Origin of the sequence: Streptomyces sp. NPDC008092 (genome assembly GCF_042957285.1) — a bacterium.
Taxonomy (GTDB): Bacteria; Actinomycetota; Actinomycetes; order Streptomycetales; family Streptomycetaceae; genus Streptomyces.
Genome location: NZ_JBIBHY010000012.1, coordinates 1 through 224,544, shown reverse-complemented (window position 1 = coordinate 224,544; position 224,544 = coordinate 1). Strand labels below are relative to the sequence as shown.

199 protein-coding genes (1 of these 199 only partly in view) are annotated in these 224,544 nt (G+C 72.6%); 95 read left to right on the top strand and 104 right to left on the bottom strand.

The annotated features are described in order from the left end of the window. The 3 genes from ACFZB3_RS34750 to ACFZB3_RS34740 form a co-directional block, all read right to left on the bottom strand. Nucleotides 1–80: the beginning of an MFS transporter gene (locus tag ACFZB3_RS34750; protein WP_391382593.1), read on the bottom strand. 1,156 nt of this gene lie to the left of the window's left edge; 80 of the gene's 1,236 nt are visible here — the first part of the coding sequence; its start codon is at nt 78–80; the stop codon falls past the left edge of the window. Nucleotides 81–291: 211 nt separating this feature from the next. Continuing rightward, nucleotides 292–729, bottom strand: a complete 438-nt coding sequence (locus ACFZB3_RS34745) for a transcriptional repressor (protein WP_391382904.1) — start codon at nt 727–729, stop codon at nt 292–294. Between the two features lie 79 nt (nt 730–808). Continuing rightward, the gene (locus ACFZB3_RS34740) at nt 809–1,015 is read right to left on the bottom strand and encodes a DUF2180 family protein (protein WP_391382591.1); all 207 of its coding nucleotides are present in this window, start codon (nt 1,013–1,015) and stop codon (nt 809–811) included. A gap of 180 nt (nt 1,016–1,195) precedes the next feature. On the opposite strand from ACFZB3_RS34740, the gene ACFZB3_RS34735 reads away from it, so the two are divergent. The 7 genes from ACFZB3_RS34735 to ACFZB3_RS34705 all read left to right on the top strand — a co-directional run bounded on the left by ACFZB3_RS34735 (nt 1,196) and on the right by ACFZB3_RS34705 (nt 8,090). Continuing rightward, nucleotides 1,196–1,915: a GntR family transcriptional regulator gene (locus ACFZB3_RS34735; RefSeq protein WP_391382589.1), complete on the top strand. Its 720-nt coding sequence runs from the start codon at nt 1,196–1,198 to the stop codon at nt 1,913–1,915. 62 nt (nt 1,916–1,977) lie between these two features. Next, complete coding sequence (locus ACFZB3_RS34730; RefSeq protein ID WP_391382902.1) at nt 1,978–2,904, top strand: ADP-ribosylglycohydrolase family protein; 927 nt, start codon at nt 1,978–1,980, stop codon at nt 2,902–2,904. 105 nt (nt 2,905–3,009) lie between these two features. Continuing rightward, on the top strand, nt 3,010–4,488 hold the full coding sequence (locus ACFZB3_RS34725; RefSeq protein ID WP_391382587.1) for a cytosine permease: 1,479 nt from the start codon (nt 3,010–3,012) through the stop codon (nt 4,486–4,488). Then, nucleotides 4,485–5,438 carry a PfkB family carbohydrate kinase gene (locus tag ACFZB3_RS34720; protein WP_391382585.1) on the top strand — a complete coding sequence of 318 codons (954 nt, stop codon included), beginning with the start codon at nt 4,485–4,487 and terminating at the stop codon, nt 5,436–5,438. Before ACFZB3_RS34725 ends, ACFZB3_RS34720 begins: the two co-directional genes overlap by 4 nt. A gap of 149 nt (nt 5,439–5,587) precedes the next feature. After that, nucleotides 5,588–6,508 (top strand): zinc-binding dehydrogenase, encoded by a 921-nt coding sequence (locus ACFZB3_RS34715; protein ID WP_391382582.1) that lies wholly within the window; start codon nt 5,588–5,590, stop codon nt 6,506–6,508. 70 nt (nt 6,509–6,578) lie between these two features. Then, a complete protein-coding gene (locus ACFZB3_RS34710) occupies nt 6,579–7,433 on the top strand; it encodes a DMT family transporter (RefSeq protein ID WP_391382580.1) in 855 nt (284 codons plus the stop codon). Between the two features lie 219 nt (nt 7,434–7,652). After that, nucleotides 7,653–8,090, top strand: coding sequence for a universal stress protein (locus ACFZB3_RS34705; protein WP_391382578.1), 438 nt, complete (start codon nt 7,653–7,655; stop codon nt 8,088–8,090). A 104-nt stretch (nt 8,091–8,194) separates the two neighbouring features. Here the strand turns inward: ACFZB3_RS34705 and ACFZB3_RS34700 are convergent, their stop codons facing one another. After that, a complete protein-coding gene (locus ACFZB3_RS34700; RefSeq protein ID WP_351961087.1) occupies nt 8,195–8,701 on the bottom strand; it encodes a MarR family winged helix-turn-helix transcriptional regulator in 507 nt (168 codons plus the stop codon). Nucleotides 8,702–8,798: 97 nt separating this feature from the next. After that, nucleotides 8,799–11,183, bottom strand: coding sequence for an ATP-binding cassette domain-containing protein (locus tag ACFZB3_RS34695; RefSeq protein WP_391382575.1), 2,385 nt, complete (start codon nt 11,181–11,183; stop codon nt 8,799–8,801). Between the two features lie 347 nt (nt 11,184–11,530). On the opposite strand from ACFZB3_RS34695, the gene ACFZB3_RS34690 reads away from it, so the two are divergent. From ACFZB3_RS34690 to ACFZB3_RS34680, 3 genes are all read left to right on the top strand, one after another. Beyond that, nucleotides 11,531–12,523 (top strand): phospholipase D-like domain-containing protein, encoded by a 993-nt coding sequence (locus tag ACFZB3_RS34690; protein ID WP_391382573.1) that lies wholly within the window; start codon nt 11,531–11,533, stop codon nt 12,521–12,523. A gap of 143 nt (nt 12,524–12,666) precedes the next feature. After that, a complete protein-coding gene (locus ACFZB3_RS34685; RefSeq protein ID WP_391382571.1) occupies nt 12,667–13,503 on the top strand; it encodes a PaaX family transcriptional regulator C-terminal domain-containing protein in 837 nt (278 codons plus the stop codon). 185 nt (nt 13,504–13,688) lie between these two features. Further along, on the top strand, nt 13,689–15,719 hold the full coding sequence (locus ACFZB3_RS34680) for an NAD(+) synthase (RefSeq protein WP_391382899.1): 2,031 nt from the start codon (nt 13,689–13,691) through the stop codon (nt 15,717–15,719). A 75-nt stretch (nt 15,720–15,794) separates the two neighbouring features. On the opposite strand, the gene ACFZB3_RS34675 is transcribed toward ACFZB3_RS34680, so the two are convergent. Together ACFZB3_RS34675 and ACFZB3_RS34670 are read right to left on the bottom strand one after the other, a co-directional pair. Then, nucleotides 15,795–16,259: a hotdog fold thioesterase gene (locus ACFZB3_RS34675; RefSeq protein WP_391382569.1), complete on the bottom strand. Its 465-nt coding sequence runs from the start codon at nt 16,257–16,259 to the stop codon at nt 15,795–15,797. A gap of 170 nt (nt 16,260–16,429) precedes the next feature. Beyond that, the gene (locus ACFZB3_RS34670; RefSeq protein ID WP_391382567.1) at nt 16,430–17,059 is read right to left on the bottom strand and encodes a TetR family transcriptional regulator C-terminal domain-containing protein; all 630 of its coding nucleotides are present in this window, start codon (nt 17,057–17,059) and stop codon (nt 16,430–16,432) included. Nucleotides 17,060–17,567: 508 nt separating this feature from the next. Between ACFZB3_RS34670 and ACFZB3_RS34665 the strand changes: the two genes are divergently transcribed. Continuing rightward, nucleotides 17,568–18,188, top strand: coding sequence for a hypothetical protein (locus ACFZB3_RS34665; RefSeq protein ID WP_391382565.1), 621 nt, complete (start codon nt 17,568–17,570; stop codon nt 18,186–18,188). 90 nt (nt 18,189–18,278) lie between these two features. On the opposite strand, the gene ACFZB3_RS34660 is transcribed toward ACFZB3_RS34665, so the two are convergent. Further along, nucleotides 18,279–18,968 (bottom strand): DUF6215 domain-containing protein, encoded by a 690-nt coding sequence (locus ACFZB3_RS34660; protein WP_391382563.1) that lies wholly within the window; start codon nt 18,966–18,968, stop codon nt 18,279–18,281. Nucleotides 18,969–19,126: 158 nt separating this feature from the next. Here ACFZB3_RS34660 and ACFZB3_RS34655 point away from each other — a divergent pair, with 158 nt between their 5' ends. After that, nucleotides 19,127–19,831 carry an alpha/beta fold hydrolase gene (locus ACFZB3_RS34655; protein ID WP_391382560.1) on the top strand — a complete coding sequence of 235 codons (705 nt, stop codon included), beginning with the start codon at nt 19,127–19,129 and terminating at the stop codon, nt 19,829–19,831. Nucleotides 19,832–19,904: 73 nt separating this feature from the next. Then, nucleotides 19,905–21,827 (top strand): cellulase family glycosylhydrolase, encoded by a 1,923-nt coding sequence (locus ACFZB3_RS34650; RefSeq protein ID WP_391382558.1) that lies wholly within the window; start codon nt 19,905–19,907, stop codon nt 21,825–21,827. Nucleotides 21,828–21,840: 13 nt separating this feature from the next. Here ACFZB3_RS34650 and ACFZB3_RS34645 read toward each other — a convergent pair whose 3' ends face one another. From ACFZB3_RS34645 to ACFZB3_RS34620, 6 genes are all read right to left on the bottom strand, one after another. Continuing rightward, entirely contained in the window at nt 21,841–22,359 is a 519-nt protein-coding gene (locus tag ACFZB3_RS34645) for a hypothetical protein (protein WP_391382556.1), read from the bottom strand. Then, complete coding sequence (locus ACFZB3_RS34640; protein ID WP_391382554.1) at nt 22,341–23,408, bottom strand: hypothetical protein; 1,068 nt, start codon at nt 23,406–23,408, stop codon at nt 22,341–22,343. Before ACFZB3_RS34640 ends, ACFZB3_RS34645 begins: the two co-directional genes overlap by 19 nt. 10 nt (nt 23,409–23,418) lie before the next feature. Further along, nucleotides 23,419–24,486 carry a hypothetical protein gene (locus tag ACFZB3_RS34635; protein WP_391382552.1) on the bottom strand — a complete coding sequence of 356 codons (1,068 nt, stop codon included), beginning with the start codon at nt 24,484–24,486 and terminating at the stop codon, nt 23,419–23,421. Nucleotides 24,487–24,509: 23 nt separating this feature from the next. Next, the gene (locus tag ACFZB3_RS34630) at nt 24,510–34,076 is read right to left on the bottom strand and encodes a LamG-like jellyroll fold domain-containing protein (RefSeq protein WP_391382550.1); all 9,567 of its coding nucleotides are present in this window, start codon (nt 34,074–34,076) and stop codon (nt 24,510–24,512) included. A gap of 233 nt (nt 34,077–34,309) precedes the next feature. After that, nucleotides 34,310–35,173: a BTAD domain-containing putative transcriptional regulator gene (locus ACFZB3_RS34625; RefSeq protein ID WP_391382548.1), complete on the bottom strand. Its 864-nt coding sequence runs from the start codon at nt 35,171–35,173 to the stop codon at nt 34,310–34,312. Between the two features lie 293 nt (nt 35,174–35,466). Then, the gene (locus ACFZB3_RS34620; RefSeq protein WP_391382546.1) at nt 35,467–36,438 is read right to left on the bottom strand and encodes an EamA family transporter; all 972 of its coding nucleotides are present in this window, start codon (nt 36,436–36,438) and stop codon (nt 35,467–35,469) included. Nucleotides 36,439–36,980: 542 nt separating this feature from the next. Between ACFZB3_RS34620 and ACFZB3_RS34615 the strand changes: the two genes are divergently transcribed. Beyond that, nucleotides 36,981–38,252, top strand: a complete 1,272-nt coding sequence (locus ACFZB3_RS34615) for an FAD-dependent oxidoreductase (protein WP_391382543.1) — start codon at nt 36,981–36,983, stop codon at nt 38,250–38,252. 213 nt (nt 38,253–38,465) lie between these two features. Here the strand turns inward: ACFZB3_RS34615 and ACFZB3_RS34610 are convergent, their stop codons facing one another. The 4 genes from ACFZB3_RS34610 to ACFZB3_RS34595 form a co-directional block, all read right to left on the bottom strand. Beyond that, a complete protein-coding gene (locus ACFZB3_RS34610) occupies nt 38,466–39,146 on the bottom strand; it encodes a ScbR family autoregulator-binding transcription factor (protein ID WP_391382541.1) in 681 nt (226 codons plus the stop codon). Nucleotides 39,147–39,363: 217 nt separating this feature from the next. After that, entirely contained in the window at nt 39,364–40,029 is a 666-nt protein-coding gene (locus ACFZB3_RS34605) for a ScbR family autoregulator-binding transcription factor (protein WP_391382539.1), read from the bottom strand. Nucleotides 40,030–40,203: 174 nt separating this feature from the next. Continuing rightward, entirely contained in the window at nt 40,204–40,977 is a 774-nt protein-coding gene (locus ACFZB3_RS34600) for a glucose 1-dehydrogenase (protein ID WP_391382536.1), read from the bottom strand. Continuing rightward, a complete protein-coding gene (locus ACFZB3_RS34595; RefSeq protein WP_391382534.1) occupies nt 40,974–41,705 on the bottom strand; it encodes an HAD family phosphatase in 732 nt (243 codons plus the stop codon). Before ACFZB3_RS34595 ends, ACFZB3_RS34600 begins: the two co-directional genes overlap by 4 nt. Nucleotides 41,706–42,099: 394 nt before the next feature. Here ACFZB3_RS34595 and ACFZB3_RS34590 point away from each other — a divergent pair, with 394 nt between their 5' ends. After that, the gene (locus ACFZB3_RS34590) at nt 42,100–43,056 is read left to right on the top strand and encodes a ScbA/BarX family gamma-butyrolactone biosynthesis protein (protein WP_391382532.1); all 957 of its coding nucleotides are present in this window, start codon (nt 42,100–42,102) and stop codon (nt 43,054–43,056) included. Between the two features lie 76 nt (nt 43,057–43,132). Here ACFZB3_RS34590 and ACFZB3_RS34585 read toward each other — a convergent pair whose 3' ends face one another. Next, nucleotides 43,133–43,780: a lamin tail domain-containing protein gene (locus ACFZB3_RS34585; RefSeq protein ID WP_391382530.1), complete on the bottom strand. Its 648-nt coding sequence runs from the start codon at nt 43,778–43,780 to the stop codon at nt 43,133–43,135. A 496-nt stretch (nt 43,781–44,276) separates the two neighbouring features. Here ACFZB3_RS34585 and ACFZB3_RS34580 point away from each other — a divergent pair, with 496 nt between their 5' ends. Continuing rightward, a complete protein-coding gene (locus tag ACFZB3_RS34580; protein ID WP_391382528.1) occupies nt 44,277–45,614 on the top strand; it encodes a jacalin-like lectin in 1,338 nt (445 codons plus the stop codon). 215 nt (nt 45,615–45,829) lie between these two features. Continuing rightward, nucleotides 45,830–46,219 (top strand): DUF5990 family protein, encoded by a 390-nt coding sequence (locus ACFZB3_RS34575; protein WP_391382526.1) that lies wholly within the window; start codon nt 45,830–45,832, stop codon nt 46,217–46,219. Here the strand turns inward: ACFZB3_RS34575 and ACFZB3_RS34570 are convergent. From ACFZB3_RS34570 to ACFZB3_RS34550, 5 genes are all read right to left on the bottom strand, one after another. Then, nucleotides 46,198–47,856: an FAD-dependent monooxygenase gene (locus ACFZB3_RS34570; protein WP_391382523.1), complete on the bottom strand. Its 1,659-nt coding sequence runs from the start codon at nt 47,854–47,856 to the stop codon at nt 46,198–46,200. The genes ACFZB3_RS34575 and ACFZB3_RS34570 overlap by 22 nt on opposite strands. Before the next feature lie 148 nt (nt 47,857–48,004). Then, complete coding sequence (locus ACFZB3_RS34565; RefSeq protein WP_391382521.1) at nt 48,005–48,439, bottom strand: tautomerase family protein; 435 nt, start codon at nt 48,437–48,439, stop codon at nt 48,005–48,007. 46 nt (nt 48,440–48,485) lie between these two features. Beyond that, nucleotides 48,486–49,334: an alpha/beta fold hydrolase gene (locus tag ACFZB3_RS34560; protein ID WP_391382519.1), complete on the bottom strand. Its 849-nt coding sequence runs from the start codon at nt 49,332–49,334 to the stop codon at nt 48,486–48,488. 128 nt (nt 49,335–49,462) lie between these two features. Further along, the gene (locus ACFZB3_RS34555; protein WP_391382517.1) at nt 49,463–50,818 is read right to left on the bottom strand and encodes an ATP-binding protein; all 1,356 of its coding nucleotides are present in this window, start codon (nt 50,816–50,818) and stop codon (nt 49,463–49,465) included. Between the two features lie 40 nt (nt 50,819–50,858). Continuing rightward, nucleotides 50,859–51,536: a response regulator gene (locus ACFZB3_RS34550; protein ID WP_391382515.1), complete on the bottom strand. Its 678-nt coding sequence runs from the start codon at nt 51,534–51,536 to the stop codon at nt 50,859–50,861. A gap of 169 nt (nt 51,537–51,705) precedes the next feature. Here ACFZB3_RS34550 and ACFZB3_RS34545 point away from each other — a divergent pair, with 169 nt between their 5' ends. The 3 genes from ACFZB3_RS34545 to ACFZB3_RS34535 all read left to right on the top strand — a co-directional run bounded on the left by ACFZB3_RS34545 (nt 51,706) and on the right by ACFZB3_RS34535 (nt 55,328). Next, entirely contained in the window at nt 51,706–52,029 is a 324-nt protein-coding gene (locus ACFZB3_RS34545) for a hypothetical protein (protein ID WP_391382513.1), read from the top strand. Nucleotides 52,030–52,181: 152 nt separating this feature from the next. After that, nucleotides 52,182–52,586 carry a nuclear transport factor 2 family protein gene (locus ACFZB3_RS34540; protein WP_391382511.1) on the top strand — a complete coding sequence of 135 codons (405 nt, stop codon included), beginning with the start codon at nt 52,182–52,184 and terminating at the stop codon, nt 52,584–52,586. 381 nt (nt 52,587–52,967) lie between these two features. Next, complete coding sequence (locus ACFZB3_RS34535) at nt 52,968–55,328, top strand: nitrate- and nitrite sensing domain-containing protein (RefSeq protein WP_391382509.1); 2,361 nt, start codon at nt 52,968–52,970, stop codon at nt 55,326–55,328. A gap of 15 nt (nt 55,329–55,343) precedes the next feature. Here ACFZB3_RS34535 and ACFZB3_RS34530 read toward each other — a convergent pair whose 3' ends face one another. Together ACFZB3_RS34530 and ACFZB3_RS34525 are read right to left on the bottom strand one after the other, a co-directional pair. Further along, the gene (locus ACFZB3_RS34530; RefSeq protein ID WP_391382507.1) at nt 55,344–56,546 is read right to left on the bottom strand and encodes an AI-2E family transporter; all 1,203 of its coding nucleotides are present in this window, start codon (nt 56,544–56,546) and stop codon (nt 55,344–55,346) included. Nucleotides 56,547–56,608: 62 nt separating this feature from the next. Next, complete coding sequence (locus ACFZB3_RS34525) at nt 56,609–57,412, bottom strand: serine hydrolase (RefSeq protein ID WP_391382505.1); 804 nt, start codon at nt 57,410–57,412, stop codon at nt 56,609–56,611. Nucleotides 57,413–57,673: 261 nt separating this feature from the next. Here ACFZB3_RS34525 and ACFZB3_RS34520 point away from each other — a divergent pair, with 261 nt between their 5' ends. Next, nucleotides 57,674–59,125, top strand: a complete 1,452-nt coding sequence (locus tag ACFZB3_RS34520; RefSeq protein WP_391382503.1) for a cytosine permease — start codon at nt 57,674–57,676, stop codon at nt 59,123–59,125. 34 nt (nt 59,126–59,159) lie between these two features. Here ACFZB3_RS34520 and ACFZB3_RS34515 read toward each other — a convergent pair whose 3' ends face one another. Beyond that, complete coding sequence (locus tag ACFZB3_RS34515) at nt 59,160–59,681, bottom strand: transglycosylase SLT domain-containing protein (protein WP_391382501.1); 522 nt, start codon at nt 59,679–59,681, stop codon at nt 59,160–59,162. Between the two features lie 394 nt (nt 59,682–60,075). Between ACFZB3_RS34515 and ACFZB3_RS34510 the strand changes: the two genes are divergently transcribed. Together ACFZB3_RS34510 and ACFZB3_RS34505 are read left to right on the top strand one after the other, a co-directional pair. After that, nucleotides 60,076–60,807, top strand: a complete 732-nt coding sequence (locus tag ACFZB3_RS34510) for a winged helix-turn-helix domain-containing protein (protein ID WP_391382498.1) — start codon at nt 60,076–60,078, stop codon at nt 60,805–60,807. Continuing rightward, nucleotides 60,804–62,291 carry an ATP-binding protein gene (locus ACFZB3_RS34505; RefSeq protein WP_391382496.1) on the top strand — a complete coding sequence of 496 codons (1,488 nt, stop codon included), beginning with the start codon at nt 60,804–60,806 and terminating at the stop codon, nt 62,289–62,291. The genes ACFZB3_RS34510 and ACFZB3_RS34505 overlap by 4 nt, the downstream gene beginning before the upstream one ends. Before the next feature lie 2 nt (nt 62,292–62,293). On the opposite strand, the gene ACFZB3_RS34500 is transcribed toward ACFZB3_RS34505, so the two are convergent. The 4 genes from ACFZB3_RS34500 to ACFZB3_RS34485 are packed head-to-tail and all read right to left on the bottom strand — an operon-like array spanning nt 62,294 to nt 67,815. Further along, complete coding sequence (locus ACFZB3_RS34500) at nt 62,294–64,678, bottom strand: bifunctional salicylyl-CoA 5-hydroxylase/oxidoreductase (protein WP_391382494.1); 2,385 nt, start codon at nt 64,676–64,678, stop codon at nt 62,294–62,296. Next, nucleotides 64,675–66,354 carry an AMP-binding protein gene (locus ACFZB3_RS34495; protein WP_391382492.1) on the bottom strand — a complete coding sequence of 560 codons (1,680 nt, stop codon included), beginning with the start codon at nt 66,352–66,354 and terminating at the stop codon, nt 64,675–64,677. The genes ACFZB3_RS34500 and ACFZB3_RS34495 overlap by 4 nt, the downstream gene beginning before the upstream one ends. Nucleotides 66,355–66,400: 46 nt before the next feature. Next, nucleotides 66,401–67,336, bottom strand: coding sequence for an acyl-CoA thioesterase domain-containing protein (locus ACFZB3_RS34490; RefSeq protein ID WP_391382490.1), 936 nt, complete (start codon nt 67,334–67,336; stop codon nt 66,401–66,403). Beyond that, entirely contained in the window at nt 67,333–67,815 is a 483-nt protein-coding gene (locus ACFZB3_RS34485) for a cupin domain-containing protein (RefSeq protein WP_391382487.1), read from the bottom strand. The genes ACFZB3_RS34490 and ACFZB3_RS34485 overlap by 4 nt, the downstream gene beginning before the upstream one ends. Before the next feature lie 140 nt (nt 67,816–67,955). Between ACFZB3_RS34485 and ACFZB3_RS34480 the strand changes: the two genes are divergently transcribed. Continuing rightward, nucleotides 67,956–68,369, top strand: a complete 414-nt coding sequence (locus ACFZB3_RS34480) for a Rid family hydrolase (protein WP_391382485.1) — start codon at nt 67,956–67,958, stop codon at nt 68,367–68,369. A gap of 31 nt (nt 68,370–68,400) precedes the next feature. Here ACFZB3_RS34480 and ACFZB3_RS34475 read toward each other — a convergent pair whose 3' ends face one another. Beyond that, the gene (locus tag ACFZB3_RS34475) at nt 68,401–69,255 is read right to left on the bottom strand and encodes a PaaX family transcriptional regulator C-terminal domain-containing protein (RefSeq protein ID WP_391382483.1); all 855 of its coding nucleotides are present in this window, start codon (nt 69,253–69,255) and stop codon (nt 68,401–68,403) included. A gap of 288 nt (nt 69,256–69,543) precedes the next feature. On the opposite strand from ACFZB3_RS34475, the gene ACFZB3_RS34470 reads away from it, so the two are divergent. After that, nucleotides 69,544–70,149, top strand: a complete 606-nt coding sequence (locus tag ACFZB3_RS34470) for a GPP34 family phosphoprotein (RefSeq protein WP_391382481.1) — start codon at nt 69,544–69,546, stop codon at nt 70,147–70,149. An 89-nt stretch (nt 70,150–70,238) separates the two neighbouring features. Here the strand turns inward: ACFZB3_RS34470 and ACFZB3_RS34465 are convergent, their stop codons facing one another. Further along, nucleotides 70,239–70,928, bottom strand: coding sequence for a hypothetical protein (locus ACFZB3_RS34465; protein WP_391382479.1), 690 nt, complete (start codon nt 70,926–70,928; stop codon nt 70,239–70,241). A 167-nt stretch (nt 70,929–71,095) separates the two neighbouring features. Here ACFZB3_RS34465 and ACFZB3_RS34460 point away from each other — a divergent pair, with 167 nt between their 5' ends. Beyond that, complete coding sequence (locus ACFZB3_RS34460) at nt 71,096–71,389, top strand: hypothetical protein (protein ID WP_361300917.1); 294 nt, start codon at nt 71,096–71,098, stop codon at nt 71,387–71,389. A gap of 59 nt (nt 71,390–71,448) precedes the next feature. Further along, nucleotides 71,449–72,096: a hypothetical protein gene (locus ACFZB3_RS34455; RefSeq protein WP_391382477.1), complete on the top strand. Its 648-nt coding sequence runs from the start codon at nt 71,449–71,451 to the stop codon at nt 72,094–72,096. A gap of 150 nt (nt 72,097–72,246) precedes the next feature. On the opposite strand, the gene ACFZB3_RS34450 is transcribed toward ACFZB3_RS34455, so the two are convergent. The 3 genes from ACFZB3_RS34450 to ACFZB3_RS34440 form a co-directional block, all read right to left on the bottom strand. Then, nucleotides 72,247–76,641, bottom strand: coding sequence for an FtsK/SpoIIIE domain-containing protein (locus ACFZB3_RS34450; RefSeq protein WP_391382895.1), 4,395 nt, complete (start codon nt 76,639–76,641; stop codon nt 72,247–72,249). Nucleotides 76,642–76,728: 87 nt separating this feature from the next. Continuing rightward, nucleotides 76,729–77,022, bottom strand: coding sequence for a WXG100 family type VII secretion target (locus ACFZB3_RS34445; protein ID WP_361298318.1), 294 nt, complete (start codon nt 77,020–77,022; stop codon nt 76,729–76,731). 100 nt (nt 77,023–77,122) lie between these two features. Then, nucleotides 77,123–79,054, bottom strand: coding sequence for a putative T7SS-secreted protein (locus tag ACFZB3_RS34440; protein ID WP_391382475.1), 1,932 nt, complete (start codon nt 79,052–79,054; stop codon nt 77,123–77,125). 237 nt (nt 79,055–79,291) lie between these two features. Between ACFZB3_RS34440 and ACFZB3_RS34435 the strand changes: the two genes are divergently transcribed. Beyond that, entirely contained in the window at nt 79,292–80,734 is a 1,443-nt protein-coding gene (locus ACFZB3_RS34435) for a hypothetical protein (protein ID WP_391382473.1), read from the top strand. Here ACFZB3_RS34435 and ACFZB3_RS34430 read toward each other — a convergent pair. The 9 genes from ACFZB3_RS34430 to ACFZB3_RS34390 all read right to left on the bottom strand — a co-directional run bounded on the left by ACFZB3_RS34430 (nt 80,718) and on the right by ACFZB3_RS34390 (nt 94,297). Next, nucleotides 80,718–81,257: a sigma-70 family RNA polymerase sigma factor gene (locus ACFZB3_RS34430; protein WP_391382471.1), complete on the bottom strand. Its 540-nt coding sequence runs from the start codon at nt 81,255–81,257 to the stop codon at nt 80,718–80,720. The two genes, ACFZB3_RS34435 and ACFZB3_RS34430, sit on opposite strands and share 17 nt — an antisense overlap. Nucleotides 81,258–81,364: 107 nt before the next feature. Next, nucleotides 81,365–84,241, bottom strand: a complete 2,877-nt coding sequence (locus tag ACFZB3_RS34425) for a BTAD domain-containing putative transcriptional regulator (RefSeq protein WP_391382469.1) — start codon at nt 84,239–84,241, stop codon at nt 81,365–81,367. 202 nt (nt 84,242–84,443) lie between these two features. Beyond that, nucleotides 84,444–85,652 carry an ISAs1 family transposase gene (locus ACFZB3_RS34420; RefSeq protein WP_391382467.1) on the bottom strand — a complete coding sequence of 403 codons (1,209 nt, stop codon included), beginning with the start codon at nt 85,650–85,652 and terminating at the stop codon, nt 84,444–84,446. 226 nt (nt 85,653–85,878) lie between these two features. Beyond that, a complete protein-coding gene (locus ACFZB3_RS34415; RefSeq protein WP_391382465.1) occupies nt 85,879–87,279 on the bottom strand; it encodes a M1 family aminopeptidase in 1,401 nt (466 codons plus the stop codon). Nucleotides 87,280–88,914: 1,635 nt separating this feature from the next. Further along, entirely contained in the window at nt 88,915–89,784 is an 870-nt protein-coding gene (locus tag ACFZB3_RS34410) for an ABC transporter permease subunit (RefSeq protein ID WP_391382462.1), read from the bottom strand. Beyond that, nucleotides 89,781–90,743, bottom strand: coding sequence for an ABC transporter permease subunit (locus ACFZB3_RS34405; RefSeq protein ID WP_391382460.1), 963 nt, complete (start codon nt 90,741–90,743; stop codon nt 89,781–89,783). The genes ACFZB3_RS34410 and ACFZB3_RS34405 overlap by 4 nt, the downstream gene beginning before the upstream one ends. After that, complete coding sequence (locus ACFZB3_RS34400) at nt 90,737–92,038, bottom strand: extracellular solute-binding protein (RefSeq protein WP_391382457.1); 1,302 nt, start codon at nt 92,036–92,038, stop codon at nt 90,737–90,739. The genes ACFZB3_RS34405 and ACFZB3_RS34400 overlap by 7 nt, the downstream gene beginning before the upstream one ends. Next, complete coding sequence (locus ACFZB3_RS34395) at nt 92,035–93,024, bottom strand: GNAT family N-acetyltransferase (RefSeq protein WP_391382455.1); 990 nt, start codon at nt 93,022–93,024, stop codon at nt 92,035–92,037. The genes ACFZB3_RS34400 and ACFZB3_RS34395 overlap by 4 nt, the downstream gene beginning before the upstream one ends. A gap of 76 nt (nt 93,025–93,100) precedes the next feature. Next, complete coding sequence (locus tag ACFZB3_RS34390; protein WP_391382452.1) at nt 93,101–94,297, bottom strand: exo-beta-N-acetylmuramidase NamZ domain-containing protein; 1,197 nt, start codon at nt 94,295–94,297, stop codon at nt 93,101–93,103. A gap of 163 nt (nt 94,298–94,460) precedes the next feature. Between ACFZB3_RS34390 and ACFZB3_RS34385 the strand changes: the two genes are divergently transcribed. After that, complete coding sequence (locus ACFZB3_RS34385; protein ID WP_391382450.1) at nt 94,461–94,646, top strand: hypothetical protein; 186 nt, start codon at nt 94,461–94,463, stop codon at nt 94,644–94,646. Nucleotides 94,647–94,821: 175 nt separating this feature from the next. Then, nucleotides 94,822–95,136: a hypothetical protein gene (locus tag ACFZB3_RS34380; RefSeq protein WP_391382448.1), complete on the top strand. Its 315-nt coding sequence runs from the start codon at nt 94,822–94,824 to the stop codon at nt 95,134–95,136. A 98-nt stretch (nt 95,137–95,234) separates the two neighbouring features. On the opposite strand, the gene ACFZB3_RS34375 is transcribed toward ACFZB3_RS34380, so the two are convergent. Beyond that, nucleotides 95,235–95,864, bottom strand: a complete 630-nt coding sequence (locus ACFZB3_RS34375) for a LysE family transporter (RefSeq protein ID WP_391382446.1) — start codon at nt 95,862–95,864, stop codon at nt 95,235–95,237. Nucleotides 95,865–95,979: 115 nt separating this feature from the next. On the opposite strand from ACFZB3_RS34375, the gene ACFZB3_RS34370 reads away from it, so the two are divergent. Next, a complete protein-coding gene (locus ACFZB3_RS34370; protein ID WP_391382892.1) occupies nt 95,980–96,915 on the top strand; it encodes a LysR substrate-binding domain-containing protein in 936 nt (311 codons plus the stop codon). On the opposite strand, the gene ACFZB3_RS34365 is transcribed toward ACFZB3_RS34370, so the two are convergent. Next, complete coding sequence (locus ACFZB3_RS34365) at nt 96,904–98,097, bottom strand: hypothetical protein (protein ID WP_391382444.1); 1,194 nt, start codon at nt 98,095–98,097, stop codon at nt 96,904–96,906. The genes ACFZB3_RS34370 and ACFZB3_RS34365 overlap by 12 nt on opposite strands. A gap of 176 nt (nt 98,098–98,273) precedes the next feature. Here ACFZB3_RS34365 and ACFZB3_RS34360 point away from each other — a divergent pair, with 176 nt between their 5' ends. The 4 genes from ACFZB3_RS34360 (at nt 98,274) to ACFZB3_RS34345 (ending at nt 103,737) form a co-directional block, all read left to right on the top strand. Beyond that, nucleotides 98,274–99,719, top strand: coding sequence for a glyceraldehyde-3-phosphate dehydrogenase (locus tag ACFZB3_RS34360; protein ID WP_391382442.1), 1,446 nt, complete (start codon nt 98,274–98,276; stop codon nt 99,717–99,719). A gap of 165 nt (nt 99,720–99,884) precedes the next feature. After that, on the top strand, nt 99,885–101,408 hold the full coding sequence (locus tag ACFZB3_RS34355; RefSeq protein ID WP_391382440.1) for an alpha-L-arabinofuranosidase C-terminal domain-containing protein: 1,524 nt from the start codon (nt 99,885–99,887) through the stop codon (nt 101,406–101,408). Between the two features lie 17 nt (nt 101,409–101,425). Next, a complete protein-coding gene (locus ACFZB3_RS34350; RefSeq protein WP_391382438.1) occupies nt 101,426–102,727 on the top strand; it encodes a glycoside hydrolase family 27 protein in 1,302 nt (433 codons plus the stop codon). Between the two features lie 2 nt (nt 102,728–102,729). After that, nucleotides 102,730–103,737: a substrate-binding domain-containing protein gene (locus ACFZB3_RS34345; RefSeq protein ID WP_391382437.1), complete on the top strand. Its 1,008-nt coding sequence runs from the start codon at nt 102,730–102,732 to the stop codon at nt 103,735–103,737. 18 nt (nt 103,738–103,755) lie between these two features. Here ACFZB3_RS34345 and ACFZB3_RS34340 read toward each other — a convergent pair whose 3' ends face one another. The 4 genes from ACFZB3_RS34340 to ACFZB3_RS34325 form a co-directional block, all read right to left on the bottom strand. Further along, the gene (locus tag ACFZB3_RS34340) at nt 103,756–104,451 is read right to left on the bottom strand and encodes a class F sortase (protein WP_391382435.1); all 696 of its coding nucleotides are present in this window, start codon (nt 104,449–104,451) and stop codon (nt 103,756–103,758) included. A 109-nt stretch (nt 104,452–104,560) separates the two neighbouring features. Then, nucleotides 104,561–104,989 carry a hypothetical protein gene (locus ACFZB3_RS34335; protein WP_391382433.1) on the bottom strand — a complete coding sequence of 143 codons (429 nt, stop codon included), beginning with the start codon at nt 104,987–104,989 and terminating at the stop codon, nt 104,561–104,563. A 235-nt stretch (nt 104,990–105,224) separates the two neighbouring features. Next, complete coding sequence (locus tag ACFZB3_RS34330; protein ID WP_391382431.1) at nt 105,225–106,613, bottom strand: AbfB domain-containing protein; 1,389 nt, start codon at nt 106,611–106,613, stop codon at nt 105,225–105,227. Between the two features lie 108 nt (nt 106,614–106,721). Beyond that, entirely contained in the window at nt 106,722–107,438 is a 717-nt protein-coding gene (locus ACFZB3_RS34325; protein ID WP_391382429.1) for a tRNA-dependent cyclodipeptide synthase, read from the bottom strand. 484 nt (nt 107,439–107,922) lie between these two features. Between ACFZB3_RS34325 and ACFZB3_RS34320 the strand changes: the two genes are divergently transcribed. The 4 genes from ACFZB3_RS34320 to ACFZB3_RS34305 all read left to right on the top strand — a co-directional run bounded on the left by ACFZB3_RS34320 (nt 107,923) and on the right by ACFZB3_RS34305 (nt 111,080). Continuing rightward, nucleotides 107,923–108,789, top strand: a complete 867-nt coding sequence (locus ACFZB3_RS34320) for a fructosamine kinase family protein (protein WP_391382427.1) — start codon at nt 107,923–107,925, stop codon at nt 108,787–108,789. A 165-nt stretch (nt 108,790–108,954) separates the two neighbouring features. Then, nucleotides 108,955–109,146 carry a putative ATP-grasp-modified RiPP gene (tgmA, locus tag ACFZB3_RS34315; RefSeq protein WP_089102565.1) on the top strand — a complete coding sequence of 64 codons (192 nt, stop codon included), beginning with the start codon at nt 108,955–108,957 and terminating at the stop codon, nt 109,144–109,146. A 15-nt stretch (nt 109,147–109,161) separates the two neighbouring features. Further along, nucleotides 109,162–110,145 carry an ATP-grasp ribosomal peptide maturase gene (gene tgmB / locus ACFZB3_RS34310; protein WP_391382424.1) on the top strand — a complete coding sequence of 328 codons (984 nt, stop codon included), beginning with the start codon at nt 109,162–109,164 and terminating at the stop codon, nt 110,143–110,145. A gap of 47 nt (nt 110,146–110,192) precedes the next feature. After that, entirely contained in the window at nt 110,193–111,080 is an 888-nt protein-coding gene (locus tag ACFZB3_RS34305; RefSeq protein WP_391382422.1) for a Gfo/Idh/MocA family oxidoreductase, read from the top strand. Between the two features lie 94 nt (nt 111,081–111,174). Here ACFZB3_RS34305 and ACFZB3_RS34300 read toward each other — a convergent pair whose 3' ends face one another. Further along, entirely contained in the window at nt 111,175–111,495 is a 321-nt protein-coding gene (locus ACFZB3_RS34300; protein WP_391382420.1) for a hypothetical protein, read from the bottom strand. Between the two features lie 44 nt (nt 111,496–111,539). Beyond that, the gene (locus tag ACFZB3_RS34295) at nt 111,540–112,448 is read right to left on the bottom strand and encodes a GNAT family N-acetyltransferase (protein ID WP_391382418.1); all 909 of its coding nucleotides are present in this window, start codon (nt 112,446–112,448) and stop codon (nt 111,540–111,542) included. Nucleotides 112,449–112,717: 269 nt separating this feature from the next. Here ACFZB3_RS34295 and ACFZB3_RS34290 point away from each other — a divergent pair, with 269 nt between their 5' ends. Further along, nucleotides 112,718–113,815, top strand: a complete 1,098-nt coding sequence (locus tag ACFZB3_RS34290) for a SpoIIE family protein phosphatase (protein WP_391382417.1) — start codon at nt 112,718–112,720, stop codon at nt 113,813–113,815. A gap of 25 nt (nt 113,816–113,840) precedes the next feature. Here ACFZB3_RS34290 and ACFZB3_RS34285 read toward each other — a convergent pair whose 3' ends face one another. Both ACFZB3_RS34285 and ACFZB3_RS34280 read right to left on the bottom strand, forming a co-directional pair. Further along, nucleotides 113,841–114,281: an AsnC family transcriptional regulator gene (locus ACFZB3_RS34285; protein WP_391382890.1), complete on the bottom strand. Its 441-nt coding sequence runs from the start codon at nt 114,279–114,281 to the stop codon at nt 113,841–113,843. Between the two features lie 34 nt (nt 114,282–114,315). Further along, nucleotides 114,316–115,665 carry a transaminase gene (locus ACFZB3_RS34280; RefSeq protein WP_391382415.1) on the bottom strand — a complete coding sequence of 450 codons (1,350 nt, stop codon included), beginning with the start codon at nt 115,663–115,665 and terminating at the stop codon, nt 114,316–114,318. 333 nt (nt 115,666–115,998) lie between these two features. Between ACFZB3_RS34280 and ACFZB3_RS34275 the strand changes: the two genes are divergently transcribed. After that, nucleotides 115,999–116,469, top strand: a complete 471-nt coding sequence (locus ACFZB3_RS34275; protein WP_391382413.1) for a hypothetical protein — start codon at nt 115,999–116,001, stop codon at nt 116,467–116,469. A 2-nt stretch (nt 116,470–116,471) separates the two neighbouring features. Here ACFZB3_RS34275 and ACFZB3_RS34270 read toward each other — a convergent pair whose 3' ends face one another. After that, nucleotides 116,472–116,645 (bottom strand): hypothetical protein, encoded by a 174-nt coding sequence (locus ACFZB3_RS34270; protein ID WP_391382411.1) that lies wholly within the window; start codon nt 116,643–116,645, stop codon nt 116,472–116,474. A 221-nt stretch (nt 116,646–116,866) separates the two neighbouring features. Here ACFZB3_RS34270 and ACFZB3_RS34265 point away from each other — a divergent pair, with 221 nt between their 5' ends. The 7 genes from ACFZB3_RS34265 to ACFZB3_RS34235 all read left to right on the top strand — a co-directional run bounded on the left by ACFZB3_RS34265 (nt 116,867) and on the right by ACFZB3_RS34235 (nt 123,638). After that, entirely contained in the window at nt 116,867–118,114 is a 1,248-nt protein-coding gene (locus tag ACFZB3_RS34265; RefSeq protein ID WP_391382409.1) for a serine hydrolase, read from the top strand. A gap of 229 nt (nt 118,115–118,343) precedes the next feature. Continuing rightward, nucleotides 118,344–119,813 (top strand): ATP-binding protein, encoded by a 1,470-nt coding sequence (locus ACFZB3_RS34260; RefSeq protein ID WP_391382407.1) that lies wholly within the window; start codon nt 118,344–118,346, stop codon nt 119,811–119,813. Further along, nucleotides 119,810–120,232 carry a roadblock/LC7 domain-containing protein gene (locus ACFZB3_RS34255; protein WP_391382405.1) on the top strand — a complete coding sequence of 141 codons (423 nt, stop codon included), beginning with the start codon at nt 119,810–119,812 and terminating at the stop codon, nt 120,230–120,232. The genes ACFZB3_RS34260 and ACFZB3_RS34255 overlap by 4 nt, the downstream gene beginning before the upstream one ends. Continuing rightward, a complete protein-coding gene (locus ACFZB3_RS34250) occupies nt 120,229–120,591 on the top strand; it encodes a DUF742 domain-containing protein (RefSeq protein WP_391382403.1) in 363 nt (120 codons plus the stop codon). Before ACFZB3_RS34255 ends, ACFZB3_RS34250 begins: the two co-directional genes overlap by 4 nt. Beyond that, nucleotides 120,563–121,186: an ATP/GTP-binding protein gene (locus tag ACFZB3_RS34245; protein WP_391382401.1), complete on the top strand. Its 624-nt coding sequence runs from the start codon at nt 120,563–120,565 to the stop codon at nt 121,184–121,186. The genes ACFZB3_RS34250 and ACFZB3_RS34245 overlap by 29 nt, the downstream gene beginning before the upstream one ends. Beyond that, nucleotides 121,183–122,409: a cytochrome P450 gene (locus tag ACFZB3_RS34240; RefSeq protein WP_391382399.1), complete on the top strand. Its 1,227-nt coding sequence runs from the start codon at nt 121,183–121,185 to the stop codon at nt 122,407–122,409. Before ACFZB3_RS34245 ends, ACFZB3_RS34240 begins: the two co-directional genes overlap by 4 nt. After that, nucleotides 122,406–123,638 (top strand): cytochrome P450, encoded by a 1,233-nt coding sequence (locus tag ACFZB3_RS34235; RefSeq protein WP_391382397.1) that lies wholly within the window; start codon nt 122,406–122,408, stop codon nt 123,636–123,638. The genes ACFZB3_RS34240 and ACFZB3_RS34235 overlap by 4 nt, the downstream gene beginning before the upstream one ends. A gap of 122 nt (nt 123,639–123,760) precedes the next feature. On the opposite strand, the gene ACFZB3_RS34230 is transcribed toward ACFZB3_RS34235, so the two are convergent. Then, complete coding sequence (locus ACFZB3_RS34230; protein ID WP_391382887.1) at nt 123,761–125,290, bottom strand: helix-turn-helix domain-containing protein; 1,530 nt, start codon at nt 125,288–125,290, stop codon at nt 123,761–123,763. A gap of 527 nt (nt 125,291–125,817) precedes the next feature. Here ACFZB3_RS34230 and ACFZB3_RS34225 point away from each other — a divergent pair. From ACFZB3_RS34225 to ACFZB3_RS34215, 3 genes are all read left to right on the top strand, one after another. After that, nucleotides 125,818–126,438 carry an L-threonylcarbamoyladenylate synthase gene (locus ACFZB3_RS34225; RefSeq protein WP_391382395.1) on the top strand — a complete coding sequence of 207 codons (621 nt, stop codon included), beginning with the start codon at nt 125,818–125,820 and terminating at the stop codon, nt 126,436–126,438. Nucleotides 126,439–126,553: 115 nt separating this feature from the next. Then, nucleotides 126,554–127,309: a dienelactone hydrolase family protein gene (locus tag ACFZB3_RS34220; protein WP_391382393.1), complete on the top strand. Its 756-nt coding sequence runs from the start codon at nt 126,554–126,556 to the stop codon at nt 127,307–127,309. A 159-nt stretch (nt 127,310–127,468) separates the two neighbouring features. Further along, complete coding sequence (locus tag ACFZB3_RS34215) at nt 127,469–128,668, top strand: beta-1,3-glucanase family protein (RefSeq protein WP_391382391.1); 1,200 nt, start codon at nt 127,469–127,471, stop codon at nt 128,666–128,668. A gap of 57 nt (nt 128,669–128,725) precedes the next feature. Here the strand turns inward: ACFZB3_RS34215 and ACFZB3_RS34210 are convergent, their stop codons facing one another. Both ACFZB3_RS34210 and ACFZB3_RS34205 read right to left on the bottom strand, forming a co-directional pair. Continuing rightward, nucleotides 128,726–131,128, bottom strand: coding sequence for a M4 family metallopeptidase (locus tag ACFZB3_RS34210; protein ID WP_391382389.1), 2,403 nt, complete (start codon nt 131,126–131,128; stop codon nt 128,726–128,728). A gap of 258 nt (nt 131,129–131,386) precedes the next feature. Further along, on the bottom strand, nt 131,387–131,830 hold the full coding sequence (locus ACFZB3_RS34205; RefSeq protein ID WP_391382387.1) for a GNAT family N-acetyltransferase: 444 nt from the start codon (nt 131,828–131,830) through the stop codon (nt 131,387–131,389). Between the two features lie 212 nt (nt 131,831–132,042). Here ACFZB3_RS34205 and ACFZB3_RS34200 point away from each other — a divergent pair, with 212 nt between their 5' ends. The 13 genes from ACFZB3_RS34200 to solA all read left to right on the top strand — a co-directional run bounded on the left by ACFZB3_RS34200 (nt 132,043) and on the right by solA (nt 146,960). Continuing rightward, nucleotides 132,043–132,693: an NAD(P)-binding domain-containing protein gene (locus ACFZB3_RS34200; RefSeq protein ID WP_391382385.1), complete on the top strand. Its 651-nt coding sequence runs from the start codon at nt 132,043–132,045 to the stop codon at nt 132,691–132,693. A 215-nt stretch (nt 132,694–132,908) separates the two neighbouring features. Next, nucleotides 132,909–133,958, top strand: coding sequence for an MHYT domain-containing protein (locus tag ACFZB3_RS34195; RefSeq protein WP_391382383.1), 1,050 nt, complete (start codon nt 132,909–132,911; stop codon nt 133,956–133,958). A gap of 378 nt (nt 133,959–134,336) precedes the next feature. Next, nucleotides 134,337–136,019: an ABC transporter substrate-binding protein gene (locus ACFZB3_RS34190; protein ID WP_391382381.1), complete on the top strand. Its 1,683-nt coding sequence runs from the start codon at nt 134,337–134,339 to the stop codon at nt 136,017–136,019. Then, a complete protein-coding gene (locus tag ACFZB3_RS34185; protein ID WP_391382379.1) occupies nt 136,012–136,944 on the top strand; it encodes an ABC transporter permease subunit in 933 nt (310 codons plus the stop codon). Before ACFZB3_RS34190 ends, ACFZB3_RS34185 begins: the two co-directional genes overlap by 8 nt. Then, entirely contained in the window at nt 136,941–138,017 is a 1,077-nt protein-coding gene (locus tag ACFZB3_RS34180) for an ABC transporter permease subunit (RefSeq protein WP_391382378.1), read from the top strand. The genes ACFZB3_RS34185 and ACFZB3_RS34180 overlap by 4 nt, the downstream gene beginning before the upstream one ends. 5 nt (nt 138,018–138,022) lie before the next feature. Next, nucleotides 138,023–138,712: an alpha/beta fold hydrolase gene (locus ACFZB3_RS34175; RefSeq protein ID WP_391382376.1), complete on the top strand. Its 690-nt coding sequence runs from the start codon at nt 138,023–138,025 to the stop codon at nt 138,710–138,712. Nucleotides 138,713–138,789: 77 nt separating this feature from the next. Then, nucleotides 138,790–139,869, top strand: coding sequence for an oligopeptide/dipeptide ABC transporter ATP-binding protein (locus tag ACFZB3_RS34170; RefSeq protein WP_391382883.1), 1,080 nt, complete (start codon nt 138,790–138,792; stop codon nt 139,867–139,869). Beyond that, complete coding sequence (locus ACFZB3_RS34165) at nt 139,866–140,870, top strand: oligopeptide/dipeptide ABC transporter ATP-binding protein (protein ID WP_391382374.1); 1,005 nt, start codon at nt 139,866–139,868, stop codon at nt 140,868–140,870. Before ACFZB3_RS34170 ends, ACFZB3_RS34165 begins: the two co-directional genes overlap by 4 nt. Continuing rightward, complete coding sequence (locus ACFZB3_RS34160) at nt 140,867–141,631, top strand: amidohydrolase family protein (RefSeq protein WP_391382372.1); 765 nt, start codon at nt 140,867–140,869, stop codon at nt 141,629–141,631. Before ACFZB3_RS34165 ends, ACFZB3_RS34160 begins: the two co-directional genes overlap by 4 nt. Further along, nucleotides 141,628–142,077 carry a cytidine deaminase gene (locus tag ACFZB3_RS34155; protein WP_391382370.1) on the top strand — a complete coding sequence of 150 codons (450 nt, stop codon included), beginning with the start codon at nt 141,628–141,630 and terminating at the stop codon, nt 142,075–142,077. Before ACFZB3_RS34160 ends, ACFZB3_RS34155 begins: the two co-directional genes overlap by 4 nt. A gap of 41 nt (nt 142,078–142,118) precedes the next feature. Then, complete coding sequence (locus tag ACFZB3_RS34150; protein WP_391382368.1) at nt 142,119–142,967, top strand: creatininase family protein; 849 nt, start codon at nt 142,119–142,121, stop codon at nt 142,965–142,967. Nucleotides 142,968–143,058: 91 nt separating this feature from the next. After that, a complete protein-coding gene (locus ACFZB3_RS34145; RefSeq protein ID WP_391382366.1) occupies nt 143,059–144,516 on the top strand; it encodes an aldehyde dehydrogenase family protein in 1,458 nt (485 codons plus the stop codon). Further along, a complete protein-coding gene (gene solA, locus ACFZB3_RS34140) occupies nt 144,513–146,960 on the top strand; it encodes an N-methyl-L-tryptophan oxidase (protein ID WP_391382364.1) in 2,448 nt (815 codons plus the stop codon). The genes ACFZB3_RS34145 and solA overlap by 4 nt, the downstream gene beginning before the upstream one ends. 83 nt (nt 146,961–147,043) lie before the next feature. Here the strand turns inward: solA and ACFZB3_RS34135 are convergent, their stop codons facing one another. After that, nucleotides 147,044–147,739, bottom strand: a complete 696-nt coding sequence (locus ACFZB3_RS34135; RefSeq protein ID WP_391382362.1) for an FCD domain-containing protein — start codon at nt 147,737–147,739, stop codon at nt 147,044–147,046. Nucleotides 147,740–147,873: 134 nt separating this feature from the next. Between ACFZB3_RS34135 and ACFZB3_RS34130 the strand changes: the two genes are divergently transcribed. The 10 genes from ACFZB3_RS34130 (at nt 147,874) to ACFZB3_RS34085 (ending at nt 160,390) form a co-directional block, all read left to right on the top strand. Continuing rightward, entirely contained in the window at nt 147,874–148,527 is a 654-nt protein-coding gene (locus ACFZB3_RS34130) for a cyclase family protein (RefSeq protein ID WP_391382360.1), read from the top strand. Then, nucleotides 148,524–150,206, top strand: a complete 1,683-nt coding sequence (locus tag ACFZB3_RS34125; protein ID WP_391382359.1) for a gamma-glutamyltransferase — start codon at nt 148,524–148,526, stop codon at nt 150,204–150,206. Before ACFZB3_RS34130 ends, ACFZB3_RS34125 begins: the two co-directional genes overlap by 4 nt. Further along, a complete protein-coding gene (locus ACFZB3_RS34120; protein ID WP_391382358.1) occupies nt 150,203–152,161 on the top strand; it encodes a primary-amine oxidase in 1,959 nt (652 codons plus the stop codon). The genes ACFZB3_RS34125 and ACFZB3_RS34120 overlap by 4 nt, the downstream gene beginning before the upstream one ends. Next, entirely contained in the window at nt 152,158–153,108 is a 951-nt protein-coding gene (locus tag ACFZB3_RS34115; protein WP_391382357.1) for a hypothetical protein, read from the top strand. Before ACFZB3_RS34120 ends, ACFZB3_RS34115 begins: the two co-directional genes overlap by 4 nt. Next, nucleotides 153,101–154,453 (top strand): Rieske 2Fe-2S domain-containing protein, encoded by a 1,353-nt coding sequence (locus tag ACFZB3_RS34110; RefSeq protein ID WP_391382356.1) that lies wholly within the window; start codon nt 153,101–153,103, stop codon nt 154,451–154,453. The genes ACFZB3_RS34115 and ACFZB3_RS34110 overlap by 8 nt, the downstream gene beginning before the upstream one ends. Before the next feature lie 5 nt (nt 154,454–154,458). After that, on the top strand, nt 154,459–155,901 hold the full coding sequence (locus tag ACFZB3_RS34105; protein ID WP_391382355.1) for a glutamine synthetase family protein: 1,443 nt from the start codon (nt 154,459–154,461) through the stop codon (nt 155,899–155,901). Next, complete coding sequence (locus ACFZB3_RS34100) at nt 155,891–156,862, top strand: 2Fe-2S iron-sulfur cluster-binding protein (RefSeq protein WP_391382354.1); 972 nt, start codon at nt 155,891–155,893, stop codon at nt 156,860–156,862. Before ACFZB3_RS34105 ends, ACFZB3_RS34100 begins: the two co-directional genes overlap by 11 nt. Nucleotides 156,863–156,910: 48 nt before the next feature. Then, entirely contained in the window at nt 156,911–157,714 is an 804-nt protein-coding gene (locus ACFZB3_RS34095) for an MBL fold metallo-hydrolase (protein WP_391382352.1), read from the top strand. 64 nt (nt 157,715–157,778) lie between these two features. Further along, a complete protein-coding gene (locus ACFZB3_RS34090) occupies nt 157,779–159,281 on the top strand; it encodes a metallophosphoesterase (protein ID WP_391382350.1) in 1,503 nt (500 codons plus the stop codon). 77 nt (nt 159,282–159,358) lie between these two features. After that, nucleotides 159,359–160,390, top strand: coding sequence for an LLM class flavin-dependent oxidoreductase (locus tag ACFZB3_RS34085; protein WP_391382348.1), 1,032 nt, complete (start codon nt 159,359–159,361; stop codon nt 160,388–160,390). A 1-nt stretch (nt 160,391) separates the two neighbouring features. On the opposite strand, the gene ACFZB3_RS34080 is transcribed toward ACFZB3_RS34085, so the two are convergent. Continuing rightward, nucleotides 160,392–161,366, bottom strand: coding sequence for a TauD/TfdA family dioxygenase (locus ACFZB3_RS34080; RefSeq protein WP_391382346.1), 975 nt, complete (start codon nt 161,364–161,366; stop codon nt 160,392–160,394). A gap of 148 nt (nt 161,367–161,514) precedes the next feature. On the opposite strand from ACFZB3_RS34080, the gene ACFZB3_RS34075 reads away from it, so the two are divergent. Beyond that, complete coding sequence (locus ACFZB3_RS34075; RefSeq protein ID WP_391382344.1) at nt 161,515–162,345, top strand: aldo/keto reductase; 831 nt, start codon at nt 161,515–161,517, stop codon at nt 162,343–162,345. A 154-nt stretch (nt 162,346–162,499) separates the two neighbouring features. Then, on the top strand, nt 162,500–162,934 hold the full coding sequence (locus ACFZB3_RS34070; protein WP_391382342.1) for a cupin domain-containing protein: 435 nt from the start codon (nt 162,500–162,502) through the stop codon (nt 162,932–162,934). 15 nt (nt 162,935–162,949) lie between these two features. Here the strand turns inward: ACFZB3_RS34070 and ACFZB3_RS34065 are convergent, their stop codons facing one another. From ACFZB3_RS34065 to ACFZB3_RS34040, 6 genes are all read right to left on the bottom strand, one after another. Continuing rightward, nucleotides 162,950–165,307: a SpoIIE family protein phosphatase gene (locus tag ACFZB3_RS34065; RefSeq protein ID WP_391382340.1), complete on the bottom strand. Its 2,358-nt coding sequence runs from the start codon at nt 165,305–165,307 to the stop codon at nt 162,950–162,952. A 57-nt stretch (nt 165,308–165,364) separates the two neighbouring features. Then, nucleotides 165,365–165,832 carry a redoxin domain-containing protein gene (locus ACFZB3_RS34060; protein WP_391382338.1) on the bottom strand — a complete coding sequence of 156 codons (468 nt, stop codon included), beginning with the start codon at nt 165,830–165,832 and terminating at the stop codon, nt 165,365–165,367. Continuing rightward, nucleotides 165,833–166,210 (bottom strand): DoxX family protein, encoded by a 378-nt coding sequence (locus ACFZB3_RS34055; RefSeq protein ID WP_362658653.1) that lies wholly within the window; start codon nt 166,208–166,210, stop codon nt 165,833–165,835. It lies immediately after the preceding gene. 95 nt (nt 166,211–166,305) lie between these two features. Beyond that, nucleotides 166,306–166,842, bottom strand: a complete 537-nt coding sequence (locus ACFZB3_RS34050) for a MarR family transcriptional regulator (RefSeq protein ID WP_391382335.1) — start codon at nt 166,840–166,842, stop codon at nt 166,306–166,308. An 89-nt stretch (nt 166,843–166,931) separates the two neighbouring features. After that, on the bottom strand, nt 166,932–167,657 hold the full coding sequence (locus ACFZB3_RS34045; RefSeq protein ID WP_391382333.1) for a polysaccharide deacetylase family protein: 726 nt from the start codon (nt 167,655–167,657) through the stop codon (nt 166,932–166,934). Then, nucleotides 167,654–169,156, bottom strand: coding sequence for a glycosyltransferase (locus tag ACFZB3_RS34040; RefSeq protein WP_391382331.1), 1,503 nt, complete (start codon nt 169,154–169,156; stop codon nt 167,654–167,656). Before ACFZB3_RS34040 ends, ACFZB3_RS34045 begins: the two co-directional genes overlap by 4 nt. A gap of 193 nt (nt 169,157–169,349) precedes the next feature. Here ACFZB3_RS34040 and ACFZB3_RS34035 point away from each other — a divergent pair, with 193 nt between their 5' ends. The 3 genes from ACFZB3_RS34035 to ACFZB3_RS34025 all read left to right on the top strand — a co-directional run bounded on the left by ACFZB3_RS34035 (nt 169,350) and on the right by ACFZB3_RS34025 (nt 171,837). Further along, nucleotides 169,350–169,763: a BlaI/MecI/CopY family transcriptional regulator gene (locus ACFZB3_RS34035; RefSeq protein ID WP_391382329.1), complete on the top strand. Its 414-nt coding sequence runs from the start codon at nt 169,350–169,352 to the stop codon at nt 169,761–169,763. 4 nt (nt 169,764–169,767) lie between these two features. Continuing rightward, complete coding sequence (locus tag ACFZB3_RS34030) at nt 169,768–170,778, top strand: M48 family metalloprotease (protein WP_391382327.1); 1,011 nt, start codon at nt 169,768–169,770, stop codon at nt 170,776–170,778. A gap of 132 nt (nt 170,779–170,910) precedes the next feature. Then, nucleotides 170,911–171,837 (top strand): alpha/beta hydrolase fold domain-containing protein, encoded by a 927-nt coding sequence (locus ACFZB3_RS34025; RefSeq protein ID WP_391382325.1) that lies wholly within the window; start codon nt 170,911–170,913, stop codon nt 171,835–171,837. Nucleotides 171,838–171,859: 22 nt separating this feature from the next. Here the strand turns inward: ACFZB3_RS34025 and ACFZB3_RS34020 are convergent, their stop codons facing one another. From ACFZB3_RS34020 to ACFZB3_RS33995, 6 genes are all read right to left on the bottom strand, one after another. Beyond that, nucleotides 171,860–173,092 carry an alpha/beta hydrolase family protein gene (locus ACFZB3_RS34020; protein WP_391382323.1) on the bottom strand — a complete coding sequence of 411 codons (1,233 nt, stop codon included), beginning with the start codon at nt 173,090–173,092 and terminating at the stop codon, nt 171,860–171,862. Between the two features lie 75 nt (nt 173,093–173,167). After that, entirely contained in the window at nt 173,168–174,229 is a 1,062-nt protein-coding gene (locus tag ACFZB3_RS34015) for an Ldh family oxidoreductase (RefSeq protein ID WP_391382321.1), read from the bottom strand. Between the two features lie 20 nt (nt 174,230–174,249). Beyond that, nucleotides 174,250–175,950 (bottom strand): thiamine pyrophosphate-dependent enzyme, encoded by a 1,701-nt coding sequence (locus ACFZB3_RS34010; RefSeq protein ID WP_391382319.1) that lies wholly within the window; start codon nt 175,948–175,950, stop codon nt 174,250–174,252. A 13-nt stretch (nt 175,951–175,963) separates the two neighbouring features. Further along, nucleotides 175,964–176,824 carry an amidohydrolase family protein gene (locus ACFZB3_RS34005; RefSeq protein WP_391382316.1) on the bottom strand — a complete coding sequence of 287 codons (861 nt, stop codon included), beginning with the start codon at nt 176,822–176,824 and terminating at the stop codon, nt 175,964–175,966. Between the two features lie 141 nt (nt 176,825–176,965). After that, nucleotides 176,966–178,165, bottom strand: a complete 1,200-nt coding sequence (lhgO, locus tag ACFZB3_RS34000; RefSeq protein ID WP_391382314.1) for an L-2-hydroxyglutarate oxidase — start codon at nt 178,163–178,165, stop codon at nt 176,966–176,968. Then, the gene (locus ACFZB3_RS33995; RefSeq protein WP_391382312.1) at nt 178,158–179,618 is read right to left on the bottom strand and encodes an aldehyde dehydrogenase family protein; all 1,461 of its coding nucleotides are present in this window, start codon (nt 179,616–179,618) and stop codon (nt 178,158–178,160) included. The genes lhgO and ACFZB3_RS33995 overlap by 8 nt, the downstream gene beginning before the upstream one ends. Before the next feature lie 181 nt (nt 179,619–179,799). Here ACFZB3_RS33995 and ACFZB3_RS33990 point away from each other — a divergent pair, with 181 nt between their 5' ends. Further along, nucleotides 179,800–180,087, top strand: a complete 288-nt coding sequence (locus ACFZB3_RS33990) for an antibiotic biosynthesis monooxygenase (protein ID WP_391382310.1) — start codon at nt 179,800–179,802, stop codon at nt 180,085–180,087. Nucleotides 180,088–180,257: 170 nt separating this feature from the next. Here the strand turns inward: ACFZB3_RS33990 and ACFZB3_RS33985 are convergent, their stop codons facing one another. The 9 genes from ACFZB3_RS33985 to ACFZB3_RS33945 form a co-directional block, all read right to left on the bottom strand. After that, complete coding sequence (locus ACFZB3_RS33985) at nt 180,258–181,262, bottom strand: methionine synthase II (cobalamin-independent)-like protein (protein ID WP_391382308.1); 1,005 nt, start codon at nt 181,260–181,262, stop codon at nt 180,258–180,260. A 4-nt stretch (nt 181,263–181,266) separates the two neighbouring features. Beyond that, on the bottom strand, nt 181,267–181,731 hold the full coding sequence (locus ACFZB3_RS33980; protein WP_391382306.1) for a heme-binding protein: 465 nt from the start codon (nt 181,729–181,731) through the stop codon (nt 181,267–181,269). Further along, a complete protein-coding gene (locus ACFZB3_RS33975) occupies nt 181,728–182,513 on the bottom strand; it encodes an alpha/beta fold hydrolase (protein ID WP_391382304.1) in 786 nt (261 codons plus the stop codon). The genes ACFZB3_RS33980 and ACFZB3_RS33975 overlap by 4 nt, the downstream gene beginning before the upstream one ends. Nucleotides 182,514–182,538: 25 nt before the next feature. Continuing rightward, nucleotides 182,539–182,910: a VOC family protein gene (locus ACFZB3_RS33970; RefSeq protein ID WP_391382302.1), complete on the bottom strand. Its 372-nt coding sequence runs from the start codon at nt 182,908–182,910 to the stop codon at nt 182,539–182,541. Then, the gene (locus tag ACFZB3_RS33965; protein ID WP_391382300.1) at nt 182,907–183,677 is read right to left on the bottom strand and encodes a fumarylacetoacetate hydrolase family protein; all 771 of its coding nucleotides are present in this window, start codon (nt 183,675–183,677) and stop codon (nt 182,907–182,909) included. The genes ACFZB3_RS33970 and ACFZB3_RS33965 overlap by 4 nt, the downstream gene beginning before the upstream one ends. After that, the gene (locus ACFZB3_RS33960) at nt 183,674–185,122 is read right to left on the bottom strand and encodes an aldehyde dehydrogenase family protein (RefSeq protein WP_391382298.1); all 1,449 of its coding nucleotides are present in this window, start codon (nt 185,120–185,122) and stop codon (nt 183,674–183,676) included. Before ACFZB3_RS33960 ends, ACFZB3_RS33965 begins: the two co-directional genes overlap by 4 nt. Before the next feature lie 32 nt (nt 185,123–185,154). Continuing rightward, nucleotides 185,155–186,075, bottom strand: a complete 921-nt coding sequence (locus ACFZB3_RS33955; RefSeq protein ID WP_391382296.1) for a VOC family protein — start codon at nt 186,073–186,075, stop codon at nt 185,155–185,157. A 103-nt stretch (nt 186,076–186,178) separates the two neighbouring features. Then, nucleotides 186,179–187,090: a LysR substrate-binding domain-containing protein gene (locus ACFZB3_RS33950; protein WP_391382294.1), complete on the bottom strand. Its 912-nt coding sequence runs from the start codon at nt 187,088–187,090 to the stop codon at nt 186,179–186,181. Nucleotides 187,091–187,201: 111 nt separating this feature from the next. After that, entirely contained in the window at nt 187,202–187,765 is a 564-nt protein-coding gene (locus ACFZB3_RS33945) for a carboxymuconolactone decarboxylase family protein (protein WP_391382880.1), read from the bottom strand. Nucleotides 187,766–187,984: 219 nt separating this feature from the next. Between ACFZB3_RS33945 and ACFZB3_RS33940 the strand changes: the two genes are divergently transcribed. The 3 genes from ACFZB3_RS33940 (at nt 187,985) to ACFZB3_RS33930 (ending at nt 189,901) form a co-directional block, all read left to right on the top strand. Beyond that, the gene (locus tag ACFZB3_RS33940) at nt 187,985–188,389 is read left to right on the top strand and encodes a cupin domain-containing protein (RefSeq protein ID WP_391382291.1); all 405 of its coding nucleotides are present in this window, start codon (nt 187,985–187,987) and stop codon (nt 188,387–188,389) included. 129 nt (nt 188,390–188,518) lie between these two features. Continuing rightward, nucleotides 188,519–188,941: an SH3 domain-containing protein gene (locus tag ACFZB3_RS33935; RefSeq protein ID WP_391382289.1), complete on the top strand. Its 423-nt coding sequence runs from the start codon at nt 188,519–188,521 to the stop codon at nt 188,939–188,941. A 195-nt stretch (nt 188,942–189,136) separates the two neighbouring features. Next, entirely contained in the window at nt 189,137–189,901 is a 765-nt protein-coding gene (locus ACFZB3_RS33930) for a DUF2690 domain-containing protein (protein ID WP_391382287.1), read from the top strand. Nucleotides 189,902–189,958: 57 nt separating this feature from the next. Here the strand turns inward: ACFZB3_RS33930 and ACFZB3_RS33925 are convergent, their stop codons facing one another. The 7 genes from ACFZB3_RS33925 to ACFZB3_RS33895 all read right to left on the bottom strand — a co-directional run bounded on the left by ACFZB3_RS33925 (nt 189,959) and on the right by ACFZB3_RS33895 (nt 196,682). Beyond that, on the bottom strand, nt 189,959–191,284 hold the full coding sequence (locus tag ACFZB3_RS33925) for an MFS transporter (protein WP_391382285.1): 1,326 nt from the start codon (nt 191,282–191,284) through the stop codon (nt 189,959–189,961). A gap of 230 nt (nt 191,285–191,514) precedes the next feature. Then, a complete protein-coding gene (locus ACFZB3_RS33920) occupies nt 191,515–192,465 on the bottom strand; it encodes a catechol 2,3-dioxygenase (RefSeq protein WP_391382283.1) in 951 nt (316 codons plus the stop codon). After that, entirely contained in the window at nt 192,446–193,564 is a 1,119-nt protein-coding gene (locus ACFZB3_RS33915) for a 4-oxalomesaconate tautomerase (protein ID WP_391382281.1), read from the bottom strand. Before ACFZB3_RS33915 ends, ACFZB3_RS33920 begins: the two co-directional genes overlap by 20 nt. Then, a complete protein-coding gene (locus ACFZB3_RS33910) occupies nt 193,561–194,265 on the bottom strand; it encodes a 4-carboxy-4-hydroxy-2-oxoadipate aldolase/oxaloacetate decarboxylase (protein ID WP_391382276.1) in 705 nt (234 codons plus the stop codon). The genes ACFZB3_RS33915 and ACFZB3_RS33910 overlap by 4 nt, the downstream gene beginning before the upstream one ends. Continuing rightward, nucleotides 194,262–195,017 carry a PIG-L family deacetylase gene (locus ACFZB3_RS33905; RefSeq protein WP_391382274.1) on the bottom strand — a complete coding sequence of 252 codons (756 nt, stop codon included), beginning with the start codon at nt 195,015–195,017 and terminating at the stop codon, nt 194,262–194,264. Before ACFZB3_RS33905 ends, ACFZB3_RS33910 begins: the two co-directional genes overlap by 4 nt. Nucleotides 195,018–195,069: 52 nt before the next feature. Beyond that, nucleotides 195,070–195,720: an FCD domain-containing protein gene (locus tag ACFZB3_RS33900; protein WP_391382272.1), complete on the bottom strand. Its 651-nt coding sequence runs from the start codon at nt 195,718–195,720 to the stop codon at nt 195,070–195,072. A 104-nt stretch (nt 195,721–195,824) separates the two neighbouring features. Then, on the bottom strand, nt 195,825–196,682 hold the full coding sequence (locus ACFZB3_RS33895) for a LysR family transcriptional regulator (protein WP_391382270.1): 858 nt from the start codon (nt 196,680–196,682) through the stop codon (nt 195,825–195,827). A 140-nt stretch (nt 196,683–196,822) separates the two neighbouring features. On the opposite strand from ACFZB3_RS33895, the gene ACFZB3_RS33890 reads away from it, so the two are divergent. Then, nucleotides 196,823–197,647 carry an EamA family transporter gene (locus ACFZB3_RS33890; RefSeq protein ID WP_391382877.1) on the top strand — a complete coding sequence of 275 codons (825 nt, stop codon included), beginning with the start codon at nt 196,823–196,825 and terminating at the stop codon, nt 197,645–197,647. A gap of 65 nt (nt 197,648–197,712) precedes the next feature. Here the strand turns inward: ACFZB3_RS33890 and ACFZB3_RS33885 are convergent, their stop codons facing one another. The 4 genes from ACFZB3_RS33885 to ACFZB3_RS33870 all read right to left on the bottom strand — a co-directional run bounded on the left by ACFZB3_RS33885 (nt 197,713) and on the right by ACFZB3_RS33870 (nt 201,358). After that, nucleotides 197,713–198,873: an FAD-dependent oxidoreductase gene (locus tag ACFZB3_RS33885; protein ID WP_391382268.1), complete on the bottom strand. Its 1,161-nt coding sequence runs from the start codon at nt 198,871–198,873 to the stop codon at nt 197,713–197,715. Next, nucleotides 198,870–199,067 carry a 4Fe-4S domain-containing protein gene (locus ACFZB3_RS33880; RefSeq protein ID WP_391382266.1) on the bottom strand — a complete coding sequence of 66 codons (198 nt, stop codon included), beginning with the start codon at nt 199,065–199,067 and terminating at the stop codon, nt 198,870–198,872. The genes ACFZB3_RS33885 and ACFZB3_RS33880 overlap by 4 nt, the downstream gene beginning before the upstream one ends. 47 nt (nt 199,068–199,114) lie before the next feature. Beyond that, nucleotides 199,115–200,344 carry a cytochrome P450 gene (locus ACFZB3_RS33875; protein ID WP_391382264.1) on the bottom strand — a complete coding sequence of 410 codons (1,230 nt, stop codon included), beginning with the start codon at nt 200,342–200,344 and terminating at the stop codon, nt 199,115–199,117. 288 nt (nt 200,345–200,632) lie between these two features. Then, nucleotides 200,633–201,358 (bottom strand): winged helix-turn-helix domain-containing protein, encoded by a 726-nt coding sequence (locus tag ACFZB3_RS33870; RefSeq protein ID WP_391382261.1) that lies wholly within the window; start codon nt 201,356–201,358, stop codon nt 200,633–200,635. Nucleotides 201,359–201,632: 274 nt separating this feature from the next. On the opposite strand from ACFZB3_RS33870, the gene ACFZB3_RS33865 reads away from it, so the two are divergent. Beyond that, nucleotides 201,633–202,673, top strand: a complete 1,041-nt coding sequence (locus tag ACFZB3_RS33865; RefSeq protein WP_391382259.1) for a zinc-binding dehydrogenase — start codon at nt 201,633–201,635, stop codon at nt 202,671–202,673. On the opposite strand, the gene ACFZB3_RS33860 is transcribed toward ACFZB3_RS33865, so the two are convergent. Then, the gene (locus ACFZB3_RS33860) at nt 202,657–203,313 is read right to left on the bottom strand and encodes a TetR family transcriptional regulator (protein WP_391382257.1); all 657 of its coding nucleotides are present in this window, start codon (nt 203,311–203,313) and stop codon (nt 202,657–202,659) included. The two genes, ACFZB3_RS33865 and ACFZB3_RS33860, sit on opposite strands and share 17 nt — an antisense overlap. A 208-nt stretch (nt 203,314–203,521) precedes the next feature. Here ACFZB3_RS33860 and ACFZB3_RS33855 point away from each other — a divergent pair, with 208 nt between their 5' ends. The 4 genes from ACFZB3_RS33855 (at nt 203,522) to ACFZB3_RS33840 (ending at nt 208,051) form a co-directional block, all read left to right on the top strand. After that, nucleotides 203,522–204,994, top strand: coding sequence for an MFS transporter (locus tag ACFZB3_RS33855; RefSeq protein ID WP_391382255.1), 1,473 nt, complete (start codon nt 203,522–203,524; stop codon nt 204,992–204,994). Nucleotides 204,995–205,100: 106 nt separating this feature from the next. Continuing rightward, the gene (locus ACFZB3_RS33850) at nt 205,101–206,318 is read left to right on the top strand and encodes a histidine kinase (RefSeq protein ID WP_391382253.1); all 1,218 of its coding nucleotides are present in this window, start codon (nt 205,101–205,103) and stop codon (nt 206,316–206,318) included. Further along, nucleotides 206,315–207,001, top strand: coding sequence for a response regulator (locus ACFZB3_RS33845; protein ID WP_391382251.1), 687 nt, complete (start codon nt 206,315–206,317; stop codon nt 206,999–207,001). The genes ACFZB3_RS33850 and ACFZB3_RS33845 overlap by 4 nt, the downstream gene beginning before the upstream one ends. 93 nt (nt 207,002–207,094) lie before the next feature. Beyond that, nucleotides 207,095–208,051 (top strand): ATP-dependent DNA ligase, encoded by a 957-nt coding sequence (locus ACFZB3_RS33840; RefSeq protein WP_391382875.1) that lies wholly within the window; start codon nt 207,095–207,097, stop codon nt 208,049–208,051. Between the two features lie 67 nt (nt 208,052–208,118). Here the strand turns inward: ACFZB3_RS33840 and ACFZB3_RS33835 are convergent, their stop codons facing one another. Together ACFZB3_RS33835 and ACFZB3_RS33830 are read right to left on the bottom strand one after the other, a co-directional pair. Then, on the bottom strand, nt 208,119–208,571 hold the full coding sequence (locus ACFZB3_RS33835) for a hypothetical protein (protein WP_391382249.1): 453 nt from the start codon (nt 208,569–208,571) through the stop codon (nt 208,119–208,121). A gap of 70 nt (nt 208,572–208,641) precedes the next feature. Further along, the gene (locus ACFZB3_RS33830) at nt 208,642–209,313 is read right to left on the bottom strand and encodes a Type 1 glutamine amidotransferase-like domain-containing protein (protein WP_391382872.1); all 672 of its coding nucleotides are present in this window, start codon (nt 209,311–209,313) and stop codon (nt 208,642–208,644) included. A gap of 225 nt (nt 209,314–209,538) precedes the next feature. Here ACFZB3_RS33830 and hemC point away from each other — a divergent pair, with 225 nt between their 5' ends. Then, nucleotides 209,539–210,474 carry a hydroxymethylbilane synthase gene (hemC, locus tag ACFZB3_RS33825; RefSeq protein ID WP_391382247.1) on the top strand — a complete coding sequence of 312 codons (936 nt, stop codon included), beginning with the start codon at nt 209,539–209,541 and terminating at the stop codon, nt 210,472–210,474. Between the two features lie 123 nt (nt 210,475–210,597). On the opposite strand, the gene ACFZB3_RS33820 is transcribed toward hemC, so the two are convergent. The 4 genes from ACFZB3_RS33820 to ACFZB3_RS33805 form a co-directional block, all read right to left on the bottom strand. Beyond that, nucleotides 210,598–211,128 (bottom strand): hypothetical protein, encoded by a 531-nt coding sequence (locus tag ACFZB3_RS33820; protein ID WP_391382245.1) that lies wholly within the window; start codon nt 211,126–211,128, stop codon nt 210,598–210,600. A 198-nt stretch (nt 211,129–211,326) separates the two neighbouring features. After that, on the bottom strand, nt 211,327–212,178 hold the full coding sequence (locus ACFZB3_RS33815; protein WP_391382243.1) for an ABC transporter permease: 852 nt from the start codon (nt 212,176–212,178) through the stop codon (nt 211,327–211,329). Then, nucleotides 212,138–212,965, bottom strand: a complete 828-nt coding sequence (locus tag ACFZB3_RS33810) for an ATP-binding cassette domain-containing protein (protein WP_391382241.1) — start codon at nt 212,963–212,965, stop codon at nt 212,138–212,140. The genes ACFZB3_RS33815 and ACFZB3_RS33810 overlap by 41 nt, the downstream gene beginning before the upstream one ends. Beyond that, nucleotides 212,962–213,417, bottom strand: coding sequence for a MarR family transcriptional regulator (locus tag ACFZB3_RS33805; protein WP_391382239.1), 456 nt, complete (start codon nt 213,415–213,417; stop codon nt 212,962–212,964). Before ACFZB3_RS33805 ends, ACFZB3_RS33810 begins: the two co-directional genes overlap by 4 nt. 228 nt (nt 213,418–213,645) lie before the next feature. Here ACFZB3_RS33805 and ACFZB3_RS33800 point away from each other — a divergent pair, with 228 nt between their 5' ends. Together ACFZB3_RS33800 and ACFZB3_RS33795 are read left to right on the top strand one after the other, a co-directional pair. Further along, nucleotides 213,646–214,437, top strand: a complete 792-nt coding sequence (locus tag ACFZB3_RS33800) for a SigB/SigF/SigG family RNA polymerase sigma factor (RefSeq protein ID WP_391382237.1) — start codon at nt 213,646–213,648, stop codon at nt 214,435–214,437. 296 nt (nt 214,438–214,733) lie between these two features. After that, complete coding sequence (locus tag ACFZB3_RS33795) at nt 214,734–215,549, top strand: VOC family protein (RefSeq protein WP_391382235.1); 816 nt, start codon at nt 214,734–214,736, stop codon at nt 215,547–215,549. Nucleotides 215,550–215,582: 33 nt separating this feature from the next. Here ACFZB3_RS33795 and ACFZB3_RS33790 read toward each other — a convergent pair whose 3' ends face one another. The 4 genes from ACFZB3_RS33790 to ACFZB3_RS33775 all read right to left on the bottom strand — a co-directional run bounded on the left by ACFZB3_RS33790 (nt 215,583) and on the right by ACFZB3_RS33775 (nt 220,863). Beyond that, nucleotides 215,583–217,694 (bottom strand): caspase family protein, encoded by a 2,112-nt coding sequence (locus tag ACFZB3_RS33790; RefSeq protein ID WP_391382233.1) that lies wholly within the window; start codon nt 217,692–217,694, stop codon nt 215,583–215,585. A 5-nt stretch (nt 217,695–217,699) separates the two neighbouring features. Next, entirely contained in the window at nt 217,700–218,062 is a 363-nt protein-coding gene (locus ACFZB3_RS33785) for a hypothetical protein (RefSeq protein ID WP_391382231.1), read from the bottom strand. A 165-nt stretch (nt 218,063–218,227) separates the two neighbouring features. Next, entirely contained in the window at nt 218,228–220,336 is a 2,109-nt protein-coding gene (glgX, locus tag ACFZB3_RS33780; protein WP_391382229.1) for a glycogen debranching protein GlgX, read from the bottom strand. Between the two features lie 23 nt (nt 220,337–220,359). Beyond that, nucleotides 220,360–220,863 carry a pep a2 gene (locus ACFZB3_RS33775; protein WP_391382227.1) on the bottom strand — a complete coding sequence of 168 codons (504 nt, stop codon included), beginning with the start codon at nt 220,861–220,863 and terminating at the stop codon, nt 220,360–220,362. Between the two features lie 303 nt (nt 220,864–221,166). On the opposite strand from ACFZB3_RS33775, the gene ACFZB3_RS33770 reads away from it, so the two are divergent. From ACFZB3_RS33770 to ACFZB3_RS33760, 3 genes are all read left to right on the top strand, one after another. Beyond that, on the top strand, nt 221,167–221,472 hold the full coding sequence (locus tag ACFZB3_RS33770) for a DUF5133 domain-containing protein (RefSeq protein WP_391382225.1): 306 nt from the start codon (nt 221,167–221,169) through the stop codon (nt 221,470–221,472). A gap of 101 nt (nt 221,473–221,573) precedes the next feature. Further along, on the top strand, nt 221,574–223,559 hold the full coding sequence (locus ACFZB3_RS33765; RefSeq protein WP_391382223.1) for a maltotransferase domain-containing protein: 1,986 nt from the start codon (nt 221,574–221,576) through the stop codon (nt 223,557–223,559). Beyond that, nucleotides 223,556–224,544, top strand: a 989-nt coding sequence (locus ACFZB3_RS33760) for an alpha-amylase family glycosyl hydrolase (protein WP_391382221.1), incomplete at its 3' end; no start/stop codon positions are given. The genes ACFZB3_RS33765 and ACFZB3_RS33760, both read left to right, overlap by 4 nt.

The following is a 224,544-nucleotide window of genomic DNA, read 5'->3' as shown; positions in this document are numbered from 1 at the left end:
GGCAGCAGGCCCATGGTGGCGAACTCGGTGGTGCCGATGCCGAAGGTGACGACGGCAAGGGCAAGCAGAGCCAGAGGCATGGTGAGCGGGGGAACCTTTCGGGGACGGCGGGTTCGGGTGGGGTGGCCGGACGGCAGCGAATGGTTTCTTCGCCCTCCGCGGCCGGCCGTACCGAGCGCCCTTGCCCAGCCCACCCCTAGAACGTTGCAGCGGGATGCGGCGAGCGTGCATTCCTGGATCGGTTCACAGGATGGGGTGACCTGCGTCACGCGCGGGTGGCGCAGGGAGGGTTCACTGCTGTGCGGTGGCCCGCCGGCACTCCGCGCACAGTCCCCACCAGGTGATCTCGGCCTCGTCGACGGCGAATCCCTTGTCCTCGTCGGGGGTGAGGCAGGGTGCCACGCCGACGCTGCAGTCGACGTCCTCGATCCGGCCGCACCGGCGGCAGACGAGATGGTGGTGGTTGTCGCCGACGCGCAGTTCGTAGCGGGTGGGCGAGCCGGCCGGCTCGATGCAGCGGACCAGCCGGGCCTTGGTCAGGTCCTCCAGCACGTTGTACAGGCCCTGCCGGGAGAGCCCGCCGGCTTCGGCCCGGTCCGTGCCGATACGCGTTTCGAGGTCGGCCACCGTGGAGTGCGGATGCCCCTGCAGAGCGGTCAGCACGGCCCTGCGCTGGGCGGTGCTGCGCAGGCCGTTGCGCCTGAGCAGGTCGCCCGCGGACTGCTCCATGGTCATGTCGCTCTCCTACGGCACACCGGCCGTTCCGCCCGGTGAGTGCACGATACAGCCAGAGTTGACCCGGTCAGCTCTACGCGGCTTCCGCGGTACGGCAGGTGCCGCAGACCAGGCGCCGGCCCGGGAGGGCGCTCGTCATGGGGATCACCCCGACGGGACGCTGGACGGTGGTCTGCAGGACCCGCGCGTGGTCGGCGCAGGTGAAGAGACCGCAGCGGGTACAGGCGCCGATCCCGTTGCTCTCGTGACGCCCCGACTGGGCGCAGTCGTAACAGTGCATGTCGCTTCCCGATGAGTCGGCCCACTCGGCTGTGCGGTGGGGTGCGTGCCGTTCGTGTGCCGGCGGGATCTCGCCACCTCGGCACACATCGAACATAACCCCCTAGTTTTGACAGAGTCAAGTTTAGGAAGTGGGGTGGAGCCTCTGGACCGCCGGAACTTGTTCACCTACTGTCTAGACATGCCTGGACAGGTTCACAAGCACCATCGCATCGCCCGTGTTCTCGCCGACGAGATCCGCGCGGGGGTCCACGCCGACGGCAGCAGGCTCCCCGGGGAGCACGCGCTCAGGGAGCGGTTCGGCGTCAGCCGCACCACCCTCCGGCAGGCCCTGCAGGTTCTCGGCGAGGAGGGCCTCATCGCCACCCACGCGGGCATCGGCTCGTTCGTCACCTTCGACGGGTCGCCGCTCGACAACCGCCTGGGCTGGACCCGGGCGCTGGCCGCGCAGGGCACCGAGCTGACGGCGGAGATCCTCCGCTTCGAGGAGATCGCCGATCCGGAGCTGGCGGCCCGGCTCGCGCTCGGATCCGACGCCTTCATCGCCCTGGACCGGGTCCGGCGGCTGCCCGACGGACAGGGCGTGTCGCTGGAGCGCAGCAGGGTGCCGGTCACCGGTGGGCTGGCCGGGCTGCCGGAGCGCGGTCTCGAAGGGGGTTCGCTCAGCCGGGCGCTGATCGCGGCGGGCCGGGTCAGCGACTCCGGCGAGGGTGTCGTCTCGGTACGCGGTCTCGCGGCGGCCGAGGCCGCCGTACTGCACCGCTCCCCCGGCGAGTCCTTCCTCCGCCTCGACCAGGTGTACCGGGCCGCCGACGGCTCGGTGGTCGAACAGGTGGGGAGTCTGCTCGATCCCGCCCGCTTCGAACTGCACGTCCGCTCGGGCAACGGAGGCCGCTCGTGACCGACCGACTCGACCGCGCGCTGGGCGCGTTCTACGGACTCGCGCTCGGCGACGCCCTCGGGATGCCCACCCAGGTGATGTCCAGGCCGGACGTCGTACGCGTCTACGGCACCGTCACCGGTTTCGAGGCCGCCCGTCCCGACAACCCGGTCAGCGCGGGCATGCCCGCCGGGTCCGTCACCGACGACACCGACCAGGCCGTCATCGTCGGCCGGCTCCTCGTCGAGGGGCACGGCCGGATCGATCCGCTGCGGCTGGCCCAGGAACTGCTCGACTGGGAGAAGGAGATGAAGGCCAAGGGGTCCTTCGATCTCCTCGGCCCGTCCACCAAGGCCGCGCTGGACGCGGTGGCCCGCGGAGTCCCGCCGCGGGAGGCCGGACGCACCGGCACGACGAACGGCGCCGCGATGCGCGTCACCCCGGTGGGGATCGCCTTCGCCGCCGACCCGCTCGACGCGTTCGTCGACCGGGTCGTGGAGTCCTGCCAGGTCACCCACGACACGACCCTCGGCATCGCCGGCGCGGCCGCCGTGGCCGCGGCCGTCAGCACCGGAGTCGGCGGCGGCTCGCTGGACGAGGCCGTCACCGCCGCGGTGGCCGCCGCCCGTGCCGGTGCACGGCGCGGGCACTGGGTCGCCGGGGCGGACATCGCCGCCCGGATCGAGTGGGCGCGGGAGCTGGTGCACGGCCGCACCGAGGCCGAGGCACTGGACCGGGTCGTCGCGCTCGTCGGCACCAGCGTGGCGAGCCAGGAGTCGGTGCCCGCCGCGTTCGCGGTGCTCGCCCTGGCGGCGGGCGACCCGTGGCGGACCGCGCTGCTCGCCGCCAACCTGGGCGGGGACAGCGACACCATCGGGGCGATCGCCGGCGCCGTCGCCGGCTCGGTCGCCGGGTTCTCCGCGCTGCCGGCCGCGGCCGTCCACACCCTGCGCACCGTCAACTCCCTTGAGCTGGAGCCGCTGACGGCCGCTCTCCTCACCCACCGCTGAACCGTCCCCCGCTCCCCCGTCGGCCGGCCGACGCCCTCCCCCGTCGGCCAAACCGACGCCCTGCCCCGCCACCCGCCCTTCCGCACCCTGCAAGGAGGTTCCGTCATGGCCGTTTCGAAGACGAACGATCGCGTCGGTACCGTCGAGACCCGTGGGATCGAACCGGTCCCCGACAGTGAACGACGCGGCCATGCCGGCCAGATGTTCTGGACCTGGTTCGCCGCCAACATCAGCATCCTCGGACTGCCGCTCGGTGCCACCCTGGTGGCGTTCCGCGGCCTCGACATCTGGCAGGCGGTCCTCGTGGCCGTCGTCGGTTCCTTCGGCTCCTTCGCCCTCGTCGGCGCCCTGAGCCTCGCGGGCAAGAAGGGCGGCGCTCCGGCGCTCACCCTGTCCCGCGCGGTCTTCGGGCAGCGGGGCAACGCGGGGCCGACCCTGATCACCTGGCTGAGCCGGGTCGGCTGGGAGACCATCTCCACGACCACCGCGGCCTACGCGCTGCTGGCGCTCCTCCACACCGCGTTCGGGGTCCGCCAGAACACCGTGCTCACCCTGGTCTGCCTGCTGGTCTTCATCGCCTGCACGCTGCTCATCAGCGGCCTGGGGCATGCCACCATCATGTGGATCAACAAGTGGGCCACGGTCGTCTTCGGGGTCCTGAACCTCGTGGTGGTGGGCTTCCTGATCTCGACCGTCGACTGGTCCGAGGTGCTCGACGCCCCGGCGGGACCGACCAGCGCGGTGGTCGCCGGGGTGGGCTTCATCGCCTCGGGCACCGGCATCGGCTGGGCCAACGCCGGTGCGGACTACGCCCGTTACCTGCCGCGCGCGATCCCGGGCCGGCGGCTCGTGGTGGCCTCGGCGTTCGGGGCGGGCATCCCGCTGGTGCTGCTGATCTCGCTCGGCTCGCTGCTCTCCGCGGGCGACCGGACGCTGGCCACCGCCTCCGACCCGGTCGCGGCGATCAACGCGATGCTGCCCTCCTGGATGGCGATCCCGTACCTCGTCGCGGCCTTCGGCGGGCTGCTGATGTCGAACCACCTCTCCACGTACTCCGCGGGACTCACGATGATCACCCTCGGCCTGCGGGTGCCGCGCGCGTACGCCGTCGCTCTCGACGTCGTGCTGATGTTCGCGGGCGGCATCTACTTCATGCTGGTCGCCGACGATTTCTACGGGCCGTTCTCGACCTTCCTCACGCTGCTGGCCGTACCCATCTCGGCGTGGATCGGAGTGATCGCGGTGGACTCGCTGCGCGGCCGCACCTACGACCCGCGGGCCCTGATGGACACCACCCGGTCCAGCGCCTACTGGTACTCGGGCGGCTTCCGGCTGCCCGCGGTCCTCGGCTGGGCGCTCGCCATCGTCGCCGGCCTGCTCTTCACCAAGGCCTCGACCAGCGCGGACGACGTCTGGTTCGCGGGCCCGCTCAGCGACACCTGGTTCGGCGTCAACGGCCTCGGCTGGGCGGTCTCGATGGCCGTCGCCGCGGCGGTGTACGCGCTGTGCGGCCGGCCCGCCACGCCCGCCCGGGGTGACAGCGGCGAACCCGCCACCGCCCGCCTCCAGGGAGCCGGCCGGTGAACCGGCGGATCGTGCTCGCGGGGAACGTGATCGCCGACGTGGTGATCGAGATCCCCGCGCTGCCCGAACGCGGCGGCGACGTCGTCGGCACCGGCACCGGGACGACCGCGGGCGGCGGTTTCAACACGCTGGCGGCGGCCCGCCGGCTGGGCGCGGAGGCGGTGTACGCCGGTCTGCACGGCACCGGACCGTACGGCGACCTGGTCCGCGCGGCGCTGGCCGCCGAGGACATCGGGACGCTGCTGCCCGCCCGCGCGGACCTCGACACCGGCTTCACGGTGGCCCTGGTCGACTCCGGCGGCGAGCGGACCTTCGTGACCAGCTTCGGGGCCGAGGCCACGCTGACACCGGCCGACGTGGCCGCGGTCCGGGCCCGGTTGCGCCCCGGTGACCTCGTCCAGCTCTCCGGCTACGGGCTGGCCCTGCCGGGCAACGGCCCGCTGCTGTCCGGCCTCACCGCCGGACTGCCCGCCGACAGCGTCCTCTGCCTCGATCCCGGGCCGTTGGTCGCCGACATCCCGGAGAGCGTCCTCGCCCCCGTTCTGGCCCGCACCGACTGGCTCAGCGCCAACGCCCGCGAGGCCCGGCTCATGACCGGGCACGAGGATCCGCGCACCGCGGCGGCCGAGCTCGGCCGGCGGCTGGCCCCCGGGGCCGGGGTGCTCGTCCGGGCCGACAAGGACGGCTGCTGGCTGGCCGCCCCCGGTCGACCGCCGGTGCACGTACCGGGTTTCCCGGTCACCGCCGTGGACAGCAACGGCGCGGGCGACGCGCACGTCGGCGCGTTCCTCGCGCTGCTCGGCGAGGGGTTCGACCCGCTGACGGCCGCACGCGGCGCCAACGCGGCGGCGGCCTTCGCGGTGACCCGTCGCGGCCCGGCCACGGCGCCCGACCGGACGGAACTGGCCGCGTTCCTGGCCGGCGACCCGCTCGCCGCGCAACTCTCCTGACGCACGCGGGAGTCGACCAGACCCGATGCCGTTCCCGGGAAGAGAGTGGCACCGCCGGCTCGTTGAACGCGGAGCCGCGGTCGGTGGGTGACCGGCCCGCGGCTCGTCGGCCAGGGCTTCTCCCAGCGAGGAAGAACGGTGATCACGCGATGAAGGCGGTGCGGTTCCACGCGTACGGCGGGATCGATGTGCTGCGGGTGGAGGAGGTCGGGCGGCCGGTGCCGGGCCCCGGGCAGGTGCTGGTCGAGGTCCGCGCGGCCGGGATCCAGCCCGGCGAGGTGATGATCCGCGAGGGGGCCCGGCACGGACGCTGGCCCGCTGCCTTCCCCTCCGGGCAGGGCAGCGACCTGGCCGGCGTCGTGGTGGCGGCCGGCCCCGAGGTGCGCGGCTTCGCGGTCGGCGACGAGGTCCTCGGCTTCACCCACGACCGGGCGAGCCACGCGGAGTACGTCGTGGCCGAGGACGTCCACCTGGTGATCCGTCCGGAGGGCCTGTCCTGGGAGGTGGCCGGATCCCTGTACGTGGCCGGCACCACCGCGTACGCGAGCGTGTTCGCGGTGGACCCCCGGCCGGAGGAGACCGTCGTGGTGTCCGGCGCGGCCGGCGGCGTCGGGGCACTGGCCGTACAGCTCGCGCGGCGGCGGGGTGCCACCGTCGTCGGGCTGGCGAGCGAGGCGAACCACGCCTGGCTGACGGCCCACGGCGTCGTGCCGGTCGTCTACGGGGCGGGGGCGGCCGACCGGATCCGGAAGGCCGCCGGCGGCAAAGACGTCGACGCGTTCATCGACACGTTCGGCGACGGCTACGTGGACATGGCCGTGGACCTGGGTGTCCGGCCCGAACGGATCAACACCATCCGCGACTGGCCGGCCGCGGCCCGGGTCGGCGCACGGACCTACGGGGAGGGCTCGGCGGCGGCCGCGGTCGTGGTCGGTGAGCTCGCACGGCTCGCCGCCCGGGGCGACCTGGACGTCCCGATCGCCCGCGTCTACCCGCTGGAGCAGGTACGGGAGGCGTTCCGCGATCTGGAGCGGGGGCACGCCCAGGGCAAGATCGTGCTGCGGCCGTAGTCCCGCTCCGGACCACCTGCCGGGGCGCTCCGGGGCTGAGCGGGCGGGGTGCAGCAGGCATGCTGGAAGCATGGTGCTCGCCGTGCTCTTCGCCGTCCTGGGTGCCGTCAGCAATGCGGCGGGCACGGCCTTCCAGCGCAAGGCCGCGTCCACCGCGCCCGGCCGCAGTGGACTGCGCCTGCTGCTGGTGCTGGTGCGAAAGCCCGCCTGGGCCGTCGGCATCGCCGGTGTTGCGGGGGCCGCGGTCTTCCAGGCGCTGGCCCTGGTCAACGGGCCGATGGCGCTGGTCCAGCCCCTGTTCATGCTGGAACTGCCGTTCGCGCTGCTGATCGCCGTACCGCTGATGCACCGCAGGCCGAGCCCGGAGGGATGGCGGACGATCGCCGTGGTGGTGGCCGGCCTGGCCCTGCTGCTCGCCGCGGCGGCCCCGTCCGGCGGCCGTCAGCAGGCGTCGATGCAGCGCTGGATCCCGGTCCTCGCCCTCACCCTGGGGGCCATCGCCGTCGCGGTGCTGCTCGTACGGTCGTCCTCGTCGCCGCTGTTCCGCGCGGCGGCCCTGGCCTCGGGAGCCGCGGTCGGCAACGCGCTGACCGCCGCCCTGATGAAGTCGGCCACCGGCCGACTCGCCGACGGGGGTCTGGCCGCGTTCCTCACCACCTGGCAGACCTACGGCTTCGCGCTGACCGGGATCGCGGCGCTGCTGCTCCTGGAGAACGCGCTGCAGGCGGGTCCGCTCGTCGCCTCCCAGCCCGCGCTGACGATCGGCGACGCGGCGGTGAGTCTGCTGCTGGGCGTCGCGCTGTTCGACGAGTCGGTCCGCACCGGGTGGTGGCTGCTGCCGGAGGTGGCCGGGGCCGGTCTGATCCTGTGGGGCGTGACCCGGCTGACCCGCGTCGTGCCGCACCTCGTCGACGTCATGCGCTGAGAGGGCCCCGGGTCCGGCCGCGCGGCCGATACCGTGCGGCTCTCGGCAGTTCAGTGGCTGTTACACGGGCCGCCGTCCGTCGCCCAGGAGGCCGGTGAGATGATCACAGGGTGGGGCTGGAAGAACTCGTTCGGCGCCGGAAGCGCCGACCCGTCACGCCGTGATCCGGCGTCCCTGACCACCGAGTAGACCTTCCAGGCCCCCGGAAGGGGAAACACCGTGTCCGTGTTCCAGCGCATCCTGGTCGCCGTCGACCCCAGCCCCGCCCGCCGCTCCGCCGTGCGGCTGACCGGCGAGCTGGCTCAGCTGACGAACGCCGAGGTCCGCGTCATACACGTCATCGCCTCCGCCGCGTCCGTCGCCGCGGTCGTGCCGCTGGAGGAGGACTCCGAGGCCCAGGCCGTCCTCGACGAGGCGCTGACGGCGCTGCGCGAGCAGGGCGTCAAGGCCGAGGGGACCCTCGTCAGGGGGCTGACCACCCAGGTCGCGGCCGCCATCGCCGAGACCGCCAAGGAGTTCGCGGCCGATCTGATCGTGCTGAGCCCGCACCACCGCAACTCCGTCGAGGCGCTGTTCGACCCCCGGGTGAGCGACGCCGTGGCGCACCACACCGACACGCCGATCCTGCTGGCCCCGGAGGGCCGGGACGAGGCCTGACCGTTCACCGGCCTGAATCGGCCGGTTGCACCGGGGCCCGCCGCGGACTCGACGTCCGCGGCGGGCCCCGGGTTTTCGGCCGTGCCGGCCCGGCGAGTGCCGGGCTAACGGCGCCGCCAGGGCAGCGCCTCCTGGTGGTCGCTGTCGGCGTCCATGCGCTGGAGGGCGGTGTTCACGGCCTCGCCGATCGCGGCGAACTGGGTCACCTGCTCGGGGGTGAGGACGTCGAAGACGGCCCGGCGGACCGCCTCGACATGGCCGGGTGCCGCGCGTTCCAGGAGGCTCAGGCCGGCCGGGGTGAGGACGGCGTGCTGATTGCGGCGGTTGACGGGGTCCTCGCGGCGGTCGACGTAGCCGGCCTCCTGGAGACGGGTCACCGCGTGGGTGAGGCGGCTCCGGGTGATCTTCAGGCGCTCGGCCAGCTCGGACATGGTCAGGCTGTGATCCTTGACCGAGGAGAGGTTGGCGAGCAGGGTGTAGTCGGCATGGGTCATCCCCGCGTCGCGGCGCAGCTGGCGGTTCAGGTGGTCGGACAGGTGGGTGGAGAACTGGACGTAGGCGAGCCACGCCCGTCGTTCCTCGGGGTTCAGCCAGCGCGGCGTGGTGGTCATGGCCGCAGCCTAACGATCTACGTTTGAATATTCAAACCTCAGCGGGGGCGTGCGCGTGGGGCGCGGACCTCGTCCCCGCCCCACCGGTCGGCCCGGCTCAGGCGCCGACGTACTGCGCGAGGTGCTCTGCGGTGAGGGTGGCGCGGGCGGTCACCAGGTCGGCCGGGGTGCCCTCGAAGACGATCCGGCCGCCGTCGTGGCCGGCGCCCGGGCCGAGGTCGATGATCCAGTCGGCGTGGGCCATGACCGCCTGGTGGTGCTCCACGACGATGACCGACTTTCCGGAGTCGACCAGCCGGTCCAGCAGCCCGAGGAGCTGCTCGACGTCGGCGAGGTGCAGACCCGCGGTCGGCTCGTCCAGGACGTAGACACCGCCCTTGTCGGCCATGTGCGTGGCCAGCTTGAGGCGCTGGCGTTCGCCGCCGGACAGGGTGGTGAGCGGCTGGCCGATGGTGAGGTAGCCGAGGCCGACGTCCGTGAGCCGCTGGAGGATGCGGTGGGCGGCCGGGGTGTGCGCCTCGCCCGCGGCGAAGAACTGCTCGGCCTCGGTCACCGGCATCGCCAGCACCTCGCTGATGTCCCGGCCGCCGAGGTGGTAGTCGAGGACGGACGCCTCGAACCGCTTCCCGTCGCAGTCCTCGCAGGTGGTGGCGACGCCCGCCATCATCGCCAGGTCGGTGTAGATCACGCCGGCGCCGTTGCAGGTGGGGCAGGCGCCCTCGGAGTTGGAGCTGAACAGGGCCGGCTTGACGCCGTTCTCCTTGGCGAAGGCCTTGCGGATCGGGTCGAGCAGTCCGGTGTACGTCGCCGGGTTGCTGCGCCGGGAGCCGCGGATCGCGCCCTGGTCGACGGAGACCACCCCGGCGCCGGCCGGGATCGAGCCGTGCACCAGGGAACTCTTGCCGGAGCCCGCGACCCCGGTCACGACGGCCAGGACCCCGAGCGGGATGTCGACGTCGACGCCCTGGAGGTTGTGGGTGCGCGCCCCGCGGATCTCCAGCGTGCCGGTGGGCTTGCGGACCGTGTCCTTGAGGGCGGCCCGGTCGTCGAAGTGGCGGCCGGTGATGGTGCCGCCGGTCCGCAGCGCCTCGACGGTGCCCTCGAAGCAGACCGTGCCGCCGCCCGCCCCGGCGCCGGGGCCGAGGTCGACGACGTGGTCGGCGATGGCGATGACCTCCGGCTTGTGCTCCACGACGAGCACGGTGTTGCCCTTGTCGCGCAGTCGCAGCAGCAGGCCGTTCATGCGCTGGATGTCGTGCGGGTGCAGGCCCGTGGTGGGCTCGTCGAAGACGTACGTGACGTCGGTGAGCGAGGAGCCGAGGTGCCGGATCATCTTGGTGCGCTGGGCCTCGCCGCCGGACAGGGTGCCGGCCGGGCGGTCGAGCGAGAGATAGCCGAGGCCGATCTCCACGAACGATTCGAGGGTGTGCCGGAGCGTGCCGAGGAGCGGCGCCACCGACGGCTCGTCGAGGCCGCGCACCCAGGCGGCCAGGTCGCTGATCTGCATCGCGCAGGCGTCGGCGATGCTGATCCCGTCGATCTTCGAGGAGCGGGCGCCCTCGCTGAGCCGGGTGCCGTCGCAGTCGGGGCAGGTGGCGAAGGTGACCGCACGCTCCACGAACTCGCGGATGTGCGGCTGCATCGACTCCTTGTCCTTGGAGAGCATCGACTTCTGGATGCGCGGGATCAGACCCTCGTAGGTCATGTTGATGCCGGCGATCTTCATCCGGGTCGGCTCGCGGTGCAGGAAGTCCTGCAGTTCCTTCTTGGTGAACTTGCTGATCGGCTTGCCCGGGTCGAAGAAGCCGGACTCGGCGTAGAGGCGGGAGTTCCAGCCGCCGCCCTTGTAGCCGGGGACGGTGATCGCGCCCTCGTTGAGGGACAGGGTCTCGTCGTAGAGCTGGGCGAGGTCGAGGTCGGTGACGGCGCCCCGGCCCTCGCAGCGCGGGCACATGCCGCCGGTGATGCTGAAGCTGCGGCGTTCCTTGACCTTCTGGCCGGCGCGTTCGACGGTGACGGCGCCCGCCCCGCTGATCGAGGCGATGTTGAAGGAGAACGCCTTGGGTGAGCCGATGTGCGGCCTGCCCAGGCGGCTGAAGAGGATGCGCAGCATGGCGTTGGCGTCGGTGGCGGTGCCGACGGTGGAGCGCGGGTCGCCGCCCATCCGCTGCTGGTCGACGATGATCGCGGTGGTGAGTCCTTCGAGGACGTCGACCTCGGGGCGGGCCAGGTTGGGCATGAAGCCCTGGACGAAGGCGGGGTAGGTCTCGTTGATCAGCCGCTGCGACTCGGCAGCGATGGTGTCGAAGACCAGCGAGCTCTTGCCCGAGCCGGAGACTCCGGTGAAGACCGTCAGCCGGCGCTTCGGGATCTCGATGCTGACGTCCTTGAGGTTGTTCTCCCGCGCGCCGTGCACGCGGATCAGGCCGTGGCTGTCGGCCACGTGCGGCGTGGACGTCGTCTTCTCGGTCTCTGTGGCCATGCTCAAACCCGTCTCCGTCTGCTGCGCGCGGTCCTGGTCGATCGCCGCCACGCTAGCCGGGCTGAAAAGAGTAGCGCTTCTCCATTACTGACCGATGCGCGTGTGCCGGGGCGGCGGGACGGCACGGGCGGACCGGTCCGCGGCGCTCGGCTACGAAGATTTTGCGTTCTCGCGGTACGCCCATGAACCGGCCCCCACCTGCGCCGAGTCCGCTATGTCCGCCCTCGCGCCGCACAGGTAACGGTGAGTTCACCCGGCTCCCCTTCCTCGGCAGTCTACGCGCGTGGTGTCATGCCCACGCTCACCCACCCCCCACGTGAGCGTCTATTCGACTAGGAGTCACGCACATGCTGTCGAAGCTTCTCGTTCGCGCAGGTGTCGCCCTGGCGGCCAGTGCGGCCGTGGTCGCCACCGCGGTCCCCGCGAACGCCGCGAGCTACTCCGCGTTCGCCTTCTCGCTCAGCAGCAGCGAGCCCACGATCTACGACTTCATCAACTCGGCCACCAGCTCGCTCGACATGACGATGTACGAGCTGGAGGACACCACGGCCGTCAACGACCTCATCGCCCTGGAGAACAAGGGCGTCACCGTGCGGGTCGTCCTGGACCAGGCGCACAAGAGCGCCAACAACTCCGCCTACACCTCCCTCACGAACGCGGGCGTGGGCGTGGCATGGTCGTCGACGAGCTTCGTCTACACGCACCAGAAGACCATCACGGTCGACGCCGCCAAGTCGCTCGTCCTGACCGGCAACCTGACCTCCCAGTACTACTCGACCGGCCGGGACTACGGCGTCTTCACCGACGACACCCGGGACGTCGCGGCGATCGAGAAGGTCTTCAACGCCGACTACGCCGGCACCTCGATCACCCCCACCGACGGCGACCACCTGCTCTGGTCCCCCACCGACTCGCGCAGCCGCCTGCTGACCGTGATCAACGCCGCGACCAAGACGCTCGACGTCGAGGAACTGGAGTTCAGCGACAGCACGGTGGTCAACGCCATCGTCGCCAGGGCCAAGGCGGGCGTGAAGGTGCGGGTCGTCCTGGAGACCCCCGGCGACTACTCCAGCGAGGTCTCCTCGATCAAGGCCGCGGGCGGTACGGTCGTCGGCTACTCCGACCCGAACGGCTTCTACATCCACGCCAAGGCCATGGTCGCGGACTACGGCCTGTCCACCCAGGAGGTGGAGGCCGGCTCCATGAACATCAGCAGCAACTCCCTGTCCAACAACCGTGAGCTGGGCATCATCCTCACGGGCACCGGGGTGGCGCAGTCGGTGGCCACGACCGTCGAGACCACGTTCAACAGCGACTACTCGGGCGGCACCGCCGCATAGCGATCCGGCCGCCCCGGCCGCGCCTCGGCGCGGCCGGGGCATGCGCCGCCGGTGGTGCGGCACGGAGCCGGGCACCGGCCGGCCGCCGCCCGGTGCACCACCCGCGCCCGGTGCGTCCGCCACGTGGCCGTAATCTTGCGCTCGTGAACGCCGAGATCGCCCCCGAACCCCTGGACGCCCCGCAGCCCCGGCCGCAGTCGCTGCTGCTCGCCTTCTTCGGCAACCACGTACTGGAGCAGGGCCCGCTGGCCGTGTACTCGGGGAGCATCATCACCGTGCTGGGCCGGGCGGGCGTCGGCGAGCAGGCGGTACGGTCCACGCTGACCCGCATGGTCAACCGGAACCTGCTGCAACGCCAACGGCAGGGCCGCAAGATGTACTTCGGCCTGACGCCCCTCGCCCTGCAGATCCTGGCGGACGGCCGGCGCCGCATCTGGGAGACCGGCGCCGTCAACGACGACTGGGACGGCTCCTGGACCCTGTTCGGCTTCTCGCTGCCGGAGTCCTGGCAGCGCCAGCGGCACGACCTGCGCTCCCAGCTCGGCTGGTCGGGTTTCGGCCCGCTCTACAGCGGCCTGTGGATCGCGCCCGGCCGGGTGGACGTCTCCGCCGTCGTCGCCGAACTCGGGCTCTCCGCCCATGTGAAGATCTTCCACGCGCTGGCCGACGAGGCGACGGACATCGACCTCATGATCCGCGACACCTGGGACCTGGCGTCGATCGCGGCCCGGTACGAGGACTTCCGCACCCGCTGGGCGGCCTGGCGCGCCGGGCCCGGCGACGACGCGGTGGTCACCCGGCTGCGGCTGGTCAGCGAGTGGCTGGACATCATCCGCACCGATCCCCGGCTGCCCGTCCGGCACCTGCCCGCCGACTGGCCGGCCCACGAGGCGGAGACGGCGTTCCACCGCGTCGCGGCCGAGACCGAGGCCCCGGCCCGCCGGATGGCCGCGGCCCTGCTGGAGACCACGCCCCTGTGACCCGCCGTGTGCGGTGACATGCGCGCCGTCTGCGCGGATTCCCTCGCCGGCCCGGATCACCCGGCGATCTATGCTGCTCGGGGCAGGAGGTTCGCCAGACCCTCGAAGGAGCGGGTGCCCGGGTACGGCGACGCTCCCTGTCCGGCAGCATCCGCACCGTGTCCGTCTCTCCCGAGGAAGCCCCGTTGAACTTCTGGTCGATCTATGAGCACGGCTTCGCGCGCGTCGCGTCCTGCACGGGCCACACCGTCATCGCCGACCCGCGCGCCAACGCCGAGGCGGTGCTGCGGCAGGCCGGCCGCTGCGCCGAGGAGGGCGTCGCGGTGGCGGTCTTCCCGGAGCTCGGGCTGACCGGTTACTCGATCGAGGACCTGCTGCTCCAGGACGCGGTGCTCGACCGGGTCGAGGAGGCCGTCGAGGCGGTGCGGGCCGGCTCGGCCGGGCTGCTTCCGGTCCTCGTGGTCGGCGCCCCGCTGCGGCACCGCAACAGGGTCTACAACTGCGCGGTGTTCGTGCACCGCGGCCGGATCCTCGGGGTCGCGCCCAAGTCGTACCCGCCGAACTACCGCGAGTTCTACGAACGGCGCCAGATCGCCGCGGGCGACGACGAGCGGGGCGGCACCATCCGGATCGGCGGCGAGAGCGTGCCGTTCGGGGTGGACCTGCTGTTCGAGGCGGAGGACGTCCCCGGTCTCGTGCTGCACGCCGAGGTCTGCGAGGACATGTGGGTGCCGGTGCCGCCGAGCGCGGAGGCGGCGCTGGCCGGCGCGACCGTGCTGCTCAACCTGTCGGGCAGCCCGATCACGGTCGGCCGCGCGGAGGACCGCAAGCTGCTGTGCCGCTCCGCCTCGCAGCGCTGCCTCGCCGCGTACGTCTACGCGGCGGCCGGGCTCGGCGAGTCGTCGACGGACCTGTCCTGGGACGGCCAGACGATGATCTACGAGAACGGTGCGCTGCTGGCCGAGACGGACCGGTTCCCGCTGGACGACCAGTACGCGGTGGCCGACGTCGACCTCGACCTGCTGCGGCAGGAGCGGGCCCGGATGGGTTCCTTCGACGACAACCGCCGTACCCACGCCGCGCGCACCGGTGACTTCCGGACCCTCCCCTTCCGCCTTGACCCGCCGACGGCCGACCTCGGGCTGCGCCGCCGCGTCGAGCGCTTCCCCTTCGTCCCGGCCGACCCGCAGCGCCTCGCCCAGGACTGCTACGAGGCGTACAACATCCAGGTCGCCGCGCTCCAGCAGCGGCTGGCGGCGATCGGCGGCCCGAAGGTGGTCATCGGGGTGTCCGGCGGCCTCGACTCCACGCACGCGCTGATCGTCGCCGCCCGTGCCATGGACCGCGCGGGCCGCCCGCGCAGCGACATCCTCGCCTTCACCCTGCCGGGCTTCGCGACCGGCGAGCACACCAAGGGCAACGCCCACCGCCTGATGAACTCGCTCGGCGTGACCGCGGCCGAGCTGGACATCACGCCGACCGCGCGGCTGATGCTTGAGGAGATGGGCCACCCGTTCGCCGCCGGCGAGCCGGTCTACGACGTGACCTTCGAGAACGTGCAGGCCGGTCTGCGCACGGACTACCTGTTCCGGCTGGCCAACCAGCGCGGTGGCATCGTCCTCGGCACCGGGGACCTGTCGGAGCTGGCGCTGGGCTGGTCGACGTACGGCGTCGGCGACCAGATGAGCCACTACAACGTCAACTCCGGGGTGCCCAAGACGCTGATCCAGCACCTGATCCGCTGGGTCATCAGCAGCGAGCAGTTCGACGCGGAGACCAGCAGGACCCTCGCCGCGATCCTGGACACGGAGATCAGCCCGGAGCTGGTGCCGGGTGAGGAACTGCAGTCCACCGAGTCCAAGATCGGCCCGTACGCGCTGCACGACTTCACCCTCTACCAGGTGCTGCGGCACGGGTTCCGGCCGTCGAAGATCGCCTTCCTGGCCTGGCACGCCTGGCACGACCGGGAGGCGGGCGCCTGGCCGCCCGGCTTCCCCGAGGGCGAGCGCAAGGCGTACGACCTGGCGGAGATCCGGCACTGGCTCGACTACTTCTGCCGCCGCTTCTTCGCCTTCGCCCAGTTCAAGCGCTCGGCGATGCCGAACGGACCGAAGGTCTCGGCCGGCGGTTCGCTCTCCCCGCGCGGCGACTGGCGTGCTCCGTCGGACAGTTCGGCGAAGGCCTGGCTGCACGACCTGGCCCGCGTCCCGGAGTAGCCGCGGCCCTCCTTGCGGAGAGCCCCGCCCCTGATCCGTCAGGGGCGGGGCTCTCCGCATGCGCCCCGTCCGCCGTCAGCCGCCGGCCGGTCGCATGACGAGGCAGGTGGTGGTCGCGTGGGCGATCAGTTTCCCCTGCTCGTCCAGCACCTTGCCCTCGGCCGTGGCGGTGGAGCGGCCGACGTGGATGACGCTCCCCTCGGCCGTGAGGGTCTGGCCTCCGGTGTGGGCGGCGCGGATGTAGTTGACCTTGAGTTCGAGGGTGGTGTAGCCGACGCCGGCGGGCAGGGTGGTGTGCACGGCGCAGCCCATCACGGAGTCGAGGAGGGTGGCCGCGATGCCGCCGTGGACGATGCCGAGGGGGTTGGCGAAGTCGGGGCGGGTGTCGAGGGAGATCACCATGCGGCCGTGCTCCACCTCGTCGAAGCGCATGCCGAGCAGCCGGCCGATGGAAGGGGTCACGGTGTCGGTCGGCCGCGCCGACTGTATCCAGCGCATCAGTTCGAGGCCGGACAGGGCGGCGAGGTCGGTGGTGGACACGGGTGGCTCCTCGGTGTGCTGGTCGTGGTGCGGACCGGTCCGTCGCCGTGCGGGCAACGGGCCGTTGTGGTCGTCGGGCGTCCTCAGATGTCGGCGGGCGTCCTCAGATGTCGGCGGACGTCGTCAGTCGTCAGCTGTCGTCGGACCTCGCCGGATGTCGCCGGAGATCGTCAGCTGTCGTCACCGGTGGTGACAGGCCGGGGGTCGGCAGGGCCTCGCCGGTCGTGGAAGGCGTGGGTCAGCAGTTCGCGCAGTTCGGCGGCGGCCGCGTCCAGCGGTGCGGTGGTCCGTTCGGCACGGCACATGATCACGGCGCCTTCGAGGGCGGCGACGACGAAGGCGGCCAGCCGGGTGCCGCGCTCCTGCGGAAGGCCGTGCCGGCGGAAGTGCGCGGCCAGCGCCTGCTGCCAGCGGGCGAAGACCGCGGCGGCGGCGCGGGCCAGCTGGGGTGCCTCGTCGTTGGTCTCCGCGGCCACGGCCACGATCGGACAGCCGACGCGGTAGCCGCTCTCCGTCAGCCGCTCCTGCCACAGGGCGAAGAAGGAGTCGACGGCCGCCACGGGGTCCTCGCCCTCCATGGCCGCGTCGATCCGCTTCGCCATGTGGTCACCTGACCGGGTCACCGCCTCCTCGACCAACTGGGCACGGCCGCCCGGGAAGTGGTGGTAGACGGAGCCCCGGGGGGCGCCGGTGCGGGCGAGGACCCGGTCGATGCTGGTGGCGCCTGCGCCGTACTCACGCAGCAGTTCGGAGGCGCCGCGCAGCATCAGTTCCCGGCTGTCGCTCCTGCGCGGACTCATGCGACCACGACCCCTTCCGGCGTTCCCGTGCGGACACACCACATCACTACGCGCGAGTAATTTATGGTGTGCACCATAGAACATACAAGGGGGGCCGAGGAGTACCCGGCCCGGTTTGTGGCCAGCGCCCCGGTCGGGGTAGGCTCGATCTTGAGCGAGGCGCCCAACTCCGGGTGACGCGCGATGCGTTGGTGGTCCAAGGAAAGACGTCCCGCTTCCTGCGGGGAGATGCAGGTGCAAGGCCTGCCCGGCGCTCCGTCCGAAGAGCCCCGCCCCTGATCCGTCAGGGGCGGGGCTCTTCGCATGTGCGGTCCGCGCCGGCGGCCTGGCGCACTCTGACGGGCGAACATCCGACCGACACCCGGACGGAGCCCGACACCGGCGCAAACCCCCTGGTCAGAGCATTCGCCGTAACACGATCGAGGCGCGCCACGACGGGTAACCGGTTGCGGGCCCGCACCCCGCTTTCCACGGTGGGCGAAAGACAGCAGTTCTCGAAAGGAAACCCATGCGCGCCCTTGCCTCCCGCGGCCTCCTCGTCTCCCCCCTGGTCTGCGCCGCCCTGGTCCTCGGCCCGGCGGCCGCCTCCGCTGCCGCCGCCGACGCCGGCCGAGAAGCGACGGGACCCGGTGTCGCGCAGACGGCCCTGCGGCCCGGCACCGACCTCGCCACGCTCCTCGACCGGATCGACGCGCTCGACCCGACACGGTACGACCCGGCCCTGACACCCCTGCTGGACACACTGCCCCGCCTCGCCGCGCCGCAGGGCACCCGCGTCGACCCGGCGCAGGCCGCCGCCTACGCGAAGGCGCTGCGGGAGTGGAGCAGGACGGTCCAGGAGCGGCTGCGGCACCTGGACGCCGGCGCCGCCGACCGCGCGCACCGGGCCGCGCCCCGGGCGGCCGACCCCGTCTCGGACCTGGTGAACGCGATCCAGGCCGCCGTCGACAGCCTGCTCGGCGCGCTGACCTCGCTCGACCTCGGCGGGGTGCTGAGCGCCGTCACCGGGCTGCTGGCCCCCATCCTCGCGGTGGTCGCCGGTCTCCTCGGCGCGCTGCCCGCACTGCCGTCGCTGCCCGCACTCCCCTCGGCGGGCAGCCTCGCCGCCACGACGACCGTCACCCCGTGAGGACCTGACTCAGCGTCGGCAGGCTCACCGAGGCCGGGCCGCCCGGATCTCCGGGCGGCCCGGCGGCGCGCCCGCCCCTTCCCGGGGCCGTCAGCGCCCGTCCCAGCCGGGGACGGTCGGCAGTACCTGCTCCGCGACCCGCACCAGGGCCGTGTCGTCCGGCAACACGTCGTCCTGCCGCCAGAGCGCGACCTCGAAGGTGCCCTTGCCGTCGTCCTTGCCGTGCTTGGAGACCAGGAGGCAGCGCGCGGTACCGCCGGGACCCGTGCTCGCCTTGCCGCCGCCCAGGTCGAAGCCGATGGAGATGGTCGGGCTGGAGTAGAGGACGGCGGGGTGCCCGAGGACGGTCGTCCTGCGGGCGCCGCCCATCAGGGCGCCCGCCGTGCCGACGGTCATGTGGTCGTACGACGCCGTCAGCTTCACGGAGTACGTCTCCAGGGTCACCGTCGCCTCGGGTTCGGCGATCTTCGTGCCCCCGGCGAGCGTGACCCACTCCCCGTTGCCGTCGGCGGTCTCGGCGTGCTCCTGCGAGGTCCCCAGCAGGACCGGCAGGTCCGGGCGGTTGAGCGCCTTGCACAGCCGGGCACCGGAGACATAGCGGGCCGGCAGGTGGTCGTCCGGTTTCGAGCAGGCCGCCGGTTCGGTCGCCGCGTCCTTCTGCGGGACGAACTCCTTCTGCGCCCACAGAACGCCCACCACGACTGCGAACAAGGCCACCGCCGCGATCGCCTGAAGCGCCGGTCTGCCGTCCTTTTCGGGCTCGGCGAAGCCCTCGGTCATGTCCCCCACCCCCGCTGTGCGTCCCCTGTGCGCGCTGGAGCCTAACTGATGTTCACGTCGAAGGCACGCGCCGCACACGCCCCTCGGTGGCAGGGGGTTGCTCCGGGAGTGTTTGATGGCGGGAGCACGCTGCGGGCCGGAGGAAGCAGGGGGACGGGGTGGCCGACGGACGGGTCGTCGAGGCGGGCGGGAGCGCGCTGGTGGTGCGTCGCAGACCGCGGGAGCGGACCCGCGCCGCGGTGCTCGTCCTGCACGGCGGACAGGAGAACGGGCGCCGCCCGGCGCACCCCTGGCAGCCGGCCGCGCTGCGGATGCGCCCGTTCCTCAGCGCCGCCGCCTCGGTCTCCTCGCCCCGCGACGTGCTGATCGGCCAGGTGCGCTACCGCTACCAGGGCTGGAACGACTCCGCCGACCCGCTCCAGGACACCCTGCGCGCCCTCGACGAGCTGCGCGGCCTGGCCGGCGACGCGTCCGTGGTGCTGGTCGGCCACTCGATGGGCGGCCGGGCGGCGCTGCGCGCGGCGGCCGATCCCTCGGTGCGCGGTGTGCTCGCGCTGGCCCCCTGGTGCCCGCCCGGCGACCCCGTGGACGATCTCGCCGGGACGAGGATCGTCGTCCTGCACGGGGACCGCGACCGGACCACGGCTCCCGCCGACTCGGCCGCCTACGTACGGCAGGCCCGCGGCGCCGGTGCACAGGCAGGGATGGTGCTGCTGAGAGGCGGCGACCACGCGATGCTCCGCCGCAGCCGCGACTGGCACCGGGCCTCCGCGGCCGCCATCAGGCGCCTGCTGCGCCCCGAACGCGACCTCGAGGGCTGGACGGCCGAGGCCTGCGCGTCGCAAGGGCCGCTTCTGCGTTGATCCCCGCCCTGGTAGGGTGCCTCGCCCCCATGGGCCATCCACCCGCACGGGACATCCACCCAGAGGACTGCCGATGCCGATCGCACGATCGTTCCGGATTGTCACGTACCTGACAGTCACGTTCCTGGTTCTCACCCTGTTCGGCACCGCCCCGGCCACCGCCGGCCCGCAGTCCACGCGGTCCGCCACGACGGCGCCGGCCGCGTCGGCCACCGGAACCTGGCAGCCCCCGCTGTCCACCCGGGGCCGCTACATCGTCGACGCGAACGGCAACCGCTTCCGCCTCAGGGCCGCGAACTGGGACGGCGCACAGGGCTCCTGGACCGGCAGCGGCAGCATCGACGATCCCGCCAACCACCACGCCGGCCAGGACTCCTACGGCATCCCCCTCGGCCTGGACCGCGCCCCCCTCTCCCAGCTCCTCTCGGACTTCCAGGCGCTCGGCATCAACAGCATCCGGCTGCCGTTCTCGAACGAGATGATCCACACGACGACCCCGGTGCCGGACGCCGCGGTCACCGCCAACCCGCAACTGCGCGGCCGGACCCCGCTGGAGGTCTACGACGCCGTCGTGACCGCCCTCACCGGCGCCGGCTTCGCCGTCATCCTCAACAACCACACCAACACCTCCCGTTGGTGCTGCGGCGTCGACGGCAACGAACGCTGGAACACCGGCCAGTCGACCCAGCAGTGGGCCGACGACTGGGTCTTCATGGCCCGCCGCTACGCCGCGAACTCCCGTGTCGTGGGCGCCGACCTCTACAACGAGGTGCGCCGCAACGTGCTCGACGACCCCAACTGGGGCCTGGGCGACGACCACGACTGGTACGCGGCGGCCCAGCTGGCCGGCGACCGCATCCTCACCGAGGCGAACCCGAACCTCCTCATCGTCATCGAGGGCATCAACTGGACCGGCCTGCCGGTCGACGGGTTCCCGCACGGCCGCCCCGTGCTCACCCCCGTCCGCACCCTCTCCAACACCCTGGTGGACGCCCACAAGCTGGTCTACTCGGCCCACTTCTACGGCTACACGGGCCCGCACCACAGCGGCGCCACCGGCATCGGCGAGACCAGCGACCCCCGCTACCAGGACCTGACTCGCGACGAGCTGTACCAGGCCCTTGCCGACGAGGCGTTCTTCGTCACCGCCGAGGGCAAGCACTACACGGCACCGGTCTGGGTCAGCGAGTTCGGCATCGGCGCGAACGAGACGGGCACGGCCGCCCGCACCTGGTTCGGCAACGTCACCGACTACTTCGCCGACCACGACGCCGACTTCGCCTACTGGCCGCTGGTCGGCTGGGCGGGACACGACGACTGGTCGCTGCTCGACTACGACGCCTCCGGGCACCGGTCCGGCATCCTCGACGGAGGTGACTGGCGGGCCACCGCCTGGGACCACCTCATGAACTCCGCGAGCCGCACCGGGTACGTCGCGCCGGGGACGACCTGGCGCATGCTGTCCACGGACCACGGCGACCAGGTCGAGTCGCTGCGCGTACGGGCGGGCGGCGACTGGGACTCGGGCGCCTACAAGGCGGTCTGCCCGGACGGGCTGCGGCTGATCGGTCTCGCGCACTCCGGCGGACGCGGCCTGTGCACCGACGCGACCGCCGGCGACCTGCGTGCCACGGGCAGCGCGCAGACGGTGGTCACGGACGAGCGGTACGTGCCGGCGGGCGGCGACTGGGCCTCCGGGTACACCAAGTACCAGTGCCCGGCGGGCCAGTTCGCCATCGGCTACAGCCGTCGGGGGGAGCGGGTGTCGGCGGTGCTGTGCGCACCCGCGCGCGCCGCGCTGGGCACGAGCGGCCGGACGGTGTGGTTCGACCGGTCCGACAACCGCCCCGCCGACGGGGCGGGCGACGACTTCGCGTACGGCGCCTACAAGGGCCAGTGTGCCGCCGGCGAGTACATCGCGGGCGTCGCCTTCACCACCCGGGTGGGCAGTGCACAGGGGCCGGCCGCCGTGCTGTGCGTCCCGCTGCCGTCCTGAGCGGATCCGCCGGTCATCGGGCCGCCGCGCCGGTCACCACCCTGGCCAGGGCCCGGACGCTCACCGCGTCCGGGCTCAGGTGGGTGGCGCCGGTCAGCGGGCGGCCGCCGACCACTACGAACCGGACCTTCGGCACGGGCCGCTCCGCCAGGCGGGCGGCGACCGCCGAGCGGGCCCTGTCGTCCGTGGTGACGACGGTGGAACAGCCCATCCGGATCAGGGAGTTGACGTAGGCCGCGGGCTTCACCCCGGTCGGCATCCGATAGCTCTGCACGATCAGGTGCCCGCTGTCGGCTCGGGCCACCTGTCCGAGCGCCGCCCAGGTGCCCGTCGTGTCCGTGCCCGCGTCCGTGGCGGTCAGCAGACAGGCGCGGGTGGCGGTGTCGACGTGCGAGACGGGGGCCGGGGCGGACGGCGCGGCGCCGCTGCCGGCCAGCAGCGACCACGCGGCCAGCGCCAGTCCGGCCGTCGCCGTTCCCGCGGCGGCCAGGACGCCCCTTCTCCTGCTCGGGCTCACGGCCATTCGCCCCATGCCCGGTTCACCTCGCTCTCCTGCATGCCCGCCCCCGTGACGATGCCGTGCCGGGCGCGTACCGCGCCGACGGCCGGATCCTCCACCGAGACCGACAACCGCCATTCCGACTCGTGGGCCATGGCACCCATGAGCTCGTGCCACGTCATACCCGTGTCGTTCATCGTCTGGGGCAGCCGGACGTCCGGCGTCACGTGGTCTCCGGTACCGCCGGACACGGCAACCGGTACGCCGGGCAGGCGGAGCACGTCACCGGTCGGCCCGCCGATCCGGACGGTGGCGGTGACCGGGTCGTCCGGCGCCAGGTCCAGGGTCGCCGACACGCGCAGTGCCTCACCGTCCGGCCCGAACTCCTGGACGGCGAGTCGGGGTACGGGAGGGTTGTCGGCCCGATGCCGCCCCGGCCCCTCCACCCAGGTGACGGTCGGACCGGACGCCCTCTCCTCCTCCCGTGCGTCCCAGAAGTCGTCGAGGTACTCCCAGGGGTTCTCCCCGGCGTCGTCCAGCGCGGCCTCGTCCCGGGCATTCAGGTACCGGGAGTGCGGGTGCCCGGCGGTCCCGGTGATGTCGGCCGGACGGCCGGCGGGGTCGCCGAGCGTGCGGACGACGAACTCCGCCATGGTGCAGGGCAGTTCGACCGCGGTCCCGGAGCGATGGCCGACGACCACCACGGGCCGGAGGTCGGGGTCGCCGCCCCTCCGGCGCCAGCAGAGGTCGTAGCCGACCGGGGTGGTGCCCCAGCTGAGCAGCGCCCCCTCGGCCGGCCGTGGCGGAACCCGGACCGTGCCCTGGAAGGTCCTGAGCACACCCTCGGCCACGGACGGCAACGCCCTCATGGCGGGATCGGGGATCTCCTGGCCCCACTTCCCAGGGGGGAACAGGCTGAGGACGTCGTCCAGCGAACCGTAGCCGTAGGTGTCGACGAAGTCCTGGAAGTCGCACGGCATCGCCGTGCCGTACGCGGCCCGGACCTCCTCCCAGGGCTGGGGTTCCACTCCGGTACGGGGCGGCGGGAGCAACTCGGTCAGGCGGCTCACCATGAGGTGCATGAGGGTCCTCCTACTCGGGCCACATCGCCACGGCCTTGTCGACCGCGCTCTCCCGCATGCCGGGCCCGACGACGATGCCGTGCCGGGCGCGGGCCGCGCCGAACGCCGGGTCCTGAAGCCATACGTCCAGGTTCCAGTCCTCCTCCCGGCTCATGGCGTCCACCATCTCCCGCCATGTCGTGCCGCTCCTGTTCATCGCCTCCGGCAGCCGGATGTCGAGCACCAGCAGGCCGTTCACCCGCTCGACGGCCGCTTCCACGGCCCTTTGCTCCACGACCTCGCCGTCGGGGGACTGGATGGACACCCGGGCCAGGACGTGGCCGCTGGGTTCCACGTCCAGCGTCGCCGCGACCCGCAGCACGTCGCCGTCCGCTCCGAACCCTTCAAGCGTTACCCGGGGAACCGGGGGGAAGTCACCCGGCGGCCGGCCCGGCCCGGCGATCCAGGTGACCGGGCCCCGCTCGTCGCGTTCGCGCTCGCGCTCCTCCCAGAATTCGTCCACGTAATCCCAGGGGTACTGCCCGCTGCTCAGCAGGGCGTGCTCCTCCTGAGCCCGCACGAAACGTGAATGCGGACGGCCGAGGATGCCCCGCAGCCCCATGGGCCGTTCCAGTGGATCCCCCAGCATCCGGACGAGGAACTCCGCCATTCCACAGGGGAATTCGTACGCCCTGTCGTCCCGGTTGGCGGCGACGACCACGGGCCACTCGTCCGGGTCGGATCCGGTCGTGCGCCAGAACAGGTCGAAGCCGACCGGGGTGACGCCCCACCCCAGCAGGGCCCCGGGAGCCGGCCAGGCGGGAAAGTGCCGCTCCCCGAAAAAGGTGCGGCACGTGCGGGCGACCGAGGGAGTCGTCCTGCGCACGGTGAGCACAGCCGGTTCCTCCGTCCGGTTCTCGGGGGCGGCAATGGACATGACGTCGTCGATGCCCCCCGGCCCGTAGACCCCCATGAAATCGCGGTAGTCGCTCGGGAACGCCGTTCCCCATGCGGCCTCGATGCTGCCCCAGGCCAGGGAATCGACGCCCGTCGTGGGGGGCGTCAGGATCTGCGTGAGCCGCCGAACGGAGGGATGCATGTCGTCTTCCTTTCCCGGCGTCATCACCGGACTCCGGGTGTCGGCACGGGATGCGTGCAGGTGGAGCAGGACGTGAGGCCGATGTTCACCCAGGCGTGCCGGGCCTGACTGTAGATGACGTTGGGGACGACATCGGTGCGGAGATCCCCCGCGGCACCCGCGGCGACCATGACGAAGGCGTACGGCACCGTACGGTTCCCGTCGTAGACCGGCTGCACGTGGTAGTGGACGTCGTCACCGCTCCGCACCCGCTGCTCCGTCTCGCTCTCGAACTTGTACATGCTCCCGGTGCGGCCGGGGTCCGTGGCGTCCATGGAGTTGGCGTTCGTGGACCGGCCGCAGGTCGCCTCGTTGTCGAGCCGCCCCTTGCCACCGAGCAGGGCTGCCAGGAGGTGGCATGCGTTCACCGAGTACCTGGTGTCGTCGACACCGAGTTCCGTGGCGTACTGCTTCGCCCACTGGTATCCGGGGAGCCCTCTGGATTTGGCCTCGGTGCCCCCGTCCAGGCTGGTCGCGGTGAGGCACGCGTCCACGCCGGTGGCCCGCTTGCCGTTGGCCTTGTCACGGTCGCCGTACTTCACCCAGCCGGCACCGCCACACCCGTCCGACTCCTCGTCCGACGTGCCCCCGGAGAAGTAGAAGCTGTCCGACGAGCCGAGCCTGATGAGCGCCAGGGAGGCGGAGATCTTCAGCTTCGTCAGCGGGTCCACATGCTTCAGATGCGCGCTGTGCGTCACGCTCAGCGTCGCCGTGCCGATCGAGTGCGTCAGCTTCACCGCGTGGGCGCGGATCGCCGCGCGGATCGCGGCCCGGCGGGCGGCGGCGATGCGGGCCGCGCGGGCTGCCTCGGCGGCGCGTTCCGCGGCGGTGGGGCCCCGGTAGGAGTAGCGGTAGGAGGAACGGTACGACGAGCGGTACGAGGACCGGCCACCGCGCGAGGAGCGCGAACCGCCCTCCTCGTCCTCCTCCTCGTAGCGCTCCTCCTCCGCACGGGCCTCCTCGCGCTTGGCGTTGGCGATGTCCTCGTCGTCGTCCTCGTAGGAGTAGTCGCTCTCGGACGCCTCGGCGGCCTCGTCCGCGGCCTCGCCCGCCTCCCAGCCCTCGTACGCCTCGTAGCCTTCCTCGATGCCCTCGCCGAGCAGCTCGGCGCCTTCGTAGAGGGCGATGCCCTCGCCGATGCACAGGTCCTCAAGGCAGTGACCGCTGGGGTCGGTGTTGGTGAGCGGGGCGTCGCCGCCGTAGGTGTACGGGTTGGCGTTCGTGCTGTCGCCCACCGCCGGGTTGTCGACGGTGTCGGCGGAGTCGAAGGCACCCGTGCCGGGCGTGTACCAGCGGGCGTGCATGTCGACCGCGCCGGTGGTGGGGTCGGTGAACTCGCCCTGGTAGCCGAGGTCGCCGGTGAGGTTGCCGGAGGTGACGGTGCCCCAGGGGTCGTAGCCGGCGGAGCCGGTGAGGGTGGTGCCGGTGCCGGTGAACTGGCCGATCAGGTCGCCGTGCAGGTCGTTCAGGGCGAGGGTGGCGCCGGTCGCCGGGGACGATTCCCCGGTCAGGGCGCCGGAGGCGTCGCGGCTGTAGGTGGTGGTGCCGTCGGAGGCCACCAGGTTGTCGGTGCCGGAGTAGGTGAGGGTCGCGGAGCCCGCGGTGACGGCCCGGCCGAGGGCGTCGTACGTGTAGGACGTGGAGCCGGCGGTGATCTGCTGGCCGTAGGCGTCGAAGGTGTAGGCCGTGGCGTCCTTGGCGGCCAGGGTGCCGCGCGCGGTGTAGCTGTAGGTGTGGGTGCCGTCCGAGGTCAGCTGGTCGCGGGCGTTGTAGGTGTAGGTGGTCGAACCCGCCGTGAGCCGGTTGCCGTCGCCGTCGTAGGTGTAGCCCGTGGTGGTGGAGCCGGAGGTCCAGGAGGTGAGGCGGTCGGCGTAGTCGTAGACGTAGGTGTTGGTGGCGGCGCCGCGCACACCCGTCGTGGTCTTGCCGGTGAGGTTGCCGTTGTCGTCCCAGGCGTAGGCGATCGACGCGATCGTGGTGCCGGAGGGGGTGGCGAGGGTGTCGGTCTTCTCGCGGTGCTGCGCGTCGTAGCCGAGGCTGCGTACGTCGCCCGAGCTGCCGTAGGTGATCGTCCTGGGCTGGGAGAGGGCGTTGTACTGGTAGGTGAGGGTGGTGCCGGTCGCCGCGTCCGTGTCGGTGTTCAGGCGGCCGTCGGTGTCGTAGGTGTAGGTGCTGGTGCCGGCGGCGTCGGTGCGGGTCAGCGGGGATTCGTCGGCGTTGTAGGTGAAGGACGAGTCGCCGGCCTGCCCGGAGGTGGCGAGGACGTCGCCGAGGGCGTTGGTGTCGTAGGACTCCCAGGTGCCGTCGACCGCGCCGGCCACCAGGTGGCCGTTGAGGGAGTAGCTGAAGCTGCGGGTCGCGGTGGTCGCGTCGGCGCCGGTCGCGCTCTGGCCGGTGAGGTCGTCGAGGGCGTCGTAGGTGTTGGTGAGGGTGACGCCTCCCGGGTCGGTCTGGGTGACCAGGCGGCCGCGTTCGTCGTAGGTGTAGCCGGTGGTGCGGTCGGCGTCGCCGGTGTAGCCGGTGACCGCCGGGACCTCCTTGGTGGCGGGCAGGCCCAGCGAGTTGTACGTGTAGTACGTGGTGTCGCCGTTGCCGTCGGTGTAGGCGGTCTGCCGGCCGGTCGGGTCGTAGCCGTACTCGGTGGTGATGGACGCGTTGTCGCTGACGGGTTCGGTCTGCTGGGTCACGTCGCCGGCGGCGTCGTACTGGTAGCTGGTGGTGTGGTGGCGGGCGTCCGTGGCCGTCTTCAGCCGGCCGTCGTCGGTGTAGGCCGCCGACGTGGACGACAGCACCGTGCCGTCGGTGTCCAGGTTCGCGGTGGCCGTCTCGCGGCCGGCCGCGTCGTAGGTCGCCGTCGTGGCGGTCCGGTCCGGCAGCACGGTCCTGATGACGTCGTCGCGCAGGTCGTAGGTGTACGTCGTGGTGTCGCCGGTCGTGTCGGCGGCGGTGTGGGTGCGGCCCAGCGCGTCGTACGTGTACTTCGCGGTGACCCCGCTGACCGACGCCGTCTGCGAGACCTGGCCGGCGGTGTTGTAGGCGGTGTCGGTCTCCTGCTTCGTCTGGGCGGTGGTCGACGTGTAGACGTACGCCCAGTCGCTGCTCGCCCGGCCGAGGTCGTCGTAGCCGTGGTGGGTGACCGAGCCGTAGGGCGAGGTCTCGGTCAGCCGGTCGCCGGCCAGGTCGTAGGAGTAGGTGAAGGTGCCGCGGGTGTCCGTGCCGTCGACGGAGATGGCCGGGTCGGTCTGCTGGACCAGGTCGCCGAGCTGGTCGTAGGTGTAGTCGGTCTCGCCCTTGGCGTCGGTCTCGCTGAGGGTGTCGCCGGCGGCGTCGTAGGTCCAGGCGGTGGTGGCGGAGGTGCCGTTGTACGACGGGAGGGTGGTGCCGGTCCTGCGGCCGTCCCGGTCGTAGGCGGTGGCGGTGATGTGGTGGTCGGCGTCCTCGGACTCGGTGCGGTCGCCGAAGGTGTCGTATCCGTCGAGGGTGATCGGGTACTCGGTGTCCGTGGCTCCGGTGCCCGGGGTGGTGACGGTGACCGCCGGGCCGGTGGTGGTGGTCAGCCGGCCGGCCTGGTCGTTGGTGTAGTGGGTGACCTGCTGCTCGGCGTCGGTGGAGGTGACCTTCAGGCCGCGCTCGTCGTAGCTGGCGCCGGTGGTGAGGGTGAGGGAGCCGGAGACGTACTGCGCGGAGGAGAGCGTGTCGCCCGCCGCGTCGTAGGTGTACGTCCACTTCTGCGCGGGGTCGCCGGCCGCGTCGGTCTCGGTCGAGGTCAGGACGTGGGAGTCCGCGTCGAAGGTGTACGCGGTGGCGCGGTCCAGGACACCCGGGTCGACGGCGGTCGCGGTGGTGCGGTCGGCCGCGTCGACCGTGTACGTCGTGGTCAGCGTGCCGTTGGCGGTGGTCTTTCCGGTGAGGTTGCCCGCGTCGTCGTAGGAGTCCTGCTCGTCGACGGAGGAGGTGCCGGCGGAGCCGGTGCGGGTGACCTGCTTCGTGAGGCCGTTGTCGTAGTACGCGTAGGTCGTGGTGACGCCGATGCCGTCGGTGAGGGTGTGCAGGCGGCCGGCCGGGTCGAAGGTCCGCTGTTCCAGGAGTTCGGCGGCGGCCGTGGCGGGGGTGGCCGAGGAGCCCGTGTAGTCGGTGAGGGTCTTGCTGAGCAGGTTGCCGTTGGCGTCGTAGGTGAAGGCGTAGGCCTGGCCGCCGGGGTCGGTCTCGGTCTTCCTGTTGCCGTAGGCGTCGTACTCGTAGGCGGTGCTGTGCTGCTCCGGGTCGGTGACCGTCTGCGGCTCGCCGAAGTCGTTGTAGACCGTTCCGGTGGTGCGGGCGGTGTCGCCCCCGGTGGTGTCGGAGACGGTGCTGCCGAGGACGTTGCCGTCGGCGTCGTAGGTGCGGGTGGTCAGGGCCGTGTGCACGACCGCCTGGTTGACGGCGTCGGGGGTGGCGGGGTCGAGTTCGGTGAGGACGCGGCCGAGCGGGTCGTAGGTGTAGTGGGTGACGAGGCCGGCCGGGTAGGTGTCGGAGATCTCGGTCCTGGTCAGGACCCGGCCGACGGCGTCGTACGTGTACCGGGTGACCAGGCCGAGTGGTGAGGTCTGCTGGGCGAGGTCGCCGTTGGCGTAGTAGACGTACGAGGTGGCCGCGCCGCCGGGGGTCGTGGTCGAGGCGAGCAGACCGGCCGGGGCGACGGTCCCGGAGACGTAACCGGCCGTGGTGGCGCTGGTGTAGGTCTTCTTGGTGGCCAGGCCCGCGCTGTGGCCGGTGACCGGCGGGGTCGTGCTGGTGAGCAGGTTGCCGTTGGTGTCGTAGGTGTCGACGGTCTGGTAGGTGGTGTCCGTCGAGCCGGCCGAGCGGCCGTCGGAGGAGGTCAGCAGCTGGTCGTTGCGGGGGTCCGTGTCGGAGGAGGTGTTGAGGTAGTAGGTGTAGTACGACGTCGAGCACTTGGCGGCCGACTGGTCCTGGCAGGTGGTCCGGGAGACCACGTCACCGCGGGAGTTGTGGCCGGTGGTGGTCACGTCGCCGTTGCCGTCGGTCGTGGTGTACACGAAGCCGGAGGTGTCGTAGCCGTAGGACGTCGTGGCGCCCGTCCCGTCGGTGTCGGTGAGGATCCGGCCGCCGTCGGACAGGTCGTAGGTGCTGCTGAGGGTGTTGTTGCCGGGGTCGGTGACGTCCACCGAGGCGGTGGCGACGGTGCCGCCGGCCTGCTTGTAGGCGTTCCACTGGGTGGCGACCTGGGCGGAGGTCAGGTTGTGGCCGTAGAAGGCGACCTCGGCGATGGAGCCCTTGAAGTAGCTGACGTCACCGGGCGAGTCGAGCCAGCTCTTGGCGAAGCCGGCGCCGATGTAGGTGAGGGTGTTGGACTGGTCGGCCGGGGTGCCGGAGAAGGTGTCCTGCTTGGTGCCGTCCAGGAACAGCGCCTGGCTGTCGACGTCGCAGCTCAGCACCGCGTAGTGCCAGGCGTTGTCGGTGACCGTGCCGGTGGAGCCGAAGTCGGCGCTGCCGGAGCCGCTCACGCTCCACCAGTGGCCGTGCAGCTTGCCGTCGGAGCCCACGTACAGCACCGGGGTCCAGGTGCCGGAGGCCGCGGTGGCCCCGTCGATGGCGGTCGACTGGTCGCCGATGAGGACGCCGGCGGTGGAGGTCTTGAACCAGATGCCGACGCTGCGCTTGGTGTCGGTGTGCAGCAGGCCGGCTGGGACGGAGACGTAGGAGTCGGTGCCGTCGAAGGAGGCGGCGGTGTTCGCGGTGCTGTCCTTGGCGCTGAACGGGCCGCTCACCCCGAGGGTGACGTTGTTGAAGGTGCCGTCGCCGCCGTCGACCTCGTCGTCCGCGTAGGCCGCCGAACCGTCGTCGCTGTCGTCGCCGAGCTGCCAGTAGCCGGCCGGGTCGGCGCCCAGGACCGAGCCGCGGAAGACCGCGCTGGAACCGGCCACGGTGGGGGCGCCGAGCTTCCAGGTGCCGCCGTGCTCGTCGGTGACCTGGGTCAGGCGGTCGGCAACCGTGTCGTAGGAGACGGCCGCGGTGGTGCGCCCGGCGGGGCTCACCTCCTTGGTCAGCAGGGCCGCGCTGGTGGTGCCGGCCGCGTACAGGTCGCCGACCTGGGAGGCGGTGAGGGGGTGGCTGTAGAAGGAGACGTCCGAGAGGGAGCCGGTGAAGTAGCTGACGGCGCCCGGGGAGTCGATCCAGGAGTCCGCGAACCCGGCACCGATGTAGGTGTCGACGTCGGACTGGTCGTCGGGGGTGCCGGAGAAGGTGTCCTGCTTGGTGCCGTCCAGGTACAAGGTCTGGGTGGAGCCGTCGGAGCTGAGCACGGCGTGGTGCCAGGTGTTGTCCGTGACGGTGCCGGTGGAGCCGAAGTCGCTGCTGCCGGAGCCGCTCACACTCCACCAGTGGCCGCGCAGCTTGCCGTCCGAGCCCACGTAGAGCACGGGTGTCCAGGTGCCGGAGGCCGCCGTCGCACCGGTGACCGACTTGGACTGGTCGCCGATCAGGACGCCCTTCTTCGACGTCTTGAACCACAGCGACACCGCGCGGGTGGTGCTGGCGTGCAGCAGTCCCGCCGGGACCTTGACGTAGCCGGCACCCGCGAGGGTCGCGGCGGTGGCGGCGGACCCGGTGAGCGGGCCGGCGCTGCTGCCCAGGGTGGCACCCTGGTAACTGCCCGCGTCCGTCTGCTCGTTGGCCAGGACCGAGGAGGCCGCCGTGGTGCTGCCCGACGGCTCGTCCAGGCGCCAGGAGCCGCTCGGGTTCGCGTCCAGCGCCGCGGAGGGGTAGTTGGAGCCCGCGATGTAGGTGTACGCGTAGCACGAGGTCGACGCGGTCGACGGCGCCGAGGTGGCGGGCGGGCACACGGAGGTGAGCTGGTCGCCGGTGTAGCCGTAGCTCCACAGCGCGGCGGTGCTCGTGTCACCGCTGGTGGCGGCATCGGTGGTGACCGTGTGCACGTGGTAGTGGGCGGCGCCGGACGGCTTGGACCAGGTGAAGTACAGGGTGCGGCCCGAGACGTTGTTCTTGATGGTGCTCAGCCGGTACGAGGTGTCGTAGGTGAGCGACTCGGTCAGCCCGGCGTGGGTCTTGATCTGCGACAGCAGCCAGATATTGGTGCCGCCCGGGGTGTCGAAGGTGTACGTCGTGCCCGAGGTCTCGGTCAGCGAGTACCCCGCCGAGAGGGCCTTGAAGGTGCCGAAGCTGCCGGTGGGCGGCGTGTAACCGGAGGACGAGTAGCCCCAGCGCTGCTGTTTGCCGCCGTCGTCGGTGACCACCACGCTCTTGGAACCGTCGTCGTCCATCACCGCGCGCATGTCGGCGAGCGCAGACCAGCCCGCACCGAACGCCCCGGCAGTGCTGGTGTCCAGGGAGTTGTAGGAGCGGGTCACCTCCAGCGCCGGGCCGACGGTGGTGACGGAGGCGTCGGTGGCGGCGGTGGTGTAGTTGCCGGCCTCCTCGTCGTACCCGTGTCCGCCGTTCTGCGCGAGACGTGCGGCGACGAGCGGTTGGGCGACCAGGGTGGACAGGCCTCTGCTGCTGCTCGTGGTCGTGGACCAGCCGTCGTCGGCGGAGACCGTCCAGTAGTACGACGTCGACCAGTCCAGGTCGCCGGAGGGGACGGTCCACTTGGTGGAGGTCTGCCAGCCGGAGGTGTCGATCTGCTTGCCCGCCGAGGTGTAGACGGCGAAGTCGTACTTGAGGGAGGAGTTGGGGAAGGTGTCCGGGTCGACGGCCTTGACCTGGAGTTGCGGACGCAGTGACGGCGAGACGAAGTTGGCCGCGGGGTTGGTGCGTTCGATGTCCGGCGCGGAGTTCTTGCTGTAGGTCAGCGTGATGTACGGCGCGTGCGAGTCGACCTGGGAGGAGTCGAACTTCTTCCACTGGTAGGAGCTGGTCCCCGAGGAGAACACGGACAGGCCGTAGTTGCTGGTCTCGCCGAGGGCGACCTCCTGGAAGTAGTCCGTGTCCAGGTCGGTGGTCTGCCACTGGCCGGTGCCGGTGGAGACGGAGGTGTTCCCGCACACCGTGTCGGAGACCGTGCCCGACCAGGTGCCGATGGATGCGGCCGTCGCCGGCCGGTCCGACCAGGACTTCTGGCCGGTCACCCACCACTGCTCGGTGATCGGCATCACGTTGTACGAGGTGGCAGAACTGCACGTGTACGCCCACACGTCGAACAGGTGCAGGGCGGCGGCGCTGATGTGGTAGCCGTCGGTGTCCGGCAGCCCCAGGAACTTCATGAACGCCTGGCCGATGTAGGCGCCGCCGTCGGGGGTGCCGACGCGCAGGGTGGTGTCCGACGAGTAGTCGGCGGTGTTCGGGTAGTAGACGTAGGTCGTGAGGGTCTGCCCCGCGGTCGACACCGTCATCGTCGGGTCGACGGTCACCGGGAAGGCGATGTCGGAGCCGGACAGCCAGGACGGGTCGAGGGACATCTTCACGGCCGGGGTGCCGTCGACGTCGGTGACGCTGTAGGTCATGCCCCAGTTGTCGTGGGACTCGCCGGTGGCCGGGTCGACGTAGGAGTCCCGGGCGAACGGCTGGGGCAGCGACGCGGCGACCGTACCGTTGCCGTCCACCAGCTCCACCGTGCCGTCGGCGGCGGTGGTCAGGGTCAGGCCCTTGAGGGACATCGGGAAGACCCAGCTGGTCGGCGCGTTCGCCGAGGTCAGCACCAGGGACTCCTTGACGCCGTCCGCGGTCGGCGCGAGCACCAGATTCGTGTCGGTCAGGACGCCGTCGTACTCCACGGAGGAGCCGGAAGCTGTGCCGGACACGGCATTGGCACCGGCCAGCGACCAGGAGACGGACTCGCTGTCGGAGAGGGTCAGGGTGGCCAGGTCGCCCTGGGCGGAGGTGCCGGAGCTGACGGTCGGGCTGGGCGAGGCGGTGGGGTCGTCGGAGGCGGTCGCGGTGTCGGAGGCGGCCGTCTTCCAGGTGAGCGCTGCGGGGACGACGGAACCGCCGCCGCCCCGCAGCGCCGACCGCTGAACCGATTCGCCAGCTGCGGCGGCAGGCGCGAAGGACACCCCGAGGGAGTTGGCCGTCTCGTGCCAGCGGCCGTCGTCACCGCGCACGACCTTGGTGTCGATCGGCTTCCAGGTGCCGTCGGAGTCCTTGAAGTTGATCCGGGACTGGGAGACCTTGCGGGTGAAGGAGCCGTCGGTGTTCTGGTAGTAGTCGAACTGGGCGCCGGACCTGGCCGCGACGCGCTTGCTGGTCTTCGGGTCGAACCCGGTGGCCGCGGCACCGGAGCGGGCCTTCACCGCGGTGGTGTGCGGCGCCTTCCAGGCCGCGAGCTGTCCCCTGCCCCTGCCGGGCGCGCGTCCGGCCGGATGGCCCTTGACGTCCTTGGCCGCGTTGACGTCGGCGGCCGAGCCGGTGCTGGATCCCGGCCCCGAGCCGTCCTTGCCGGCCAGCCACTTCCACAGGTGCCCGAGATCGGCGCCGAGGGAGCCGGAGGGCCGGGCGGCCGCGTAGGCGGCGCCGCCTTCCTGGGCCCAGAAGGACACCACCAGCGCCAGAACCACACCCCACACACGCCACCGCACCAGCGGACGCACGCCACCCACCGACTTTCCCCCACGCACAGCTATCGGACAGAAGCAGCCGATGCGTCAGGGCGTCGCCGTGTTCATGCAGGCTGTGGCAGCAAGTTGTAAGTGCACTGTGAACGGATGAACAAGATCTCTTGTGAACTCCGGAAGGAACCCTTTGCCCGGACGGGGAACAACCCACAGCCTCGCAACCGCTCGTTCACCTCTGGATCACCTGGTGACCACCGGATGACGGGGTATGTGGAGGTTCACAGCACGTGAGCCAGTCCCCCGCCCGGTGCCGGTGCCGGTGCGGTCAGGTCGTCATGGTGCGTCGGGGTGCCGGGCTGCTCCGCGGTGGCCGCGAGGATGGACTGCTGAAGGCGGCGCAGGCGTGCCGACGGCTCCAGCCCCAGGTCCCTGACGAGGAGAGTGCGCAGCTGCTGGTAGACGAGGAGCGCCTCACCGCGCCGGCCGGAGCGGTGGAGGGCGAGCATGAACCGGGCGTGCAGGTTCTCGTGGGAGCGGTAGCGGCTGGTCAGGACGGTGAGTTCGGCGAGCAGTTCGCGGTGCCGGCCGAGCCGGAGGTCGGCCTCGATCCGCAGGTCCAGTGCGCACAGCCGGCTCTCCTCCAGCCGCCGCGCCTCCACGCCCAGATGGGTCCCGGTGGGTACGTCGGCGAAGGGCGGGCCGCTCCACAGGTCGAGCGCCCGGCGCAGGATGCCGGCGGCGCCGGCGAAGTTCCCGTCGTCCATGGCGCGACAGCCCTGCTCGCCCAGCCGCTCGAACTGCCGGACGTCGCTGAAGCCTTCTCCGGCGGCGAGCAGATAGCCGCCCGGCAGGGTCGTCAGCACGTCCTTCGCGGACCGGGCGGCCACGTCCGGGGGATCCTCGCCGCGGCGCAGCGCCGCCGCGATGAGGTCCCTGAGCTGGAGCACATAGGTCTGCAGGGTGGTGCGGGCACTGCGGGGCGGAGTGCCCGCCCAGAGCTCCTCGATCAGGGTCGGGACGGACACCACCCGGTCGGCGCGCAGTGCCAGCAGGGCCAGCAGCTGGCGGGGCTTCGGTGCGGTGGGGGCGATGGAGGCCCCGTTCTCCCTCACGTCCAGTGCGCCCAGCAGCCTGATGTCCACACGCGTCTCCCTGACCTTCTCAACTGACACTCCGCCAGTAGAAAACAGCATGAACGGTCTGTCAACAGGCAGTTGACCGGATCGCTTCCGGTGGACCGCCGGAGAACGGCGACGGGAGTGCCCCCCACCCCCTCCGGGCACCGAAAGAGCAGGTGGTGCAGCCCTTTCGATGCCCGGAGGGATGGCTCGCGGTAGACCCGATCGCTCGAATCGGCGGCGGAACCAGACGGAATCTCACCCTCGGGTGACCCTTAAAAGAGACCATCTGGTCGGTTACTTGGCCGTCGCTCGGGTCAGGTCTCCTGTCGGCCGGGGACGGCGAGGAGCACGATGCCGAGCGCCAGGACCGCCAGTCCGCACCAGGAGACGCCCGGCAGGCGCTCGCCCAGGACCGTGACTCCCAGGACCGCGGCCACGGCCGGCTCGGCCAGCGTCAGGGCCGTCGCGGTCTGCGGGGTGGTGTGGCGGAGTCCGTGCCCGAACAGGCGGTAGCAGAGGAAGGTGGTGACCGCCCCCAGGTACAGGACGACGATCGCTCCCCGCTCCGTCAGCAGCCCGCCACCGCCACCCCACAGCACCACCGGCAGCACGAGCAGTGCCGCTCCCGCGAACATCACGCCCATCACGGCGCCGGAGGCATACCCGCGGGCGATGAGCTCTCCGCCGACCAGGGCGTACACCGCGTACGACAGGCCGGCGAGCCCCGCCAGCAGGACGCCGAGGGCGTCGACGGGAGCACCGTCGCCGGTGAGTCCCGGGCCGAGGACCAGCACCGCGCAGCCGAGGACGGCCGCCGAAGTCGCGGCGGCCCAGCGGACGGTGGGCCGCGACCCGCGGACGAACCAGGCCAGGAGGCCGGCGAGAACGGGGGCGCCGCCGAGCGCGATCACGGTGGCCACGGCCACGCCGGTGCGTGCCACGGCGGGGTAGAAGGTGAGCGGGTAACCGGCCACCGCGAGGGCGCCCAGAGCGAGCAGCCTGCGTTCGCCGCCACCGCAGGCACCGGGCAGGGCGCGGCCGCCGGGTGCGGTCAGGAAGAGGAGCAGGCCGCCGAGGGCCAGGCCGGCGGCGCCGACGCCGGCGGCCGGTACTCCGGCGGGGGCGAGGGAGGCGGCGGTCCCGGTGGTGCCCCACAGCACGGCGGCCGTGAGGATCGGGAGCGGTCCGGCGAACGGGCCGGTACGGCGGGGACGCGGGCGCGCGGCGGCAGCACCGTCCAGCGCGCGGGACGAGCGGGATGAGCGGGATGAGGAGTCGTTCGGCACAGTCGTGAACTTCCGTCGTCGAATACCGTCTGCGGACTGGTTTCGATACGGGCGCACGGCACAGGCTCCGGGCCGCCTCGGAGGCAGGGCCGGGAGCGTGGGTTCGATCCGTCGGCGGGTGCGCCCGTCAGGCGCAGAGCGGCGGCAGAACGACGTGCCAGTAGGTGTTCACGGGGCGATCGTACAGGGGCGGCCGACGGGACCTGGCGGACACGGCCTCCGGCCGGCGGGCGGACCGGGTGGTCCGCAGTCGGCGCGACGGCCCTCGCCGCCCCTGGGCTCGTCCGGCGTGCCGATCGATCTTGTCGCTCGCGTGATCAACGGCGTCTGCCCGTCGCACGTCGATGATCCCACCAGTGTCACTTGTCGTATAGTTCGACCAAGTTTTGGCCAACGTGCGTCGATATCGTTTCCCGGCGCCTGCCCGTGGGAGAGACTCACCCGCGGAGGGGGGACGAGCACGTCCGTTTCACGCCGGACGTGCCATCCCGCAGTGTCGCGTCGCCCAGGGGAAGGCGGCGAGCAGACCAGCGGAGGAATGCATGACGCAGTCGCTTCCGGGGCAGCGCCCTGCCCAGGAGCAGACGGCCACCGGGCACGGGCGGCCACCCGTCGTCGTGATCGGTGCCGGCCCGTACGGCCTGTCGGTGGCGGCCCACTTGCGGGCAGCGGGGGCGCCGGTGCGCGTCTTCGGTGACGTGATGGGCAGTTGGCGGCACGCCATGGCCACCGGGATGTACCTGAAATCGACGCCCGACGCGACCGACCTGTCGGCGCCGGAGCCCGGCGGCCGGCTGGCGGACTTCCGGCGCGCGCACAGCGAGCCGGAACTGACCGAGCTGACACCGATCCCGTGCGACGTCTTCGTGCGGTACGGGCAGTGGTTCCAGAAGCGGTACGTCGGCGAGGTCGAACCGGCCCGGGTGACGGCGGTCGAACGACCGGCGGAGGGACCCGGATTCGTCGTCGGACTGGACGACGGGAAGGAGATGGCGGCCTCGGCCGTCGTGGTGGCGACAGGGCTGAACGGTCTCGCCCATGTCCCGGACGAACTGCGGCAGCTCGCGCCCGAGGGGCCGGGCCCGCGGGCGCGTGTGTCGCACACCAGCCACCACACGGATCTCTCCGTGTACGCGGGACGGCGGGTGGCCGTCATCGGCGGCGGCCAGTCCGCGCTCGAGAGCGCCGCACTACTGCACGAGGCGGGTGCCGAGGCGCAGGTCCTGGTGCGGGAGCGGACGGTGCTGTGGGGCATGACGCCCGACCTCGCCCGGCCCTGGACACAGCGGGTGGCCAAACCGGCCTCGCCGCTCGGCACCGGCTGGATCCTGGCCGGTGTCTGCGCGTCACCCGGTGGTGTGCGGTGGCTGCCCGCGGCGGCCCGGTTGCTGCTGTTCCGGCGGGCGCTCGGCCCCTCGGGCGGCTGGTGGCTGCGGGACCGGGTGGAAGGTGTCGTACCGGTGCGCACCTCGCGCCGGGTCACGGGCTCCGTGGTCGACGGGGCGGAGGTGCGCCTGGACGTCGCGGGCCCCGGGGGCGAGCGCGAGTCCGTCGCGGTCGACCATGTGCTGGCGGCCACCGGCTACCGGCTGGACCTGGACGCGCTGCCGTTCCTGTCGCCCGGGGTGCGGAACGCCGTGGCATGCGTGCCGGGTTCCAGGGCGCCCGCGCTGCGGGGGACGTTCGAGTCGTCGGTGCCCGGACTGTACTTCACCGGTTCGCTCGCGGCTCCGATGTTCGGCCCGATGATGCGGTTCGTCGCGGGCACGGAGTTCGCCGCGGTTCGGATCGCCCGGCACGTCGCGGCCGCCTGAGGAACCCGTCGGCGGATCCGGGCGGGCCCGTCAGCCGATCCTGGCGGGCCTGCCGGCCGATCCGGGCGGGCGGGTCCGCCGTGCCGGGGGCCGGGGTGCCGTCTGTCGGGGCCGACGGCAGCGCCTGCCGTATTCGGCCCGGTCCGGCCGAAGGTTCCAGGCCCTGCTCGTCCGCCACCGCGGGTGGTGCGGAGCAGATCCCGAGCCTCCGGGTCAAAAACGGCGCGGACGGTTTGTCAGACCGAACTCCGTCCGGTTGGTGCGCTCCTGCCCCGGAGGGCGGGCGTCGGAGAGTGCGGCGCTCGCGAACTCGTTGCCGTGCGCCGCGAGTTGGGGCAGCACCAGGGACCAGAACTGCTCGACGTGCCGGGGTGAGATCCGGTCGCGGTCCTCCGCGCCGAGCACCTCGAAGCCGACCGTCGCGGCGACTATCACCGCGGCCACCCGGTCCGGTGACACCCCGTCGGCCAGTTCCCCCGCGCGCTGCGCCCGCAGCAGCTCTTCGCACACCCAGGCACGCCACCAGCAGCCGAAGCCCATGCCGTTCTTGCGGGAGGGATCGACGCTCAGCTTGAATCCGGCACGGACGACGACGTCGGCGGCGACCGCGGCCAGGACCTCCCGGGTGACCGTGATCAGCAGGTGCAGCGCGGAGGCGGTCGACGGCCGCCGGTCGGCGACCAGTTGCTCGACGGCCCGCCGGGCCGCGCTCTCCACCTCGGTCGCGAGGGCTTCCTTGCTGGGAAAGTGGAAATGCAGCGCTCCGGCACTCACTCCGGCCCGCCGGCTGATCACGGGCAGCGAGGAGAGCGTGTACCCGTCGGCGGCGAAGATCTCGGCGGCGGCAAGAACGAGGGCCTGCCGGGTTCTGACCGCCCGGACCTGCTTGACCATCGCGTCCCCCTGTCGTTCCGGGCGAATCCGGAACTGGACAGTCCGATTCCCCCTGGGCCTGCGGCATTGCGATTCGAGAACATTAACAAACAGCACGTTTGGTAGGTTTGTCGGCGTTCGGGGCCTGGCCGGACGGCTGCGGCCGCGCTCCGCCCGTCGCCGTAGGCGTCGGCTCCGGTGGACAACAAACCAGGCAGATGGTTTGGTTCGAGGCTGGTCAGGCCTCGGTGGGCACGGGTGATTCCTGCCGGCGGCGCTCTACTTCCTCGACCACCCGGGCACCCCGGTCGGGCGCGGTGTCCAGCCGGATCAGGGCTGCGGGAGTGGCTATGGCCGGCAGTACGTGGTTGTAGAGGACCGAGATCCGGTCGTTGAGATCGGTCCAGTCGGAGACCACCTCGGACATGAACTGGGTCCCGATCCAGGCCCCGAGGAAGCATTCGGCGGTCTCGCGCGGGTCGACGTGCGGCAGCACCTCGCCGCGCTCCTTGGCCTCCACGAGCTTGTCCGTCACCAGCTCGGTCCAGGCGGGCCAGGCGCTGCCGAACAGGGAGCGCCCCTGGAGGTCGGCGGAGAGCCGTATGCCGGCGAGGAGGATGACCTCCTTGGGGATCCGGTGGGCCAGCGTCATGCCGATGTCCACCCACTCCTGGAGCTTCAGCTCGCGCGGCACCCAGTAGTCGTCGCTGATCTGGGCGCCGATCACGCCCCGTGCGAGGGCTTCCTTGGAGTCGAAGTGGAAGTACAGGGCGCCCTTGGTGACTCCGGCCCGCTCAAGGATCTCGGAGATCGTGGCTGCCGTGTACCCGCGCTCCGCGAAGACCGCGGCGGCGGCCTCGACAACAGCGCGCCGGGTCCGGATCGCACGCTCCTGACGCACCATGGGGACCCCTCCTCGGTCAAAACAAAACCGGACGTGACGTACCTTACCCCAATCGGGGGTCGGTATTTCGGCCGCACAGCGCCGATTCCCGGTCGGTCCCGCCCCGCTTGCGCCCCGGCTCCGCGCCGGTCGCGCGCCGGAGCCCGGGCGTCGGCGCGGGACCTGCGGGGCAGTTCACCAGGCGGTGCGCCCGCCGTCCACGGTAAGTGTGGCACCCGTGACGAAGCTCGCCTTGTCACCGCACAGCCAGGCGGCGGCCTCCGCGACCTCCTCCGGGTCGGCGGCGCGGGCCTGCGGGGCGGAGCGGTAGGCGCGCGCCTCGTTCTCGGGCGACCTGGCGAACCAGTCGTCGATCATCTCCGAGCGGGTCAGCCCGGGGGCGATGGCGTTCACGCGGATGTGGTGCGGGGCGTACTCGACGGCGGCGGCCTTGGTCAGGCCGATCACCGCGTGCTTGGAGGCGATGTAGGGGGCGGCCGTCGAGGAGGCGACCAGCCCGCCCACGCTGCTGGTGTTGACGATCGAACCGCCCCCGCTCTCCAGCATGGCGGTGATCTCGTGCCGCAGGCAGTTCCACACGCCCCGCACGTTGGTCTCGGTGACCCGCTCGTAGTCGGCGTCGCCGATGAGGTGCATCGGGGTCTTCGGCAGGGCGACGCCGGCGTTGTTGAAGGCGGCGTCGAGGCGGCCGTAGCGCTCGACGGTGAACTCGACGGCCCGCCGCACCTCTTCGCCGTCGCGCACGTCCAGGGTGCGGTGGCTCGCCTCGGCGCCCCGGGCACGCAGTTCGCCGGCGAGTTCGCGCAGTCTGTCCTCGCGGCGGGCGGTGAGGACGACGGTGGCCCCCTCCCGGGCGAACACCCGGGCCGCGGCGGCCCCGATGCCGCTGCTCGCGCCGGTGATGAGAACGACCCGGCCCGCCAGTGCGGCCCCCTCCCCCGCGGTCATCCGGTCACCGCGGCTGCGCCGGAGCGGGAGTCGGCGTCCTGCCAGACGGTGCCGAGCCCCGCCTCCCGGTCGAGGGTGCGCAGGCGTTCCTCGTCGATCTCGGCGAGGCCGCCGACCAGGTGCCGGACGCCGAGTTCGCGCATCAGCTCGGGCTGGAAGCCGTGTTCGAAGGTGCTGGGACGGCCGACGAAGGGCACGCGCAGCTGCTTGGCGTGACCGGCGAAGCGGGCGACGTCGTCGATGAAGAGGGCCTGGTGGTAGTCAAGGCCGAAGCGGTCCCGGACGATCTCCCGGATGCCGGGGCGGAATTCGTCGGTGCAGATGTAGTGCGGGGCGGTGAACAGGTGCTCCCAGGCACCGAGATGACGGCGGAAGTGGGTCTCGTCGAGTCCGCCGTAGCAGATGACGTCCAGGCCCAGGCCGCGCAGCCGGTGCAGGAGTTCCTCGGCGCCGTCGAGGGTGTGGACGGGGTGGTCGCGCAGGTAGTGCTCGCGCTCGGCGAAGTAGTCGGCGATGGCCTCCTGCTCGCTCACCCCGGCGCCGGTCTCCTCCAGCAGCACCTTCGCGGCCGCGATCCTGGACTGCGAGAAGAGCCGCTGTTCCAGCTCCCGGGTGTACGCGCCGCCGTACTTGAGGACGAGCCGGTGCAGGACGGGGCTGAAGCTGTCGTCGAGCAGGACGCCGTCGATGTTGACGGCGGCGAGGCGCAGGGTGCGCAGTGGTTCCATCGGGTCTCCCTCTCCCAGGCCGTTCGACAATCATGCAGGGGCTGTCGAGGCGGAGCGGGGTCCAGGTGCCGCGACGGACGGGTCAACTCCCCGCGGCATGGCGAAAAGAAACCGCCGGCCATGTTTCCGCGAAGGCGGCAGGGGCCCTGGTTCCATCGACAACGAGCCGTCGACATCCACCAGTTAGTCCTTATTTCGCCGTGCCTTCGTCGTGGTTGAGCGCAAAAATACTTGGCCAAACCACCACTGAGCGGAGTCGTGCATGGATCGAGTCGAACCACACTTGGTGAATCCTTTACCTAGTGGCCGACCCGAGAAAACCGGTAGGTTCGTATCTTATAGGCGTCGAACAGAGCTTCAAGCCAACGAAGAGCTTTCCGACGGGGGGTCGTCGATGAGTGTGTCCGCAAGCGAGATCGGGGTCGGTCTGCCCGTACTGCCTCGGCTGACCACCACGGTCCCCAAGGAGTACGTCCACCGCGCGTCCCTCGCCGAGGTGTTCCTCACCGGCTGTACCGCCCAGGACGACGGGCTGCGGTTCTCCCTCACCGGGCAGTGGCCCCGCGCCCACACGTTCTTCAACAGCGCCGACGGTTCGAGCCATGACCCGCTCCAGGCCGCCGAGACCTTTCGGCAGGCCGGCATGTTCGTGACGCACGCGGAACACGGCGTGCCGCTCGGCCACCACTTCGTCCTGTGGTCGCTCAGCTGTCACACCCGTCTGGAGCGGCTGCGGATCGCCTCCCGCCCCACCGACTTCCAACTCGACGTGACCTGCCCGGACTCGGTACCTGGCGGCCGGGCGTCCGCGCGCCGGATGGGCATCGGTTTCACCCTGCGCCGGGACGGCGTGCCCGTGGCCCACGGCGAGGGGCGGTACTCCATCGTCACACCGCCCGTCTACGCCCGGCTGCGCGCCAACCGCCCGGAGAAGCAGGAGGTTTCGGTCGGGCCGGCCGTCGCGGCCGGGCCGATGCGGCCGGCCGCCGTGGGCCGCACCTCCCCGGCCGACGTGGTGCTGACGGCGACGGACGCGCCGGACCGCTGGCTGCTCACCCCGGACCTGGACCACCCGATCCTGTTCGACCACGGCGGCGACCACCTGCCCGGCATGGTCCTGATGGAGGGCGCCCGCCAGGCCGCCTGCGCCGCGCTGGCGCCCCGTGCGCTGATCCCGGCGAGCACGTCCACGTCGTTCAACCGCTATGTCGAACTGGACAGCCCCTGCTGGATCGACGTCACGGGGGTGACGGCGGGCGACGACGGTACGGCGACCGTCGACGTCGTCGGCGTGCAGGACGGCGAGGTCGTCTTCACCTCCACGGTCAGCGGGCCGGTCGTCCAGGCCTGACACGGGGGGGCACCGCTGCGGCACGCATCCGCCGCCGGACCCCTTCGCTGGAGTCCGGCGGCGGATGTCCCACGTGTCAGCGACGGTGGCTGAAGGCGTGCCGGTCGTTCACGGCCGGGCGGACGAAGGCGTGCCGCTCCTCCGCCGGACGGTGCGCGAAGGCGTGCCGCTCGTCCGCCGGACGATGGGCGAAGGCGTGCCGCTCGTCCGCCGGACGGTGCGGGAAGACGTGCCGCTCGTCGGCGTCACGGCGGTGGTGCAGGCCCCAGGAGGCGGAGTCGACGTAGCGCCCGCGGTCGTTGCGCAGGGTGGCGGTGTCGGCGTCGCGGTTCCACACGGAGGAGCGGCGGTCCTGGTACAGGTCCGTGCGGGTGTCCCGGCCCTCCCCGGTGTGGACGCGGACCGTGGCGCCGCCCTCCAGCCGGTAGTGGCGGAAGGTGTAGCTGTGGCCCTCGGCGTCCGACAGCGACCAGCCGCTGAGGTTCACGTCCCGCCGCGAGGTGTTGGTGACGTCCACCCACTCCCGGTTCAGGGCGCGGGCGGAGAAGACCGCACGGCCCTGCAGGTCGTGCTGTACGGCACTGATGACGACCGCGTCGCGGTGCGGCAGCGCGGGGCGGGCGGCGGTCGCCGCGGCCGGCAGGGCCGTGACGCCCACCAGGGCGGCCGCCACGGCGGCGGCGGAGCCGAGACGGCGGACGGTCGCGGAAACGGAAACGGACACGTGGTCCCCCTTCGCGGGGTTCGAGCACACCCCGGCCGCGTACGGCACGAAGCCGCAGGCCGCACGGGGTGCGTGGGGCGAGATGGCGACCGGACGGCCGCGCAGCCACACCCTGCGCCCCGGCCGGGCGCGGACCGGGCGCCACACGGCGCCTATTACGGATCCTTCGCTTTCCTATGACTCTCGGATGTAACGTCCATTTATTAGTTGAATGCGGCGATTTGACACCCCATCAACCCCTTTCGCCCCGCAGGCAACGGCCTCGCGCACCATCCGCCCGACGGGCGAACAACGCCCGGCTCACCCGAAAGTGAGTAACAGTCGGCGGCCGATCGGCCCCACAGGGAGAAGCCGATCTTCCGGGCGTCACGAGGAATTTCCAAACTGGTTAGTAACAAGGGGGGTTCGGAAGAAAGCGTTTGCCGCTACGTTTTGGCGTGCCTCATTGGCATGCCCACAACCCTCAGCGCACACCCTCCCCGTAGGAGACACCCCCATGCGCAGACTCGTTGCCTGTCTGGCGGCCGCGGTCGCCGCTCTCGGCGGGCTCACGGCGACGGCCACCCCGGCCGCGGCGGCCGGCTCGGGCACGTTCAGCGTGCTCACGTACAACGTCGCCGGGCTTCCGGAAGGCCTGTCGAGCGCCCCCACCCCGCGCGACACCAGCACCACGGCGATCGGCACGCGCATCGCGCCGTACGACATCGTCAACGTCCAGGAGGACTTCAACTACCACGCGTACCTGTACTCCACCGACACCCACCCCTACCGCACCGCGACCAGCGGCGGCGCGGGCATCGGCAGCGGGCTCAACACCGTCTCCAACTACGCCTGGGACGGGGACGACTTCGAGCGCGTCGGCTGGAACTCCTGCCAGATCGACTCCGGCGACTGCCTCACGCCGAAGGGCTTCACCTTCATGCGCGAGCGGCTCGCCGAGGGCGTCTACGTCGACTTCTACAACCTGCACACCAACGCGGGCACGAACGACGGCGACGAGGCCTCCCGGGCCGACAACCTCAGCCAGCTGACCTCGTTCATCAGCACCCACTCGGCCGGCAACGCGGTGGTGGTGATGGGCGACACCAACACCCGCTACACCCGCACCGCCGACACCATCGCCGAGTTCGCGTCGAACAACGGGCTCACCGACGCCTGGGTGCAGCTGATCCGCGGCGGCAGCGCGCCGGCCAAGGGCAGCGACGCGCTGGTCTGCGACCAGTCCGGGGCGACCGTGCCCAACACCTGCGAGGTCGTCGACAAGGTCCTGTACCGCAGCAGCAAGCTGGTGAACCTGAGCGCGACCTCGTACAACAACGAGCACGCCAAGTTCCTGACGTCCGACGGGCTGATGCTCTCCGACCACGACCCGATCACGGTCGGCTTCTCCTGGTCCCAGAACGCCGACTTCCAGCTGAGCGACCAGTTCGGCGGTCCGCACGGCGACTACTACCAGGACATCGACAAGGTGGCCGCGGGCGCCCGCGCCACCACCATCGCGCTGCGCTCCGGCTCCCGCGTCGACCAGGTCGGCATCACCCTCGCCGACGGCACGACGCTCACCCACGGCGGCACCGGCGGCACGGCGTCCTCACTGACGCTGGGCAGCAGCGAGTACGTGACGACGGCGTACCTGTGCGAGGGCAAGTACAACAACACCACCCGCATCTTCTACGCGAAGTTCACCACCAACCTGGGCCGCACCCTCGCCGGAGGTGCGACGACCTCGGACTGCGTGACCCGCACCGCGCCGTCGGGCTGGCAGATCGCCGGCTTCCACGGCCGCTCCGGCGACGAGCTGGACAAGGTCGGCTTCATCTACACGAAGCGCTGACCACGCCCGGCCGGACGGCGGACCGATCATGACGTCCGCCGCCCGGCCGGAGCCGGCGGCCCATCGGCTCGGAGGGAGCGGCACGCCGGCCCGGAGCGAGCGGCGCGTCGGCGATGATGGCCCCATGGCCGCCATGGACCTCCGCATCGACGCCACCGACCTGCCCGGCGCCCGGAGACAGCGATCTCCGCGCGTACCGCGACATCCATGTCGCCGTGCAGCGCCGCAACCGCCCCGCCGAACTGCTCGACCCGCAGCCCGGCGACGCCGTCTCCGCGTCCTGGACCCTGCCGTGCACCACGGCGGTCTCCGCCGCCGGCGTCGACATCAAGGGGCCCTACGTCCAGGGCGGTCCCGGCGGCCGGTTCGTCTACCTCTCCTGGGGGTCCGTGGGCGCCGGGGGCGCCTTCACGATGTTCCGCCGGGCCAAGCTGATGCTCGACGCCGTGCCCGGCGCGGTCGCCGGGGCGGCGGCGCGCGAGGGGCTGCTCGTCGGCCGGCTCGGGCTGACCGACGCGCGGGGCATGCCGCTGTGCGCACGGGTCGTACCGCCTGCCGTCGTCTGGAGTGCCGGGAGCGGTCCTCAGCCGAGTGCCTCGCGGTAGTCGGCGAGCGCGGTCTCGGTGTCCGCCAGCGGGAAGCGGGCGCCGAGGTGGCCGTCGGGACGGACGACGAAGCCGGTGGGACCGTCGGGGCGGTAGAGGCGGGCGAACTCACCTGCCGTGTCGCGGTATTCGGGGACGAGGGGCACGTGGGTGCCGTCCTCCGCGCGGATGGCCAGGACGTCCCAGCCGGGGGCGAGGACGGCTTTGATCACGTCGGTGGGGTCCGCCGCGTAGAGCAGCACGACGTGGTCCGGGCGGTCCCGGAGGATGTCGAGCAGGCGCAGCGGGTACGCGGCGACCGGTGTGGTGAGACCGGCGCAGTCCGGGGCCCGGTCGCCGGGTTGCGGGACGTCCGCGGGGCCGTAGGGGGCGGTGGCGAGGGGGCCGCCCCGGTAGCCGACGAGGAGCTGGGCCTCGCGGAGCAGGACGGTCCGCGGGTCGTCGGGGTCGGCCGCCGTTCCGTGCACGGTGCGGCGCACGGTACGGCCGACGACCTCCTCGCCGACCGGGCGGCGCTCGGCGTCGTAGCTGGCGAGCAGGGCGGGACCGGCCTCGCCGCGCAGGACGAGGGCGAGTTTCCAGGCCAGGTTGCAGGCGTCCTGGATGCCGGTGTTCATGCCCTGGGCGCCGATCGGCGGATGGATGTGGGCGGCGTCGCCCGCGACGAAGACGCGGCCCTCGCCGTAGCGGTCGACGATGCGGTGGCTGATCCGGAAGACGGAGGACCAGCGCAGCTGGGAGAGGGTCGCGGGCCGGGGCGCGAGGCGGTCCACGACCTCCTGGAGGTCGGGCAGCTCGGGCAGCCTCCGACCGCTCAGCGGACCGTGCGCCACCGCGTCGGCGCCGTCGGTGTCGTCGGCGGAGAGTCCGGGGAGCTCCGAGAGTTCCGGCGGGACCCGCATCGACATGCGGTAGCGGCCCGGTCCGGGCAGCGGGATGCAGACCAGCAGGTCGTCCGTGGCGCCGTCGGCGCCACGGTGCTCGGACCGGACGGCGTAGCCGGCCGGCAGGTCCCAGTCGGCCACCACGTCGCCGAGCATGTACTCCTCGGTGAAGGCCCCGCCGGGGAAGTCGAGGCCGAGGCCCTTGCGGACCGTGCTGTGCGCCCCGTCGCAGCCGACGAGGTAGCGGACCCGCACGTCCTCCTCCGCCCCGGCGGCGCTGCGCAGCCGGACGGTGACGCCGTCCGCGTCCTGGGCGAAGGAGAGCAGCTCGGTGCCGCGTTCGACGGCCGTCCCGAGCCCGTTCAGGTACTCCTCGATGATCCGCTCGACCTCGTACTGCGGCAGCGCGGCGAAGCCGTACGGCACCTCGGGCGGCAGTGTCAGCTCGACCCGGGCGGTCTCCTCGCCGTCGACGTAGTTCAGCTGCCCGCGCAGCGGCACGGCCTGCTCGACGACGGTGCGGGCCAGGCCCATCCGGTCCCAGAGCTCGATGGTGCGCGGCTGGATACCGACGGCCCTGGCGTACGGCAGCCGGGCCGGGAGCCGCTCCACGAGGCGGCAGCCCGCGCCGTGCCGGCGGAGTTCGGCGGCGGCGCTCAGCCCGACCGGGCCGGCGCCCACGATCAGGACGTCGGTTGTGTGCGTCACGGGTGTCTCCCAGCAGGTGGCCCCGGACCTGTTCCGTCCCTCCATGGTCGCCCCGGCGCGGACGGGCGGCGAGCCGAGGCGCCGTCGCGGGCGCCGAGTGCCGGCGCCGGCGCTCGGCGCGACCTGGCGGCCGGGGCCCGTGGCATCGCGGTGGTGGGACCGGCGGTGCAGCTGGAACCGGACGCACAGGCGGTCAGAGGCCGGTGCCCTGGATGCCGTCCAACGCCTCCGCGTTCTCCTTGAACCACTCGGCCTCGCCGCCGGGGTGCGGGAGGATGAGGCCGTACTCCATGGTGATGTCCGAGTCGATCTCGTTGAGGCCGGACAGGACCTGCTTCGGGGACACCCCGGCGATCTCCGAGTACGCCGCGGTGATGCTCCTGATCAGGTTCTGCTTGGCCGCCAGTGTCCGGCCGGCCCGGATCGACCCCTGGATCCCGGAGATCCCGTGGTCGGGTTCACCGGCGCTGTAGGCGACGCCCTCCGGCAGCTCGTTGAAGAAGACGTGCACGAACACCGCGGGCGCGCCGGTGAACTCGACGTGCGCGTCGGTGAACGCCTTCGCGATCCGCTGCCGCTGCTCGGTGCCGAGCAGCCCCCTGGGCGACGAGACGTGGTAGATGGGCACGGGTGTGACTCCTGACGGTAGGCCGGACCGCGGTGCTCGCGCCGGATCAGTCGGCAGTGGCGAGGAACGCCTCCACGTCGGCGGCGAACTCGGTGTGGTGCTGGAAGAGGAACCCGTGCGCGGAGTCGGGATAGATCTTCACGCGCGCGTGCGGGACCAGGCCGGCTATGAGGTACGAGTAGTGCGGCAGGATCATCGGGTCGCTGTCGCCGTTGGCCACGAACACCGGCATGCGCAGCGCGCCGAGGCGCTCCAGCGAGCCGTGGTCGGGGACGCCCCAGCCGCACACCGCGTCGTACTGCGCCTGGCGGGTGGCCCATGAGGTGGCCTCGTCGCGGTCCTGCTGCCTGCCGAAGATGCGCTGCAGGAACTCCTTGGCGGCCTGCTGGCTGGTCCCGGACGGGGCGAAGAACACCTTGAGGTAGGCGTCCGCCGTCGGCTCGGGGGCGCCGGTCGCCTCGATGACCTCCGGCGCCCAGCCGTGCATGCCCGCGGCACCGCGCGGTGCGGAGGACGCGAGGACGAGCGAGCGGATGGCGTCCGGGCGGGTCAGCGCGATCTGCTGGGCGACGAAGCTCCCGATGGAGAAGCCGAGCAGGTCGGCCCGGCCCAGGTCGAGCGCGTCCAGGAACGCGAGGGCGTCGCGGGCCATCTGCTCGATGGTGTCGGGCGTACGGCCGGTGGTGCCGCCCACACCGGCGTTGTCGAACGTCACCACCCGCCGGGCGCCGGACAGCGCGTCGACGAGCGCGGGGTCCCAGTTGTCGAGATTGCCGCGGAAGTGCTGCAGCAGGACCAGCGGCACCCCGTCGCCGCCGGTGTCCCGGTAGGCGTAGTCGATGCCGTTGCCCGCGCTGACCACTCGGTTCGGCAGCGCCGCGTAGGAACCGGTCATTGATGTGCTCCTGTCCTGCTTCCGTACATGTGTCGAGGCCTGGCTCGCCGCAACAGGGGGCCTCGCGCAGTGTCGGTCTGCCGACGGCCGCCGGTCTCTCACGCGAATGGGTGAGGGGTTCCGGTGCCTTACGCTCCCTCACCCGCGCGCTGGACCGGCAGGGTCAGGACGATGCGGGCGCCCCCGGGGGCGGTCCGGGGGGCCTGCGCGGTGAGTGTTCCCCCGTGCGCCGTCGCGATGTCACGGGCGATGGCGAGGCCGAGGCCGGTGCCGCCCTCGTCGCGGGTGCGGGCGTCGTCGAGACGAGTGAACCGGTCGAAGACCCGCTCACGGTCCGGTCCGGGGATGCCGGGACCGTCGTCGCGGACCTCCACGAGCAACGCCTGCCGGGTGTGGCGCACCTCGACGGTCACCGTGCTGTGCGCGTACCGCAGGGCGTTGTCCAGGAGGTTCGTGAAGAGCCGGGCGAGCGCCGTACGACTGCCCAGCACCGTCTCCGCCGCCTCGGCGTCCGCGGCGGTGTCGGCGTCCGCGTTCGCGTCGGTGTCGGCGTTCGCGTCGGTGTCGGCGTTCGCGTCGGTGTCGGCGTTCGCGGCGGCGGCCGGATCGGTGACGAGGACGACGACGGGCCGGTGCGGGTACCGCTCCGCGACGGTCCGCCGCAGCAGGTCGGTCACGGACAGCGGCTGCAGCCGCAGCGGCTGACGCGCGTCCAGACGGGCCAGGAGCAGCAGGTCGGCGACGATCTCCTCCAGCCGCGTGGTGTCGCGCAGGGCTTCGCTGCCGACGGTGCGCCATTCGGCGTGGTCGGGGCGGGCCATGGCCAGCTCCAGACGGACCTTCAGGGTGGTGAGGGGGCCGCGCAGTTCGTGCGAGGCGTCCGAGGTGAACGTCCGCAGCCGGCCGACGGCACGCTGGAGCTGGTCAAGCGTGGTGTTCATCGTCTCCGCCAGCAGGGCGACTTCGTCGCCGGAGCCGGGAACGGGGACGCGGTTGTGGAGACTGTGCGCGGAGATGTCGGCGAACTCGGCCCGGATGGTCTCCACCGGTCGCAGCGCCCGGCCCATGGCGTACCAGGTCAGGCCCGCGACCAGCACCACCAGCAGGGCGGTGCAGGGGACGAGGGCCCAGGTCAGCGTGGTGACGGCGGTGCTCGCCGGAGCGAGATCGGGGAACGCCTGCACCAGGACGGTCCCGCTGTCCGTGCCGACACTGGCACTGGCACCGCCCGGTCCCGTCGGGGTGGTCGCCGACGGCTCGGAGGGCGACGCGGTCTCCAGGAGGACGTCCGGCAGGGCCGCCTTCACGTCGGCCGGCGGCGTGCCGGAGCCGAGCCGGCGGGCGGCCTCCTCGACGTGGTTGCGGGCCGCGGTGCCGGCGGAGTCGACGAGGTTGGTGCGCACGGCGTAGAGCAGGACCACCGAGCAGGCGGCGAGGGCGAGGCCGGCGACCAGTGCGACGGCCGCCGTGGCACGGCCCCCCACCGTCCTCGGCCACAGTCTCGGCCGCCGCCCGCCTTCGCGGTCAGGCTCCGTCGGAGCGGAGCCGGTAGGCCCCGCCGGGCACGGTTTCGATGCTCGCCCGGCCGAACGGCCTGTCGATTTTCCGGCGCAGCGCACTGACGTAGACCTCCACGATGTTCGGGCCGCCCTCGTAGGCGCTGTCCCAGACCTGTTCGAGGACGTCGGCCTTGCTGACGGCGACGTCCGGGGTGGCCGCGAGCAGGGCCAGGACGCCGAACTCGCGGGGGGTGAGGGCGATGTCGGTGTCCGCGCGGCGGCAGCGGCGGGCGCCGGTGTCGATCTCCAAGTCGCCGAAGTGCCGGACGATCTGCCGCTCCGGCCGTGCCCGGCGTATCAGGGCGTGCAGCCGGGCGGTGAGGACGACGAAGGAGAAGGGTTTCGTCAGGTAGTCGTCGGCCCCGGTGTCCAGCCCTTCCGCCTCGTCGTACTCGCCGTCCTTCGCGGTCAGCATCAGGATCGGGGTGTTGTCGCCGGACGCACGCAGGTGGGCGCAGACCTTGTAGCCGTTCAGGCCGGGCATCATCACATCGAGAATGATCACGTCGTAGGTGTCGGCTGCCGCCTTGGCGATACCGGCCAGGCCGTCGTTCGCGGTGTCCACCGCGAAGCCCTGTGAGCGAAGGCCCTGTCTGAGCAGTTCGACGAGTCGGATGTCGTCGTCCATGAGCAGCACGCGCATGCCCCTACCTTGCCCGACCGGAGGCGCGGGGCGCTGAAGAGGATCTTCAGCACGCTCAGCGGTCCTTCAGCCGCCACCGGTGAGAGTCGGTCCGTACCCACCCGGCGGGACCGGGGCCGGGCCGGACCCGGCGTGCCGCGTCCCCGACTCTTCTCAGGGAGCTGACTTCATGAACATGCAATGGCGCAGGATGGCACGCCGGCGGAGCGTGGTGGCGGCAGGCGCGGTGGCCGTGGTCCTCGCTTCCGGCGGTGTCGCCGCCGCGGCGGCCTCCGGCGGGGGCGGCACGGACGGGGGGTCCACCCTCACCCGGGTGTCCGGTGGGCCGGCCCACGTGGAGCCGGCCGGTCCCGCACCGGTCACCGACGGCATCCGGCTCACCGAGGTGCCCGGCGCGCAGCCGCAGGACGTGCAGCCCGCGGATCCGCCGACTCCGGTGGACGGCGTCCCCGTCGTTGTCGGCGACGAGGGGGACACGGTTCTGCAGCCGTAGGCGGGGCCTCCCGGCCGGCCCTGCGGGGCCGGCCGGGAGCAGCCCGGAAACTCGCCGTCGCGTCCTGGGAGAGCCTCACGATCGCCGACCCGCCGGTCCCGTCATAGCGTGGAAGTGCACCGATCGGCCACCAGCCCAACGGAGTGATTCCCATGGACGAGAGCCGGACCGAGCGGAACAAGGCCGTCGTTCTCGAGTTCCTGACGACTGCGTTCAGTTCCAAGGACTTCGCTTCGCTGGACCGGTACGTGCACCCGGACTACGTCCAGCACAACCCCTTCATCCCGCCGGCCAAGGCCGGACTGCGCGGGTTCATCGCCGGGCTGCCCGACGACACCCGCTACGAGCCGGGCGCGATCATCGCCGAGGGCGACCTGGTGATGGTGCACGGCCGCTACTCCGGCGGTCCCGACAAGCCCCTCCTCGGAGTCGACATCTTCCGCTTCGAGGACGGCCTGGTGGTGGAGCACTGGGACGTCCTGCAGAACGAGGTCGACGCGCAGGAGACCGTCGCGGGAAACCCCATGTTCACCAACCCGCAGACGAGCCCGACCTGACCGGTCGGCACGCACGGGCCGACACGGGCCGACACGGGCCGGGTGTCCTGGGCGGGGGTCATCCGCGGTGGTCCTCCAGGGACGGGACCGGCGACCCGTTCCGAGGGGCCGAGGGACTCAAACCCGGCCTGCCCGGTCCTGCCGAGCCGCATGGCAAGCGCTGCCTGTTCAGTCCATCGAACGATGGCCGGGGAACGGGCCGCCCGGCCGCATGGTCCGTGCGTTGACCACCGATGGTTTTAGTTGAGCTTTGCACCATTTCGGAGAAACCGCTTCACTCAAACACCGGCCGAAACCGATCGCTGGGTGTTAGAACTTGGCCACAGAACGTCGGGCTGCGCACAGCCCTGCACGCCATCCCTGTTGTGAAGTGGGACGACCTTGTCCAAGTCCAGACCTCTGACCGGCAACTGGCCCGTCGCAAGACGCCTCCAGGCCATTCTGCTGATCCCGGTGCTCGTCGCCCTCGGCCTCGGCGGCATCCGGGTGAAGAACTCGGTCGACACGCTGAGCGATGCCAACGACGCGGTGCACGTGGCCGAGTTGGTGCAGGCGGCCAACGCCTACGCCAGTGACGCGATCAACGAGCGCGACGTGTCGGTCATCCCCTTGCTGGAGGGCAAGCGGAACGCGCCCGCCGTGGTGGCGGCCCGCAAGGTCACCGACGCCGACGCGCAGGCGTTCGACGCGGCGGTGGCCCGGGCGCCGAGGACCGCGGGCCTCACCCGGCGGATCGAGCTGGTGCGGGCGGGCGAGAAGCAGCTGGCGGCGGTACGGGCCAACGCCTTCTCGGCCAAGTCGACGGGGGTGCAGACGGAGGAGAGCTACCACGCCGTGCAGCACCCGCTGATGGAGATCTCGAACGAACTGGGCTTCGGCAGCAACAACCAGGCGAGTTTCGGGCGCACCCTGTACGCCATCTCCCTGACCCAGGCGGCCGAGTCCCTGGTGCGCGCCATCGGCACGCACCTGCTGGTCGAGGACCGCGACACGCTCGCCGAGGGCGAACTGCAGACCCAGCTCGGCTCGTTCAGCTCCTACGCCTACCTGGAACAGGTGGGCCTGCAGGAGTACGCGGGCGCCGGTACCGCCGGGGACATGACCCGGCTGCGGACGGCACTGGCGGACGCGCAGAAGAAGGGGGCGCAGCAGACGGCCAAGGCCGCCGAGGAGGCGAAGGCGGCCGGACAGACCTTCGTGACACCGCCGGCCCTGACGAAGATGATCAGCGAGATCGCCGGCGGGACGCCGACCGAGCAGCTGGCCGCCCAGGGGATCACGCCCGAGTCGTTCTTCGCCGCGTCCGCGCTCGCCTTCGACGCCTACCGCGGTATCGAGGTCCATCTCACCGATACCGCCCTCGCCAACGCGCGGAGCATCGCCGCCGACGCCCGCCGGGACGCGATCACCAACGGCTCCGTCGCGCTCGGCGCCGTGCTCGCGGCCGTCCTCCTCGCCGCGTGGGTGGCCCGCTCGATGAGCCGGGGCATGCGCAGGCTCAGCGCCTCGGCGATCGAGATCGCCGAGCAGCGGCTGCCCGCGGTGATCACCCAGCTGTCGCACGCCGTCCCCGGCCAGGTGGACACCGGGGTCGCGCCGATCCCGATCACCACCACCGACGAGATAGGCGAGGTCGCCCGCGCCTTCGACCATGTGCACCGGGAGGCGGTCCGGCTGGCCGCCGAACAGGCCCTGCTGCGCGGCAACGTCAACACGATCTTCACCAACCTGTCCCGCCGCAACCAGTCGCTGATCGAGCGCCAGCTCGCCCTGATCACCGACCTGGAGGAGCGCGAGGCCGACCCGGAGCAGCTGGCGAACCTGTTCAGGCTGGACCACCTGGCCACGCGCGTGCGCCGCAACGGCGAGAACCTGCTGGTGCTGGGCGGCGAGCGCCCCACCCAGCAGTGGGACCACCCGCTCCCCCTGGTCGACGTCATCCGGGCGGCGGCCTCCGAGGTGGAGCAGTACGAGCGGATCGAGCTGGCGGGCGTCCCGGAGGCGGAGATCCACGGCCGCGCCGTCACCGACCTGGTGCACCTGCTCGCCGAGCTGCTGGAGAACGCCACCTCGTTCTCCTCACCGCGCTCGACGGTCCGGGTCACGGCGACCCGGCTGCCGGACACCCGGATCATGGTGGAGATCCACGACCAGGGCATCGGCCTGGTCCCCGAGGACTTCGCGCTGATCAACCACAAGCTGGCGAACCCGCCGACCGCCGACGCCGACGTCTACCAGTACATGGGCCTGTTCGTGGTGGGCAGGCTCGCCGACCGGCACGGCATCCGGGTCCAGCTGCGGCCGGCCGCCGGGGAGTCCGGCACGACCTCGCTGGTCATGCTCCCGTCCACCGTCACCTGGCTCAGCGGCACCGAGTCCGACGCCGACACACTGGCGCTCGCGGCCGTCAGGGCACGCACCACGCCCGGACTGGCGGCCCTGCTCGCGGGCGGGCCCGCCGACCCGTTCGGCGCGCACGAGGCGTGGGACGACGGCATCCCGGCACCCGGCCCCACGGCCACGTCCGGCAGGGCGTCCGGCACGCCGGCCGCCACCGCCCCTGCTCCGGCTCCCGCTCCCGCTCCCGCCGGAACCCCTGCCGTCGGCACCCCCGGCTCCGCATCCGCCGCCGGCGCTGCTACTCCCGCCGTCCCGGGGCCCGTCGGCCCCGGCCCCGCCGAGCCGTCCGGTCGTCCCCGTCGGGCGTCGAAGCGCGGCCGTCGCGCCGGCAAGGACGGCTGAGCCCCGGCACCGGGGTCAGGGCGGCCGCGCCGGGCGCAGGGCCCGCACCACCGCCCAGACGACGGAGATGAACGGCACGGCCACGACGGCGCCGATCACCCCCGCGACGATGCTGCCCGCGATCACGGACACGGCGACGACGAGGGGGTGCAGCCGCACCGCCCAGCTCATCACCAGCGGATGCAGCACATGCCCTTCCAGCTGGCCGATGACGACGATGAGGACGAGGACGGCGGCGGCCGTGAGCGGGCCCCGCCCGGCCAGCGCCACCACCGTGGCCACGCTCAGCGCGACCGGGGAGCCGACCAGCGGGACGAACGCGGCGAAGAACTCCAGCAGGGTGAGCGGCAGCGCGAGCGGCACCCGCAGCACGACCAGGGCGATGCCGACGAGGACGGCGTTGGCGGCGGCCACGATGATGATGCCGCGGGTGTATCCCGCGAACGTCCGCCAGGCCGCCTGCCCCGCCCGGTCCCAGGCGTCGCGGGCGCCGGCCGGCAGCAGTTCGCTGCTCGTCCAGGCCCACAGCCGTTCGCCGGAGTGGATGAAGAAGACCGAGGTGAAGAGCGCGAGCGCGCCGCCGGTGACCAGTTCGACGAGGGTGCCGAAGCCGCTGAGCGCGCGGCTCGCCAGGTTGGAGCGGTGGGACTGGATGTAGTCCACGATCTGCTGCTGGAGGTGCGACAGGGCGCCCGGCCCGAGCCGGAAGGGCGGGCGCCGCAGCCAGACCTCGATGCGGTGGATGCCGCCGCGGAACTCGTCGGCCAGTGTCGCCGACTCCTGCGCGACCGCGTTGCCCACCAGGGCCAGCAGGCCGAAGAACAGGCAGATGCTGCCGACCAGGCTCACCGCCACGGAGAGCGGTCTGGGGAGCCACCTGGCCAGCAGGTCGGCGAGCGGGCGCAGCACCGAGGTGACGACCAGGGCCAGGAACACGGCGACGGCGATCAGCTGGAAGCGGCCGAGGACGACGAAGACGCCGTAGACGACGACGCCGACCGCGATGAGCCGCCAGGCGTAGGCGGCGGCGATCCGCAGGGCGGGGACGACGACCGCGCCGACGGAGGCGGCGGCGCGCGGGTCGCGGGGCCGTCCGGGGATCCGGGTCGCGCGTGCGGTCCGGCGGTCCGGTGCCGGGGCGTGGGCCCGGCGCGCGCGGCCCCGCCCGGCCGCCGGCCCGCCCGCACCCGCCACCGTGCCTCCCGTTGCCGGCCTCACTCACCTCTCATGCACGTTAGGGGCATTTCGGGCGGCGGGCGGGTTGCGGTGGGCCAAGGGGGTCAGTGCGCGGCCGTCTCGGAGACGGCGGTGCGGACGGCCCGTTCCACCAGGTTCACGCCGTCCGGCATGGACGCGTTGCCGTTGGAGAGGACCGCGACGAGGTAGTGGTGCCCGCCGGTCGTGATGCGTCCGATGCTGTTGATGTCCCACAGTCCGGTCGTGGTGCGCATGAGCCAGCCGTTCTTCAGCGCCCACCCCTGGTCGGCGGCGGCCGAGACACCCCAGGACTGGCCGGCGGAGATCTCGCTCATCAGGGTGCCGATACGGTTCCGGGACGCCGCGTCGAGGGGCGTGGGGCCGGTGCCGAAGATCGCGCGCAGCAGTCGTATCTGATCGGCAGCGGTGGTCCGGGTGAGCCCCCAGAGGCCGCCGGGGCCGCCCTGGGTCGAGGTGAGACCGAGCCGCTTGTTGGCCGTCGCCAGGCCGGGGGCCTCGCCGATGGCCCGCCACAGGGCGGTGGCCGCGGTGTTGTCGCTGTTGCGGATCATCACCTCGGCCTCGGCGCTCTCCCGGGTGGTGAGGGCGCGCCCGTGGTCCCGCGCGTGGAGCAGCATGGCGGCGAGGATGTCGACCTTGACGATGCTCGCCGTGTCGTACGGCGTGTCGTCGCCGTAGACGGCGGGCGCCGCGCCGGTGCCGTCCAGGTCGAGGACGGCGGCGGTCACCTGGGCCGCGCCCGGCGCCCCGACCGCGGTGCGGAAGGCGACGGAGCCGGAACCTGCTTCGGCCGCCATGGCCGCCGGCGCGGCTCCGGCGAGGAGGGTCACCACCGTGGCCACGACGGACAGGGTTCGGTTGAGCATGGCGGGAACCTTCGCAGTGAGGGGGACACAGAGCAGCGAACGTAGACAAAATGTCCGTCCCGCGACATGACGGCCGCCACGACCGGACCGGTTACGGGCCGAATGTGAGGAGGACAACAGGGCCGGCTGTGAGCGGAACGACAGCGCCTCGCACGAGGCGTGTCTTCCGGTTTACGGAACGTGAATTCCGCATGCCTCATCCGGCTCCGTCCGGGGGAAGAATGAGGTCGGAGTGACAGGACCTGGCCCCTGGGAGGTGCCATGAGCACATCGGCGGAACCGCGGGTGAGCGGTCTGGAGGTCCGGTCCATCGACTACGTGCCGCTGGACGAGCGGCACGGCAAGCTGTGGCATCTGGGTCCGCTGTGGTTCATGTCCAACGCGCAGATCGCCACCCTGGCCGTGGGGCTGATCAGCATCACGGAGGGCGGCAACCTGATCTGGTCGCTGCTGGCGATCGTCGCGGGCACGCTGATCGGCACGTTCTTCATGGCGTTCCACTCGGCACAGGGGCCGCAGCTGGGACTGCCGCAGATGATCCAGTCCCGCCCGCAGTTCGGCTACGTCGGGGCGCTGCTGGTGTGGCTGTTCGCGTACGTGCAGTACGCGGGCTTCAACGTGTTCAACACGGTGCTGGCCGGCCAGGCCCTGGACACCACGATCCACGGCGGCGTGAAGCTCTGGGTGATCGTGGTCACCGTCGTCGCGCTGGTCGTGGCGCTGGTGGGGTACGACATCATCCACAAGGCCGAGCGGTTCCTGACCTACACGTTCCTGGTCGTCTTCGGGATCTTCACCATCGGCATCCTGGTGACCCTGCACTATCCGGCGGGCTCCTTCGACCTCGGCGCCTTCAAGGTCACGCCGTTCCTGGCGCAGTTCGGCGTGGTCGCGGGCTACCAGATCAGCTGGGCCATCTACGTCTCGGACTACTCGCGCTACCTGCCGCCGGACGTCACCGTCCGCAAGACGTTCTACTGGACCTACTTCGGCTCGGCGCTGGGCGGCATCTGGCTGATGGTGCTCGGAACGCTGCTGGCCGCCTGGGCGGGCGACAGCTTCGACACGATCCCGTCGATCAACGCCGCCGGCGACAAGGTCTTCGACGGCTTCGGCGCGATCGTCCTGCTGTTCTCCGCGCTGGGCCTGATCTCCGTCACCGCACTGAACATGTACGGCGGCTCACTGACCCTGATCAGTGCCATCGACTCGTTCAAGCGGGTGCGCCCGACCCTGGCCGTGCGCCTGGTCACCCTCGTGGTGACCGCGGCGCTCTCACTGATCGGCGCACTGGCGGCGACGACGAACTTCCTGACGAACTTCAACAACTTCCTGCTGCTGGTGCTGTATCTGTTCATCCCGTGGACGTCCGTCAACCTGATGGACTACTACGTGGTGCGCCGGGGGCACTACGCGATCGCCGAGATCTTCAAGCCGAACGGCATCTACGGCCGCTGGGGCTGGCAGGGGATCGTCTCGTACCTGGTCGGGTTCGCGGTCATGATCCCGTTCTTCTCGGTCGGCACCCTCTTCGTCGGCCCCGCCGCCAAGGCGCTGGACGGGGCGGACATCTCGCTGTTCGTCGGTCTGCCGGTGTCGGCGCTGCTGTACTGGCTGCTGACCCGGTCGATCGACGTCGAGGCGGAGACCCGTATCGCCGAGGCGGAGGCCGCGGCCCTGGAGCAGGCGGCGCACGAGCACCGCGAGCCGTAGGACCGGGCTCCGGTCCGGCCGATCGCCGTCAGGCTCAGTAGGCCGAGTTGACGTTGTCGATGGAGCCGTACCGGTGCGCGGCGTAGTTGGCGGCGGCGGTGATGTTGGCCACCGGGTCGGTGACGCTGTGGGCCGTGCCGGCGACGTGGTACGCGTTGAAGGTGGGGTCGATGACCTGGAGCAGACCCTTGGACGGGGTGCCCTTCTGCGCGTTGACGTCCCAGTTGTTCTGGGCGCTCGGGTTGCCGCCGGACTCGCGCATGATGTTGCGCTTGAGGCCGTCGTAGCTGCCCGGGATGCCCTTGGACTTCATGATCTGCAGGGACTGCTTGATCCAGCCGTCGAGGTTGTTGGCGGAGCCGGTCTTCGAGGCGGTGCGGCTGCTGTCGGCGGAGGAGGCCGTGACCGCGGTCGAGGTGTGCGCCTGCGTCATCTCGGCAGCCTGTGCGTTCGCCGGCATCAGGGTGAGGGCGGCGGCCGCGGCGCCCGTGGTGGCGAGGCCGGTCAGGCCGAGGGTGCGCAGGCGGGCGATGCGGGTGCGGTTGATCGTGGTCATGTGAAAGCAACTCTCCGGTGGGGGACGGCGTCGGCGCCGGCCGCGGTGCGCGGCGGCGGTGGGCGGAGCCCGTACTACCGGCGGGAGCTGGCGGGCCCGGCGGGTTTCCGCTCGGACCGTCGCTCGTCTCCCGGCGACGACAGCAATGGTTAGCGGCCGCCGGAGCGCGTGGCAATGATGTGACGTACTACCCGACTTAGGAACCAATGACCGAAATGCTCGCTTATATGTGCCTTATGGGCAGTTCACGGCGTTCCGTTCCTACGATGCCGCATAGGATGTGATCTGGCTCCTATGGGGGGTGTCACGCGTCCGGGGCCCTTTCGCGGGGTCCGCGGCACGGGATCGGCGGCCTCCACAGGTCACGTACAGGCCGCCGCGAGAGCATCCGCGCATGTCTGACACCCCCACACCGGCGCCCGGCGAGATCCGGGTGCTGATCGTCGACGACGAGCCCGAGCTGACCGAGCTGCTCTCGGTCGCCGTCAGCGCGGCGGGCTGGCAGCCGTTCGTGGCGCGCGACGGGTACGGCGCACTGCGCACCGCCCGCGCCCACGGGCCGCACGCCGTCGTGCTGGACGGCATGCTGCCCGACCTGGACGGGATCCAGGTGCTGCGCCGGCTGCGGTACGAGAACGCCAGGCTGCCCGTGCTGATGCTGACCGCCCGGGACGCCGTGGAGCACCGGCTCGACGGGCTCGCCACCGGCGCCGACGACTACGTGACCAAACCCTTCTCGCTGGAGGAGGTGATGCTCCGGCTGCGCGCGCTGCTGCGCCGCTCCGGGGCCGGTGGGCCCGCCGCCGCGGCGGACGAAGGGGTGCGGGTGCTCGGCGACCTGGTGCTGGTGGAACGGACCCGCGAGGTCCGCCGGGGCGGCACGCCGGTCCCGCTCACCGCGAAGGAGTTCGACCTGCTGCGGTTCCTGATGGACCACCCCCGCCAGGTGCTCAGCAAGACGCAGATCCTCGACCACGTGTGGAACAGCTCGTTCGACGGCAGCGGGAACCTGGTGGAGGTGTACGTCTACGGCCTGCGCGCGAAGATCGACAAGGAGCGCCGGCCGATGATCCACACCGTGCGCGGCGCCGGGTACGTCATCAGAGCGGCGGACGACGAGGGATGACGGCCCTCGGGCGGGCCATCACCCGGCTGCGCGGGCGCTCGCTGCGGGTCCGGATGGTCCTCGTCCACTCCCTCACCCTGGCCGCCGTGTGCACGGCGATGGCCGCGGCCACCGTGCTCGTGCAGCGCTACTACCTGATCCGGGACCTGGACCAGCGGGTCGCCGACGCCGCCGAGCACAGCCAGGGCGGCCGGGAGCACGCCCCGCCCGGCGCGAGCCTCGGCTTCCTCAACGAGCGCGGGCAGCACACCGGCACCCTCGCCGCGGTCATGACCGGCGACGGGATCGCGACGGCCGAGGTGGTGACCGACACCGGCCCGCGCTCCCTGACCGCGGCCCAGTGCGCCGCCCTGAGCGGTCTCCCGGCGGACGGCACCCTGCACACCCGGACGATCCCGGGCCTGGGCGCCTACCGGCTGACGGCCGTCACCGAGGGCGGCACCGCCATGCTGGCCGGGCTGCCCGTGTCCGGCGTGCAGCACATGATCGACTCCCTGGTCGTGATCGAGGCCTGCATCGCCGGGGTCGGGCTGGTGCTGGCGGGTTCGGTGTCGGCCGTGGCGATCCGGCGCCAGCTGCGGCCGCTGCGGCGGGTCGCCGCCACCGCCGTCGAGGTCTCGCGCGCACCGCTCGACCGGGGCGAGGTGAGCGGGCTGACCCGGGTGCCGGCGCCGGACACCGATCCGGGCACCGAGGCCGGTCAGGTCGGCGTCGCGCTGAACCGGCTGATCGACCACGTGGAGTGGTCCCTGTCGGAACGGCAGCGTGCCGAGGAACACATGCGGCGCTTCCTCGCCGACGCCAGCCACGAGCTGCGCACCCCGCTCGCCTCGATCGCCGGGTACGCCGAGCTGATGCTCATGGGCGTGGACTCCCGCAGGATCGAACCGGAGCTGGCCTGGCGCCGGGTCTCCGACCAGTCGGCGCGGATGACGGGCCTGGTCGAGGACCTGCTGCTGCTCGCCCGGCTCGAAGAGGGCAGGCCGCTGGAGGCGGTGGAGGTGAACCTGGCGACCCTGGTCGGGGACGCGGTGTGGGACGCCCGGGCGGCGGGGGCGGGCCACCACTGGCAGCTGGTGCTGTGCCTCGACGCGCCCGCCACGGTCACCGGCGACCCGTCCCGGCTGCACCAGGTGGCCGCCAACCTGCTGTCCAACGCGCGGACGCACACCCCCGCGGGGACGCGGATCACCGTCACGGTGGAGACGGCGGACGGGAACTGCGCGATCCGCGTGCACGACGACGGCCCGGGCATCCCCGGCGACCTCCTGCCGACGGTCTTCGACCGCTTCACCCGGGGTGACGCCTCCCGCTCCCGCGCCCCCGGCGCCGCGGGCGGGGCGGGTCTCGGGCTGGCCATCGCGGCCGCGATCACCCAGGCGCACGGCGGCCGCATCGAGGTGGACAGCGCCCCCGGCGACACCCGGTTCACCGTCACCCTGCCGCTCGCCGCGGCGCGCAGCCGTGCCCCGAGCCCGGCCTGACGTCACCGCGCCGCCGGCAGCTCCTCCCCCGCGGGCTTCCACCGCAGGTGGACGCTCTCCCCCGCCTGCCCGGCCCGCAGCAGCGACAGGCGGGGGCGTACGGCGTCGGTGCGGGCGGTGGGCGGCCTGCGGCGGCCGGCCCGGAACGGGACGGGCCAGTCGGCGGCCGCTCCCGCGTACTCCTGCTCTGCGGCCGCGTGCAGGGTCCAGTGCGGGTCGTACAGGTGGGTACGGCCCAGGGCGCACAGGTCGGCGCGGCCGGCGAGGAGGATCGAGTTGACGTCGTCGTAGGAGGCGATGGCGCCGACGGCGATGACGGCGGCCCCGGTTCCGGCGGCGACCTCGTGCCGGATGCGGTCGGCGAAGGGGGTCTGGTAGGAGCGGCCGTAGGCGGGCCGCTCGTCCTTGGCGACCTGGCCGGTGGAGACGTCGACGCCGGCCGCGCCGTGGGCGACGAAGGCGCGGGCGATCTCCACGGCGTCGTGCTCGGTGTTGCCGTCCGGCATCCAGTCGGTGGCGGAGATCCGCACGATCACGGGGCGCTCGGCGGGCCAGGCGGCGCGGACGGCGTCGAAGACCTCCAGGGGGTAGCGCAGCCGGTTCTCCAGCGGACCGCCGTACGCGTCGGTGCGGTGGTTGGCGATCGGCGAGAGGAACGAGGAGAGCAGGTAGCCGTGGGCGCAGTGGAGTTCGAGGAGGTCGAAGCCGGCGTCCGCGCCGCGCCGGGCCGCGGCCGTGAACTCGTCCCTGATCCGGTCCAGGTCGGCGCGGGTGAGTTCGCGGGGTGCGGGTGAGCCGGGGCCGTAGGGCAGCGGGGAGGGGCCGACGGTCTCCCAGTTGCCGTCCGGGAGCGGTTCGTCCATGCCCTCCCACATCAGGCGGGTCGAGCCCTTGCGGCCGGAGTGGCCGAGCTGGAGGCCGATGCGGGCGGTGCTGTTCGTGTGCACGAAGTCCACGACGCGGGTCCAGGAGTCGCGTTGCGCGTCGTTCCACAGGCCGGTGCAGCCGGGGGTGATCCGCCCCTCGGGCGAGACGCAGACCATCTCGGTCATCACCAGGCCCGCCCCGCCCATGGCCTTCGAGCCGAGGTGGACCAGGTGAAAGTCCCCGGGGACCCCGTCGACGGCGGAGTACATGTCCATCGGGGAGACGATCACCCGGTTCTTCAGCTCCAGCCGGCCGATGCGGAACGGCTGGAACATGGCGGGGGCCCGGCCGCTCAGGCCCTGCGCCGCGGCGAAGGCGGTGTCGACGCGGTCGGCGAACTCGGGGTCGCGGGTGCGCAGGTTGTCGTAGGTGATGCGGCGGGAGCGGGTGAGGAGGTTGAAGCAGAACTGGGTGGGCTCCTGGCGGGCGTACATGCCGATGTTCTCGAACCACTCCAGTGAGGCCTGTGCGGCCCGCTGGGTGGACTCCACCACCGGCCGGCGCTCGCTCTCGTAGGCCGTCAACGCGCTCTCGGTGTCCGGGTGTTCGTGCAGGCAGGCGGCGAGGGCGAGGGCGTCCTCCATGGCCAGCTTGGTGCCGGAGCCGATGGAGAAGTGGGCGGTGTGGGCGGCGTCGCCGATCAGGACCAGGTTCCCGTGGTGCCACCGCTGGTTGCGTACGGTGGTGAAATTGAGCCACTTGGAGTTGTTCGCGGACACCCGGTGCCCGTCGAGTTCGGCGGCGAACAGCTCGCGGACCCGGGCCACGGCCTGTTCGTCGGAGGCGCCCGGCGCGAACTCCGTGGCCTCGGTGGCGTCGAAGCCCGCCCGGCGCCAGACGTCCTCATGCATCTCCACGATGAACGTCGAGCCGGTGTCGGAGTAGGGGTAGCCGTGCACCTGCATGACCCCCCACTCGGTCTCCTTGACGAAGAACTGGAACGCCTCGAAGACCCGGTCCGTGCCCAGCCACATGTACTTGCTGTGCCGCCGGTCGAGCGAGGGTCCGAAGGCGTCCGCGTGGGCCGTGCGGACGGCGGAGTTGACGCCGTCCGCGCCGACGACGAGGTCGTACGAGGCGCGCAGTGCGGCCACCTCGGGGGCGGGGGTGGAGAAGTGCAGGGTGACGCCGAGTTCGCGGCAGCGCTCCTGGAGGAGGCGCAGGAGTTCCTTGCGGCTCATGGCGGCGAAGCCCTGGCCGCCGACGGTGTGGCTCTCGCCGCGGTAGTGGATGTCGATGTCCGTCCAGCGGGCGAAGCGGCGGGCCATGGCCTCGGCGAAGACGGTGTCGGCGTTCTCGATGCCGCCGAGCGTCTCGTCGGAGAAGACCACGCCGAAGCCGAACGTGTCGTCGGGGGCGTTGCGTTCCCACACGGTGATCTCGTGGGCGGGGTCCAGCTGCTTCATCAGGGCCGCGAGGTAGAGCCCGCCCGGACCACCGCCGATGATCGCGATTTTCACCGGAGTTCCTCTCCCTGCTCGGCGGCCGGCTCGGCGACGGGCCCGGCGGCCTGTTCCTGTTCGATGATCCTGCGGAGCGCGAACCGCTGGAGCTTGCCGCTGGTGTTGCGCGGCAGGGTGTCGCGGAAGCGCACGTCCCGTGGGTACTTGTAGGGCGCCAGGACCTGTTTCACGTGGTCCTGGATCTCCCTGGCCTTCGCCGCGTCCCCGGTGACGCCCTCGCGCAGCACCACGAAGGCGCACACGACCGAGCCGCGTTCCGGGTCGGGCCGGGCCACGACCGCCGACTCGACGACGTCCGGGTGGGTGTCGACGGCGGCCTCCACCTCGGGACCGCCGATGTTGTACCCGGAGGAGACGATCATGTTGTCGCTGCGGGCGTGGTAGTGGAAGTAGCCGTCCTCGTCGCGGTGGAAGATGTCCCCGGTGACGTTCCAGCCGCCCACGACGTAGTCCTGCTGCCGCTTGTCGTCGAGATAGCGGCAGCCCACCGGGCCGATGACGCCGAGCCGCCCGGGCTCCCCCGGGCCGAGTTCCTCGCCGTCGAGACCGAGGACGGCGGCCCGGTAGCCGGGCACCGGGCGGCCGGTGGCGCCGGGCCTGATGTCGTCGCCGGCGGCCGAGATGAAGATGTGCAGCAGCTCGGTCGCGCCGATGCCGTCGATCACCTTCAGGCCGATGCGGTCGCGCAGCTCCTCCCAGACGGTGAGCGGTATGTGCTCGCCCGCCGAGACCCCGGTCCGCAGTCCGACCAGCTTGCGCTCCCTGCCGTCGCGGACGATCGCCTTGTAGGCGGTGGGCGCGGTGGCGAGGACGGTGACGCCGTGCTTCTCGACGAGGTCGGCGAGCTGGGGCGGTGTCGCCGTCTCCGTGAGCAGGGCGCAGGCGCCGGCCCGCAGCGGGAAGACGACGAGCATGCCGAGGCCGAAGGTGAAGGCGAACGGCGCGGTGCAGGCCACCAGGTCGTCCGGCCGCAGGCGCAGCACGTGCCGTCCGAAGGTGTTGTCGATGGAGAGGACGTCCCGGTGGAAGTGCATGGTGATCTTGGGGACGCCGGTGCTGCCCGAGGTCGGCCCGAGGAGTGCCACGTCGTCGGCGGCGGTCTCGACGTTCGTGAACTCGCCGGACTTCCCGGCGCACCGGGCCACCAGGTCGCCGTCGCCGCTCCCGCCGTACGCGACCACCGTCAGGGCGGGCAGTGCGGTGCGGAGCTCGTCGGTGAAGCGGTGGTCCACGAGGGCGAGCGCGGGGCGGGTGCGTTCGGCGACGGGGACGATCTCCCGGGCGCGCAGCGCGGCCATCGTGGTGACCACCACCCCGCCTGCCTTCAGGACACCAAGCCAGCAGGCCACCGTCCAGGGGGTGTTGGGCGCGCGCAGCAGGACGCGCTGCCCGGGCACCAGGTCCAGGTCCGCGGTCAGCACCTGGGCGACCTGGTTGGCGCGGGTGCGCAGTTCGCCGTAGGTCCACAGCTCCCCGGCCGGGGTGCGCAGGGCGGGGCGGTCGGGGCCGTACCGCTCGACGGCCGCGTCGATGAGTTCGCCGGCCGCGTTGAGGCGGTCCGGGTAGGCCAGTTCGGGGGTGGTGAACTCGATGGTGGGCCACTGTCCGGCGGGCGGGAGGTGGTCCCGGGCGAAGGTGTCCAGGTGCGAGGTGGGTGAGAGCGGAAGAGCCAACGCGGGGTTCCTTCCGGGAGCCCGCCGGTGGTGTGCGGCGGGCGGCTCAGGCGGGACGGATCATGCCCTCCTGGACCACGGTGGCCAGGTGGCGGTGGTCGCGGGTGAAGAAGCGGCCGCTGCCCAGTCCGCGGCCCGCGTCGGCGGCCACCGCCTCCTGGGCGTAGAGCAGCCAGTCGCCGGCCGGTGCGGGACGGTGGAACCACATGGCGTGGTCGAGGCTGGCGGTGACCAGGCCGGGGTCGGCCCAGGCCAGGCCGAGGACGCGCAGGACGGGTTCGAGGACGGTGTAGTCGCAGACGTAGGCGAGGGCGGCGAGGTCGCGCTGGGCGTCGGTGAGTCCCTCGACGGGGCGGAGCGCGTCGAACGGCCGTACCCAGACGGCCTGGTGGGGCAGTCGTGCGCCGTCGACGGTGAGGTAGACGGGGCCGGGCACGTGGCGCATGTCGAAGCCGCGGCCGCCGCTCCAGTAGGCCTTGGACCCGTCGGTCATGGTGCCGCCGGTGCGGTCGGCGAGGTACGCGGCCGAGCCGGGCAGGGTCTCGGGTTCCGGGACGTCCGCGGGGAACTCGGCGTGGAAGGCCGAACCGGGCTCGCCCGCGGCGAAGTTGGCGAGGCAGACGTACAGCACCTTGCCGTTCTGGTAGCCGCGCACCTGGCGGGTGCTGTAGCCGCGGCCGTCGCGCAGCACCTCGACCTCGTAGCGGACCTCGGCGCCGATGTCGGCCGGGCGCAGGAAGTAGCTGTGCATGGAGTGCAGCGTCTTGCCGTCGGTCACCGAGCGCATCGCCGCGGCGGCGGCCTGGGCGACGAGGTCGCCGCCGTAGGCCTTGGGCCAGGGGCAGGGCTGGGTGGTGGCGGTGAAGGCGAGGTCGAAGTGCTCGGGCGGGGCGGGCTTGAGGGTGAGGGCGGCGGTGACGATCGCGGAGGTCGGGGCGGTCCCGCCGGACGAGTCGGCCGGGCCGGGCGGGGCGGCGGTCACCGGTTCAGCCAGTCGCGCAGGTCGGTGTCGGCCACGTCGGGCAGGTTCACCACGATGTTGTCCGGGGTCCGGGTGGTCATCCACACCAGCGGCCTGGTGCGGGACAGGTTGCACTCGACGTGCGGCATGAACGGCGGGACGAAGACCCAGTCGCCCTCCTCCATGTCGAGGTAGTCCTCGAACTTCTCGCCGAAGTAGATCCGGGCCCGGCCGGACAGCACGTAGCCGCCGGTCTCCGCCTCGCCGTGGTGGTGGGAGACCGAGCGGTAGCCGGGCTCGTTGCTGACCTTGCCGTACCACAGGCGGCGCGCCGGGGTGTGCCGGGCGCTGACGCCCGACACGCGGACGGCGCCGCCCGAGTCGGCGGTGTTGACGTCCTCCTGGCCGGCCCGGGTCACGACCGGGGCGACCAGGCCGCTGGGCAGCCGGTACATCGCGTTGTCGCCCTCGGGCCGGTGCTTGCCGAGGTCAGGCTCCATGGAATCGACTCCGTTTCCGTGGGCTCGCCGGGGTCCGGAACCGGACCGCGCGCTCTATCTCGTATTTTTCACGGGCGTCATTTATTGTCAATACGCCCGGCCGTGCGGCCGGCGCCGGACCCCACCGAACCGGAGGCCTGATGACTCCCGTCGCCGTGAACCCGCCCGACCTGCCCGCGCCGAGCGGCTACTCGCACGGGACGCTCGCGGGGAACACCCTCCACCTGGGCGGCCAGACCGCGCTCGACGCCGACATGAAGATCGTTCCGGGTGGCATCGTCGAGCAGTTCCGGCAGGCGTTCGGCAACGTGCTGACCACCCTGCGGGCGGCCGGAGGCGAGCCGGAGGACCTGGTGAGCGTGACGATCTACCTCACCGACATCCCCGACTACCAGGCCCACGGCAAGGAGATCGGCAGGGTGTGGCGGGAGCTGGCGGGGCCGGTGTACCCGGCGATGGCCGGCATCGGCTGCACCGCGCTCTGGCAGCCGGAGGCGATGATCGAGATCCTCGGCGTGGCGGTGATCCCGGAGGAGCGGCTGATCACGCCGTAGGCCCCGGGCCGGGCGCCGGGTGCCGGGCGCCCTACCGGGTGTGTATGACCGCCAGGGCGTGTGCGCGGGCGGGCTCCCGGAGGGTCCTGTCGAGCTCCTCGAAGAGCGCGCCGGCGGTTTCGCCCATCCAGCCCGGCGGCAGCAGGGACAGCGGCAGCCCGGGGTCGCGGTACGGGAGCCGGCGCCACTCGGTGAGCATCGGCAGATAGATCCCGAACGCCTCCCGGGCCGGGATCTCCCCCGCCGCGGCCCGCTCGCGCACCGGCCGGTACCGCTCCAGGAAGTCCGCGTAGAGCGCGGTCAGCTCGTCGAGGTCCCACCACTCGCGGACCTTCACCGACAGGTCGCCGAAGGCGAAGTGGTCGCCGGTGAAGATGTCCACGTACGGGGTCAGCCCGAGGCGCTGCAGGGTGCGGCGGGTCTCGTCGGCCAGGATGCCGGGCGCCACCCACACCCCGGGGGCCGCGGTGCCGAAGCCGAGGCGGGTCAGGGCGGTGCGCAGGGCGTGGCGCTTGTCGCGTTCGGACTCGGGCACGGAGAACACGACGACGAGCCAGCCGTCGCCGGCCGCGGCCCGGTTCCGCTCGAAGATGCGCACGTCGCCGTCCTCCAGCACCTCCAGGGTGCCCTCGGAGACGGCGTATCCGGCGGCGCCCTCGTGGCGCTCCCCGCGCAGCACCCCGCGCCGCTTCAGCCGGGACACCGCCGAGCGCACGGCCTGCCCCTCCACCCCGAGGTCGGCCATGAGGCGTATCACGGAGGCGACGGAGAGCCAGTTGTGCTCGCGGCGCGCGTACAGCGCGAAGAGGGTGATGATCAGCGGGCCCAGCCGGCTGTCCCGGCCGCCCGCGCCGACGGCGGCCGACGGCTCGACGTGCGCTGTCATGTCCACCCACCTCCGGCCGACGTCACCCCTCTGATCGCGCAGCAGCCTATCGCGCGTGCGGGAGCGGCACCGGCGGCGCGGACCGGTGCTCCGGGGCCGGCGCGCCCAGGTCGTGCCGCGGGCCGCCCGCGGACGGCACAGGGTGGTGGTACGGCACGGGCGGCGGCGTCCGACCGGGCATCGAACGGAGCGGCGCCGTCGTTGTCCCTGACACGTCTCGATACCTCTGATACCTCTAGTGCTTCAGATATCTCCGGTGCCTTCGCCGTCTCTGTTGGGGAGTCCGTCATGACCACACCCCGGGACCTGTTCCTCGTCACCGTGTACGACGCCGCCGCACGGCCCGTCGAGCAGGGTGACCTCTCGCTGGCGCTCGCGGGAGCCGAGCTGGTCGATCTCATCGACGCCGGGGCGGTCACGCTCGACGACGAGCTCATCGTGCCCGCACCGGCGGGCGGGGCGGACGACCGGCTCCTCGACGAGGCGGTGGCGGCGCTGCGCCGGGAGACGCCGTACGAGTCGGTCGAGGACTGGCTGTGGCGGCGGGGCCGCGGCCTGGGCGCCGCCTATCTGGAGGCCCTGGAGGCGGACGGGACCGTCGCCCAGCAGCGGCGGCGCTGGCTGTCGCTGCCGACCGGGCGGACGGAGGCCGCCGACTCGCCCGAGCGCGCGCGGGCGCACGAGCGCTGGGCGACGGGCGAACCGGTGCTCGCCGCCCTCGCGGCCGCGGTGGGGATCCGGGACGAGGCGGCCAAGGACCTCGCGAGTGCGGTCTCCGACGCGATCGTGACGGTGGTGGCCGCCGTGGACGACGCCGTGACGGAGCTGGCCGCCGTACGCCAGCGGCGGGAGATCGAGGACGCCGCGTTCGACAACGTCTGGCGCGGCCTGTGACGGTCGCCGCTGCCGGGCGGCGCCACCCCGATCGCTCGTGATCGCTGTCGGGCTGCCGTCCCGCCCCCGCGGCGCCACCGTTCCGCCCGCTACCGGGTCGCCTTCTCCCCGGTCGGCCCGACCGCGAACCACTTGCCGTCGAGCCCCTGGCCGTTCAGGTCGCCCGGCCTGCTGTCGCCCGAGAAGCGGTAGACGGGCCAGCCGCCGACGGTGATCTGGACCTGGCCGTCCGGACGCCGGATGGCCCCGACCTCCTTCGGGTTCACGCCCGCCAGGTAGACGTTGCCGCCCTCCTGGATCGTCACGGGCGGCCACTTCACCGCGCAGGCACCGGTGCAGGACGACTTCGACGGGTCGGCGGTGTCGTCGTCGAAGCGGTACAGCGCCGCCTGGTTGATGTTGATCAGGTGTGCCGCGGACAGCGACGCGGAGGTCACCGCGGACAACTGCACCCACTTGGGCGGCGCTTCCTGCACGGCCGCTCCGACCACGGTCCCGCCGGTGCCGCTGAGACCGGCGTCCTGTGCGGTGGAGTCGACGACCTGGAGCGCCGAGTTGCCCGAGCCCTGGGCCGGAGCCGTGGTGGTGGAGGAGGCGGCCGCGGCGGACGGGGACGGCGACGGGGTGGCCGAGGAGGCCGGGGACGAGCTGTCGCCGATGGTGATCGTCTTGCCGCAGGCCGTGAGGCTCGCCGCCGCGCAGAGGGCGAGAGCGGAGGCGACGACGGCACGGCGTGCGGCACCGCCGCGGGACGGCGGCCGGGTGAGGAGCGAGGTCATGCCTGCTACACGACACAGGCACCGGCAAGGGTTCAATGCCGCCCGCGCCACGCGGGACCGCTCGGGCGGGTCACGCGGACCGTCCGTGCGGGGTGAACGTTTTGGGCCGCCGGCCTCGTGTTCCCCGCAGAGACGAATCCTCACCGCAACAGGAACGGGGGCCCGCAGTGGCGTCGGACGTCAACATCCCCGGGAGTGAACTCAAGGAGGCCCAGGACATGCTGGGCTTCGTGCACGACTTCATCGACATCGGACACCACACGTTCGACTTCGATGCCGCGTTCGGGCCCGAGCTCTCCCACGGCTCCGCACAGAACTTCGAAGACCGGTGGGAGGACGGCAAGCACCAGCTCCAGAAGCAGGTGCAGGGCATCCGGGACGCCATCGGCAACATCCTGGACTCCTTCGAGAAGACCGACCAGGACGCGGTCTCCAACCTCGACGACGGCAAGGGCAAGTGAACCCGCCCGGCGCATCCCCCGACCTGCCCGACACCACCCCCGAAGGCGACGGCCGACCGATGAGCACAGCACAACGATTCCTGCTGGACATACCGGACCAGTGGCAGCAGGTGGACCTGAGCGGCGAGGAACTGGCCAGGACCCGCGCCCAGGCCCTCGCCGCGACCGACGACCCGCGCGAGAAGGCACGGATCAACGACATGTTCCGGCAGGGCCGGGAGGTGACCCGGGTGGCCCGCCGCCACGGGGCGCTGCTGGCCGCGGGCACGGCGACGATGTACACCGAGGGCCTCTTCATGGCGTACGGCATGGTCTTCGCCGTCAGCACGCCCGAGGGCGAGGAGCTCACGCTGCCCGTGCTGTCCGCGCGGCTCGGGGTCTCCTCGGCGACCGGTGTGGCGCCGAAGGACCGGGTCATCGCCTCGGCGAAGGTGCCCCACGTGGGCACGGTGGCCCGGGTCACCGGCACCGAGGTGACCCGGCTGACCGGGGACATCGACGTCAAGCTGCTCACGATGCACACGATGATGCCGGTGCCCGGCAGCACCGAGGACTTCCTCGTGGTGACCCTCGCCAGCCCCAACCTGCCGTTGAAGAACGAGGTGTACGACCTCTTCGACGCCATCACCAGCACGTTCCGCTTCGTGACGGAGGACGGCGTCCAGGTCGCCCCGGGCGGCGCCGGGGGCGACGGCGTCGCCGCCTGACCTACGCCGTACCGCCGCGTGCCGAAGGGCGGCCGGACCCCCACGGTCCGGCCGCCCTTCGCCCTTCCGCGGGACCCGCCGTCCGGCCGGTCCCGCGGGCAGGGGGAGGCGCGCCCCCAGACGGGGGAAGCGGGGGCGCGCCTCCCGGCTTCAGAGGTCCCCTGCGAGCGCCTCCAGGAACGGGACCTGCACCGTCCGCAGCGTTCCGTCGCCCAGGTGCAGCAGGCCCCGGCCCGGCTGCGGCGCCTGTCCGACGACGCCCCGGGTCAGCTTGACGCCGATGACCTCGCCGTCGCTCAGCCCCTGCGGGGAGAGCAGCATCCCGGTGCGGTTGCGCTTCACCTGGCCCATCCAGCCGGCCAGACTCAGCGCCAGCGACTCGGCGTTGCCGGCCGCGAGGACGCCCCAGCCGGTGCCGGCGCCGCCGCGGGCGAGCAGCGCGAGGTCGGGGTCGATCTCGGCGCCCATGAACAGTTCGGCGTCGTCCACGACGATCACGCCCTGCTCCTCCGGCACGTTGCCGAGCGCCTGCCGGAACTCCTGTGCGCTCACCTCGGCGTCGGTGATGAGGGCGGCCACGCCGGGCCGTCCGTTCAGCTGCCGTAGCGGCGAGCGCCGGGGGGCGAGCACGATGAGGCCGGCGCCCGCCGCCAGCAGGGACTCCGCCGCGGTGAGCAGGGCGGTGCTGCGGCCGGTGCGCGGCGGCCCGGCGATCACGAACGTGGGCACGTCCGCCAGGTCCGGGGAGAGCGAGGTGAGCGTGTCGCCGCCGACGGCCACCAGGGGCCGCATGGGACCGCCCCGGGTGTGCAGGGCGAGGGCGTCGGCGTACGTGATCCGGTCGGGGAGCACGTCGAGGCGGATCGGGCGGCGTGCGGCGGGGACCGGGGCCTCGCGTTCGGTCAGCTCCCGGCCGAGGGCGGCCAGGACCTCGGCCTGCGCGGTGCCGGCCAGGTCCTCGCCGAGCACCGCGATCTGCGCCTCGCTGAGGTCCTGGGTGCGGATGCCGCGGCCAGGTGCGGGGTCGGTCGGCGCGGACTTGCCGGGGATGCCCACGCTGGAGTAGTCCTGCCGGTCGTTGAGCCTGAGGACGATCTTGTCCTCGGTGGTGCCGGAGAACCTGCTGCTGCCCAGCACCCGGTCACCGGCGAGCACCACGTGGATGCCGACGCCGGCGCCGTCGCGCAGCAGCCGGATCATGCGCTCCATGTAGCTGCCGTTGTCGTACTGGGTGAACTCGCGCTCGAAGACCTCGAACCGGTCGACCATCAGCACGATGTGGGCGAGCCGCTCCTCGGCGGGCTGGGCCAGGCGCAGTTCGGTCAGGTCGGCCGTGCCCCGGGCGCCCAGGATGCTCTGGCGGGCGGTGAGTTCGGCGCCGAGTCGGTCCAGGAGGCGGCCGAGGCGCTCCGTCTGGTTGCGGTCGACGACGGCACCGCAGTGCGGCAGCGCCGTCAGGGCGTTGAGCGCGCCGTTGCCGCAGTCGATGCCGTACAGGTGGACGTCGTCGGCGCCGTGGGCCTGGGCGAGGACGGCGGCCAGGGTGCGCAGGGTCTGGGAGCGGCCGCTGCGGGGCGAGCCGACGATGTGCAGGTGGCCGGCCCGGTCGAGGTCGAGGACCAGCGGGACGCGGGTCTGCTGGGCGGGCAGGTCGACCACGCCGTACTCCACGGCGGGCAGGCCCGCTTCCCGCTCGGCGGTGGGCTTCGGCGCGGGCGGCGGCGTCCACGCGAGCACGGCGGGCAGCGGCGGCAGCCAGGGGCTGGGCTGGCGCGGCACCTCGGCGAGGCGGGCCGCCTGGGCGACGGCTCCGGCGAGGACGGCCAGGTCGGTGACGGCCTCGGTCTGTGCCGCGCCCGAGCCGCCCCGGGAGCGGGCGGCCGGCACCGGGCCGCCGAGGTTCTGCCAGGTCACCGTCTCCGCGCGGACGGACACCTCGGTCCCCACGGCGGCCTGACCGCCCGGGCGCCGGCCGCCGACGCGGCCCGACTGGAACGGCAGCAGGGCCGAGGGACCGAGCCGGGCGTAGGCGCGGCCCGGGTTGGCGGGCGAGATGTCCCCGGAGTCGGGGGCGTCGATGATGTCGCGGCTCTCGCTGGTGTCGGTGGTGCGCAGCGCGATCCGCAGGTTGGTGTTGGCGCGGATGTCCGGGGTGACCGCGCCGCCGGGCCGCTGGGTGGCCAGCACCAGGTGGATGCCGAGCGAGCGGCCGCGCTGCGCGATGTTGACCAACCCGGAGATGAACTCGGGCAGTTCCCGCGCCATGGACGCGAACTCGTCGATGACCAGCAGCAGTCGGGGCAGCGGGGGCAGCACGTTGCCGCCGCGGGCGCGCTTGTCGAGGTAGTCCTCGATGTCCTTGGCGGCGGCCTGCGCCAACTGGGTCTCGCGGCGGCGCAGTTCGGCGCCGAGGGAGACCAGGGCCCGCTCCACGAGCCGGGTGTCGAGGTCGGTGACCAGGCCGACGGTGTGCGGCAGGTCGGCGCATTCGGCGAAGGCGCTGCCGCCCTTGTAGTCGACGAGGACGAACGTCATCTCGTCGGGCCGGTTGACCACGGCGAGGGTGGCGACCAGGGTCTGCAGCAGCTCGGACTTGCCGGAGCCGGTGGTGCCGGCGATCAGGGCGTGCGGGCCGTCGCGGACCAGGTCGACGGCGAACTCGCCGTCGTAGCCGATGCCGAGCAGGGCGCGGGTGCTGCGGCCGCCCAGCGACCAGCCGGCCACCACGGCCTCGGCGGTGGGCGGTTCGATGTGCAGCAGGTCCAGCAGGCGTACGGAGCCGGGCAGGGCGCTCTCGTCGCTGTCGCCGACCCCGCGCAGCGGGGCCAGGGCGCGGGCGAAGTGCTCGTACCAGTCGGGCTCGGGCGAGTCGCTGCGGACGTTCTCCAGGGCGGCGCCGGAGCCGGTGCGCACCCGGGAGGTGGTGGCGCCCGGTTCGGTGACGACGACGGCGCCGCACTCCTCGGGCAGCAGCCGCTCCTCGCGGTCGATGCAGATCGTGTGCACGCCCACGGACGGGCCGTCCCGCAGCAGCGCGATGACGCCCGGCAACGAGCGGGCCCGGCGGGCCTGTTCGAGGACGACGAGGACGTCCGGGTAGCCGTTGGCGCCGCCGCGGACGACGTCGGGTCCCGCGGCCGTGCGGGAGGCGACGAGCTGGCCGAGTTCGCCGATGCGGCGGGCCAGGGAGTCGGCGGTGGAGCCGATCAGGGCGTAGGCGTCCTCGCCCTGGGCCTGGGTGTGGGGCAGCCAGCGGGTCCAGGACCAGTCGCGTTCGCCGTCCGGTCCGGCGAGGACGACGATCCGCAGGTCGGTGGGGCTGTGCAGGGCCGCGGCCTGGGCGGTCAGCCAGCCGGCCAGCCGGGTCGCGCCCGGTCCGGCGACGCCCGCGACACCGGCCCGGCGCAGCGCCACGGAGACCGGCACCTGGTTGAGCCACGGCACGGTGGAGCGCCGGTGCTCGTCCTGCTCGGGGTCGTCGACGCTCACCGACGAGGGCAGGTCGGTGGTGCCGACCCGTACGGTGAGGAAGTCGGGGTCCTGCCAACGGCGTTCCCACAGCCGCTCCGAGGGCTGCACCGCCATCTGCAGCAGGGTCGCCGGATCGGGCAGCGACAGCCGCAGGTTGTGCTGCTCCTCCAGTACGGCGGCGTCGATGTCCGCGCGCACCCGGGCCAGCGCCTGGTCGTACTCCTCCTTCTTCTCCAGGTACTTGAGCATCGCCTGCTTGCGGCCGCCGAACTGGGTGACCAGGGCGGCGATCGGGGAGAGCAGGGCGATGAAGACGAAGGACCAGCGGTGGGTGACGAAGATGGCGATCGCGGCGCTGCCGGCGGGCAGCAGCAGGATCGGCAGCAGCGGGATGGGCCGTTTGTCGGGCTTGACCGGCGGGGCGGGCAGCCGGAACTTGGCGCCCGCGGCGGGCGGCAGGAACCTGGGCGGCCGGTTGAACTCCAGGCCGAGACCGTCCTGGGCCGGGGTCAGCGGGGCGCGGGCCGTCGGGCGCGAGGTCAGCTCCAGCAGGGTTTCGCCGACGGCCAGTTGGCTGCCCTCTCGCCACGGGCCGGGGTCCTGCGCGGGCTTGCCGTCGAGCAACGCCCCGTCGGCCATGAGGAGTTCGGCGCCGCCGTCGAGGCGGACCCGGATCCGGGCCGCGAGCGGCGGGGCGCCGGCGGCGAGGCGGATCCGGCACAGGGGGCCGCTGCCGATGTCGTAGTCGCCGGGGACCAGCCGGAAGACGGTTCCGGCGCCGGGGCCCGACACCAGGCGGACCTCGGTACGGCCCTCGGGCTCGGGCTCCCGGGGAAGGGGAGCGCCGAGCCCGAGGTCCATGCCGTCCCGGACACCGGCGCCCTGGAGGGTGGTGTCCGGGTCGACGGGGGCCGAGCCGATGTAGAGGGACGGCTCCCCCGCGGCCGCGTCGGCATACCCGACGGCCCGGGCCAGCTCGGCCGCGAACCTGCCCGTCTGCGCGGACGGTTCGGTTTCCACGGCGACGGTGGCGGACACCCCCTCGACCTGCGGGTCACGCACGCTGACGGTCAATCGCACTGCTCATCGTCCTTCTCGTGTGGAGCTCGGGTGGAGGTGGGTACGGCACCGCCCGCCGTGGCGGCGGGCCGGGCCGGTGGGTCAGGACAGGTTGGAGCCGAGCTGGCTGTCGGTCTGGTCGAAGGCCTCGCCGACGGACTTCACGTACTGGCCGATCCCCTGCAGGCCCTGGTTGACCTGGTCGAAGCCCTTGGCGAACTCGTCGAAGAACGGCGAGAACTTCTGCTGGGCGGCCGGCGTGCTGTAGCCGTCGGCGAGCAGGTTGGAGATCTTGCCCTTGACCTCGTTGAGCTTGTCCTGGAGCTGGGAGAAGTCCTGGAGCAGGGCCTGCGAGGTGGAGGCGGTGGTGTCCGAGTTGACGGCGTAGTTGGGCATGGGAGAACTCCTTGCTGGTCGGTTGGTGCGGTCCGTCCCTTCGGGGACGGAGGACTGGGTGCGGGGCGCGGGATGCGGGGTGCGCGGACCGCCTGGCCGGCTAGCGGCCGTTGCCGGCGTCCGGGCCCTCGACGGGGCTCGTCGGCGCGGTGACGAACCCGTCGCTCGACGGGGACGACGGCTCGCTGCCGGAGTTCGACTGCGAGTCGGAGGTGCTGACCGGGGGGACGGCGGGCCGGCCCGGGGAGTTGCCGCCGTCCGCCGGGGCGGGAGCGGGCGGCGGCACGGCGGGGGTGTGCGGGGTGGTCGGGGAGGGCGGCAGGGGTAGGTTCACCGGGTCCACCGGGGTCGGGGTGGCGGGGCGCGGCGTGGTGGGCGACGGCGGTACCGGCGCGTTCGCCGGGTCCACCGGGGTCGGGGTAGTAGGACGTGGGCTGGTGGGCGACGGCGGGACGGGCACGTTCGCCGGATCCACCGGAGCCGGAGTCGCCGGGTGCGCCCCTGCCGGTGTGTGCACCGGGGCCGGCGGCGTCGGCTGCGCGACCGGAGCCGGGGCCGGAGCGGCCGGCGGGGCGGCGGGGGGTGTGTTCGGCGAGCCGGTCGAGGGCCGGGGGCCGGTCTTGACGGGGATCCTGTCCGTGAGGCCGTCGATCGCGCGCCCGAGGCCCGCCTTGCCGACCGGCCCGGCGCCGAGCTTCGGCGCGGAGTTGGCGATCTCGCCGGCCGCGACCTCGTTGGGGTCGCCGCCCTGGGCGACGCCCACGCCGATCTTCGTCCCGAGGGTGGCGCCCTCCTCGACGAAGCCCCCGACCTGGTCGGCGGCCCGCTTGCCCACGGTGTCCCCGGCCGCGGGCTCGGTGGTGTCGCCGAACCGGCCGCCCTTGCCCTCCTCCACCGGAGGGTTCCCGCGCCGCTTTCCGATACTGCCGATGCCTCCCTTGAAGGCGGCTCCGGCCACCGCCCCGGCCGCGGCCCCCGCGAACACACCGGCGGCCGTGATCTTGTCGCCGTTGGCCGCCTTGGCGGCCGCCTCCAGAGCCGAGTTGGTCAGGAAGTTGCCGGTGATCTCCGCGCCCACCTTGCCGACGGGGTTGGCGAGGACACCGCTCACGATCTTGCCGTTGGTGAGAGACTCGCCGATCTTGGTGAAGGACGCGCTGCTCTTGGCGATGAAACCGGAGTTCTTCACGGCGGCCACGGCGGCCGGAGCGATCGCCTCGACGGCCCTGCCGCCGAACTTCAGCAGGGCACCGCCGGGGACGAGCCCGAGCAGGCCGACGACGAAGTCACCGGCCTTGATCCCGCCGGTCTGACTCGCGATGACTTGGTTGAAGACGAACAACGCCCCGCCGAGCAGCGCGCCGACCACGGGGAAGAACACCGCCACGACGGCGACGAGGGCGGCCAGCAGGATCTGGACGAACGGGAAGTCCTTGAAGAAGTCGGCGATCTTCTGGAAGATGTTCCGCTCCGGAATCGCCTCCTGCGCCGCCCGGTCCAGCACATCGGCACACTGGCGCTGCGCGCTCTCCCGCATCGACCTGGCCTGCTCCGCCAGGCTCTTGGCCGCGTTCAGCTGCGACCTGCCGGCGTCGATGGCGTCCTGGGTGCTGCGCGCCGCGGACTTCTCCGCGTCCGTCGGGTTCGGGCCGAGCTCCTTGGGCGCCTGGTTCGCCTGCGGTGCGGCGGTCCGCGCCTGGTCCACCGCCCGGTCGAAGGTGTCCTGGGCCTCGCGCAGCCGCGGCATGTAGTCGCTGTAGGCCTGGGCCGCGTCGTGGTAGGAGTTCATGGTCTTGGTCAGCTTGTCCGGGAGATCGTCGCCGATCTTCTCCTTCAGCTGGTCCATCGCCGAACCGCGGCCCTGCGAGATCGTGCCGTCCTTCTTCAGGACGTTCAGCGCCTTCTCCGCGGCGTCCCCGATGTCCCGGTACCGCTTCATCACGCCCTGGATCAGGTCGGGGTCGCCGGGCGTCGGGTCCGAGTCCATGCCAACGAGCTGGAAGTCCTCGGGACTCGCGTGCCGACGTGCCATTGGGGTCCCCCGGTCCGGTGCCAGTTGGTGGTGTTCGCCAGGTACACGGGGTCGGTGTCGCGAAGGGTTCAAACCGAGTCCGGTCCGAAGTCCGCCACGGAGTTCACGCCGAAGTTCACGCCGAAGTTCACGAGGAAGTTCGCATCGGAGAGCGCATCCGAGTTCGCATCGAACGTTTTCACCGGGCGGCTCCGTGTAGTCGGTGCAACGGAACCAGAGAGGGCATGGGTGGACACGATGAGCAGCAGCGCGGACCGGGGATCGGGGCGCAGAGCGCAGGACCCCGCGGTACGGACACTCCTGCGTGCCCTGGTGGCGCTGCTGGCGGCGTGCCTCGTGGCAGTGGGCGGGGCCGCTTCCGCGCAGGCGGCGGTGCCCTCGGACGACCTGGTCAAGGTGTTCGTGGTGGCGGACCCGGCGCAGACCGGCGGGCAACTCGCCACCCTGCAGTCGATCGCCGCCGACACGCTGGGCGACGCCTCGCGGTCCGGTGAGATCTTCGACCTGAACCGGGGTCAGGCCCAGAAGGACGGCGGGGCCCTGAACAGCCCGGACGACCAACTGCACCCCGGCTGGATCCTGCGGCTCCCGCAGGACGCCTCGGGACCCGACGTCCGGCTCGCCCGGGACACCGGAACCCAGGGCGCGACCTCCGCTCCCCCGGCCTCCGGACAGGACTCAGGACAGCAGACGTCCGCGCCGGGCGCCCAACAGTCCGCGACGTTCACCTTTCCGCTGGCCGCGGCCGTGGCGGTGCTCGGCACGATCCTCCTCGCCCTGGTCACCGCCGGCATCGTCGGCAGGCGCAAGGTGCGGATCGCGTACGACGCCCTACGGCGCGCCGTCCGGCGGCTCGGCGAGCCGATGCGGCGCAGGCGCCGGCTGATGCAGCGCCAGGCGACGGGCCGCCGGTTCGCCACCGACGCGGACGCGGTACGGCGCGCCTACGGCACCCTCGGCGAGTTCGCGCCCACCCGGCAGCGGCCGGAGCGGCCGGTGCACGCGCTGCGCGTCGACAGCACGGGGGTGACGGTGTGGCTGGCGGCCGCCGACACGGCCGACGCCCCGTGGACGAACGTCGACGGCACCCGCTGGCGCCGCCCGGCGGCCGCCGCCAACTGGCTGAACCGCGGCGAGGAGACCGCCACGACGGCGCAGGCCGCGGTCGGCTCCGCCTGCCTGGTGCGGGCGGGCACGGACGCCGACGGCGAGCCGGTGTTCGTGGACCTCAGCCGCCTGGACGGCGTGCTCAGTGTCGGCGGTGACCAGCACGTCGCCCGGGACGTCGTGCAGAACGTGCTGGCGGAGATCGCGCGGACCCGCCCGGAGACTCCGGTGACCGTGCTGCGCGGGGCGGAGGGCGCCCTGCCGCTGACCGTGCCGCAGGGTCTCCGTCAGCTCCCCCGGGTCGACGCCCCTGCCCCGGCGGCGCCCGCGGCCGAGCAGGGGACGGTGCGTGCCGGAGCGACGCGGAGGCCGGTCAGGGGCCTGGTCGTGGTGGCCGGGACGCCGGGTGAGGCGGCGGCGGCCGAGCTGGCCGCCCTGTGCGGACCGGGCGGCGCGGGCTGGACCGGTCTGGTGTGCGGCGAGGCCGCCGGCGCACACTGGCGCTGGCGGACCGACGCCGACGGCCATGTCGACATCCCGGTGCTGGACGTGCGGCTCACCGTTCCGGCCTGAGCTCCTGACCGGCCTTGGCGCGCAGGGTGTTGAGGGCGTAGTGCCGCCGGGACTTGACGGTTCCGGCGGGTATGCCGAGGAAGCTGGCCGTCTCCTGCGCGGTCCGGCCGCACAGGTAGGTGTGCAGGAGGACCTCCCGGTGCTCGGGGGACAGCTGCCGCAACAGGTCGGTCGCCTCGACCGCGGCCAGCACGGCGCCGGAGTGGTCGGGCAGGGGCACGTCCCGGTCGTCCGCGCCGATCGTCTCGTGCCGGGCGGTGGCACTGCGCATCCGGTCGACGACGAGGTTGCGGGTGACCTTGAGAAGCCAGCCGCGCACCGATCCCTCGGTGCTGTAGAGGCGTTCCGCGTGCGGCCAGGCGCGGATGAGGGTCTCCTGGACGATGTCCTCGGCCGTGTGACGGTCGTTCAGCAGCTTCTCCGCATAGGCGAGCAGCGCCTTGGCGTGGTCGGACACCATGGTGTGCAGCAGTTGGTCGCGACGCGCGGCCGAGGCAGCGGCCGCGTGCGTGGTCGTGGTCATCTTCGGGTTCCTGACGGGGAATGCGTACGCACCTCCCGCTCCGGACGGAGCGGAGCGGGGAGCGTAGGCAGGGCCCGCTTCCGGAACTCTGAACGATTACTGACGGATCACTGACGTGGGGCCGGACCGGGTGCGGCGAGGTCCTTCAGCCGCTCGCGGAGGTCGGTGGCGTCCGGGTGGTCGATCTCCGCCAGGATGCCGAGCGCTTCGCGCCAGGCGAGTGCGGCCCGCGCGTCGTCGCCGGCCGCGCGGTGGGTGTCGCCGATGTGCACCAGCGTGTCGGCCTCCAGGTAGCGGTCGCGGATCTCCCGGTACAGCTCCAGGGCATGCCGGTAGCACTCCAGCGCCCGGTCGTGCTGGTCCAGGTGGTGGTGGGCGTAGCCGAGGCTGTCCCAGGCGGCGGCCTCCCCGTTGCGGTCGCCCGTCTCCCGGTGGACCCGGAGCGCCCGGCCGCACTCCTCCAGGGCGTCCTCGTACATGCCCATCAGGATGTACGTCCATCCGACCTCGTTGGCGATGCTCGCCCGGGCGCCCCGCTGCCCGGTCTCGCGGTAGAGGGCGCTCGCCCGGGCGTAGTGGTCCAGGGCCGCCGCGTGGCGTGCACGCCGGTTGGCGAGGAAGGCGGCGTAGCGGTGGGTCCTGCCCTGGCCGGCCCGGTCGCCGATCTCGCCGAACAGCTCCAGGGCGCGCGACAGGTGCGCGTCGGCCTCGTCCCACCGCTCGAGACGGCCGCTGACGAAGCCGAGCGCCCGGTGCCCGTACGCCTGGCCGCGGATGTCGCCCAGGCGCTGGGCGGCCCCGACGGCCGTGGTCTGCGCGCCGAGTTGCTCCTCCCAGCGCCCGATGCGGTCCAGGTACAGCTCCAGGGTGGCGGCCAGCTGCCAGCTGTGTTCGCCGCCGCCGTGCCGGGCGTCCTGCTCGATCACCGCGAGCAGGACGGACCGGTTGGTCTCCAGCCACTGGTCGGCGGCCGCCTGGTCGGGAAGGCGCGGGACCGTCACGCCCGGCGCGTGGGGCCGCAGCCGGATGCGTTCCCGGCTGGGTGCGAGGAGGCTGTCGGCCGCGTGCACGCTGTGCAGGTAGTGGTCGAGCATGCGGCGCCGGGCGGCCGCCAGCTCCTGCTCCGTCTCCTGCGTCGGGGCCAGTTCGCCGGCGTAGGCGCGCAGCAGTTCGTGGCAGCCGTAGCGGCCCGGCACGGGCTCCGAGACCAGGTGTGCGCGGGCCAGCTCCGCGAGCAGCGGCCGGACCTGGCCGACCCGCTGCCCGGCCAGGCTGGCGACGGCGGCGAGCGCGCAGTCCAGGCCCGGATGCAGGGCGAGCAGGCGGAACACCCGGGCGGCCGCGGGGGTGAGCAGCTGGTACGACCAGGAGAACGCGCTGCGTGCGTCCGCGGCCGGGGCCTCGCCGGAGAACGCGTCGAGGCTCTCCTCGCTCTCGTGCAGTTCGGCGGCGACGGACGCGAGCGGGAACGTCGGGTTCACGACCGCGCGGGCGCTGACGACGGCCAGCGCCAACGGGAGCCGTCCGCACAGGGCGATGATCTCCGCGACGGCGGCGGGTTCCCGCGCGACCCGTTCGGCACCGAGCCGGCAGGTCAGGAACGCGTGCGCGTCCGCGTCGCTGAGCACGTCCAGGCTCAGCGAGTGCGCTCCCTCGCCGGCCACCAGGCCGTAGAGCTGGTTGCGGCTGGTGACGACGACCATGGAGCCGGGGGTGCCGGGCAGCAGGGGCCGGACGTGCTCGGTGTCCCGCGCGTTGTCGAGGACGACGAGGACCCGCCGGTCGGCGAGCAGACTGCGGTAGAGCGCGGCCTGGGCGTCCAGGCCAGCGGGGATGCGCTGGGCGGGGATGCCGAACGCGTCGAGGAAGGACCGTATCGCCTCCGCGGTGCTCATCACCGAGCCGGTCGGGTGGAAGCCGCGCAGGTTGACGTAGAGCTGTCCGTCGGGGAAGCGGCCGGCGACGCTGTGCGCCCAGTGCACGGCGAGGGTGGTCTTGCCGACGCCGGCCATGCCGCCGATGACGCTGATCACCACCGCCGACGCCGGTTCGTCGGCCGCGGGCAGCAGTGCCTGGACACGGGCGAGTTCGTCGCGCCGTCCGGTGAAGGCGGCCAGGTCCGCGGGTAGTTGGGCGGGGCGCACGGTGGGGACGGCTTCCGGCTGGACCGCCTCGGCGTCGTCCGTCAGGACCGGGCCCTCGCCGGACTCGGCCGGCCCGGTGCCCGCGGACCGGGTGGGGGTACGGCCGAGGACGCGCTGCTGGGCGGCCTGCAGCTCGGGGCCCGGCTGTACGCCGAGTTCGTCGGCGAGCCGGGTGCGTACGGTGCGGTGGACGTCGAGGGCTTCGGCCTGGTGCCCGGTGGCGGCGAGCACGAGGATCAGCCTGGCCTGGAGCCCTTCGTCGAGGGGGTGCTGGGCGGCGGCCTGCCGGAGCGTGACCAGGACCCGTGCGCCGAGGCCTCCGCCGGCCTCCAGGGCCAGTTGGGCGGCCTCCTTGACGGCGGCGAGGTGTTCGTCGTCGAGTGCGGTGAACGCCGGGTGGGACCGTACCTCGGGCGCGATGCCGGAGGCCGCGGGCCCGCGCCACAGCGCCAGTGCCTCCATCAACAGCTCGGTGGCGAGGGCCGGTTGGCCGTTCCGCGCCGCCTGGTCCGCCTGCCCCCGCAGCGCGCGGAAGCGGAGCAGGTCCAGGGAGCCGGCGTCGACTTCGAGTCGGTACCCGCCCGAACCCCGTACCAGCCAGCGGGATGCGCCCCGGGCCGGGAGGTCGGGTTCGAGCAGCCGGCGCAGGGCGCCGATGTGCCGCTGGACGACGTTCACGGCGCTGTCCGGCGGATCCTCGCCCCACAGCGCGTCGACGATCTCGTGGACGGCGACCGGATGCCCCGCCTCGGTCAGCAGCAACGCGAGCAGCGCACGCTCCTTGGGCGGTCCCAGCGGCAGTTCCGTGTCGCCGCGCCAGGCCCGGACGGGTCCGAGCACAGCGAATCGTGTTTGCACCGGGTCCCCTGGAGCGACTGTGACGACATGCGAGGCCGACGTGCCCGCCCCCTGGGGACGCGCGGCTGCGCACGAGCATAAAGTCCGCACGGGCATGCCGAGGCATGGTTCGGGCGCCCCGGAGAGTCGCACGCACCGAACCGGCCACCAGGGCCGCGTCGTTCAGGTGATGTGTCCTGGTTGATCACATGATGCCGAGGGTGATCAGTGGACGGTTGGCGTCGCGGGTGTGGTGGCGGAGTCCAGCGGCGATGTTTGTCTGGTTGCCGAGTCGGAGAGCGCCGATGGCCAGGTTACGCAGGGATGCCGTGGCACGTGGAGCGGTGCCGGTGCGTACGCGGGAGGCGTCCTCGGCGTACGTGGTGTCCCTGACGTGGTGGATCTTGTTCTCGATTCCCCAGTGGCCGCGGACGCGGCGGGCGATCTCGGTTGCGTCGGCCTGCTCCGCGGTCAGGCCGGTCACCCCGTAGATGCGTTCCAGGGTGACCTTGCCGGTGGTGACGATCCGTCGGCGGCGCACGATCCGGACGGCCTGCACCGCGTGTGGGAACGCGATCCCGGCGACGGCGGCGGCCTTGATCCGGCGGATCTCGTCGCGGCCGTGCGCGGTGGCCCGCGTCTTGTCCAGGAGTGGCACTTCCCGCCATGGCAGGGCCTTCGGCCACTGGTGCAGGGTGGGCTGATTGCCCTTGATCAGCGCGATGTAGTGGGCGTGCTTGTCCTCGACGAGGAAGCGCGCGTGGGCGGTCTGCGAGTGGAGGGCGTCGAAGGTGATCACCGTGCCGTGCAGGTTGAGCGGGGCAAGCAGGGGCTGGAAGACGGTGATCTCGTTGGTCGTGGCGTCCACCTCGCGCTGGGCGGTGACCAGACCGGCCCCCGTCATCGCGGCGAGCAGATGGACCTGGGTGCCGTCGGTGCGGCGGGCACCGCGCACGGTCCTGCCGTCCACGGCGCGGGAGGGCAGGGGCCGCCGGTCGCTGTCGTTCTCCTCCTGGCCGGCGGCGCGTTCGCGCCCGGCGAGCCAACTTCCGACGGCTGTATCCAGCGCGTCGCCGTCGATGCGTTGGAGGACACGACGCACGGTGGCCTCGGCCGGGGCGACGGGGCCGCGGTCCGGCTCCCGGCATGGGCCACCGAGCCGGGCCAGGACGTCGGGCGGGGCGTCGGCGGCCCACTCAGCGATCGCGGCCAGGGACTTCGCTCCGGCCAGGACCGCGCACGCGGCCGGGGAGAGGACGAAGGCGAGCGAGCGGCGTCGGCCCTGGTCCCGGCGGGGATCGGGCACCTGAGCCAGGCAGGTCAGCAGGCCGGGGAGGTCATCGGGGACGGTCGGCGCGGTGTCGGCGAGTTGGCCCAGAGGGCGCGGGATGAGCGAGGATGAGCAGGCAGGCACGGTATTCCGTCGTGGTGATCAGGGACTCGACACCTCATGATCACCGGAAGTCGTGCCTGCCTCCGCGTCAGCCCCCGCAGTCCTGCCCCAGCTCCTGAAGCCCAATCAACCCGGAATCAACCCGGATGCACCGCCGGAACGACGCCGCCCTGCCCGCGTACCCCGTCGGTCACCGTCGTCGTGGCGCCGACGGGGTACGCCCGTCACCCGCGAGCGGAGTGCGACTTCAGCGGATGCGGTGCTTCCGCCAGAAGGGGCCGAGGTCCCTGTGCGTCATCGACTGTGCGGCCTTCTTGAAGCCGGCGGTGGTGGAGACGCCGTACCAGTGGTCGTGGGCGTACTTCTTGATGAGGCGCGCCATGGTGCCGGCCCCGAGGACGTGCTCCAGGTCGGCCAGGACGCAAGGGCCGATCCCGTACACGACCTGGAAGTACTCGTCACGGTGTGCAGACCAGTAGGCCATCGAGTTGGTGAGCGCGGCGGTGGCGCTCGGCCAGGAGTCGTCCGGCGAGCACTCGAACCCGTCCCAGCGGTAGTAGCGCGCGTTGGCGTACTGAGCGAAACTCTCGTCCAGCCAGGGTGAGTTGTACTCGTCGTTGCCCACGACGCCGTACCACCACTGGTGGGCGATCTCATGGACGGTGGCGCCGCCCTCCTCCTCGGTGCCGAGGATGACCAGGCCGGGGTACTCCATGCCGCCGGCGAACCCGGGGGTCATCACGAGGTCGATCTCGCCGTACGGATAGCGGCCGAACTCCCTGCCGAACCGGTCGATGGCGGCGACGCCGTCCTTGCGGTTGAGGCGGACACCGGCGGTGGGCGTGTTCGGCGACCAGTACGACTTCACGCGCACGCCGTCGGGCGAGGTCTGGGTCGCGGTGCGGAACGGGCCCGCCGCCCATGCGAAGTCCCGCACCCGCTTGGCGACGCTGTGGGTGACCGTACGCCCGGTACCGCCGGGGCGGGTCCATGTGCTGCCGGTCGCCGGGACCTTGAGGGCGGACGGGTGGTCAAGGCGCACCCGGAAGTCGCTCGCCAGGGTGTAGAAGCTCTCGCCGTTCGACACATACGGATCGAGGTGCCATCCCCTCGCGTCGTGCACGGCGAGGACCGGCAGCGCGTTGCCCAGGAAGCGGAACGCGCCTTCGCGGCCGAAGCGGTTGTTGCGTGCGGGCACGGTGAGGGCCAGGTCGAAGGAGACGGCCGTCCGCTCGCCGCGTGCGAGCGGCCTCGGCAGAGCGATGCGCAGCGCCGTGCACTTCACGCCGGGGCGGCCCGGAGTGCCGCCGCGCACGTGGGAGACGCGGACGGGGGACGGTCTTCCGGATGTCCCGCAGCCGTCCTCGCCATTGCCCCACAGGCGTATGTACACCTCACGCAGGGGCCGGCTGGAGGCGTTGCGGAAGGACACCGTCTGCCGGCCCGCCCAGTGGGAGCCGTCGGCGTCGGCGCGCAGCTTCACGTCGTAGCTGGGGCGGTCGGGCGTCGCGGGTTCGACCGCTCTCACCGCGGCGCCGGACGGCGTGCCGGCCTCGGCCACGGTGGAGCCTGCTGTCGCGAGCAGCGCGAGCAGGGCGACCAGCAGACGGCGACCGGTTCTTGAGGGGCCCGTGGACGACGAAGGCATGGCTGACGACATGACAGATGACATGCCAGCGGATCTTGTCACAGGGTTCCCCACGGCCGACACAGGCCCGCGCGAAGAGGGGAGGCCGGCTCCGCTTGGGCGGCGAAAATGCCAGGGCAGGCAGGGGATGTTCGCTGTACGTTGGCGCACAGCAAGGATCCCGGTTCAACCCGTCCGCAGTTCATCCCCTTCAATGAGGCCTGGTCACGGACACCACGTACGCCGAGGACGCCTCCCGCGTACGCACCGGCACCGCTCCACGTGCCATGGCATCCCTGCGCAACCTGGCCATCGGCGCTCTCCGACTCGGCAACCAGACAAACATCGCCGCTGGACTCCGCCACCACACCCGCGACGCCAACCGTCCACTGATCACCCTCGGCATCATGTGATCACCAGGACACATCACCTGAACGACGCGGCCCTGAACCGGCCGCCGCGGCCCAAAGCCCTGGTCTGTCCGGCACCTCCGGCCGAACGGCCGGTCTCCCGCCCCATGGAATTGTCCGCCACCCCTATGGCTCTCATAAACTCTCCCCGGGAGCCGTTCCGGCCGGAGAACGTGAAATCACAGCCGGATCACGGACGCTCAGCAATTCGACAGGGTTCGCGTCTTCACCCGCCAAGCTGGGCCGATGGCACGGTGCCGCCGCATGTAATCCCAGGTTCCGTACCGTCGCCGTTGGCGACCCGATATGCCAATGCAACGATCGCGGCGCGTCAACACGGCATTCCCGTCCCTTTCTTGTGACCGATGCCGCGGATAACCGAGAGAACCACTGATCAATCGCCCTTGATTTACCGAAGACTGAAATACGGGCGCGCCGGCGGACGTTCCCGAACGGCTCCGTCGCCGCCATGGTGGCGGCCACGTCGCTCGCGGGCGGCGCGGGCGCGGCCCGGGCGTCCGAGGCCTCGCTCAAAGCGGGTGCAGGCCGGTACGTCATCGTCGAACTCTCGCCCGACGACCCGGCCGCCCTGCTGTGGGGCAAGGACGCCGCCGGAGCGTCGAGCAGTCCGGCCCCCGGTGCGGTGGTGAGCCCGATCGTCGACGACTTCCGGCAGTTCGTCTTCGAGGACCCGGCGACCGGGCGGTCCCTGAAGTACAACCTCTTCGTTCCCCGGCGCTACGACCCGCGCAGGAAGTACCCGCTGGTGCTGTTCATGCACGACGCCGGCGTCGTCAACGTGGACACGGTCGGCCCGCTGGTCCAGGGTCTCGGCGCGGTCTGCCGGGCCGGTCCCGAGGACCAGGCGCGGCACGAGTCGTTCGTGCTCGCGCCCGAGTACGGCGAGGTCGTGATCGACGACAACTACGTACCTGGCCGGCAAGAAGCTCTGGATCCTGGTCGCGCAGGACGACACCAAGGCCTTCCCGGCGAGAACGCCATCACCCAGGTCATCGAGGCCGAGTGCACCAGGGCCGGCACCGCGGTGTGGGACGCGGGCTCCGGCGCCGCGCAGTTCGCCGCCGACGTACACGCCCTGGAGCAGCAGCAGGCGCCCGTGAACTGCGCGACCTTCCTGCCGGGGACGATCACCGCGACGACCGGGGCGGACCCGGCAGAAGTCGGCCGCTCCGGCGACCGGGTTCCCGGCCGGCAGGGCCCCGCGCCGGCGACGGATGCGGGGTCCTCACTTGAGGCCGCTGAGCATGACGCCCCGGATGTAGTACTTCTGCAGCATCAGGAAGAGGACGAGGACCGGCAGCACGCTCAGGACCAGTCCGGCCATCACGATGGGCAGGGAGCGGGTCGGGTCGACGTAGTCCTGAAGGAACTGGATGCCGACGGGCAGCGTCATCACGGCCGGGTTGGCGGTCGAGACGAGCAGGGCCCAGATGTACTCGTTCCAGGCGTCGACGAAGGTGAGCAGGCCGAGGGTGACCAGGACCGGCTTGGTCTGCGGGACGACGATCCGCCACCACACGGCGAACTCGCCGGCCCCGTCGATGCGTGCGGCCTCCAGGACCTCGTCCGGGATGGAGACCATGAACTGGCGGGTCAGGAAGATCCCGAAGCTGCTGACGAGGAACGGCACGGCGAGCGCCACGATGCTGACGGTCAGTCCCGCGCCGCCGCGTCCGAGCAGGTCGTTGCCGCCGGCCAGCGGCCAGTGCACCAGGATCAGGAAGTGCGGGATGAAGAAGAGGAACGGCGGGAACATCATCGTCGAGAGCACGAGACGGAAGACGAAGTCCCGTCCGGGGAAGCGGAGTTTGGCGAGCGCGTAGCCCGCGAGCGACGACGTGAGCAGTACCGACCCGGTGATCATGGCCGTGGCGACGACACTGTTGCGGAAGAGCACCGGTAGGTCGAGCTGGTGGATCGCCGCCCGGTAGTTGGACAGGTCGAACGCCTTCGGCAGGAACCGGTAGGGCAGCGTGCCCGCCTCGTCCGGCCCCTTGAAGGACGTCATCAGCATGTCGGCGAACGGCACCACCGTGAGCACCGCGCCGGTGCCGACCAGCAGATACGACAGCCACGGGAAACGGCGGCGGATCACGCGTCCTCCCCCTTGCGCCGGAAGAACCACAACTGGACCAGCGTGACCACGAGGACCACCGCGAACAGCACGAAGGCGGCGGCGCTCGCGGTGCCCCAGTCGCCGTAGGAGAAGGCCTGCCGGTACATCTCTAGGGCGGCCACGTCGGTGGCGTCCCCGGGTCCGCCCTTGGTCATCACGATGATCAGCGCGAAGGACTGCAGGCCGGTGAGGAACTGGGTGACGCACACGAACAGCAGGGACGGCCTCAGCAGGGGCAGCGTGATCCGCCAGAAGACGGTCGCGGGCCCGGCGCCGTCGAGCGCGGCGGCCTCGTAGTACGACTCGGGGACGGACTTCAGCCCGGCGGTCAGGACGAGGATCGCCGAGCCGACGGAGGCCCAGGCCTGGACGACCACCACCGCGGGCAGGGCGGTGTCCGGGTCCTGGAGGAAGGCGACCGAGCCGAGCCCGACGGCGTTGAGGACGCCGTTGACGAGGCCGCCCGGCTGGTACATGTACTTCCACACGTTGCCGACGGCGACGACGGTCGTGACGATCGGCAGGAAGTACAGGGTGCGCCACAGCCCCTGGAACCGCAGCTTGTCGATGCAGGTGGCGACGAGCACCGAGCCGGCGAGCGCGAGGACCACGGTGCCCAGGGCGAAGAGCAGCGTGTTGGTGAGGATCGGGGCCAGGAACGTGGAGCCGTCGGCGAACAGTCCGGCGAAGTTGTCCAGGCCGACGGGGTCGATGTCGCCGAGGTCGAACCCGGCCCAGCGGGACGTCGACAGCAGCACCGCGAAGCCCAGCGGCAGGGCGAGGAAGACGGCGTAGAACAGGAGTGTCGGCGCCAGGAAGAGGTAGGCGACGACGGTCTGGCGGCGCCGGTGCCGGGTGCGGACGCCGACTCCGGGGGCGGCGGACCTGTCGCGTGCCGCCCGTTCGGTGGACTCGGGTGCAAGGGTGGCGTTCACCATGACCGCGACACCTCCTGGTCGACCTGGCGGCGGGTGGCGCGCAGGGCCTCGTCGGCCGTCTGCTGGCCGGTCCACAGGGCCTCGATGTTCTTGCGCAGCAGCGACTTGGCCTGCTGCGCGCCCGGCACGTTCGGTTCGGGTACGGCGTACGCCAGCGCGTCCAGGAACGGGTGCAGGTTCGGGTCGCCGCCCGTGCCGAGGAGCCTGCGCATGTCGTCGGCGCGGCCGGTCAGGGAGCCGACCGACGCCTGCAGCGCGCTCATCCGGGTCGTGCCGTGCACCTTCTCGGCGTTGAGCCAGCGCAGGAACTCCCAGGCCTCGCGCGGGTGTTCGCTGGCGGTGTTGACCCCGAGCATGAAGCCGGTGGAGAGCGTGGCGGGCCTGCCGTCCGCCTCGGGGAGGGGCACGGGAGCGACGCCGACGTCGCGGTAGGCGGGACCCATCAGCGCCTTCAGGTTCGCGGTCCACCAGCCGGCGCTGATCACCATGGCCACCTGTCCGGAGGCGAACGCCTGGTAGACGTTGACGCCGGGGGCGCTCGCTCCCCTGTCGACGAGGCGGCGCTCCAGGTCGAACACGGCGCGCCCGGCCGTCGAGTCGATGGCGGTGCGCCTGCCGTCCGCCGAGACGAACCGCCCGCCGGCGGCGTTGAGCAGGGCGAGGGTCTGGCCGACCGTCGTGGAGTCGTCGAAGGCCGACAGGCCGAACCCCTGGACCAGCGTGTTGCCGTACCGGTCCTGCCGTGCGGTCCGGTAGGCGGCGGCCTCCAGCTCCGGCCAGGTGCGCGGCGGGCCGGAGACGCCGGCCTCGCGCAGCAGCCGTCTGTTGTAGTAGAGCGCGTAGGTCTGCATCTCGGTGGGGTAGCCGTAGACCCTGCCCCCGACCGACGCCGAGCCGACCGCGGCGGCGCCGTAGCCGCGGCGGATCTCCGCGGCCTGGTCGGGCGGCGCGGGCCGCAGCACTCCGGCGCGGACCAGCTGGCCGTTCCACAGGCAGTACGGGTGCAGGATGTCCGTGCCCTGGCCCGCGGCCTGCCGGACCATGAAGGTGGTCAGCAGGTCGGTGAACTCGACGGCCTTCGTCCGCACCTTGACCCGGTCGTGCCGGGCGTTCCACTCGTCCACCGGCCCCTGGAGAGCCTTCTTCAGCTCCCCGCTCGCGTAGTGGGAGAGCAGGGTGAGCACGACCGGATCGCCGGGCCGCCCGGTCCCCTGGTGCGGGGCCGCGCAGCCGGCGGCGAGGAGCGCCGAGGGCAGGGCGAGCGCGAAGTGACGACGGCTCAGTGACCGTGTCACCGGGCGGCCTCCCGGCGCAGCACCTGGAACACCCGGGTCGTGGTGAAGCCGCTCTTGCGGTAGAGGTGACCGGCCGGGGACTGCGCGCCGGTCCACAGGAACCACGCGGAGTGCGCCCGGAGCGCCCGCATCCGCTCCAGGACCAGGTGCAGGAGGACTTCGCCGAGTCCGGTGCCGCGCAGCTCCTCCAGCACGCCGATCGGCCCGAACCGCTCGTCCACCGAGTCGAACGCCCCGTGCATGGCCCAGCCGACCATCCGGCCCCCGGGGTCGCGGGCCACGACGATCCGGTCGAGCGGGGTGCCCGCGGTCAGGCACGCCCGGATCGTGCAGGCCCAGTCCGGTCCGAAGCGGCTCCCGGCGAGGGCGAGGAGGTCCACCAGGTCGTCGTCGGCCGGGGTGGCGAACCGGTAGCCCCGCGCGGTCAGTTCGGCCACCCGGAGCGCGACCTCGTCCGGGAGGCGGTAGCCGACCAGGACGCGGTCCATCGCGGCCGCCTCGTAGAGGGTGCGAAAGCCCAGGGAGTCGAGAAGCCCGGCCGCCTCCGGGTAGGCCTCGGCGTCCAGGCCGGGGAAGACGTAGTTCGGGGTGTACGACGAGAAGTCCACCCGGGTACGGCCGTGGCCGTGCAGCCAGTCGAGGGCCTCGGTGAGCAGCCGGCGGCCGAGGCCGCGTCCGCGGGCGTCCGGGGCGACGAAGAAGAACGGGATCCAGCCCTGCTCCGGCTCCAGGTCGGTGCCGGCCATCGGGGTCAGCCGGCGCACCGCGTAGGCGGCGCCGACGACCCGTTCGCCGTCGACGGCGACGCGCAGCCCCTCCGGATCGAAGTTGGGGTCGAGCAGCACCAGCGAGCGGAAGCGGTCCGGGGTGATGGGGTCGGCCGGCGCGCTCCGCCGCCACGCCGCCACGACCTGGGGTCCGTCACCCGCGCGGAAGCCGCGGGTCCCGGTCCGGTTCGTCGTCGTGCGAGTCGTGGGATCGGTCATCGACGGAGGTGTCCTTCCGGGCGGAACGGCGCTGCCGGGCAGGCAGTGACGGGTCATGGGGGCGGTTCGGCAGGCGTCAGGGGTAGAGCAGTACGTCGTCGCCGGCCCAGCGGGCGGGCGCGGCCGGCGGGTCGCACAGCGGCAGCGGGTCCTCGCCCGCGTCGACGGCCCGCCGCAGCCGGTCGGACCCCCACAGCAGGTCGACGAAGTGCCGGTGACCGGTGCCTTCGGCGCCGCCTTCCGTGATGTGCCAGGCGAAGTCGTCCGGGTACAGCCACCGCAGCACGGCGAGCATCGCGACGGCGGTGTGTACGGGGGCGAACGCCGCGCGGTCGGTGATGTGGAGCTGGACCCCGCGCAGCTGCCGTCCGGCGTGTTTGTGGAAGGCCGGCACGAACCGCAGGTCGCGGAAGTGCACGCCGGGCAGGGCGAGTTCGGCGAGCGCGGGCGCGAAGCGGGCGTCGAGGTAGGGGGCGCCGACGATCTCGAAGGGCTGGGTGGTGCCCCGGCCCTCCGAGAGGTTCGTGCCCTCGAAGAGGCAGGTGCCGGGGTACACGGTGGCGGTGGCGGGCGTCGGCATGTTCGGGGAGGGTGCGATCCAGGGCAGCCCGGTGGCGGGCGCGTCCATGGCGCGCCGCCAGCCGAGCGCCTCGATCACCGTCAGGTCGGCCGGGCGGCCCGCCGCGCGGGGCACGGCCGAGGCGTTGAGAAACCGGGCGAGTTCGCCGCAGGTGAGGCCGTGCCGGACGGGGACCGGGGCGCGCCCGACGAAGCTGGCCCACGCCGGGTCGAGCAGCGGGCCCTCGCTGACGAGTCCGCCGAGCGGATTGGGCCGGTCGGCGACCACGAACCGGATGCCGGTGCGGGCCGCCGAGACCATCAGGTCGAACATGGTCCACACGTAGGTGTAGTACCGGACGCCGATGTCCTGCAGGTCGTGGACCAGGGCGTCGACACCGCTGTCGATCAGCAGCTTGTCGAGCCGGTCGCCGTCGCGGCGGTAGGTGTCGTGGACCGGCAGGCCGGTGCCGGGGTCGGTCCGGGCGGCCTCGCTCTCGCCGGCCTGGCCGGACCCGTGCAGGCCGTGTTCGGGACCGAACAGGGCGACCAGGGGCGCGCCGGCCGCGAGCAGCGCGGGTGCGGCAGGGCGCAGGTCCGGCAGGACCCCGGTGTGGTTGGTCACCAGCCCGAAGCGGCCGGGCCCGGCGAGTGCGGGCGCCGCGTGCAGCCGCGCGATCCCGGTCGTCACCGTGCCGCGGTCGCCCGTGCTCATCCTCTGCCCCGTCCGCCGGTGAGATCTGCCTCGATCAACGGTCAGGAATTTACTCTTATGTCCCGTATTTCCGGCAAGGAATCGCGGAGGACCCGATTGCCCCGATGGTGTGACGGCACCGGCCCGGCCGACTCCCCCGAGTGTCGCGGACGTTGGAACAGGCATGGGCCTCAGTGACATCCCTCCCTTCGCCCAACTGTCCGACGCCTACTGGCTGGACAGTCCCCACCTGGGCGAGGCCCCCGGTCCGCCGCCCCCGGCCCCGCCGCCGTCCTTCGCGTGGCGGACCGCGATGGTCGGGCTGTCGGCACTCACGGTCGCGGTCGCCCTGGTCGTGGCGTTCGTGTGAGCCGCCGACCGGCCGGACCGGGCGTCACGACACGCCGACGGGTGTCCCCCGGAGGTGGGACGTTTCCGTGTCGTTCGGACATCCGGGCGCGGTGACGGTGTGTGATGGCGCCGGGCCCCGGTGCACCTGGGGGCTCTGTTGGTCACTGTTTTCACCGTTCACGAAGGACTTCACGATGCGCCTGCTCCGTCCGCTCGCCGTCACTCTCGGCGGGCTCGCCCTCACCGTCATCACCATCGGACCGGCGGCCGCCGCCGACGGCACGTTCGTCTGGGTGGGACCGAAGGGCAAGGCGTACGCCATCCAGAACCCGCCGGACCGCAAGTGCCTCGACATGGCGCAGGAGGCGCGCGGGCCTCAGAACGCCACGAAGAAGGCGCTCGTCGTCTACAGCAAGGCGAAGTGCAAGGGCACCGAGCACCGGGTCGCCCCGGGGCACTCGGCGTCCGGCAGTGTCCGCTTCGCCAGCGTGGTGTTCAACCCGCGCTAGGACGGGGCCCGTTCAGCCCTCCGGTGGCGCCGGTCACGTCGTGGTGACCGGCGCCACCGGTCTGTGCGGGTACATCCAGCCGCACCCGCCGGCGCCGGTCAGACTCCCCCGGCCACCGCCACGCCGAGGCCGCAGAGGACCACGCCGGTGACGACGTCCAGCGCGCGCCGCACCGCCGGCCGGGAGACCAGGGCCCGGCCCCGGCCGACGGCCCAGGTGAAGAGCAGGTACCAGCAGATGTTGACGAGGGCCCACAGGACGCCCAGCGCGATGCTGCTCACCAGGACGGGGCCGTCGGCCGTGACGAACTGGGGCAGCACCGACACGGCGAACACCCCGGCCTTCGGGTTGCCCAGCGTCGTGCCCAGCCCGGCTCCGTACGCGCTCCGGAGACCGCCGGGACCGGCCGTCCCGCCGCCCGGGCCGATCCGGGTGACGCCCTGCTTCCCGGCGGCCCTGAGGGTGTTGAGCCCCAGCGCGCACAGCACCGCGCCGCCCGCGAGGCGTACCACCAGGTAGGCGTGCGGGTTGGCCAGGAGGACCGCGGACAGGCCCACGGCGGCGGCGGTCGACCAGACGAGCAGCCCGGTGGCGTTGCCCGCGATGGTGGCCCGGGCGGGCCGTGGGCCGGAGGTCAGGATCTGCCGGATCATCAGGGCCTGTCCGGCGCCGGGGAGCATGGCCAGCAGCCAGGTGGTGATCAGGAACAGGGGCAGATGGATGGGCACGGGGCGTCGGCCTTCCCACTGGTGCGAGGCGAATGATCCGCCACCAGGCTGGCGCGAGGGGTGCGTGAAGAGAAGTCAGGACTCTTCCGTCCAGCATTAAGATTATTTAGTGACGATGACCTCGGATCCGGGACAGCTGCGGCTGCTCGCCCTGATCGAACGCCACGGTTCGCTCACCGGTGCCGCCCACGCGCTCGGCGTGACCCCGGCCGCGGTGACCCAGCAGGTGGTCCGGGCGGAGCGGGACTGGAACGCTCCGCTGGTGGTGCGCGGGCCGCGCGGCGCGTCGCTGACGGTGGCCGGTGCGCTGCTCGCGGAGCACGGACGGGCCGTCGACGAGCAGGCGGAACAGGCCGGCGAGCGGCTCGCCGCGCTCCTCGGCCGGCTGTCGCTGCGGCTGCGGGTGGGCGCGTTCCTGGCCGCCGCCCTGCATCTGCTCCCGCCCGCCCTGACCGCGCTGCGCCACCGGTACCCGGACGCCGACGTCTCGGTGGAGGACCTGTTGTCCGACCGCGGCGTCGAGCGGGTCGCGGCGGGCGAACTCGACGTGGCGGTGATCGCCTCCTGGGCGCTTCCCCCGGAGCCGCCCCCGCACCTCGCCGTGCACACCCTGCTGCGGGACCCCATGGTCATCGTGCTGCCCGACGACCACCCCCTGGCCACCGCTTCCCCCGCCGGCACGCCCCTGCGCCTCAGGCAGCTCCGGGACGAGTCCTGGGTGACCATCCTGGCCGGACACGCCGCCCGCGAGCAGCTCGACCGGGCGGCGGCCGCCGCCGGTTTCACCCCCAGGATCCGGTTCCAGACGGCGTCGTACGACCTGGCCCAGGCACTCGTCGGCACCGGCTACGGCGTCGCGCTCGTCTCCCGGCTGGCCCTCACCGGGGTCCCGGGCACCACGCACCGCCCGCTGGCCGACCCGCCGCTCCACCGCGACCTGCACGCCGTGACGCGCTCGGACACCACGCTGACCCCGCTGGCGGACGTCTTCCGGACCCTGCTGCTCGACGTGGCCACCGAGCTTCGGGGCGCCTGGACGTCACAGGGGTGAGCGGGCGACCGCCATCACGTAGGCCCCGAACAGCCACGAGACCGCGGCGAGCGCACCGACGACGAGGACGGCCTGGGCGGGACGCGCGCGCCGGCTGCCTGCCAGGGCGCGGGCGAGCGGGATCAGGAGGGGGAACGCCGGGAGCAGGAAGCGGGGCTTGGAGGAGAAGGAGCCCGAGCCGCCCACCACCAGCAGGACCAGGACGCCCGCGAAGACCACCAGGGCCAGCGGGGCCCGGTCCAGGCAGAGCAGGCAGAAGAGCAGGAGGCCGGCGGCGACGATCACCAGGTCCGCGGCGTAGACGAAGCCGCCGCCGTGCAGCAGCAGGCTCTTGAGGAAGCGCAGCGAGCCCGCGCCGAAGTCGAAGCGGGAGCTCCAGGCGCGCTGCACCTCGAAGTAGCCGTGCAGCAGGTTGCCGGTGCGCTGCCCGACCCACAGGACATAGCCGAGCCAGCCGAGCGGGGCGAGCAGGCAGCCGGCCCACAGGGCGGCCGGGACGCGGCCCCGTCGCCGTACCGCTTCGTGGGCGCCCGCGGCCAGGACGGCGGCCGCGACCGCGAAGCCGCTGGGGCGGGACAGCCCGGCGAGCGCGGCCAGGCCGCCGGCCCACAGCCAGCGGCCCCTGAGGACGCAGTACAGGGACCATGCCGCGAGGGCCGAGAAGAGGGACTCGGTGTAGGCGATGGTGAGTTCGACCGACTGGGGCAGTACGGCCCACAGCACGACGAGCGCGCCGGCGACGGCTCGGCCGTACAGGCGGTCGCCGATCCGGTGGATGCCCCACGCGGCGACGACGGCGGCGGTCCAGGCGATGACCAGCGCGGCCCTGCCGGGGGTGAGGGGCAGGACGGTCGTCGCGGCCCGGACGAGCCCGGGGTACAGCGGGAAGAACGCCCAGTCGGTCTGCACGGCGCCCTTGCGGGTGATCTCGATGAGGTCGCCGTAGCCGTGGGCGGCGATGTGCAGGTACCAGCGGGCGTCCCAGGCGTGCGCCAGGTTCCGGACCAGGGGCCGTCCCATGGCGTGGTTCGCCACGGCGACGGCCGCGACTCCGCCCAGCCGCGCGGCCGTGAACAGCAGGAGGGCGGGCAGCAGGCCGGACGGGGCGCGGCGGCCGGGTGCGGGGTGGGCGGGACCGGTCTGCGCGGCGGGCCCGGGCCGCGGGACGGAGGACGTGCTCACACTCCGACCTTCGGCAGCGGCCCGCGGCTCCGCAACACGGCACCGAGGTTTCTTACGGTCTTCCGCCCGGGTTCAGAACTGCGCGACCCGCATCACACCCGGACCCCCTTGATCGATCATTCACCGGCCGGTTTAGCATATGAGCGCCACCCAGCTCGATCGAGAGATTCAGGTCTGTGACTGTCAACGACGACTCGTTCACCAACTGGAAGAACCGCGAGGAGATCGCGGAGTCGATGATCCCGCTCATCGGGAAGCTGCACCGGGAGCGGGACGTGACGGTCCTCCTCCACAGCCGCTCCCTGGTGAACAAGTCGGTGGTCAGCATCCTCAAGACCCACCGCTTCGCCCGCCAGATCGACGGGGCCGAGCTCTCGGTCACCGAGACGATGCCGTTCCTGCGGGCGCTCACCGCGCTCGACCTGGGCCCCTCCCAGATCGACATCGGCATGCTCGCCGCGACCTACAAGGCCGACGACCGCGGCCTGAGCGTCGAGGCGTTCACCGCCGAGGAGGTCGCCGGGGCCACCGGCGCCAACAAGATCGACCGCCGGGAGCCGCGGGACGTCGTCCTGTACGGCTTCGGCCGCATCGGCCGCCTGGTCGCCCGGCTGCTCATCGAGAAGGCCGGCTCGGGCAACGGGCTGCGACTGCGGGCCATCGTGGTGCGCGGCGCGGGCGGCGAGGACATCGTCAAGCGCGCCTCGCTGCTGCGCCGCGACTCCATCCACGGCCAGTTCCAGGGCACGATCACCGTGGACGTGGAGAACAGCACGATCCTCGCCAACGGCAACGAGATCAAGGTGATCTACGCCGACGACCCGAGCGCCGTGGACTACACGCAGTACGGCATCCGGGACGCGATCCTCATCGACAACACGGGCAAGTGGCGGGACCGCGAGGGCCTGTCCGAGCACCTGCGCCCCGGCATCGAGAAGGTCGTCCTGACCGCGCCCGGCAAGGGCGACGTCCCGAACATCGTGCACGGCGTCAACCACGACACCGTCAAGCCGGACGAGCAGATCCTGTCCTGCGCCTCCTGCACCACCAACGCCATCGTGCCGCCGCTGAAGGCCATGGCCGACGAGTACGGGGTGCTGCGCGGGCACGTGGAGACCGTGCACTCGTTCACCAACGACCAGAACCTGCTGGACAACTACCACAAGTCCGAGCGCCGCGGCCGGTCCGCGCCGCTCAACATGGTCATCACCGAGACGGGTGCCGCCTCCGCCGTGGCGAAGGCGCTGCCGGACCTCAAGGCGCGGATCACCGGCAGCTCCATCCGGGTCCCGGTGCCGGACGTGTCGATCGCGATCCTCAACCTCCAGCTGGCCCGCGAAGCCTCCCGCGAGGAGGTCCTCGACTACCTCCGCGAGGTGTCGCTGACCTCGCCGCTGAAGCGCCAGATCGACTTCATCACCGCCCCGGACGCGGTCTCCAGCGACTTCATCGGCTCCCGCCACGCGTCGATCGTCGACGCCGGCGCGCTGAAGGTGGAGGGCGACAACGCGATCCTCTACCTCTGGTACGACAACGAGTTCGGCTACTCCTGCCAGGTGGTCCGGGTCGTCCAGCACGTCTCGGGCGTGGAGTACCCGACGTTCCCCTCCCCGGCGGTCTGACACCCCTCACCCACGGCGGCCCGGTTCCCTGTACGCACAGGGGACCGGGCCGTCCGCGCTCTTGACGCGATCACGGCCCGATGGCAGCTTTTTATCGATACAAACGACGAGGCGAATCACGTTCCACATCTCGAACAAGCCGCCGTTCCGGACAGGAGTGCCCGCGTGCCCACCGCCACCGCGATCATCAACCTCGACATCGAGGGCCCGACGATCAGCCGCCACCTCTACGGCCACTTCGCCGAACACCTCGGCCGCTGCGTCTACGGCGGCTTCTGGGTCGGCGAGGACTCCCCCGTCCCGAACGAGGGCGGCATCCGGCTCGACGTCGTGGCGGCGCTGCGCGCGCTGGACATCCCGAACCTGCGCTGGCCGGGCGGCTGCTTCGCCGACGAGTACCACTGGCGGGACGGCATCGGCCCGTGCGAGCAGCGCCCCCGGATGGTCAACACGCACTGGGGCAACGTCGAGGAGAACAACCACTTCGGCACCCACGAGTTCATGGCCCTGTGCGAACTGCTCGGCGCCGAGCCCTACATCAGCGGCAACGTCGGCTCCGGCACCGTCCGCGAGATGAGCGAGTGGGTGGAGTACCTCACCCGGGACGGCGACAGCCCGATGGTGCGGCTGCGCAAGGAGAACGGCCGCGCGGAGCCGTGGCGGGTGAAGTACTGGGGCATCGGCAACGAGACCTGGGGCTGCGGCGGCAACATGCGCGCCGAGTACTCCGCCGACCTGGCCCGCCAGTACGCCACCTACTGCCGCGACCACGGCGACAACAAGCTCTACCGGATCGCCTCGGGCGCCTCCGACGCCGACTACAAGTGGACCGAGACGCTGATGCAGCAGATCAGCTGCTTCGGCTGCGAGGCCACCCCGAAGAACTTCTTCCAGGGCCTGTCCGTCCACTACTACACGCTCTCCGGCCCCTGGGAGGCCAAGGGCAGCGCCACCGAATTCACCGCCGACGACCACTACCGGACCATGCTGTCGGCCCGCCGTATCGACCGCATCCTCACCGGCCACTCGACGGTCATGGACGTCTACGACCCCGGGCGCACCGTCGGCCTGGTCCTGGACGAGTGGGGCACCTGGTGGGACGTGGAGCCCGGCACCAATCCCGGCTTCCTCTTCCAGCAGAACACCCTGCGCGACGCGCTGGTCGCCAGCACCCACTTCGACATCTTCCACAAGCACGCGGCCCGCCTGCACATGGCCAACATCGCCCAGACCGTCAACGTCCTCCAGGCCATGCTCCTCACCGACGGCGACGCCCTGGTCCTGACCCCGACCTACCACGTCTTCGAGATGAACAAGGGGCACCAGGACGCCACCTCGCTCCCCCTGCACCTGCGCGGCGAGGGCACCCGGCGCACGGTCGGGGACGCGGAGCTGGAGACGGTGTCCGCCTCGGCCAGCGTCAAGGACGGCACCGTCCTGATCTCGCTGAGCAACCTGGACGCGGAGGAACCGGCCGAACTCACCCTCGACCTGCGCGGCGGCGCCCTCGGCGAGCCGTCCGCCCGGATCCTCACGGCGGACAAGCTCCAGGCCCACAACACCCCGCAGGCGTCGCCGGCCGTCTCCCCCCGGGCCTTCGACGGCGTGACCGTGACCTCCGGCGGACTGCGGCTCACCCTGCCGCCGCACTCGTTCGTGACCGTCCAGGCTCCCCTCGACCGCCGCTGACCCGCAGGAGCGCGCACATGACCCGATCCGCACGCCCGCTGCCCGCCCGGCACCTGCGGCCGCCCATGGGCTGGAACAGCTGGGACTGCTACGGCACCACGGTCACCGAGGAAGAGGTCCTCGCCAACGCCGAGTTCATGCGCGAGCACCTGCTCCCGCACGGCTGGGACACCGTCGTCGTCGACATCCAGTGGTACGAGCCCACCGCCCGCGCCCACGGCTACAACCCGGACGCCCCCCTCGTCCTCGACGGCCACGGCCGCCAGCTCCCCGCCCCCAACAGGTTCCCCTCCGCCGCGGGCGGGGCGGGGTTCGGGCCGCTGGCGGCGCGGGTGCACGCCATGGGCCTGCGGTTCGGGCTGCACATCATGCGGGGCATCCCGCGGCGTGCGGTGGCGGCCGGACTGCCCGTGCTCGGTACGGAGTTCACGGCCGCGGACGTGGCCGACACCGGCTCCGTGTGCCCCTGGAACTCCGACAACCACGGCCTGGACCACGACCACCCCGGCGCCCAGGCCTACTACGACTCCCAGGTCGCCCAGTTCGCCGCCTGGGGCGTGGACTTCGTCAAGGCCGACGACATGCTCTTCCCGTACCACGAGCGGGAGATCGCCGCCTACGCACGGGCGATCGAGCGCAGTGGACGGCCCATCGAGCTGAGCCTCTCGCCCGGTACCGACATGTCCGTCGCCCGCCTGGAGCACCTCCGGGAGCACGCCACCATGTGGCGGGTCTGCGACGACCTGTGGGACCGCTGGGAGGACGTCGAGGCGCAGTTCGCGCGGATGGCCCGCTGGGCTCCCTGGCAGGGCGGGCGGGGCTGGGCGGACGCCGACATGCTGCCGCTCGGCCGCATCGGGATCCGCGCCGAGCGCGGCGCGGACCGCCACTCCCGCCTCACCCACCCCGAGCAGGTCAGCCTGCTCACCCTCTGGCTGGTCTCCCGCTCCCCGCTGATGATGGGCGGCGACCTGCCCACCTCCCCGGCCGGGACGATCGCGCTGCTCACCAACGACGAGGCCCTCGACGTCCTGTGGCACAGCGCCGGCAGCCGGGAGGTGCTGCGGGAGCGGGACCTGGTGCTGTGGACCGCCCGGGACACGGACGGGCGCACCCGGTACGCGGCGGTGTTCTCGCTGGCCGACGAGGAGCGGCGCTTCGAGGTACCGCTGGGGTCGGTCGGAGGGACCCCGCACGACCGCGTCCGGGAGCTGTGGACCCACACCGACACCGCCCACGACGGCCGGCACCTGGTCGCCGTGCTGCCCGCCCACGGTGCCGCCCTCTATCGTCTTGCCGAGGACAGCCGGCGGGAGTGAGTGTGGCGACGATCCAGGACGTGGCGAAGGCGGCCGGGGTGTCGGCGATGACCGTCTCCAACGTGATCAACGGGCACCCCAACGTCCGCCCGGCCACCCGGGAGCGCGTCCTGGCGGCGGTGGACCGGCTCGGTTACCGGGTCAACGTGGCGGCCCGCAACCTGCGCAGGGGCCGTACCGGGACCATCGGTCTCGCCGTCCCCGAGATCAACCGCCCGTACTACGGCCGGCTGGCCGCCTCGATCATCGCCGCGGCCGGCCGGCACGGCCTGCGGGTGAGCATCGAGCAGACCGGCGCCCGCAGGGAGAGCGAGCTGGCGGCCCTCTCCCTGTCCCGCAACCGGCTCTACGACGGACTCATCCTGAGCACGGTCGGCATGGGTCCGGCCGATGTCGGGGCGCTCGACGTCGACCATCCGGTGGTGATCCTCGGCGAGCGGATCTTCGGCGGACCCGTCGACCATGTCGCCATGCCGAACGAGGACGCCGCCGAGGCGGCCACCCGCCATCTCGCCGAGCGGGGCTGCCGGCGGATCGCCATCGTGTGCGGGCGGCCGGGCACGGAGGCCGACGTGTCGAGCCTGCGGCACGCCGGGTACCTGCGGGCGCTGGCCGCCGCGGGGCTGCCGGCGGACCCCGAGCTGCTGGTGACCGTCGAGTCGCTCACCATGCAGGAGGCCGCCCGCCGGGTCCGCGAACAGGTGGCGGGGGGCCTCGGCTTCGACGGGGTGTTCTGCGTGACGGACACGGTGGCCATGGGCGTGCTGCGCGCCCTCGCCGACGCCGGGATCCGGGTGCCGGAGCGGGTCAAGGTGATCGGCTTCGACAACGTGGACGAGAGCGCGTACCTCGTCCCCTCGCTGTCCACCGTCGACCCGGACCACGACCTGATGGCCGAACGCGCGGTCGCCCTGCTGGCGGCCCGCATCGACCGGGGCGCGCCGGGTGCCGGGCGGGAGGAGTTCGCCGGCCCGTTCCGTGTGGTGGTGCGGGAGTCCACGGGCGGCTGACCGGGCGCCGGTGCCGGGTCAGACCAGGTGGGCGAAGACCACCAGGTTCTCCGTGTAGTCCCTGACGTCGTGGTCGTAGTCGCCGGCGCAGGTGATCAGGCGCACCTCGGGGCGGCGGGTGTCCGCGTAGACGCGGTCGCTGGGGAAGTCGTCCTTGGCGAAGGTCTCGGCGTCGTCGACCACGAATTCCGCTTCCGTGCCGTCGGCCCGGTCCACCGTGAAGCGGTCGCCGCGCTCCAGTTCGTCCAGCCTGGCGAAGACGGCCGCCGAGGTCACGGTGTCGACGTGGCCCGCGATGATCGAGGTGCCCGCCTCGCCGGGTGCCGCGCCCCTGGAGTACCAGCCGACGAGGTTGGTGTTGGCGGCCGGCGGGGGCTGGAGCTGGCCCGTGGCACCGATGGTGAGGGCGGTGAAGGGGGCGTCGACGGCGATCTTCGGGATCAGCAGGCGGGTCGGCGTGGACCGGGGCAGCGCCTGGCCGGTCCGGCCCGGATCGGCCGAGGGGACGGCGTCCGCGCTCCCGGCCCGGCTGGTGCCGGTGGCGCCGGAACCGCCGGTGTGTCCGCCGATCAGTGTCAGGGCGGCGAGCAGGACGGCGATGCACCACACGGGCAGATGTCCGCCGGACGGGGCGCCGCCGGAGCCGTCCCGGTCGTCGGGAGCGCCGGGGTCGGCGGGGGCTTCGGGGGTCTGGGTGGCGGGGCCAGCTGCCATCGGGGGTCACCTTTCTGGGGCACGGCAGCGGGAGGGCGGGACACCGGGGACGCGGTGCCGTCGGAGTGTGGAGCGCCGACGGCGCCGCGGCCCCGTGTGCGTGGGCCCATCAGGACGCGGACCCGGGGGCTCTCCTGCGCCGCAGCGCGTAGGCACCGGTGGCCGCTACACCGAGCACGGCCATCCCGCCCGCGGTGACACCGGGCGAGGCGAGGGCGCCGCCGCCGGTGTGCATGCCGCCGTGCGGCCGGTCGCTCTCCTCGTCGTCGCCCCACGACGAGCCGCCCTGGTCCTTCCCCTTGCCGCCCTGGTCCTGCTTGCCCCCCTGGTCCTGCTTGCCTCCCTGGTCCCCCTTCTCCTCGTCGTCCTGGCCCTTGTAGCTGTCGGGGTCGAACCTGCTGTCGTTGCTGCTGTAGGAAGAGTCGTCGCGGCCTCCGTCGTCCTGGTCCCCCGAGCCCGCGGCATGGGCCGCCGGGGCGGAGAACGCGAGGGCCGCGGTGGCGGCCGTAGTCGCGAGGATCATGCGGGCAGAACGCATCTTGATGTCCTTCCGCCGCGGCCGGGCGCCGATACTCCATCAGCTGTAACGACCCGGCCCCGACATGAACCACCGTCAGCCAGCCCCGCGACGCGCACCATCCAGGCCGCCCATCCGTGGTCACGACACGCCCAACACCGCCCGGCTGGGTCAATCCCCCGCCCGGGCGCACCGCCATTCGGGCGGTCGTGGGCCCGCCGTCGGCGTGTCGCCGCGCGACGGGCCCGCCGGGGGGTCAGTAGCCGACGTAGAAGGTGGCGTCGGCCTGGTCCGTGCTCGTGGAGATCGGGTCGATGCGCAGCACGTAGTCGGAATGGCGGATGTAGCGCGTCGGGTAGTTGTACGAGCGGAACGAGGACCAGGAGGAGTCGGCGAGGCCCGCCGTCCGGTAGAACGTGGCGTCCTGGGCGAACGCCGTGGTGCTGTCGTTCTCGTCGAGCTGCAGCTGGTAGTCGTAGTGGCGCAGGTAGCGGGTCGGGTAGTTCACCGACCGGAAGGAGACGCCGCTGCTGTCGGCGAGGCCGGGGACCAGGGTCCACATGCCGTCGGTGTACGGGTCGAAGGCGTACACGTCGATCCGGCCGACGAAGTTGCTGTGCCGGACGTATCTGGCCGGGTAGTTGTAGGACTTCAGCCGGTTCCAGGCGGGGGTGCCCCACTTCGCGACGAGGTTGTCGTACTCGGTCGTGGTGATGGGCTGGATGCCGCAGTGCTTGGAGTTGAGCGGCTGGGTGTAGGTCTTCTGGTCGAGGGCGGTCCAGGTGCCGGCGGACAGGGCGCTGGTCTGCCAGGCGTAGAAGACGCCGTTCGGGTCCCAGGTGTCTCCCCAGAGGTACCAGGTCGAGCTGGACGTAAGGGACTTGACCAGGGTGGGGGCCTCGGTGCCGTTGTGGGAGACGGCCGTGGAGAACTCGGTGAAGCTGCCGGGGTCCAGTGAGGTGGAGCGGGCGCCGACGAGCGTCGAGTTCTTCTTGAAGTACAGGTAGTTGACGCCGCCCACGCCGACCGCGAGGTCGCCGTCGATAACGTCGTAGCCGGGGTCGAAGAAGACCTGGGGGTCGCCGGCGGTGACGAAGTCGGCGGTGTAGTTGATCATGATGACGTTGTGGCCGCTGCTGTTGACCGCGGAGTAGATGACGCCGTACGTGCCGCGCCCCGCGTCCCAGAAGGCCTCCGGGGCCCAGGCGTGGGTGTCCATGTCGTGCAGCTTCATCCGCCGGTATCCGGTGAAGGTGCGCAGGTCGGTGGAGTCCCAGACGTGGATGTACTGGCTGACGTAGGTCCAGTCGGTGCCGTAGAGGTCGGTGGCGAGGACCACGAAGGTGCCGTCCTGCTTGCGCAGGATGAACGGGTCGCGCAGGCCGAGGGAGCCCGCGGTGGGGGTGGCGACGGGGGCGTTCTGGTTGAGCGGGGTCCACTGGAGGCCGTCGGTGCTGACGGCGAGGTGCAGGCCGTAGTTGGCGGCCAGCATGTCCGGGGACTCGGTGAAGTAGCACATCACATAGGCCGAGTCGGTCGCGGCCCGGGCGGCTCCGGCGCCGAGGGCGAGGGCGCCGGTGGCGGCGAGGGGGACGGTCGCGGCCGCTCCGAGGAAGTGGCGGCGCGACAGGGGGGTGCCGTTCATGTGCGCTCCAGACGAGGGGGGATGTCCGGGATTTCGGACGCAGTTCGGGAAACCGATCAGAAACTAGAGGGGGGCGTGGGGCACGTCAATGCTTGCGTAACAAGGGAGTTACTGGGAATTCGCTGTGTGCGGCGGTGCCGCGGGGGTGACGATCGCGTGTCCCTGGTTGCGGGAGGCGCGGAGGCCCGCGCCCCTGCCGTACAGCAACTCCGCCATGGGCAGCCGCTGGTGGTAGCAGACGAGGGAGGACGGGACCCGGAGGATGGCGGGGGTGTCGAGGAAGAGCGGGAGTTCCGCGCACACGTACTCCAGGCACACCGCGCGCTGCCGCGCACCGGCCGCCTCCCCGCGCGCGGCGAGGAAGCGGCCGACCAGGTCGTCGCAGACGGCGCGGAGCTCGTCGTCCTCGCCCAGCTGCCGCCACAGCCGGCGGTGGATCTCCTGGTACGCGGCGCCGGCGCGGAGGCGGGACATCGGCTGCCAGCGCAGCCGGGTGCCGTCCGGATCGGCCTCCGCGGCGGCTTTGCGGACCTTGGCGCGCACCCCGCGCACGCTCTTCACCGCCTTGCGGCGGGCCTCTCCGGGGGGATACCCGAAGGCCTCGTACATCTCGGCCACGTACAGGTCGGTGTAGACGAAGTCGACTCTGTCGAAGTTCTCCAGCCCCCACCGGGCGAGGTCGTGCAGGCGCCGGGCGGAGAAGTAGCCGTTGCCCACCGACACGCCGATCACCGCGTGCGCGGCCTCGTCGCGTATGACGCGGCAGTGGGGGGTGTAGGGCTGGATCTCGAAGGCGTCGGCCATCAGCACGGATGCCGTGGTCAAGGGGGGTACCCTCCGCCGCGCGCGCGTCCCGACCGGGCCTTGTGCCCAGGTTGTGGCGATGCGGCGAGGCTCAAGCTAGCCCGCGCCGGGGCGACGGAGGTAGTGGCTGCCGGATGTTGGCCGGAACCCGTCGCGGCACGGGTGGAGCCCCCTCGAAATTCGCCTGCTTCCGGGTGAGGAGGATGGGATTCTTCTCCATGGTCCGACGAGTACCGCAGGGGGAGGTATCACCGCAGTGAACCGTATACACGTCTCCTTCCGGACCCTGGCCGCGGCCGGCGTCCTCACCGCCGCCCGACTCGCGCTCGGCACCGGCGCGTCGGCACCGCCACGGCCGGGGGAGGCAAGGTCAGCCACAGGACGTCGAAGACCCTGTCGGCATACACGACGGGGCTGGAGAAGAACGGCGCTCTCGGGGTGGAACCGCGCCGTCGGCCAGGGCGCCCGGGGCTCGTGATCACGGTCGGCCCGTACCCTGGTGGCCGTGGTCGACGGCGGCGAGGGTCCGGGCGCGGTGGCCGCCCGGCTCACCGGGCGGCCGGTGTCGGGTGAGCGGGCCGGGCCGGGTGGGACGGCGGAGGTGACGCTCGCGGGCGGTTCCGTGGTCGTGGTCAAGCGCGGTGACGGTCCCGGGGCGGTGCGGGCCGAGGTGGCCGGGCTGCGCTGGCTGGCCGACGCCCGGGCGGTGCCGGTACCCGAGGCGCTCGGGCACGACGAGCGGTGGCTGGTGACCGAACTGATCCGCACCGGGCGTCCGGACGCCGGGGCGGCGACCCGCTTCGGCCAGGCGCTGGCCGCCCTGCACGCGGCGGGCGCTCCGGCCTTCGGGGCGGCTCCGCCGGGCGGTCCGCGCGACGCCTGGATCGGCCTCGCCCCGATGCGCGACGAGCCCGGCACCGACTGGCCGCACTGGTACGCCGAGCACCGGGTGCTGCCGTACCTGCGCGCGGCCGTCGACCGGGGGACCCTGCGGCCGGGCGAGGCCGGCGTGATCGAGCGGGTCTGCGAGCGGCTGCCGGAGCTCGCGGGGCCGCCCGAGCCGCCGGCCCGGCTGCACGGCGACCTGTGGAGCGGCAACGTCCTGTGGGGCGCCGACGGCAGGGTCCGGCTGATCGACCCGGCCGCGCACGGCGGGCACCGCGAGACCGACCTCGCGATGCTCCGCCTCTTCGGCTGCCCGTATCTGGACCGGATCCTGGCGGGTTATCAGGAGGCGGCACCGCTGGCCGACGGCTGGACCGGGCGGATCGGCCTGCACCAGCTGTTCCCGCTGCTGGTGCACGCGGTGCTCTTCGGACGGAGCTACGCCGAACAGGCTTTGGCGACATCACGGAATTTCATGGACATGTGACGCAGTCATGTGCCGGACGGGAATGTGAAATCGGCCACGTGCAGGAGCGATTCGCCGCTTCTCCCTTAACAAGCTCTTAATTCGGGCTGAGATTACGCAGAGTAAGGAAACCAACCACGCGTTCGAATCGTATAAGTGCATGGAAGAACGAAACAGGGAGAGACCATGCAACCGTTCGCGCTCAACTACGCACGCCCCGCAGTGCAGTTGGACGTCACCACTCCGTACGCGTATGACTCCGGACTGCAGTTGAACGTTCTCCACGATGGCCGGATCGCAGCCACCGATCACGCAACGCTCAGAGCCCTGGGGACCACGACCTCCACCGCGGGCTCCAAGACGCACTTCGACGACTGATCGCGGACCCACACGATGACCGTGCTCATCCTGACCAGTGACGAGGACGTGACGGCGGACATGGTGGTCCTCCGGCTGCACGAGGCCGGAGTGCCCGTCGTCCGTCTCGATCCTGCCGATCTGACCAGCGGTGTGGCCCTGTCGGGCGAGTATGTGCAGGGCGTCAGCCGCGGGCATCTGTCCGTGAACGGGCGCCTGGTGAGCATGAACGGCCTGCGCTCCATCTGGGTGCGCAGGCCGGGGACGGCGGCCGCCCGGGCGGCACAGCCGTCGGACTGGCTGACCGAGGAGTCCGCGCAGGCGCTGTACGGCATGCTGCGCGGGACGGAGGCGCGCTGGATGAACCATCCGGACGCGGCCCGCCGGGCCCGCCACAAGCCGTGGCAGCTGCGGCTGGCGCAGCAGAGCGGGCTCGCCGTGCCCGCGACGCTGATCACCACGTTTCCGCAGGCGGCCCGGGAGTTCGCGGAGCGGTTCCCGGACCTCGTGGTGAAACCGGTGTCGGGCGCGCATCCGCAGGAGCCGCCGCGGGCCGTGCCGACCAGCCGGGTGGCACCGGACGCCGACTTCGCGGCGGTGGCGTTCGGGCCGACGCTGTTGCAGCGGCGGGTCGCCAAGCGGGCCGACATCCGGCTGACGGTGGTCGGCGAGCGGCTGCTGGCCGCCCGCAAGCCGGTGAGTCCGGACGCCCACCCCGACGACGTGGACGTCCGGTTCGCGCCGTCCGGCTCTCCCTGGCGGGAGGCGGAGGTGCCGCCGCGAGTCGCCGAGGCCGTCCGCACGTATATGAAGGACGCCGAGCTGGCCTACGGTGCCTTCGACTTCGCGGAGGACGCCGACGGCATCTGGTGGTTCCTGGAGTGCAACCAGTCGGGTCAGTTCGGGTTCGTCGAGATGGACACGGGTCAGCCGATCGCCGAGACGATCGCCGGGTGGCTGGCGCACGGCACCGACCGGTGCCGGTCGTACGCCGACCGGGGGCGGAGCACGACGCCTTGACCGGCTGGGCGACGATGTGGGGCCGGGTACGGAGAAAGGAACACGAGATGCGCATCGGACTGCTGGGCACCGGGCCCTGGGCGCGGGCGGCGTACGCCCCCGCGCTGGCGGAGCACGGTTCGCTGGACTTCACCGGGGTGTGGGGCCGCCGCCCCGAGGCAGCCGTGGAGCTGGCCGAGGAGCACGGCGTCCGGGCGTACGACGACGTGGACGCGCTGATCGCCGACGTGGACGCGGTGGCCGTGGCGCTGCCGCCGCTCGTCCAGGCGGAGCTGGCGGTGCGGGCCGCGACGGCCGGCCGGCATCTGCTGCTGGACAAGCCGCTCGCGCTCGGCGTCGCGGAGGGGCGGGCGGTGGTGGAGGCGGCCGAGCGGGCCCGGGTCGCCTCCGTGGTGTTCTTCACCACCCGGTTCCAGCAGGAGCCGGAGGCATGGATCGGCGAACAGGCCGCCGCGGCGGGGTGGTTCACGGCCCGGGCGCACTGGCTGGGGTCGCTGTTCGCCGGTGAGAACCCGTTCGCCGACTCGCCGTGGCGGCGGGAGAAGGGCGCGCTGTGGGACGTGGGTCCGCACGCCCTGTCCGTGCTGCTGCCGGTCCTCGGCGACGTCCAGCGGGTGGCGGCCGCCGTGCACGGCCCCGAGGACACCGTTCATCTCGTCCTCGAACACGCGGGCGGGGCGTCGAGCACGGTGACGCTGAGCCTCACCGCGCCGCCGGCGGCGGCCGGGGCCGATGTGGAGCTGCGGGGCGAGGCGGGGGTCACGCTCCTTCCGAGGAGTGCGGAAGGAGCGGTTCCCGCGCTGAGCCGGGCCGCCGACGCCCTGGTCACGGCCGCGCGCACGGGACGGGCGCACCCGTGCGACGCGGCCTTCGGACTGCGGGTCACCGAGATCCTCGCGGAGGCGGAGACCGTGCTGGGCAAGGACGTCGGCTAGGCGCTCCGCTGGAATGGCCGCGATGCGCCGTCGTCCGTCCGCGGCGCCGTCGTGGCTGGTCGCGCAGTTCCTCCCCCAGCGGGCGGCTGTTCGGCTACTTCTCGTCGAACGGCTCGTCGCTCCATCTGAACCAGGCCCGGTCCCCCTCGATGTGCAGCAGGAACTCGGGGACCGGGCCGTCCGGCGAGACCAGGGAGACCTGGCGGCGGATCTCGTCCTGGACCTCCTCCCAGGCCTCCCAGTCCTCCTCCTCGGCCAGCACCAGCTCCCGGGCGAACAGGTCCCGGACGGCGGCGAAGGCGGGACCTGGGGTGAAGGTGCCGTGCAGCCACGGGAAGTCGGCCTCGTCGATACCGATCTCGCCGACCGGCTCCCGCCCGCCCCGCACCTGCCAGACCTCGCCCTCGAACCCCACGCCGGCTCCTCCCGTCAGCTGTCGGTCACCCTGCCGTCAGCATGTCACCCGGCACTGACAGCGGCAGGCGCCCAGAAGTTCACCCGCTCCCGGACGACGGGGTACCCGGCCCGGGCGAAGTGCGCGGCCATCGGGGTGTTGCCCTGGTCGGTCGCGGCGGCGATGAAATCGGCGCCGTGGCCGGCGAGGAAGTGCGTGCACTCCACGAGCAGGTCGTAGGCATAGCCGTGGCCGCGCTGCTCGGGCAGGACTCCGATGAACCCGATGCAGGGCCCTGCCGGGTTGTGCCCGGGGATGTGGATGCCGACCGGTTCGCCGTCGGGGGTGCGGGCGATCTGCCACCACTCGCGGGGCGAGGGCATCCAGTGGAAGAAGTCCATCTCCTCCTGGGCCGCCTGGTCCACCCCGCCCTGCGCGACGGCGCGGCGGGCGTGGGCGTCCAGGGTGACGGAGTGGATGCGGCGCAGGGCGTCGAAGAACACCCGGTCGTCGGGTTCGGCGGTGAAGGCGAGCCGTCCGGGCCGTTCGGGCAGGCCGCACTCGGGCGTCCAGCGGTAGTTGTAGCGCTCCACCAGGAGTTGGAAGCCCGCCTTGCGGGCGGCGGTGAAGCTGGTCTCGGCGGCGGTGCGCTGGGCGGCGACGTCGCGCCAGCCCGTGGGCAGGTCGAGCTCCAGTTCCGCGACCTGCCAGGGCGCGCTCCGCAGCAGTTCGGCGCCGGCCTCCTCCTCACCTTCGGCCACGTCGAACCAGTTGATCAGGATCGGCTCGGTGGCCCCGGGTGCGGCCCACCAGGCGGCCCGGGCGACCACGCGCCCGTCGCGCAGGGCGACGCGCTTCCAGCCGGGGCGGAACCCCGGCGTCTGGTGCCTCTCCCGCATGCGCAGCGGGTCGGGCAGGGTGTCGAAGACATGGCCGGTGCTGTCGTCGAGCGTACGGATGACCGGATCGGTCACGGATTCCTCCGGGATGCGTGCTACGGGGAGCGCTCCCGGGTCAGCTCTGACCTGTCACGCCCGGGAAACGGGGAGGGAGCGCGGGATGGGTGTGATGTACATCGCACTCGCCTCCTTCCGTCCGGTCTCGGGCGTGCGCTCAAACGCTAGGGCCCCGGCCCGGACACGTCCACGGGTTTTCCCCGCGCGGTCTCCCCGCACGGGTGCTCCGCGCGGCTTTTCAAGATCGAGACGGGTGCGGTGCCCGGGCACGGGCGTAGCTTAGGGATGTGACTTCGGTGCGCGGCTGGTCGTCGCGTGGCTACCGGGACGGTCGTGGCTGGTTGCAGGGTGCGCCGCCGCCACGCTGGGTCCGGGTGCTGCCCGTCGTCCTGCTCGGGGTCGTGACGGTGGCGACGCTGATCAGCCCCGACGGACACGACTTCGGCTTCCTCCTCGGCGCCATCCCGCCCCTGGCCGTCCTCTCCTACGGACCGCTGGCGACCGCCGTCCTCAGCTGCCTGGTGGTGCTCCTGCTCAACGTGCCCGCCACCCATCTGAACCATCCCGGCGACACCGACCTCCTCACGGTCACCTTCGTCGCGCTACTGAGCGTGTTCGTCTCCTACGTGCGCAGTCACCGGGACGCCCAGCTGCTCACCGAACGGGCGGTGGGCGAGGCGGTGCAGCGGGCCGTGCTGCCCCCGCTGCCGGAGCGGGTCGGCGCGGTGGGGTGCGTGGGGCTGTACCGGGCCGCGCAGCACGGCACGCTGGTCGGCGGGGACTTCTTCGACGTGCGCGACGGCCCGTACGGGGTCCGGGCGGTGATGGGGGACGTACGGGGGCACGGGCTGGCCGCCGTCGCCACGGTGGTGTCGCTGCTCGGCGCGTTCCGGGAGGCGGTGCTCGACCTGCCGGACCTGGAGTCGGTGGCGACGCGGATGGACCGCAGACTGACGGTGGACTCGGCCGACGTCCCGCACACGGAGCTGTTCGCCACCGCCCTGCTGCTGGAGTTCTCCGCCGATCTGCGGTCGGTGCGGATCGTGGCCTGCGGTCATCCGGCTCCCGTACTGCTGCGGGACGGGCAGGCCCAGGAAGTGGCCGTCGTACCCGGGGCCCCGCTGGGGCTGGGGCTGGTGGGAGTGGACCCGGCGAAGGAGGTCACGGTGGAGCTGGGGCCCTGCGACCGGCTGTTCCTCGCCTCGGACGGCGTCTGGGAGGCCCGTGACGGGACCGGTGGCTTCTATCCGCTCCCGGAGCGGCTCGCCGGGTTCGCGGGCGTGGACGCGGGCGCACTCACCGATCTGGTGTGGGCGGACCTCGCCGGCCGTTACGAGGTGCGGGACGACGCCACCATGCTGGTCCTGACCCCGGCCATCGGCTGAGCCGGGGGCGGCGCCGGCCGGGCGGTCAGCCCACCTCCCACAGGAACCGGTGGGTGTGGATGCCGAAGTACGGGAAGGGCCGGACCTCGCGTACGCCCTCGATCGGCCGGACCACGTCGTTGACGAAGTCGAGCAGGTCCCCGGGTCCGGGCGTGACCACCTCGGCGAACAGGTCGAAGCCGCCCGAGGTGAAGACGGAGTACACCACCTCCGGGTGCCCGGCGAGCGCGTCGGCCACGGTACGGGGGTCGCCGTCCACGCCGATGCCGAGCAGGGCCATCGCCTGGCCGCCCATGGCCATCGGGTCGGTGACGCCGACGACCTGCACGGCCCGCGAGTCCAGCAGGCGCTGCAGCCGCTGCCGGGCCGCGGAGGCGGAGAGGCCGACCTTCGGGCCCAGGTCGGCGTAGGCGATACGGCCGTCGGCCTGGAGCTCGCGCAGGATCGCCCGGTCGATGTCGTCCATGTGCGCCATGTCCCCTGCCCTCCCCTTTGTCGTCTCAGCCGGCCAGTTCGAGCAGGGCGGCGCCGAACACCGCGGTGTGGGTGTCGACGTCCTGTTCGGTGGTGTCGGGGCACATCAGGGCCATGTTGTGGAACGGGGTGAGGAGGATGCCCCGGTTGGCGAGGTAGAGGTGCAGGAAGTCCTCGAGGTCCGGGTCGGCGGCGGCCTCGGAGGCGGTGCCGGTGCGCGGGGCCGGGGTGGCGAAGCGGTACTCGGTGCGGGCGCCGAGGCGGCTGACCGACCAGGGCAGTCCGTGCGCCTCGACGGCGGACCGCACGCCGGTCTCGAAGCGTGCGGAGAGCCGGTCCATGTGGTCGAACGCCTCGTCGGTGAGCACGTGCTCCAGGGTGGCCCGGGTCGCCGCCACCGAGAGCGCGTTGCCGGCGAGGGTGCCGCCGACGCCGCCCATGTCCACCAGGTCCAGGTCGGCTCGGGCGAGGAGCCGCTCGGCGAGGTCGGCGGAGAGGCCGTAGGCGCCGGCCGGGATGCCGCCGCCGATGGCCTTGCCGATGGTCAGCAGGTCGGGTTCCAGGTTCCAGGCGGCGGTGCAGCCGCCGGGCCCGGCGGAGAAGGTGTGCGTCTCGTCGTTGACGAGCAGCGTGCCGTACTGCCGGGTGAGGGCCCGCACGCCGTCCAGGTAGCCGGGTTCGGGCAGCACGATGCCGATGTTGGTGAGGGCGGGTTCCATGAGGACGGCGGCCACGTCGCCGTGGGCGAGCTCGCGCTCCAGCTGGTCCAGGTCGTTGAACTCGGCGACCCGGCTGGTCAGGGTGACGTCGCAGGGTGCGCCGACGTTCCCGGGGCGAGGCGCGCCCTTGCCGTCGGGGCCGACGACGATGAGGGACTCGTCGACGCTGCCGTGGTAGCTGTAGCTGTTCACCAGGATCTTCGGGCGCCCGGTGACGGCGCGGGCGAGCCGGATCGCCCACCGGTTGGCGTCCGTCGCGGTGAGCGAGAAGCTCCAGCGGGCCAGCCCGAAGCGGCGGGTCAGTTCGGCGCCGACCCACTCCGCGTCCTCCGTCGGCAGCATCGCGGTGGCCCCGCCCAGCTCGGCGAACCGGCGGTGCACCGCCTCGGTCACGGCGGCCGGCGAGTGGCCGGCCATCGCGCCGGTGTCGCCGAGGCAGAAGTCGATGTACGTGTGCCCGTCGACGTCGGTGACCCGGGCCCCGCGGGCGGTCGCCAGGTACCGGGGGAAAGCGCCGGCGGTCTTGTTCATCCACGTCATCGGAACCCGGCCGAAGAGATGGCCGGCGTCGGCATATGCCGCTCGGGAGCGGGGGTTTCGCCGCTCGGCCTCGGCGCTCTCGCGGGCCAAGAGGGCGTGCAGTCGGGTGCGGTCCATGGAGTACCCCTGGTCGAGCGGAGGCGACGGAATGACGGGAGCGTACGACCGAAATCACCTTCACATCAAGATGCCACGATCGAATCGTTCGTCATGACGACGGATTCGATCGCCCACACCTTCCGGCGAAAATGCGGCTTTTTGAACAACACTCGTACCACTGCGCAGTGTTCGAACATTCGCCCTCAAACGCCATGGTTCGCCACCCCTTCCGCCAGTTAGAAATATCTACCAGCATGCATATGCCGGGTTGGCGTGCGGACGCGCCGAGTGCCCGGTGTCGGTCGTTCCCCTGCGCACGGAACAGGTGAGCGAGATATCCCGGAGCGGTGCATGACGAACAGGATGTGGATGCAGGGTGTGGAATGGCTCGCGGCGGCGTCGGCGGATCCCCGGGCGTGCAAGTGGGAGTGGGACCACGGCGAGGGCGTCTCACTGCTGGAGGCGGGCCGCTTCTGGGATGTGCTGACCGTGCCGGACCGGCTCGGCCTGCTCACACTGGACCTGCTGTGGCGGCCGTCCCTGCCGGTCCCCGGACCGACGCTGGTGGACACCGCGTCGCGCCGGGTCGGGTTCTTCCTGCCGCCCGACCCGTCCGGCGGCTGGATCGGGGCCGGGCTGCGGTACGCGGGCAAGGGGGCGTGGGTCGCCGTGCCGCCGCCGTACCGGCCCACCCGGTTCCTGGAGTGGCTGGTGCCGCCGGACGGCAGTGGCTCGTTGCACAGGCCGGCCACCCTGGAGTCGGCGCTGCAGGAGGCGAACGGCACGCTCGCGGTGCTGCGGCCGGTGTGCGACGAGCAGTGAGGTCAGCGGCGGGGCAGCAGGATGAGGACGGCGGCCCAGCGGCTCCCCGGCTCGGCCGGCACCGTACGGTCCTGCTCCCGCCACTCCCGGACGAGCTGGGCGTAGATCGGCTCACGGGAGACGAGGGCGCGCGGCTCCTGGACCGTGCGCCAGGGAGTGCGAGAGGTTCCGTCCATGCCGGGGCAACGCCCGGGACGCGCCGGTGGTACGCACCGTCCGACGCGCTCACCGGGGCGGGTGAGCGCACCCCCCGATCGGGCCCGCCCGCCCGTCCTACAAGCATTCCGGCGGACCGCGGCCGGCGGGCGGCGTCGCGGTCGCGCCCGTATCCTGTGAAGTCAGGGTTCCGACGTCCGACCCCACCGCACGTTCCCTCTCACGTGCTTGGAGTCAGCCCATGCCGTACACGTCCGCCGTGCTGCGCCGAGGGGCCGCGGTCGCCGTCCTGCTGGGGACGCTCACCGTGCCGCAGGTCGTCGCGGCGCCCGCCCCCGCATCGGCCGTGTCCGCGGCGCCGTCGCCCGTCCCCTCGCCGCCCGGCAGCCCGGACGTCCGTGCGCTGACCCCGGCGGTCGCCCGCCAGCTCGACGCGGTCGTGCAGCACGTCATGCGCGAGGCGGACGTGCCCGGCGTGACCGTCGGCATCTGGACGCCCGGGCAGAGCGACTACGTTCGCTCCTTCGGGGTCGCGAACAAGGCGACCGGGCGGAAGATGTCTCCCGACCTGTACATGCGGATCGGCAGCGAGACCAAGACGTTCACCGTGACCGCGGTGCTGCAACTCGCCGACCAGGGCAGGGTCGGCCTGGACGATCCGATCGGCAGGTACGTCGACGGCGTGCCGGGCGGCGACCGGATCACCCTGCGGGACCTGGCCGGGATGCGCAGCGGCCTGTTCAACTACTCGCAGGACGCGGGCTTCTTCAAGGCACTGACCTCGGACCCGCAGCGCTCCTTCACCCCGCGGCAGCTGCTCGCGTACGCCTTCGGGCACCCGGCGGTGTTCCGGCCCGGAGCGAAGTTCTCGTATTCCAACACCAACCTCGTCCTGCTCGGCCTGCTCGTCGAGAAGGTGAGCGGGCAGCGGCTCGGCGACTACCTCGAACAGCACGTCCTGGGACCCGCGGGCATGCGCCACACCCTCTTCCCGACCGGGAACGAGTTCCCCACCCCGCACGCGCAGGGGTACACCGACCAGACGGCGACCGGGAAGGTCGAGGAGACGGCCGGCTGGAACCCGTCCTGGGGCTGGGCCGCCGGCGCGATGATCTCGAACCTGGACGACCTGCACACCTGGGCGCGCACCGTGGCCACCGGCGTCTTCCCCGACGGCAGGGCCATGGTCGGCCCTGCCCTCCAGAAGCAGCGGCTCACCACCCCTGCGACCGGCATCCGGGGCGCCGGGTACGGCCTCGGCATCTTCGACGTCCAGGGGTGGATCGGGCACAACGGCTCGCTGCCGGGCTACGAGTCCCTGACCGTCTATCTGCCGTCGACGCGGACGACCGTGGTCGTGCTCCTCAACACCGACATCGGCTACCACGGCGACATCGAGCCCAGCACCCTGTTCGGCGAGGCGGTCACCCGGATCATCTCCCCGGCCCACGTCTTCGACCTCCCGGCGCCGGCCTCCGCCACGCGCTGAGGGCACGCGCGGGCAGCGCCCGGTCGCGGGGCCTCAACTCACCCAGCCTGTACGGCATTTCCGACACTTGACACAGAAGCGAACAGTCATCGAACGGATTCGCAGTGATGTAACGATTCACCGTGCGGGGCCGGTCAATGACGGTGTGTACTGTGCAGCGAGCGCCACATGGGAGGGCCCCGGGCTCCCCCCTGCCCACTGCTGCCCTACTCCCCTGGAAACCGATTCCATGATCGAATTACCGGAACTGGTGGCCGGTGGTCTCGCCGCCGGCACGCTCTCCGCGCTCGCCCTCGGCGGCAGCCTGCTCAGGTCCCGGCGCCAGAAGGCCGTGCTGCGGGCCGAGTTGACGGAGTTGCGCGCCCGGCTGGAGGGCACCGAGGGCACGTTCATCACCGAGGTCGAGCATCTCGCCGCCCGCCGGATGCCCGCGGCCGCGGCCCAGCTCGCCCACCCGCACCTGAGGGTGCCGGGACCGGCCGGGCAGCACATACCCGGGACCCCCACGGGGATCGCGCTGGAGTACGTGCTCACCGCGCTGCGCGAGGAACTGAGCGCACAGCGCACCCGGATCGACGCGGCCGCGCAGGCCGGACTGCGCGGCGCCACCCGGGAGATCCAGGCCGCCCTGTACCGCCTGCAGGACGCCCTGCGCGGGCTCCAGCAGCGCTACGACGATCCGGAGCTGACGCAGACGCTGTTCGCGCTGGACCACGAGAACGAGCAGTCGCTGCGGCGGGCGCAGGTCGCGGCGGTGGTGTGCGGGGCCTGGGTGGGGCTGGCCCGCGAGGAGTCCCATGTGGTGGACGCCGTCACCGGCGGCCAGGCCCGGCTCTCCGGCTACCACCGGGTCCTGGTCAACAACCACCTGGAGCCGGGCACCGCCCTGGTGTCGCACGCGGTCGAGCCGGTCGCCATCATCGTCGCCGAACTCCTGGACAACGCGCTGCGCCACTCGGCGCCGGACACCGACGTCGTGGTCAATCTGGAGCACGTCCACCACGGGGTGTGCGTGACCGTCGACGACGCCGGCCTCGGCATGACCCAGGACGAACGGGCCCGCGCCCAGCGGCTGGTGGCAGGCAGCGACCCGATCCTGCTGACCGACCTCGGCGACCCGCCGCGCATGGGACTGGCCGCGATCGGCCAGCTCACCCGCCAGTTCGACCTGAACGTGGACGTCTCCTCGCCCTCGCCGTACGGCGGGGTGCGCGCGGTGCTGCGGGTGGACAGCCATCTGCTCGGCCGGATCGACCCGGACGAACGGCCCCCCTCGGCCAGCGCCCCACGGTCCACCCGGGAGCGCCCGGCGCGCAGGGAACCGGTGCGGGCGACGGCGGCGCACGAGACGTCCGCACCCGAGGCGGTCGAAGCCACGACACCCGCACCCGGGACACCGGTGCCCGGAATCGTGTCGGCGGAGCCTCCGGCGCCCGCCGGGCCGGGGACCGAACACGAACGTGCCCCCGCCCCCGGCGACGGGGAGCCGGGTGACCTGGGCGGTCTGCCGAAGCGGCGCCGCCGTACCCCGGCCGCCGCCCCCGGCGTGCCGCAGCCGCAGCCGGCCGCGCGCCGGCCCGAGGAGGCGGCGGCCGCGCTCGCGGCCCTGCAGTACGGCACCGCGGCGGCGCGGGCCCCCAAGCGGGCGAGCGCGCCCGAACCCCAGCGGACCGACGACGAAGGAGGAGCGGCCGGATGATCAGCCGCGATGCGGGCGAGACGGCATGGGTGCTGGACCCCGTCCTGCAGGTGCCGCATGTACTGGCCGCCGTCCTGCTCACCCGGGACGGCCTCGCGACCGGCTACACCGACGGCCTGTCCCGGGCCAGTGCCGAGCGGGTCGCCGCGATCACCAGTACCGTGCAGGGCGCCTGCCGGGCCGCGGCGGCCGCGTTCGCGGACCGGGACCGGGCCGACGTACGGCAGGTGGTCATCGAGTCCGACCACGGCTACGTGCTCATCGTGCCGACCGACCACGGCACGTGTGTCGCCGCCTACGGCGACCCGGAGGTGCGGCTGGATCTGCTGGCGCACCGGGTGCACTCGCAGGTGGCCCGGCTGGGCGAGAAGACGATGGCGGCGGCGCCCAGAGGCTCCGACGGCGGCGCGCCGGCATGACCGGCCGCCGTGGCGGCCGTCCCCTCGTCCCCGCGTACCTGTCGACCGGCGGGGTGGCCCGGCCCAGCCGTCCGCACCTGGAACGGCTGACGGTGCTCACCCGGGACGGGGCTCCCCTGCCCGCCGGCCTCCCGGCGGCCGAACTGGCCCTGCTTGAGCTGCTGTCCGGCGGCGCGCTGACGGTGGTGGAGGCGGCGGCGCTGCTGCGGCTGCCGTTCTCCGCCGTGCGGGTGCTGGCCGCCGACCTCGTCGACCTGGGCCTGGTCCGGGCCCGCGAGCCCATCCCGCCCGCCGAACGGTTCGACCCCGACCTGCTGAAGAGAGTGGCCGATGGCCTCCGCGCCCTCAAGCACCAGTGAGCTGCCCCGCGCGGGCGGCACCCATCTCCCCGACGGCGCCCGCGACCTGGTGAAGATCCTGGTCACCGGGCCGTTCGGGGTGGGCAAGACGACCCTGATCGACTCGGTGTCGGAGATCCGCCCGCTGCACACGGAGGAGCACCTCACCGAGGCCTCCGTCCACGTCGACGACCTCGACGGGGTGCGGGAGAAGGAGACCACCACCGTCGCCATCGACTTCGGGCGGATCAGCCTGTCCGGCGGGATCGTGCTGTACCTGTTCGGGACACCGGGCCAGGACCGGTTCCGGACGCTGTGGGAGGACATCTCCTACGGGGCGCTGGGCGCGCTGGTCCTGGTCGACAGCCGCCGCATCGACGCCTCCTTCGACGTGCTCGGCCTGGTGGAGGAGGCGGGGCTGCCGTACGCGGTCGCCTTCAACGCGTTTCCGGACGCGCCGAGCCACTACACGGGCGACCAGCTGCGCGCCGCGCTGGACCTGGCGCCGGGCACCCCGATGGTGACCTGTGACGCCCGGGACGCGCACTCCTCGGTCGACGCGCTGCTCGCCCTCGTCCAGCATCTGATCGACGACCGGCCGGCGGAGGCCCGATGACCGCGCAGCAGTCCTTCACCGTCTCGGGTCCGGTACGGCTGTGGGAGGACGGGTTCGCCCGCAACCCGCACGGCTACTACGCGGCCCTGCGCGCCCAGGGCCCGGTCGGCTGGGCCGAACTCGCGCCGGGCACCCCGGCGTACGTGGTCACCGAGCGGCGGGCCGCGCTCGACGTGCTGCGGGACGTCGAGACCTTCTCGCACGACCCGCGGGACTGGGAGGCGACCGTCCCCGAGGACTCCCCGCTGCTCGGCATGATGCGCTGGCGGCCCAACGCCCTGTTCTCCGACGCCGACGCGCACATCCGCTACCGCACCACCCTCATCGACGTGTTCGACCTGATCGAGCCGCACGACCTGCGCCAGCTGGTGCACCGGGCGGTACGGCTGCTGGTCGACCGGTTCGGGCCCAGGGGCGAGGCCGACCTCGTCACCGACTTCACCCGGCCGCTGATGGCCCTGGTGTTCAACAACCTGTTCGGGCTGCCGGACAGCCAGGGCGACCGGCTCAACGAGGGCCTGCTGAAGATGATGGAGGGCGGCGCGCAGGCGGCCGCGGGCGAGGCGGACTTCGTCGAGTACGTGCTGCGGCTGATCGCCGCCAAGGTCGAGGAGCGCGGCGAGGACCTGCCGAGCATGCTCCTGGACCATCCCGCCCGGCTGACGCCGGAGGAGGTCACCTGGCAGGTGTTCCTCACCCTGGGGGCCGGCTACGAGCCGAGCACGAACCTCGTCTCCAACGCGCTCTCCCGCATCCTCGGCAACCCGCTGTACTACTCCACGCTGACCAGCGGCGCCCGCCCGGTCATGGACGCGGTGATCGAGGTGCTGCACCACGAGACCCCGCTGGCCAACTACGGCATCTACTACGCCCGTCGGCCGGTCTCCTTCCACGGGGCGTGGGTCAGGCCGGCGATCCCGGTGGTGGTCTCCTTCGGTGCCGTGGGGCTGTTCGCGGAGCGGGAGGTCACCGGCGGCCGGCACGCGGCGGACGCCTCGCACCTGTCCTGGGGTGCCGGCCCGCACGCCTGTCCGGTCCGGCACCACGCGCTGCTCATCGCGACCGAGGCGATCGAACGGCTCACCCTGTGGCTGCCCGACCTCGACCCGGTCCTGCCCCGCGAGAAGCTCAGCTGGCGGCCCGGCCCGTTCCACCGCTCGCTGACCTCGCTGCCCGTCCGGTTCAGCCCCCGCTCCCCCGACCAGCCTGGAGAGTCGCCGTGACCGTCACCGACCGTATCGCTCTCGACCCGTTCGGCTCCGACATCCCGGCGGAGAGCGCACGGTTACGCGCCCTCGGCCCCGTCGTGCCCGTCGAACTGCCCGGCGGCATACCCGCCTGGGCACCCACCGGCTACGACGTCCTCAAGGAACTGATCCTCGATCCCCAGGTCAGCAAGGACCCGCGCAAGCACTGGCGGCTCTGGCCGGAGATCGGCGAACACCCCTCCTGGGGCTGGGTCCTGGGCTGGATCGGCGTGGTGAACATGCTCTCCGCGTACGGCCCCGACCACACCCGGCTGCGCAAGCTGGTGGCGCCGAGCTTCACGCATCGCCGTACCGAGGCGATGCGGCCGCGGGTCGCGGCGATCGCCGCGGAGCTGCTGGACGGCGTGGCGGCCGCCGGTGCCGACGGCTCGGTGGTGGACCTGCGGGCCGGGCTGGCACAGCCGCTGCCCATGCGGATGATCTGCGAACTGTTCGGGGTGCCCGACGGGATGCGGGACGACACCGGCGCGCTGATCGCGGCCATCATGGACACCTCCGACCCGACACCCGAGCACGCCGCGTTCGTGCAGGAGCGGATCGGCACGGTCCTCGGCGGGCTGATCGCGTACAAGGTGGAGCATCCGGGCGACGACATGACCACGGAGCTGATCCGGGTCCGCGACGAGGACGGCGACCGGCTCAGCGACGAGGAGCTGCTGTACACGCTGCTGCTGGTGATCGGCGCCGGGTTCGAGACCACGGTCAACCTGATCGGCAACGCGGTCGTGGCGCTGCTGACGGATCCGGTGCAGCTGGCGGCGGTGCGCGCGGGGGCGGTCGGCTGGGACGCGGTGATCGACGAGACGCTTCGGGCGCATCCGTCGATCGCCTCGCTGCCGCTGCGGTTCGCGGTGAGCGACCTGAAGGTCGGGGACGTCACCGTTCCGGCCGGCGACGCGATCATCACGACGTTCGCGGCGGCCGGCCTCGACCCGGCGCACTACGGGCCGGACGCGGCCGCGTTCGACGCGGCCCGGGGTGGCGACGACCACCTGGCGTTCGGGATCGGGGTGCACCGCTGCATCGGCGCGCCGCTGGCCCGGGCGGAGGCGCTGGCCGCGCTGCCCGCGCTGTTCGAGCGGTTCCCGGGGCTGCGGCTCGCGGTCGGGGCGGACGAGCTGCGGCAGGTGCCGTCGTTCATCGCGTTCGGCTGGCAGGAGATCCCGGTACGCCTGGAGGCGTGAAGAGGAGGTCGCGGGGGCCCCGACCGGTCCCCCGTTCCGGTCGTGCCCCCGCGCAATGTGAACTTACGTCCGGATCCGGCCCTTGGGTATCGCGCCGATGCCCGTTCGGGGGTGCCGAGGACTCACCCGTGCACAGGTGAGTCCGGTTGGCCCGGATTCGCCCGCAGCAGGGTGGGTACGGCGAGGTCCCCGAGGGCGAGATGGGCCAGCACCACCTCGTAGAGGTCGGTGCCGGCGGCCAACAGCTGGCGTTCCAGGACGGGTTCGGCGCCCCGGACGTGTTCGCGGACGGTCTGGGCGTGCACGCCCAGACCGTGGGCGGCGCGTTCGGCGTTGCCGCCGGCGGCGATCCAGGCGCGCAGGGTGCCGCGCAGGTCGCGGCCGTCCCGGTCCAGGCGGTCCAGGAGGTCGTGCGCCCAGGCGCGCAGCGCCGGGCCGGCCAGCAGGTCGCAGAGGCGGGCGCCGGACGGCCGCGGCAGCGCGGCGGCCAGCTCCTCCGTCAGGGCCGCCTGGGTGTTGAGGGCCAGATGGGCGGCGGCGCGCACGGTGAGGTCGGAGAAGTCCGCGCCCAGCAGTGCCTCGACCCGGTCCATGCGGGCGCGCACGGTGTTGCGGCTGACGCCGAGGACCTTGGCCGCGCTGACGGCGGTGAACTCCAGGCCGAGACGGGTGGTGGCGAGGAGTTCCGCGCGGGTGTGGTGGGGCAGGGTGTCGAGCGGCCGCAGCACAGCGGCGGACCAGGCGTGCAGCGCGTCCGGATCCATCAGGCGTTCCGGGTGGGTGCGTTCGGCGTAGACGGCGGCCTGGTCGGGGCGGAAGTGGGCGACGGCGAGGGCGCTGACGGCCTGGCCGTAGGCGGTGGACGTCTGGGCCAGGCTCTGCCGGACGCTGCCGCCGAGGAAGGTGCCGGGTCGGCCGTCGACGAGGGAGCGCAGCCGCTGCGTGGTCGCGGGCACGGGGCTGAGGACGATGACGTGGCCGTCCATGGCGGGGCAGCGCACGACGAGGGCCTGGCCCCGGGTCACGACAAGGCAGTCCTCGGCGAGGCCGTCGCGTTCCGCCGGGTGCCCCTCGACGATGTAGACGCTGGCGCTGTCGGTGTCGAGCAGTCCGGGCCACAGGCCGGCGGCGACGCGGCGGGCGGAGACGGTGTCCTCCACCATCAGGAGTTGCAGGATGGCCAGGCGCAGGTCGGCGGCGGCGCGCCGGAGCCGGTGCCCGGCGGCCGTCAGTTCCCGCTCGCGCAGCAGGAGTTCGACGACGCCGGCGGTGTGGGTGACGATCTCGGCGGCGCGCCGGTCGAAGGGGGTCGCGCGGGCGACGGCGAGCAGCCCGGCGGCCGCCGGACGGGAGTCGGGGGCGCGGACCGCGACCAGCCGCAGGTGACGGTCGTCGTCCTGGACGGCGGCGGCGGAGATCCGTCCGGCCGCCACGTCGGCCGCGAGCCCCGCGTCGAGGGGGATCCTGGTGCCGGCGAGCAGGGTGCCGTCGGCGTCCTGGAGGCAGACGGTCCCCTGCACGGCGCCGGCCAGCCAGGCGACGACCCGGCGCGGGTCGCGGGCGCCGGGACGCAGATGGCCGAGGAGCCGCTCGGCCCATCCGTCGCCGTGGAGTACCGGGTGTTGCGGGCCCTCGCCTGCTCGGCCTGCCATCTCGATCTGCCCCTCGTCCCTCGCGTCGGCCACGGTCTACGGACGTTACCCGATGAACGACGCCTGGTCCCGGTCACCGGGCACGGCTTCGCCGGCGGCCCTCGGGGGAAGGGCCGCCGGCGAAGGAAGCCCCACCCGGGGCCGGGGGGAGGGTCCCGGGGTGGCTCGATCGTCGGCTGCCCCGGAATCCACCGGTCATGCCGACCAATTTCCGAAGCCGCCGGCTCCGTGGCCGGCGACGGCCGAAGCGGGCCCACCCGACCGGAACACGACGTGGCCGGGCCGGGGTCCCGCTCGCACCCGGCCCGGACCGGGTACGGTCCAAGCGGGTCCGGCGCGGCCTGTCGCGGTTCGGCAGCGCCCCGAACCAGCGTTGTGGGCAGCCCCGGCCGAAGGCCGAGGGAGGACCAGCGCGCGACCGGCCACGACGGCTCCGCCCCCAGCAGACGGCGTATCGCGGCGGTCGCGGCGGAGCGCTCGGCCCGGCCCGGTCGGCCGGAAGTCGCCGTACGGCATAAGCTCGACGGATGGCGAAGTACTTCGACGTGCACCCCGACAACCCGCAGCCGCGCAGCATCTCGCAGATCGCCGACGCGGTCCGCTCGGGGTCGCTCATCGCATATCCGACCGACTCCTGCTACGCGCTGGGCTGCCAGCTCGGCAGCCGGGACGGCATCGACCGGATCCGTACCATCCGGCATCTGGACGACCGGCACCACTTCACGCTGATGTGCCGGGACTTCGCGCAGCTCGGTCAGTTCGTGCGGGTGGACAACGACGTGTTCCGGGCCGTGAAGGCGTCGACGCCCGGCAGCTACACCTTCATCCTCCCGGCGACCCGGGAGGTGCCGCGCAAACTGCTGCACCCGAAGAAGAAGACCGTCGGCGTCCGCATCCCCGACCACGTGGTCACCCAGGCGCTGCTGGCCGAGCTGGGCGAGCCGCTGCTGTCCAGCACCCTGCTGCTGCCGGACGAGAAGGAGCCGCTGACACTGGGCTGGGAGATCAAGGACCGGCTGGACCACCAGGTGGACGCGGTGGTCGACTCCGGGGAGTGCGGCACCGAGCCGACCACGGTCATCGACTTCTCCAGTGGGGAGGCGGAGATCGTCCGCCGGGGCGCGGGAGACACCGCGCGCTTCGAGTGACCGCTTCCGGCTCCCCCGGAGCGGCTCCCCCACCGTCGCGTGTCACGATGATCAGGACATGCCGCGCCGGGTGTCCCGCGCCCCGACGCCGACTCCACAGAGAGGCACTTGCGCCATGACCGCCGTACAGGGAACCGACGTGGACATCACCACCGAGGACGGTGTCGCCGACGCCTACCTGGCCCACCCCGCCGACGGACTCCCCCACCCGGGCGTGCTGTTCTACCAGGACGCCTACGGGATCCGCCCGCACCTGAAGTCGATGGCGGACCGGCTCGCCCGTGCGGGCTACACGGTGCTGATCCCGAACGTCTTCTACCGCAGCGGCCGCACGCCGGTGATCGACCTCCCCGAGTTCATCGACCCCTCCGTGGACCCCACGATCTGGCAGCGGATCATGCCGGTCATGCAGACGCTGACGCCCGAGCGTGTCACGCGGGACGCCGACGCCTACCTGAACTGGCTGGCCGACAGCCCGCTGGTGGCCGACGGACCGGTCGGCATCACCGGTTACTGCATGGGCGCCCGGCTGGCCGTGGGGACCGCCGTCGTCTTCCCGGAGCGGGTCGCCGCGGCGGCCGGCTTCCACGGCGGCCGGCTGGTCACCGACACCCCGGACAGCCCGCACCTGACGGTCGGCCCCATCACCGCGGAGCTGTACTTCGGCTTCGCGGACCAGGACCAGTCGATGACGGAGGAGCAGATCACCACCTTCCAGGAGGCGCTCGACGCCGCCGGGGTTCGCAACACGTGCGAGATCTACCGGGGCGCCGACCACGGCTACACGCAGGCCGACACCCCGGCCTACTCCGCCGAGGCCGACGAGCGGCACTGGGCGGCGCTGCTCGACCTGCTGAAGCGCACCTTCTGATCCACCCGCCGCACCGGTTTTGGGGGCCCGTCGACCGACGGGCCCCCGATTTCGTCCATGTTATTGACATGGACCCGACCGACCGTCAGCCTGAGAGCGCTCTCAGAATTGGTCCGGACCAATTTCCGGGCCAACCCCGACCCCACACGGAGGTGGAGAGTGCGCACAGGACTCGTACGCCGGGCGCTGCCGCTCACGGCCGCGGCGGCGCTGATCGGCGGGGCGCTCACCCTGGGCACGCCGGCACCGGCCGGCGCGGCCGTACCGGACACCATCCCCCTGAAGATCACCAACAACTCCGGCCGCACCGACCAGGTGTACGTCTACGACCTCGGCACCCAGCTCTCCACGGGACAGCAGGGCTGGGCCGACGCGAACGGCGCCTTCCACGCCTGGCCGGCCGGCGGGAACCCGCCGACCCCGGCACCGGACGCCTCGATCACGGGCCCGGCGGCGGGCCAGTCGAAGACGATCCGGATCCCGAAGTTCTCCGGCCGGATCTACTTCTCCTACGGCCAGAAGCTCGACTTCAGGCTGACCACCGGCGGTCTGGTGCAGCCCGCGGTGCAGAACCCGACCGACCCGAACCGGAACATCCTCTTCAACTGGTCCGAGTACACGCTGAACGACTCGGGTCTGTGGATCAACAGCACCCAGGTGGACATGTTCTCGGTGCCGTACGCGGTCGGGGTGCAGCGGTCCGACGGCAGCACGGCCACCACCGGGCATCTCAAGTCGGGCGGCTACAACGGGTTCTTCAGCGCCCTGCGCGGCCAGTCGGGCGGCTGGGCCAACCTGGTCCAGACCCGCTCCGACGGCACCGTGCTCCGCGCGCTCTCCCCGCTGTACGGCGTGGAGACCGGGGCGCTGGCGTCGACCGTCATGAGCGACTACGTGAACCGGGTCTGGTCGAAGTACTCGACCTCGACCCTGACCGTCACGCCCTTCGCCGACCAGCCGAACACCAGGTACTACGGCCGGGTCTCGGGGAACGTCATGAACTTCACCAACTCCGCCGGAGCGGTGGTGACGAGCTTCCAGAAGCCCGACGCGGGCAGCATCTTCGGCTGCCACAACCTGCTCGACGCACCCAACGACCTGGTACGCGGCCCGATATCGCGCACCCTGTGCGCGGGCTTCAACCGGTCCACGCTGCTCACGAGTCCGAACCAGCCGGACACCAACCCGGCCGACTTCTACAAGGACTCGGTGACCAACCAGTACGCGCGCGCCGTCCACGCCCAGATGGCCGACGGCAAGGCGTACGCCTTCGCCTTCGACGACGTCGGCAACCAGGAGTCGCTGGTCAACGACGGCAGTCCGCAGCAGGCGTACCTCACGCTGGACCCGCTGAGCTGACCCCGCGCGAGAGTCCCGCACCCGGCTCGCGGGTGCGGGACTCCGGTCCGCGCCGGGTCAGCCGGTCGTGACGGCGGTGTCGTCGACGACGAAGCTGGTCTGGAGCGAGGAGTCCTCGACACCGCTGAACTTCAGGGTGACAGTCGAGCCCGCGTAGGACCCGAGGCTGAAGGACTTCTGCACGTAGCCGGAGGCCGCGTTGAGGTTGGAGTACGTGGCCAGGGTGGTCGAACCGGCGGTGACCGTCAGCTTGTCGTACTGGGTGCTGGTGGTGGTCTCGGCCGTGTCGACGTGCAGGTAGAAGGTGAACGTGGTGGCGGTGCAGCCGGACGGGATCGTCACCGACTGGGACAACGTGTCGGTGTGGGTCGAGCCGTAGCCGTCGAGCCACGCCTTGTAGGAACCGGTACGGGCGGCCTCACTGCTGGAGTTGGTGATGACACCGCTGGTCGCCGTCCAGGTGGTGTTGCCCGACTCGAAGCCCGGGTTGCCCAGCAGCTGCGTGGAGGTGCAGGTGCCCCCGCCGCCGCTGGAACTGACGGTCCAGGTGAAGGAGGCCGTGCCGGTGGCGCCCGTCGAGTCGGTCACCGTGACGGTGGTGCTGTAGGTGCCCGCCGTCGTGGGTGTGCCGGTGATGGCGCCGGTGGAGCTGCTGATCGACAGGCCGGTCGGCAGGCCGGTCGCCGCGTAGGTCAGCGAGCCGCTGTTGGTGCTGCTCGCCGATATCTGCAGGCTCACTGCGGTGCCGACGGTCGAGGACTGGCTGCCCGGGTTGGTGACCGTGACGCCCGAGGTGGGCACGGTGATGTGGCTGCCGACGTTGATGCCGGCGAACGCGTTGCCGACACCCGCGTACTGGGTGGAGCTGGTGCCGTACAGCGCCGCGGCCGCGTTCAGGGCGGCGGTGCGGGCGGCCGCGTAGTTGGTGCTGGACGTCATGTACGACGTCAGCGCCTTGTACCAGATCTGCAGGGCCGCGGCCCGGCCGATGCCGGCGACGGCGACGCCGTCGGAGGTGGTGCTGGTGTAGGTGACGCCGTTGATGGTCTTGGTGCCACTGCCCTCGGACAGCAGGTAGAACATGTGGTTCGCCGGACCCGAGGAGTAGTGCACGTCGAGGTTGCCGACACCGGAGTACCAGCTGTCCGCCGACGAGCCGTCCTTGCTCGGCTTGTCCATGTAACGCAGCGGCGTGCCGTCGCCGTTGATGTCGATCTTCTCGCCGATGAGGTAGTCGCCGACGTCGGACGAGTTGTTGGCGTAGAACTCCACGCCGGTGCCGAAGATATCGGAGGTCGCCTCGTTCAACCCGCCCGACTCACCGGTGTAGTTGAGACCGGCGGTGTTCGACGTGACACCGTGGCTCATCTCGTGGCCCGCGACGTCGAGCGAGGTCAGGGCGTGGGTGCCGCCGGAGCCGTCGCCGTAGGTCATGCAGAAGCAGTCGTCGTCCCAGAAGGCGTTGACGTAGCTGCTGCTGTAGTGGACGCGGGAGTAGGCGGCGACGCCGTCGTTCTTGATGCCGCTGCGCCCGAAGGTGTTCTTGTAGAAGTCCCAGGTCATCTGGGCGCCGTAGGCGGCGTCGGCGCCGGCGGTCTGGGTGTTGGAGCCGGATCCGGTGCCCCAGACGTCGTCGGTGTCGGTCATCAGGGTGCCGGTGCCCGACGTGCCGTTGTTGAGGCTGTACGTCTTGTGGCCGCCGCGCGTGGTGTCGTACAGCTGGTACGTCGAACCCGACAGCGTCGTGTTCAGGGTGACCGTGCCGCTGTACTGGGTGTTGCCGGTGCCCGTCTGGACGGCCTGGTAGCGGTACAGCTCCTTGCCGGTGGTGGCGTCCGTGACGACGTGCAGCTTGCTGGGCGTGCCGTCGTCCTGGAAGCCGCCGATCACGGTCTCCCAGGCGAGCTTCGGGGTGCCGTTGCCGGCCCAGATCACCTTGCGGGCGCTGTCGGCGACGGGCTTCTGCGCGTCGAGGGCCCTGGCCGCCTTGAGCGCCTTGGTCTGGGCGGCGGACTTGCTGTAGGCCGCGCTGACCGTGGGGACGGTGATGGTGTGCTTGTTGTTGAAGGTGGTGCTCACCGTGCCCGCCGCGAAGGAGGCGGGCGGGGTGTGCACGATCAGGTCGCCGCCGAGGACGGGCAGGCCGTCGTAGGTGCGCTCGTAACGGGTGTGCAGGGTACCGTCGTTGTCCTTGGTGACGTCCTTGACGACCAGCTTCTCCTTGGCGCCGAGGCCGAGGGTGCGGGCGGTCGTGGTGGTCTTCTGCTGGGCACCCTTGATGAGCGCGGTGTGCTGGGCGGGGGTGAGCTTCGCCTCCAGGCCGCCGCTGCGAACGGGGCTCGGGTGGGGGGCGGCGGGCTTGGCGTTCGCCGGGACCGACTGGATGCCGACGGCGAGGAAGGCCGCGGTGGAGACCAGGGCGGCTCCTACCGTGGCCCGTCTGTGGGGAAGACGTCTCACTCGTACTCCTCCTGCTGCGGCCGCCGGGTCGCGGCCGGTGACAGACCGGGCAGACGGGGATGTGCTGTCCGGGACGAGCTGAGCTGTGCGGGGACCGGGATCCGGGGACCGCGGTGCGTGGTCCGTGATCCGTGGACACGCCAGGGAGAAAGCGTGTGCTGAGCGAGGATTCCAGATTTGACCCGCACATGTCAGCCAGGTCGGAGTCGTTCGAGGGTTTTCCCTATGCACGGTGGGGCGGTCGGGAGGGAACGGCGCTCACGGGGCCGGCGGACGCACCATGAACACGTCGACCCGGTCCTCGGACTCGGCCAGGAAGCCATGGCGCTCGTACAGCCGCCGGGCCGCGCTGCCCTGCAGGACGTTCAGCCGGACAGGGACGCCCTCCCGGTCGCACCGAGCCAGCAACTCGCCCAGCACGGCCGAGCCGATGCCGCCGCCCTGTGCGTGCGGGGCGAGATAGAAGTGTTCCAGCCAGCGGGCGTCCCCGGCAGGCCGCAGCGCCACACAGCCGGCGAAGGTACCGCCCACCTCGATCACCCAGGTGTGGGCCGCGTCGAACCCGTCCCGCAGCCGCTGCCGGACGCGGCGCTCGTCGTACCGCCCGAGCCGTTCCAGGTCGTCCCGCATGACGACGGCACGCAGTTCGGCCACCGCCTCGACGTCCGCGTCCGACGCCGGCCGCATCCTCCAGTCCGTCATGATCGACACGCTATCCACGACGGCCGGCCACCGAGGGAGCGGGGCGGGGAATCCGGTGGGCTGCCGGGCCATCGACGCGCACGCCCCGCTTCGAGCACCAGCCCGAGCCGGGCCGGGCCGACCGATTTATCATGATTCAGAACGAATGCGACAGCCTCGCATCCCCGGACCGGCCGTCGGCAGCTCCCACCCCACGGAAGGGGTTCAAGCGCATGCGGGTCTTCATCGTCGGCACAGGCAACATGGCGGGCGGTATCGCCACCCGGGCCCTGGCGGGCGGGCACACGGTCCGGCTCGTCGGTACGGATCCGGCCAAGGCCACGGCGCTCGCCGACGCCCTCGGTGAGCGGACGCCGGGTGCGGACGTGGCGCCCGCCGTGCCGGACGCCGTCGGGTCGGCGGACGTCGTGGTGCTGGCCGTGCCGTTCGACGCGGCCAGGCAGGTCGTGACCGAGTACGGGGACCAGCTCGCCGGGAAGACCGTCGTCGACATCTCCAACCCGGTGGACTTCGCGACCTTCGACTCGCTCACGGTGCCCCCGGACAGCTCCGGCGCCCAGCAGCTGGCCGAGGCCGCCGCGCCGGGCACGCGCATGGTGAAGGCCTTCAACACCACGTTCGCGGGCTCGCTGGTCGCGGGCGAGGTGGGCGGGCTGCCGCTGGACGTGTTCATCGCCGGCGACGACGCGGCGGCCCGCGACCAGGTGGCCGAGCTGGTCGCCTCCGGCGGGCTCAACCCGGTGGTCGTCGGCGGACTGCGGCACGCCCGGGAGCTGGAGGGCATCCAGCTGCTGCACATGGCCCTGCAGACGCGGCCGGAGGGGCACGGCTGGATGAGCGCGATCAAGATCGTCGCGCCCTGAACCCCTCTTCCTGAATCCCTCTTCCTAAAATCCCCCCTCCCGGATCCCTCCTTCTGTGCCCTTCCCGTGCCCCGGCCGGAAACCGCTCATGCGGCAGCTGTGCCGGCCCGTGGTTCCCGAGGGGCAGCTGAAGTCCCGGTGAACGCCCCCGCGCAGGCCCCCGGTGCGTAGTACCTTCCCCCACAACAGCGGTGACTCTGGGGGGAGTTGCACACATGCACGGCACGACGGACGGTTTCCACTACGGCGCGGTGACTCCGGTCGCGGCCTATCTGATGGCCTGTCTGGGCGGGGCGCTGGGGCTGCGCTGCATCGTCAGGTCGCTGTACCACCACGGGGAGTCGTGGCGGCCCGGCTGGCTCGCCCTGGGGGCGGCCTCGATCGGCTGCGGCATCTGGACGATGCACTTCATCGCGATGATCGGCTTCCATGTCCAGGAGACCACGATCCACTACGACCTGGGGCTGACCCTGCTCAGCCTGGCGGTGGCGATCCTGGTGGTCGGCATCGGTGTGTTCGCGGTCGGCTACCGGGGCGCGACCGCGGCGACGCTCTGGACGGCGGGCGTGATCACCGGCCTCGGCGTGGCCGCGATGCACTACCTGGGCATGGCCGCGCTCCGCTTTGACGGAACGATTCACTACGACCGGGTGACGGTCGCCCTCTCCGTCCTGATCGCGATCGCGGCGGCGACGGCTGCGCTGTGGGCGGCCGTGTCGGTGCGGGGCTTCACCGCGAGTCTGGGCGCCAGCCTGGTGATGGGCCTCGCGGTGTCCGGCATGCACTACACCGCCATGGCGGCGGTGAGCGTCGACGTGCACCCGGCGTCCGCCACCTCGTGGTCGAGCGCGTCACCGACCTCGCTGCTGCTGCCCATGCTGCTCGGCCCGGTCGTGTTCCTGCTGCTGGCCGGGGTGGTGGTGATGTTCGACCCGCTGCTGGTCCTCGGCGAAGGGGACTGGAACCGGCGGGCTGCCGGGCAGAGCGGTCCGCCGCCGGCGTCACCGCGCGCACAGCGCCCGGTCCCGCCGGCCAGGCGCGGCCCCCGCACCCCCCGGAGCCGCGGCGGCCGCGCGTCGCGCCCGGCACCCGACGGCACCGGCCGGCACGGCGGGGCGGGGCACACCGCACCGTCCGCCGCGGACCGGTACGGCACCCCGGGCCGCCCGGCGCCCCGCGGCACCGGCCGGTTCGGCCTGCCCGACCACCCCGCGCCCGGTCCGCAGGACCCGTACGGCGCCCCCGCGAACCCCTACGAATGGTGACCGGCCCGGGCAGTAACGTTCCGTCGGTGTCGGCGCCCCGCTCCGACCCGCGCGCCGCCGCAGGCTTCGCCCACGAGACCGGGTGCACGTCGCGCCATGCGCACGTCGCGCCATGAGACGCATCGGTCCTGGTCGCCCGGCCCTGCCCGCGAGTTGAACGTACCGGCAACTGCGGGACCTCCCCACGGAGCGCTTTGAGCCGCCGTCGACGACGCGGCGCGCGGGAGGCCGCCGCGCGGGCCGCCGGATGCGCCGGGCCGCTTCACACGCCTTTAACCCCGGGGACACGAGAGGGAATCGGGAGCCACTGAGCATGTTTTTGGATCCAATCCAGCACAGATTTAATCCATTTCCAGGATCGGTGCCCAAGGAGGCCCCATGCCGGACCACACATCTGGATCGCCCTCGACCGCCGCCGCCTCCCTGTCCTCGGTGCCGGCGGCCGGATCGCGGGACGTCTCGCGCCGGACGATGCTCCGGGGTGCCGGACTGCTCGGCGTGGGCGTGGGGTTCGGGCTGCCCGCCCTGCTCACCGCGTGCGGCGCCGCGGCCCAGGACGGGGGCGGCAGCGGGAAGGGCGGCACGCTCACCCTCGCCATCGACGCCACCAGCGCGGTCAACGACCCTGCCTTCTACACCTCCCTGGGCGACTGGATGGCCGTCGACTGCATCTGCCGCGGCCTGACGTTCATCTCCTTCGAGACCAACGAGCCCACACCGGACCTGGCGGAGAAGTGGACCGTGTCCGACGACAAGCTCACCTACACCTTCACCCTGCGCAAGGGGGTGAAGTTCCACGACGGGACCACCCTCAGCTCCGCCGACGTACTCGCCAGCCTCGGCCGCCAGTTCGACCCGGACGACAAAACGCTGCCCAAGGGCGCCACCCGGCCGCTGTCGAGCATGGGCGCCAACGTCGCCTCGCTCACCGCGCCCGACGACATGACCGTGAAGATGGTCCTCAAGAAGCCCGACCGGACCGTGCTCGGCAAGCTCTCCGACATCGGCGGCCGGGTCATCTCCAAGGCCGCGCTGGACAAGTACGGCGCCGACATCGGCAAGCACCTCGTGGGCACCGGGCCGTTCGCCTTCTCCACCGCCACCTCCGGGCAGTCCATCACGCTGGAGGCCTTCGACGGCTTCCGGCTGGGCAAGCCCCCGATCGACCGGCTGGTGCTGCGCCAGGTCCAGGACCCGTCCACCATCGTCAGCTCGCTGCTCAGCGGCGACGTGTCCGCGACCCAGTTCGCCCCCTACTCCGCCGTCTCGCAGCTGCGCAAGGACAGCGCGGTGAAGGTGTACGACACCCCGCACAACGCCGACGCCATCATGATGATCGACGCCCGCCGGGTCCCCGAGCTCAAGGTACGCAAGGCCATCAACCTGGCCATCAACCGCAAGGCCATCCTCGCGCAGGCGTTCTACGGCGTCGGCGCCGAACCCCAGGGCTACGCCATCCCGCCGGCCCAGAGCGGCTACGACACCGCGCTCGCCGACCTCAGCACCCAGGACACCGCACAGGCCAAGCGGCTGGTCGAGGAGGCCGGGGCCAAGGGGCGGACCATCCGGCTGATGGCCGCCAGCGACTCCTGGCACCCCAAGGCGGCCCAGATCATCGCCCAGAACCTCACCGACGTCGGCTTCAAGGTGGCCACCACCTCGGTGGACCCGGCGACCTACTTCAGCCGGCTCCTGGACGGCGAGGACGACTACCACGACCTGATGATCTGGGAGCGCAACACCTACGTGCCCGACCCCGACGACATGGTCGGCGCGATGGCGAGCCCCACCAGCATCTACGGCTCGAAGCTCTCCGGGATGGACACCCTGAAGGGCGCCGCCTCGCTCGCCGACGACCTCTACACGGCCAAGAACCTCACCGACACCAGGAAGCGCACCGCCGCCTACACGAAGATCCAGCGCCGGTGGGCCGAGGAGTACATGGTCCTGTCGATGCTGGCCTGCTTCAGCAACCTGGTCGTCAGCGGTGCGGACGTGAAGGGCATGAACACCGACGCGCTGGCCAACCACCGCTGTTACATGGAGAAGGCCAGTGTCTGAGACCGGCGCCGCGGTCGACGCCGTGCCGGTGGAGGCCACGGCCCCCGCCGCCGCGGCCTCCCCGCATCGGCCCGGACCGGCGCGACGGCTGCTCGGCGCGCTGCGCAGGCGCCGGGTGGCCCGCTCCTGGCCCGCGCTGCTCGCCTGGCTGCTGCTGGCCGCCACGGTGCTGGTCGCCCTGCTCGGACCGCTGCTCGTGACGGCCGACCCGCTGCGCCAGACCTCCTCCGCGCTCCTGGCACCCGGGGCCCCGGGCCATCCGCTGGGCACCGACGACCTGGGCCGGGACGAGCTGGCCCGGCTGGTGCACGGCGCCCGGCCGCTGCTGCTGGTGTCCTTCGCGGCGACCGCGCTCGCGGCCGGCGTCGGCACCCTGGTCGGGCTGGTCGCCGGATACGCGGGCGGTGTGGTCGAGCAGGCGCTGATGCGGCTGGTGGACCTGGCGCTGGCCTTCCCGTCGATCCTGCTGGTGATCCTGCTGGTGGCGGCCGCCGGGCCCGGCACGGTCAGTCTGACCCTCGGCATCGGTGTCTCCCTGGCGCCGGGACTGGCCCGGCTGGCCCGCACCCTGACCGCACGCGAGGCCGCCAAGGACTACGTGGTGGCCTGCCGCCTCGGCGGCACCGGGGCGCCCCGCATCCTGCTGCGGGAGGTGCTCCCCAACATCGGCGGCCCGCTGCTCGCCCAGGTCGTCATGACGCTGTCGGTGGCGGCGGGGTTCGCGGCCGGGCTCTCCTACCTCGGTCTCGGCATCCAGCCGCCGACGCCTGACTGGGGCTACATGGTGCAGGCCGGGCAGGAGTTCGTGTACACCGCTCCCCGGCTGGTGGTGCTGCCCGCGGCCCTCACCCTGCTGTTCGTCGTGGCCTGCAACTTCGCCGGCGACGACCTGCGGGACGCCCTCGACCCGAGGGGCGCGGCGTGAGCGCCGGCACCGGGGTGCCGGCCCGGGTGCGGCTGCCCCGGCCGACGGGCGCGGCCTGGGTGTTCGTCCGCAGGCTCGCCGTGATCCCGGTCGTGCTGTTCGCGCTGGCCTCTCTGGTGTTCGTGGCGATCCGGCTGCTGCCGGGCTCCCCGGCCACCTCGCTCGCGGCGGGCGGCAACACCGCCTCCGCCTCGCAGTTCGACGCCAACGAGGAACGGGTCACCAAGGCCCTCGGCCTGGACCAGCCGCTGCTCACCCAGTACGGCCACTTCCTCGACGACCTGGTCCATCTGCGGCTCGGCACCTCGTTCTACGGCTCCAACGGCGTCCTCGGCCTGCTCGGCGACGCGCTGCCCGCGACCGTGGAGCTCACCCTCGCGGCGATGACGGTCGCGGTGCTGATCGGCGTCGTCACCGGAGTGGTCGCGGCCCTGCGCCGGGGCAGCTGGATCGACACCTCGACCCGGGCCGTGGCCACCGTCAGCTTCTCGCTGCCCTGGTTCGCGCTCGGGGTGCTCGCCATCGTGGTGTTCGGCGTGTGGCTGCGCTGGCTGCCGGTCCTCGGCAGGCTGCCCAGCACCCTCGACTACCGGCCCACCACCGGCTTCGTCCTGCTCGACGCGATCCTGCAGGACCGGCCCGAGCTGGTGTGGCCGTGGTTCCAGCACCTGATCCTGCCCGCGGTGACGCTGGCGCTGTCGATGGCCGGGTTCATCACCCGGATCGTGCGCGCCTCCGTCCTGGAGGTGCTCGGCGACGACTTCGTGCGCACCGCCCGGATGAAGGGCCTGGGCGAGGGGGCGGTGGTGCGCCGGCACGTGCTGCGCAACGCCTGGCTGCCCATCGTCACCGTCCTGGGGCTCCAGTTCGGGTCCCTGCTGGGCGGTTCGGTGGTCACCGAGACGGTCTTCTCCTACCCGGGCGTCGGACGCCTCCTCGTGCAGGGCGTGCTGCAGCGCGACTACCCGGTGGTGCAGGGCGCGGCCCTGGCGATCGCCCTGCTGTTCACCCTCGTCAACCACGCGGTCGACCTGCTCTGCACGGTCCTCGACCCGCGTCTACGCAAAGGATGATCGCGATGGACATCGTGCTGGTCCACGGTGCCGGCGGACGGCCCACCACCTGGTCGGCGGTCGAGCCGCTGCTCGCCGCCCGCGGCCACCGGACGGTCACGGTCACCAACCCGATGACCTCGCTCGCCGACGACATCGCGGAGACCAGCGCCGCGCTCGCGGGCACCGGCGGCCCGGTGCTGCTCGCCGGTCACTCGTACGGCGGCGCGGTCATCACGAACGTAGGGCGGGACCCGCGGGTCGCGGGGCTGGTCTACATCGCGGCGTTCGGGCCGGACGAGGGCGAGACCGTCAACGGGATCGTCGAGCGCTACGAACCCGCGGAGATATCCAAGTACATGCGGCGCGGTCCGAACGGCGAGTGGAAGTCGGAGCCGAGCGCGGAGTTCTGGGCGGAGATCGGCCCGGACCTGTCGGAGGAGCAGCGGGCGGTCGTCGAGGCGGAGGGGCGCAAGGCCGAGAACCTGATCTTCACCCAGGCGACCGGGGTCCCGGCCTGGCGGTCGCTGCCCAGCTGGTACCTGGTCGCCGACGACGACCGCACGCTGCGCCCGGAGATCCAGAACTTCATGGCCGAGCGGATGAAGGCGGCCGTCGAGCACGTGCCGGGCAGCCACTACACCACCCTGGTGTGGCCCGAGCGGGTCGCCGAGCTGATCCACCGGGCGGCGCTGGCCGTCGGCGGTGCGGTATGAGCGCGCCAGAGGGTGTGCACGGCCTGACCGTCCCGGAGGGCGCGCACGGCGTGACCGTCCCGCAGGGCTCGCAGGGCATGACCGCGCAGGCGGGCGCCACCGACGCGACCGGGCCACAGGGGCTGCCCGATACGGCCCCTCCGGAGGCGGTGCTCGAAGTCCGCGGTCTGCGGGTGGGGTTCGACGTGCCCGCGGGCCGGCTGCCCGCCGTGGACGGGGTTGACCTGACGCTGCGCAGGGGCGAGATCCTCGCGCTGGTCGGCGAGTCCGGGTCCGGCAAGTCGGCGCTGTCGATGAGTCTGGTCGGCCTCAACCGCGGCCCCCGCACCCACGTCGAGGGTTCCGTGTCCTTCCGGGGCCGGGAGCTGGTGGGGGCGTCGGAGCGGGAGCTGCGCCGGGTGCGGGGCAAGGACGTGGCGGTGGTCTTCCAGGACGCGCTGGCCGCGCTCAACCCGCTGCACCGGGCGGGCGCCCAGGTCGCGGAGACGATCCGGGCCCATGGCGACGTCCCGCGCGCCACGGCCGCGAGCCGTGCCGTCGAACTGCTCGGCGAGGTCGGCATCGCGGGCCCGGCGCGGGCCGCCCGCGCCTATCCGCACCAGCTGTCCGGCGGTATGCGCCAGCGCGTGATGATCGCGATGGGGCTGGCCAACGACCCGGCGGTGCTGATCGCCGACGAGCCGACCACGGCGCTGGACGTGACCATCCAGGCGCAGGTGCTGGCGCTGCTGAAGCGGGTGCAGCGGGAGCACGGCACGTCCGTGCTGCTGATCACCCACGACCTGGGGGTGGTCGCGGAGGTCGCGGACCGGGTGGCGGTGATGTACGCGGGCCGGATCGTGGAAGAGGGCACCCGCGACGAGGTGCTGTTCGACCCTCAGCACCCCTACACGATGGGCCTGCTCGGCTCGGTGCCCCCACTGCACGGGCCGGTGCCCGAGCGGCTGCCGGCCATCCCCGGCAGCCCGCCCGCGGGTGTCGAGCGGCCGCCGGGCTGCGGCTTCCGGCCGCGCTGCGCGTTCGCCCACGACGGCTGCGGCAGCCGCCCCGAGCTGCGGCGGCGCCATGGCGGCCCGGCCCACCTGGACGCCTGTGTGCTCACCGCGCAGGCCCGGGTGCGGGCGCGCGCGGCCCGGTCGACGGGAGCCGCCGGATGAGCGAGGTCCTGATGAGCGCCCGCGGGCTGCGGGTCGACTACGCCGGCCGGGCCGGCGGCCGGGTGCGGGCACTGCGGGACGTCGACCTGGACATCACCGAGGGCGAGACGCTGGGTCTGGTCGGCGAGTCGGGGTGCGGCAAGTCCACGCTCGGGCGGGCGCTGCTGCGCGTGGTGGAACCGTCGGCGGGCCGGATCGACTTCCTCGGCACCGATCTGACCCGGCTGCGCGGCCGGCGCCTGAAGCGGACCCGGGCCGAGCTCCAGATGGTGTTCCAGGACCCGTTCGGGTCGCTGAACCCGCGCCGTACGGTCGCCGACATCGTCGCCGAACCGCTGCTGCGCTCCCGGGGCGCGAGCCGTGCCGAGGCGGAACGTGCTGTCGCCGAACTCCTCGAACTCGTCGGGCTGGGGGCCGAGGCCGGCGGGCGCAAGCCGCACGAGTTCTCCGGCGGGCAGCGCCAGCGCATCGGCATCGCCCGGGCCCTGGCGTCCTCGCCGCGGTTCGTGGTCGCCGACGAGGCGGTCTCCGCGCTGGACGTGTCCATCCAGGCCCAGGTGCTGAACCTGCTGTCGGACCTGGTGCGCGACCGGGGCCTGACGATGCTGTTCATCTCCCACGACCTCGGGGTGGTGCGGCACATCGCCGACCGGGTCGCCGTGATGTACCTGGGCGAGATCATCGAGACCGCCTCCCGGGACGACTTCTTCGCCGGCCCGGCCCATCCGTACAGCGCCGCGCTGCTGGCCAGCGTGCCGGAGCTGCGGCCCGGCCCGCCGGTCGAACGGCAGCCCCTGGAGGGCGAGCTGCCCGACCCCGCGGACCCGCCGGAGGGCTGCCTGTTCCGGACCCGCTGCCCGTTCGCCACCGACCTGTGCCGGACCCGGCACCCGGAGCTGCGCGAGATCGCGCCCGGCCGCCGGGTCCGCTGCCACCTGCCCCTCGGCCCCGTACCCGTGCCCGTGCCCGTACCGCTGCCCGTGAGTGAGGACCAGCTTTGATCATCGACGCCTACAACACCACCCAGGACGTGCGCGGCCGTTCCGACTACCTGACGGGCGCCCGCAAGGGCGAGGCGCCGCCGCCGTACAAGCCCTTCGAGCCGCGCCGCATCCTGGACCGGATGGACGCCGCCGGGGTGGACATGGCGATGGTGTGCTCGCTCGCGCAGCGCATCGAGAACGACTTCATCGCCTCGCTGGTGGCCGCGCACCCGGACCGGTTCTTCGGTTTCGGCCAGGTGCTGCCGCAGGCGGACGACGCCATCGAGGAGATCGACGGGATCGCCGACGCCGGTCTGGTGGGGCTGAAGCTGCACCCGAGCCTGCACGGCTACCACGTCGCCGACCACGGACTCCTGGACCCGGTCTTCGAGGCCTGCGCCAGGCGCGGGTTGATGGTCCTGATCAACGCCTTGGACGACGCCTTCTGCGCGCCGCTCGCCATCGAGGAGATCGCCCGGGACCACCCCGGGGTGCCGACGATCATCGCGCACATGGGCGCGGTGTGGAACGTGCCGGAGGCGATCATCGTGGCCGAACGGCAGCCGCACGTCTACCTGGAGACGTCCGCGACGCTGATGAGCGACGTGAGGCGGGCCTACGCCCGGCTCGGCCCCCGGCAGATCCTGATGGGCAGCGAGTGGCCCGGCTCGGACTTCGACCTGGAGCGCATGAAGATCGCCAAGGCGATAGAGGACGAGAAGGACCGGGCGCTGGTCGAGGGCGGCAACATGGCCCGCCTGCTGGGGCTCGGCGCATGACCGCCGCGCCCGTGACCGTGCCGCCGGTGATGACCGCGCAGGACGCCGAACTCCTCTCCGTGGCCCAGGCGTTGCTGGAGCGGGTGTGGCAGCGGGACCGGCACGAGGTGGCCACGGCCCTGCGCACCGCGGACGGCCGGATCCACACCGGCGTCCATGTCGAGGGCTCCTGCCGGCGCAGTTCGATCTGCGCGGAGGGCGTCGCCCTGGGCACCGCGCGCGGCGCGCTCGCCCCCGGTGCGCCGCTGGCGGTGACCTCGGTGGTGTCGGTGCAGATCAAGCCCGCAGGACAGTTCCGGATCATCGCGCCGTGCGGGGTGTGCCGCGAACTCATCAGCGACTACTGCCCGGACGCCGTCGTGTGGCTCACCACGGTCGACGGCGACCGTCCGGTCCCGGCACGCGCGCTGGACCTGCTGCCGGAGAAGAGCCGGCGCCGCTGGTGACCGGCGAACGAGACCCCCGTACCCCCGAGGACAGGAGAGACATGCCGTCCGTCATCACAGGGCCAGGCGGCCTGAGCGTCCCCACCGGGCTCGACGTGCCCGCACTCGCCGCACAACTCGGCGGCACCGGGACGCCGTTGCCGTGGGAGGAGCTGACCTGGCCGGAGGCCGGGACCACGGTCGCCGGCGGTGACGCCGTGATCGTCCCGGTGGGGGCCACCGAACAGCACGGCCCCCATCTGCCGCTGGCCGTGGACACCCGGATCTGCGAGGCGGTCGCGCTGGGCGTGTCCGCGCTGACCGGCGTACCGGTGCTGCCGCCGCTGGCCTTCGGCGTGTCCGCCTCGCACGGCGGCTTCGCCGGGACGGTCGCGCTGCGCCCCGAGACCCTGATCGCCGTCGTGGAGGACGTGATCGACTCCCTGTACGCCAGCGGTGTACGGCAGTTCGTCCTGCTCAACGGCCACATCTGGAACAACGGCGCGCTCGACGTGTCCGCCGAGAAACTGAGGGTGCGTCATCGCGACGCCCGGGTGCGGGCGCTGGGGTACGTGACGATGTACCCGGGACCCGAGGTCGACGGCCATGTCACGTACGGGCGCGCGCTGATGCACGCCAACTACTTCGAGACCTCGGTGATGCTGCACCTGGCTCCCGACCTGGTGCGGATGGAGCGGGCCACCTCGCACGTCGACGTCGACTCCTTCTGGGACTACCGCATGGACCAGGTCAGCGAGACCGGTGTGTGGGGCAGGGACGTCACCGAGGCGAACGCGGCCCACGGCCGGGCGGAGTTCGACCGCTGTGTGCTCACCACCGCCCGCGCGGTCTCGGCGGCCGTGCGCGAACCCTGGCCCAGCGCGGCCCACCGGCCCGGCGATCCGGCCTGAGCCGTCCGGCGCGCCCCCGAGGCAGCCCGCCTGAGCCCATCGCGCCCGCGGAACCGCGCCGCCCGTTCCACGAACGACAAGGAGAACCACCTTGGACCCCAGCATCACCCTGCCCAGGCTGCCCGAGTGCGAGCCCATGCTCGTCGGCGGCACCTGGACCACGGGCGCCTCGGCCCGGCGCATCCCGGTCCTCGACCCGGCCACCCGCGAGCCGCTGACCACGATCGCCCCGGCGGACGCCGACGACGTGGCCGCGGCGGTGGCCGCCGCCTCGGCCGCGCACCGCGACGGCCGCTGGCGCGCGCTGCCGCCCCGGGACCGGCGGGACGTCCTGCTGCGGCTCGCGGACCTGGTGGAGCGGGACGCCGAGGCGCTGGCGGTCCTGGACACCCTGGACAACGGCAAGGCGATCGAGCGCGCCCGCGGTGACGTGGAGCTCGGCCTCCAGGCGATCCGGCATTTCGCGGGCGCTCCGGCCCGGCTGACCGGCACGGTGCATCCCGCCGGGCCCGGCCGGCACGTGTACAGCGTGCGGGAGCCGGTGGGCGTGGTGGCGGCCGTACTCCCCTGGAACTTCCCCTTCATGATCGCCGCCTGGAAGCTCGCCCCGGCGCTGGCGGCCGGCTGCACGGTGGTCGTCAAGCCCGCCGAGCAGACCCCGCTGACCGCGTTGCGGCTGGCCGCGCTGTGCCTGGAGGCCGGTGTGCCGGAGGGCGTGGTCAACGTGGTGACGGGCGACGGGCGCACCGGGGCGGAGCTGGTCGCGCATCCCGACGTGGCCAAGGTGTCGTTCACCGGGTCGACGGACGTGGGGCGGCTGATCATGGCCGCGGCGGCGCCGTCCGTGAAGCGGCTCACGCTCGAACTGGGCGGCAAGTCCGCCAACATGGTGTTCGCCGACGCCGACCTGGACGCCGCCGTACCGGCCGCCGTCCGGGCCGTGTTCGGGCACTCCGGGCAGATGTGCACGGCGGGCAGCCGGCTGCTGGTGCAGCGGACGGTGCTGGCGGAGTTCCTGGACCGGATGCTGCCGGCCGTCGAGGCGCTGCGGATCGGTCCCGGCCTCGCGGGCGGGATCAACATCGGACCGCTCGTCTCCCAGGAGCAGTTCGACCGGGTCACGGGCTACCTGGACCTCGGACTCGCCGAGGGCGCGAAGGCGGTGACGGGCGGCGGTCCCCTGCCGGGACCGGGCTGGTTCGTGCGGCCCACGGTGTTCACCGACGTCACACCGGACATGCGGATCGCCCGCGAGGAGATCTTCGGACCGGTCGCCGCGGTGCTGCCCTTCGACACCGAGGAGGAGGCGATCGCGCTCGCCAACGACAGCGACTACGGGCTCGCGGCAGGGGTGTGGACCACCGACCTCGGCCGCGCGCACCGCGCCGCGGCGGCGCTCCAGGCGGGCACCGTATGGGTGAACACCTACAACGAGTTCGACCCCGCCGTGGCGTTCGGCGGCAGCAAGCAGTCCGGTCTGGGCAGGGATCTCGGCGACGCTGCGGTCGACGGGTTCACCGAGCCCAAGAGCATCACGATGGCGCTGTGAGCGCCCCCGTGACGGCGGTGCCGCCGTCACCCGCCGGTTTCGACCTGGCCGCCGAACGGGCCCGCACCCCGGGGTGCGCGACCGGTCACCACTTCAACGCGGCCGGGGCCGCGCTCCTCGCCTCGGGCACGGTCGAGGCGGTCATCGCCCAGTTGCGCGCCGAGAGTCTGCACGGCGGCTACGAGGCGGCCAAGCTCGCCGCCGACGATCTGACGGCCGTGTACACCCGTGCCGCCGGGCTGCTCGGTGTCGACGCGGACGAAATCGCCCTGGTCGAGAGCGCCACCGCCGGCTGGCAGCGGATCGTGTCGGCGTTGCGGCTGCGGCCCGGGGACCGGGTGCTCGCCGCCCGCTCCAGCTATGTGAGCAGCGCCCTGCAACTGCTGGCCGCCGAGCGTGACACGGGAGTCCGGGTGGAGGTGCTGCCCAACGGGCCGGACGGCGCGACCGATCTGGAGGCCCTGGCGCGGGCGCTGCGCACCGGTCCCGCCGCGCTGGTGACCGCGGCGCATGTGCCCACCTCGTCGGGCCTGGTCGAGCCGGCCGCCGGCATCGGCGCGCTGACCGGCGCGCACGGGGTGCCCTTCCTCCTCGACGCCACCCAGTCGCTGGGCCAGCTGCCCGTCGACATGACCGCCGTCGGCTGCGACCTGCTGATCGGCACCGGCCGCAAGTTCCTGCGCGGTCCGCGCGGCACGGGTCTGCTGGCGGTGCGGCGGCCGCTGCTCGAACGGCTCGCCCCGCAGGCACCGGATGTCCGCGGGGCCCGCTGGACGGCCGAGCGCAGCTGGGAACTGGCCCCCGACGCACGGCGGTTCGAGCTGTGGGAGGCCGCTCATGCGCTGCGGCTCGGTCTGGGCTCGGCCCTGGCCGACCTGCACGCGCTCGGCCCCGCGACCGTCTACGGCAGGCTGTCCGCCCTCGCCGCGCGGCTGCGCGAGCGGCTCGCCGCGGTCCCCGGCGTACGGCTCACCGACCCGCCGGCGGCGGGCGGGGCGATCGTCACCTTCGTGGTGGAGGGGCTCGACGCGAGCGAGGTCCAGCGGCGGCTGGCGCTGCGGCGGGTGTACCTGATCGCCGTCCCGGCGGACCACGGCCGCTGGGACATGGAGCCGCGCGGACTGGCCAAGGTGGTGCGGGCGTCGGTGCACGTGTACACCGACGACGGCGACCTGGACGCCCTGGTGGAGGCGGTCGCGGAGATCGCGGCGGACCCGCACGGCACGGACCGGGGGGCCCGGGACGCAGGCGTCACCGCCGCGGCGGCCGCCGCTGCCACGACGGCCCTCTCCCGGCCGCCGGCGCACCTCCCGCGCACCCGGCCCGCCCGGACGTCCGCGACCGCCGACCGCGACGCGGTGGTCGTCGGGCTCGGTGTGCACGGCGGCGCGGCGCTGCGGCAGCTGGCCGAGCGGGGGCTGGACGTACTGGGGATCGAGCGGTTCGCGGCGGGGCACGACCGCGGCTCCTCGCACGGCGCCACCCGGATGATCCGCCGGGCCTATCCGCACCCCGACTGGGACGGCCTGGTCGACACCGCCTACCGCGCCTGGTCCGAGCTGGAACAGGCCGCGGGCACCCGGCTGGTGGACGTGACCGGCGGGCTGTACGCGGCGCCCGGGGAGCGGCCGGATCCGCTGCGCGGTCCGGGCTGCCGTGCGGTGGACCGCGCGGAGGCGGCCCGGATCTTCCCGGGGCTGCGGCTGCCCGAGGGGTTCACCGCGGTCCACGACCCGGCCGCCGGGATCATCGACGCCCGCGCGGCCCTGCGCGCCCAGCTCGCCCTCGCGGAGCGGGCCGGGGCCACGATCGCCGACCGCACACGGGTCACGGGCTGGCGTCCGGACGGCGACGGGGTCGTCGTCCGCACGCCGGACGGGGAGGTGCGGGCCCGTCGGCTGGTGCTGTGCGCCGGGCCGTGGACACCGTCGCTCCTGCCGTCGCTGGCCGCGCACCTGACCGTCACCCGGATCGTGAACGCGTACTTCGCCGCGGACCCGGCGGGACCGCTCGGGCCCGGCGGGCTGGGCAGCTTCTCGGTCGACCTGCCGGAGGGACTGCTCTACGGCTTTCCGGCCGCCGACGGCCGGGGGCTGAAGGCCGGTCTGGACTCGGGTCCCGCGTGGGATCCGGAGGCGGCCAGGCCTGCCGCGACGGACGCCGAACTCGCCCTGCTGGCAAGGGCGGTGCGGCGGGTGCTGCCCGGTGCCGGCCCGGTCACGGAGAGCCTGACGTGCCTGTACACGATGACACCGGACCGGCGGTTCCTGGTCGGCGAGGTGCCCGGGGTGCCGCAGGCGCTGCTGGCCTCGGCGTGTTCGGGGCACGGCTTCAAGTTCGGTCCGGCGATCGGGGCCGCCCTGGCCGACCTGGTGTGCGAACTCCCGCGCCCGGACCTGGACTTCCTCTCCCCCGCGCGGCTGGTTCCCGGCGGTGCCCGGTGACGGCCGCCACCGGGCCGGCCGGAGACGGGACCGCGGGGTACGGCCCGGCCCGGCTCGGGCGTGCCCGAGCCGCCGTCGACGGGTCAGCCGTGGAACACGGTCTGGGAGCGCCGCTCGTACCAGGCGGTCAGGTGTTCGCCGGCGCTGATGACGTGTTCGCGCATGGCCTCCTGCGCCCGGTCCTCGTCCCGGTCGGTCAACGCGGCCACCACGGCGTCGTGCTGACGGACGTTCAGCTGACGATGGCGTTCGTCACCGGCCAGCGCCAGCGAGGACACGTTGCGCGGGAAGCTCTCGTTGATCCGGTCGATCATCCGGCTCAGCCAGGGGTTGTCCGCAGCCTGGCAGACCACGGTGTGGAAGCAGTCGTTGGCCTGGGTGGTGTCCGGCGCGCCCGCGGCGGCAGCGGCACCCGTCGCCGCCGCGCGCAGCACGTCGTTGTGGCGGCGCAGCTCGGCGAGCTGGCTGTCGGTGATCCGGGCGGCCGCGCGCCGGGCGGCCAGGGCCTCCAGCTCCGCGCGCACCTCGTAGGCCTGCCGCACCTCCCACGGCGCGGGCACCCGCACGACCGCCCCGCGGTGCGGCTGCATCTCGATCAGCCCGCCGTTCTGCAGCTGGCGCAGCGCCTCGCGCACCGGAGTGCGGCTGACCCCGAACTCGGCGGCCAGCGCGGCCTGGCGCAGCGGTTTCCCGATCGGGAGCTCCCCGTCCATGATCCGCGCGCGGATACGGGCAGCGATGTCGTCGACGAGGGCGCCTTCGTCGGTCTGGGGCGTCATCGGAGTGGGTCTCACCCTTCTCGGGGGCTGACGGGAGCCGCGCGGTGGTGCAGCAGTCTGTCACGCCGCCGCCGTCCACTGTTCATCGACATTGGATCCATTTACAGACTATCCGCATCCAATAGGAGCGTGTCATGCACCTCGATGTGACCAAGGCCATCGACGTCTCCGTGCCGATCCACCCCGGCATGCTGCACTGGGGCAGGCGGCCCGAGATGGAGGTCGTCGAGTCGCGGACGGCGGGCGATCCGTCCAACGTCAGCCGCTGGCGCATCGGCGCCCACACCGGAACGCACATCGACGCCCCGGCCCACTTCGTCGACGGCGGCAGGACCGTGGACCGGCTGGACCTGTCCGCGCTCAACGGAACGGCCCGGGTCCTCGACCTCACCCATGTGAAGGAGCAGATCACCGCCGCCGACCTCGACGCGGCGGGGCTCGGCACCGAGGAGCGGGTGCTGCTGCGCACCAGCAACTCGGCGGGTGTGCTGCGCAGTCCGTGGAAGGCCCGGCAGTGGGTCGGCCTGGCCCCGGACGGCGCCGAGCGGCTGATCGAGGCGGGGGTGCGCACGGCGGGCATCGACTACCTCAGCATCGAGGCGGTCGCCTACACCACGCACTGGGAGACGCACCAACTGCTGTGCGGTGCCGACGTGCTGATCCTGGAGGTGGTCGATCTGCTGCACGCTCCCGCCGGGGTCTACGACATGCTGTCGCTGCCCGTGCCCCTGCAGGGCGCCGAGGCGGCCCCCGCACGCACCCTGCTGCTCCCCCGGGACGCCGCGTGACCCCGGCCGGCGGCGAACTGGCCCTGGCCGCCCCGCACCCCGCGGCGCTCGACGCGGCCCGGCGGGCGGCCGGGCGCGGCGGCAACGCCGTGGACGCGGCGCTGGCCGCCGCGGCCGCGCTGACCGTCGTCTACCCGCACCAGTGCTCCCTCGGCGGCGACCTGATCGCCCTGGTCCACGCCCCGGACGGCACCGTGCGCGCACTGCTGTCCGTCGGGGCGGCCGCGGCGGGCACCGACGTCGAGGCGCTGCGCGCGGCGGACTCCCGGATGCCGGGCCAGGGTCCTCGGACCGTCACCGTGCCGGGCGCGGTGGCGGGCTGGGCGGCGCTCGCCGAGGCGTACGGCACGCCGGGCTCGCTCGCCGCCGCGCTGCGGGACGCCGCCAGGCTCGCCCGTTCGGGGGCGACGGTCTCGGCCGGGCTGGCGCGCGCGGTCCGCGACAACGAGGCGCGGATCAAGGCCGATCCGGGCCTGTCCGCGCTGCTGACCGGTCCGGACGGACGTGCGGTGGCGGAGGGCGACCCGCTGCCCCAGCCCCGGCTGGCGACGGTGCTGGACGGACTCGCCGACGACCCGTGGTCGTTCTACCGGGGCGCCGTGGCCGAGGCGCTCGCCGCCGGACTCCGCGACCTCGGCAGCCCGCTCACCACCGCCGACCTGGCGGCGCACCGGGCGGAGTTCACGGAGCCGGTGGTCGTCGAGCCGGTGGGCGCCGTACCGGCGGATGGCGGGCCTTCGGATGCGAGGCCGGCGGGCGTCCGGGCGGCAGAGGTCCGCTGGTGGGCCGCGCCCCCGCCCAGTCAAGGTGTCGTGCTGCCCGCCCTGCTGTCCGTGGCGGCCGCCGGCCCCGGGACCTCGGCGGCCGAGCACACCCGGCTGCTGGCCGCCCGCTGCCAGGACGCCTCCGCCGCCCGGGACCGGCTGCTCGGCGACCCGCGCGGCCGGCAGCTGGACCTCGACGGGCTGCTCGACCCGGCGCCGCTGGCCGGAACGCTCCCGCCACGACCGCCGTTCCGGCCGTCCGGTGACACGGTCGCGGTGACCGCCGTGGACTCCACCGGACTCGCGGTCTCGCTCATCCAGAGCGTCTACCAGACCTTCGGCTCCGGGCTCTGCGACCCGGGCACCGGGATCGTGCTGCACAACCGCGGCTCGGCGTTCAGCCTGCTCCCCGGGCACCCCGGCCTGCTGCGCCCGGGTGCGCGCCCGCCGCACACGCTGTGCCCGGTGATCGGCCGCTCGCCCGCGCTGCTGCTGGCGGCGGGCTGCCAGGGCGGCCGGGCCCAGCCGCAGATCCTCGCCCAGACCCTGCCCGGGCTCGCGGACCCGGACGCCGACCCGGCGGCCGTACTGGCGGAGCCCCGCTGGGTGATCGGCGCCAGGGACATCGGCTTCGAGGACCAGACCCTGCTCGCCGAACCCGGCTCGGTCCCGGCGGCGACGCCCGCCGCGTCGCCGGGACTTCCCGTGGTCACCGCACCCGGTCCGAGCGATCTGGCCGGCCATGTCCAGGTGGCCCGGCTCCGCCACGACGGCCGCCTGGACGCCGCCTCCGACCCCCGAGCCGACGGCGGCACGGTCCGCCTGGATCCCGGCAGCCCCGGCACCCCCGACGTCACTCGCGCCACCGGCACCACCCGCACCACCGGCACCACCCCGGAAGGAACCCCCGCATGAGCACCCTCGCGCCCCGTCCCGCGCCCGCCGCCGCGCCGCACCCGCTGGATCCCCTGACCGTCGCCGAATTGGCCGCCGCCGTGCAGGCGTTGAAGGAAGACGCCCGGGTGACCGAGGACGCCCGGTTCTGGGGCGTCGCCCTGGACGAGCACCACGCGCGCACCGCCCGGCCCGGCGACGCCCGGCGAGCGCGCGCGGTGGTGATCTGCCCCTCGGCGCACGCCGGCTACGAGGTCGACCTGGAGCTGGGCGAGAAGCCGCACGCCACGGCCTGGCGCGAGCTGGACGTACGCAGCCCCGGCTGTTCGTCGGAGGAGGCCCGGCAGGCGGCCGCCGCCTGCCGGGCGGACGCACGGTTCCGGGAGGCGCTCGCGCTGCGCGGCATCCACGACGTGTCGCTGGTGATGGTCGACCCGGAGTCGATCGGCGGCTTCGAACCGCCCGAGTACCCGGGCCGCAGGCTGACCTGGGGCAGCGTGTGGCACCGCGAGTCCGAGGACGACAACGGCTACGCGCGGCCCGTGCAGGGCGTGGTGCCGATCATCGACATGGAGTCGATGGAGGTACTGCACATCGAGGACCACGGGGTGGTGCCGCTGTCGGCGGAGTCCGGGGTGTTCGCCGCCGGGACCGTGCCCGAGCGGGCCGGCCTGAGGCCGCTGGAGGTGGTCCAGCCCGAGGGGCCGAGCTTCACCGTGACCGGGCAGCGGGTGGACTGGCAGGGCTGGTCGGTGCGGGTCGGCTTCAGTCACCGCGAGGGCCTGGTGCTGCACGACCTGAGCTTCGACGCGGGCGGCCGGGGGCGGCGTCAGGTGATCCGCCGGGCCTCGGTCAACGAGATGTACGTGCCGTACTTCGACACCGCCTCCACCCAGTACCGCAAGAACTTCTTCGACTGGGGCGAGTACGGCGCCGGGCCGCTCACCAACTCCCTCGCCCTGGGCTGCGACTGCCTCGGCGTCATCCACTACTTCGACGCGGCGGTCCTCGGCGGCGACGGCGTGCCCCGGGTCGTCCCCAACGCGGTCTGCATGCACGAGGAGGACGACGGGATCCTCTGGAAGCACCACGACGGGCGCACCGGCCGCACCGAGGTGCGCCGCTCCCGCCGCCTGATCATCTCGGCGTTCGCCACGGTCGCCAACTATGACTACGGCTTCTACTGGTCCCTGTACCAGGACGGCTCGGTCATGCTGGAGATCAAGATGACCGGCATCCTCTCCGCGACCGGTGTCACGGCGGACGAGGACACACCGTACGCCCGGCGGGTCGCGCCCAACGTGGCGGTCACCAACCACCAGCACTTCTTCGCCGTACGGCTGGACATGGCGGTGGACGGGACGGCCAACCGGCTGGTCGAGGTGACCGCCGAGCACGAGAGCGACCCGGCGCTCGACCCGTACGGCAACGCGGCGCGGACCGTGCTGCGGCCGGTGCTCAGCGAGGCGGAGGGCGGGCGGTGCACGGACGCCTCGCGGGCCCTGCACTGGCGGGTGGAGAGCACCGAGGCGCGCAACCGGATGGGCGAGCCGACCGCGTACCGGGTGCACGTGGAGAACACGGCGGTGCTGCCGGTGCGTCCGGACAGCGTGTGCGCGCGGCGGGCGCCGTTCGTGGCGAAGCAGCTGTGGGCGACGGAGTACGACCCGGCGCGGCGGTTCGTGGCCGGCGAGTACCCCAACCAGGCCGAACCGGGCGCGGACGGGGTGCACCGCTGGCAGCAGGAGGACCGTTCGCTGGACGGCACGGAGCTGGTGCTGTGGGCGACGGTCGGCTCGCACCATTTCCCGCGTCCCGAGGAGTGGCCGGTGATGCCGGTGGCGCGGGCGCGGCTGCGGCTCGAACCGGACGGGTTCTTCGACCGCAATCCCGCCCTCGACGTCCCGGCTCCGGCCGTCTGCCACCCGCCGGCCACCGCGGCGGACGCGGACGGCGGGCACTGCTGCACCGGATGACCACCGCCGACGGGCCGGTCGCGGCACACCGCCGGCCCGCTGCTTCCCCGGCCCGGGCACACCGGTTGCCCGGCGCGCCCGTGGACGTGGCGCGTCGGTCGCCGGGCGCGGCCCCGGTGCACCGGTCGCTCACCGCGCTCGCGGTCCTCGTCGTGACGGGCGCCGCCCTGCTCACCGCCCGCGCCTCCCCGGCAGACGGCGGGCACGCGGGGCACGCGGCGGCGGGCACCGGGTACGGCCCGTCGGATCCGACGGCCGCCGTGGGCCTCGTGGGTGCGGTGCTCGCGGTCACGCTGGCCGTGTCGTGGCCCGCGCTCCGGGCCGTCCTGGTGCCCGGCGCGCGGCGGCTGACCGGACGGTGCGTGCTCACCGCCGCGGCGGCCGCGGTCGTGCTCGCCGTCCCGTTGCTGCTGGTACGGGCACCGGGCGGGGCGGACGCGCACGTGTGGGCGATGGTCCGCTTCGAGTCGCTGGCGGTGCTGGGGCCGGCGCTGCTGGCGCACGCCGCCGGAGCGATTGGGCCGCCGTCCTCGCGGGAGCGCGCCGGGGCCCCGCTGGGGGCGGTGGTCTGGACGGTGTCGGCGTACGCCTGGCACCTGCCGCCCCTGCACGGGCTCGACGGGCCGGGGATCGAGCTCGCACGGTCGTTCTCGTGGGTGACGGCGGGCGTGCTGCTCTGCCGTCACCCGGTGGCCCTGCGCGGGCCGTTCCTCGTCGCGCACCTGGCCGTGCTGCCGCTGGACGTGCTGATGGCGGCGGACGGACGGGGCGCGGCGGGCCTGCTGATGGCGGCCGCCGACGCGGTCATGGCAGCGGCGTGCGTGCTCGACGCCCGGCGCCGGAAGGGCTGTTACACCTACGTAAATATTGGATCCAATTATCTATTCAATGGATCCTTCCATCGCTACGGTCCCGGTGACCGGGACAGAGAGGCGTCAGATGCGTGAGGAAGAGAACGTGCGGCTCACCAGGACCGGCCCGGGTACGCCCGCCGGAAGCTGGATGCGCCGCTACTGGCAGCCCGTCGCCCTGAGCGAGGAACTCGACGGCGTACGGCCCCTGGTGGCCCCCAGGGTGCTGGGGCAGGACCTCGTCCTGTTCCGGGACGGGGACGGCGAGCCAGGCCTGGTCGACCGGGGCTGTCCGCATCGGGGAGCCGATCTGGCGCTGGGCCGGCTGGAGGACGGCGGGCTGCGCTGCTGCTTCCACGGCTGGCTCTTCGGCCGGGACGGCACCTGCCTGGACACCCCCGCCGAACCGGCCGGCGGCGGCCTCGCCGCCCGGGTCCGGCTCGGCAGCTACCCGGTGCGCGAGATCAACGGCGTGGTCTGGGGCTACCTCGGCCCCGGCGAGCCGCCCGAACTGCCCGCGCTGGACTGCTTCGAGGCCCCCGCCGGGCACACCTTCGCCTGGAAGGGCCTGCTGGAGTGCAACTGGCTCCAGGCGCTGGAGGTCGGCATCGACCCGGCGCACGCCTCGTACCTGCACCGCTTCTTCCAGGACGAGGACCCCTCGGAGAGCTACGGCAAGCAGTTCCGGGCCGCGTCCCGGGGCACCGGCCTGCCGATGACGAAGATCCTGCGGGAGTACGGCCGCCCCGACATCGACGCCGTCCGCACCCCGTACGGCATCCGGATCACGGCGCTGCGCACGCTGGACGGCACCGACACCGAGGGACGCCCGATGGACGGCAGCCGCACCCATGTCCGGGTCACCCACCAGGTGTTCCCGCACGGCTTCCACATCCCGCTGGACGCGGAGACCGCGATCACCCAGTGGCATGTGCCGATCGATGACACCTCCTGCTACTGGTACGCCCAGTTCACCAGCGTCGGCGGGCCCGTCGACCGGGCGGAGATGCGCCGGCAGCGGGTCGGCGCGGTCACCCTGCCCGACTACCGCCCGCGCTACGGCCGTTCCAACGGGTACGGCTACGACCCCGCCGAGCAGCTGACCACGACGTACACCGGGCTCGGCACCGACATCAACGTGCACGACCAGTGGGCGGTGGAGGGCCAGGGCGCGGTCCAGGACCGCACCCGCGAGCACCTGGGCCGCTCCGACAAGGCGATCGTGATGTACCGGCGCATGCTGGGCGAGGCGATATCCGCGGTCGAGCGCGGCGAGGACCCGCCGCTGGTGCTGCCCGCGGACCGTGCGGCCGAGCTGCGCGGTCCGGTCACGCTCGACGGCGTCGGGCCCACCGAGGGCTGGGCCGAGCACTGGGCCGCCGTGACCGCGAAGCAGCGGGCCGAGAGCGGCTGGGCGCAGGCGGCCGGAACGGACGGCTGAGCGCGGTGGACTTCGTCGAACGTCACGCGGGGTGGACGGCCGGGCAGGCGGCCGCCGCCGAGGAGATCCGCGACCGTGCCGCGGGCGGCGGGCTGAAGGTGGTGCGGCTGGTCTTCGCCGACCAGCACGGGCTGCTGCGCGGCAAGACCGTCACCGCCTCCGAGGTGCCGGCCGTGCTGCGCGAGGGCACCGGCATCGCCTCGTCCCTGCTGGCCAAGGACACCTCGGGCCGTACCGTGTTCCCGCTGTTCACCCGGGAGACCCCGCTCGGGCTGCCCGAACTGCGCGGCGCCGCCGACATGGTGATGGTGCCCGACCCGCTGACCTTCCGGATGCTGCCGTGGTCGCCGGGCACCGGCTGGCTGCTGTGCGACCTGCGGTTCGCCTCCGGCGCCCCGGTGCCGCTGTGCACGCGCGGGCTGCTGCGCTCGGTGCTGGCGCAGGCGGACGGGCTCACCTACCGCACGGGCCTGGAGGTGGAGTTCCACCTGTTCCGGCTGGACGACCCGAGACTGGGCGCGGCCGACCTGGGCCAGCCGGGCGCGGCGCCCGAGGTGGGCATGCTCAACCACGGCTACCAGTACCTGAGCGAGCTGCGCTACGACGAACTCGACCCGATGCTCGACGTGTTGCGCGGCACCCTCGAAGAACTGGGGCTGCCGCTGCGCACCCTGGAGGTCGAGTTCGGGCCGAGCCAGGTCGAGCTGACCCTGCGGCCCGCCGACGGGCTGGGCACGGCGGACGCGATGGTGCTGCTGCGCAGCGCCGTCAAGCAGGTCGCCGCCCGGCACGGCCACCACGCGACGTTCATGTGCCGACCCCAGCTGCCCGGGGTGTTCTCCAGCGGCTGGCACCTGCACCAGAGCATGGTGCGCGGCGACGCGGGCGTCTTCGCCCCGGAGCCCGGGGCCGGCGGCAGCAGCGGGACCGGGCCGGGGCTGTCGCCGTACGGCAGCGCCTTCCTGGGCGGCCTGCTGCGCCACGCGCGGGCCACCAGCGCGCTGTCGACGCCCACCCTCAACGGCTTCAAGCGGTTCAGGTCGCTGTCGCTGGCACCGGACCGGGCGGTGTGGGGGCGGGACAACCGGGGCGCGATGGTGCGGGTCCTGGGCGACGGTCCGTCGTCCACCCGGCTGGAGAACCGCATCGGGGAACCGGCCGCCAACCCCTATCTGTACCTCGCCTCCCAGCTGGCGGCCGGTCTGGACGGAGTGGCGCGCGGTCTGGACCCGGGCCCGGCCGCCGACGAGCCGTACGCGACCCGGGCGGAGCCGCTGCCGCGCTCCCTGGGCGAGGCGCTCGACGCGCTGACGGCCGACCGGGAGCTGACCGAGCGGCTGGGCAAGGACTTCGTGGCCTACTACACGAGCGTCAAGCGGGCCGAGATCGCCCGCTTCGACCAGGAGGTCACCGACTGGGAACAACGGGAGTACTTCCGTGTCTTCTGACCCGCGCGCACCGGCCTCCGCACGCCTTCTGGTCCGCCAGGCCCGCTGGATCGCCGAGGAGGTCGTCGAGCTGCGGCTGGCCCGGCGGGACGGCCTGCCGCTGCCTCCGTGGGAGCCCGGCGCCCATGTGGAGCTGACCCTGCCGTCGGGTCTGCGCCGCGCCTACTCGCTGTGCGGGGATCCGCGGGAGCGCACCGCCTGGACGGTCGCCGTGCAGCGTGCGCCGGACAGCCGGGGCGGCTCCCGGGAGCTCCACGAAACGGCGCTCGTGGGCCGGGAGCTGACGGTGGACGGCCCGGTCAACCGGTTCCCGCTGCTGCCCGCCCCCGGGTATCTCCTGCTGGCCGGCGGCATCGGCGTCACCCCGCTGCTGCCCATGGCCCGTGCGCTGGCCCTCGCCGGTCTGCCGTGGCGTCTCGTGCTGGGCGCCCGGGACCGCTCCCGTCTCGTCTACGCCGAGGAGCTGGCCGCGCTCGGCGGCAGCCGGGTCCGGCTGGTCCCCCGGGACGAGGCGGGCCTGCCCGACCTCGCCGCGGAACTCGCCGCCGCCCCGCCCGGCCACGCCGTGTACGCGTGCGGCCCCGCGGCGATGCTGGACGCGGTGTCCGAGCTGTGCCGCACCGCGGTTCCGGCACGTCCGCTGCATGTCGAGCGGTTCGGGCCGGCCGTGGAAGCGGAGGAGGGGAGGGAGCGTGGCGGGTTCGAGGTGGTGCTGCGCCGGTCGGGGCTGCGGCTCGCGGTGCCGGCGGACCGGTCGGTGCTGGAGGTCGTACGGGACCGTGTGCCGGACGTGCCCTACTCCTGCGAAGAAGGCTACTGCGGCAGCTGCGAGACGCCGGTGCTGGCCGGCACCCCGGACCACCGCGACTCGGTGATCGGGCCGCAGGAGCGGGCGACGGCCACGACGATGATGATCTGCGTCAGCCGCGCCGCCTCGACGGTCCTCGAACTGGACCTCTGACACCCCGGCTGAAACCCCCGCTGAAACCCCGACAACGGACGGTGCACGATGAACCGACGCGGCGTACGGCGCGTCCTGCCCCTTCTCCTCGGCTGGGAGGACCTGCCCAGATCGGTGTCGGTGCACGGCGCACCGCGCGGGGAACGGGTGCGTGAGCCCGTACCGGGGGTCCTGCTGGACACCGCGAACGGGTGGCTGCTGCTGGACACCGGCTTCAACACGGCCCTGCTGCGCGACCCCGCGCTGCGCCGGCGCTACTACCCCTCGCCCTCCTACCAGCCGGAACTCCCCGGCCCCGGGGAGCCCCTGCCGGCGGCGCTGGCCGCCGTCGGCGTCGCGCTGGAGGAGATCACGGCCGTCGCCGTCAGTCACCTGCACGCCGACCACGCCGGCGGCCTGAAGCACTTCGCGGGCCGGGTGCCCGTGCACATCCAGCGCGCCGAGCTGGAGTTCGGCCTGTCGGGACGGCCGGAGGTGGAGCGCGAGACGATCTTCCGGGTGGACTTCGACGACACCCGCATCGACTGGCGGCTCGCCGACGGCGACCGGGAGATCGCGCCGGGCGTCACGGCCGTCCTGACCGCCGGTCACACCCCCGGCCACCAGAGCTTCGTGGTGGACCTCGCCGACGGCGGAGGGTACGTGTTCACCTGCGACGCTGCCGACCTGACCGAGAACATCGCCGAGGAACGCCCTGCCGGAACGTCGATCGGCGTACCGCCGGAGGCGACCCTCGGGCCGATCCGGCACCTCAGGCGACTGGCGGCGGACAAGGGCTACGAGCTGGTTCCGGGGCACGATCCGGTCGTCTGGCCGGAGCTGATCCGGCGCCTGACGGGCGGCCCGCTCTGACCGGCGCGGGGCCGGTCAACCCCCCTTCCCGCGACCGCCCGTTGATCGTTGTACCGTTCCCCGCGTGTCTGACTCCTCACGCGAGACCGCAGAAGGCGCCGGCTGGGGCGAGGCCGAGCGCGGCGCCTACCGCCGGCTGATGCCGGACCATGTCGAGAGGCTGTTCTGGTTCAACCCGAAAACCATGTGGGCCGCCCGCAACGGGGTGCTGGCGTCCTGGTTCGGCGACCCGACCGGCCGTACCCGCAGCCGCTGGGTGGCGCAGCAGGCGGCCGCCGGGGCACCCGCCGACAAGGTGATCCGGCGTCCTGAGGCGGACCGGTTCTCGTTCATGGTGATCGGCGACACCGGCGAGGGCGACGACTCCCAGTACGCCGTCGTGCCCGGGTTCCTGAAGGCGGGTCAGGACACCGACTTCGCGGTGATCGCGAGCGACGTGATCTATCCGGTCGGCACCGCCGACGACTACGGCACCAAGTTCTTCCGCCCGTACCGGGACTATCCGGCGCCGATCTACGCGATACCCGGCAACCACGACTGGTACGAGGACCTCGGCGCGTTCATGCGCGTCTTCTGCGACGACGCCCCTGCGCTCCCGGCCGAACCGGGGCCGCGTCCGCTCACCCGCGCCTGGTGGCGCGCCCTGCTGTGGCACCGGCCCCGCCCTGCGGACGAGCGACTCCTCGCGCAGGCCCGGAAGTTGCGGCCGAGTCAGGGGCAGACGGCCGTGCAGCCCGGGCCGTACTGGGCCATCGACGCCGGGCCGGTCCGGATCGTCGGCATCGACACCGGCCTGCTCGGCACGATCGACGCCGAACAGGGCGCCTGGCTGCGGGAGGTGTCCCGGGGGCCGCGTCCGAAGATCCTCGTCACCGGCTCCCCGCTGTACGTGGACGGGGAGCACCACCCGTGTGCGATCGAGGGCGGCGGCACGGTCGACGACATCGTCCGCGACCCGGCCCACCACTACGTGGCGGCGATCGGCGGCGACATCCACAACTACCAGCGCTACCCCGTCGACGTGGCCGGGCGCACCATCCAGTACGTGGTCGCGGGCGGTGGCGGTGCCTTCATGCACGCCACCCACACCATCCCCCCGGTGTCGATCGCGAACGTCACCGAGGACGACTTCCGCTGCTACCCGCTGCGCGGCGACTCCCTCGCCTTCTACAGCCGGCTGTACGGCCGCCGGCTGCGGCTGCGCCGCCTCTTCACCCTCACCGAGGCGGAGGCGACGGCCGTGATCGCCGAGCGCCTCGGCATCCGGCCCGGCCGCACGCCCGCCCCGGACACCCGGGTCACCCGCCGCACCCGCCTGGTCGCGACGCTGCTGGGCGCCGGCAGCCGCCCGGACCGCGGCCCGCGCTTCCGGCTGCCGGTGAAGAAGATCTACACCCAGCTGTTCTCCCCCGGCTCCGCCACCTACACCCCGCCCTTCTTCAAGTGCTTCCTGCGCCTGGACGTCAGCCCGGAGGCGGTGCGGCTGCGCTGCTTCGCCGCCACCGGCAACCGCCCGCAGGAGCTGGACCCGCCGGTCGAGGACGAGGTCGCCATCCCCCTGACCTGATCCGCGGCTGATCACACTCCCGCAATGTTCGGGTGTCACAATCAGGGCAGAACTGACGTACGACCGCTGGAGGACCCGTGCCGTCCACCCCCCGCCCCCTGCGCAGACTGGGCTTCCTCACCATCGGCCTGTTCGACGGCGCGGATCCGGGCCGGGGGCACGAGTCCACGCTGGAGATCATCGAGCTGGGCGAGCGGCTGGGCTTCGACAGCGCATGGGTGCGCCACCGGCACCTCCAGTACGGCATATCGTCCCCGGTCGCCGTCCTCGCGGCGGCCTCGCAGCGCACCAGCCGGATCGAGCTCGGCACCGCGGTGATCCCGCTGGGCTGGGAGAACCCGCTGCGGCTCGCCGAGGACCTGGCGACCGTCGACCTGCTGTCCGGCGGCCGCCTCAACCCCGGGGTGAGCGTGGGCCCGCCCATGCACTACGAGCAGGTCAAGGAGGCCCTCTACCCGGACACCGCCGATGCCGAGGACTTCAGCTACGAGCGGGTGCGGCGGCTCCTGGACTTCGTCCGGGGCAAGGCGGCCACCGACTTCAGCGGGGTGGAGGGCTTCGAGGTGTTCTCCGACGTCGTCCAGCCGCACTCCGCCGGGCTCGGGCAGCGGCTCTGGTACGGCGGCGGCAGCCTCGGCTCGGCGCGCTGGGCGGGCGAGCACGGCATGAACTTCCTGACCAGCAGTGTCGTCAGGGCCACGGAGCCGGACGGGCCGTACGACTTTGCGGAGATCCAGCTCTCGCACATCCGCGAGTTCCGCGCCCATCACCCGGACGGCGAGGCGGCCCGGGTCTCCCAGGGGCTGGTGGTCATCCCCACCGACTCCGCCACGCCGGAGCAGCGCGCCAGGTACGAGGCGTACGCCGCCAAGCGGCTGCCCCGCACCACGGCTCCGCAGGGTCCCGGGCGGCTGCTCTTCGCGCCGGACATCGTGGGCACCTCGGCGGAGATCGCCGAGCGGTTGCACGCGCACGCCGCCTTCCGCGAGGTGGACGAGGTCGCGTTCGCCCTGCCGTTCACGTTCGAGCACGAGGACTACGTCCAGATCCTCACGGACATGGCGACCCACCTGGGCCCGGCGCTCGGCCGCCCCGCGGCCACCGCCTGAGTCACCAGCGGCGCGCCTGCGTGCCGGTCACCGGCTCCGACGGCCTGCCGTCCACCCCGACCGGCACCTCGCCGTGCAGCATCACCCGGTGCATGACGCGCGGGAAGCCCAGGTGGGCGTTGTCGCTCGGCGCGAGGTGGATGGTGGCCCGGTTGTCCCAGAAGGCGACGCTGCCGGGCTCCCAGCGGAAGCGGACCGTGTACTCGGGCCGTACCGCCTGTTCGAGGAGCATCTCCAGCAGAGCGGCGCTCTCCGGGCGGGAGACGCCGGCGATCTGCTCGACGTAGTACCCGTTGACGTACAGCACCCGCTCCCCGCTCTCCGGGTGGACGCGCACCAGCGGGTGCACCGAGGCGACCTGATGGTCCAGAAGGTGGCGCAGGTAGGAGTCGTCCCCGGGGCGGGGCTGGTAGCCGACGCCCAAGCGGTGCTCGGCGCGCAGGCCGTCGACGAAGGCGCGCACCGGCGCGGAGAGCCCGGCGTAGGCGGCGGCCAGGTTGGCCCAGGTGGTGTCGCCGCCGTAGGCCGGGACGGTCTCGGCGCGCAGAATGGTCGCGGCGGGCGGGTCGATGCGGGCGCCGTGGTCGCAGTGCCAGCCGCGCAGCAGGGTGTGCCGGCGCCGCTGGAGCCACTCCTCGTGCTCCATCCCGAACCGGCCGCCGAGTTCCAGCCGGTCGGCGGTGGTCTCCACCTCGGGGAAGCCGGCCGGTGAGGCGCTGCCGCGCCGGCCGAGCACGACCGGTTCGCCGAAGCGACGGGCGAAGGCGACATGCCCGGCATGGTCGAGCCGCTGGTCCCGGAAGAAGACGACCTTCCAGCGCAGCACGGCCTCCCGGATCAGGGCGACCACGGCGTCGTCGAGTTCGCCGGTGAGGTCGACGCCGGTGATCTCGGCCCCGATGTGCCCGGCGACGGGTCTCACCCCGGCTCCGGCGGCGCCCTGTGCCCGTCCTGCCGTACCCCGGTCGGTCGTCATGCGTACTCCGCGTGGTCGTCGGTACCCGTCCAGGGAAGATCGTGACAGCCCGGCGTGCGACGCGGAAGGGAACACCCGGGCCGGGTTGATCATCGCCCGCCCGGTCCGCGAGGCTGGGGATACGACACAGTCGAGGGAAGGTCACATCGTGGTCAGTGTTCCGGCGTACCCGCTCAACGACGGCACGACGGTCCCCGTCACCGGTCTGGGCACCTGGCCGATGGACGACGCGCAGGCCGAGCAGGCCGTCCGGCAGGGCCTCGGGCTGGGTTACCGGCTCGTGGACACCGCGGTGAACTACCGCAACGAGCCCGGGGTCGGGCGGGGTCTCGCGAGCAGCGGGGTTCCCCGCGAGGAGGTGGTGGTGACGACGAAGCTGCCGGGCCGCCACCACGGCTACGAGGAGACCCTCGCCTCCTTCGAGGAGTCCCGGCAGCGGCTGGGTCTGGAGTACGTGGACCTGTACCTGATCCACTGGCCCAACCCCCGGGTCGACCGGTACGTCGACTCGTGGCGGGCGATGATCAGGCTGCGCGAGGACGGTCTGGTGCGCTCGATCGGCGTGTCGAACTTCACCGAGGAGCACCTCACCCGGCTGGAGAAGGAGACCGGGGTGCTGCCCGCGGTGAACCAGGTGGAACTGCACCCGCTGTTCCCGCAGGACGGGCTGCGGGCCTTCCACGCCGGGAAGGGCATCGTCACCGAGAGCTGGAGCCCGCTCGGCCGGGACGTCCGGCTCCTGGAGGATCCGGCGGTCGTCGCCGTCGCGGCGGCGCACGGGGTGACGCCCGCCCAGGCGGTGCTGCGCTGGCACGTCCAGCTGGGTGCCCTGCCCATTCCGAAGTCGGCGGACGCCGAACGGCAGCGCGCCAACCTGGACCTGTTCGGCTTCGAACTGGACGCCGCCCAGATGGCGGCCGTCTCCGGGCGGCCCCACCGGCGACTCGGCGGCGACCCGGCCGGCCACGAGGAGTTCTGAGCCGGCGTTCGGGGCCCGTTCGGGCGGGGCCCGGCCGGATGTGCGGCAACGCCCCCCCGCGCGTAGCCGGATCGAGCCGTTCCTGCCCCGGCCGGCCCTGCGGGGGCCTATGTTCGCGGAGGTACTCGATCTTCGGTTCAGGAGGCCCCCACACATGCGTACCGCGCTCCGTACCGCCATGGCCGGGGCGGTGGCCGCCGGCACTCTGCTGACCTGCGGCACCGCCCATGCCACCCCCGCCGGTCCGGGTGTGACCGGCAGGGTGATCAGCCAGACCACCGTCGGGGACACGGACTACGTCCTGCGGGAGATCACCGTCCCGCCCGGCCAGACGACCGGCTGGCACTACCACGACGGCCCGGTCTACGGGTACGTCCAGAAGGGCACGTTGAGCCACTTCCACTCGGACTGCAAGGAGGACGGCGTCTACCGGCGGGGCGGCACGGTGTACGAGTCGGGTGGGCCGGGCGACGTGCACCTGGGCGCCAACCTCGGCGACACCGACCTGGTCCTGGACGTGCTGTACGTCCTGCCGCACGGCTCGCCGTTCGCGGAGTCGGTGCCGAACCCGGGCTGCGACTTCGAGTAGAGCCGAGCGGCCCGGTCACTCGTCGGCGACCGTCAACGGGCCTTCGGGCAGCGGCTGTTCGGCCCAGATCGTCTTGCCGCTGCCCGTCTGCCGGCTTCCCCAGCGCTGGGTGAGCTGGGCGACCAGGAGCAGGCCGCGGCCGCCCTCGTCGTACGCGTGCGCCCGGCGCAGGTGCGGTGAGGTGGAACTGCCGTCGGAGACCTCGCAGATGAGCGCGCGGTCGCGGATCAGGCGCAGCTGGACGGGCGGTTCGCCGTAGCGGATGGCGTTGGTGACGAGTTCGCTGACGACGAGTTCGGTGACGAACGCGGCCTCGTCCAGGCCCCAGGCGGTGAGCTGTTCAGTGGCCGCCTGCCGGAAGTGCGCTACCTGGGCCGGGTCGGGCGGCACGTCCCAGGTGGCGACCCGGTCGGCGCCGAGGGCGCGGGTGCGGACCAGCAGCAGGGCGACGTCGTCGGCGGGCTGTTCCGGCATGACGGCCTTGAGGACGTTGTCGGTGAGGTCCTCCAGGGAGTCGGCGGGTGCGCTCAGGGCGCGGCACATCTCCTCGGTGGCGCGGTCCACGTCCCGGTCGCGGTCCTCGACCAGGCCGTCCGTGTAGAGGGCGACGACGGCGCCCTCGGGCAGTTCGAGCTCCGCCGCCTCGAAGGGCAGACCGCCGACACCGAGCGGCGGCCCCGCGGTCATCGCGATCAGCTCGGCCTCGCCGCCCGGCAGGACGACCGCGGGCGCCGGATGCCCGGCGGCGGCGAGGCCGAGCCGCCGCGAGACGGGGTCGTAGACGGCGTACAGGCAGGTGGCGCCGAGTTCGGCGACCTCCTCGCCGGAGCCGTCGGCGGCTAGGTGGGTGACCAGGTCGTCCAGGTGGGTGAGGAGTTCGTCGGGGGGCAGGTCGACGTCCGCGAGGGTGCGTACGGCGGTGCGCAGCCGGCCCATGGTGGCGGAGGAGCGGATGCCGTGGCCGACGACGTCGCCGACGACCAGGCCGACCCGGCTGCCGGAGAGCGGGATCACGTCGAACCAGTCGCCGCCGATGCCGGCCTGCGATCCGCAGGGCAGGTAGCGGTGGGCGACCTCGACGGCGACCTGGGGCAGGCCGCGGGGCAGCAGGCTGTGCTGGAGGGCGAGGGCGGTGGAGCGCTCGCGGGCGAAGCGGCGGGCGTTGTCGATGCAGACGGCGGCGCGGCTGGCGAGTTCCTCGGCGAAGACGGTGTCGTCGATGACGTAGTCGTCGGGATGGCGCATGCGCACGCCCACCACGACACCGAGCAGGACGCCCCGGGCCTGCAGCGGTACGGCGATCATGGAGTGGACGCCCTGCCGGTAGGGCCGACCGGCCGGCGAGCGGGCGTTGCGCTCGTCGACCCAGCGGCGGAACTCGGGCTCGCCGGCCTGGCTGACCACCGCCCGCCGCTCCCGCAGCGCCCGCGCCGGCGGTGACACCGGCGGGTGCGCCTCGGTCTCGCCCAGCCGTACGGCCGCCTCGGGGGTGCCCTCGGTCACCGAGCCGTGGGCGACCCGGCGCAGCGCGATGTCGCCCTCCGGGACGGTGAGCGGTTCCTCGGCGCCGAGGACCCAGTCGAGGAGGTCGACGCTGGCGAAGTCGGCGTAGCGGGGGACGAGGAGTTCGACGAGTTCCTCGGCGGTGCGCACCACGTCCAGGGTGGTGCCGATGGAGGTGGCCGCCTCGTTGAGGAGGGCGAGCCGGAGCCGGGCCAGGTACTGCTCGGTGCTGTCGAAGGCGGCGAGGGCGACGGCGGTGAGCTCGCCGGCGGGGTCGCGCAGCGGCCACATCTCGATGCTCCAGGCGTGCTCCCGGTTCAGGGCGGGGGCGCCGGTGAAGCTCTCGTAGCGGACCGGCCGGCCGGTCTCGACGACCTGGCGCAGATGGCGGAGGAAGCCCTCGCTGTGCGGGGCCTCCTCGACGGTGTCCGGGAAGAAGCGGCCGAGCAGGGCCGCCTCGGGGACGCCCATGACGTGGCAGGCGGCCTCGTTGGCGCGGAGGTAGCGCTGCTGGACGTCGAAGACCGACATGGACATGGAGGCCTGCTGGAAGGCCTGGCCGGCGAGGGTGGGGTCGGCCTGAAAGGGCGGGTCGGCGGTGAGCACGTAGCCGGTGGTGCCGCCGTCGGGGCCGAGGACGGGGCAGGCGGTCAGGGCGATCTCCGTACGGCGTCCGTCGGCGCGCCGCAGGACGACGGTCCCGGCGCGGGCGGCCAGCGCCCCGGCGGGGACCTGCTCGGCGAGGAGGTCGGTGGCGGGCTTGCCCACGACCTCCTCCGCCCGGTGCCCGGTGAGCATCCGCGCACCTTCGCTCCACCCCGTCACCCGGCCCAGGGCATCGATGATCGCCGCGGCAGCGACACGCTCCATACGCCCCAGGATGAGACCTGTGTCCCGGCGCATCAAGCGCGGACCGGGGCCGCCGGGTCAGTCCTGGTGCGCGCGCAGGGCGGCCAGGGCCCGGTCGGCGTGGGTGTTCATGCGCAGCTCGCTGCGGACGACCTCCAGGACGGTACGGTCCTGGGCGATCACGAAGGTGGCCCGCTTGGTCGGGGCGAGCGAGAAGCCCCGCTTCACGCCGAACAGCTCCCGGACGGCGCCGTCCGTGTCGGAGAGCAGCGGCATGCCGAGCGTGTGCTTGCCGGAGAACTCCTGCTGGCGTTCCACGCTGTCCCCGCTGATCCCGACGGGCCGGGCGCCGGCGGCGGCGAACTCGGCGGCGAGGTCCCGGAAGTGGCAGGCCTCGGCGGTGCAGCCCGCGGACAGGGCGGCGGGGTAGAAGAAGAGCACGACCGGCCCGTCGGCCAGCAGCTCCGTGAGGGTCCGCGTGGTACCGGTCTCGTCCGGCAGCGCGAAGTCCTCGATCCTGCTTCCCACCTCGACAGGTGCCGCCATCTATCGGCCCTCCTCGTTGCGTGCGACCCCGCGCGCCCACAGCACCAGAGGGATCTGGAGCGGCAGCCGGGCGAGTGCCGCGGTCCTGAGCGGCTCGGGCCGCTTCTGCCAGTCGACGGCCATCTGCACGTTGGCCGGGAACACACCTACGAAGAAGGCGGCCGCCGCCCGGGCCGCCGCCTTCCGGGTCCGCGGCAGGGCGATCCCCGCCGCCAGCGCCAGCTCCACGGCCCCGCTGCCGTACGTCCATGCCCGCGGGGATCCCGGCAGCGCCTTCGGGATCGTCGCGTCGAACTGCTTCGGCACCGCGAAGTGGGCGACGCCCGCGGTGGCGAGCAGTCCCGCGAGCAGCAGGGGTGAACGTTCGGACCGGGCCACGAAGCCTCCTCTGACGACCTGCCGCCGGATATTACCGGGGGGTACCGGCCCGCTCCGCGCCGGGTCGACCGTCGGCTCGGGGTGCGTACCGCCGCCTACCCGGCCCGGGGCACCGTGGGCACCGCCTCGGCGGCCTCCTGGCCGGGCTCGTCCTCGACCGCGTAGGCCAGGAAGTCGTCGACCATGCGGTGGAAGAGGGTGGCCAGCTGTCGCAGCTCCTCCGGATCCCAGCCGTTGAGGGCCAGCTGCATGCCGCGCGCCCCGGCGTCCCGGACCCGGTCGACGGCGGACCGGCCGGCGTCGGTGAGTTCGATGCGCTGGGCGCGGCGGTCGTCGGGGTCGGGGACGCGGGTCACGTAGCCCGACCTCTGGAGCTGCTGCACCGTGCGGGTCACGTGGGACGCCTCGACGCCGAGCCGCTGCGCCAGCTCCCCCGGGCGCAGCGGCTCGGAGTCGGCGACCTGGCGCAGCAGGGCCACCGCTGCGCGGTCCAGCGGCACGCCGGCCAGGGCCATGAGCCGCTCGTGCTGGCGGGCCCGGGTGCTCAGGTAGGTGATGCGCGTCAGGGCGCGCTCGATCTCCACGACCTCCGCAGTGGCGGCGGGGACGTCTGGCAGCGGTTCTGTGGGCATACCGACCAGTTTACCATCTCGTTGCGTAACTCAAGTAAATTACTGCCCGCGTCTACCCACCGTACTTCGCGGCGCGTACGCGCCGGTTGTCAGATTCCATGCTCGCGCAACGGCCCGACGGCGAGTCCCCGCTGGTCACAGCTGTCCAGGAGGCGTGGCAGCGCACCCAGGGCCGAACGCCAGGCGCCCGGTGCCGAGGTGCAGTCGGAGTCGTGCAGCAGGATCGTGCCGCCGCCGGCCAGGTCCCGGACGACCGTGCGGTGGACGGAGTCCGGGGTGGCGCGGGCGGTCCAGTCCTCGCCCCAGCAGGTCCACAGCACCGGGGTGAGGCCGAGCCGGCGGGCGGCCAGATGGGCCGCGGTGGACATCACCCCGTACGGCGGCCGGAACAGCCGGGGCACCTGCCCGGTGAGCGCGCCCACGGTGTCCCGGGCCCGGGCGAAGTCGTCGTGGGTGGCGCGGGGGCCGCGCAGCAGGAGCGGTCGGTGCAGCCAGCCGTGGATCCCTATCTCGTGCCCGGCCGCGGCGATCTCCCGGACCAGGCCGGGCGAGCGGCGGGCCTGGCAGCCGAGCAGGAAGAAGGTGGCCCGGACCCCCCGCTCGTCCAGGGCGCGCAGGAAGAACGGGGTCGACAGCGGGTCCGGGCCGTCGTCGAAGGTGAGGGCGACGTGGTCCGCCCGGCCCCGGCCGGCCAGGCGGGGCATGACGCGGTTGCGCAGCGGTCCGAAGGTGGAGATCACGGGGGCGGCGTGCAGGGCGAGCGCCGGGAGGCCGGCGAGGGCGGCCGTGCGCAGGAGCCGTACGGGGGTGCTCACGAGTGGCGGTCCTCCTGGTGCGGGCTGTCGAGATGGACGTCGTCGAGGTCCAGGGTGTGGCCGATGGCGTGGATGACGCCCGGCCCGCTGCCCGTCGTGGCGACCGCGGTGCCGACCGCGCCGGCCCACAGGACACAGGCCACGGCCGCGCTGGCGGCGAGGCGCCGGACGGCGGGACGGCGCTCGCGCGGGGCGGCGGACCGGCTCGCGCCGCCGGGAACCGACGTGCCGCCGTGAGCCGGGGCGCCGCCGCGAGGCGCGACCGGGTCCGCCGGACGCGGCGCCGGCAGGTCGAGCCCGAGCGGGACCGGCAGCGGGCCGGGCGTGCGGCAGGCCCGGGCTATCTCGTCCGCGGGGCCCGCCCCGGCGGCGGCGAACAGGGCGCGGCCCGCCTCGCGTTGCAGCAGGCCGCGCGGGCCGTCGATCAAGTCGGCCAGCACGTCCTTGAGTTCGGCCGGGTCGCGGATCCAGGCGGCGACCCCGGCCTCGTCCAGCGCCGCGGCGTTGGTCAGGCCGTGACCCGGTATGCAGCGGTAGCTCGCGACGGGCAGACCGGCGGCGAAGGCCTCCAGCGAGGTCAGACCGCCCGCGTTCTGCACCAGCACGTCGGCCGCGTGCATCAGGCCCGGCATGTCGTCGACCCAGCCGTAGGCGTGCTCGATGCCGTCGGCGCGCAACTGCCGGGCGAGCGCCTCGTTGCGGCCGCAGACGACGACCGGGACCGCCGCGCCGCAGTCGCGCAGTTCCAGGGCCACCTGCCGGACCGGGCCGACCCCCCAGGAGCCGGCGACCAGCAGCGCCAGCGGGGCGTCCGCGGGGAGCCCGAACCGGGCCCGGGCCGCCCGGCGCCGGCCGGCGTCGGCGGGGCGGAAGCGCGGGTCCGCCACCGGGCCGCCCACCCGTACGTCGCGGGCGCCGAGGGCGCGGGCCTGCGCGGCGGGTACGGCGTGGGCGGCGAGATGGATGTCGACGCCCGCGGCCACCCACAGCGGGTGCACGGAGAAGTCGGTGAGATAGGTGAACACCGGCACGTCGAGGCGGCCGGCCAGCCGCAGGCTGCCCAGCACGCGGCTGGCGCCGGGATAGGTGGAGACGACGGCGCCGGTGTCGGCGGGGAGCGCGGCGCGCATGCGGTTCTCGGCGGTGCGCAGCAGGGCGCGGGCCAGCGGGCCGCCGCCGCCTGCGCGTTCGGTGCTGGTGTAGACGCGCTGGTAGATCCAGGGCGCCCGGACGAGCATCCGGTGGTAGCCGTCGCGCACGGCCCGGCCGAGCCGGGCGGGCAGCAGGTCGAGCAGGTCGTACCGGTCGACCGTGACACCGGCCGCCGTCAGCCGGCGTTCGAGTTCGCGGGCGGCGCCGTCGTGGCCCGCGCCGATGCTCGCGGAGACGATCACGACGCGTTCGGCCGGGATCACCCGCCGGGGCGCGCGGGCGGGCCGGGTACGCAGGGTGGCAGCCGCAAGGGCGCGCAGATGCACCGTACTTCCGAGGTGGGGCATGGGTGGGTTCCTCCGCAGAGACTCCGCAGGTGGAGTGGAGCGGCGAAACTCTACAACATGTAGTAGGTGAACTCGTACAACTTGTAGTAGGTCGCTTTCGTCCAGCTCAGCGCCGGTCGACCCCGGTTCTACATGCCGTAGTAGCAGTCCGGGTAGGCTGTGGGCTCGAACGTTGGTTGAAGGACGGTGAACGGTGCGCGACCGGAAGATCGACGAGACCGGCGAGGCATCCGGCCGACGGGCCCCCGGCGAGCTGGAGAGCGGGGTGCTGGCCGCCCTCTGGGCCGCTTCCGGACCGCTGACCGCCCGGCAGGTCCAGGAAGGGCTGCCCGGGGACCTCGCCTACACGACGGTGCTGACGATCCTGTCCCGGCTGCACGACAAGGGCACGCTGGTACGGCACCGGGCGGGCCGGGGCTACGCGTACGCGCCGGTGCGCGACGAGGCGTCCGACACCGCCCAGCGGATGCACACCCTGCTGGAGCGCGGCTCCGACCGGGAGGCCGTGCTCAGCCGGTTCGTCTCCGAACTCTCCGAGGCGGACGAGCAGTTGCTGCAGCGCCTGCTCGGGGAGCACGACGCGGGCCCCGCCGGCGAAGGACCGTGAGCCGATGACCGTCAGCGTCTACGTCCCCTTCCTGGTCACCGTGGTCCTGGCGGTGCTCGCGCCCCGGCTCGCCCGGCGGTTCGCGCCGCGCCCGGCGGCCTGGGCGCTGGCCGGCGGCGCGCTGGTGACGGCGCTCGGCTGGCTGGGCTCGCTGGCGCTGCTGGCGTTCACCGGGCTGGCGCAGATCCCCGAGGTGGCGGAGGAGGGCCGCTGGTCGGTGACGGCGCTGCGGGCGGACGACCCCGTGTACCTCACCGTGTCCGCGGTCGCGACGGTCGCCCTGCTCGCCTCCCTCACGGGGTTCGCGGTCGCCGCCGTACGGCAGGCCAGGCATCTGCTCTGGGCCCGCCGGGAGTGCGCACGGCTCCCCGGGGACCTGGAGCTGGCCGTGCTCGACGACGCGTCGCCGCACGCCTTCGCGCTCCCCGGGGCGCCGGGCCGGATCGTGGTCTCGCACGGGATGCTGCGGTGCCTCGGCGACACCGAGCGGGAGGCCCTGCTCGCACACGAGCGGGCCCATCTGCGCGGCCGCCACCACGTCTTCCAAAGTGCCTGGCGGCTCACCGCCGCCGCCTGCCCCCTGCTGCGGCCGCTCGCCGAGACCGGCGGTTACGTGCTGGAGCGCTGGGCCGACGAGGAGGCCGCGGAACACGTCGGGGACCGGACGGTCGTCGCACGCGCGGTGGGCCGCGCGGCCCTCGCCTCCGCCAAGGCCCCGGCCGGCGCCTCGCTCGCGGCGACCGGCGGCGCCGTGCCGCAGCGGGTCCGGGCGCTGCTCGCCCCACCGCCGCCGCGCCGTGCGCTGCCGCTGGTGGCGGGGGCCGCGCTGCTCGCGGTGTCCTGCGCGAACCTGGCCGAGGCCGCCTCCGACAGCGAGCACATGATCGAGGGCGCGCAGTTCGCCGCGTGCGTGACCTCCCTCAGGGACACGGGGATGCCGGTACCGCCGCCGGAACACGGCCCCTGCGGCTGCCCGCCCCGCGACCACGACGGGCCGGACCGGCACGACCGCTGATCGCCGCGGGGCTTGACACCACGCTCGCAACAGGGGTTATCGTCACCCGACGATCGCCAGGATTCCTGATGGTCGATCCGTCGCCCGCCGGGTGCCGCCCCCGTGGTGCGGGCCCCTCCCGATCGGAGCCCCATGTCCCTCCTGGCCCGCCCCTCGGCCGCCGCGCTCGCCGCCAGGACCCTGCAGCGCCTGACCGGGTTCGCCAGCCGCCGCCCGAGCGGCCCGGGCTCCGACGCCGCCTCGCACGCCCGGTTCCCCGAATTCCCGCGCACCGTGCGGACGTTGACCGTCCCGACGTCCGTCGCACCGGCCCGCGCCACGGTGTACCTGCCGCCGGTCACGGACCCCGCTCCCCCGGTGCACGTCAACTTCCACGGCGGCGGCTACGTCATGTCGCTCACCGAACTCGACGACCCGCTCTGCCGGTTCCTGGCCGCCGAGGCCGGGGTGGCCGTGGTCAACGTCGACTACGCCGTCGCCCCGCAGCATCCCTTCCCGGCTCCGCCGCGCCAGGCCTACGAGGTGGTCCGCTGGGTCGCCGGGCACGCGGCCGAACAGGGCTGGGACGGCGCCCGGCTGACCGTCGGCGGGCAGAGCGCGGGCGGCGGACTCGCGGCGGCGGTGGCCCGGCAGGCACTGGACGAGGGCGGCCCCGCGATAGCCCTCCAGGTCCTCCACTATCCCCCGCTGGACCTGGCGACGGACCTCGCCGACAAGCACACCGCCATCGCCCGGCCGGTGCTGCGGCCCTGGATGGCCGACGTGTTCAACTCGGCGTACGTCCCGGACCCGAAGAGGCGCGCCGACCCGCTGCTCTCCCCCGCCCACCCGTCCGACTCGGCCGATCTGACGGGGATCGCCCCGGCGCTGGTGATCACGGCCGAGTACGACGTGCTGCGGGCGGAAGGCGAGCGGTACGCCTCGCGGCTGGCGGCGGTGGGGGCGCTGGCGGAGTACCACGAGGTGGCGGGGGTGGACCACGGGTACGACGGGAAGGACGACGCGAGGGCGCGGGAGGTGTATGCGCTGATCGCGCGTCATGTACGGGAGGTCCGGTAGCGCGCCTGCGACCTCCCCGGCCTCAGTCCTGACGGTCGAACCAGTCCAGCGCCTGCGGTATGGCGCGGATGACCGAGCCGACGTGGTCGGTGTCGCCGACGTCGACGAGCGGCACGTCCGCCCCGTGAGCGCGCAGCTGCCGTCGGCAGTGCAGTGCGTTGGCGAACACCGCGTCCCGGTCCCCGTCCGCCGCGTACAGGCGGACCGGGACGTCCGGGTGCCACTGGCAGGTCGTGTCGTTGTCGCGCAGCGCGGCAAGCAGCGCGCCGATGGGGTGCAGCAGCCGCTGGACGTACTGCGGAGTCAGCAACTCGGCCGGACCGTCCGGCAGTTCAGCGGCGATGTCCTCCTCGGTGTGGTCGCCGTCGTACAGCCCCTCGACGATGGTGTCGTACGGCGCCCGGAACACCTCATCCGGCGAGTCGTACAGGTGGTGCAGCCGGTTCATGGACACCGTCCAGTAGCCCATGTAGAAGGCGGCCTCGGCCGGATCCATGCCGCCGGTCAGGAACATCGCGGGGATCTCCGCGTGCCGCACGTCGTACGGGCCGCTGATGGGGGCCAGTGCCGCCGGCTTCCAGTACGGGTCGGCGCCGTGCTGGAGGGCTCTGCCGGTGGCCATCGCCGCCGTGCCGCCCTGGGAGAAGCCGGTGAGGAACACGCCGGGGTCGAGGCGGTGGCCGTGCCGGGAGGCCAGCGTGCGGCTCGCGCGCAGCATGTCGATCCAGGCGGTCGCCTCGGTGGCGGTGTCCATGTACGGATGGGTGCCGGGCCCGGTGCCCAGGCCCAGGTAGTCGGGTGCGACGGCGGCGTACCCGGCGGAGGCGAAGTACTCGACGGCCTCCCGGTCGCCGTTGCCCGCCACCATCGAGGCGACGCCGCCGCGGAAGGCCTGGGTGCCGTGGCCGTAGGAGATGACCCGCAGTTCGGGCCGGCCGCCGTCGGGCAGTTCCACCAGCCCGCTGGCGGTGGTCGGCCGGCCCGCGGTGTCCACGGTGCGGTAGGTGATGCGGTAGCCGGTCACGCCGTGGCGGACGGGGGCGCTGTCGAACGGGATCGGTGCGACGGCCGCGACGACCTCGGAGCGGGACAGGTGCCCCACCGGGGTGACGGACAGCAGTTCACCGCGTGCCGAAGCGCCGGTTGCCGGTGCGGCCGCGGCCGACGGGACGGTGACGACGGCGCCGAGGAACGCGGCACAGGCGACGGCGGCCAGTCCGATGCGTAATGCTCTTCCGGGCATGTTGGTGGTCATGCCTTCAGGGTCAGGGCGCGACGGCGGGCCGACCATCCGGCAGCCCACCGTGTCCGGGGTGGTGCAAACCCGCCCCTAACCCGCGAGTCGCGGCACCTCCACCCCCAGCTCCTCGGCGCGCTCGGTCAGTTCGCGCCACACCTTCGGAGCGACCGGGATCCCCTTCGCCCCCCGCTCCTCGGCCACCGCCGCGCTGCGCTCGCCCGGGTAGAACACACCGGACGCGCCGTCCGCCGCCGGCAGGCCCTTCAGGGTGCTCAGCGTGTCGTCCACCGCCCCGACGAAGGCCTCCGGGTCGCCGAAGGCCGCCGGGTCCACGGCGATGAGGAGCGCGTTCTGGCGGTGCTTGCGGCCCGCCGGGTCGTCCGAGTGGAAGGACGCGAAGATCGGCGCGCCGACGAGGACGCTGGTGAGGAGTTCGAAGGCGAGGGACATGCCGGAGCCCTTCGCGCCGCCCAGGGGCAGCGGCATGACCGCCAGTTCCGGGTCGGTGGTCGGCGTGCCGTCCTCCGTCGCGGCCGCGCCCTCCGGCAACGGCGTGCCGCTCGCCTTGGCCTGGCGGATCTTGCCCAGGGCGATGGTGGCGGTGGCCATGTCGAGGAGCAGCGGGGCGTGTTCGCGGGTCGGTACGGCGATGGCGAGGGGGCTGGTGGCGACGGCCGCGCCCTTGACGCCGGTGTAGCCCATGTTGGGCATGCCGGCCACGAACCCGAGCCCGACCAGGCCCTGTTCGGCGATCCGGGACACGTAGTAGCCGATGGCGCCGGTGTGGACGGTGCGGCGGACGCCGACCGAGGCGATGCCGGTCTCCCGGGCCCGCCGTACCGCCTCGTCCGCGGCGGCGGTCAGGGCGACCGGGCCGGGGGCGCGGTCGGCGTCGAGGACGGCGGCGGCCGGGGCCGTCGACTCGATCGCCATCTCGGGGTGCGCGTTGGCGACGCCCTTGGCGAGCAGGTCCAGGTAGGCGGGGACGCGGGCGGTGCCGTGCGAGTCGACGCCGCGCTGCGCGGCCCAGACGAAGACGTCGGCGGTGGTGTGGGCGTGCTCGGCGCTCAGCCCGCCCTTTTCGAGGAGGGCGGCGGCGAAGGCGCGCAGGTCGTCGGCGGGCACCAGGATCTTGGCGGGGGTGTTGGACATGGTTGCGGTGTGTCTCCTGGCTAGCGGGTGACTAGGACGTCCACGACGGCGGTCGTGCCCTCGGCCACGGCCTTGAGGGCGCGTTCCAGCGCCGGCGCGAGCGCCTCCGAGGTGTCGACGGTCTCGGTGTGCATGCCGAACGGCTCGGCGAACGCGGCGAGCCGGGGCAGCCGGTGCAGATCGGTGCCGAGCCACTCGCCGGTCTCGGCGGCCGCGCCGTCCGGGTAGAAGCGGCGGTGGTTGAGGTTCATCGACTTGTAGACACGGTTGTTGAACACCACGATCAGCAGCGGCAGTTCGTAGGCGTTCGAGGCGTCGTACGAGGGGATCACCGGGTTGTAGGTGAAGGCGCCGTCGCCGATGGTGAGGACCACCGGCCGTTCCTTCGCGGCGAGTTTGACGCCGAGGGCGACCGCGATGCCCTGGCCGAGTCCGCCCTGGACGTAGAAGTAGGAGTCCGGGTCGGCGGTCCGGAGATGGCGCTTGACGACGCGGCTGTGGGTGATGGTCTCGTCGACGACGATCGCGTCCTGCCCGTGCAGCAGGGTGCGCAGGGTGGCGGCGACCAGGACCGGGTCGATGCCCCTGGCCTCGGCCGCCTTCGCCTCGGCCGCCGCGATCGCCGACTGCTCGGCGGCGTGCCGTTCCTCCTGCGCCGCCCGGCGCACCTCGACCGCGCGCTCGTCGAGGTCCTTGGCCCGCTTCGTCAGCTGGCGCAGTGTGTTGGCGACGTTGCCTTCCAGGTACGTGTCGGCGAAGAGCACCTGGTAGACGACGTGCGGGCGTTGCGGGACCTCGTCGATGACGACGATCTTCGCCTGGGAGGGGCGACGGGAGGGCGGGTAGAAGGGCGCCCGGCAGTTGACGAGGAGGATCAGGTCCGCCTCGTCCATCCAGGGGCCGATGTCACTGCCCGCGTGCAGCGGGTGGGTGCGCGGGAAGTTGCCGCAGACCGCCGAGTCCGGCTCCACGACCGGGATGTGCCAGGCCTCGGCGAAGGCGACCAGGGCCTCGAAGCCGCCGGCCTCGCGCCCCGCCGTCTCGGTGACGATCACGGGGTTGGCCGCCTCCAGGATCAGCTGGGCGACCGGGTCGACCTCCTCCGGCGAGCTGTGCGTCGAACCCGGCGGGACGACGGGCTTGGCCTCGCGGCCGTCCCACTCCTCCAGGAGGATCTCCAGGGGGATGTTCAGGTAGGCCGGTCCGGCCGGGGCCCGCCAGGCCAGCTCCGCCGCCCGGGTGATCATGGTGGGCAGCGTGTGCACACTGGCGGCCTCGGTGGACCACTTGGTGAACGGCTGGGCGATACCGTGCGGGCCGCCCACGATCGACAGGTTGCGGTACCACTGGCCGCCCGGGTCGTGCCCGGGGGCGTCGCCGTAGGTGGTCGACTCCGAGGAGGCGACCACCATCGGGACGCCGGCCAGCAGCGCGCCGTGCACGGCCATCGAGCCCTGGAGCAGGCCGGGCGCCGCGTGCAGCAGCACGCCCTGCGGGCGGCGCTCGATCAGCCCGTACCCGGTCGCCATGCCGACGGCGACCGTCTCGTGGGTCAGGTCGAGGTAGCGCGGGGCGGGCTCGCCGTCGCGGTGGCGGCGGGCCAGCGCCTCCCACACCGGGGCCCATTCGGACCCCGAGGAGCAGAAGACGTGGTCGGCGCCCGCCGCGTTGAAGGCGGAGACGACGGCGTCGCCGCCGTCGATCCGTGGGTTGTTGGTCATCGCCGGTGTTTCCTCAGCCCTCGATCGGCCAGTTCAGGACCTCGGAGATACCGCGGCCCATGATCCATTCAAGCTCCTCGGGCGTGAAGTCCCAGTGCTTGGTGAACTGCTCGATCGTGTCGGTGTAGGTGATGCCGTGGCCGAGCAGCCGGGTGATGTCGGTGCCGTAGAAGCAGCGCTGCGGGCCCATCCTGTCGACCATCTCGCGCACGTACTTCTGGATGTTGTTGTTCGGGAAGGGCTGCGTGGAGTAGCCCGGCAGCGCGGACACCTTGACGTAGATGTTGGGGTGGACGTGCAGGTCGGCGGTCTCCGAGACCCAGTAGCCGATCGCGTCGTCGACGCAGCGGGCCATGATGCCCATGTGGTCGATGATGATCTTCAGCTCGGGGTGCCGGGCGGCGATCTCGCCCAGCTCGCGCTTCCAGATCGGCGCGTGGACCATGGTCGGGATGCGCAGTTCCTCGGCGATCGGCCAGTACCAGTCGTTGGTGCCGTCGATCATCCAGTTGCGGTCCTGCGGCCGGTGGAAGGTGAGCCGGGTGCCCTTCACGTGCGGGTTCTGCGCGAAGTCCTGGAGCATGGCCCTGCCCTCTTCGGGCTTGTTCTGCGGGATGCGGGCCATGATGCCGAACCGGTCCGGGTGGGCCTCGCAGGCCTCCAGGGCGTAGTCGATGCGGTCGCCCTCCCAGGACGGCGGCAGGATCAGCGCCCGGTTCACGCCGGCCTCGTCCATCAGCTCCAGGGCCTCCTCGTAGGAGAAGGGGTCCTCGCGGTGGCCGTTGAGCCGGATCCGCTCCCGGGCGCCGGGCACCCAGGGGCGGTCCGGGGTCTCTTCCTTCCAGATGTGGATCTGCGTGTCGACGACGAACATGGCGCGAACTCTTTCTCTCGTACGAAGGCTTGGGGTGGTGCGGAAGGAACGCTAGGCAAACCGTGGGCTCTTGCGGAGATCCCGGAGCGCAAGCTGTTGTTGCGCGGAAGTGCGCAGTTCGCGGGGCATGCGGTCGCCGTGTCAGGCGTCGTCGAAGACGGCCGCAGCGATGTGTTCGGCGATCGCCATGGAGGCCGTGGCGGCCGGCGAGGGGGCGTTGCGGACGGCGGTGATCCGGCCGACCCGGTGGATGCGGAAGTCGTCGACGAGCGTGCCGTCGCGGTCCAGCGCCTGGGCCCGTACGCCCGCGCCGCCGCGCACCACGTCACGGACGCCGACGCCCGGGACGTACAGCCCCGCGTCCTTCATGAAGGCGGCCGTGGAGAAGGAGCCGCGGTACTCCTTGATGCCAGTGCGCCAGTGCCGGCCGGCCATCCGCCAGGCGCCCGGGTAGGCGGCGAGGGCCAGCAGGTCCCGGGGCGACACCTTGCTGCGCCGGTAGCCCTCCTTGGCGAGGGCGAGGACGGCGTTGGGGCCGACCTCCACCGAGCCGTCGACGCGCGGGGTGAAGTGCACGCCGAGGAAGGGGTAGCGCGGGTCGGGCACCGGGTAGATGAGGCCGCGCACCAGATGGGTCCGGTCCGGTCTGAGCAGCATGTACTCGCCGCGGAAGGGGATGATCCGGGGCTCCCGCCCGTCCTGCGCCAGCCTGGCGACGGAGTCGGACTGGAGGCCGGCGCAGAGGATCAGCCGGTCCACACGGACCAGGTCCTGGCCGGAGGCGACCTCGACGCCGCCGGGCACGGTGGTGATCGAGGTGACCGGGAAGCCGAGGCGTACCTCGCCGCCCGAGTCGACGACGTCCTTGGCGAACGCACGGGCGACCGCCGGGTAGTCGGTGATCGCGGTGCGCGGGGAGTGCAGGGCGGCGACACCGCCGACGTGCGGCTCCAGCTCCCTGATCTGCTCGCGGGAGATCTTCCGGAGTTCCGGCACGTGGTTGTTCTTCGCCCGCTCGTACAGGTTCCGCATCCGGCCCAGCTCGTCCTCGCGGACCGCCACGACCAGTTTGCCGATCTCGTCGTACGGCAGCTGCCGGTCCTGGCAGTACTCGCGCAGCAGGGACACGCCCCGCACGCACAGGTCGGCCTTGAGGCTGCCGGGCGTGTAGTAGATGCCGGCGTGCACCACGCCGGAGTTGTGGCCGGTCTGGTGCCGGGAGACCTCCTGTTCCTTCTCCAGGACCACGACCCGGGTGCCGGGGCGGCGCAGCGCGATCTCGCGGGCCGTGGCCAGGCCCACGATGCCGGCGCCGACGACGCCGACCGTCTCGTCAGCCATGGGCCCGCTCCGGGGCGCCGAAGTGGACGGCCACCGTCTTGACGCGCGTGGAGAACCTCAGGACCTCCTCGCCCTGCTCCTTGTAGCCCGTGCCGGAGTCGTGGAAGCCGCCGAAGGGCAGGTGGACGTCCCAGCCGGTGGTCGTCGTGTTCACCGCGACCTGTCCGCACTCGGCCTCGTCGGCGAACCGGTACGCCGAGCCGAGGTCGCGGGTGAACACGGCGGCGGCGAGCCCGAAGCCGGAGTCGTTGACCGCGTCGACGGCCGCGTCGAAGTCGTCGACCGCGCGGACGGCGAGGACGGGCCCGAAGACCTCCTCCCGCCAGACGGCCGTCTCCGGGGTGATGCCCGCGAGTACGGTGGGCTGCACGTAGCAGCCGTGCGGCCGCTCGGTGTCCGCCCCGCCTCCGGTGAGCACGGTCGCGCCCTGCTCCACCGCCCTGCCCAGGTCGGCGAGAACGCTGTCGCGCTGCTTCGGGCTCGACAGCGGGCACAGGGTGGTCGCCGGGTCGGTGCCCGGGCCGACGGTCAGTGCCCGCACCTCCGCGACCAGCAGCGGGACGAACTCGTCGTACACCGGCTGCTCGACGATCACCCGGCTGGTGGCCGTGCAGCGCTGCCCGGCCTGCCCGAAGGAGGCGGCCACGACGGCCTTCGCGGCGGCCGGCAGATCGGCGTCGCGCAGCACCACGGACGCGTTCTTGCCGCCGAGTTCGCCCTGGAAGCGGACGTTGCGGTCGGCGAGGCGGCGCCGGATGCGGTTGCCCACGGCGTTGGAGCCGGTGAAGGTGATGGCGGCGATCCGGGGGTCGTCGAGGAGGGCCTCCTCGATCTCGGCGGTCCGGCCGGTGACGACGTTGAGGACACCGGCGGGCAGGCCCGCGTCGTGCAGGGCACGGGCGAAGTGGAGCCCCGCCAGGGGGGTCTCGGTGGCCGGCTTGAACACGGCCGCGTTGCCGGTGGCGAGCAGCGGGGCGAGCTTGCGGGCCGGGGTGATCAGCGGGTCGTTCCAGGGGCTGATCACCAGGATCACGCCGATCGGCTCGCGCTGGGTGTGCGTACGGTGGTCCGGGCGTACGTCGTGCAGGAGGGTGCCGTAGCCCTGGCGGGCGAGGCCGGCGTAGTACTCCAGGAAGTCGGCGGCCTTCAGGGTCTCGCCGGTCGCCTCGGCCAGGGTCTTGCCGTTCTCGGCGGTGACGTCGGCGGCGATCTCCCCGGCCCGCTCCCGGATCAGCCGGGCCGCCTCGGTGAAGATGCGGGCCCGTTCGAAGGCGCTGGTGCGCTTCCACACGGCGAAGCCGCGCTCGGCGTGGTCGTACGCCCGCGTGACGTCCTTGGCGGACAGGGCGGGGACGCGGGCGAGGGGGGCGCGGACGTCGGCGGGGTCGTGGACGTCGATCCAGTCGCCGGTCCTCACCCACTCCCCGCCGGAGAGGGTTTCCAGAGTGCGCATGGAGATCACTTCCTTTGTCGTCCGCGGTGCCGGCCGTGCGGGCCGTCTGCGACGACACACCATGTGGGAGGGGGTCCACCAGCCCTGCGGGGGCAGGCATTGATTGCGCTGTGCGCGAGCCGTCGGGCGCATGATCCATGCTGGAATCGGGCGGGCCGGACAAGCACCGAGGAGAAGACACATGGCATACGCAGTCGTCGCCCACTATCGCTGCGCGCCCGCCGACGAGGCCGCGGTGCGTGCCGCGCTGCTGAAGGCGCGGGAGGCCACGCGGACGGAGCCCGCGAACCTGATGTACGACGTGCACGTCGTGGAGGGGGAGCCGGGTGGGTTCCTGCTGTACGAGCGGTACGTCGACCGGGAGGGGTTCGAGGCGCACAAGGCGGCCGAGCACTTCAAGGAGGTTGTCGTGGGGGTGGTGTGGCCGTTGCTGACCGAGCGAACGGTGACGTTTGCGGAGGTTGTCTAGCGTCTGCCGGGCTGGTGTGGGTGAAGAGAGCGCGGGTGGACTGTGGTTGCTCGCGCAGTTCCCCGCGCCCCTAAAAGAAGGGGCGCTGCGGTGCGCCCCTGCTTTTGCTTTTAGGGGCGCGGGGAACTGCGCGACCAGCCACGACGGCGCCGCGGACGTCTGACCAGCGGTCAGAACTCGTTGCCCCAGCAGTACCGCGCGATGGTCTCGACCAGCACCAGCTTGCGGCGTTGGTCCTCCGCGGTCAGCAGGGGCCGCGACGCCACGTCCGCGAAGCCCCGGGACGGGGACACCGCGCCGTCCTCCAGGTCCTTGAACTCACCGGCCGCGTCGATACGGAACATCACCGTGTCGATGTCCTCCAGCTCCGGCGCCGTCGCGTCGACCACGCCCAGGCAGAAGTCGCGGTCGTCCGGGAGCGCCTCGACGAGGTCGAGTTCGGCCTGCGTGCCCTGGTCGAAGGGGAGGATCCAGCGGTCGGCGCCGATCGTGCCGTACAGCTCCTCCGCCCGCGCCCGGTCCACCTCGGCCGGGGCCGACCAGCCGGGGGCGATGCCGATACGGACGCCCTCCGGGCGCTCGTCCAGGCGGACCGCCAGGGCGTCCACGGCCAGCGCGTCCGCGAAGGACAGCGCGCCGGGGTCGGCCGGATCGGTGCCCAGCTGGGCCAGCAGGAGGGGGTTGTCGAGCTGGATCAGGCGGACGCCCTTCGACACCAGGAGCTCGATCTCGGCCCTCACGATCTCCGCGAGGGCCTCGCCCAGTTCCCGGGCCGAGGAGATGCCGAGGCCCGGCTGGAAGGTGGTGGCCGCCAGGTACGCCGGGGAGGGCAGCGTGGCCTTCGGGGCGATCACCGTCAGCTCGGCGAGCTGGGCGGACCGGTCGGCGAGCAGCGGGCCGTTGGCCTTGGGGAGGGACTCGGCGATCCAGCGGACCAGGCCGTCCGGGTCCGCCTCGTCGGTACGGCGGAAGCCGGACACGCCGTCGAGGACCGCGCTGCGGAAGTCCGCGCGGGGGAAGTCGCCGTCGGTGACGACGGTGGAGCGGAGCTTGCGCTGGTAGGCGACGGCCTCCCGGACCGCCGCGTCGACGGACTCCGGGTCGGCGGTGGACAGGCCTGGCGGGCGGACCAGGCTGCCGTGGTGGTCGATGCGGTAGTTGAACGTGTCCGCCATGGTGTCAGTCCTTTCCGCCGGTGCCGGCGACGCCCCACGCGGCGAACTCCAGCTCGTAGCCGAGGGCTTTCAGGACGTCCTCGGCGATCTTCTGGTCCTCGTCCGCGGTGCCGCCGGCGATGCCGAGCCCGCCGATGATCTCGCCGTCCTTCTTGATGGTGAGGCTGCCCTCGGTGGCCATGATCGGCAGGGCGGCGCCGGGGAGCTGGGAGAGCTGGGAGAAGAAGACCGGCTGGGACTCCTGCCACTTCTTCAGCATGGTGCCGGGGCGCTGCATGATCGCCGCGGTATAGGCCTTGGCGCGGGCGATGTCCGGGGTGAGCGGGCGGGCGCCGTCGGGGCGGCGGATGGCGATCGGGAAGCCGCCGGCGTCCACGACGGCGACGCTCACCGCCTTGCCGATCTCCTGGGCACGCTGGTGGGCGGCGCCGATGATCTCCTCGGCGGCGGCCAGGGTGAGGCTGGTCATGCTGCTTCCTTCGGTGCGGTGAGGGTGCGGCGGAGCCGGGCGACGGCCGCGTTGTACTGCTGGGGTGTCTCCCAGTACATGGAGTGCGGGGCGCCTTCGACGATCTCCAGGTGCGAGCCGGGCAGCAGTTCGTGGGCGCGGGTGACCGTCTTGACGCCGAGGACGGCGTCCTTCTCCCCGGCGAGGAAGGCGACCCGTACGCCGGAGGCCCGGATCTCGTCCAGGGTCGGGCCGTCGGTGTCGAGGTTGCGCAGGTCCTGCATCCTGGCCACGTTGAACGTGCCCATCTGCTGGAAGAGGAAGGTGAGGTCGGCCCGCTCCCGCTGGAAGGATGCGGTCAACAGGCGGTCGATGACCGGCAGTTTCACGGCCTCGGCGCGGTCGGCGGCGGCCAGTTCCTTCAGTTCGGGGTGGCTGATGCCGCCGAGGGAGTGGCCGAGGACGACCGAGGTGACCCGCTCGGGGCGCAGCAGCGCGGCGCGCAGGGCGGCGACGGAGCCGATGGACTGGCCGACCAGCATGGCGTCGGTGATGTCCTCCTGGTCGAGGACGGCGACCACGTCACCGGGGAAGTCCTGGCCATCGAACTCGGCCATGGACGAGTCGGACTTGCCGAAGCCGCGCAGGTCCACGGTGACGACCGTGAACTCCTCGCGCAGTGCGGCCACTTGCTGCCACCAGGCGGCGTGGTGACCGCCACTGCCGTGCACGAACAGGATCGCCGGGCCGCTGCCGTGGCGCTCGTAGTAGATGGAGGTGCCGTCGGAGTCGGCGAGGGGCATGGGGTGAACTCCCGTACTGATGCGCTTAGTTGGGGCGGCGGCTGTGGTGGACGAGCTCGATCATGGTGTGGTCGGGGTCGTGGATGTAGCAGAACTTGGACTGGTTCTCGGGGCGTTCGATCGGCCGGGTGTGCCGGATGCCCAGCTCCTTGAGGTGGGCGAGGAAGTCGTCCCAGTCGTCGACCTCGACGGCGAAGTGGTAGGGCGCCATGCGCTCCATCTCCTCGACGGGGGTGAAGTGCAGGTCGAAGTTGCCCCGGGTCATGAGGACGACCCGGGTGTTGGACTTGGGCATGATGCGCTTCATGCCGAAGACCTTCGTGTACCAGGCCGCGGTGCGGTCGGGGTCGGTGGTGGGGAAGTTGACGTGGTGGATGTAGCGGGGTTCCGCGGTCATGAGTGGTTGCCTTCCAGGTGGACGGGGTTGGACAGCGCGCCGATACCGCTGATCGCGACCTCGACGGTGTCGCCGGGCTCGATCTGGCAGGTGGACTCGGCGCCCATCCACAGCACGTCACCGGGGTGCAGGGTGATGTGCCGGGTGATCTCGACGATGAAGTCGAAGGGGTCGAAGACCATGTCCCCGGTCGGGAACGCGGCGCGCACCTCGCCGTTGACGCTCAGGGTGGTCGTCTGGGCGAGGGCGTCGACCTCGGTCTCGATCCACGGCCCCATCGGCTTGAACGTGTCGCTGTTCTTGCTGCGCCAGAACGTGCGGTCCTGGTGCTGCCAGGTGCGGGCGCTGACGTCGTTGCCGATGGTCCAGCCGAACACCCCCTTGCGGGCCTCGTCGCGGCCGGCGTACCGGAGCGTGCGGCCGATGACGGCGACCAGTTCCGGCTCGGCCTCGAAGCGTCCGGTCACCTCGGCCGGTCTGACGATCGGTGAACGGTGGCCGGTGAGCGCGTTGTTGGCCCGGTAGCCGACCTCGGGACGCCCGGGGGTCTCGGCTCCGGCGTGTGCGATGTGCCGCGGGTAGTTGTAGCCGACGGCGTAGAACACGCCCGGGACGACGGGCGGCAGCCAGACGGCCCCGGCGACGGGGATCGTGCCGAGGACGTCGGGCTCGCCCTCCAGCGGCGACCCGGAGAGCAGTTCGACACGGGTCTCCCGTACCCGGCCCCAGACCGCCCGGCCCTCCACCGAGACTCGTGCGTACCTCATGGCGTCAGCAGGTGGGAGACGCGCTTGGTGACCAGGTAGGCGTCCAGCGCCTCCGGCCCGCCCTCCCGGCCGTACCCGCTGTCCTTGACCCCGCCGGAGGGCGCCTCGTGCACCGAGCCGCCGCAGTGGTTGAGGGAGAGGATGCCGGCCTCCAGCCCGTCCGCGAGCTTCTCGGCGGTGGCGGCCGACCTGGTGAAGCCGTAGGCGGCCAGGCCGTAGGGCAGCGAGTTGGCGGTGGCGAGGGCGTCGTCGAGGTCGCTGAAGGGCACGATCGGGGCGATCGGCCCGAACGGCTCCTCGGACATCAGGTCCGCGTCCGCCGGTACGTCGGTGAGGACGGTCGGGGCGAAGAAGTACCCGGGGCGGTCGAGCCGTTCGCCGCCGGTGCGGACCGTCGCTCCCCTGCCGACGGCGTCCGCCGTGAGCCGCTCGATCGACCGCAGCCGGCGTTCGTTGGCGAGCGGGCCCATGGTGGTGCCCTGCGCCAGTCCGTCGCCGACGACGACCGACTCGGCGGCCTTCACGAACTCGGCGGTGAAGTCCTCGACCAGGGACTCGTGGACGAGGAAGCGGCTGGGCGAGGTGCACACCTGGCCGGCGTTGAAGAACTTGGCCTGGGCGGCGCGCCGGGCGGCCTGTCCGGGGTCGGCGTCGGCGCAGACGATGACCGGGGCGTGGCCGCCCAGTTCCATCAGGGAGGGCTTCATGACCTTGCCGGTCTCGGCGGCGAGGAGCTTGCCGACGGGCACCGAGCCGGTGAAGGCGATCATCCGGGTGACCGGGGAGGCGATGAGGTGGGCGGAGACCTCGGCGGGCTCGCCGAAGACCAGGTTGAGCGCTCCGGCGGGCAGTCCGGCGTCCGCGTAGCACTCCACCAGGGCGGCGGCCGTCGCCGGGGTCTCCTCGGAGGCCTTGATGATCAGCGAGCAGCCCGCCGCGAGGGCCGAGGAGATCTTGCGGTTGGGGCCGCCGACCGGGAAGTTCCAGGGCACGAAGGCGGCGACGGGGCCGATCGGTTCGCGGCGGACGGTGAGGACCGTGCCGGGCGCGGACGGGATGATGCGGCCGTAAGCGCGGCGGGCGTCCTCGACGTGCCAGCGCAGGGTGTCGGCGGTCCGCTTGGCCTCGCCCGTCGACTCGGCGAGGGTCTTGCCCTGCTCCAGGGTCATCACGCGGCCGATGGCGGCGGCGCGTTCGGCGATCAGGTCGGCGGCGCGGTCCAGGATCGCGGAGCGCTTCGCGATCGAGGTCGCGCGCCACACCCGGAACCCGTACCCGGCGGCTTCGAGTGCGCGGTCGAGGTCGGCGGGGGTGGCGAGGGGGACCTCGCCGATCGTCTCCTCGGTGGCGGGGTTGACGACGGGAGCGGTCTGTCCGGTGCCGCCCTGGCACCACTCGCCCCCTGTGTACATGCGGACGGCGGGATAGCCGTGGTCGGTGGTCATGAAGGGGTGCCCTCTCAGGTTCAGGACCAGGGTCAGGACGCGGTGGGGGCTTCCTGGTCGCGGTTGGTGCGCAGGGCCCAGATGTGGTGCGGCGGGGTCGTCTCGTGGACCCGGGTGCCGTACTTCTCGTCGGCCCGGTCCATGTCGGCCGCGTACTCGACGCGGCCGCCGCACGGGGCGTGCAGGAAGCGGAAGACGTTGGAGCCGATGGTGTGCCGGCCGAGCCTGCGGGCCTCCCGCCAGCCGTGCTCGATCATGTGGTTGCCGCCCTCGATCACGTCGTCGAAGCCGGGCACCTCGTAGGCGATGTGGTTGATCCCCGCCCTGTCGGGGCGGTGGCAGAGCAGCATGGTGTGCTGGTCGTCGTCGCCGGGGGCCTGCATGAAGACGCCCATCGGCTCGACGACGTCGGTCGGGCGGAACCCGAGCCGGTCGACGTAGAAGCCGACGGCCGCCTCGCGGCCCGCCTTGGGGATGTTCAGGGCGACATGGCACATCCGCAGCGGGCGGACCCGGGTGATCGGCTCCAGGGCGGTGTTCCAGCGGGTGACGCTGCCGAGGGTGTTGGCCGGGCGGGGCGTGACGGCGGCCGGTGCGGGACGGGCCAGGGTCAGGCCGACGCCGAAGCCGGTCTCGTCGACGGTGTGGTGGACGCCGTCGGCGCTCTCCCGGACCTCGCGGTCCCGGCCCGCCGCCGCCACCAGCCGCTCCAGTTCCTCTGCGGTGTCGACGCCCCAGACGACCTCGCGCAGCGTCGGCCCGTCCTCGACGGGCGGCGGCAGCGACGGCGACGGCACGGTGTCGAGGTGGAGGGTCTGGCGGGTACGGGTCTCGAACACCGCGTGCTCGTCGGTCCGTTCCACCATCGACAGCCCGAAGTCGCCGAAGAACCGGACACATACGCCGAGGTCGTCGATGCCGTAGGTGACCGATTCGATTCTCTGGATTCCCATGGATTCCTCGTTTCCGGGTCGCCTCGCGAGCGTAGGTTTCTGCTCGCGAGGGGCTCAATGGCCTGAGCTCTACGGAATGCGCAAGCGTTTCTTGCGGCCCCGGTTACGACCGGATCGCGGGAATCGGGTTCTGCGCGAACCACTCGGCGAGGAAGTCCAGGAAGACGCTGATCTTGCGCGGGGTGTCCTGTCCGGGTCCGTAGATCGCGTACAGCGGCCGGTCGGGCACGGCGAGGCCGGGCAGCAGCACCTGGAGGGCGCCGGAGACCAGGTCGTCGTAGACCGGGCGCTGGGGCAGCAGGGCGATGCCGCGGCCGTGCACCGCCGCCTTCTGCAGGGCGATGTAGGAGTTGGACGAGAACGCGATGTTGCGGATCTTGTGCAGCGTGCTGGCGTGCCCGTGGCCGATCCGCCAGACCGGGTCGTTGAGGTGGACCAGGCAGTCGTGGGCGGCGAGGTCGTTGGGGTGGGCGAGCGTCCCGCACCGTTCGATGTACTCCGCGGAGGCGCACAGCACGAACGGCAGTGAGGCGATCTTCTTCAGCCGGACGCTGGAGTCCCTCAGGTCCCGGGTGTGGAAGGCGACGTCGAATCCGCTGTCCAGGAAGTCGTAGGTGCGGTCCGACATCCCGCCGAGTTCGAACCGGACCTGGATCTTCGGGTGCGTCGCCGAGAACGCGGCGATGGCGTCCCCGAGGTCGAGGCTGCCGATCCACTTGGGGCAGATGACGCTGAGGGTGCCCTCGGGCCGGTCGTGGAGCTGGGCGATGCCGGCGTCCTCGGCCTCGATCTCGTCGAGGATGCGGGCCGCGAACTCGGCGTAGCGCTGGCCCGGCTCGGTCAGGCTGACGGAGCGGGCGGTGCGGTTGACCAGGCGGACGCCGATCTGCCGCTCCAGCTCCGCCACGTGCCGGGACACCAGGGACCCGGACGAGCCGAGTTTCTTCGCGGCCCCGCTGAAACTGCCGACCTGGGCGACGGTCACGAAGCTGTGCATGAGGAGCAAGCGGTCCATTTTTCCTCCGAACGCGCGTGCGGCTCGCTCGCGCAGGTCACCCACACAAATCGAATGTCGGCAATTCTGTCAACGGCCCTTCGCTTAAAAGATCGGCCGCGTTTCTCATGGTCAGGCTGTGGATCGTGCTCCGGTCGGGGCGATCCGGCCATAGCCGCGGACGTCCGGGAACGGCGGCTCCCGGTCGGCCTGGAGGTCCACCTGGAAGGTGTTCAGGCACATGCCGAGCATGGTGAAGTTGCCGAGCGCGCCGATCGTGTCGACCAGTCCCCTGGGGCCGAAGTGCGCCAGGGCGCGGGCGAAGGTCTCGTCGGTCACGAAGTGCTCCTCCAGGACCTCCCGGCAGAACTGGTACAACGCCTGGTCGGCCTCGTCCTCGAAGACCGCCTCGCGGTTCTCGGCGATGGCCCGGACGGCCGCTTCCGGAATGCCCGCCTCGACCGCCTGGCGGACGTGGGCGTTCCAGGAGTACTGGGCGTCCCAGTTGCGGGCGGCCATCAGCAGGGTCAGCTCGCGCAGGTGCTCCGGGAGGCTGCAGTCGAAGCGGGCGAAGGCGCCGAGGGACTCCGCGCGTTCGCACATCTCGGGGCTGTGCAGCCAGACCCGGAACGGGCCGCGGACGGCGCCGCGGCGGCCCGCGATCCGGGCGGCCAGCTCCTGCTGGCGGGGGTCCATGTCGTCTTCGCTGAGAACGGGGAGCCTCATGGGGCCGGTACCTGCCTTTTCTCTCCGGCGGCCGTGGATTGCCGGGTGAGGACGCTACCGCCGCCCCGCGGCCGCTCACACCTCCCGGAGCGCAAGGTAAAACTGCACGCCAGGGGGCACCCGTTCGCGTCCGCGGGGCCTAGCGTCGGTCGCCGTACCAGGCAGGTCGTAGTGGAGAGGAACCCCCGGATGACCACGATCATCAAGGCCGCGTCCGTGCCCCTGCTGGACCGGGGCGGTGCGGTCGCGACGACACCGCTGATCACCACGCCGTCGGCGGGCGGGGAGAACCTCATCACCAGCGGGATGAGCGTCTACCCGGTGGGCTCCGGGGCGCCGTTGCACTCGCACAACTGCGACGAGCACGTGACGGTCCTGGAGGGCGAGGCGGAGGTGTGGGTGGACGGCGAGGTGACCCGCCTCGGGCGGTTCGACACCACGTACGTCCCGTCCCCCGTCCCCCACCTGTTCCGCAACGTCGGCGACACCCCGCTGCGGATCCTGTGGGTGTACTCCTCGGGGTACGTCACACGGACCTTCACGGCCACGGGGAAGACGGTCGAGCACCTGTCGGCCGAGGACCGGATGGGCTGAGGCCGTCGTGCCTGGGACGTCCCAGGCGTCCCAGGGCACGCGGGGACGACATGGTGCGGGTTCGGCACGGAAACGCTCCGACTCGTGATCACGCTTCGTGGTCACGAGCACGACAGCACGGAGGTTTCCATGTCCCGTCGGATCCTGAAGAACGGCCTGCTGGCCACGGTCGCGGTGTTCGCGTTCCTGCCCACGGCCGGGGCCGCCACCGCGAGCGCCGCCACCCCGGTCCCCGCGCCCCAGGGAATCGTGCAGTACTACAACTACACCACCCTGCCGGCGCCGGCGACCCACCGTCTCCACCACCGCCACTACGCGTACCGGACCGTGGGCCGGGTGACCACGCACCACGTCCGGCTGAACGTCCGCTCCGGTCCGAGCACCCGCTACCGCGTGGTGAGCCACCGCCACAACAACCGGCTCGTCCCGCTGACCTGCAAGACGTACGGCGGCTCGGTGCGCGGCAACCACACCTGGTACCGGCTCCCGCACCACAAGGGGTACGTCTCCGCGCACTACGTCCGGGTCGGCCACGCCGTCCCGTGGTGCTGACGGGCCGTCATCGCCGCACCCCCTGACCGCCGAAGGCCTGTTCGGGAACCCGCGTTCCCGAACAGGCCTTCGGCATGCACCCCCCGATTCACCGTCTTCACACCTGTTCGCCGATTGCGAACCCGGTCCCGATGGGAAGCCATTCCGACAACAGGGGCGAAACGCCCATAGCGTAATGAAGTCGAGGCACGCAACATGCCGCACCCCGAAGGAGCGAGAACCACCCCGTCGGAGGAGTCGCCGGCGGCGAGGCTGCGCGAACTGAAGGAGCGTACGGGACTCAGCCTCGCGGCACTGGCCGCCCGCACCCCCTACAGCAAGTCCGCGTGGCACCGCTACCTCTCCGGCGACAAACGGCCGCCGCGCGCGGCCGTGGAGGCGCTGGCCCGGCTCGCGGGCGCGGATCCCGCCGCCGTACTGGCGTCGTGCGAGGCCGCCGCGGAGCCGCCGGCCGCCGCGACGCCCCGCGAGCCGCGGCCGGCGAGGCGGTGGTGGCGGCTGCCGCTGACCGCGCTCGCGCTGCTCGCCGTGGCCGGGGTGACGGCGGCGGCCATGACCGTCTCGGACCGGCGCGGCACACCGGGCGTGCAGCCGGTGTCGGCGGCGCCGCGCTGTCACGGCCGCGCCTGCCAGGGCGAGTTGCCGGACGCGTCGGCGTGCGACCGGGACGCGCGGACCAAGAGCCGCGTCACCGGTGTCGCCTACGACGTCCGGCTGCGCTGGTCCCCGGCCTGCGGCACCGCCTGGTCCGAGGTACGGCTGCACACCCCGGTCGCGCGCGAGGTCTCGGTCCGGGCCGGTGACGACGTGCTCTCGGCGAGCTATCCCGCCGCGGACTCGGTCGGCTACACCAGCCCGATGCTCGCGGTGCCTGCTCCCCGGGGTGTGGAGGCGTGCGCCGAGGTGGCCGGGGAGCTGGCGTGCACCGGACTGGAGGCGGAGCCCACCGGAGAACCGTAGGAGGGCGCCGCGCCCGTGGAAGGAGCGCGGCGCCGGACCGGCCCGGGGGGGGACCGGTCAGTGGGCGGCGAGCAGCTTCTCCCGGTCGGTGCCGACCTGCGGCTGCCTGGCCGAGCGGAGGGCGGCGATGCCGATGAACACCATCGAGGAGACACCGGCGAGCGCGAAGGCGGTGAAGCCCCAGTCGCCGTTGCCCGCGGCGAGCAGCTGGCCGCCGAGCCAGGGGCCGAAGACGGCGCCGAAGCGGCCCATGCCGGAGGTCCAGCCGACGGCGGTGGCGCGGTTGTCCGGGGTGGATCGGATCGAGACGGTCGCGTAGATCATCGTCTGGGCGCTGTTCAGGAAGACGCCGGTGAGGAAGACGACCAGGGTGGTGACCCCCATCGGCAGGTGGACGCTGAGCAGGTAGACGCCGACCGCGGTGAGGGCGAACCAGACCGCTGCGATGCGCGGGGCGCCGAACCGGTCCGCGGCGCGGCCGGCGACCAGCATGCCCACGATGCCGCCGAGGTTGAAGACGACGACGAAGGTGAGGGCGTTGGTGAGTTCGTAGCCCTCGGTCCGCATCAGGGTCGGCAGCCAGGTGGCGACGCCGTAGACCAGGAGCAGGCCGCCGAAGGAGGCCAGCCAGTAGAGCAGGGTCTGCACCCACTCGCCGCCGCGGAACAGGGCGAGCAGCGCGTCCCAGCGGTCGGCGGCGGTCCTCCTGTCGGCGACGGCGGGCAGTTCGACCTCGTAGCGGTCGGCCAGGGCGGTGGCCTCCTCGGTACGGCCCTTGGCGACCAGGAAGCTCAGCGACTCGGGCAGCAGCTTCAGCAGGACGGGGACGAAGAGCAGCGGAAGGACGCAGACCCAGAAGGCGGAGCGCCAGCCGTACGGGTCGACGAGCCACTTGGCGACGTAGGCGGAGAGGATGCCGCCCGCGTGGTGGGCGGTCATCAGCACGCCGATGGTGATCGCGATCCGGCCGCCCCTGGCGTAGTCGGAGACCATGCTGATCGCGGTCGGCAGCAGTCCGCCGAGGCCGACGCCGGCCAGGGTGCGGCCCAGGCCGAAGACCGCGAGGCTGCCGGAGACCGCGCAGATGCCGGAGGCGAGCGAGAACAGCGTGACGCAGGCGATCATCAGCTGCTTGCGGCCGATCCGGTCCGCGACCGTGCCCGCGGTCAGGGCGCCCACCAGCATGCCGAAGGTGGCGTAGGAGCCGAGGTCGCCGGCCTTGTCCGGGGTGATGCCGAAGGTCTTGGCCTCCAGCAGATGGGGCAGCACCGAGCCGTAGATGAACATGTCGAGGCCGTCGAAGAGCACGGCCAGCCAGCACAGGCCGATCACCAGCTGAGCAAGTTTGCTGCCGCGAGCGGACAGGGCGGTTGAGGAGGACATCTTTGTTTTCCTCTCGTCCAGGATGCGTTCCCTGGAGGGGAAGCGGTAGAGGGGGGTCGACGCGGCTCGTGCTGCTGACCCGTGGTGCGTAGACGCTAAGGATTGACCGGCAAAAACGTCAACACTTTTGTCAACAATCACAGCAACAATCCGGTCGTCCCAGGTGGCAAAGGGGGTGGGCGACGCGGCACGGCGCGTCGCCCACCCCCTGGATGCCTGCGGTGACCGGATCAGCCGACCGGCGGAGTCCCGTGGGTGTGGAAGGACTCGATCGTCTTCAGACCCCAGGCCTGGCCCTTGGCGCGTTCGGCCTCGGTCCAGGTGACCAGCGGCCAGTCGGGGGCCAGCACCAGCCGGGTGAGCGGGTTGCACAGCTCGATGCGGTTGCCGCCCGGCTCGTAGACGTAGAGGAAGAACGTCTGCTGGATGGCGTGCTTGTGCGGGCCGGTCTCGATGAACACGCCGGTGTCGATGGCCAGGTCGGCCGCGCGCAGGATGTCCTCGCGGGTGTCGGTCGCGAAGGCGATGTGGTGCAGCCGCCCGGTCGAACCGGTCCAGTCGGAGGTGTAGACGACGTCGTACGACTTGTGGGTGAAGGTCAGCCAGCGGGCCGCGATCGTCCCGTTGTCGAGGCGGACCTGCTCGGTCGGCCTGGCGCCCAGCACGTGTTCCTGGAACTCGGAGTTGGCGAGCACGTCGGCGGCCAGGAAGTTGACGTGGTCCAGGCGGCGCACTCCGACACCCCGGTTGGGCTTGGCCTGCGGCTGGTTCTTCAGCGCGGGCTTCAGCTCGTCCGGCGCCCGGTAGTGCTCGCTCTCCCAGTAGAGGGCGTGCTCGTGGCCGTCCGGGTCGGTGGTGACGTAGAGCTTGCCGAGGCCCGGCTCGTCCTCCGTCCAGTGGCCGGTGCCGCCGGCCTCCTCGACCGCTTTGATGCGGCGATGGAGGGCCTCCTCGCTGGAGGTGCGCAGCGCGATCCGGCCGAGGCCCGGCTGCTCGCGGGCGCTGAGGACCAGGCTGTGGTGCTCGTAGTCGTCGTAGGTGCGCAGGTAGACGGTGTCACCGTCCCGGCCGTTGACGGTCAGTCCGAGGTAGTCGGTGAAGAAGGCGACGCTGGCGTCCAGGTCCGGGGTGAAGAGCTGGGCGTGGCCGATATGGGCGATGTCACCGAGGGGCGGAGCCATCGTTGCCTCCTTGAGGTCGTGCGGGCAGGGCGGCGGCGCGCGGGAAGACGGTGCCGTCGAAGATCTTGCGGGCGGTGCGGACGACCGCGGTGCGGCGGACGGCCGGCGGGGAGCCGTCGGAGCCGGGGGCGACGCTGGTGTCGATCTCCAGGAATCCGGTGGGGTGTTCGATACGGATACGGTCACCGTGGTCCGGGAGCCGGGCGATCCGCTCCCCCACGCCGCCGGGCAGCCTGAGCCCGGCGGCCACGCTCGCGGCGCCGAGGACGCCGATCGAGGTGTGGCAGCGGACGGGGATGAAGGTCCGGGTGGTGACCGCGCCGCCGTCCCGGGGCGGGGCGAGCAGGCTGAGCTTGGGCACGGTGGCGGTCTCGACGTCCCCGAGGCCCATCAGCTTGCCCGCCGCCAGCCGGATCTCGTGCAGCCGGTCGGCGAGGGCCAGGTCCTCCTCCAGGTCCTTGGGCGCCTCGTACCCGGTGACGCCGAGGGCGCTCGCCGCGACGAGCACGGTCGGCATGCCGTTGTCGACACAGGTCACCACCGTGTCCGCGACGGTGTCCCGGACGTTGCCGGTGGGCAGCAGCGGGCTGGTGCCGGCCGGGAACTCGATCACCACCGGGGCGGCCGTGCCGGGCACCCCGGAGATCTCGGCGTCCCCGGTGTAGTCGACGCGCCCGCCCGGGGTCGGGAAGGTGGCGACGGCCCGCTCCCCCGTGTTGAGCATCCGGATCCGTACCGAGGTCTCGCCGTCACCGGCGGCCACGAGCCCCCGCTCCACGGCGAACGGCCCGACCCCGGCGAGGATGTTCCCGCAGTTCTGGCGGTCGGTCACCTCCGGCCGGTCGACGGCGACCTGGAGGAAGAGGTAGTCGACGTCCGCCGCCGGGTCGTCCGACGCCGAGACGACCGCCACCTTGCTGGTGAGGGGGTGCGCCCCGCCCAGGCCGTCGATCTGCCGCGGGTCGGGGCTGCCCATCACCCGCAGCAGCAGGTCGTCCCGGGCGGCGGGGCCGGCGGGCAGGTCCTCGGCCAGGAAGTAGGCGCCCTTGGAGGTCCCGCCGCGCATCAGCATGCAGCGCACCTCCGCGGGCCCGGTCACTTGGTCTGCTCCTCGTACTCCGCGTACGTCTTGTACTCGACGCCGAGCCGCTGGAGGGTCTCCCGCAGCCCGTAGCGGTCCAGGCCCAGCTGGCCGCCGACGAAGGCGGCACGCGTCGCGGCCTCCTTGGCCTCGCGGGCCTCGGACTTCCCGACCGTCTCGCGGGCGCGCTCGCGGGGTACGACCACGACCCCGTCGTCGTCGGCGAGGATCACGTCACCCGGGTTGATCACCTGGCCGTCGACGGCGATCGGCACGTTGACCGAGCCGCCGGTGGCCTTGACCGTGCCCTGCGAGGAGACGGCCCGGGACCAGGCGGCGAAGCCCATGTCCCGCAGCTCCTGGGTGTCCCGGATGCCGGTGTTCAGGACCACCCCGCGCACCCCGCGCTGCTTCAGCGCGGTCGCGAACAGCTCGCCGAACAGCCCGTCCGTGCAGGGCGAGGTGGTGGTGACGACCAGGATGTCGCCCTCGCCGCACTGCTCGACGGCCGCGTGGATCATGAGGTTGTCGCCGGGCCAGCCGAGCACGGTGACGGCGGTGCCGGCGACCCGTACGCCCTGCTGGATCGGCCGGATTCCGGGGCCCAGCAGGCCGGTCCGCCCCATCGCCTCGCTCACGGTGGCCACCCCGAAGCCGGCCAGCGCGTCGACGTCCTTCAGCTCCGCCTTCGGCGGGTCGGTGACGATCACGCCGCTCATGCCAGCTCCTTCGCGATCTGCGGGAACGGCCGCATGAACGCCTCGGCCATGGTGTCGTGCGCCAGGCCCAGGTTGGGGCCCGCGTTCCGCTTGAGCTGGACGCCCCGGCGGACGGCGAGGTCGGTGTAGTAGGCCCACAGGTGCTGCTGGGCGCCGAGGCACTCCATGGCCTTGCGCTTGGTGTCCCAGACATCGGTGATGTCGAGGAGGACCTCGGGCCGGAAGCCGCTCATCTCGGGCTGGTGCGGCTCGAAGTAGAAGACCGGCGGGGCGCCGATGATGTCGCCCGCGCCCGGGTAGCCGATGGCCTGCGCGAGGATCCGGGCCTCCAGGGCCATGCGGTTGGCGGCCGGGTGGTCGCCGTTGTAGGGGTCCTCGACGGGGTGGGTGAGCACGACGTCGGGCTGCGTCTCGCGGTAGACGGCGACCAGCTGGTCGGTCAGCTCGGCGGTGGCGACCAGCGGGTAGTCGCCGGCGTCGAAGAAGCGGACCTCGGCACCGAGGGAGGCGGCCGCCTTCTCCGCCTCCTCCCGGCGTATCGCCTTGATCTCCGCCAGGTTCCTGCCCTCGCGCCACGCCTTGGCGGACTCCCCGCGTTCGCCGAAGGTCAGACAGGCGATGGTGACCTTCTCGCCCCGGGACGCGGCCAGGGCGATGGCTCCACCCGCCCGCCACACGAAGTCCCCGGCGTGCGCGGTGACGACCAGGGTGGATCGTGGTGGAGTTGCGGCCGGCGCGTTGGCGTGCGTCATTGAAAAACTCTCCTTGGTGGACAGGTGTGCGCCCACCCGGCCCCGGGCGTGCTCAGTCGCGCAGTGCTTCGATCACGCTCGTGAGGTGGGCGCGGACGGCCGCCTCGGCCGCCTGCGGGTCCCTGGCCCTGATCGCCTCGATCATCGCCAGGTGCTCGCTCAGGGAGTGCTGCGGACGCCCCGGACGCAGCGCCAGCTGGAAGCGGTGCCGCACCAGTTGGGCGTTGAGCCGCTCCAGCAGTTCCACTGCGGTCTGCTGGCCGGAGATGACCCGGATCCTGGCGTGCAGTTCCTGGTTGAGCTCGGAGTAGGTGACCGGCTCGCCGTCGGCGACGGCCTTCTTCATGGCCACCCCGAGATCCGTGAGCTCCGTGAGCTGCTCGTCGCTGGCCGCGACGGCCGCCTTCGCGGCGCACAGTCCCTCCAGGACCATGCGGCACTCGGTGATCGCGACCGCTTCCTCCACGGTCACCACCCGCACCCGCGAGCCGCGGTTGCGGATCCGCTCGACCAGTCCCTGCGCCTCCAGATCGATCAGCGCCGCACGGATACTGGCCCGCGTCACACCGAACTCCTCGGCGAGCTCGTTCTCCACCAGCCGCTGGGCCGGGGCCATCTCGCCGTGCAGGATCGCCTGCCGCAGCAGCGTGAACGCATGCTGCTTGGCCTGCTCTCCGGTGCTCGGACGGGCTTCCTTCGGCATTGCGCCCTCCCTGAGTGAGTGCCTGTCGAACGTAAATCTAGCCAAACAAGATTGTCAACAATTTTGTCTGCCGTATTGCCGGGGCAATCCGGCGCCCCGCGCGCTCAGCCGGTGCGGTACAGCTCGCTGAGCAGTTCGAGAACGGCCTGGTGGGCGGGGTGCGGATCGTCCCGCCACCAGGCCAGCCGGACGACGACCGGCTGCGCGTCCCGGACCGGCCGGTAGACGATGCCGGGCCGCGGGTACTGGTTGGCGGTCGACTCGGCGGTCACCCCGACCGCACGCCCCGCGCCGATGGCGGTGAGCCAGTCGTCGACGTCGTGCGTCTCCTCGACGGCCGGCCGCGAATCCGGCGGCCACAGCTCCGGGGTGGTGGTGCCGGTGCGCCGGTCGACCAGGAGGATCCTGCCGGTGAGGTCGGCCAGGCGTACGGTCCGGCGGCGGGCCAGCGGATCGTCGGCGGCCAGCGCGGCGAGCCGCCGCTCCAGCCCCACGACGGCCGCGTCGAACCGGGGGTCCTCCAGCGGGCGGCGCACCACCGCGAGGTCGCAGACGCCTTCGGCGAGACCGGCGGAGGCCGTGTTGACCCGGACGAGCTGCAGATCGGTCCCCGGACGCGCGGCGGCCCAGCCCCGCTGGAAGGCGACGGTGTGCCGGCCCACGGCCGACCAGGCGTACCCGATCCGCAGCAGGGTGTGTCCCGAGCCGGCCTCCTGGACCAGACCGGCGACGTCCGCCAGCACCCGCCGGGCGCGCGCCACCACCCGCAGTCCGGTGGCCGTCGGGGTCACCGCGCGCGAGGTGCGCCGCAACAGCCGTACGCCCAAGGCGCGTTCGAGGGACGCCAGGGTGCGGGAGACGGCCGCCTGGGACACCCCCAGGGCGATCGCCGCGTCGGTGAAGCTGCCCTCGTCGACGATGGCGACGAGACAGCGCAGCTGCCGCAGCTCGACCTCATCCATACGGACAGCGTATAGATCCCGGGGCGCATGCATTTTGCGCAAGCGCGGACCGGGCGCACCCTCCTCCCATGCGACGCGCCCTCGAACGCCCCGTCTCCTCCCCCACGGTCACGCCGTCCGCGCCGACCCGGCTCTCCGGCGTGGCCACCATGTTCGGCAGCGGTCTGTCCAACCAGACCGGCGCGGCCATCGGCTCCCTCGCCTTCCCGGTCCTCGGCCCGCTCGGCGTGGTGGCGGTACGGCAGTACGTCGCCGCACTCGTCCTGGTGGCCGTCGGCCGGCCGCGCCTGCGCGCCTTCACCTGGCGGCAGTGGTGGCCGGTGCTGCTGCTCGCGCTGGTCTTCGGCACGATGAACCTGACCCTCTACACCGCGATCGACCGGGTCGGCCTGGGCCTGGCGGTCACCCTGGAGTTCCTGGGCCCGCTCACCATCGCGCTGACCGCGTCCCGCCGCCGGCTGGACGCGGGCTGTGCGGTGCTGGCCGCTTCAGGGGTGGTGGTGCTGATGCGCCCGCAGCCGTCGGCCGACTACGCGGGTATGGCCCTGGGCCTGGTGGCCGCCGCCTGCTGGGCGTCGTACATCCTGCTCAACCGCGTGGTCGGCCGGCGGATACCGGGGGCGCAGGGCCCGGCGGCGGCCGCGAGCGTGTCGGCACTGACGTTCCTGCCGGTGGGCATCGTGGTGGCGGTACGGCACCCGCCGACGGCCACCGCCCTCCTGTGCGCGGTGGCGGCGGGCGTCCTGTCCTCGGCGGTCCCGTACCTGGCCGACCTCCTGACCCTCCGGAAGATCCCGGCCCAGACCTTCGCCCTGTTCATGAGCGTCAATCCGGTCCTGGCGGCGGTGGTGGGGTGGGTGGTGCTGGGGCAGGGGCTGGGCGTGCCGGAGTGGGCGGGGACAGGAGCGGTGGTCGCTGCGAACGCGGTCAGCATTTCCACGCGGCCCAGCCATAGCACCCCCTGAGGGGCGCGGGGAACTGCGCGACCAGCCACAGACCACCCCCCGCAGCCCGCCCACTGCCGCCCCCCTCACCCCACGGCCTCTCCCCAAGTCGCTCCCGCCGCAACAGCCTGCCGCCACCCCCGCATCACCTTCGGCCCCACCCCCACCCCGAGCACCCCGCTCAACCGCTCCCCCCTGCGGTACGCGGCGACGAACCGCCCCTCCGCCGACTCGCCCTCCACGAACCGCACTTCCTCGTGCCCCCGCAGATACCCGTACGCCTGGATCTTCATCCCGTACTGGTCGGACCAGAAGTACGGCACCGGCGCGAACGCCTTGCGCGCGCCGGGATTGAGGAGGTTCCGCGCCGCGGCCATCCCTTGTTCCGCCGCGTTGGTCCGGTGCTCGATCCGCATCGACACGCCGAACAGCGGGTTGTACCAACGGGCGAAGTCACCCGCCGCGTACACCCCGCGCGCGGCCTCGCAGTACTCGTCGCAGACGACCCCGTCGCCCACGGTCAGCCCGCTGCCGGCCAGCCACTCGACGTTGGGCAGCGAGCCGATCGCCACCAGCACCTCGTCGGCCTCGATCTCTTCCCCGTCGGCGAGCCGCACCCCGTCCTCGGTCACCTCGGTCACCGTGACCCCGGTCCGCAGGTCCACGCCCCGCTCCAGGTGGGCCCGGGACAGCACCCGGCCCACCTCCTCGCCCACCGCGTGCGCGAGCGGCACCGGCGCCGGTTCCAGGAGGGTCACCCGCGCACCCAGCCGCCGGGCGACCGAGGCGGCCTCGGCGCCGAGGAACCCGGCGCCGACCACCACCAGCCGCCGCCCAGGAGCCAGCCGCTCCCGCAGGGTGAGCGCGTCGCCGAGGGTGCGCAGCACATGCGCACCCTCCCCGGGCAGCCGGCGCGGCCGTACCCCCGTGGCCACGATCAGCCCGTCGTAGGACAGCGCCGAGCCGTCGGCCAGCCGCACCGTGCGGTCCACCGCGTCCAGCCCGACCGCCGCGACCCCGAGCCGCAACTCAAGTTCCAGGGCGTCGAGTTCGGCCGGCGCCCGCAGGGTCGCCCGGTCCGGTTCCCACTCGGCCGACAGCACCTGCTTGGACAGCGGGGGCCGGTCGTACGGGACGCGGGGCTCGTCGCCGACGAGGATGAGCGTGCCGTCGTAGCCCTCGCGGCGGAGCGTCTCGGCGGCCGCGAGTCCGGCCGCGGAGGCGCCGACGATGACGATCCGGTTCACTGGGCCACCAGTCGGATCGCGGCCGCCGGGCAGATCGCCACGGCCTCACGCACGGCGTCGAGGGTGTCCCCGACGGGTTCCGGGGCCACGACGAAGGCGATGCCGTCCTCGTCCCGCTGGTCGAACACCTCGGGGGCGGCGAGCACGCACTGTCCGGATGCGACGCACTTCGGTTCGTCCAGTTCGACATGCATGGCGTTCTCCTTGCTGGGTGTGGGGGCTGCGCGTGGGGGGTGCCGGGTCACCAGGTGACCGGGAGTGCGTAGACGCCGTAGACGGATCCGTCGTGCTTGAAGGGCAGTTCGCCGATGCCGGCGGCGAGTCTGAGTCCGGGGACGCGGCGGTAGAGGGTGCCGTAGACGACCTGGAGCTCCATCCGGGCCAGCGGCTGGCCCAGGCACTGGTGGACGCCGAAGCCGAAGGCGACATGGCGGCGGGCGTCCCGGGTGAGGTCGAGGCGGTCGGGGTCGGGGAAGGCGTCGGGGTCACGGTTGGCGATGTCGTTCGGCATGATCACGCCTTCCCCGGCCCGGATCACCTGACCGGCCACCTCGATGTCCGCGAGGACCGCCCGGCGCCGGCCGCCGTGCACGATGCTCAGGTAGCGGAGCAGTTCCTCCACGGCGGACGCGATCAGCTTCGGGTCGTCGGTGTCGCGCAACAGGGCCAGCTGTTCCGGCTGTTCGAGGAGGGCGAGGGTGCCGAGGGCGATCATGTTGGCGGTGGTCTCGTGCCCGGCGAGCAGCAGCAGGACGCCCATCTGCGCGGCGTCGGTGCGGGTCAGCTCCCCCGACTCCACCCGGGCCACAAGGCCGGAGAGCAGGTCGTCGCCGGGGTGCGCCGTCTTCTCGCCCATCAGCTCGTCGAGATAGCCGATCAGCTTCCCGTGGGCGGCCGTCCGGTCTGCCATGGCCGCGTCCCGCTTGATGAGGACCTTGCTGTTCTCCTGGAAGAAGTCGTGGTCGTCGTAGGGCACTCCGAGCAGCGCGCAGATGACGAGCGAGGGCACCGGGAGCGCGAACACCTCGACGAGGTCGACGGGTTGCGGGCCGGCCAGCATCTCGTCGATCAGGTCGTCGACGATCTTCTGCACGGCCGGGCGCAGCGCCTCGACGCGCCTGATCGCGAAGGGTGCGGTGACCATCCGGCGCAGCCGGGCGTGCTCGGGGTCGTCCATCAGGATGAAGCTGATGTTGTTCTTGCCGTTGCCCGGGGCCTGGAGCGGATAGCCGGGGCTGGTGAGGTCGGCGCTGACCCGGGGGTCGAGCAGCACGGCCCGCTGGTCGGCGTACCGGGTGAGCAGCCAGTAGTCCCTGCCGTCCCAGAGCCGGACCCTGGCGAGCGGCCCCTCCTCCTGGGCGGCGCTCAGGGCCGGGGGCGGGTCGAAGGGGCAGCCCGTGGCCCGGGGCATCGGGAACTCGGGGACCGGTGCGGACGGGCCGGGTCCGGTGCCGGTGAGGGGGTCGGCCATCTCTGTCTCCTCGGGTGGGGGGTGAGCACATGCAAACAGGGTGGGCTGACCGCTTCCGGTCAGTTCCCTGACAGCAAGCTGACGTGGCCCAGGTCACACCACGACGCGGTCGACAAAACCAGCGCATCGGATGGACGTCGTGAACTCCGCTACAGACAACGGAACTTGACGTCACGGGAGATTCCGTCCTCCCGTCCGGCCGGTCGACCACTCCCCCGCCCCGGCGGCCGCGCCTGACGGGCGACACGGACACCCGGGCATTTGCTCACGGATTCCATCGCGAATCGCTCACCCGGGCTCCGACGGCTCCCCCAGCCAGTAACCGAAGCCCCTCCTGGTGTGGATCAGCGCGGGGCCGCCCCGGTCCACCTTGCGTCTGAGCCGGGAGACCAGTTGCTCGATGGCGTTGTCGCCCCGGAACTCGCCCCAGACGGACCGGCTGATCTGCTCCTTGGACAGCACCTTCCGGGCGTTGGCCAGCAGGTGGCGCAGCAGCCGGTACTCGGCGGGGGTGAGGTCGAGGGTGCGGGCGCCCCGGCGGGCCCGGCAGGTGCCGTCGTCCAGGACGAGGTCGGCATGGTCCAGCGTGCCGCCCGGCCGGCCACCGCCGCCCACGTCCCGGAGCAGGACCCTGACCCGGGCGAGGACCTCGGCGATCCGCACGGGCTTGGTGACGTAGTCCCGCTCGTCGGCGGCGAGTTCGGGCACCAGGCGGGCCAGGGATTCGCAGGCGACCAGCAGGAGGACCGGCGGCCGGTAGGCCGGTCTGCAGCGGCCGCCCCGGGCGAGGTCTTCGAGGCCGGGCAGTTCGGCATCGACGACGGCCAGTGCGAAGCGGTGCTCCGCGAGCCGCCGTGCCACCTCGGCGCCGCTGCCTGCCGCACCGGTCCGGTAGCCGGCCAACTCCAGGGTTGAGGTGAGGAGTTCGGTGGTGTCGGGGGCGGAGGCGGCGACCAGGAGCCGCTCTCCGCCGCCACGGGCGAGCGCTTGGGGCACAGGGGAGCTGCCGTACATGGGTGACCCGTCCGTTCGAAGCGCGGGCAATTAGCTTGCTTGACTCAAGTAAGCCACATATGCTTGCCTAACTCAAGTAATCGGGGTCGTCCTGAGCGGAGGCCGCCCCGAGGGCCCGCCCGCGGCGGGCCTGCGCGCCGGGCCCGTGGGGACGGGAACCGGTGCGGCCCCCGGGCCGGCAGCCGGCTCACTCCCCCCGGCCCGGCGGCCGGTCCGGGGTATCCACTCGGCCCGACGAGCCTCCACCGCACCACCAGAGAGCGAGAGTCACCGCATGACCACGATGAAGTCCGTACAGACCGGTGGCGTCGGCAGGATCGAGGTCGTGGACGTCGAGCGTCCCGTGCCCGGTCCGAAGGACGTGCTGCTGAAGATCCGCGCGGGCGGCATCTGCGGCACCGACGTCACCTTCCTGCACATGGGCGGCATGCCCGCCCGCGCCCACCTGGGCGGCGACCTGGTCCCGATCGCCCTCGGCCACGAGCCGGCCGGCGAGGTCGTCGAGGCCGGCGCCGAGGTCACGGGGCTGAAGGTGGGCGACCGGGTGGTGGTGAACCCGCAGGACGCGCCCACCGGGATCATCGGCTGCGGCGGCCGGTACGGCGCCCTCAGCGAGTACCTGCTGATCGAGAACGCCGAGGTGGGACGGAGTGTCGCGGTGTTCCCGGACACCGTGCCGTTCGAGGTCGCCTCCCTCAACGAGCCGATGGCCGTGTCCCGGCACGCCGTCAACCGCTCGCAGGCCGCACCGGACGACAAGGTGGTCGTCTTCGGCGCCGGACCGATCGGGCTGGGCGCGGCGATCTGGCTGAAGCTGCGGGGCGTGCGGCACGTGGTCGTCGCCGACGTCATCCCGGCCCGGCTGGAGAAGGCGCTGGCCGTGGGCGCGGACGCCGTGATCAACTCCGCGGAGGAGGACGTCACCGCGCGGCTGACCGAACTGCACGGGCAGAGCACCAACGCGCTGGGCCAGCCCCGCCCCGGCACCGACGTCTTCATCGACGCGGCCGGCGCCCCGGCGGTCTTCAACACCGTGGTGGCCAACGCGCGGTGGCACGCCAGGCTGGTCATGGTCGCCGTGCAGAAGAAGGGCGAGATCGACCTCGGCGGGATGCTGCGCAGCGAGCTGACCCTCGTCGCCTCGCAGGGCTACCCGACGGAGATCTTCGAGGTCACCCCCGAACTGGTCGAGCACCATGAACGGTTCGCGAAGCTGATCAGCCACCGCGTCCCGTTCACCGAAGTGGACCGGGCCTTCCGGCTGGCGCTCACCCCGGGGGCCGCGGAGAAGGTCGTCGTCACCTTCGACGCGTAGCGGAGACGGGCGCGAGCCACAGCCCGAGAAGCGCGTCGGTGAGTCCGGTGGCCGCGTCGCCCCAGGTGGCGCGCGGAGTGGCGGTGCCCTCGGCGAGGGCGCGCTCCCGCTCGGCACAGGTGTGCAGGATCAACGTCCTTGCCATCAGGCCGCGTTCGGTACGGACCTCGGCGGGCAGTTCGGGCAGCAGCCGGTTCAGCGCGTCGACGGCCCGGCGCAGCGACGGCGAGGTCAGGGACTCCTCGACCATGATGTCGTAGAGGGCGGGGTCGGTCATGACCTGTGCGCAGAAGCGGGCGTACCAGGTCGGGCTGCCCAGTCCCGCGAGGTGTTCGGTGATCGGGCGGACCAGGCAGTCCACCCAGTCACGCACGTCGCCGGAGTCGCCGACCTCGGCCAGCAGGCGGACCCGGATCTCCTCGATCCGGCCGAAGTGCCGGGCGGCGACGGCCCGGACCAGGTCGGCCTTGGTGCCGAAGTGGTAGCCGACGGCCGCGTTGTTGCCCTGGCCGGCGGCCTCGCTGACCTGGCGGTTGGAGACGGCGTAGACGCCCTGCTCGGCGAAGAGCCGCTCCGCCGCCTCCAGGATGGCCTCCCGCGTCGCGCTGACCTGGTCCGCCCGCGCCGTCCTGCCCGCCATGCCCACCACCGCTCCGGGACCGCCCACCACCCGGTGCGGCCGGTCCCGCGAGCCGTACCGGGGCCCCGCCCGAAGCGGCGGGGTCCAGCCGAAGAAGCCTACGCGGCAGGGCCGCCGAGTGCGGAAATACTCTGCCCGTACAGTAAGTCAAGCAACTGACTTAAAAATTGTCAGTCACGCCATGTCCCGCCTACGGAGGCCCTGTTCCATGTCCGAAACCCCTGTCCAGCCCGCCGGGTCCACGAGACCGGCACAACCGAGGCCGAACGCGGTGGTGGCGGTGCTGGCCCTGTCCGGTATCACCGTCTCGCTGATGCAGACCCTGGTGATCCCGATCGTCCCGGAGCTGCCGAAGTACCTGAACGCCTCGGCGTCCAACGCGGCCTGGGCGGTGACGGCGACCCTGCTCGCCGCCGCCGTGGCCACCCCGGTGGCCGGCCGCCTCGGCGACATGTTCGGCAAGCGGCTGATGCTGCTGGTCAGCCTGGTGCTGCTGGTCTCCGGCTCGGTGGTGGCCGCGCTGAGCGACTCCCTGGTCCCGATGATCATCGGCCGGAGCCTTCAGGGCCTCGCGGCCGCCGTGGTCCCGCTCGGCATCAGCATCATGCGCGACGAGCTGCCGCCGGAGCGCCTCGCGGGCTCGACGGCGCTGATGAGCGCCTCGCTGGGCGTCGGCGGCGCACTCGGCCTGCCGGCCGCGGCGTTCATCGCGGACCACTACGACTGGCATGTGCTGTTCTGGACCTCCGGCGCCATCGGTGTCGTCGCGTTCGTACTGGTCATGCTGCTGGTGCCGGAGTCCAAGGTGCGCTCGGGCGGCCGTTTCGACGCGATCGGCGCGGTGGGCCTCGCGGTCGGTCTGGTCTCGCTGCTGCTCGCCGTCTCCAAGGGCGCCGACTGGGGCTGGGCGAGCGGCACCACGCTCGGCCTGTTCGCGCTCGCGGTCGTCGTGCTGCTCGCCTGGGGCGTCTTCGAACTGCGCACCGCCCGGCCGCTGGTCGACCTGCGCACCACCGTCCGCCGCCAGGTGCTGTTCACCAACCTCGCCTCGATCGCCTTCGGCTTCTCGATGTTCGCGATGTCCCTGGTGCTCCCCCAGCTGCTCCAGCTGCCCACCCAGACGGGGTACGGCCTCGGCAGGTCGATGCTGACGGTCGGCCTGGTGATGGCCCCGCAGGGTCTGGTCATGATGGGCTTCGCCCCGCTCTCGGCCGCCATCACCAAGGCCAGGGGCCCGAAGGTCACGCTCATGATCGGTGCGGTGATCGTCGCCGTGGGCTACGGCCTGAACATCGTCCTGATGTCCGAGGTCTGGCACCTGATCCTGGTCTCCTGCATCATCGGCGCCGGCGTCGGCTTCGCGTACGGCGCGATGCCCGCGCTGATCATGGGCGCGGTCCCGGCGTCGGAGACGGCGGCGGCGAACAGCCTCAACACGCTGATGCGGTCCATCGGCACGTCGGTGGCGAGCGCCGTCGCCGGCGTGATCCTGGCCCAGATGACCATCAGCCTCGGCGGCACCACCCTGCCGTCCGAGAACGGCTTCAAGGTGGTCATGGCGATCGGCGCGGGCGCGGCCGTCCTCGCCTTCGTCCTCGCCTCCTTCCTGCCCGGCCGGCGCCCGGCGGACGCGGAGCCCGCCCCGGTCCCGGCGGCGCCCGCGGCCGAGTCCGTGCACTGAGCCGCGGAAGGTGATCCACGGCGGGGCGGGCCGTACCCCCGGCGGGCGGCCCGCCCCGCCCGCCGTGTCACGGACCGTGGTCACAGGAGACCGACCGGAGCGACCGATGAGCACCCCCTGGCAGCGCTACGCCGAAGAGCACGCCCGTACCGTCGACACCATGGCGGCGGTGCTGCTGTTCGCCTCGTTCCTGCTCGGCAGCGAGATCACCATGACGGCCGAGCCCCGGCCGAACACGGTCGGGCCGACCATCGCCCTCGCCGTCGCCGGCTGCGGTGCCCTGCTCTGGCAGCGCACCCGGCCGCGCACGGTCGTCGCCGTCTCCGCGGCGGCCACCGCGGCCGCCGCCGGGCTCGGGCAGCTGCCGACCCCGCTGCTGCTGGGCGGCCTGATGCTGGCGCTGTACCGGCTGGCGGTCGACACCGACCGCCCCACCGCCCGCCGCTACTACCTCGCGAGCCTCGCCCTCGTGGTGACCGCCGCCCTGGTCCTCGCCCCGGCGGGCGTCCCCTGGCCGCTGGAGACGATCAGTCCGGCCGCCTGGCTGCTGCTGCCGGTCGTCGCCGGCAACGCCGTACGGCTGCAGGGCGCGTACCTGGAGGCAGTGCACGCGCGGGCCGAGTACGCGGAGCGCGGCCGGGAGGAGGAGGCCCGGCACCGGGTCGCGGAGGAGCGGATGCGGATCGCACGGGAGCTGCACGACGTGGTCGCCCACCATCTGGCCCTGGCCAACGCCCAGGCCGGCACGGCGGCCCACCTCTCGCGCACCCATCCGGACCAGGTGCACCGGATCCTCCGGGATCTCGCCGGTACGACCGCCTCCGCGCTGCGCGAGCTGAAGGCCACCGTCGGCCTGCTCCGGCAGACCGGCGACCCGGACCTGCCGCTCGCGCCGAGCCCCGGCCTCGCCCGGCTGCCGGAGCTGACCGAGGCCTGCGAGTCCGCCGGGCTCACCGTGCACGTCAGCGTCGAGGGCACCCCGCGGCAGCTGACGGCGGGCGTGGACCTGACGGCGTACCGGATCGTGCAGGAGGCGCTGACCAACGTCACCAAACACGCCGGCGCCGAGGCCGCGCACGTCCGGATCGGCTGGTCCGAGGACCGGCTGACCCTCACCGTCTCCGACGACGGGACCGGCACCGCCCCGCCCGCTCCCGCGACCGCGCGCGGAGGCGGGTTCGGGCTGATCGGGATGCGCGAGCGGGCCCGGTCGGTCGGCGGCGCCTTCGCCGCCGGACACCGGGACGGCGGCGGCTACGAGGTCACCACCCGGCTCCCGCTGTACCCCCACACCACGGAACCGGACGAACAAGGGACGCCATGACCATCCGCGTGCTCCTCGCCGACGACCAGGCCCTGCTGCGGGCCACCTTCCGGATTCTGATCGACTCCTGCGCCGACATGGAGGTGGTGGCGGAGGCCACCGACGGCGCCGAAGCGGTCGCGCTCACCCGCGAGCACCGGCCCGACCTCGTCCTGATGGACATCCGGATGCCCGGCACCGACGGGCTCGCCGCCACGGCCGCCGTCTGCGCGGACCCGGACCTGGCCGGCGTGCGGGTGCTGATCCTCACCACGTTCGAGGTCGACGAGTACGTGGCGCGGGCGCTGCGATCCGGGGCCAGCGGTTTCCTCGGCAAGGACGTGACCGCCGAGGCGCTGCTGGCGGGGATCCGTACGGTGGCGGCCGGCGAGTCGCTGCTCTCCCCCGCCGCGACCCGCACCCTCATCACCCGGTTCCTGGCCACGCCCGCGCCCGGCGCCCGGCTCGCCGCCCCCGAACAGCTGCGCGTGCTCACCGCACGCGAGCGGGAGGTCATGGCGCTGGCGGCGGAGGGCCGCTCCAACGAGGAGATCGCCGGGAAGCTGTTCGTCTCCCCGCTGACCGTGCGCACCCACGTGCACCGGGCGATGACCAAGCTGGACGCCCGGGACCGGGCCCAACTGGTGGTGATGGCCTATCAGTCGGGACTGGTGCAGCCCCCGCCGCCGGAGCCGGAGCACTGAGGCCTGTTCGGGGGAACCGGCCCCGGCAGGCGCGTGCGGCGGCCGTGCCCGGTTCACATCTCCTGCGTGACCGTCCTCCCCGTGATCCCGCCCATGCTCGCCACTGCCGGCCGGCTGCCGCCCGCGGCGCAGGACGCCCGGTGGGCCTACGAGACCAAGCAGGACGGCCAGCGGGTGGTCGTCTACCTGCCCGGCGACGGCACCGTGCTGCTGCGCGCCCGCTCCGGCGAGGAGATCACCGCCGCCTATCCCGAGCTGCGCCCGCTGGCGGAGGCTCTGGGCCGGACCCCGGCGATCCTGGACGGCGAGGTGCTGGCCGTCGACGAACAGGGGCGGGCCGACTTCCAGTTGCTGCAGGGCCGGATGGGTCTGGCCCACGCCCCGGCCCGGGCGGCACGGATGGCGGCCCGGACCCCGGTCCACCTGGTGCTGTTCGACGTGCTGCTGCTGTCGGACCCGCTGCTCACCCTGGCGTACGCGGACCGCCGGGCACGCCTGGAGTCGCTCTCCCTCGACGGGCCGTACTGGTCGACGCCGGCGGCCGTCGTCGGACACGGCCCCGAGGCCCTGCGGGCGACCCGGGAGCACGGCCTTGAGGGCCTGGTCTGCAAGCGGCTCGACTCGGTGTACGAGCCGGGGGTGCGGTCCCGCGCCTGGCTCAAGATCCGGAACCTGCGCGCCGAGGACGTGATCGTCGGCGGCTGGCTGCCGGGCAAGGGGCGGCTGACCGGGCTGCCGGGCGCGGTGCTGGTCGGCCAGCGGTCCGCCGACGGGCGGCTGCGGTACGTCGGCGGGGTGGGCACCGGCTGGAGCGCGGCTGAGCGGATCGAACTGGCCGCGCTGCTGCGGGCCGCCGCGACCGACGCGTGCCCCTTCGACCCGGTCCCGCCGGTCCCGGGCGCCCACTGGGTTCTGCCCCGGCTGGTGGGCGAGGTCGGTTACAGCACCCGGACCCGGGCCGGGCTGCTCCGCCAGCCGTCCTGGCTGCGGCTCCGCCCGGACCTCGCACCGGAGGAGTCGGCGGCGATCCTGCCGGAGGACAGCGACTGACGGCCGGACGCCCCAGGCTTGCCGGACGCGGTCCTCCAGGGACGGGTGCTCCTCGTCCGGCTTCTCGTCAGCCGGCCAGACGGCGCCGCCACCAGAGGTCAGGACGCCACTGCCGGTCAGCGGCGAACGGATCGGGCAGCGTCCGTCCGACGTATCCGGCGTCCAGGGCGCGCACATGGCGTCCCAGTTGGGCGCGGGGCCGGGGAGGCAACTGCCGCAGGACCTTCTCGAGGACGTCCCGAGCGTGCCGCACGTCGTCGAAGGAGCAGCCGCGGCACGAACACTCCGCGTCCTGCGGATACAGGGGGCGTCGCCCGGGAGGCCGCAGAAACGCGCGGTACCGGCGCAGCGCACGGTCGGTGGCACCGGGATGGACGTAGTAGTCGCCCGAGAACGTCTCCACTCGGTCTATGACGACGCTGGTGCGGGCGGAGAGCCCGTGGATCCGCTCCGGAGGCAGGCCCCGCACGGCGCGGAGAGACTGTTCGGCGCGCAACGCGCCGGGCCGCTTACGCGGCATCGGCCTTTCGGTACGTGGACATGAGCGACATCATGCCAGCACCTGCGGTCGGGATCGGGACAGTTCGCAGTCATCGTGCTGCAGGCAGCAGGAGACAGGGCAGCGTTCGCTCCGTGGCGCCCTTCTCCCCGTCCGGCTCGACCCGGTAGAGGTGGGCCCGCGGTGTGCGGGTCACCGTTTCCGTCAGGAGGCCGTCCGTGAAGAGGGCGCCGACGCCGTCCTCCAGCGCCCACCCGGCGGGGAGCGCGCCGGTGGCCACGGCCGCCCGGTAGGAGGAGCGGCGGCCCGGTTCGCTGTCGTAGTGCGGGCAGACCGAGCCGGAGAGCAGGCCCAGCCCGTCCGGCAGGAACGTCAGCGGTCCGAAGGAGTCGGTGTGGGAGCCTTCGGCCCAGCAGTTGGCGCCGGCGCTGACACCGCACAGCAGCGTGCCGCGGTCGTAGGCCTCGGACATCAGCCGGTCCACACCGTGCACGCGCCAGACGGCCAGCAGGTTCGCGGTGTTGCCGCCCCCTGCGTACACGATGTCCTGAGAGAGCAGGAACGTGCGCAACGCGGCATCGTCGAGTTCCCTCCGGAACAGCGGCAGGACGCTGGGCACGCAGGCGCGTGACCGGAACGACGAAAGAAACCGGTCCACGTAGGCGGGGGCGTCACCGCTGGCCGTGGGTACGAAGCAGACCTTGGGCCGGGGAGCACGTGCGTGACCGAGCACCCAGTCGTCCAGCAGGCCGTCGTCCTCCATGGAGAACCCGCCCCCGAGAAGAGCCAGACGACGCTCTGGACCGACGGTCACGGCAGTGCCTCCTCGGTACACGGGCTCACCGGAGCGGACGATGCCCCGAACCATGCCGGGCTGTCGGCCGCCTCCGCAATCGGAAATCACACCTGCGCAGGCCCGGGGCCGGACCGGGCGGCGGCCGACAGGATGTCGGAATCGGTGAGCGGCGGGAAGGTCTATCGTGTCCCCATGTCGGTCCCCGAGTTGATCCGTATCGTCTCCCGTGACTCGCCGATGGCGCTCGCTCAGGTGGCCCGGGTCCGGGCCGAGTTGGCCGCCCGGTACCCGCAGGTGCGCACCGAGGTCGTGCCGGTGAAAACGACCGGTGACAAGTGGCTGGGCGACCTGTCCCTGGTGGAGGGCAAGGGGGCGTTCACCAAGGAGGTGGACGCCGCGCTGCTCGCCGGCGAGGCGGATCTCGCGGTGCACTGTGTGAAGGACGTGCCGGCGGACCGGCCGCTGCCCGCCGGGACGGTGTTCGCGGCGTTCCTGAAGCGGGACGACATCCGGGACGCCCTCGTCCACCCGGGCGGGCTGACCCTGGACGAGCTGCCGCCGGGCACCCGGATCGGCACCTCCGCGGTCCGCCGGGTGGCCCAGCTGTCGGCGACCCACCCGCATCTGGAGTCCGTGCCCTTCCGCGGCAACGTCAATCGGCGGCTGGAGAAGCTGGCCGCCGGCGAGGCCGACGCGCTGCTGGTGGCGATGTCGGGGCTGGTGCGGATCGACCGCACGGACGTGATCACCGAGGTGCTGGACCCGGAGACGATGATGCCGCCCATCGGCGCGGGCATCCTCGCCCTGCAGTGCCGGGAGGGCGACTCCGAGCTGATCGACGTGGTGAGCGAGCTGGGTGACCCGGACACCTACCGGGAGGCCACCGCCGAGCGGATGTTCCTGCACGTGCTGCAGGGCCACTGCAACAGCCCGATCGCCGGCTACGCCCGGGTCGACGGCGGCGGTGAGCTGTCGCTGCGGGCCTGCGTGTTCACCCCGGACGGCAAGACCCGGCTGAACGCCCACGAGTGGGCGGGCCGCCTCGACCCGGCGACGCTCGGCACGTCGGTCGCGGTGGCGCTGCTGAGGCAGGGGGCCCGGGAGATCATCGACGGCATCCCGCACTAGGCGCTCCGCCGGGTGGGGCCGGGTGGTGTCGTCGTTCGGCTGCGGCTGCGGCTGCGGCTGCGGCTGCGGGCAGCGTCGGGGTTGCTCGCGCAGTTCCCCGCGCCCCTGAAGGGGCGCCTCGGCTCAGGGAGTGGTGGGGCCCGGCTCCGTCTGGTCCTTGAGGAAGGCCGTGACCTGGTGGGACAGGCTGCCCGGGCCGGCGGCCTGGCAGGGCGCCGCGGTGGACGATTCCAGTACGCCGATGCCGCCCGCCCACAGCCGGCGCTCGGTCCACTCCTCGTCGACGCGCAGGTGGACCTGGATGTCGACCTGGGTGAGGGCGGCCTCCGGGCCCGCGGCGTAGAGGACGGCGGTGGCGCGGCGCAGCGGGTAGACGTCGAAGCCCTCGATGAACTGGGAGTTGCGCCAGTCGATGAACGCGCCCTCGCCGTCGGGGCCGACCCGGACGTCGATCTGGCCGTCCTCCAGCTGCACGCTGAAGTGGGCGGAGCCGCGGTTCTCGATGGTCACCCGGGCACTGAAGTACGTCAGCCCGGCCGCGGCGTCGTCCCGGCCGCGCGGCGGCTCGGACTTCTCCAGGCGGTGGACGCGGACCCGCAGACCGGCATGCTCGTCGTACTCGTGCCAGTCCCCGACCACGTTCGGCTCGTACACAATGCCCCTCTCGACCCCCGCTGTTTATCTGTGTGCTCAGCGCACTGTCAAATGAGTGGAATGCGCTGTGGCCAGGGGGTTCGCCCGCTTTGATCGCTGATCAAGCGTTGCGCAGCGGTTATCCCGCCCCGGGGGTCCGGGGCGGGTCGCGGGCGCGTGCCGCACATCACGTCGGTGTACCCGGCATCTGTGGCCGGCTCAGCGGGCCAGCCGGCCGAGCAGCGAGGAGGCCGCGGCGATGCCGAGCGCGGCGGCGACCGCCAGCACGCCGAAGTCGAGACCGAGGTGGGCGGGCGTGCCGAGCAGCAGGCCGCGCAGGGCGTCGACCTGGTAGCTCAGCGGGTTGATCCGGCTGACCACCTGGAGCCAGCCCGGCATGATCGCCAGGGGGTAGAGGGCGTTGGAGCCGAAGAACAGCGGCATGGTGATCGCCTGTCCGATGCCCATCAGCCGGTCGCGGCTGAGGACGATGCCGGCGATGCTCATCGACAGGCAGGAGAAGAAGGCCGAGGCGAGGACGACGGCCAGTCCGACGCCGAGGAGCTTCAGCGGGTTCCAGGTGAGGGAGACGCCGAGGATCGCGGCGATGACGATCACCACGACGGCCTGGATCAGGGACTTCACGCCGGCCGCGAAGGCCTTGCCGGTGATGAGGGCCGAGCGAGGGGTGGGGGTGACGAGGAGCTTGTTGAGGATGCCGGCGTCGCGTTCCCAGATGATCTGGATGCCGTAGAAGATCGCGATGAACATCGCGGACTGGGCGATGATGCCGGGCGCCAGGTAGTCGATGTAGGGGATGCCGCCGGTGGGTATCGCGTGGATCCGGGTGAAGGTCTGGCCGAAGATCAGCAGCCAGAGGGCGGGCTGGATGGCCCGGGTGTAGAGCTCGGTGCGGTCGTGGCGGAGCTTCTGCAGCTCCACGGCACACATGGCGACGACCCGGGCGGGCAGCAGCCGCCAGCCGGAGCGCGGCCGGGGCGGGGTCAGGAGCAGGGACGTGCCCGTGCGCTCAGCCGACACGGTTCGCGGTGCGGCGGGTGCTTCGGACATCGCGGAAACCTCCTGACTGGTCGTCGAGGCCGCTGCCGGCCACGTCGCGGAAGACGTCTTCGAGGGTGGGCAGGGCGTCGGCGCCCCGGCGTTCGGCGAGGCCGTGCCTGAGTTCGTCGGGGGTGCCGAGGGCGCGGATGCGGCCGCGGTGCATCAGGCCGACCCGGTCGCAGTGCTGGTCGGCCTCGTCCATGTAGTGGGTGGTGACCAGGACGGTCATGCCGGTCGCCGCGCGTACGGAGTTGATCTGGTCCCACACGCCGGTGCGGGCGATCGGGTCGAGGCCGATGGTCGGCTCGTCGAGGATCAGCAGCCTGGGGGCGCTGACCAGTGCCTGGGCGAGTTCGAGGCGGCGGACCATGCCGCCGGAGTAGGTGCCGGCGAGGCGGTCGGCGGCGTCGGTGAGGTCGACGGCCTCCAGAGCCTCGGCGACCCGCGGGGCGCGCTCGCGCCGGGGGACGTCGAAGACGCGGGCGAACAGCTCGACGTTCTCGCGTCCGGTGAGCCCGCTGTCGGCGGACAGCTGCTGCGGGACGTAGCCGAGCAGCCGGCGCACGGCCATCCGTTCCCGGCCGGTGTCGTGACCGAAGACGCGGACCATCCCGGCGGGGACGGGCAGCAGGGTGGTGATGCAGCGGATGGCGGTGGTCTTGCCGGCGCCGTTGGGGCCGAGCAGACCGAAGACCTCGCCCTCGCCGACGCTGAGGTCCAGGCCGTCGACGGCCCTGGTCTCTCCGAAGGTGTAGGAGAGCCCGGTGCAGGCGACTGCGGCGGTGTCCGGCGTCATGATTCCTCGGCCTCCTCGTGCAGGGTGTCGGCCAGTCTCCGCAGCGCGGGAAGCGCCGCCCTGAGCGCCTCCCGGTCCGCCTCGTCCAGCCGGGCTACGTGACCGGCGACCAGTTCCGCGCGGCGGCGGTGCCAGTCGGCGAGTCGTTTCTCGGCGTCCTCGGTGAGCAGCAGCCGGGCGGCCCGGCGGTCGGCCGGGTCGGTCTCCCGGCGCATGAAGCCGTCCTTGACGAGCTGGTTGACCAGCGTCGACACCGAGTTGCTCGCCAGGTACAGCTCCTTGGCGGCGTCCGAGATGCCGATCCCGGGCCGGGACTCCACCAGCCGCAGCAGCTCCACCTCGGCGCCGCGCAGCCGCGGCCGGACGAGCCCGCGGCGCAGTCTGCGGCGGATCAGCCGCTGGATGCCGACCAACGCGTCGGCGAGTTCTTCCGGAAATTTCTCCGATTCCACGCCTCGAAGATTACCTCTGCTACAGAGGTATCTCTCCCAAGGGACGGTCAAAGGGCGGACGGGCAAGGAGATCAAGCAAGCGGGAGGTGATGGCCTCTTCGGCTTTTCAGATGATTTGTTTTGGTTTGCGCCATTCGGGGCATGTGCAGCTAAGTGCTTCGGACCGGAGGCACGTGCGTGGCAGCCCACGGTGTCCGTCCACCAGCACCGCCGAGGGAGGTGCGCACCATGCGTGCCACCTGCACACCCAAGTCCCATCCGCACGACGACGCCCCCGACACGGCCCGGGCCTTCGTACAGCTGGCCGCACTGCCCGAGGGCCCGGAGCGCCGGGCGCTCCGGGACGAGCTGGTCGAGCTGTGGCTGCCCATGGCCGAGCGGATCGCCGTGCGGTTCCGCGGCCGGGGCGAGGCCCAGGAGGATCTCTGCCAGGTCGCCGCACTGGGGCTGGTGAAGGCCGTCGACCATTACGACCCGGCGCGCGGCCGGGCCTTCGAGGCCTACGCCGTGCCGACCGTCACCGGCGAGATCAAGCGGCACTTCCGGGACCACATGTGGACCCTGCACGTGCCGCGCCGGGTCCAGGAGCTGCGCAACCGGGTCAGGGCCGCCCTCAAGGAGCTGGACCAGACGACCCCGGGGCGGGCGCCCACCGTCGCCGAGATCGCCGCGCGGGCCCAGCTCACGGAGAACGAGGTACGGGCCGGGATGGAGGCCCTGGAGTGCTACTCGGCGCTGTCGCTGGACGCCGAGGTGCCCGGCGGCGACGGCTACGCGCTCGGCGACACCCTGGGCGGCACCGACCCCGGCTACGACCTCGTCGTCGACCGCGCGGCCGCGGAGCCCTGTCTTCAGGGCCTGCCCGAGCGTGACCGGCTCATCCTGTACCTGCGGTTCTTCCGCGGGATGACACAGCGCCGGATAGCCGAACAGCTGGGTATCTCCCAGATGCACGTGTCCCGGCTGCTCAGCGCCTGCTTCGACCGGCTGCGCGAGGAGTTGCTGGCCGAGGCCGGCTGAGGCGCGCCCGGCGGGCGGCGCGCCGGGGATCCGGGGGCGTCACCCGGCCGAGCGCGACGACCGTCCCGACGGCCCGGCCCGCCACGGCACGACGGTTGGCGACGGCGTCCTCTCGAACCGGTCGGCCCCTTCGCGGGCGGAAGCCCCGATCCGGCCCGCTCTCGCCCGTCCGTCCGTTGTGTCACCCGTCCGGCCCCGCGCCGCCGGGGTGCTCGGCAGGCATTCCCACCGCTTCCGGTTGGAGACTGGTGGCAGACCGGTCCCCCCGCCGGCCCCGACCCCAGGACGCGAGTGCCATGAACCACGACACGCCTCCCCCCGGACCCGCGCAGAAGAAGCGGACGGTGGTCTCCACGCACTCGGTCTTCGGCGCGCCGTGCTGGGTGAGCCTGACCAGCCGCGATCTGCAGACAACCGAGGACTTCTACAGTTCCGTGCTCGGCTGGCGATGGCGCAGCGTCAGGCTCGGCGACCACTTCCGGATCGCGCTGGCGGACGGGGTGCCGGTGGCGGGCATCGCCGCGGTCGCCTCGATGTGGCAGATGGCGGTGGCCTGGACGCCGTACTTCGCGGTGCCGGACGCGGACGAGGCGGTGGCCCGGGCCCGCGAGCGCGGTGGCACCCCCGCGGTGGGGCCGCTGTCCTTCCCGCCCGGCCGGGCGGCGCTGATCGCCGACCGGGACGGCGCCGTCTTCGGCATCTGGGAGGGGGAACTGGTCTCCAACTGGGAGACCTGGCGGCGGGCCGCCCCGACCTTCATCCGCCTGCACACCCGCAACGCCTTCGACTCGGCGATCTTCTACGGCGAGGTCCTCGGCTGGGCCTCCGACAAACCGGGCTGCTGCGAGGTCGAGTACGAGGGCGGCGAGGTCGTGCTGCGCAGCCGCGGCGACGCCGTGGCCCGCATCGACTCGGGGGCGGTGGAGGCGGCCCCCGATCCGTCCGTACGGCCGCACTGGCAGATCCACTTCGCGGTGACCGACGTGGCGGCCTGCGCCCGGATCGCCGAGAAGCACGGCGGCAGTGTGCTGAGCGAGGAGGACACCGAGGCGATCCTCCGGGATCCGGACGGCGCGCAGTTCACGGTGACGACGGCTCGCGGGGCGCGATAGCCGCAGCGCCTGACTCACCGGCAATGTCGACGGTCAGGAATTCTGGTAGACGCCGTCCCAGGTGAACTGCGCCGCGCACGCGCCGGAGTCGGTACGACGGGCGGTCACGGTCAGCGAAGCGGGGTCGGCCCGCAGTTTCCGGGTCAGGTCGCGGCTCGGGTGCGCGGGGGAGAGCGTGCCCTCCGCCACCGTCGCGGTGCCGGCCGTCACCGACCACCGCACCGTGGCCGAGCAGGTGCTTCGCAGGTTCAGAGCCCCCCGCAGCGCCCACCCGTACCGGCCGGCCGCCGGGTCGAAGACGGTCCGCACCGTCCGGCCGGCCGCGATCTCCCATTTCTGTCCGGTGACCTGACAGCCGTCACCCTCCCCTTGCGTCACCGGAGCGCAGGCGGTCATCACGGCCGGTCTGTCCCCCGACCTGTACGCGAGGGTGAGCGGCAGCTCCAGGAAGCCGAGGACCAACACGCCCACCATCGCCGCGCCGGTCAGCGTGCCGAGGAGGATCCGCCGGGCTCGGCCCGGTTCCGCCCCGGCCGGGCCCGTTCCGGTGCCGGTGCCGGTACCGGTGCCGGTGGCCGCCGTGGTCGCGGGTCGCGGAGGGGGCGGCGTCCGGGTACCGGGCGCCGCCGGGCCGGAGCCGGGTCCGCTGTGGAGGACCCGCGGCGTGGCGCCCGCTTCGAGGTCGGCGAGGTGGTGCCCGGTCCGGGCGGGCACGGCGGCGGCCTGGAACCGCTCCTGAAGACCGCTCAGTTCGCGGTCGCGGTCGGCCAGTTCGCGGCGGGTGTCCACGAGACGCCTGACCAGCTCGGACTCCCGTTCGTTCCAGAGTCGTTCGACCTGCTGGACGCGAGTGGTGAGCCGGGCGAGCTGGTCGCGCGTGGCCTGCAGCTGACCCGCGGTCTTCTCCCGGAGCTCCCGCTCCGTGTGCAACCGGGTCCGCAGCTCGGTGGCCTCGGCACGCGAACGGTCGAGGGCCTGCTGCGCCTCGGCCAGGAGGAGCAGATGGGTGAGGGTGACGGCCGCCCGGGAGGCGTACGTCTCCAGGTCCTGCCGCCTGCGGGCACCGGGCACCGCCCGCTGCGGCGGGACGTGCGCCTCCAGCGCTCCCAACGGGGCGCCGTCGGGGAGACGGAGGGGTACGCGCAGCCGGTGCCCGTCCCGTCCCTCGACCGGGACGGCCGGCGAATCCGGGTCGCCGCCGGGCAGGGGGGCACCGAAAGCGGCGCGGGTGACGAGCCGTCCGTCCTGTCCGACCAGGCTGATCCGGGCGTACGCGTAGCCGAGGCCGCTGACGACCCCCTCGGTCACCGCCTGGCAGACCCCCGGCACGTCCCGGCTGTCCTGCGAGGTCTTCTCCAGGGCCGCGACCAGGTCGTCGACGGCGACGTCGGGGTACGGCGGGTACGCGGCGTTCGGGACGAAGGGCAGACGGCCGACGAGATCCTCGTCGAGGCAGTGCGACGGCTGCCAGCCGGCCGCGACCAGCCGCTTGCGCAGGTACCAGGCGGTGGTGGACAGGTCGAGGACCTCGGGGGCGTTCTCCTCCCCCTCCTTCAGCAGCCCCAGCAGCGCCCCCGTGAAGGCCGTGTACTCCCCGCCCCGCGGTGCGACGGTGATCTGCATCGGCCCTGCCGCGGCCAGGATGAACGTCCCGTCGATCCCGGCGAGTCCCACCAGGTCCGCCGCCTGGGCCTCCATCGCGCGGGCGCTGTAGCAGCAGTCCAGGACGACGATCCGGCGCGGGGCACGGCACTTCTGCAAGGGCTCGCGCACCCACTCGGGGTAGGGCATGGCGTCGAGGTGGACGCGGAGTGCGTCGCGGCTGGTGCCGGAGACGGCGAGGTGCAGGACGCCTCTGCTGTTCAGCATGCCGTGGCCGGCGTAGTACACGAGCAGCGTGTCCGTGGCCGCCTCGGCCGCGTCCATGATCGCGCTCCCCGCCTCCTTGACCGTCCCCGGGTCGATCAGCGCCGTGCAGTGCGTCTCGGGCAGGTTCCACAGCGACCCCGTGAGCAGTTCACGCAGCGCGGTCACACCCCGGGCGACGGCGGGCAGATCGTTCAGGTCCGGGTCCTGGAAGGAGCCCGCGCCGATGAGCACCGCACGCGAGGCCTGCGGCACCGGCAGGCCCGTCGGAAGAGTCAACGCGGTTACTCCCGGCCCTCATCGTCCAGCAACCGCCCGAGCAGCAGTGCGGCCTCTTCCGCGGAGGCGTCCGACACGCTCACCGAGGTGCCGTCGGACCGTCGTACGGTCACCGTCGGCCGGTCCGGGCGGACGGCGCGCCATTGCGCCACGGCCAGCGCGAACTGCGCCGCCTGGAATCCGGTGTCGAGGGTCAGGGTCAGCACGTCGAGGACCTCGCCCTGCGCACCGGGCACGGGTGGACCCGACGAAGCCAGTACCAGCCGCGCCGTACGCCGCACGGACCGGTCGGCGCTGAGCCAGTCGTGGAGCGAACGCAGCTCCCGACCGCCGTGGACGCCGGACCCGACACTGATGGTGATCTCCACGCACTCCCCCTCCTGGTTTCCAGCAGACGCTGGAATGCGTGGCACAGCATATGAGCGACTAACGGACGAACAGTAGAAATACATTATTTGATCGGAAATGAATGGATATGCAGGCCGGGGCGCGGGAACTGCGCGACCGGCCACCGCGCACCCGCAGCCGTCCGCCTACCTCGACGGCCGCGACAGCACGATCAGGCTCCGGGCCTCCACCCGCAGCCTCGTGCCCGCCTTGCGCTCCCGTTCGTCCGGCGCCCCCTCCGGGTCGGCCGTGTCGACGAGGGTCGTCCAGCGCTCGCCGTAGGAGTCGTCGGGCAGCCGGAAGTCGACCGGTTCCCAGTGGCTGTTGAGGAGCAGCAGGAACGAGTCGTCGATCAGGCGCCGCCCGTGGGGGTCGCGTTCGGCGATGGCGTCGCCGTTGAGGAAGACGCCGACCGAGTGCGCGTCGGGCCGCTGCCAGTCCCGGTCGGTCATCTCGCGGGCGTCGGGCAGCAGCCAGACCAGGTCGGGCAGCGGCTGCCCGGGATGCATGGCGGTCTCGCCCAGGAAGAACCGCTGCCTGCGCAGCACGGGGTGGGCGGCGCGCAGCCCGATGACGTACCGGGTGAAGTCGGTGAGGCTCTGCTGCTCCTCGGTCACGTCCCAGTCGATCCAGGAGACTTCGTTGTCCTGGCAGTAGGCGTTGTTGTTGCCGTGCTGGGTGCGGCCGAGTTCGTCGCCGTGGCTGAGCATGGGGATGCCCTGGGACAGCAGCAGGGTGGCGAGGAGGTTGCGCTGCTGGCGGGCCCGCAGTTCGAGCACGGCCGGGTCGGTGGTCCCGCCCTCCGCCCCGCAGTTCCAGGACCGGTTGTGGCTCTCGCCGTCGCGGTTGCCCTCGCCGTTGGCCTGGTTGTGCTTGTCGTTGTACGACACCAGGTCGCGCAGCGTGAAACCGTCGTGCGCGGTGACGAAGTTGACGCTCGCCCGCGGCCGCCGCCTGCTCGCCTGGTACAGGTCGGAGGAGCCGGTGAGCCGGGAGGCGAACTCGCCCAGCGAACCCGGCTCGGCCCGCCAGAAGTCCCGTACGGCGTCCCGGTAGCGGCCGTTCCACTCCGACCACAGCTGCGGGAAGTTGCCGACCTGGTAGCCGCCCTCGCCGAGGTCCCAGGGTTCGGCGATGAGCTTGACCCGGCTGATCACCGGGTCCTGCTGGATCAGGTCGAAGAACGCCGAGAGCCGGTCCACCTCGTGGAACTGCCGCGCCAGGGTGGCCGCGAGGTCGAAGCGGAAGCCGTCGACGTGCATCTCGGTCACCCAGTACCGCAGCGAGTCCATGATCAGCTGGAGCACGTAGGGGTGCCGCATCAGCAGGCTGTTCCCGGTGCCGGTGGTGTCGTAGTAGTGCGCCCAGTCGCCGTCGACCAGCCGGTAGTAGGCGGCGTTGTCGATGCCCCGGAAGGACAGGGTGGGGCCCATCTCGTTGCCCTCGGCGGTGTGGTTGTAGACCACGTCGAGGATGACTTCGAGGCCGGCCGCGTGCAGCGCCTTCACCATGGCCTTGAACTCGTTGACCTGCTGGCCCCGGCTGCCGAAGGCGCCGTAGGCGTTGTGCGGGGCGAAGTAGCCGATGGTGTTGTAGCCCCAGTAGTTGGACAGGCCCCGGTCCTGGAGGACCCCGTCCTGGACGAACTGGTGGACCGGCATCAGCTCGACCGCCGTGACGCCGAGCGAGGTCAGGTGGTCGAGGACCGCCGGGTGCGCGAGACCGGCGTAACTGCCCCTGAGCCGTTCGGGTACCTCCGGGTGGGTGAGGGTCAGGCCCCGGACGTGGGCCTCGTAGATCACCGAGTCGGAGTACGGCCGCCGGGGCGGGCGGTCGTCGCCCCAGTCGAAGTAGGGGTCGGTGACCACGCCGAGCATGGAGTGCCCGGCGCTGTCGGCCGGGGCGGGTCCGCCGGGGGTGCGCTCGTAGAGGGAGGCGTGGTTGTCGATCTGGCCGTCTATCGCCCGGGCGTAGGGGTCCAGGAGCAGCTTCGCCGGATTGCACCGGTGGCCGAGCTCGGGGGCCCAGGGTCCTGTCACCCGGTAGCCGTAGCGCTGCCCCGGGCCGACGCCGGGCAGGTAGGCGTGCCAGACGAAGCCGTCGACCTCGGTCATCGGCACCGTCGTCCTGGTGGCGGCGTCGTTCACGAGGACCAGTTCGACCTGCTCGGCGACCTCGCTGAAGAGGGCGAAGTTGGTGCCCTGTCCGTCGAAGGAGGCACCCAACGGGTAGGGGTGCCCGCTCCACACGGGCACCCCCTTCCGGGTCTTCCTCGGGGTCACCGGGCGCCCGCCAGGAGGCCGTCGGCAGAGGCGGCCAGCTGCGCGACCGGCAGGTCGCGCGGCACCTTGAGGACCTGGCGCAGCCGGGGTTCCGGCCCGGTCGGGACCAGCGGGACGCGCTCCCCGGACCGGGCCCGCTGCGAGAACCAGATGATCTTGCTGCCGGTCTCCGAGGCGCAGCAGCCCCAGCCGTCGCTGGTCGCGGCGAGGTGCGCGAGACACGGGCGCAGGTCCTGGTCGGGGCGGAGGTCACGGTCGTCGTCACCGATGGCGGTGATGAGGTGCTGCCCGTTCCACCACATCTCGATGGACGTGTGTTTGTCCGTCGCGTGCTGGTCGATGGCGGTCAGCAGCAGTTCGGCACCGCGGCAGACGGGGTCCACGAGGTTGTCGAGATCCCAGTAACGCAGATGGGCGGCCAGTATGCGGCTGACCTGTCCCACCCGTTCCGGGCTGACCTCCACGTCGAGGTGGTAGTAGCAGGGCACTGCGGTCTTCATTGTCGCTAGCTCCTCACCCGCGAAGCTCCGCTCCCCCTCGCCCCTCCGGAAATCCGTTCCGGAAGCGCAGCGTGAGCGCTGGTCGCTCCTGAGTCACCTTCACTGTGCGGGCGCTACGCCATTCGTGCAACACGAGAGACTCCAGAGGTGGTTGAAGATCCAACAAGACGCTCGGTCATCGTGCGTGCACCATGAGTGAAAGCCTCGATTCGCCGTAACGGCTCCGTGCCTCTCCGTGCCCGGACGCTCCCCCGATCCGGGGACACGTGCCCATTCGAGAGCGTCGGAAGGAACGACACGGCCATGCTGCTACCCGCGAAGGCCGAGGTGGCCCGGCAGCTGCGGCGCTACCGGGCGTGGGAGCGCGTCATGCTCGCCTCGCCGCAGGACCGCGAGGTGCGGTCCACCTTCGAGGACTCGGGCTACACGCTGTGCGTGCTGATGGGCAAGCGCTGCGCCCGGGAGGCGGTGGACGCGGCCGAGCGCTACCTGCGCACCAGCCTCGTCACCTATGTGCGGGAACAGGTGCGGGAACAGGGTGGGCGGTCCCAGCTGAGCGGGAAGGTCCGGCAGGGGCCGCCGGCGGAACGGCGTTCCGCGAGGCAGTGATCCCGCAGGCGGACCCGCGGGAAGACACCGGTCTTCCGGCACACTACGGACCGCGGAGCCGGGCCCCGGGCCCGGCTCCGCGCACGGCGGAGGTGAGACCCATGAAGGCGACTGAGGCCATCGGCCGCGTTCCGGTGCGTGACGTCCGGCCGGCCGTGGAGTGCGGCGGACGGCCCGCGAAGGCGGTCCCCGGCGAGACCTTCGAGGTCACCGCCACCGTCTTCCGCGAGGGGCACGACGCCGTCGGCGCCGATGTGGTGCTGTGCGACCCCGAGGGCCGTCCTGGCCCGTGGACGCCGATGCGGGAACTGGTCCCCGGCACCGACCGCTGGGGCGCCGAGGTCACCCCGGACGCCACGGGCCGCTGGACGTACCACGTGGAGGCCTGGAGCGCCCCGCTCGTCACCTGGCGTCGGCACGCCGGGGTGAAGATCCCGGCGGGCATCGACACGGGCCTGGTCCTGGAGGAGGGCGCCGCGCTGTACGAGCGGGCGGCCGCCGGGGTCCCGGAGGGACCTGAACGCGAGCGGGTCCTCGCGGCGGCCCGGGCCCTGGGCGACGACTCCCTCCCCCTGCACACCCGGCTGGCGAACGCCCTGGCCCCCGAGGTAGACAAGATCCTGGCGCGGTATCCGCTGCGGGAGCTGGTGACGGCTTCGGAGCCGCTGCCGCTGCTGGTGGAGCGTGAACGGGCCCTGTACGGCTCCTGGTACGAGTTCTTCCCCCGCTCGGAGGGGACACCGCAGCGCCCGCACGGCACGTTCCGGACAGCCGCCCGCCGCCTCCCGGAGATCGCCGGGATGGGCTTCGACGTCGTCTACCTCCCCCCGATCCACCCCATCGGGACCACCTTCCGCAAGGGCCGCAACAACACCCTCACCCCGGCCCCCGAGGACGTCGGCGTGCCGTGGGCGATCGGGTCCCCCGAGGGCGGCCACGACGCCGTGCATCCGGACCTGGGCACGGTCGAGGACTTCCGGTGGTTCGTGGCCGAGGCCGGCCGCCACGGCCTGGAGATCGCCCTGGACTTCGCGCTGCAGTGCTCGCCCGACCACCCCTGGGTGGAGAAGCACCCCGAGTGGTTCCACCACCGCCCGGACGGCACCATCGCCTACGCCGAGAACCCGCCCAAGAAGTACCAGGACATCTACCCGATCGCCTTCGACGCCGACCTGGACGGGCTGGTCGCCGAGACCGTGCGGGTGCTGCGGCACTGGATGGAGTGCGGGGTGCGGATCTTCCGCGTCGACAACCCCCACACCAAACCGGTCGTCTTCTGGGAACGGGTGATCGCCGAGATCAACACGGCCGACCCGGACGTGATCTTCCTGGCCGAGGCGTTCACCCGGCCCGCGATGATGCGCACCCTGGCCCAGACCGGCTTCCAGCAGTCCTACACGTACTTCACCTGGCGCACCACCAAGCAGGAACTCACCGAGTACCTCACCGAGCTGTCGGGCGAGTCCGCGGCGTGGATGCGGCCGAACTTCTTCGCCAACACCCCGGACATCCTGCACGCCTACCTCCAGCACGGCCACCGGCCCGCCTTCGAGGCCCGGGCCGTCCTGGCCGCCACCCTCTCCCCCACCTGGGGCATCTACAGCGGCTACGAACTCTGCGAGAACACCCCGCTGAAGGAGGGCAGCGAGGAGTACCTCGACTCGGAGAAGTACCAGCTCAAACCCCGCGACTGGACCCGCGCCGACACCGACGGCATCGCCCCCCTCATCACCCGCCTCAACACAATCCGGCGCCGACACCCCGCGCTCCGCCAACTGCGCAACCTGCGCTTCCACCGGACGGACAACGACTCCGTCATCGCGTACAGCAAGCGCACCGGGCCGGACGCGGTTCTGGTGGTCGTCAACCTTGATCCGCACCACACCCAGGAGGCCACGGTCTCGTTGGACATGCCGCAACTCGGCCTGGACTGGAACGCCGTCCTGTCCGTGCAGGACGAACTGACGGGTGAGACCTACTCATGGGGCAGGACCAACTACGTGCGCCTCGTCCCCGGCCGGACGCCGGCGCACGTGCTCCAGGTAGCGCGGCCGACACCAGCGAACGGAGGGCCCAGCGCGTCATGACTGTCAACGACCCCGTCCCGGACACCTTCGAGGACACACCTGCCAGGGACCGGGACCCGGACTGGTTCAAGCGCGCCGTCTTCTACGAGGTCCTGGTCCGCTCGTTCCAGGACAGCGACGGCGACGGCATCGGCGACCTCAAGGGCCTGACCGCGAAACTCGACTACCTGCAGTGGCTCGGCGTCGACTGCCTCTGGCTGCCGCCCTTCTTCAAGTCCCCGCTGCGGGACGGCGGTTACGACGTCTCCGACTACACCGCCGTCCTCCCCGAGTTCGGCGACCTCGCCGACTTCGTGGAGTTCGTCGACGCCGCCCACCAGCGCGGCATGCGCGTCATCATCGACTTCGTCGTCAACCACACCAGCGACCAGCACCCGTGGTTCCAGGAGTCCCGGAAGAACCCCGACGGCCCCTACGGCGACTTCTACATGTGGGCGGACGACGACAAGCAGTACCAGGACGCGCGGATCATCTTCGTGGACACCGAGGTCTCCAACTGGACCTACGACCCCGTACGCGGCCAGTACTACTTCCACCGCTTCTTCTCGCACCAGCCCGACCTCAACTACGAGAACCCGGCGGTGCAGGAGGAGGTGCTGGCGGCGCTCCGGTTCTGGCTGGACCTGGGCATCGACGGGTTCCGGCTGGACGCGGTGCCGTACCTGTACGCGGAGGAGGGCACCAACTGCGAGAACCTGCCGCCCACCCACGAGTTCCTGAGGCGGGTCCGCCGCGAGATCGACGCCATGTTCCCGGACACCGTGCTGCTGGCCGAGGCGAACCAGTGGCCCGAGGACGTCGTCGACTACTTCGGGGCCTACGACAAGGGCGGCGACGAGTGCCACATGGCGTTCCATTTCCCCGTCATGCCGCGGATCTTCATGGCGGTGCGCCGGGAATCCCGCTACCCCGTCTCGGAAATCCTCGCCAAGACCCCCGCCATCCCCTCCGGCTGCCAGTGGGGCATCTTCCTGCGCAACCACGA

What these genes read in the sequence shown, in the direction of transcription:
- ACFZB3_RS34330 (WP_391382431.1), bottom strand. Translation starts at nt 106,613, where the DNA reads ATGAACGGCACCCCCCTGTCGCGCCGCCACTTCCTCGGAGCGGCCGCG.
- ACFZB3_RS34120 (WP_391382358.1), top strand. Translation starts at nt 150,203, where the DNA reads ATGAGCACCCTCGCGCCCCGTCCCGCGCCCGCCGCCGCGCCGCACCCG.
- ACFZB3_RS34065 (WP_391382340.1), bottom strand. Translation starts at nt 165,307, where the DNA reads ATGGAGCGTGTCGCTGCCGCGGCGATCATCGATGCCCTGGGCCGGGTG.
- ACFZB3_RS33955 (WP_391382296.1), bottom strand. Translation starts at nt 186,075, where the DNA reads ATGGGAATCCAGAGAATCGAATCGGTCACCTACGGCATCGACGACCTC.
- ACFZB3_RS34340 (WP_391382435.1), bottom strand. Translation starts at nt 104,451, where the DNA reads ATGGCAGCTGGCCCCGCCACCCAGACCCCCGAAGCCCCCGCCGACCCC.
- ACFZB3_RS34725 (WP_391382587.1), top strand. Translation starts at nt 3,010, where the DNA reads ATGGCCGTTTCGAAGACGAACGATCGCGTCGGTACCGTCGAGACCCGT.
- ACFZB3_RS33855 (WP_391382255.1), top strand. Translation starts at nt 203,522, where the DNA reads ATGTCCGAAACCCCTGTCCAGCCCGCCGGGTCCACGAGACCGGCACAA.
- ACFZB3_RS34745 (WP_391382904.1), bottom strand. Translation starts at nt 729, where the DNA reads ATGGAGCAGTCCGCGGGCGACCTGCTCAGGCGCAACGGCCTGCGCAGC.
- ACFZB3_RS34020 (WP_391382323.1), bottom strand. Translation starts at nt 173,092, where the DNA reads ATGACCACCAACATGCCCGGAAGAGCATTACGCATCGGACTGGCCGCC.
- ACFZB3_RS33880 (WP_391382266.1), bottom strand. Translation starts at nt 199,067, where the DNA reads ATGCATGTCGAACTGGACGAACCGAAGTGCGTCGCATCCGGACAGTGC.
- ACFZB3_RS34195 (WP_391382383.1), top strand. Translation starts at nt 132,909, where the DNA reads ATGCACGGCACGACGGACGGTTTCCACTACGGCGCGGTGACTCCGGTC.
- ACFZB3_RS33985 (WP_391382308.1), bottom strand. Translation starts at nt 181,262, where the DNA reads ATGGCGGACACGTTCAACTACCGCATCGACCACCACGGCAGCCTGGTC.
- ACFZB3_RS33930 (WP_391382287.1), top strand. Translation starts at nt 189,137, where the DNA reads ATGCCGCACCCCGAAGGAGCGAGAACCACCCCGTCGGAGGAGTCGCCG.
- ACFZB3_RS34600 (WP_391382536.1), bottom strand. Translation starts at nt 40,977, where the DNA reads ATGACCGCGGGGGAGGGGGCCGCACTGGCGGGCCGGGTCGTTCTCATC.
- ACFZB3_RS34265 (WP_391382409.1), top strand. Translation starts at nt 116,867, where the DNA reads ATGCCGTACACGTCCGCCGTGCTGCGCCGAGGGGCCGCGGTCGCCGTC.
- ACFZB3_RS34110 (WP_391382356.1), top strand. Translation starts at nt 153,101, where the DNA reads ATGCGTGAGGAAGAGAACGTGCGGCTCACCAGGACCGGCCCGGGTACG.
- ACFZB3_RS34470 (WP_391382481.1), top strand. Translation starts at nt 69,544, where the DNA reads ATGACCACACCCCGGGACCTGTTCCTCGTCACCGTGTACGACGCCGCC.
- ACFZB3_RS33810 (WP_391382241.1), bottom strand. Translation starts at nt 212,965, where the DNA reads ATGACGCCGGACACCGCCGCAGTCGCCTGCACCGGGCTCTCCTACACC.
- ACFZB3_RS34475 (WP_391382483.1), bottom strand. Translation starts at nt 69,255, where the DNA reads ATGACAGCGCACGTCGAGCCGTCGGCCGCCGTCGGCGCGGGCGGCCGG.
- ACFZB3_RS33965 (WP_391382300.1), bottom strand. Translation starts at nt 183,677, where the DNA reads ATGAGGTACGCACGAGTCTCGGTGGAGGGCCGGGCGGTCTGGGGCCGG.
- ACFZB3_RS33970 (WP_391382302.1), bottom strand. Translation starts at nt 182,910, where the DNA reads ATGACCGCGGAACCCCGCTACATCCACCACGTCAACTTCCCCACCACC.
- ACFZB3_RS34015 (WP_391382321.1), bottom strand. Translation starts at nt 174,229, where the DNA reads ATGTCCAACACCCCCGCCAAGATCCTGGTGCCCGCCGACGACCTGCGC.
- ACFZB3_RS34545 (WP_391382513.1), top strand. Translation starts at nt 51,706, where the DNA reads ATGAACATGCAATGGCGCAGGATGGCACGCCGGCGGAGCGTGGTGGCG.
- ACFZB3_RS34430 (WP_391382471.1), bottom strand. Translation starts at nt 81,257, where the DNA reads ATGACCACGACCACGCACGCGGCCGCTGCCTCGGCCGCGCGTCGCGAC.
- ACFZB3_RS34155 (WP_391382370.1), top strand. Translation starts at nt 141,628, where the DNA reads ATGACCGCCGCGCCCGTGACCGTGCCGCCGGTGATGACCGCGCAGGAC.
- ACFZB3_RS34660 (WP_391382563.1), bottom strand. Translation starts at nt 18,968, where the DNA reads ATGACCGAGGGCTTCGCCGAGCCCGAAAAGGACGGCAGACCGGCGCTT.
- ACFZB3_RS34480 (WP_391382485.1), top strand. Translation starts at nt 67,956, where the DNA reads ATGACTCCCGTCGCCGTGAACCCGCCCGACCTGCCCGCGCCGAGCGGC.
- ACFZB3_RS33850 (WP_391382253.1), top strand. Translation starts at nt 205,101, where the DNA reads ATGAGCACCCCCTGGCAGCGCTACGCCGAAGAGCACGCCCGTACCGTC.
- ACFZB3_RS34205 (WP_391382387.1), bottom strand. Translation starts at nt 131,830, where the DNA reads ATGACGGACTGGAGGATGCGGCCGGCGTCGGACGCGGACGTCGAGGCG.
- ACFZB3_RS34175 (WP_391382376.1), top strand. Translation starts at nt 138,023, where the DNA reads ATGGACATCGTGCTGGTCCACGGTGCCGGCGGACGGCCCACCACCTGG.
- ACFZB3_RS34700 (WP_351961087.1), bottom strand. Translation starts at nt 8,701, where the DNA reads ATGACCACCACGCCGCGCTGGCTGAACCCCGAGGAACGACGGGCGTGG.
- ACFZB3_RS34040 (WP_391382331.1), bottom strand. Translation starts at nt 169,156, where the DNA reads ATGCCCCACCTCGGAAGTACGGTGCATCTGCGCGCCCTTGCGGCTGCC.
- ACFZB3_RS34280 (WP_391382415.1), bottom strand. Translation starts at nt 115,665, where the DNA reads ATGGACCGCACCCGACTGCACGCCCTCTTGGCCCGCGAGAGCGCCGAG.
- ACFZB3_RS34405 (WP_391382460.1), bottom strand. Translation starts at nt 90,743, where the DNA reads ATGGTGAACGCCACCCTTGCACCCGAGTCCACCGAACGGGCGGCACGC.
- ACFZB3_RS33860 (WP_391382257.1), bottom strand. Translation starts at nt 203,313, where the DNA reads ATGGCGGGCAGGACGGCGCGGGCGGACCAGGTCAGCGCGACGCGGGAG.
- ACFZB3_RS34115 (WP_391382357.1), top strand. Translation starts at nt 152,158, where the DNA reads ATGACCACCGCCGACGGGCCGGTCGCGGCACACCGCCGGCCCGCTGCT.
- ACFZB3_RS34190 (WP_391382381.1), top strand. Translation starts at nt 134,337, where the DNA reads ATGCCGGACCACACATCTGGATCGCCCTCGACCGCCGCCGCCTCCCTG.
- ACFZB3_RS34080 (WP_391382346.1), bottom strand. Translation starts at nt 161,366, where the DNA reads ATGACGACCGACCGGGGTACGGCAGGACGGGCACAGGGCGCCGCCGGA.
- ACFZB3_RS34435 (WP_391382473.1), top strand. Translation starts at nt 79,292, where the DNA reads ATGAGCAGCAGCGCGGACCGGGGATCGGGGCGCAGAGCGCAGGACCCC.
- ACFZB3_RS34540 (WP_391382511.1), top strand. Translation starts at nt 52,182, where the DNA reads ATGGACGAGAGCCGGACCGAGCGGAACAAGGCCGTCGTTCTCGAGTTC.
- ACFZB3_RS34715 (WP_391382582.1), top strand. Translation starts at nt 5,588, where the DNA reads ATGAAGGCGGTGCGGTTCCACGCGTACGGCGGGATCGATGTGCTGCGG.
- ACFZB3_RS34615 (WP_391382543.1), top strand. Translation starts at nt 36,981, where the DNA reads ATGACGCAGTCGCTTCCGGGGCAGCGCCCTGCCCAGGAGCAGACGGCC.
- ACFZB3_RS34440 (WP_391382475.1), bottom strand. Translation starts at nt 79,054, where the DNA reads ATGGCACGTCGGCACGCGAGTCCCGAGGACTTCCAGCTCGTTGGCATG.
- ACFZB3_RS34520 (WP_391382503.1), top strand. Translation starts at nt 57,674, where the DNA reads ATGAGCACATCGGCGGAACCGCGGGTGAGCGGTCTGGAGGTCCGGTCC.
- ACFZB3_RS34610 (WP_391382541.1), bottom strand. Translation starts at nt 39,146, where the DNA reads ATGGTCAAGCAGGTCCGGGCGGTCAGAACCCGGCAGGCCCTCGTTCTT.
- ACFZB3_RS34505 (WP_391382496.1), top strand. Translation starts at nt 60,804, where the DNA reads ATGACGGCCCTCGGGCGGGCCATCACCCGGCTGCGCGGGCGCTCGCTG.
- ACFZB3_RS34305 (WP_391382422.1), top strand. Translation starts at nt 110,193, where the DNA reads ATGCGCATCGGACTGCTGGGCACCGGGCCCTGGGCGCGGGCGGCGTAC.
- ACFZB3_RS34730 (WP_391382902.1), top strand. Translation starts at nt 1,978, where the DNA reads ATGCCCACCCAGGTGATGTCCAGGCCGGACGTCGTACGCGTCTACGGC.
- ACFZB3_RS34570 (WP_391382523.1), bottom strand. Translation starts at nt 47,856, where the DNA reads ATGGAGGGACGGAACAGGTCCGGGGCCACCTGCTGGGAGACACCCGTG.
- ACFZB3_RS34370 (WP_391382892.1), top strand. Translation starts at nt 95,980, where the DNA reads ATGACCTCGGATCCGGGACAGCTGCGGCTGCTCGCCCTGATCGAACGC.
- ACFZB3_RS34050 (WP_391382335.1), bottom strand. Translation starts at nt 166,842, where the DNA reads ATGCCCACAGAACCGCTGCCAGACGTCCCCGCCGCCACTGCGGAGGTC.
- ACFZB3_RS33795 (WP_391382235.1), top strand. Translation starts at nt 214,734, where the DNA reads ATGAACCACGACACGCCTCCCCCCGGACCCGCGCAGAAGAAGCGGACG.
- ACFZB3_RS33895 (WP_391382270.1), bottom strand. Translation starts at nt 196,682, where the DNA reads ATGGATGAGGTCGAGCTGCGGCAGCTGCGCTGTCTCGTCGCCATCGTC.
- lhgO (WP_391382314.1), bottom strand. Translation starts at nt 178,165, where the DNA reads ATGGCTGACGAGACGGTCGGCGTCGTCGGCGCCGGCATCGTGGGCCTG.
- tgmA (WP_089102565.1), top strand. Translation starts at nt 108,955, where the DNA reads ATGCAACCGTTCGCGCTCAACTACGCACGCCCCGCAGTGCAGTTGGAC.
- ACFZB3_RS33945 (WP_391382880.1), bottom strand. Translation starts at nt 187,765, where the DNA reads ATGGACCCCCGCCAGCAGGAGCTGGCCGCCCGGATCGCGGGCCGCCGC.
- ACFZB3_RS34350 (WP_391382438.1), top strand. Translation starts at nt 101,426, where the DNA reads ATGACCCGATCCGCACGCCCGCTGCCCGCCCGGCACCTGCGGCCGCCC.
- ACFZB3_RS34095 (WP_391382352.1), top strand. Translation starts at nt 156,911, where the DNA reads ATGAACCGACGCGGCGTACGGCGCGTCCTGCCCCTTCTCCTCGGCTGG.
- ACFZB3_RS34260 (WP_391382407.1), top strand. Translation starts at nt 118,344, where the DNA reads ATGATCGAATTACCGGAACTGGTGGCCGGTGGTCTCGCCGCCGGCACG.
- ACFZB3_RS34335 (WP_391382433.1), bottom strand. Translation starts at nt 104,989, where the DNA reads ATGCGTTCTGCCCGCATGATCCTCGCGACTACGGCCGCCACCGCGGCC.
- ACFZB3_RS34390 (WP_391382452.1), bottom strand. Translation starts at nt 94,297, where the DNA reads ATGAGCACGGGCGACCGCGGCACGGTGACGACCGGGATCGCGCGGCTG.
- ACFZB3_RS34605 (WP_391382539.1), bottom strand. Translation starts at nt 40,029, where the DNA reads ATGGTGCGTCAGGAGCGTGCGATCCGGACCCGGCGCGCTGTTGTCGAG.
- ACFZB3_RS33840 (WP_391382875.1), top strand. Translation starts at nt 207,095, where the DNA reads ATGCTCGCCACTGCCGGCCGGCTGCCGCCCGCGGCGCAGGACGCCCGG.
- ACFZB3_RS34740 (WP_391382591.1), bottom strand. Translation starts at nt 1,015, where the DNA reads ATGCACTGTTACGACTGCGCCCAGTCGGGGCGTCACGAGAGCAACGGG.
- ACFZB3_RS34645 (WP_391382556.1), bottom strand. Translation starts at nt 22,359, where the DNA reads ATGGGGCGAATGGCCGTGAGCCCGAGCAGGAGAAGGGGCGTCCTGGCC.
- ACFZB3_RS34170 (WP_391382883.1), top strand. Translation starts at nt 138,790, where the DNA reads ATGACCGCGCAGGCGGGCGCCACCGACGCGACCGGGCCACAGGGGCTG.
- ACFZB3_RS34200 (WP_391382385.1), top strand. Translation starts at nt 132,043, where the DNA reads ATGCGGGTCTTCATCGTCGGCACAGGCAACATGGCGGGCGGTATCGCC.
- ACFZB3_RS34030 (WP_391382327.1), top strand. Translation starts at nt 169,768, where the DNA reads ATGACCGTCAGCGTCTACGTCCCCTTCCTGGTCACCGTGGTCCTGGCG.
- ACFZB3_RS34025 (WP_391382325.1), top strand. Translation starts at nt 170,911, where the DNA reads ATGTCCCTCCTGGCCCGCCCCTCGGCCGCCGCGCTCGCCGCCAGGACC.
- ACFZB3_RS34010 (WP_391382319.1), bottom strand. Translation starts at nt 175,950, where the DNA reads ATGACCAACAACCCACGGATCGACGGCGGCGACGCCGTCGTCTCCGCC.
- ACFZB3_RS34225 (WP_391382395.1), top strand. Translation starts at nt 125,818, where the DNA reads ATGGCGAAGTACTTCGACGTGCACCCCGACAACCCGCAGCCGCGCAGC.
- ACFZB3_RS33900 (WP_391382272.1), bottom strand. Translation starts at nt 195,720, where the DNA reads ATGCCGAAGGAAGCCCGTCCGAGCACCGGAGAGCAGGCCAAGCAGCAT.
- ACFZB3_RS34150 (WP_391382368.1), top strand. Translation starts at nt 142,119, where the DNA reads ATGCCGTCCGTCATCACAGGGCCAGGCGGCCTGAGCGTCCCCACCGGG.
- ACFZB3_RS34670 (WP_391382567.1), bottom strand. Translation starts at nt 17,059, where the DNA reads ATGAGTCCGCGCAGGAGCGACAGCCGGGAACTGATGCTGCGCGGCGCC.
- ACFZB3_RS34385 (WP_391382450.1), top strand. Translation starts at nt 94,461, where the DNA reads ATGGGCCTCAGTGACATCCCTCCCTTCGCCCAACTGTCCGACGCCTAC.
- ACFZB3_RS34060 (WP_391382338.1), bottom strand. Translation starts at nt 165,832, where the DNA reads ATGGCGGCACCTGTCGAGGTGGGAAGCAGGATCGAGGACTTCGCGCTG.
- ACFZB3_RS33800 (WP_391382237.1), top strand. Translation starts at nt 213,646, where the DNA reads ATGCGTGCCACCTGCACACCCAAGTCCCATCCGCACGACGACGCCCCC.
- ACFZB3_RS33875 (WP_391382264.1), bottom strand. Translation starts at nt 200,344, where the DNA reads ATGGCCGACCCCCTCACCGGCACCGGACCCGGCCCGTCCGCACCGGTC.
- ACFZB3_RS34595 (WP_391382534.1), bottom strand. Translation starts at nt 41,705, where the DNA reads ATGGAACCACTGCGCACCCTGCGCCTCGCCGCCGTCAACATCGACGGC.
- ACFZB3_RS33835 (WP_391382249.1), bottom strand. Translation starts at nt 208,571, where the DNA reads ATGCCGCGTAAGCGGCCCGGCGCGTTGCGCGCCGAACAGTCTCTCCGC.
- ACFZB3_RS34485 (WP_391382487.1), bottom strand. Translation starts at nt 67,815, where the DNA reads ATGGAGCCTGACCTCGGCAAGCACCGGCCCGAGGGCGACAACGCGATG.
- ACFZB3_RS33910 (WP_391382276.1), bottom strand. Translation starts at nt 194,265, where the DNA reads ATGAGCGGCGTGATCGTCACCGACCCGCCGAAGGCGGAGCTGAAGGAC.
- ACFZB3_RS33940 (WP_391382291.1), top strand. Translation starts at nt 187,985, where the DNA reads ATGACCACGATCATCAAGGCCGCGTCCGTGCCCCTGCTGGACCGGGGC.
- ACFZB3_RS34380 (WP_391382448.1), top strand. Translation starts at nt 94,822, where the DNA reads ATGCGCCTGCTCCGTCCGCTCGCCGTCACTCTCGGCGGGCTCGCCCTC.
- ACFZB3_RS34695 (WP_391382575.1), bottom strand. Translation starts at nt 11,183, where the DNA reads ATGGCCACAGAGACCGAGAAGACGACGTCCACGCCGCACGTGGCCGAC.
- ACFZB3_RS34220 (WP_391382393.1), top strand. Translation starts at nt 126,554, where the DNA reads ATGACCGCCGTACAGGGAACCGACGTGGACATCACCACCGAGGACGGT.
- ACFZB3_RS34395 (WP_391382455.1), bottom strand. Translation starts at nt 93,024, where the DNA reads ATGACCGATCCCACGACTCGCACGACGACGAACCGGACCGGGACCCGC.
- ACFZB3_RS34250 (WP_391382403.1), top strand. Translation starts at nt 120,229, where the DNA reads ATGACCGGCCGCCGTGGCGGCCGTCCCCTCGTCCCCGCGTACCTGTCG.
- ACFZB3_RS34270 (WP_391382411.1), bottom strand. Translation starts at nt 116,645, where the DNA reads ATGGACGGAACCTCTCGCACTCCCTGGCGCACGGTCCAGGAGCCGCGC.
- ACFZB3_RS33920 (WP_391382283.1), bottom strand. Translation starts at nt 192,465, where the DNA reads ATGGCTCCGCCCCTCGGTGACATCGCCCATATCGGCCACGCCCAGCTC.
- ACFZB3_RS34710 (WP_391382580.1), top strand. Translation starts at nt 6,579, where the DNA reads ATGGTGCTCGCCGTGCTCTTCGCCGTCCTGGGTGCCGTCAGCAATGCG.
- ACFZB3_RS34635 (WP_391382552.1), bottom strand. Translation starts at nt 24,486, where the DNA reads ATGCATCCCTCCGTTCGGCGGCTCACGCAGATCCTGACGCCCCCCACG.
- ACFZB3_RS33990 (WP_391382310.1), top strand. Translation starts at nt 179,800, where the DNA reads ATGGCATACGCAGTCGTCGCCCACTATCGCTGCGCGCCCGCCGACGAG.
- ACFZB3_RS33765 (WP_391382223.1), top strand. Translation starts at nt 221,574, where the DNA reads ATGAAGGCGACTGAGGCCATCGGCCGCGTTCCGGTGCGTGACGTCCGG.
- ACFZB3_RS33905 (WP_391382274.1), bottom strand. Translation starts at nt 195,017, where the DNA reads ATGACGCACGCCAACGCGCCGGCCGCAACTCCACCACGATCCACCCTG.
- ACFZB3_RS34165 (WP_391382374.1), top strand. Translation starts at nt 139,866, where the DNA reads ATGAGCGAGGTCCTGATGAGCGCCCGCGGGCTGCGGGTCGACTACGCC.
- ACFZB3_RS34665 (WP_391382565.1), top strand. Translation starts at nt 17,568, where the DNA reads ATGCGCGCCCTTGCCTCCCGCGGCCTCCTCGTCTCCCCCCTGGTCTGC.
- ACFZB3_RS34525 (WP_391382505.1), bottom strand. Translation starts at nt 57,412, where the DNA reads ATGCTCAACCGAACCCTGTCCGTCGTGGCCACGGTGGTGACCCTCCTC.
- ACFZB3_RS34445 (WP_361298318.1), bottom strand. Translation starts at nt 77,022, where the DNA reads ATGCCCAACTACGCCGTCAACTCGGACACCACCGCCTCCACCTCGCAG.
- ACFZB3_RS33775 (WP_391382227.1), bottom strand. Translation starts at nt 220,863, where the DNA reads ATGAAGACCGCAGTGCCCTGCTACTACCACCTCGACGTGGAGGTCAGC.
- ACFZB3_RS33830 (WP_391382872.1), bottom strand. Translation starts at nt 209,313, where the DNA reads ATGGAGGACGACGGCCTGCTGGACGACTGGGTGCTCGGTCACGCACGT.
- ACFZB3_RS34580 (WP_391382528.1), top strand. Translation starts at nt 44,277, where the DNA reads ATGCGCAGACTCGTTGCCTGTCTGGCGGCCGCGGTCGCCGCTCTCGGC.
- ACFZB3_RS34230 (WP_391382887.1), bottom strand. Translation starts at nt 125,290, where the DNA reads ATGGCAGGCCGAGCAGGCGAGGGCCCGCAACACCCGGTACTCCACGGC.
- ACFZB3_RS34510 (WP_391382498.1), top strand. Translation starts at nt 60,076, where the DNA reads ATGTCTGACACCCCCACACCGGCGCCCGGCGAGATCCGGGTGCTGATC.
- ACFZB3_RS33870 (WP_391382261.1), bottom strand. Translation starts at nt 201,358, where the DNA reads ATGTACGGCAGCTCCCCTGTGCCCCAAGCGCTCGCCCGTGGCGGCGGA.
- ACFZB3_RS34690 (WP_391382573.1), top strand. Translation starts at nt 11,531, where the DNA reads ATGCTGTCGAAGCTTCTCGTTCGCGCAGGTGTCGCCCTGGCGGCCAGT.
- ACFZB3_RS33975 (WP_391382304.1), bottom strand. Translation starts at nt 182,513, where the DNA reads ATGCCCCTCGCCGACTCCGACGGCACCTCCATCTACTACGAGCGCCAC.
- ACFZB3_RS34455 (WP_391382477.1), top strand. Translation starts at nt 71,449, where the DNA reads ATGAGCACAGCACAACGATTCCTGCTGGACATACCGGACCAGTGGCAG.
- ACFZB3_RS34465 (WP_391382479.1), bottom strand. Translation starts at nt 70,928, where the DNA reads ATGACCTCGCTCCTCACCCGGCCGCCGTCCCGCGGCGGTGCCGCACGC.
- ACFZB3_RS34005 (WP_391382316.1), bottom strand. Translation starts at nt 176,824, where the DNA reads ATGTTCGTCGTCGACACGCAGATCCACATCTGGAAGGAAGAGACCCCG.
- ACFZB3_RS34245 (WP_391382401.1), top strand. Translation starts at nt 120,563, where the DNA reads ATGGCCTCCGCGCCCTCAAGCACCAGTGAGCTGCCCCGCGCGGGCGGC.
- ACFZB3_RS34560 (WP_391382519.1), bottom strand. Translation starts at nt 49,334, where the DNA reads ATGACCGGTTCCTACGCGGCGCTGCCGAACCGAGTGGTCAGCGCGGGC.
- ACFZB3_RS34415 (WP_391382465.1), bottom strand. Translation starts at nt 87,279, where the DNA reads ATGCCTTCGTCGTCCACGGGCCCCTCAAGAACCGGTCGCCGTCTGCTG.
- ACFZB3_RS33815 (WP_391382243.1), bottom strand. Translation starts at nt 212,178, where the DNA reads ATGTCCGAAGCACCCGCCGCACCGCGAACCGTGTCGGCTGAGCGCACG.
- ACFZB3_RS34650 (WP_391382558.1), top strand. Translation starts at nt 19,905, where the DNA reads ATGCCGATCGCACGATCGTTCCGGATTGTCACGTACCTGACAGTCACG.
- ACFZB3_RS33865 (WP_391382259.1), top strand. Translation starts at nt 201,633, where the DNA reads ATGACCACGATGAAGTCCGTACAGACCGGTGGCGTCGGCAGGATCGAG.
- ACFZB3_RS34275 (WP_391382413.1), top strand. Translation starts at nt 115,999, where the DNA reads ATGACGAACAGGATGTGGATGCAGGGTGTGGAATGGCTCGCGGCGGCG.
- ACFZB3_RS34130 (WP_391382360.1), top strand. Translation starts at nt 147,874, where the DNA reads ATGCACCTCGATGTGACCAAGGCCATCGACGTCTCCGTGCCGATCCAC.
- ACFZB3_RS34640 (WP_391382554.1), bottom strand. Translation starts at nt 23,408, where the DNA reads ATGCACCTCATGGTGAGCCGCCTGACCGAGTTGCTCCCGCCGCCCCGT.
- ACFZB3_RS33845 (WP_391382251.1), top strand. Translation starts at nt 206,315, where the DNA reads ATGACCATCCGCGTGCTCCTCGCCGACGACCAGGCCCTGCTGCGGGCC.
- hemC (WP_391382247.1), top strand. Translation starts at nt 209,539, where the DNA reads ATGTCGGTCCCCGAGTTGATCCGTATCGTCTCCCGTGACTCGCCGATG.
- ACFZB3_RS33770 (WP_391382225.1), top strand. Translation starts at nt 221,167, where the DNA reads ATGCTGCTACCCGCGAAGGCCGAGGTGGCCCGGCAGCTGCGGCGCTAC.
- ACFZB3_RS34590 (WP_391382532.1), top strand. Translation starts at nt 42,100, where the DNA reads ATGAGTGTGTCCGCAAGCGAGATCGGGGTCGGTCTGCCCGTACTGCCT.
- ACFZB3_RS34285 (WP_391382890.1), bottom strand. Translation starts at nt 114,281, where the DNA reads ATGGACGACATCGACCGGGCGATCCTGCGCGAGCTCCAGGCCGACGGC.
- ACFZB3_RS34070 (WP_391382342.1), top strand. Translation starts at nt 162,500, where the DNA reads ATGCGTACCGCGCTCCGTACCGCCATGGCCGGGGCGGTGGCCGCCGGC.
- tgmB (WP_391382424.1), top strand. Translation starts at nt 109,162, where the DNA reads ATGACCGTGCTCATCCTGACCAGTGACGAGGACGTGACGGCGGACATG.
- ACFZB3_RS33960 (WP_391382298.1), bottom strand. Translation starts at nt 185,122, where the DNA reads ATGACCACCGACCACGGCTATCCCGCCGTCCGCATGTACACAGGGGGC.
- ACFZB3_RS34515 (WP_391382501.1), bottom strand. Translation starts at nt 59,681, where the DNA reads ATGACCACGATCAACCGCACCCGCATCGCCCGCCTGCGCACCCTCGGC.
- ACFZB3_RS34255 (WP_391382405.1), top strand. Translation starts at nt 119,810, where the DNA reads ATGATCAGCCGCGATGCGGGCGAGACGGCATGGGTGCTGGACCCCGTC.
- ACFZB3_RS34240 (WP_391382399.1), top strand. Translation starts at nt 121,183, where the DNA reads ATGACCGCGCAGCAGTCCTTCACCGTCTCGGGTCCGGTACGGCTGTGG.
- ACFZB3_RS33995 (WP_391382312.1), bottom strand. Translation starts at nt 179,618, where the DNA reads ATGCGCACTCTGGAAACCCTCTCCGGCGGGGAGTGGGTGAGGACCGGC.
- ACFZB3_RS33925 (WP_391382285.1), bottom strand. Translation starts at nt 191,284, where the DNA reads ATGTCCTCCTCAACCGCCCTGTCCGCTCGCGGCAGCAAACTTGCTCAG.
- ACFZB3_RS33950 (WP_391382294.1), bottom strand. Translation starts at nt 187,090, where the DNA reads ATGGACCGCTTGCTCCTCATGCACAGCTTCGTGACCGTCGCCCAGGTC.
- ACFZB3_RS34135 (WP_391382362.1), bottom strand. Translation starts at nt 147,739, where the DNA reads ATGACGCCCCAGACCGACGAAGGCGCCCTCGTCGACGACATCGCTGCC.
- ACFZB3_RS34735 (WP_391382589.1), top strand. Translation starts at nt 1,196, where the DNA reads ATGCCTGGACAGGTTCACAAGCACCATCGCATCGCCCGTGTTCTCGCC.
- ACFZB3_RS33980 (WP_391382306.1), bottom strand. Translation starts at nt 181,731, where the DNA reads ATGACCAGCCTCACCCTGGCCGCCGCCGAGGAGATCATCGGCGCCGCC.
- ACFZB3_RS34550 (WP_391382515.1), bottom strand. Translation starts at nt 51,536, where the DNA reads ATGCGCGTGCTGCTCATGGACGACGACATCCGACTCGTCGAACTGCTC.
- ACFZB3_RS33935 (WP_391382289.1), top strand. Translation starts at nt 188,519, where the DNA reads ATGTCCCGTCGGATCCTGAAGAACGGCCTGCTGGCCACGGTCGCGGTG.